At 63.2% G+C, this 167622-nt stretch carries 150 protein-coding genes, 7 tRNA genes, 1 other RNA gene and 1 pseudogene; 94 read left to right on the top strand and 65 right to left on the bottom strand.

Annotated elements, in window-relative coordinates:
* From KEM60_RS14030 to KEM60_RS14010, 5 genes are all read left to right on the top strand, one after another.
* Window positions 1-223, top strand: a 223-nt coding sequence (locus KEM60_RS14030) for a hypothetical protein (protein WP_219108166.1), incomplete at its 5' end; no start/stop codon positions are given.
* 60 nt (window positions 224-283) lie between these two features.
* Entirely contained in the window at window positions 284-1855 is a 1572-nt protein-coding gene (gene ahpF / locus KEM60_RS14025) for an alkyl hydroperoxide reductase subunit F (protein WP_219108165.1), read from the top strand.
* Between the two features lie 84 nt (window positions 1856-1939).
* Window positions 1940-2845 (top strand): LysR substrate-binding domain-containing protein, encoded by a 906-nt coding sequence (locus tag KEM60_RS14020; protein ID WP_219108164.1) that lies wholly within the window; start codon window positions 1940-1942, stop codon window positions 2843-2845.
* Between the two features lie 96 nt (window positions 2846-2941).
* Entirely contained in the window at window positions 2942-3337 is a 396-nt protein-coding gene (locus KEM60_RS14015) for a DivIVA domain-containing protein (RefSeq protein ID WP_255574670.1), read from the top strand.
* A complete protein-coding gene (locus KEM60_RS14010) occupies window positions 3337-4563 on the top strand; it encodes a hypothetical protein (RefSeq protein ID WP_255574669.1) in 1227 nt (408 codons plus the stop codon). Before KEM60_RS14015 ends, KEM60_RS14010 begins: the two co-directional genes overlap by 1 nt.
* An 84-nt stretch (window positions 4564-4647) precedes the next feature.
* On the opposite strand, the gene KEM60_RS14005 is transcribed toward KEM60_RS14010, so the two are convergent.
* Window positions 4648-5454: an enoyl-CoA hydratase/isomerase family protein gene (locus tag KEM60_RS14005; RefSeq protein WP_219108163.1), complete on the bottom strand. Its 807-nt coding sequence runs from the start codon at window positions 5452-5454 to the stop codon at window positions 4648-4650.
* Between the two features lie 219 nt (window positions 5455-5673).
* Between KEM60_RS14005 and KEM60_RS14000 the strand changes: the two genes are divergently transcribed.
* The gene (locus KEM60_RS14000; RefSeq protein WP_219108162.1) at window positions 5674-5850 is read left to right on the top strand and encodes a DUF3117 domain-containing protein; all 177 of its coding nucleotides are present in this window, start codon (window positions 5674-5676) and stop codon (window positions 5848-5850) included.
* Between the two features lie 166 nt (window positions 5851-6016).
* On the opposite strand, the gene KEM60_RS13995 is transcribed toward KEM60_RS14000, so the two are convergent.
* A complete protein-coding gene (locus KEM60_RS13995) occupies window positions 6017-6649 on the bottom strand; it encodes an O-methyltransferase (protein WP_219108161.1) in 633 nt (210 codons plus the stop codon).
* A 269-nt stretch (window positions 6650-6918) separates the two neighbouring features.
* Between KEM60_RS13995 and sigE the strand changes: the two genes are divergently transcribed.
* Both sigE and KEM60_RS13985 read left to right on the top strand, forming a co-directional pair.
* A complete protein-coding gene (gene sigE / locus KEM60_RS13990) occupies window positions 6919-7527 on the top strand; it encodes an RNA polymerase sigma factor SigE (RefSeq protein ID WP_255574647.1) in 609 nt (202 codons plus the stop codon).
* 94 nt (window positions 7528-7621) lie between these two features.
* The gene (locus KEM60_RS13985; RefSeq protein WP_255574646.1) at window positions 7622-8002 is read left to right on the top strand and encodes a twin-arginine translocase TatA/TatE family subunit; all 381 of its coding nucleotides are present in this window, start codon (window positions 7622-7624) and stop codon (window positions 8000-8002) included.
* Between the two features lie 66 nt (window positions 8003-8068).
* On the opposite strand, the gene KEM60_RS13980 is transcribed toward KEM60_RS13985, so the two are convergent.
* From KEM60_RS13980 to KEM60_RS13970, 3 genes are read right to left on the bottom strand one after another with little or no spacing between them, the layout of a single operon-like run.
* Entirely contained in the window at window positions 8069-9199 is a 1131-nt protein-coding gene (locus KEM60_RS13980) for an Mrp/NBP35 family ATP-binding protein (protein WP_219108160.1), read from the bottom strand.
* A 10-nt stretch (window positions 9200-9209) separates the two neighbouring features.
* Window positions 9210-9959: a DUF1003 domain-containing protein gene (locus KEM60_RS13975; RefSeq protein ID WP_219108159.1), complete on the bottom strand. Its 750-nt coding sequence runs from the start codon at window positions 9957-9959 to the stop codon at window positions 9210-9212.
* Window positions 9952-11220 (bottom strand): magnesium transporter MgtE N-terminal domain-containing protein, encoded by a 1269-nt coding sequence (locus tag KEM60_RS13970; RefSeq protein WP_219108158.1) that lies wholly within the window; start codon window positions 11218-11220, stop codon window positions 9952-9954. Before KEM60_RS13970 ends, KEM60_RS13975 begins: the two co-directional genes overlap by 8 nt.
* A gap of 190 nt (window positions 11221-11410) precedes the next feature.
* Between KEM60_RS13970 and KEM60_RS13965 the strand changes: the two genes are divergently transcribed.
* From KEM60_RS13965 to KEM60_RS13920, 10 genes and pseudogenes are all read left to right on the top strand, one after another.
* Complete coding sequence (locus KEM60_RS13965; RefSeq protein WP_219108300.1) at window positions 11411-12505, top strand: CoA ester lyase; 1095 nt, start codon at window positions 11411-11413, stop codon at window positions 12503-12505.
* A gap of 26 nt (window positions 12506-12531) precedes the next feature.
* Window positions 12532-13410 (top strand): CoA ester lyase, encoded by an 879-nt coding sequence (locus KEM60_RS13960; protein ID WP_219108157.1) that lies wholly within the window; start codon window positions 12532-12534, stop codon window positions 13408-13410.
* 57 nt (window positions 13411-13467) lie between these two features.
* The gene (locus KEM60_RS13955; RefSeq protein WP_219108156.1) at window positions 13468-14379 is read left to right on the top strand and encodes a hypothetical protein; all 912 of its coding nucleotides are present in this window, start codon (window positions 13468-13470) and stop codon (window positions 14377-14379) included.
* Entirely contained in the window at window positions 14376-14756 is a 381-nt protein-coding gene (locus KEM60_RS13950) for a GntR family transcriptional regulator (protein ID WP_219108155.1), read from the top strand. The genes KEM60_RS13955 and KEM60_RS13950 overlap by 4 nt, the downstream gene beginning before the upstream one ends.
* 114 nt (window positions 14757-14870) lie before the next feature.
* Window positions 14871-15083: pseudogene (locus KEM60_RS17025) on the top strand (ATP-binding cassette domain-containing protein); the annotation flags it as partial.
* Between the two features lie 40 nt (window positions 15084-15123).
* Window positions 15124-15462 (top strand): hypothetical protein, encoded by a 339-nt coding sequence (locus KEM60_RS16685; protein ID WP_255574645.1) that lies wholly within the window; start codon window positions 15124-15126, stop codon window positions 15460-15462.
* A gap of 5 nt (window positions 15463-15467) precedes the next feature.
* Window positions 15468-16301 (top strand): hypothetical protein, encoded by an 834-nt coding sequence (locus KEM60_RS13935; RefSeq protein WP_219108152.1) that lies wholly within the window; start codon window positions 15468-15470, stop codon window positions 16299-16301.
* A 202-nt stretch (window positions 16302-16503) separates the two neighbouring features.
* Window positions 16504-17697: an acyl-CoA dehydrogenase family protein gene (locus KEM60_RS13930; RefSeq protein WP_219108151.1), complete on the top strand. Its 1194-nt coding sequence runs from the start codon at window positions 16504-16506 to the stop codon at window positions 17695-17697.
* A 322-nt stretch (window positions 17698-18019) separates the two neighbouring features.
* Complete coding sequence (locus KEM60_RS13925) at window positions 18020-18433, top strand: META domain-containing protein (protein ID WP_219108150.1); 414 nt, start codon at window positions 18020-18022, stop codon at window positions 18431-18433.
* A gap of 276 nt (window positions 18434-18709) precedes the next feature.
* Window positions 18710-19564: a general stress protein gene (locus KEM60_RS13920; RefSeq protein WP_219108149.1), complete on the top strand. Its 855-nt coding sequence runs from the start codon at window positions 18710-18712 to the stop codon at window positions 19562-19564.
* A gap of 110 nt (window positions 19565-19674) precedes the next feature.
* On the opposite strand, the gene KEM60_RS13915 is transcribed toward KEM60_RS13920, so the two are convergent.
* The gene (locus KEM60_RS13915) at window positions 19675-21189 is read right to left on the bottom strand and encodes an aminopeptidase P family protein (protein ID WP_219108148.1); all 1515 of its coding nucleotides are present in this window, start codon (window positions 21187-21189) and stop codon (window positions 19675-19677) included.
* Between the two features lie 117 nt (window positions 21190-21306).
* On the opposite strand from KEM60_RS13915, the gene KEM60_RS13910 reads away from it, so the two are divergent.
* Window positions 21307-22803, top strand: coding sequence for a threonine/serine exporter ThrE family protein (locus KEM60_RS13910; protein ID WP_219108147.1), 1497 nt, complete (start codon window positions 21307-21309; stop codon window positions 22801-22803).
* Here the strand turns inward: KEM60_RS13910 and KEM60_RS13905 are convergent.
* On the bottom strand, window positions 22778-23662 hold the full coding sequence (locus KEM60_RS13905; RefSeq protein WP_219108146.1) for a CPBP family intramembrane glutamic endopeptidase: 885 nt from the start codon (window positions 23660-23662) through the stop codon (window positions 22778-22780). The genes KEM60_RS13910 and KEM60_RS13905 overlap by 26 nt on opposite strands.
* Before the next feature lie 258 nt (window positions 23663-23920).
* Between KEM60_RS13905 and KEM60_RS13900 the strand changes: the two genes are divergently transcribed.
* Window positions 23921-26626 (top strand): phosphoenolpyruvate carboxylase, encoded by a 2706-nt coding sequence (locus tag KEM60_RS13900; protein ID WP_255574643.1) that lies wholly within the window; start codon window positions 23921-23923, stop codon window positions 26624-26626.
* Window positions 26627-26722: 96 nt separating this feature from the next.
* Here the strand turns inward: KEM60_RS13900 and KEM60_RS16680 are convergent, their stop codons facing one another.
* Window positions 26723-26851, bottom strand: coding sequence for a hypothetical protein (locus tag KEM60_RS16680; protein ID WP_255574642.1), 129 nt, complete (start codon window positions 26849-26851; stop codon window positions 26723-26725).
* Between the two features lie 183 nt (window positions 26852-27034).
* Here KEM60_RS16680 and KEM60_RS13895 point away from each other — a divergent pair, with 183 nt between their 5' ends.
* The gene (locus KEM60_RS13895) at window positions 27035-28060 is read left to right on the top strand and encodes a radical SAM protein (RefSeq protein ID WP_219108144.1); all 1026 of its coding nucleotides are present in this window, start codon (window positions 27035-27037) and stop codon (window positions 28058-28060) included.
* Between the two features lie 80 nt (window positions 28061-28140).
* Here the strand turns inward: KEM60_RS13895 and lpdA are convergent, their stop codons facing one another.
* From lpdA to KEM60_RS16675, 3 genes are all read right to left on the bottom strand, one after another.
* Window positions 28141-29535: a dihydrolipoyl dehydrogenase gene (gene lpdA / locus KEM60_RS13890; RefSeq protein ID WP_219108143.1), complete on the bottom strand. Its 1395-nt coding sequence runs from the start codon at window positions 29533-29535 to the stop codon at window positions 28141-28143.
* Between the two features lie 71 nt (window positions 29536-29606).
* Window positions 29607-30329, bottom strand: a complete 723-nt coding sequence (locus KEM60_RS13885) for an ATP-binding cassette domain-containing protein (protein ID WP_255574668.1) — start codon at window positions 30327-30329, stop codon at window positions 29607-29609.
* A gap of 36 nt (window positions 30330-30365) precedes the next feature.
* The gene (locus KEM60_RS16675; protein ID WP_255574641.1) at window positions 30366-30494 is read right to left on the bottom strand and encodes a hypothetical protein; all 129 of its coding nucleotides are present in this window, start codon (window positions 30492-30494) and stop codon (window positions 30366-30368) included.
* Between the two features lie 320 nt (window positions 30495-30814).
* Between KEM60_RS16675 and KEM60_RS13880 the strand changes: the two genes are divergently transcribed.
* The 4 genes from KEM60_RS13880 to KEM60_RS13865 are packed head-to-tail and all read left to right on the top strand — an operon-like array spanning window position 30815 to window position 33935.
* Window positions 30815-31156, top strand: a complete 342-nt coding sequence (locus tag KEM60_RS13880) for a WXG100 family type VII secretion target (RefSeq protein ID WP_219108141.1) — start codon at window positions 30815-30817, stop codon at window positions 31154-31156.
* Between the two features lie 9 nt (window positions 31157-31165).
* Entirely contained in the window at window positions 31166-31453 is a 288-nt protein-coding gene (locus KEM60_RS13875) for a WXG100 family type VII secretion target (RefSeq protein ID WP_219108140.1), read from the top strand.
* Window positions 31453-33003: a glycohydrolase toxin TNT-related protein gene (locus tag KEM60_RS13870; RefSeq protein WP_219108139.1), complete on the top strand. Its 1551-nt coding sequence runs from the start codon at window positions 31453-31455 to the stop codon at window positions 33001-33003. The genes KEM60_RS13875 and KEM60_RS13870 overlap by 1 nt, the downstream gene beginning before the upstream one ends.
* On the top strand, window positions 33000-33935 hold the full coding sequence (locus tag KEM60_RS13865; RefSeq protein WP_219108138.1) for a TNT domain-containing protein: 936 nt from the start codon (window positions 33000-33002) through the stop codon (window positions 33933-33935). The genes KEM60_RS13870 and KEM60_RS13865 overlap by 4 nt, the downstream gene beginning before the upstream one ends.
* 353 nt (window positions 33936-34288) lie before the next feature.
* On the opposite strand, the gene KEM60_RS17020 is transcribed toward KEM60_RS13865, so the two are convergent.
* Genes KEM60_RS17020 through KEM60_RS13850 form a run of 3 tightly spaced genes read right to left on the bottom strand, consistent with a single transcriptional unit; the run spans window position 34289 to window position 36977 of the window.
* Complete coding sequence (locus KEM60_RS17020; protein ID WP_219108137.1) at window positions 34289-34924, bottom strand: LppA family lipoprotein; 636 nt, start codon at window positions 34922-34924, stop codon at window positions 34289-34291.
* Window positions 34921-36681 carry an alpha/beta hydrolase gene (locus KEM60_RS13855; RefSeq protein ID WP_219108136.1) on the bottom strand — a complete coding sequence of 587 codons (1761 nt, stop codon included), beginning with the start codon at window positions 36679-36681 and terminating at the stop codon, window positions 34921-34923. The genes KEM60_RS17020 and KEM60_RS13855 overlap by 4 nt, the downstream gene beginning before the upstream one ends.
* Entirely contained in the window at window positions 36678-36977 is a 300-nt protein-coding gene (locus KEM60_RS13850; protein ID WP_219108135.1) for a hypothetical protein, read from the bottom strand. The genes KEM60_RS13855 and KEM60_RS13850 overlap by 4 nt, the downstream gene beginning before the upstream one ends.
* 200 nt (window positions 36978-37177) lie before the next feature.
* Here KEM60_RS13850 and KEM60_RS13845 point away from each other — a divergent pair, with 200 nt between their 5' ends.
* From KEM60_RS13845 to KEM60_RS13830, 4 genes are all read left to right on the top strand, one after another.
* On the top strand, window positions 37178-38254 hold the full coding sequence (locus tag KEM60_RS13845) for a MaoC family dehydratase (protein ID WP_219108134.1): 1077 nt from the start codon (window positions 37178-37180) through the stop codon (window positions 38252-38254).
* Window positions 38255-38516: 262 nt separating this feature from the next.
* Entirely contained in the window at window positions 38517-39431 is a 915-nt protein-coding gene (locus KEM60_RS13840) for a PHP domain-containing protein (protein ID WP_219108133.1), read from the top strand.
* 13 nt (window positions 39432-39444) lie between these two features.
* Window positions 39445-40065: a MarC family protein gene (locus KEM60_RS13835; RefSeq protein WP_255574640.1), complete on the top strand. Its 621-nt coding sequence runs from the start codon at window positions 39445-39447 to the stop codon at window positions 40063-40065.
* Complete coding sequence (locus tag KEM60_RS13830; protein ID WP_255574639.1) at window positions 40065-40955, top strand: PD-(D/E)XK nuclease family protein; 891 nt, start codon at window positions 40065-40067, stop codon at window positions 40953-40955. The genes KEM60_RS13835 and KEM60_RS13830 overlap by 1 nt, the downstream gene beginning before the upstream one ends.
* Before the next feature lie 3 nt (window positions 40956-40958).
* Here the strand turns inward: KEM60_RS13830 and KEM60_RS13825 are convergent, their stop codons facing one another.
* The 4 genes from KEM60_RS13825 to KEM60_RS13810 form a co-directional block, all read right to left on the bottom strand.
* Window positions 40959-42521, bottom strand: coding sequence for a DEAD/DEAH box helicase (locus KEM60_RS13825; RefSeq protein ID WP_219108132.1), 1563 nt, complete (start codon window positions 42519-42521; stop codon window positions 40959-40961).
* 260 nt (window positions 42522-42781) lie between these two features.
* A complete protein-coding gene (locus KEM60_RS13820) occupies window positions 42782-43045 on the bottom strand; it encodes a GlsB/YeaQ/YmgE family stress response membrane protein (protein ID WP_219108131.1) in 264 nt (87 codons plus the stop codon).
* A 277-nt stretch (window positions 43046-43322) separates the two neighbouring features.
* Window positions 43323-43547: a DUF3107 domain-containing protein gene (locus KEM60_RS13815; protein ID WP_219108130.1), complete on the bottom strand. Its 225-nt coding sequence runs from the start codon at window positions 43545-43547 to the stop codon at window positions 43323-43325.
* A 157-nt stretch (window positions 43548-43704) separates the two neighbouring features.
* Window positions 43705-44361 carry a TetR/AcrR family transcriptional regulator gene (locus KEM60_RS13810; protein ID WP_255574638.1) on the bottom strand — a complete coding sequence of 219 codons (657 nt, stop codon included), beginning with the start codon at window positions 44359-44361 and terminating at the stop codon, window positions 43705-43707.
* A gap of 129 nt (window positions 44362-44490) precedes the next feature.
* On the opposite strand from KEM60_RS13810, the gene moeB reads away from it, so the two are divergent.
* The 3 genes from moeB to KEM60_RS13795 all read left to right on the top strand — a co-directional run bounded on the left by moeB (window position 44491) and on the right by KEM60_RS13795 (window position 52384).
* Window positions 44491-45726, top strand: a complete 1236-nt coding sequence (gene moeB, locus KEM60_RS13805) for a molybdopterin-synthase adenylyltransferase MoeB (RefSeq protein WP_219108129.1) — start codon at window positions 44491-44493, stop codon at window positions 45724-45726.
* A gap of 65 nt (window positions 45727-45791) precedes the next feature.
* Window positions 45792-48998 (top strand): ATP-dependent DNA helicase, encoded by a 3207-nt coding sequence (locus KEM60_RS13800; protein WP_219108128.1) that lies wholly within the window; start codon window positions 45792-45794, stop codon window positions 48996-48998.
* Complete coding sequence (locus KEM60_RS13795) at window positions 48998-52384, top strand: ATP-dependent DNA helicase (RefSeq protein ID WP_219108127.1); 3387 nt, start codon at window positions 48998-49000, stop codon at window positions 52382-52384. Before KEM60_RS13800 ends, KEM60_RS13795 begins: the two co-directional genes overlap by 1 nt.
* Before the next feature lies 1 nt (window position 52385).
* Here KEM60_RS13795 and KEM60_RS13790 read toward each other — a convergent pair whose 3' ends face one another.
* Window positions 52386-53645, bottom strand: a complete 1260-nt coding sequence (locus tag KEM60_RS13790; RefSeq protein WP_219108126.1) for a phosphotransferase — start codon at window positions 53643-53645, stop codon at window positions 52386-52388.
* 132 nt (window positions 53646-53777) lie between these two features.
* Here KEM60_RS13790 and KEM60_RS13785 point away from each other — a divergent pair, with 132 nt between their 5' ends.
* From KEM60_RS13785 to KEM60_RS13775, 3 genes are all read left to right on the top strand, one after another.
* On the top strand, window positions 53778-55943 hold the full coding sequence (locus KEM60_RS13785) for an ATP-dependent DNA helicase UvrD2 (protein ID WP_219108125.1): 2166 nt from the start codon (window positions 53778-53780) through the stop codon (window positions 55941-55943).
* A gap of 461 nt (window positions 55944-56404) precedes the next feature.
* The gene (locus KEM60_RS13780; protein WP_219108124.1) at window positions 56405-56677 is read left to right on the top strand and encodes a WhiB family transcriptional regulator; all 273 of its coding nucleotides are present in this window, start codon (window positions 56405-56407) and stop codon (window positions 56675-56677) included.
* 163 nt (window positions 56678-56840) lie between these two features.
* Window positions 56841-56993: a hypothetical protein gene (locus KEM60_RS13775; protein ID WP_219108123.1), complete on the top strand. Its 153-nt coding sequence runs from the start codon at window positions 56841-56843 to the stop codon at window positions 56991-56993.
* A 67-nt stretch (window positions 56994-57060) separates the two neighbouring features.
* Here the strand turns inward: KEM60_RS13775 and KEM60_RS13770 are convergent, their stop codons facing one another.
* Window positions 57061-58455, bottom strand: a complete 1395-nt coding sequence (locus KEM60_RS13770; RefSeq protein WP_219108122.1) for an AarF/ABC1/UbiB kinase family protein — start codon at window positions 58453-58455, stop codon at window positions 57061-57063.
* The gene (locus KEM60_RS13765; protein ID WP_219108121.1) at window positions 58452-59099 is read right to left on the bottom strand and encodes a hypothetical protein; all 648 of its coding nucleotides are present in this window, start codon (window positions 59097-59099) and stop codon (window positions 58452-58454) included. Before KEM60_RS13765 ends, KEM60_RS13770 begins: the two co-directional genes overlap by 4 nt.
* Window positions 59100-59304: 205 nt before the next feature.
* On the opposite strand from KEM60_RS13765, the gene KEM60_RS13760 reads away from it, so the two are divergent.
* Window positions 59305-59865: a M48 family metallopeptidase gene (locus KEM60_RS13760; RefSeq protein ID WP_255574636.1), complete on the top strand. Its 561-nt coding sequence runs from the start codon at window positions 59305-59307 to the stop codon at window positions 59863-59865.
* Here the strand turns inward: KEM60_RS13760 and KEM60_RS13755 are convergent.
* Genes KEM60_RS13755 through KEM60_RS13745 form a run of 3 tightly spaced genes read right to left on the bottom strand, consistent with a single transcriptional unit; the run spans window position 59849 to window position 62679 of the window.
* Entirely contained in the window at window positions 59849-60658 is an 810-nt protein-coding gene (locus KEM60_RS13755) for a YwiC-like family protein (RefSeq protein WP_219108120.1), read from the bottom strand. The genes KEM60_RS13760 and KEM60_RS13755 overlap by 17 nt on opposite strands.
* Window positions 60655-61227 (bottom strand): NUDIX domain-containing protein, encoded by a 573-nt coding sequence (locus KEM60_RS13750; RefSeq protein WP_219108119.1) that lies wholly within the window; start codon window positions 61225-61227, stop codon window positions 60655-60657. The genes KEM60_RS13755 and KEM60_RS13750 overlap by 4 nt, the downstream gene beginning before the upstream one ends.
* Window positions 61228-61242: 15 nt before the next feature.
* Window positions 61243-62679, bottom strand: a complete 1437-nt coding sequence (locus tag KEM60_RS13745; RefSeq protein ID WP_255574635.1) for a zinc-dependent metalloprotease — start codon at window positions 62677-62679, stop codon at window positions 61243-61245.
* Window positions 62680-62778: 99 nt separating this feature from the next.
* Between KEM60_RS13745 and KEM60_RS13740 the strand changes: the two genes are divergently transcribed.
* Entirely contained in the window at window positions 62779-63216 is a 438-nt protein-coding gene (locus KEM60_RS13740) for a molybdenum cofactor biosynthesis protein MoaE (RefSeq protein ID WP_219108118.1), read from the top strand.
* Complete coding sequence (locus tag KEM60_RS13735) at window positions 63213-64355, top strand: PDZ domain-containing protein (RefSeq protein WP_219108117.1); 1143 nt, start codon at window positions 63213-63215, stop codon at window positions 64353-64355. The genes KEM60_RS13740 and KEM60_RS13735 overlap by 4 nt, the downstream gene beginning before the upstream one ends.
* 169 nt (window positions 64356-64524) lie before the next feature.
* On the opposite strand, the gene KEM60_RS13730 is transcribed toward KEM60_RS13735, so the two are convergent.
* The 5 genes from KEM60_RS13730 to KEM60_RS13710 all read right to left on the bottom strand — a co-directional run bounded on the left by KEM60_RS13730 (window position 64525) and on the right by KEM60_RS13710 (window position 69584).
* Window positions 64525-65700: a pyridoxal-phosphate dependent enzyme gene (locus tag KEM60_RS13730; protein WP_219108116.1), complete on the bottom strand. Its 1176-nt coding sequence runs from the start codon at window positions 65698-65700 to the stop codon at window positions 64525-64527.
* Window position 65701: 1 nt separating this feature from the next.
* Window positions 65702-66646 carry a hypothetical protein gene (locus KEM60_RS13725; RefSeq protein ID WP_219108115.1) on the bottom strand — a complete coding sequence of 315 codons (945 nt, stop codon included), beginning with the start codon at window positions 66644-66646 and terminating at the stop codon, window positions 65702-65704.
* Complete coding sequence (locus KEM60_RS13720; RefSeq protein ID WP_219108114.1) at window positions 66643-67872, bottom strand: MFS transporter; 1230 nt, start codon at window positions 67870-67872, stop codon at window positions 66643-66645. Before KEM60_RS13720 ends, KEM60_RS13725 begins: the two co-directional genes overlap by 4 nt.
* Window positions 67869-68666: a Rossmann-like domain-containing protein gene (locus tag KEM60_RS13715; protein ID WP_219108113.1), complete on the bottom strand. Its 798-nt coding sequence runs from the start codon at window positions 68664-68666 to the stop codon at window positions 67869-67871. Before KEM60_RS13715 ends, KEM60_RS13720 begins: the two co-directional genes overlap by 4 nt.
* A 348-nt stretch (window positions 68667-69014) precedes the next feature.
* Window positions 69015-69584: a PPA1309 family protein gene (locus tag KEM60_RS13710; RefSeq protein ID WP_219108112.1), complete on the bottom strand. Its 570-nt coding sequence runs from the start codon at window positions 69582-69584 to the stop codon at window positions 69015-69017.
* Window positions 69585-69730: 146 nt separating this feature from the next.
* Here KEM60_RS13710 and KEM60_RS13705 point away from each other — a divergent pair, with 146 nt between their 5' ends.
* From KEM60_RS13705 to KEM60_RS13690, 4 genes are all read left to right on the top strand, one after another.
* Window positions 69731-72934: a UPF0182 family protein gene (locus KEM60_RS13705; protein WP_370626369.1), complete on the top strand. Its 3204-nt coding sequence runs from the start codon at window positions 69731-69733 to the stop codon at window positions 72932-72934.
* Window positions 72935-73058: 124 nt separating this feature from the next.
* Window positions 73059-73132: transfer RNA gene (locus KEM60_RS13700), tRNA-Met, on the top strand.
* Window positions 73133-73406: 274 nt separating this feature from the next.
* Window positions 73407-74801 carry an NAD(P)/FAD-dependent oxidoreductase gene (locus tag KEM60_RS13695; RefSeq protein ID WP_219108111.1) on the top strand — a complete coding sequence of 465 codons (1395 nt, stop codon included), beginning with the start codon at window positions 73407-73409 and terminating at the stop codon, window positions 74799-74801.
* The gene (locus tag KEM60_RS13690) at window positions 74801-76054 is read left to right on the top strand and encodes a glycosyltransferase 87 family protein (protein ID WP_219108110.1); all 1254 of its coding nucleotides are present in this window, start codon (window positions 74801-74803) and stop codon (window positions 76052-76054) included. The genes KEM60_RS13695 and KEM60_RS13690 overlap by 1 nt, the downstream gene beginning before the upstream one ends.
* Here KEM60_RS13690 and KEM60_RS13685 read toward each other — a convergent pair.
* Window positions 76014-76388, bottom strand: coding sequence for a phage holin family protein (locus tag KEM60_RS13685; protein WP_219108109.1), 375 nt, complete (start codon window positions 76386-76388; stop codon window positions 76014-76016). The genes KEM60_RS13690 and KEM60_RS13685 overlap by 41 nt on opposite strands.
* A gap of 87 nt (window positions 76389-76475) precedes the next feature.
* Between KEM60_RS13685 and KEM60_RS13680 the strand changes: the two genes are divergently transcribed.
* Together KEM60_RS13680 and KEM60_RS13675 are read left to right on the top strand one after the other, a co-directional pair.
* On the top strand, window positions 76476-77750 hold the full coding sequence (locus tag KEM60_RS13680; protein ID WP_219108108.1) for a pitrilysin family protein: 1275 nt from the start codon (window positions 76476-76478) through the stop codon (window positions 77748-77750).
* Window positions 77747-79120, top strand: a complete 1374-nt coding sequence (locus KEM60_RS13675; RefSeq protein ID WP_219108107.1) for a pitrilysin family protein — start codon at window positions 77747-77749, stop codon at window positions 79118-79120. Before KEM60_RS13680 ends, KEM60_RS13675 begins: the two co-directional genes overlap by 4 nt.
* Window positions 79121-79163: 43 nt before the next feature.
* Here KEM60_RS13675 and hisN read toward each other — a convergent pair whose 3' ends face one another.
* Complete coding sequence (gene hisN, locus KEM60_RS13670; protein ID WP_219108106.1) at window positions 79164-79955, bottom strand: histidinol-phosphatase; 792 nt, start codon at window positions 79953-79955, stop codon at window positions 79164-79166.
* Between hisN and KEM60_RS13665 the strand changes: the two genes are divergently transcribed.
* From KEM60_RS13665 to KEM60_RS13650, 4 genes are all read left to right on the top strand, one after another.
* Window positions 79920-80594, top strand: coding sequence for a DUF2231 domain-containing protein (locus tag KEM60_RS13665; protein ID WP_219108105.1), 675 nt, complete (start codon window positions 79920-79922; stop codon window positions 80592-80594). The two genes, hisN and KEM60_RS13665, sit on opposite strands and share 36 nt — an antisense overlap.
* 67 nt (window positions 80595-80661) lie before the next feature.
* Window positions 80662-81198 carry a PadR family transcriptional regulator gene (locus KEM60_RS13660; RefSeq protein ID WP_219108104.1) on the top strand — a complete coding sequence of 179 codons (537 nt, stop codon included), beginning with the start codon at window positions 80662-80664 and terminating at the stop codon, window positions 81196-81198.
* On the top strand, window positions 81195-81887 hold the full coding sequence (locus tag KEM60_RS13655; protein WP_219108103.1) for an ABC transporter ATP-binding protein: 693 nt from the start codon (window positions 81195-81197) through the stop codon (window positions 81885-81887). Before KEM60_RS13660 ends, KEM60_RS13655 begins: the two co-directional genes overlap by 4 nt.
* Window positions 81887-83851 (top strand): hypothetical protein, encoded by a 1965-nt coding sequence (locus KEM60_RS13650; protein ID WP_219108102.1) that lies wholly within the window; start codon window positions 81887-81889, stop codon window positions 83849-83851. Before KEM60_RS13655 ends, KEM60_RS13650 begins: the two co-directional genes overlap by 1 nt.
* 21 nt (window positions 83852-83872) lie before the next feature.
* Here KEM60_RS13650 and ppk2 read toward each other — a convergent pair whose 3' ends face one another.
* The 5 genes from ppk2 to KEM60_RS13625 form a co-directional block, all read right to left on the bottom strand.
* Entirely contained in the window at window positions 83873-84790 is a 918-nt protein-coding gene (gene ppk2, locus KEM60_RS13645) for a polyphosphate kinase 2 (RefSeq protein WP_219108101.1), read from the bottom strand.
* A 101-nt stretch (window positions 84791-84891) separates the two neighbouring features.
* The gene (locus tag KEM60_RS13640) at window positions 84892-88098 is read right to left on the bottom strand and encodes a DEAD/DEAH box helicase (RefSeq protein ID WP_219108100.1); all 3207 of its coding nucleotides are present in this window, start codon (window positions 88096-88098) and stop codon (window positions 84892-84894) included.
* A gap of 114 nt (window positions 88099-88212) precedes the next feature.
* Window positions 88213-89265, bottom strand: coding sequence for a ribosome small subunit-dependent GTPase A (gene rsgA / locus KEM60_RS13635; RefSeq protein WP_219108099.1), 1053 nt, complete (start codon window positions 89263-89265; stop codon window positions 88213-88215).
* Window positions 89265-90644, bottom strand: a complete 1380-nt coding sequence (gene aroA, locus KEM60_RS13630; protein ID WP_219108098.1) for a 3-phosphoshikimate 1-carboxyvinyltransferase — start codon at window positions 90642-90644, stop codon at window positions 89265-89267. The genes rsgA and aroA overlap by 1 nt, the downstream gene beginning before the upstream one ends.
* On the bottom strand, window positions 90641-90817 hold the full coding sequence (locus KEM60_RS13625) for a hypothetical protein (RefSeq protein WP_219108097.1): 177 nt from the start codon (window positions 90815-90817) through the stop codon (window positions 90641-90643). The genes aroA and KEM60_RS13625 overlap by 4 nt, the downstream gene beginning before the upstream one ends.
* A gap of 225 nt (window positions 90818-91042) precedes the next feature.
* Between KEM60_RS13625 and KEM60_RS13620 the strand changes: the two genes are divergently transcribed.
* The 5 genes from KEM60_RS13620 to prfB all read left to right on the top strand — a co-directional run bounded on the left by KEM60_RS13620 (window position 91043) and on the right by prfB (window position 95731).
* The gene (locus tag KEM60_RS13620) at window positions 91043-91897 is read left to right on the top strand and encodes an SOS response-associated peptidase (protein ID WP_219108096.1); all 855 of its coding nucleotides are present in this window, start codon (window positions 91043-91045) and stop codon (window positions 91895-91897) included.
* A gap of 218 nt (window positions 91898-92115) precedes the next feature.
* Window positions 92116-92799 carry a sigma-70 family RNA polymerase sigma factor gene (locus KEM60_RS13615; protein WP_219108095.1) on the top strand — a complete coding sequence of 228 codons (684 nt, stop codon included), beginning with the start codon at window positions 92116-92118 and terminating at the stop codon, window positions 92797-92799.
* Window positions 92796-93131 (top strand): mycothiol system anti-sigma-R factor, encoded by a 336-nt coding sequence (gene rsrA / locus KEM60_RS13610; protein ID WP_219108094.1) that lies wholly within the window; start codon window positions 92796-92798, stop codon window positions 93129-93131. Before KEM60_RS13615 ends, rsrA begins: the two co-directional genes overlap by 4 nt.
* A gap of 163 nt (window positions 93132-93294) precedes the next feature.
* Window positions 93295-94548 carry a phosphatidylserine/phosphatidylglycerophosphate/cardiolipin synthase family protein gene (locus KEM60_RS13605; RefSeq protein WP_219108093.1) on the top strand — a complete coding sequence of 418 codons (1254 nt, stop codon included), beginning with the start codon at window positions 93295-93297 and terminating at the stop codon, window positions 94546-94548.
* Between the two features lie 70 nt (window positions 94549-94618).
* Window positions 94619-95731 carry a peptide chain release factor 2 gene (gene prfB, locus KEM60_RS13600; RefSeq protein ID WP_219108092.1) on the top strand — a complete coding sequence of 371 codons (1113 nt, stop codon included), beginning with the start codon at window positions 94619-94621 and terminating at the stop codon, window positions 95729-95731.
* A gap of 173 nt (window positions 95732-95904) precedes the next feature.
* Here prfB and KEM60_RS16770 read toward each other — a convergent pair whose 3' ends face one another.
* The 4 genes from KEM60_RS16770 to KEM60_RS13580 are packed head-to-tail and all read right to left on the bottom strand — an operon-like array spanning window position 95905 to window position 99690.
* The gene (locus KEM60_RS16770; protein WP_219108091.1) at window positions 95905-96267 is read right to left on the bottom strand and encodes a biotin/lipoyl-containing protein; all 363 of its coding nucleotides are present in this window, start codon (window positions 96265-96267) and stop codon (window positions 95905-95907) included.
* 12 nt (window positions 96268-96279) lie between these two features.
* Window positions 96280-96564: a hypothetical protein gene (locus KEM60_RS13590; RefSeq protein ID WP_219108090.1), complete on the bottom strand. Its 285-nt coding sequence runs from the start codon at window positions 96562-96564 to the stop codon at window positions 96280-96282.
* Window positions 96565-96595: 31 nt separating this feature from the next.
* Window positions 96596-98152: an acyl-CoA carboxylase subunit beta gene (locus tag KEM60_RS13585; RefSeq protein WP_219108089.1), complete on the bottom strand. Its 1557-nt coding sequence runs from the start codon at window positions 98150-98152 to the stop codon at window positions 96596-96598.
* 41 nt (window positions 98153-98193) lie between these two features.
* Window positions 98194-99690 (bottom strand): methylmalonyl-CoA carboxytransferase subunit 5S, encoded by a 1497-nt coding sequence (locus KEM60_RS13580; RefSeq protein WP_219108088.1) that lies wholly within the window; start codon window positions 99688-99690, stop codon window positions 98194-98196.
* A 305-nt stretch (window positions 99691-99995) separates the two neighbouring features.
* On the opposite strand from KEM60_RS13580, the gene ftsE reads away from it, so the two are divergent.
* The 6 genes from ftsE to ssrA all read left to right on the top strand — a co-directional run bounded on the left by ftsE (window position 99996) and on the right by ssrA (window position 104742).
* Window positions 99996-100685, top strand: coding sequence for a cell division ATP-binding protein FtsE (gene ftsE, locus KEM60_RS13575; RefSeq protein ID WP_219108087.1), 690 nt, complete (start codon window positions 99996-99998; stop codon window positions 100683-100685).
* Window positions 100682-101584, top strand: coding sequence for a permease-like cell division protein FtsX (gene ftsX, locus KEM60_RS13570; RefSeq protein ID WP_255574633.1), 903 nt, complete (start codon window positions 100682-100684; stop codon window positions 101582-101584). The genes ftsE and ftsX overlap by 4 nt, the downstream gene beginning before the upstream one ends.
* Before the next feature lie 50 nt (window positions 101585-101634).
* Window positions 101635-102906: a M23 family metallopeptidase gene (locus KEM60_RS13565; RefSeq protein WP_219108086.1), complete on the top strand. Its 1272-nt coding sequence runs from the start codon at window positions 101635-101637 to the stop codon at window positions 102904-102906.
* 167 nt (window positions 102907-103073) lie between these two features.
* Window positions 103074-103544 carry an SsrA-binding protein SmpB gene (gene smpB, locus KEM60_RS13560; RefSeq protein ID WP_219108085.1) on the top strand — a complete coding sequence of 157 codons (471 nt, stop codon included), beginning with the start codon at window positions 103074-103076 and terminating at the stop codon, window positions 103542-103544.
* A gap of 160 nt (window positions 103545-103704) precedes the next feature.
* Window positions 103705-104139 (top strand): pyridoxamine 5'-phosphate oxidase family protein, encoded by a 435-nt coding sequence (locus tag KEM60_RS13555; RefSeq protein ID WP_219108084.1) that lies wholly within the window; start codon window positions 103705-103707, stop codon window positions 104137-104139.
* A gap of 236 nt (window positions 104140-104375) precedes the next feature.
* Window positions 104376-104742, top strand: a transfer-messenger RNA (tmRNA) gene (ssrA, locus tag KEM60_RS13550).
* Window positions 104743-104905: 163 nt separating this feature from the next.
* Here ssrA and KEM60_RS13545 read toward each other — a convergent pair.
* Window positions 104906-105286, bottom strand: a complete 381-nt coding sequence (locus tag KEM60_RS13545; RefSeq protein ID WP_219108083.1) for a co-chaperone YbbN — start codon at window positions 105284-105286, stop codon at window positions 104906-104908.
* Between the two features lie 98 nt (window positions 105287-105384).
* On the opposite strand from KEM60_RS13545, the gene KEM60_RS13540 reads away from it, so the two are divergent.
* The 5 genes from KEM60_RS13540 (at window position 105385) to KEM60_RS13520 (ending at window position 111323) form a co-directional block, all read left to right on the top strand.
* Window positions 105385-105798, top strand: a complete 414-nt coding sequence (locus KEM60_RS13540) for a VanZ family protein (RefSeq protein WP_255574632.1) — start codon at window positions 105385-105387, stop codon at window positions 105796-105798.
* A gap of 203 nt (window positions 105799-106001) precedes the next feature.
* A complete protein-coding gene (locus KEM60_RS16665; protein ID WP_255574631.1) occupies window positions 106002-108461 on the top strand; it encodes a DEAD/DEAH box helicase in 2460 nt (819 codons plus the stop codon).
* Window positions 108462-108489: 28 nt separating this feature from the next.
* The gene (locus tag KEM60_RS13530; RefSeq protein WP_219108082.1) at window positions 108490-109044 is read left to right on the top strand and encodes a YqgE/AlgH family protein; all 555 of its coding nucleotides are present in this window, start codon (window positions 108490-108492) and stop codon (window positions 109042-109044) included.
* An 81-nt stretch (window positions 109045-109125) separates the two neighbouring features.
* Window positions 109126-109494 carry a DUF3039 domain-containing protein gene (locus KEM60_RS13525; RefSeq protein ID WP_219108081.1) on the top strand — a complete coding sequence of 123 codons (369 nt, stop codon included), beginning with the start codon at window positions 109126-109128 and terminating at the stop codon, window positions 109492-109494.
* A gap of 71 nt (window positions 109495-109565) precedes the next feature.
* Window positions 109566-111323, top strand: a complete 1758-nt coding sequence (locus KEM60_RS13520; protein ID WP_219108080.1) for a DEAD/DEAH box helicase — start codon at window positions 109566-109568, stop codon at window positions 111321-111323.
* A gap of 27 nt (window positions 111324-111350) precedes the next feature.
* Here the strand turns inward: KEM60_RS13520 and KEM60_RS13515 are convergent, their stop codons facing one another.
* Complete coding sequence (locus KEM60_RS13515) at window positions 111351-111836, bottom strand: Lrp/AsnC family transcriptional regulator (RefSeq protein WP_219108079.1); 486 nt, start codon at window positions 111834-111836, stop codon at window positions 111351-111353.
* A gap of 176 nt (window positions 111837-112012) precedes the next feature.
* Between KEM60_RS13515 and KEM60_RS13510 the strand changes: the two genes are divergently transcribed.
* The 3 genes from KEM60_RS13510 to KEM60_RS13500 all read left to right on the top strand — a co-directional run bounded on the left by KEM60_RS13510 (window position 112013) and on the right by KEM60_RS13500 (window position 116667).
* Window positions 112013-113074: an RDD family protein gene (locus tag KEM60_RS13510; protein ID WP_219108276.1), complete on the top strand. Its 1062-nt coding sequence runs from the start codon at window positions 112013-112015 to the stop codon at window positions 113072-113074.
* A 159-nt stretch (window positions 113075-113233) separates the two neighbouring features.
* A complete protein-coding gene (locus tag KEM60_RS13505; protein ID WP_219108078.1) occupies window positions 113234-115291 on the top strand; it encodes an acyltransferase family protein in 2058 nt (685 codons plus the stop codon).
* Between the two features lie 119 nt (window positions 115292-115410).
* Window positions 115411-116667 (top strand): acetyl-CoA hydrolase/transferase family protein, encoded by a 1257-nt coding sequence (locus KEM60_RS13500; protein ID WP_255574630.1) that lies wholly within the window; start codon window positions 115411-115413, stop codon window positions 116665-116667.
* Between the two features lie 29 nt (window positions 116668-116696).
* Here the strand turns inward: KEM60_RS13500 and KEM60_RS13495 are convergent, their stop codons facing one another.
* On the bottom strand, window positions 116697-117314 hold the full coding sequence (locus tag KEM60_RS13495; RefSeq protein WP_219108077.1) for an isochorismatase family protein: 618 nt from the start codon (window positions 117312-117314) through the stop codon (window positions 116697-116699).
* Between the two features lie 5 nt (window positions 117315-117319).
* Window positions 117320-118576 carry a nicotinate phosphoribosyltransferase gene (locus KEM60_RS13490; protein ID WP_370626375.1) on the bottom strand — a complete coding sequence of 419 codons (1257 nt, stop codon included), beginning with the start codon at window positions 118574-118576 and terminating at the stop codon, window positions 117320-117322.
* 73 nt (window positions 118577-118649) lie between these two features.
* Between KEM60_RS13490 and clpS the strand changes: the two genes are divergently transcribed.
* Genes clpS through KEM60_RS13465 form a run of 5 tightly spaced genes read left to right on the top strand, consistent with a single transcriptional unit; the run spans window position 118650 to window position 121718 of the window.
* On the top strand, window positions 118650-118940 hold the full coding sequence (gene clpS / locus KEM60_RS13485) for an ATP-dependent Clp protease adapter ClpS (protein WP_219108075.1): 291 nt from the start codon (window positions 118650-118652) through the stop codon (window positions 118938-118940).
* 20 nt (window positions 118941-118960) lie between these two features.
* Window positions 118961-119647 carry a DUF2017 family protein gene (locus KEM60_RS13480; protein WP_219108074.1) on the top strand — a complete coding sequence of 229 codons (687 nt, stop codon included), beginning with the start codon at window positions 118961-118963 and terminating at the stop codon, window positions 119645-119647.
* A 58-nt stretch (window positions 119648-119705) separates the two neighbouring features.
* On the top strand, window positions 119706-120512 hold the full coding sequence (murI, locus tag KEM60_RS13475) for a glutamate racemase (protein WP_219108073.1): 807 nt from the start codon (window positions 119706-119708) through the stop codon (window positions 120510-120512).
* A gap of 55 nt (window positions 120513-120567) precedes the next feature.
* Window positions 120568-121335, top strand: coding sequence for an MBL fold metallo-hydrolase (locus KEM60_RS13470; RefSeq protein WP_219108072.1), 768 nt, complete (start codon window positions 120568-120570; stop codon window positions 121333-121335).
* Between the two features lie 20 nt (window positions 121336-121355).
* A complete protein-coding gene (locus KEM60_RS13465; protein WP_219108071.1) occupies window positions 121356-121718 on the top strand; it encodes a pyridoxamine 5'-phosphate oxidase in 363 nt (120 codons plus the stop codon).
* Here KEM60_RS13465 and KEM60_RS13460 read toward each other — a convergent pair.
* Both KEM60_RS13460 and KEM60_RS13455 read right to left on the bottom strand, forming a co-directional pair.
* The gene (locus KEM60_RS13460; RefSeq protein ID WP_255574629.1) at window positions 121705-122433 is read right to left on the bottom strand and encodes a response regulator transcription factor; all 729 of its coding nucleotides are present in this window, start codon (window positions 122431-122433) and stop codon (window positions 121705-121707) included. The two genes, KEM60_RS13465 and KEM60_RS13460, sit on opposite strands and share 14 nt — an antisense overlap.
* A gap of 31 nt (window positions 122434-122464) precedes the next feature.
* Window positions 122465-122546 (bottom strand) — tRNA-Leu (locus KEM60_RS13455).
* Between the two features lie 72 nt (window positions 122547-122618).
* Here KEM60_RS13455 and rph point away from each other — a divergent pair.
* From rph to KEM60_RS16765, 4 genes are all read left to right on the top strand, one after another.
* Complete coding sequence (rph, locus tag KEM60_RS13450; protein ID WP_219108070.1) at window positions 122619-123365, top strand: ribonuclease PH; 747 nt, start codon at window positions 122619-122621, stop codon at window positions 123363-123365.
* Complete coding sequence (gene rdgB, locus KEM60_RS13445; protein WP_219108069.1) at window positions 123362-124015, top strand: RdgB/HAM1 family non-canonical purine NTP pyrophosphatase; 654 nt, start codon at window positions 123362-123364, stop codon at window positions 124013-124015. Before rph ends, rdgB begins: the two co-directional genes overlap by 4 nt.
* A 44-nt stretch (window positions 124016-124059) precedes the next feature.
* The gene (locus KEM60_RS13440; protein WP_219108068.1) at window positions 124060-125109 is read left to right on the top strand and encodes a hypothetical protein; all 1050 of its coding nucleotides are present in this window, start codon (window positions 124060-124062) and stop codon (window positions 125107-125109) included.
* Between the two features lie 129 nt (window positions 125110-125238).
* On the top strand, window positions 125239-126858 hold the full coding sequence (locus KEM60_RS16765; RefSeq protein WP_304502187.1) for a 26S protease regulatory subunit: 1620 nt from the start codon (window positions 125239-125241) through the stop codon (window positions 126856-126858).
* A 37-nt stretch (window positions 126859-126895) separates the two neighbouring features.
* Here the strand turns inward: KEM60_RS16765 and bcp are convergent, their stop codons facing one another.
* Complete coding sequence (gene bcp / locus KEM60_RS13430; RefSeq protein ID WP_219108067.1) at window positions 126896-127360, bottom strand: thioredoxin-dependent thiol peroxidase; 465 nt, start codon at window positions 127358-127360, stop codon at window positions 126896-126898.
* Window positions 127361-127511: 151 nt separating this feature from the next.
* Here bcp and KEM60_RS13425 point away from each other — a divergent pair, with 151 nt between their 5' ends.
* Both KEM60_RS13425 and KEM60_RS13420 read left to right on the top strand, forming a co-directional pair.
* A complete protein-coding gene (locus KEM60_RS13425) occupies window positions 127512-127775 on the top strand; it encodes a DUF3618 domain-containing protein (RefSeq protein WP_219108066.1) in 264 nt (87 codons plus the stop codon).
* Window positions 127776-128014: 239 nt separating this feature from the next.
* Window positions 128015-128398, top strand: coding sequence for a co-chaperone GroES (locus KEM60_RS13420; RefSeq protein WP_255574628.1), 384 nt, complete (start codon window positions 128015-128017; stop codon window positions 128396-128398).
* Window positions 128399-128469: 71 nt separating this feature from the next.
* Here KEM60_RS13420 and KEM60_RS13415 read toward each other — a convergent pair whose 3' ends face one another.
* Together KEM60_RS13415 and tdh are read right to left on the bottom strand one after the other, a co-directional pair.
* On the bottom strand, window positions 128470-129681 hold the full coding sequence (locus tag KEM60_RS13415; protein ID WP_219108065.1) for a glycine C-acetyltransferase: 1212 nt from the start codon (window positions 129679-129681) through the stop codon (window positions 128470-128472).
* A gap of 36 nt (window positions 129682-129717) precedes the next feature.
* The gene (tdh, locus tag KEM60_RS13410; protein ID WP_219108064.1) at window positions 129718-130767 is read right to left on the bottom strand and encodes an L-threonine 3-dehydrogenase; all 1050 of its coding nucleotides are present in this window, start codon (window positions 130765-130767) and stop codon (window positions 129718-129720) included.
* Window positions 130768-130992: 225 nt separating this feature from the next.
* Here tdh and KEM60_RS13405 point away from each other — a divergent pair.
* Window positions 130993-131068 (top strand) — tRNA-Lys (locus tag KEM60_RS13405).
* 128 nt (window positions 131069-131196) lie between these two features.
* Here the strand turns inward: KEM60_RS13405 and KEM60_RS13400 are convergent.
* The 4 genes from KEM60_RS13400 to orn form a co-directional block, all read right to left on the bottom strand.
* Window positions 131197-132018 carry a MerR family transcriptional regulator gene (locus KEM60_RS13400; protein ID WP_219108063.1) on the bottom strand — a complete coding sequence of 274 codons (822 nt, stop codon included), beginning with the start codon at window positions 132016-132018 and terminating at the stop codon, window positions 131197-131199.
* A 140-nt stretch (window positions 132019-132158) separates the two neighbouring features.
* On the bottom strand, window positions 132159-132794 hold the full coding sequence (locus KEM60_RS13395; protein ID WP_219108062.1) for a copper resistance CopC family protein: 636 nt from the start codon (window positions 132792-132794) through the stop codon (window positions 132159-132161).
* 131 nt (window positions 132795-132925) lie between these two features.
* Window positions 132926-133001: transfer RNA gene (locus KEM60_RS13390), tRNA-His, on the bottom strand.
* A gap of 183 nt (window positions 133002-133184) precedes the next feature.
* The gene (orn, locus tag KEM60_RS13385) at window positions 133185-133823 is read right to left on the bottom strand and encodes an oligoribonuclease (RefSeq protein ID WP_219108061.1); all 639 of its coding nucleotides are present in this window, start codon (window positions 133821-133823) and stop codon (window positions 133185-133187) included.
* Window positions 133824-134025: 202 nt separating this feature from the next.
* Between orn and KEM60_RS13380 the strand changes: the two genes are divergently transcribed.
* The gene (locus KEM60_RS13380; RefSeq protein WP_219108060.1) at window positions 134026-135300 is read left to right on the top strand and encodes a PrsW family intramembrane metalloprotease; all 1275 of its coding nucleotides are present in this window, start codon (window positions 134026-134028) and stop codon (window positions 135298-135300) included.
* Between the two features lie 123 nt (window positions 135301-135423).
* Window positions 135424-135497 (top strand) — tRNA-Arg (locus tag KEM60_RS13375).
* 36 nt (window positions 135498-135533) lie between these two features.
* Here the strand turns inward: KEM60_RS13375 and KEM60_RS13370 are convergent.
* Complete coding sequence (locus KEM60_RS13370; RefSeq protein ID WP_219108059.1) at window positions 135534-135788, bottom strand: hypothetical protein; 255 nt, start codon at window positions 135786-135788, stop codon at window positions 135534-135536.
* Window positions 135789-136016: 228 nt separating this feature from the next.
* Between KEM60_RS13370 and KEM60_RS13365 the strand changes: the two genes are divergently transcribed.
* From KEM60_RS13365 to ettA, 4 genes are all read left to right on the top strand, one after another.
* Window positions 136017-137723, top strand: coding sequence for an ABC transporter (locus KEM60_RS13365; protein ID WP_219108058.1), 1707 nt, complete (start codon window positions 136017-136019; stop codon window positions 137721-137723).
* Window positions 137720-139408 carry a GTPase gene (locus KEM60_RS13360; protein ID WP_219108057.1) on the top strand — a complete coding sequence of 563 codons (1689 nt, stop codon included), beginning with the start codon at window positions 137720-137722 and terminating at the stop codon, window positions 139406-139408. The genes KEM60_RS13365 and KEM60_RS13360 overlap by 4 nt, the downstream gene beginning before the upstream one ends.
* A 173-nt stretch (window positions 139409-139581) precedes the next feature.
* Window positions 139582-140133: a single-stranded DNA-binding protein gene (locus tag KEM60_RS13355; RefSeq protein ID WP_219108056.1), complete on the top strand. Its 552-nt coding sequence runs from the start codon at window positions 139582-139584 to the stop codon at window positions 140131-140133.
* 102 nt (window positions 140134-140235) lie between these two features.
* On the top strand, window positions 140236-141918 hold the full coding sequence (gene ettA / locus KEM60_RS13350) for an energy-dependent translational throttle protein EttA (protein ID WP_219108055.1): 1683 nt from the start codon (window positions 140236-140238) through the stop codon (window positions 141916-141918).
* Window positions 141919-142034: 116 nt separating this feature from the next.
* On the opposite strand, the gene KEM60_RS13345 is transcribed toward ettA, so the two are convergent.
* From KEM60_RS13345 to KEM60_RS13310, 8 genes are all read right to left on the bottom strand, one after another.
* Complete coding sequence (locus KEM60_RS13345; protein ID WP_219108054.1) at window positions 142035-142640, bottom strand: TetR/AcrR family transcriptional regulator; 606 nt, start codon at window positions 142638-142640, stop codon at window positions 142035-142037.
* An 82-nt stretch (window positions 142641-142722) separates the two neighbouring features.
* Window positions 142723-145329 carry a YhgE/Pip domain-containing protein gene (locus tag KEM60_RS13340; RefSeq protein ID WP_219108053.1) on the bottom strand — a complete coding sequence of 869 codons (2607 nt, stop codon included), beginning with the start codon at window positions 145327-145329 and terminating at the stop codon, window positions 142723-142725.
* Window positions 145330-145420: 91 nt separating this feature from the next.
* On the bottom strand, window positions 145421-146245 hold the full coding sequence (locus KEM60_RS13335) for an ATP-binding cassette domain-containing protein (RefSeq protein ID WP_219108052.1): 825 nt from the start codon (window positions 146243-146245) through the stop codon (window positions 145421-145423).
* 176 nt (window positions 146246-146421) lie between these two features.
* The gene (locus tag KEM60_RS13330; RefSeq protein WP_219108051.1) at window positions 146422-147390 is read right to left on the bottom strand and encodes an acyl-CoA thioesterase II; all 969 of its coding nucleotides are present in this window, start codon (window positions 147388-147390) and stop codon (window positions 146422-146424) included.
* A 72-nt stretch (window positions 147391-147462) separates the two neighbouring features.
* Window positions 147463-148917: an MFS transporter gene (locus KEM60_RS13325; RefSeq protein WP_219108050.1), complete on the bottom strand. Its 1455-nt coding sequence runs from the start codon at window positions 148915-148917 to the stop codon at window positions 147463-147465.
* A gap of 58 nt (window positions 148918-148975) precedes the next feature.
* Window positions 148976-150688, bottom strand: coding sequence for a glycoside hydrolase family 13 protein (locus KEM60_RS13320; RefSeq protein ID WP_219108265.1), 1713 nt, complete (start codon window positions 150686-150688; stop codon window positions 148976-148978).
* Window positions 150689-150690: 2 nt separating this feature from the next.
* Window positions 150691-151131 (bottom strand): globin, encoded by a 441-nt coding sequence (locus KEM60_RS13315; RefSeq protein WP_370626368.1) that lies wholly within the window; start codon window positions 151129-151131, stop codon window positions 150691-150693.
* Complete coding sequence (locus tag KEM60_RS13310) at window positions 151128-152216, bottom strand: mechanosensitive ion channel family protein (RefSeq protein ID WP_255574626.1); 1089 nt, start codon at window positions 152214-152216, stop codon at window positions 151128-151130. Before KEM60_RS13310 ends, KEM60_RS13315 begins: the two co-directional genes overlap by 4 nt.
* Before the next feature lie 108 nt (window positions 152217-152324).
* On the opposite strand from KEM60_RS13310, the gene malQ reads away from it, so the two are divergent.
* Window positions 152325-154457 (top strand): 4-alpha-glucanotransferase, encoded by a 2133-nt coding sequence (malQ, locus tag KEM60_RS13305; protein WP_219108049.1) that lies wholly within the window; start codon window positions 152325-152327, stop codon window positions 154455-154457.
* A 34-nt stretch (window positions 154458-154491) separates the two neighbouring features.
* Here malQ and KEM60_RS13300 read toward each other — a convergent pair whose 3' ends face one another.
* Window positions 154492-155940 (bottom strand): MFS transporter, encoded by a 1449-nt coding sequence (locus KEM60_RS13300; RefSeq protein ID WP_219108048.1) that lies wholly within the window; start codon window positions 155938-155940, stop codon window positions 154492-154494.
* Between the two features lie 132 nt (window positions 155941-156072).
* Window positions 156073-158649 carry an aminopeptidase N gene (gene pepN / locus KEM60_RS13295; protein ID WP_219108047.1) on the bottom strand — a complete coding sequence of 859 codons (2577 nt, stop codon included), beginning with the start codon at window positions 158647-158649 and terminating at the stop codon, window positions 156073-156075.
* Between the two features lie 97 nt (window positions 158650-158746).
* Between pepN and KEM60_RS13290 the strand changes: the two genes are divergently transcribed.
* The gene (locus tag KEM60_RS13290) at window positions 158747-159352 is read left to right on the top strand and encodes a DsbA family protein (RefSeq protein ID WP_255574625.1); all 606 of its coding nucleotides are present in this window, start codon (window positions 158747-158749) and stop codon (window positions 159350-159352) included.
* 373 nt (window positions 159353-159725) lie between these two features.
* Window positions 159726-160898, top strand: a complete 1173-nt coding sequence (locus KEM60_RS13285) for a PP2C family protein-serine/threonine phosphatase (protein ID WP_219108046.1) — start codon at window positions 159726-159728, stop codon at window positions 160896-160898.
* 224 nt (window positions 160899-161122) lie between these two features.
* Here KEM60_RS13285 and KEM60_RS13280 read toward each other — a convergent pair.
* Window positions 161123-161196, bottom strand: a tRNA-Gly gene (locus KEM60_RS13280).
* A gap of 142 nt (window positions 161197-161338) precedes the next feature.
* Between KEM60_RS13280 and KEM60_RS13275 the strand changes: the two genes are divergently transcribed.
* The 6 genes from KEM60_RS13275 to clpX all read left to right on the top strand — a co-directional run bounded on the left by KEM60_RS13275 (window position 161339) and on the right by clpX (window position 167589).
* Window positions 161339-161415: transfer RNA gene (locus KEM60_RS13275), tRNA-Pro, on the top strand.
* A gap of 179 nt (window positions 161416-161594) precedes the next feature.
* Entirely contained in the window at window positions 161595-162713 is a 1119-nt protein-coding gene (locus KEM60_RS13270; RefSeq protein WP_219108045.1) for a hypothetical protein, read from the top strand.
* 305 nt (window positions 162714-163018) lie between these two features.
* Window positions 163019-164386, top strand: coding sequence for a trigger factor (tig, locus tag KEM60_RS13265; protein WP_219108044.1), 1368 nt, complete (start codon window positions 163019-163021; stop codon window positions 164384-164386).
* 298 nt (window positions 164387-164684) lie between these two features.
* On the top strand, window positions 164685-165296 hold the full coding sequence (locus KEM60_RS13260) for an ATP-dependent Clp protease proteolytic subunit (protein WP_219108043.1): 612 nt from the start codon (window positions 164685-164687) through the stop codon (window positions 165294-165296).
* A 29-nt stretch (window positions 165297-165325) separates the two neighbouring features.
* A complete protein-coding gene (locus tag KEM60_RS13255; protein WP_304502184.1) occupies window positions 165326-165982 on the top strand; it encodes an ATP-dependent Clp protease proteolytic subunit in 657 nt (218 codons plus the stop codon).
* A gap of 314 nt (window positions 165983-166296) precedes the next feature.
* Window positions 166297-167589, top strand: a complete 1293-nt coding sequence (gene clpX, locus KEM60_RS13250; protein ID WP_219108042.1) for an ATP-dependent Clp protease ATP-binding subunit ClpX — start codon at window positions 166297-166299, stop codon at window positions 167587-167589.
* Window positions 167590-167622: the final 33 nt, after the last annotated feature.

Genomic DNA, 167622 nt, shown 5'->3' with positions numbered 1-167622 from the left:
TCACTGGAGGCCGCCCACCACGGAAAAACACCACAGCAGCACTGCTCTACGTGCTACTCAGTCACCCTCACTGCGCGGAGATGTCTCCACTGTGGTGCCGCCGCACGCCGCTGCCGCCCGGTCCTGGCCCGGACGATGCCGACGTACGACGAACCGTGGACCACTCCGGCCTCGTACGGCCTACTGTCACGGACCCGTCACGCATCACCACGCGCGACGCTGATGCGCCACCACCTCGCGCCCCCGACCGCGGGCGCGTACCGCCTGTCACTCGAGGAGAGCCATGCTCGACAAGGATCTGCTGGACCAGCTGAAGACCTACCTGGAGATGGTGAAAGAGCCCATCGAGCTCGTTGCCACCCTCGGCGATGGCCCCAAGGCCGCAGACATGCAGGCCATGCTCACCGAGATCGCTGCTCTATCAGACAAGGTCACCGCCAGGTTTGACGGTAGCAACCCCCGCCAGCCCGCCTTCGACATTGTGCGAGCCGGCACTGACATCAAGGTCACCTTCGCGGGACTCCCCCTGGGGCACGAGTTCACCTCGCTCGTGCTGGCGCTGCTGCATGTCGGTGGCCACACCATCAAAGAGGACGAAGACACTGTCGCCGCGATCACCGCACTGGATGGCGACTACGAATTCACGACGTACATGTCGCTGGAATGCCAAAACTGTCCGGCCGTCGTCCAAGCCCTCAACACGATGGCTGTGCTCAACCCCCGCATCACGCACACTGCCGTCGAAGGATCGCTCTTCCAGGATGAGGTGAACGCGAAGAATATCCTCGCCGTTCCCACGGTCTATCTCAACGGTGAGGTCTTTGGGCAAGGCCGCATGGACGCCGCCCAGATCGTCGCCAAACTCGACTCCGGCGCCAGCGAGCGCGCTGCGGCAAAACTCACCGAAAAAGAACCTTATGAGGTGCTCGTCGTCGGAGGAGGCCCGGCTGGGGCTGCCGCGTCGATCTACACCGCACGTAAGGGCATCCGCACCGGACTCGTCGCCGAACGCTTCGGCGGTCAGGTGCTCGACACGATGGCCATCGAAAACTTCGTCTCGGTGCCGCACACTGAAGGGCCCACGCTCGCCGCCAACTTGGAAGAGCACGTCCGTCAGTACGATGTTGACCTCATGAAAGGTCTGGCCGCCACCAAACTGGTGCCTGCCAGCGCGCCGGGCGGTCTCCACACCGTCGAATTCGGCACCGGGTCGTTGCAAGCTAAATCCGTGGTGCTCGCGACCGGTGCTCGCTGGCGGCACATGGGCGTGCCCGGCGAAGAGGAATACCGCAACAAGGGTGTCACCTTCTGCCCGCACTGCGACGGCCCCCTCTTCAAGGGCAAGAAAATCGCTGTCATTGGCGGCGGCAACTCCGGCATCGAAGCGGCGATCGACCTCGCCGGTGTCGTCGGCCACGTCACGGTCATCGAATTCCTCGACGTCCTGCGCGCCGATGAGGTCCTCGTCGACAAGCTCAAGAGCCTGCCTAACGTCGACATCATCATGAACGCCCGCACCACCGAAGTCCTCGGCGATGGCACCGCAGTCACCGGAATCACCTACGAGGACCGCACCAGCGGCGAGATCAAACAGCTCGACCTGCAAGGGATCTTCGTGCAGATCGGTCTCCTGCCCAACACCGAGTTCCTCAAGGGCAGCGTCGAACTCTCCGAGCGGGGCGAGATCGTCATCGATGCCCGTGGCGCCACCAACATCCCCGGCATCTTTGGTGCCGGCGATTGCACCACCATCCCGTACAAGCAGATCATCGTGGCTGAAGGCTCCGGGGCGACCGCTGCCCTCTCTGCTTTCGACCACCTCATCCGCACCAGCGGATCGACCACGACGGTCTGAGGCCGCCGTCACACACCCGGGGGTCGATGACCACGGCACGGGAACATCGACCCCCGGGTGGACATCCCACGGAAGAGACCACCCATGAACCTGCGCGACCTTGAATACCTCGTCGCCCTGGCCGACCATCGCCACTTTGGGCGAGCCGCCGCCGCCTGCTACGTCAGCCAGCCCACCCTGTCCACCCAGATCAAAAAACTCGAAACCGAGCTGGGCGTCCCCCTGGTCGAACGCGGATCTCGATCAGTGCTACTCACCCCCGCTGGCGCCGAAGTGGTCGTCCGGGCCCGCCATCTTCTTGACGACGCTGACCAGATCCGCCGGATCGCCAAAGCCGTCGCCGACCCCGAAGCGGGTGTCTTGCGGTTGGGACTATTCCCCACACTCGCGCCGTATCTGCTGCCACATGTCATGGACCGGTTGCGTGCCCGCTTCCCCCGCCTTGAACTTCTTCTCGTTGAGGAAAAAAGCCCCGCGCTGATCGACCAACTGCGCAGCGGCGCTCTCGACGCAGCCGTCCTCGCCACACCCGTCGGGGAAGACGGGCTCATCTGTGAGCCCGTCTTCCAAGAAGACTTCCTCCTGGCCATCCCGCCAGACCATCGTCTCGCCCACGCCGAGGAGCCACTCCCCGTCGACGTCCTCTCTGGGCAAGAACTGCTCCTTCTCGAAGATGGCCACTGCCTGCGTGAACAGGCCCTTGACGTCTGCGCCCGCGGCGGCGGTCGGGAACGCGGCGGTTTCCGTGCCACCAGCTTGGAAACGCTGCGCCACATGGTGGCCACCGGAGCTGGGCTGACCTTGCTGCCACGGCTCTCAGTCAGCGCTCCTGTCCCCGCTCACCCTGGAGTGGTGCTCAAAGAGCTAGCCGCGCCCACCCCCCATCGGCAGGTGGCACTGGTCCGACGCGCCACCCACGTCGATGCCGCACTGCTTGGCGAGGTCGCCCAGGTCTTGAGAGATGTCCCGCACGTCACTCCACTCAGCTAACCGCGGCCGGGACCGGGGCATCACCCCTGTCCCGGCCCGAAGACTCAGGAACCGGCGAGAAGAGATCCATCTCGGCATGGCACCATCAGAACCGTGATGGTCCTTCTGTGTGTTCTTGTCGTCCTGTTGGCCGGTGCGGTCGCGGCGCTCGCCAGTGGGCGGGTCGGCACCGACATGAGCGTGGCGATGCCACCACCGGTGCACACCACTGGCCATGAGCTATTGACCGGTGACGAGATCACCCGCGCTGATGTCGCAGCGCTGCGCTTCGACCGAGCCGCGCGCGGCTATCGGATGGATCAGGTCGATGCCGTGCTCGACCGGATCGCTGAGCAGCTCGACGCCCGTGACGAACGGATCGCGGTGCTCACCGCCCACCTCGAAGGTCAAGGCCAAGCCTGGCACACCGCACCAGAGCCAGTCCCCGACCGACCAGATGATCCCTTATCTACCCCAGCAACGCCAGAGTCGACGCCAGGCTCTCCGTCGTGATGGCGCCCGCCTGGTGGCGGGTGAGGCTGCAGGAATCACATCGCTTCGCGATGGTGATCCTGGCCGTGTACCTCCTGGCCCGAGGATTTAGCGCTTTACTGCTCGTCGAGCTCACCCACTACCAAGTCCCCGTGAGCTGGACCGGGCCCGACGTGCGCTATGACACCATCGTCGGGCTCTGGGATGCTGGCTGGTACAAAGAGATCGCCACCCAGGGCTACCCACCAGTGTTGCCTCGTGACGAACTCGGCCAGTTGCAACAAAACGCCTGGGCGTTCTATCCCCTATTCCCCTTCCTCACCCGCGCCTTCATGGCGATCACCGGGGCACCCTTCGCGATCACTGGGGCCATGCTGGCGCTGGTCCTCGGCGGCGCTGCCGCCCTGCTCATCGCCGTAATATTGCGCGCTCACATCGGCACAGGGGGAGCGATCGCAGCGACCGCCGTCTGGTCTACCTGCGCGCCGTCGCCGGTGCTCCAAGTGGCCTACACCGAAAGCCTGGCGATCCTGCTGCTAGCAGCAGTTCTATATTTCCTAGAACGGCAACGATGGTGGCCTGCTGCAGGGATCGCCGTCCTGACCGGCTTGGCCCGCCCCATCGCCGTACCTTTAGGGATCGTCGCGCTCGTTGCGGTCTTCGTCCGCTGGCGCCGCCGCGAAGCCCAACCGATCTCCCGTAGCGAGTACGGCGGGATGGCAGCCGCTGTGGTCGGATGCGGATTGGCGGGATTGACCTGGCCAGTCATCGCCTGGTGGGGGACCGGGGTACGCACCGCCTACACCGACACCATGGGAACCTGGCGGTACGGCCAAGACATTGTGCCGCTGAAACCCTGGGTGGGAATTGCGGACTACCTCTTCGGCCCGGCTGGACCGTGGGCTCTGGTGGCGGCCGTCGTGCTGATCATCGGGGTCGCTGTGGGGCCCTGGGCGGCCCAGCTATCTCCGGTGTTGCGTGCCTGGATCCTGGCATATCCGTTGTACCTGGCGGTGGTCCTCGATCCAGGGACGAGTTTGTTCAGATACCTTCTTCCTTGCTTTCCGTGGGCAGCGATCGCCGTCGACGCAGCCTGGCGGCGCAACGAGGACGTGATGCGGTCGTCCATGGCGATGCTCTCCCGGTGGGGGGTCACCGCCGGGTGGGTGCTCTTCGGCCTGGCCACCCAATGGTGGTGGTTATACGAGCTGTGGCGTTTTGTCCCCCCCAGCGACTTTCCGCCGTGATCGCAGGACCATGACAACGACAGCGGCGTTTCACCCCTCGGGGTGGAACGCCGCTGTCATCGCTCAGAACGTGGCGGACACAGGTCAGCGACCGTTGAATTGTGGGGCCTGTTTCGTCAAGAAAGCTTCCACCGCAACGCGATGATCAGCGCTCGCGCCGGTCCGGGCCATCATCTGTGCCTCAAACTCCAAGGTCTGCTCCAAATCGTGACCGGCACCATACGCCACCGAACGCCGTAGCGCGCCGTACGCGAGCGTCGGGCCGGCTGCCAGATCGCTGGCCAGCTGAGCCACCGTAGATTCCAGCTCATCGTCGGGGACAAGCTGGTCGATCAGCCCCAGGCGGAGGCACTCGTCAGCCGGGATAGTGCGCGGCCGCAACAGCAGAGCTTTAGCCCTGGCTGGGCCCACCAATCGAGGCAGCCAATACGACGTCCCTGAATCACAGGACAGGGCGATGCCAGCAAATGCCGGATTCATGCCAGCACTCGCCGCCATCACGCGCAGGTCTGCCGCGAAGGCGAAGGCCATCCCAGCGCCGGCGGCGACACCGTTGATCGCGGCGATGACTGGTTTGTCCATCGTGGCGAGCAAGCTGACGATCGGGTTGTAGTGCTCGGTGACTGTGGTGCCGAGGGCTTCATGATCGGCGGTGAGGGCAGCGACGTGTTCGTGGAGGTCTTGCCCCACGCAGAAAGCACGGCCAGCGCCAGTGAGGACCACGCAACGGACGTTGTCGTCCTGGGCGACATCAGTTAACGCGGTCAGTAAGGCATGTTTGGTGGCCATATCCAGGGCGTTCATGGCGGTTGGTCGGTGGATTTGCACCGTGGACACGCCGTGGTCCTGGATGATTCGTACCGGTGCATCCGTGAGAGGCACGGTGTTCATGGGCTGTTCCTTCCCCGATCCTGAGGGCTGGTGAATCGACGGACTTGTCAGCTGAATTCCGCCCCCGATTTCGCATGGCCAGAGCAGCAAGGGATAATGGTCCTTGTCGGGCGAACGATTGCGACGATGGGCGTCTGGTGGACGACCATGACGGCAGCGTACGGCGTCTGAGGATGTCGATGAGCCTGCAGTGCACCAGAACCTGAGAAAGGGGCAAAGATGGCCGCGATGAAGCCGCGCACCGGCGACGGGCCGCTGGAAGTCACCAAAGAGGGGCGCGCGATCATCGTGCGTATGCCTATTGAGGGCGGTGGCCGGCTGGTCGTCGAGATGACCCCTGATGAGGCTGCTGACCTCGGGCGCGCCATCCAGGGTTGCGAGAGCGTTCCGCTCTGAGCCACGGCGTTGACCATCCTGCTCCCTCAGCGATCTGGCGTAGCCGAGGGGCGGGGCACGATTGTTTTTCCAGGAGGGGTTCCGCATATCGCGGGGCCCCTGCTGTTGTTTTCCCGTGATTGCTCCGTCGGGCTGCAGGCTCCAACCTGTGCTGAGCTGCCGTGAGTTAGCGCTTCACCGCAGCAAAAAGGCCGTCTCCCACTGGAAGCAGTGTGGGGATAATTCGCTCATCGTCACGCAACTGTTTGCCCAGGTCGCGCACGATGGTGGTGGTTTCGTCCCGGACCGCGGGATCTGCAACACGGTCATGCCACAGCATGTTGTTGATAGCCAGGACGCCACCGCGTCGCAGAATCCTGATCGCTTGTTCGACATAGGCCGGATAGTCCGGTTTCGCGGCGTCAACGTGCACCATGTCGTAGGCCTGATCGGTCAATCGAGGGAGGACGTCGAGGGCATCCCCAGTGATCACTCGAGTGCGTTGCGGGGGCACCCCGGCCTCCTGAAAGGCCTGTTTTGCCATGCGGCCATGCTCTGGCTCCACTTCGATGGTGGTCAAGATGCCGTCGGCGGGCATGCCCTCCAAAATCCACAGCCCGGAAATGCCAGCCCCAGAGCCAATCTCGACGACGGCGCGGGCTCGGGTCGCCGCGGCCAGCAATCGCAGTGTGGCTCCAGTGCCGGGGAGGATGGGGGTGGCGCCGAGCTGCTCACCGCGGGCTCGCGCATTCTCCAGGGCCAGTGTTTCGCCCACGAAGTCCTCGGCGTAGGCCCAGGAGGCCGCCTTCTGCGCGCTCATGGTGGAAGCCTACTTGCCGACCAGGTGATTGGACCTGGTCGGCGGGCCGCCAGATCGCGTTACGTCGCCGTATCGAAAGGAAAGAAGCGTCCCGCTGATCGTCGCGATAGAAGATGTCACAGTCGTTGCCAGGTGGCGGCATCCTAGGCAAAGACGAATCCCCGATTCAGGGGACTCCCAGGGTTTTCTTGCACGATGGAGTCGTCCGAGTGCGACTCTCACCATTAACGGTCGACTCGGTAGCCGTCTCAGACATCAAGGATTTTCACGTGAACTCCACTTTCTCGTCCCCCGCAGATGTCGCCGACTCCTGGGTCGCGCCGACATGGGAAGAGGTGGTGCGGGACCATTCCGCCCGTGTTTACCGCCTGGCTTACCGCCTCACCGGCAATCCACACGATGCCGAAGATCTGACCCATGATGTTTTTGTGCGGGTCTTCCGTTCTCTCGACCGGTATCAACCCGGGACCTTCGAAGGATGGCTACACCGCATCACCACCAATCTTTTCTTGGATCGGATGCGGCGTAAGCAACGTATCCGTTTCGATGCGCTTGCTGAGGAGTCAGCGGCACGCCTGCCCAGTCGGGCTCCCGGGCCAGAGCAGGCCTACGACGACTGCACCTTCGATGACGATGTTCAGCGCGCTCTGGATGCGTTGGCCCCCGAGTTCCGGGCCGCCGTGGTGTTGTGCGATATCGAAGGATTGACCTACGAGGAGGTTGCCGCCACCTTGGGGATCAAATTGGGGACGGTGCGTTCCCGAATCCATCGAGGTCGAGCTCAGCTGCGCACCGCATTGGCGCATCGTGCTCCGCGGTCGGAACGCTCTCGGGCGACTCGTCTGCCTGGGCTGTCTGCCTCACCGCAGCTGGCCTGAGGAAAGGTGGCTCGGCCACGGTCCTGGGTGACTCTCGTGGCAGGATGACAACGCCGCCACCACGGAGCGGTTCCTGTACGACGAGGGGCACGGCGTGATCGATATCAATGGCTGGGAGTTCGTGATCATCATGGTGATCGCGTTCGTCTTGATCGGTCCGGACAAGCTGCCGTCGTACGTCGCTCGTCTCCGGGCTTGGGTGCGTGACCTGCGTCAGATGGCTGATGGCGCGCGCACCCAATTGCGCCAGCAGATGGGGCCGGAGTTCGACAATGTGGACTGGAAGGCGTATGACCCGCGTCAATACGATCCGCGTCGGATCGTGCGGGAGGTGCTCCTGGAGGACAAATCACCGACGTCATCGCCAGACTCCTCGGCCGGGAGTGCGATGACTGGTGATTCGAAGGCTCACCGTCAGGGGAATGTCGCTCATGACCCGACTCGGCCCACGCCGTACGACGTCGACGCGACCTGAGAACGACCCTGCTGATCATGGTGATGGCCCCGCTCCCTGTGGAGCGGGGCCATCACGGGTGAAACCTCAGGAGAAATTGACTCCGAGACGTTTGCCAGCAAGGCCGCGCGATCGAGTGGCGAGTTGGCGGGCGATGTCGCGCAACGCCATCCCAGCGGGGGAGTCCGCAGCGTGCAGAGCCACCGGGCGTCCAGCGTCGGATCCTTCACGCAGCGACTGGTCCAGGGGGATCTGGCCCAGCAATGGCACTGGCGCCCCGATCAGTGTGGACAGCGACTCCGCGACGGCTTGGCCACCGCCGCTGCCAAACAGTTCCTGTCGGGTGCCATCAGGCAACTCCAGCCAGGACATGTTTTCGATGACACCGACGAGTCGTTGGTGGGTTTGCACCGAGATTGACCCGGCGCGTTCGGCGACCTCGGCAGCGGCTTGTTGCGGGGTGGTGACCACGACAATCTCCGAGCCGGGGATCAACTGAGAGATCGAGATGGCGACATCTCCGGTGCCTGGGGGCAGGTCCAGCAGCAGGATGTCCAGGTCGCCCCAGTAGACATCGGCAAGGAACTGCTGGAGGGCGCGGTGCAGCATCGGGCCACGCCAGACAACGGGCGCATTGTCTGGGACAAACATGCCGACCGAAATGACTTTCACCCCGGAGGCCATCGGCGGCATGATCATGTCTTCGACCTGTGTGGGGGGATGGTCGACCCCCAACATGCGGGGGATGGAGAAGCCATAGATATCGGCGTCCACAACGCCGACCTTCAAACCGTCAGCAGCGAGCGCCGCGGCCAGGTTTGCGGTGATGGAGGACTTGCCTACCCCGCCCTTGCCGGAGGCGATGGCATAGACCCGGGTGAGGGATTCAGGCCGAGCGAACGGGATCTCTCGTTCCGGGGTGCCGCCGCGCAGGCGGGTGCGTAACTCGGCCCGTTGTTCTTCGTTCATCACGTTCATCGTCACAGTGACCTCGGTGACACCGTCCACGGCGGTCAGGGCGGCGGTGACATCGGTGGTGATCTTCTCGCGCATCGGGCAACCGGCGACAGTGAGCAGGATCTCGACGGTCACGGCCCCGGATTCGGTGACCGACAGGTCGGCGACCATTCCTAGCTCGGTGATGGGGCGGTGGATCTCGGGGTCCTCAACCTCGGCCAGCGCGGCGAGGAGGACATCGTTGGTGGGGGCAACAGCCATGTTCGTCACCTTAACGGCCTGTCGGGGGCTTGCCGGACCATCGCTCGTCAACGTGGTCGTCAGGCCGCTCCCCGGCCAAGACGGCGCGGGCTTGGTCGGCCAGTGGGTCGGCACTGGGGGTACGCCCGGTGGCGGGGGCGGGCAGGATGATGTTGTGGTCGTCATGGTGACGGGGCCGCTGGTGGGCGCGTTTGTGTTTCTTGGTTTTCCGGGGGGTGACCGGGATGGGTTCTGATCGGGACTTTTCGCACTGTTGGCAGGGCTGTGTGGTGGCTGTGGCCAGTTCTTCGAGAAGGCCGCGTAGTTCGGAGCGGAGATAGTCGCGGGTCGCCATATCGCGCATCGCGATGCGTAGTGCGGCGACTTCTCTGGTCAGATATTCGGTGTCGGCAAGATTGCGTTCGTCGCGGGCGCGGTCTTGTTCCAGCGCGACGCGGTCTCGATCGTCTTGACGGTTTTGTGCGAGCAGGATCAAGGGAGCGGCGTACGAGGCTTGGGTTGAAAAGAAGAGATTAAGGAGGATAAAGGGGTAGGGGTCGAATTGGAGACCGAATATTCCGACGAGATTGACAGTGACCCAGATGACCACAAACACGGTCATCCACAGCAAGAACTTCGCGGTGCCCATATAGCGGGCAAAGCGTTCGGCGAATACGCCAAACTGGTCCCCGTTGAGTCGGGGTAGTCCGAGGCGGAAGGTGCGTCGGGTGGATTCGCTGGGTAGGTCTAGGCGGTAGGGGTCGCGGCGTGGGTCAGCCATCGGTCACCTCGTGACGGTCCTCGCGCCAGTCGTCCGGCAGCAGGTGGTCGAGTAGGTCGTCCACGGTCACCGCGCCGAGCAGATGCCCATCGTCGTCGACGACCGGCACGGAGACGTTGTTGTATGTCGCCATTTCTCGGGTGATGGTGCCGATAGAGGCGTCGGGACGGACCGGGTCGACGCTCTTGTCCAGGATCGAACCGACAGCGGCATGGGGGGGTTCTCGGAGCAGGCGTTGGATGTGGACCATCCCGAGATATCGTCCGGTCGGTGTTTCCAGTGGGGAGCGGCAAACAAAGACAGTCGCTGCGGTCGCTGGAGAGATCTCTGCGCGTCGGACGACGGCCAGGGCTTCGGCGATGGTGGCTTCCGGAGGCAGGATGACTGGTTCGGTGGTCATGAGGCCGCCGGCGGTGTCCTCGTCGTAGGTGAGGAGGCGCCGGATGTCTTCGGCCTCTTCTGGCTCCATCAGTTGCAGGTAGCGTTCTTGCGCTTCGGGGGTGAGCTCGGAGAGGAGGTCAGCGGCGTCGTCTGGTTGCATCGCTTCCAGCACATCTGCCGCTCGGTGTGAGGCCAGCGTTGCCAGGATCTCTACTTGGTGATCTTCGGGGAGTTCCTCGAGGACGTCAGCGAGTTTTTCGTCGTCGAGGGCGGCTGCGACTTGGGCGCGGCGGGCCACGGGGAGATCGTGGATGATCTCTGCCAAATCAGCGGCTTTGAGGTCGTCGTAATTTTCGAGCAGTCTGTCTGCGCCTTGTTCCGTGTCGACGGTGAGAAGTCCTTTGACTTCTTCGATGGCGACGGTGAATGCTTCACCGCGGCGTCGACGTAACCCGAATCGGCTGGTGACGGTCTCTTCTTTGCGGACAAACGCTCGTGCGACGGCCCAGTCTCGGGCGCCTTCGCGCTCGATGGCGATGTCTTCGATGGTGGCGCGGTAGTCCCCGTCCGGATCGCGCACGATGACAGATCGTTCGAAGACTTCTGCCAGCAGCAGGGTCTCGTTGGGACGTTGCTCGAAGCGGCGCATATTGACCAGGCCGGTCGTGACGACCTGGCCGCCTTCGACGCTGGTGACTCTGGTCATCGGCACAAATACCCGCCGTCGTCCGGGCACTTCGACGGTCATGCCGATCACCCGTGGTCGACGCCTGGTGGTGGTCACGGTCACGACGACATCGCGGACTCGCCCCACCTGATCACCAAGGGGGTCGAACACGCTCAAACTGGCGAGTCGGCTCACGAAGACTCTGGTCGTCACGTCATGAGGCTACCGTTTCGTGGCGTCCGCTCCGGTCAGCGGGGTGAGTGGGCAATCTTGGTCACCGGTGGCGGGACTCCTCGGTGCGGGTGGTGAAGCCCTGAGGTGGATGAGGGGTGTCGACGGCGCGTGTGCGCTGTCCAGGCTTGGTAGCGTGCCCATGGAGCGGCGATGGCAGGAGGTCACCGACATGCGTAGCGCCCGAGACTTTTTCAGTCCGCTGGCGGTGGGGGCACCGGTTCCGTTGAGGGAGGTGCCGACTCGACCTAGCCGCGCGATCCATTTCTTCGACCCGTCGAACTCGAAGATGGCGGCGAAAATCCCCGCGATGGTGGGTGGCGTCGATGTCCTCCTGGGCAATCTGGAGGACGCCGTCAAGGCCGACAACAAGGTCGCGGCCCGGGACGGACTGGTCCGCATCGCTCGAGACACCAACTTCGGCAGCACTCAGTTGTGGACCCGACTCAATGCTCTGGACAGTCCGTGGTTCCTTGATGACATCACCACGGTGATGGCTGAGATCGGCGACCGGCTTGATGTGGTGATGATCCCTAAAGTGCAGGGCCCTGAAGACATTCATTACGTCGATCGCCTGCTGGCTCAACTTGAAGCGAAGGCCAGATTGGCCAGGCCAATCCTGGTGCATGCCATTTTGGAGACCGCTCGTGGCGTCGCGAACGTCGAAGCCATCTGCGCGGCCTCACCGCGGATGCAGGGGCTCTCGTTAGGGCCGGCAGACCTCGCCGCTGACCGGCGGATGAAAACCACGCGAGTCGGCGGGGGACATCCGGGTTATCTGGTGCGTTCCGATGCGGTCCGGGGGGCCGACGGTCGGTACGACGTCCACGGTGAGCAGCACCCGCGGACGACGTACCAGCAGGATCTGTGGCATTACACGCTGGCGCGGATGGTTGATGCCTGCGCGATGCACGGGATCGGTGCCTATTACGGGCCGTTCGGAGACATCACCGATGTCGTCGGTTGTGAGGACCAATTCCGTAATGCGTTCTTATTGGGGTGCGTGGGGGCGTGGACCTTGCATCCGGTCCAGATCGATATCGCTCGGAGGGTCTTCAGTCCCGATCCGGCGGAGGTCGAACACGCCTACCGAGTGGTTGCCGCGATGGGGGATGGCACCGGCGCGGTGATGGTGGACGGCAAGATGGAGGACGACGCGTCATGCAAGCAGTGTCAGGTCGTGGTTGACCTGGCTGAGCAGCTGGCCCGGGTCGATCCGGACCTAGCTGAGCGTTACGCTGCGGCCCGACAGACAGCCTGCCCGTAAATCTCCTGGTCAGTGAGGAAAATCAGATGACCGACATGACATACCGCCCCCGCCGTTCCGTGCTGTACATGCCCAGTTCGCATCCGCGGGCGTTGGAGAAGGCCATGTCGATTCCATGTGACGGGATCATCTTTGACCTAGAGGATGCGGTCGCCCCTGACGCCAAACCCGCTGCTCGCGACGCTGCCTGCGCGGCAGTGCAGTCCGGGAATTATGGTCGTCGTGAATTAGTGATTCGGGTCAACGGTCAAGACACCTCCTGGCATGACGACGATCTGCGTGCGGCATGTGCAGCTGGCCCGGATGCGATCGCCGTACCGAAGGTCGCGGATGCCTCGCAGGTGCGGGCGCTGGTCGCGGCGATGGAGGAGTACGGCGCGCCAGCGCACACCATGTTGTGGGCGATGGTGGAGACCCCAGCGGCGATCATGCGCTGCGAAGAGATCGCTGCGGCGTCGCCGCGGTTGACGGTGCTGGTGATGGGGACGAATGACCTGGCGAAGGAGTTGCGCGCTGAGCATGTGCCAGGTCGGGAGCCGTTGCGCACGGGCTTGCAGTGGTGTCTCCTCGCGGCTCGGGCCACCGGCACGGTGATCTTGGACGGGGTGTTTAACGATGTCCGAGACGTTGAAGGGTTCACTGCTGAGTGTGTGCAGGGCCGTGAATGGGGCTTTGACGGGAAGACAGTCATCCACCCCGGGCAGGTTGATCCGGCCAACGAGGCGTTTGCGCCGAGCGCGTCAGCGGTAGCCGATGCGGAGGGCATCGTGGCGGCTTGGGACGCGGGGAAGGGGAGCGGGGTGGTGACGTATCAGGGCCGGATGATTGAGAATCTGCACGTGGACACGGCTCGTCGCGTGTTGGCCACGGCGGCGGCGATCGCTGACTTGGCGGCGACGCCCTAGACGAATGCCTGACAGCGATTCCGCCACCGCCCCCCTTTTTGTCCTACGTTTTGTCCTATGACAATGATGGTGGGGCAGGTCTCGGTGAGCCATGTCGTCTTCACTGGGGTGGTCGGGGCGATCATCGCTCTGATCTCCGCGGCTGTCAGCCTGAGCCATCGCCAGGACTACGTGCGCCGCGATGTTGATCGTCTCGTCGCCGACGGCGTGGCCTTGCCGTTGGACGACGCTGAGATCGTGTGGCAGCGCCAGCGCGCTCGCGCTCAGGGACGCATCTTTGGTCAAAGCGTTGGCGCTGCCGTGTTTTTCATCATGGTGACCTCCGTGACGGACGGTCCGATGCGAGGGGCGAATCTTCTCGTGACGGCCCTCGGAAGTGTGTCGATCGTGCTCTGTGTCGGTGCGTCTGAAACGTGGGCGCACGTGCGGGCCATTCCGGCGATGCAGTTACGGCGAGTGGCGATGTCACGATCACGAGACCTCGCCGGGTACACCCCACCGTGGAATCGGACCGTGGCCAGGGACGTCGCTGCCATGCCTGCGATCCAGATCCTCGTGGGAGTGACCTTGGCCTTACTCGGTCAGCAGCGGGTCTTGATGCTGGTGGTGGTGCCCGCCGTCGCGGCGTTGGGGCTGTGGTGGATTCTGCACGCACTGGTAGCCCACGTCTTGGAATGCCCGATGCCGGCGGATAGTCCCGGATCGTTGTTGTGGACCGAGCTGCAGCGGGCACTCCTGCTGCACGAACTGACCGTGCTCACCGCCGCGGTGACTGTCATCGTCACCATCTTTCCCCTGGTGTTGGCCGTGCTGATCGCCCCCGCTGAGCTTCCCAGTTACCTGCCATGGCTCGCTGGGGCTGAGGGTGTGATTGCGACGTTGTTCTTGATAGTGGGGATACTGCGGGAACATCAAGGACGGACCTTGCGGTGGTTCCGCCAGCACGCAGGACAGGAACTCACGACATGATCATCGCTCTCGATCCGGCCTCCACCGTCGCTCCGTACGCTCAGATCCGGGATCAGGTGGTCGACGGCATTACCGCTGGAACTCTCGCGGTCGGGGCGAAACTGCCGACAGTGCGGCAACTCGCCGGTGATCTCGGACTCGCTGTCAACACCGTCGCTAAGGCCTACAAACAGCTCGAAGCGGAAGGGCATGTCGCCACCCGAGGCCGACTCGGCACCGTGGTCCTCGCCCGACGCCATGATCCGACCGCGGCTGCTGACCCGCGACCGGCTCCGGGGGAAGAAACCCATGCCGCTGCGATCCTGCTCGCTCGAGCAGCGCAACGGCACGGCCTCGACCTCGACCAAGCCATCGGGTTATTGCGCCAGATCTGGTAACCACCGCCCCCATGGGATCCCCGATGTTACTGTCCGGGAACATGATCAGATGTTCCTCGGATCCGTCAGAGGGGCCGCCACTGGCACCGACCGGGGACAGTCCCCGGAAGAACCGTGACACCGCAGCAACCAGCCACCCTGGAAGCCACCGGGCTCACCCTGACCTACCCCATCGACCACGACGGGCGCATCGTCGCCGCCCTCGACGATGCGCACCTTACCGTCGCTGCCAGTCACCTCGCGGCCCTCGTCGGTCATTCCGGCATCGGCAAGTCGACCCTGGTGCACTGTCTCGCCGGGCTGTTCCAACCTGACCGAGGCGACATCCTGGTGCGTGCTGTCTCCGGTCAGCTGCGACCTACCCTGCGTGACGATCTCGGATCACGCATCGGCTCCTGTCTTCCAGGAGCCGATGTTGCTGCCCTTCCTCACCGTGTCCGAAAACATCCTGCTCCCAGCGCATTACGCCCGCCGACTGCGCCACGGACGTCATCGCCTCCCTGAGCTCCTCGACCTGCTCAGCGCGGTCACCAACAACGGATGCGCCGTGGTGATGGCCACCCACGACCTGGAACTGGCTGCTCGCGCCGACGACATCATCTGCATCGCTGAGGGTCGCATCCGCGGCTCCTACCAGGGCCTGACCCCGGCTGATCTGCTTCAGGTCATCGAAGCTGCCCGTCACGGCCAGGCGATGGGGAAGTGAACTGGATGTCCCTCAGCATCGGTCTGAAATTCTTCAAGCGGCACTGGCGTTCTCGGATCGCCAGCATCCAGCATCATTCGCGGCGCTGTGACTGCGTTTGTCATGGCGTTCCTTGCGGGGGTCTGGGGGGCGCGGCCCGTATCACCCCGTACGACCTGTTTGGGGGCAACTCCTGGCTCGGTGCCACCACGGCGCGACGATCTTCCCGCACCTGGACTGCGACGCTGAGCCTGCACACTGTCGTCCGGCGCAACCTCACCTGGATGACCGGGACCCGCACCTCCACCGCGGTAATGACTACATATCCCTCCGTGATAGGCCCCTCTTTGGTCTTTATCGCCTGGACCGTCTCCTTCGTCGGGTTGGTCGAAACGAACTCACAAGGCCTTGCTCGCTGGGCGATCGCCGTCGGTGACCTCGCCCACGTTGACCTCGCCCGCGAGATCAACTACGGCACCATCATCGTCCTCCTGGCGCCCATCGTCATCCTCGGCATCTGCGGTGGAATCGCTGCTGCCATCATGTCCGGCAAAGAACGCCGCGACATCTACCTCACCTGCTCGGTGATCGGTGGCCGACCGAGCGAATTGCGCGCCCAAGCCATCGCCGAGACCACGGGATACGCCGTCTCGATCCTGGCCTGGTCCTTCCTGGTCTGGGCAGTGCCGGTCGGGACGCAGGCCGTGATCATATGGGTGAAGTTGGGGGTGCTGGTGACCCCCTGGGTGTCCCTGGCAGTCCTGGTTGGTCTGGTGCTCTGCGTCACCATCAGTCTCGGTGCGCGGGTCATGGCGGCAGCCCGAGAGGTCACGTTCATCCGGGCGCAGTACGCCGAGTAAGTCGTCCTCAGCTCTCGTGCTTAGACGTGGCGGGGGTCACCTCTTCCGACCGCCTGTGCGCAGGCGTCATCACGGCATAGTGGCGCCTGGAATGCGGTACGGCGTCCTGTCAGGGTCGACATGATCGGCTGGGCGTGGTCGTCGTACGGACCTTTCGCCGCTGCCGGCCTCGGCGCCCGGCCGGCCCGAGCAAGGGGTGGACATGTCCCGATTGCAGCGCACTGATGGCCTGACCGAAGAGCAGACCGAGCTGATCAAGCTGGTCCGCGAGTTCGTTGACGATCAGATCCTTCCGGTTGCCACTGAGCTGGAGCATCGGGATGAATACCCGCAAGCCATCGTCGATCAGATGAAAGAGATGGGCATCTTCGGGTTGATGATCCCCGAGGAGTACGGCGGATTGGGCGAATCCTTGCTGACCTATGCGCTGACCGTGGAGGAGATCGCTCGGGGATGGATGAGTGTGTCGGGCATCATCAACACCCATTTCATCGTGGCTTACATGCTGCTGCAGCATGGCACCCAGCAACAGAAAGACCACTATTTGCCGAAGATGGCGACCGGCGAGATCCGGGGGTCGTTTTCCATGTCTGAGCCGGGCTGTGGCTCAGACGTGTCAGCTATCACCTCCCGCGCCGTGCGGGATGGCGAGGGTTGGGCGGTCAACGCTCAAAAAATGTGGCTCACCAACGGTGGCTCGTCCAATTTGACTGCGGTGTTAGTGAAGACCGACACCGGCGCGGACTCGGTCTACCAGAACATGACGACCTTCCTCATCGACAAAAACCCAGGTTTCGGCGCCCAAGAGAATGGCATCACGGTGCCGGGCAAGATCGAGAAGATGGGCTACAAGGGTGTCGATACCACCGAGCTGATCCTGGATGGTCATCACACCTCTGATGCGCAGATCCTTGGTGGTGAGCCGGGCCGAGGTTTCTATCAGATGATGGATGGGGTCGAGGTGGGGCGGGTTAATGTTGCCGCCCGCGCGTGCGGGGTCGCCCGCCGCGCTTTTGAACTCGGGGTCGCCTACGCCCAGCAGCGGGAGACCTTCGGCAAAAAGTTGGTGGACCATCAGGCTGTGCTCTTCCGACTGGCCGACATGGCGACCAAGGTGGAGGCAGCTCACCAGATGATGGTGATGGCCGCGAAGCTGAAAGACTCCGGCAAGCGAAATGACGTTGAAGCGGGCATGGCAAAATATCTCGCCGCCGAATATTGCGCAGATGTGGTCGAGCAGTCGTTCCGCATTCATGGCGGCTATGGATATTCCAAGGAATATGAGATCGAGCGTCTCTATCGGGAAGCCCCGATGCTCTTGATTGGCGAGGGCACTGCGGAGATCCAGAAGATGATCATCGGGCGGAGTCTGTTAAAAGACTACGCGCTGCGATGATGATGAGGTAACGCGCCACTGGACTACTCCGGGAGGGGTGTCGGCCCGGGCTGTGAGGTCCGGGCCGATCCTATGTCCTGGTTAAACACCCCATTTGGGGCATTTGGGCGGTGTTGGGGTGCCTGGCGATCGGCTCCTTCGGCGGCATCGGTGAACTTTTATTTACTTTCGTGTCTTCGTTCGATGTTGTCGACGATACAGCTGTGATAAAAGTTTTAACTGTCGGCGCATTGATGACCGAGGGGGCCCGCAGGGGGTCAGGAGGACATCTGTCGTCGGCGCAGCATGTCGTTCATGATTCAACGAATTGTTAGGGGAAATCGTGCACCTTCATGTTCGTCCCGCAGGGCGTATTCTTGCCGGAACTCTGTCCGCTGTCACCGCCCTCGCCATGCTCACCGCTCCCGGAGCGCTCGCCGCTGACTCTGGTATCACCGGAAAGCAATGGAAACTCCAGAACGCATCCGCCCAGCCCGCCTACTTCCAGGTCGACGGTGACCAGCTCACCGGCTCCGGGCCGTGCAACTCCATCAGTGCCCACGCCGTCATTGACGGTGACCAACTCACCCTCGACCAGGTGCGCACCACGCGGGTGGGTTGCGAAGGCAAAGAAGGCCAGACCGAACAGCGCATGTTCGCCGCGCTACGTGAAGGTACTGTCACTGCCACCGTCAGCGGCAACACCCTCACCGTGAGCCGGGAGAGCGGGCAGACGACTTTCGTCTCGGGGAACTGACCTTCCCGCTAGGCCCGCACCAGAGGTACGACGCCCCGCGGCGTCGTACCTCTTTGCGATGCAGGAGGATGAAACCTGACCGCCACCAACGCGATCGACCCGATCCGCGCCGTGCAGCTATCTCAGGGGTCTGGTCCCCAGGAATCCCCGGCCCCGCGACGGCGTTGCCGTCATCAGCTAGCGTGAGGTGCTCCTGCGGGTCACACCGCGCACCCGGCGTACCAGTCCAGGAAGTGAGCCGACATGACCCAACCCGGTGGGCAGCCGAGGATCCCCATGAGTCGCCTACAACTGCAGCACCCGATGAGCCTGCAGGTCTTTGAGGAGTACGAACAGGCACAGCGCACCGTCGACTACCTTTCTGATCGCGAATTCCCGGTGGAAAACGTCATGATCGTCGGTACCGACCTCAAACAGGTCGAACGAGTCACCGGACGACTCACCGGCGGTAAAGTCCTCGTCTCCGGAGCCTTCTCTGGATCCGGCATGGGCATCCTCGTCGGGGTGATGATGTGGGGCTTCGCTGAAGGCGGAGGCCCGGGCACCCTCGTCACCGGCATCCTCATCGGGGCACTTTTTGGGGCGATCTGGGCGGCACTGGCCTATCGACTCACCGGTGGCGCCCGCGACTTCACCTCAGTCACACAGGTCGTGGCCACCCGCTACGAAGTCCTCGTCGAACACACCCTGTTCCACCCGGCGCGGCGGCTTCTCGACGAGATGCGCACCGGCATCTCCGCAGACGCCAGGCCGGTCGCGCCCAGTGCGCCGCCGCCCCCGCAGCACCAACCCGGCCCCTACGGCCAGCAGGCTCCTGGCGACACCCAGGGGCCGGTCCACTCAGGAGCGCCGACCCCGCCAGCGGCTGGTCCCACCACGCTGCTGCCCGTCGACCCGGCACATCCTCACCAGGCTCCAGCGGAGACTCCAGCTCCCCGTTACCGGACGTACGGCGAAGCGCTCGACGCGGCCCGGGCGGCCCGAGCTGCAGAACAACAGCAGCCCACCGAGAAAACGCCCACGCCGACGAACCCCGCGACTCCCGGCGCCGGAGCATCCCCGCAAAACCCTGACGGGGAGCGCACCCCCGCGACCCAAAAACTGCACCAAGGACCACCGCCGACTCCATGAGCCAGGCAGGGATGTGGGCGTGACAAGCGCCCCAGCGCCCTCCCTGACCAGACTGGTCCCCGACCTCCCATGAGAAGTCGGGGACCAGTCTTGGTGGTGGCGCTCGCCAATTAGCTGTGCGGCAGCACCGTCGCCATCCACGCTTCCACGTCCTCAGCCGAACGCGGCAGGTGATGGCTCAACAATTCGCACCCATCCTCGGTGACCATGACGTCATCTTCGATACGTACCCCGATGCCTCGCCAATCCTCCGGCACCAACAAGTCGTCCTCTTTGAAGTAGAGCCCCGGCTCCACCGTCAGGACCATTCCGGGACGCAGGTCAGCGTCCATGTAGTCCTCGCGCAGCGCCAACGCACAATCGTGCACATCTAAGCCGAGGTGGTGGCTGGTGCCATGGACCATCCAGCGCCGATGCCACGCGCCACGCTGCGGATCCAAAGCGTGCTCCACGTCAACACCATCAGGGAGCATGCCCCAGGCATAGAGGTGCTCGGCGATCACCCGGATCGCTGCGGCGTGCACATCTTTGAATTTCGCTCCCGGACGCACCGCGGCAATCCCTGCTGACTGCGCGGCGAATACGGCGTCGTACACCTGTCGTTGCGCCGCAGTGAACCGTCCGTCCACCGGCAACGTCCGGGTGATGTCCGCGGTAAACAGCGAATCCATCTCGATGCCAGCGTCCAACAGGACCAGATCGCCCGGGCGGACATCGCCAGTGTTGCGCACCCAATGCAGGGTGTTTGCGTGATCAGCTGCCGCGCAGATCGACTCATAACCGACCCCGTTGCCTTCATGGCGGGCGGTCCGGTTGAAGGTCCCCTCGATCCACCGCTCACCCCGGCCGCGTCGGACAGCCTCCGGGAATTCCGCCACTACGGCTTCGAAGGCTCGCGCTGTCGCCGCGCACGCCTGGCGCATCTGCTCGGCTTCCCAGTCGTCCTTGCACAGCCGCAAGGTTGAGAGGAAACGAGCCAATTCCTGATCCGCAGTGACCGCCTCTTGGTGGGCCTGCTCAGCGACGCCTTCGTCCTGACATACGGTCGCGCGCACCGTGTCCACCTGGGCCGTGACGACGACATCGGCGTCCCGGACCACCCGCACCTGCACGGTCCCGACGTCTTTACCGACCTCAGTCTCGAATTGCGACAGATCGCGAGTGGTGATTCCCAACTCGACCTGGGTGGAAGCCAACGTCGGCCGGGGACCGACCCAGAATTCGCCGTATCTACTGTCGGCGAAGAACTCATCGGTGTCTCGCCCCGATGCTGGCCGGAAATACAACACCGACTCGTGCCCGCCACCCTCCGCGGGTTCCAGCACCAGCACGGCATCTGGCTCACGGTCGGCGCCCAGCCCGGTCAAGTGGGCGAAGGCGCTGTGCGGACGGAACAGGTAATCACAGTCGTTGCTGCGCACCTTCAGCCCTCCAGCCGGGACCACCAGCCGTTCACCAGGAAAGGCCTCGGATAAGGCCTGCCTGCGACGCTCGGTGTAATCAGCGACCGACGCGCGCGGGGTGGTGTCCTCCTTCCGGGGTGCCCAACCCGACGCGATGTAGCGACGGAACTCTTCGGTGACCGGGATCCCCCGGTGTTCGGCCTTCGTCTGCTTCTCGCTCATTCGGCCACTCTTTCACGCACCCCGGCAGGTAGTCCTCAGGATTCCCTGGACGCGCTGGAAATAGCTTGTCGAGCAGCGAGTTTGCCTTCAAGGGGTGCCCTGCCTGAGGCTGGGGGGATGACGGGGGGACACCGCGAACACGACAGCCAAAAAACCACCGACGCACCACCTCTGATGCCCCCGAAAGCGCCCCGCGCTACCGGCACCAGACTCCCCGGGTTGCGTTCCCGGATCAGGCATGCTGTCGAAGGGTCACCACCCACCTGGGGGATGCGACTGCAAGCCGTCTCCGACGGTGTGGAAGAAGCCCGCGCTCGCGCCGTCATCGACCTGACCATGCGGATCGCCGAAGCCTTGCTGACCACAGGGTCATCCGCCGCAGATGTCACCGCCACCGCGTTGCAACTGGTCCGGGCCTACGGATTGCGTTCAGTGCACGTCGACGTCACCTACACCTCCATCACGGTGTCCCACCACCGCGGCGCCACCGACGACCCGGTGACCATCATGCGGGTCGTTTCCAGCCGCACCAGTGACTTCGACCGTCTCGGACGCATCCAAGACCTCGTCGCCGAACTGGCCGTGGATCCGGTGCCCGTTGAGGAAGCCCGCCGTCGGTTCACTGCGATCATGCAACGCCCCCACCCCTACCGCCGGGCCGTGGTGACCGCCGCCAATGCGGTCCTCGCAGGTTTCGTCGCTGCACTACTTAACGGGACTCTGCTGGAGATCTGCATCACCGTTGTCACCGCCACCGTCATCGACCGCTCCTTGCTGTGGGTCTTCCAACGGCGCCTAGCAGCATTCTTCGGTCAGATCGTCGGCGGAGCGATCCCCACGGCGGTGGCCGTGGCTTTGATGTATGCCCGCGCCCATCACGTTCCCGGTTTCGCTGAAGTATCCCCGTCCATCGTCGTCACCGCCGCGATCGTGGTGCTCCTCGCCGGTCTGCAACTCGTCGGCGCCGCCCAGGACGCCATCGACGGCTACTACGTCACCGCCACTGGGCGAGCCTTCGAAGTGCTCCTGCTCACCTTGGGTGTGGTCGTCGGGATCCTCGTGGTCCTCGGCGCAGGTGCCCGGTGGGGAGCACCCGGTTACATCGCACCCAGTACGGCGTTCACGCCGTCCGTCGCCGTCCAAATCATGTTGGCCGCGCTGGTCTCCGCCGCCTTCGGAATCTCCACCTACGCCGGTCCGCGCACCGTGCTGGTGTCCATGGCCAGCGGCGCGATCGGCTGGGCGACGTACGTCGTCGCAACCTTCGCGTCACTCTCCGTGGTCCCAGCGAGCGCGCTGGGGGCGTTCTCCGTGGGTTTGGTGGCGCAAGCTTTGGGCCGGATCTGTCGAGTGCCAGCGCTGGCGATCACCACGGCGGGGATCGTCACACTGCTTCCCGGTGGCATGGTGTACCGCGGCCTGTACGACTACGCCGGAATAGGGGCCGACTCAGGTTTGGGGACCTTAGCGACAGCAGCATCCATCGGCTTGGCATTAGCTGCCGGAGTGAGCTTAGGGACCTACGTGGGCCGACCGGTGGGGGAGGCCGGTCGGTCCCGGGCGCAGACCGCAGCGTTGGGTCGGGCTCTTAGCAGTCGGAGCCGGGCGGAGTGACTGCGGCGCGGTTCTGGCGCATCGCCCGCACCAGATACCAGATGCTCGCTGTCATGATCACAGTGACGAAGAGGCTACCTTCAGGGCCAAATTGACCGCCGGTGATCAGAGTGTTGGAGCTCGGATCGGAGGTCAGCTGAATCAAGAAAGTTTTCGCTTCGATCCCCGAGGTCGTCTCACCCCACAGGTGGCTCTGGCACCAGTTCCATGTGGCGTGGAAAGCGCACACTCCCCACAGCCCGTTTTCCCACAACGCCCACACTGCGAAGAACACCGCGATCAGGACCAGGTTGATCACGCCGACCGGGCCGATCCCGTCAGCGGTGCCGTGCAGCGCGGTGAAGAACACCGCCTGGCCCACAATGGCTGCTTTCAGCCCCCACCGATGGTCCAACACCTGCATCAGGAACCCTCGGGTGATGATTTCCTCGGTGCCGCCCTGGACTAAGTAGGCGGGGAGGAACAACGCCACCGGAAGGATCGCTGCGGGGGAGATCTCTCCCAGAGTCGCCTGACCAGTGACGACGATCCCCATCACGATCACACTCATCATGGCGATACCTATGAGCGCACCCCGCCGCGCGTGATGTCTGGCATGGGAGCGGGCCAGACCCAGCGATCGAAGGTCACGTCCTTCGCGGAATCGAACCCACACCCCTAACAGCACCAACGACATCAAGAACCCCACCGCCATCAACGCCTTGTCAGCAAGGTCGCTCCCGGTGGGCAAGGTCGTGACCATCGCCCCGGCCACAGCGACCACCGCCGCGACCACCACCCCCACGATCGGACCGGTCGGCCGACGCGCCGACCCCATCGCATGCACGAACGACGTTGCCGGTGGCTCCCACAAAGACATCTGCTCTCCCCAGATCGATGATCGACAGGCCATGACCCTGAACCTGCAGGCCACGACGACAGCCGCGAACATTAACACGGCCGGAACAGTGCTTACTGGACGTCAAAGCACAGCTACCTGAAGGCCGCCGCGCACCTCATTCCTCACGGCCCGACAACCACACCTGGACGATGACCGAGACGCCGTACCCACCACACAGACGCTCCCGTTCCCCAGGCCGATTGGGTGACGACCCGTTTCGTTCCTAGCATGGGCGCCATGAGTCTCGTCCCGACAGCACCGGAGATCCCCGGAATCCACAAGGATCTGGAGCTGCTCACCTCGCTCCACGCGACGGTCCTGCATGAAGCCGGGCGTGACGACCTGGTGGAACTGATGAACACCCTGGTCCAGGCAGCCTCCGACACCTCTGACGGTGCGGCATTCACCCGCGCTCGCGAGATCGTCGAAGCCCTCGACCACGAACAGGCGACATCACTCGCACGAGCCGTCACCGTCCACCTGCACCTGACCAACCTCGCCGACGAACGGCTCCGGGCCCGTTCCCTGCGGGCTGAAGTCGCCGACTTCGGCCGAGGTGTCGAGGAAGGCGGCGTGGGGGCAGCGCTCGCCGAGATCGGTGACGACGCCGTCCAGCGCGTCGCGGACCTGCGGATCCATCCGGTGTTGACCGCGCATCCCACCGAGGCGCGTCGTCGAGCAGTGTCCACTGCGTTGGCGCGGATCTCCGAGCAACTCGACCGATACGACGACCCGTGGTCGGCTGGTCTCGAACGAGAGTTCGCGCAGCGACGGATGTTGGAGGACATCGACATCCTGCAACGCACCTCCACGTTACGGCGGACCCGCCCCGAACCGGAGGACGAGGTCAAGACGATCCTCACCGTCTTCGACCAGACGTTGTTCCGAGCCGTGCCCCGGCTCTATCGGTCGGTCCACGCTGGATTGGGAACGACGCACATGCCCCCGGCCTTCGTGCGTTTTGGCAGCTGGGTCGGCGGTGACCGCGACGGCAACCCGTATGTCACGGCCGATGTCACCCAACGCACCATGGCCGCGCAGGCACGACACGCGTTGGCGGCCCTCGCAGGACATGCCGACCGAATCGCCCGAAACCTGACGATGGACGAGATGAGCACGCCACCGTCAGACGCACTGGTCGAGTCGTTGGCCAACGATGCGGTGCGGCTACCCGAGGTGATGACTCAGGTCGTCAAAGACTCCCCTGGGGAGCCCCACCGGCAGAAGATGCTGGTCGTGGTGGCGCGCCTGGAATTGACGCGTGCTGAGAAAGCCGGAATGGCGTACCGAGATCCCGAAGAGATGCTCACCGATCTTCGCCTCGTCCAGCAGAGTCTGGACACTGCGGGTGACACCCGCGCTGCCACTGGTGAGTTGCAACAACTCATCTGGCTGGTCGAGACATTCGGTTTTCACTTGGCTGAGCTGGAAGTACGTCAACACAGCGCAGTGCACGAAGCCGCTTTGGTGGAGTTGCTCACCGGACTTCCTGACGTGGACGACCCAGCTGCGGCCGCCCATGATGCGGACTTCCTGGACCGGTTGGCCACTGAAGGCTGGCCGAAGGGGGCGACGGGACGTCGGCACGCTGACTTGTCCGAACGCACCGTGGAGGTGCTGGACACCGTGCGGGTGATGGCCTGGCTGCAAGAACGATGGGGTCCGCGATGCTGCGGCCGATATGTCGTTAGCTTCAGCCAAAGCGCCGCCCATCTGGTAGCGGTGCGAGCACTCGCACGGCTGGCCGTGGGCGATCGCCCACTACGCCTGGACGTCGTACCTCTCTTCGAAACGGGTGAGGACCTGCGCCATGCTGAGGGCACCTTGCAGGACTGGGTGGCGTTGGCGAGCACCCGCACCTGGTTGGACAGCACCGCCCGACATGTCGAAGTGATGTTGGGGTATTCGGACTCAGCGAAGGACGTTGGGCCAGCCAGCGCCACGCTGACCCTCGACCGCGCTCAATCAGCGCTGGTGTCCTGGGCAGAGCAGCAACAGGTCAAGCTGACACTTTTCCACGGTCGCGGTGGCTCGTTGGGTCGAGGCGGCGGCCCGCTGCACCGGGCAATCCTGGCGCAACCCACCGGCTCAGTCGACGGACGCTTCAAGGTCACCGAGCAGGGTGAGGTGATTGCCGCTCGGTACGCCGATGTCACCATCGCTCAACGCCACCTAGAGCGCCTGACCAGCGCCGTGTTACTCACCGACGCGCCAGGGCGGGCCCAGCGCCGGGACGACATGGCGGTGGCTTACGCAGATCTGGCGGCGACGATCGACGATGCGTCCATGCGGGCGTACCGACAGTTGGTGGAGTCACCGGGCATCGCTGATCTCCTGGCCCAGGCCAGCCCGTTAGACGAATTGGGGGAGTTGCGGCTGGGGTCGCGTCCCTCGCGTCGTAGTGGTGTGGAGAGCGGCCGATCTTTGGACGATCTGCGCGCCATTCCCTGGGTGTTCGCGTGGGCTCAGGCCCGCGTCAACATCCCCGGATGGTATGGCTTGGGGTCGGGCCTAGCTGCTGTCGGTGACCTGACGGTGCTGCGGGATGCCTACCGTGACTGGCCGCTGTTTGCCTCGCTCATTGATGTGGCAGAAATGAGCCTTGCCAAGTCCGATCGGGCGTTGGCGCAAGCCTTCCTGGAGTTGGGCGGACATCCCGATCTTGTCGAGGTGATCCTCGCCGAACTGGATCTGACCCGCATGTGGGTGCTGCAGGTACTCGGCCAGGACGAACTGCTCGGTCACAAGCCGCACTTGCATGACGCCATCGAGCTGCGGCGTCCATATATCAACGCCTTGTCGCATGTGCAGATCCGAGTCTTGCGGTTGCTGCACACCCCGGAGGCTCTGGCTGATCTGGATGACGCGACCAAACAGGCGTGGCGCACGGTACTGCTGCTCACCATGAACGGTGCTGCTGCTGGATTGCAAAACACCGGCTGATCCCCAGCTGGTACGACGTATCACAGCCGGGTCGCCTCCCAGGGAGACGACCCGGCTGTGGTGTGAGGTACGGCGCGTCCGTCGTACCCGGATCGATCAGAAGTTGATCATGTGCCCAGCGATGCCATGCATGGCTTCTTTGAAGGCCTCACCTAGGGTGGGGTGAGCAAACACGATGTGACTGTCCACATCTGAGCTGGGGACAGCACTGAGTGGCACCAGCATCAGCTGATCCGTAGTCGATCTCACAGCTATCGGCAAGAGCCAGGGCTGAGTCGTGAGACATGTCTGTTCATCGAATAGAAGTCAAACACCAGCTGAATTCTGCAATAAGAATCTGGTGGGGCGTCTCCCGGGGGCACGGATGGGGATGTTCTGGGGTGATCCTGTGTTCAAGGAGGCTTTGTGATGTCAGCTACCGTCAGTGAGTATAAAACTCTGCGTCGCCGCGTCGCCCGCCATCTGTCCGCTGCACAGCATCTCAACCCTGTTCGGGCGGCCAATCTAGCGCGCTTGATCAGTGACATGAAAGGGCGCGAAGAGACAGTCAAGTCTCGCCCCATCTTTGCGCGCATCAATCCATGCTCCCTTTGTAATTTATCTTGCCCAGCTTGTCTTATTCATGCCGACAAGGAGGGAATTAGGGAGTATATCCGCCCCAAAGGGATGATGGCGATGGAGACCTTCCGTCAGATCATTGACTGTCTCGAAAAGTCATTGCTTCAAGTCATCCTCTACGATGAGGGTGAGCCGTTGATGAATAAAAGAATCTGGGACATGGTGGCTTACGCTCATTCTCGAAATATCCGCACCGTTATCAGTTCTAATCTGTCATTTAAGATGAATGACGAGACGATTGCGCAGATGCATGACTCTGGGCTGGATTACCTGGTTGTAGCGCTCGATGGCGTGAGTCAAGACGTATATGGTCAATATCGTCAGGGGGGAAATGTTGAGTGGGTGATGTCTAACTTTGAGCGCATCGTGGAGTATCGGCGACGCTATCCTTCACGCACTCATACCAAGGTGGAGGTCCAGTTCATAGAGTTTGACTTTAATGCGCATGAGAAAGAAGCTGTTGTCGCATATGCAAGGAAGCATGGGGCGGATCATGTCAATTGCTTCTTGTCCTTTACGGAAGAATTGGCTGATCGTGCGAGCTTGCAAGGGCTGCCGCGGTCCTATTATGGATGCTTTGATCTCTACGCCATTGCTGACTTTGACATCGACGGCACCCTGTATAGTTGCGATTTCCAGGAGGATTCTGATTCTGCAGGAATTGGCAACATTCTTCAGGATGACTTTGATGAATTATGGAACTCGTTGCAGATGGTCCGCTTGCGACGCGGTTTCGCCGATCGCACGGGAGAACTCACTGACCGTGTCTGTGCAACCTGTCCGGTCACGAGAGGGCTGCCTCGGATTTTGAACTGATCTGCTGTAGCAGAGACTAGATCCGGTCTGCACGCAAAGCCAGGTGTGCAGACCGGATCTAGTCTTAGGTAGCGCTGAGATCAGAAGTTGATCATGTGCCCAGCGATGCCATGCATGGCTTCCTTGAGGGCTTCACCCAAGGTGGGGTGGGCGAATACGGTGCGGCTGACCTCATCTGCGGTGAGATCCCACTGCTTGGCAACGCTCGCGGCGGGCAACAGTTCAGTGACGTCCGGGCCGATCATGTGGACACCGAGGATCTCGTGGTACTTGGCGTCGGCGACGACTTTGACGAAACCGACACCCTCGCCGAGGCCCTGTGCTTTGCCGTTAGCGGTGAACGGGAAGCTCGCCGTCTTCACCTCGTGGCCGGCGTCCTTCGCCTGGGCTTCGGTCAAGCCCATGGAAGCTATCTGCGGGTGGCAGTAAGTCGCCCGGGGGATGTTGACATAGTCCACCGGCATGGTCTCGGCGCCTGCGATGGTCTCCGCTGCGACGATGCCCATGGCTTCTGCCACATGGGCGAGCATCATCTTGCCGGTGCAGTCACCGATGGCATAGACGCCGTCAACGTTGGTGCGGCAGAAGTCGTCCACAGCAATCGCACCGCGCTCAGTGAGCTGTACGCCGAGATTCTCCAAGCCGTAGCCCTCCGTGCGGGGCTGGAAGCCGAACGCCGTCAGCATCCGCTCCGCCTCGAGCACCGTTGAGTCGCCACCAGCTGCGGGGGAGACAGTGACTCGCACCCCGGAGCCGGTGTCTTCGACCGACTCGACCTTGGTGCCGGTCATGACTTTCACGCCAAGCTTCTTGTAGTGCTTAGCCAGTTCCTTGGAGACGTCGGCGTCTTCGGTGGGCACCATCCGGTCGAGGAACTCCACGATCGTCACATCGACGCCGAAGTTGGCCATGACGTAGGCGAATTCGACGCCGATCGCGCCGGAGCCACCGATGATGATGGACGTCGGCAGGTTCTCGTCGAGGATCTGCTCTTCGTAGGTGACGACGTTCTGGGACAGCTGGATCCCCATCGTCTTCACCGTCGCACCAGCAGCGATGATCAACTTGTCGAAGGAGATGCTCTTCTTCTCACCGGAGTCCGACTCCACGTCCATCGACGTAGGGGACGTGATCGTGCCCCAGCCGTCGATTTCAGTGATCTTGTTTTTCTTCATCAAGAAGTGCACGCCCTTGACGATGCCCGCGCTGACCTGGCGGGACCGCTTGTGGGTCGGGCCAAACGACATGGTGGCATCGCCCTCAATGCCGTACTTGGCCTTTTCGTGGGTCAGCGTGTGCGCCAGCTCGGCGTTCTTCAACAACGCCTTGCTCGGGATGCAGCCCACGTTGAGGCACACACCGCCCCAGTACTTCTTCTCTACTACGGCGACCTTCTTGCCGAGCTGTGCTGCCCGGATTGCCGCCACATATCCACCCGGGCCGGCGCCCAGGACCACCACATCGAAGTCAGCCATGGGGCCAAGCCTATCGGGGCGCCCGACCCGCTCCTGTCACGCGGTGGCCACGGAGTCACTCCCGGCAAGTGTCAATGGTCCTGACGTTCGTAGAGCTTGACGCCCAGGAAGTACGACGCGATGAGAAGCGCCACTGCTGTGATCAGGGTGACCGCCGCCAACGACATCCCAACAGTCGAATCAGCTCCATACGTCGCAGGCGCAACCCCCTCCGCCTGAACAAGCGGCACTGACAATCCGAGACTCTGCAGGAAACGGATCACTGGGTTGAACATCGTGCCCATCACCACACCGATCACTCCGGCCAACACGTGGTGCTGGTGGACGAGCCCGGTCAGCAGCACCATCAGCAGGCTTTGCACGATCACAACCACCCCCATGCAGCCGGTGACGATCGCGATTGCGGTGTGCACGGGCATGAGGTCATGCGCGACATCCCAGGCGACTAAGACCACCGTGCAACCTCCGGCTCCGGCAGGAAGATCGTCGTACCCACCGCGGACGGCGCGAAAAGAATCGATGATGTCGGGGAGGAGGGTGTCGACGGTGATCCGCCCGTCACAGAGCACGATCAATCGATCAGCGATGCGCTCCTCATCACTAGCCAGCTGCGTGGAGAACACCACAGAATGCTGCGGGTTGACCATGAAGTCGGCGATCTCATTCAGCAGCATGCGTCGACCTGGCGGATCGATGCCATTGGTGGGTTCATCAAGAATGAGCAAATCTGGGTGGTGACTCAAGGCCACTGCTAGCTGCAAACGCATTCCTTGCCCGTGACTCAATGCGTGCACTTTCAAGGAGCCGGGGTGGGCTGCCCACGAGGTGAGTCAGGCAAACTGGGCACTGTCCCATGTCGGATAGAAGGGCGCCAGCAGCGATTCCACCTCGGCAATAGTCCAGTACGCCGGATAGGGCATCTCGTCCAGGACGGTGCCGACCCGGACGGGGTTGATCATTGGGAAGCAACGGAAGCTCCCCGTGGGCAACCGACGAGATCCCACATGCGTGATGCCTCAAACCGCTGGTGTGACCTCACTGCACGCTCCGTGGCGCAGCGACTGCCTGCGTGAGACAGATCGGGGTCAGTGATGTGCACAGCCGTGATTGCGGTCGATGCGATCAGCGGCGTACGGTCTCCGGCAGCGGAGCAACAGGGGGTACCCCTGGGGAGGTACATGGCTCGTTAGCCAGGCTCATATGACTGTGGTTGCTTCGGCAGCCCAGTCATATGAGGGCACTGTTGCCCAGGGGGAAATCATGAGCCACGGGGGGATACGTGAGCGGCTTTAGTGCACAATTCGAAGGTTTCGCCCGTGCCAGAAAAGAAATGCTTGATGTCGAGGAGGCGTTGCGGGCAGCGAAATCCCGCGCGTCAGCATCAGTCGCTGAGCTAACCGACACGGGCTGGAGCGGCCAAGCGTCTCAGGACTTCGTCGCGGGATGGCAAGAATGGACCTCGGGCGCCGACGATCTTCTCACTTCTTTAAATCAGCTGAGTGAAGCGATCGATCAAAGTGCTGCCGACTATCACGCGCGTGACATGGCCGAAGAACGTCATCTCCGTGCCGCCGCAGCTGGACCTCAGGTGCCCGGATCGTCCGGGCTGAACATGGAATAGGGGGAATCCATGTTTTCAGTGGACTTGTCGCGCCTCGACGCAACTGTTGCGGACCTCGAGCGGGCTGAAACTGCGATCGAAAAGGAGCTGGCGGAGCTGGACGCCGCGGTGGCGCGGCTGCAACACGTCTGGACCGGAGAGGCGGCCTCCGCTCAGGCAGAGGCTCACCAACGGTGGATCACATCAGCGGCAACCATGCGTCATGGCCTGCTTCGTATGCGCGAAGCCGCCAGGACCGCCCATACCAACTATTCGGCCGGCGCGGCCGCCAATGTGCAGATGTGGGAGTCGATCTGATGCGGATCGATGTCAATGAACCTGGGTTTACATCCCCCTCTGACCAGCTCAAGTACGCTGCTTCCGACCTCCACGCGACGCGAGAGACGCTCTCGAAGATCCTCAGCGGCACCGGTGGGATGGCCGGCTCAGACACCGGCGGCCTGAAGTGGGCTCACGAGTATGACATTGCCGCAGGCGCAGCCGTCCAAGCGATCGAAGACAGAGCCGCCGGAATGAATTCCCTCGGGGTGCTCCTCACAGCCTCCCTAGCAAACCACCGCGCCGCCGAGGCGGCCTCAGCCATGAAGGCACCCCCGAAGGAGACGCCCTTCCCCGCAGACCCACAGGCGGGGCACGGCACGGTGCGACCCCCCGGGGCTGCCGGTGCGCCCGAGGATGCGCCGGAATGGTTCGGTCAGCTGGTTTCCCATCTTCAGGGCGTGATCTGGCCTAACGGCGATACAGGTCGGCTACGGACTGCCGGTAACGCGTGGCGACAAGCCAGCAATGCGGTCTCGATACGCGCGGGTGCTCCTCGGGCTGCATCCGAACAGCTCAACGCGATCAGAAGCCCTGAGGTGCCGACCGCACAAGGCTTGATGGCCAAGGCAGCTGATGCCGCTGGAGAACTCGCGTCAGTTTGTCGTGAGATCGGCGATTCCTGCCATGCTTACGCCGATCAGATCGATAAAGCTCACGACGACCTGTGGGACCTCGCAAAAGATTTCGTCCGCGACACCGTCATCATTGAACTGGTCGGCGCGGTGCTCGTCCCCTTCACCGTAGGCGTCTCGGAAGCCATCGCCCAAGCTGCCGAGACATCACGTGGCGCAGCAGCTCTCGCCGGAATGATCACGCGCATCGCGCGCTTCGTGCAGGCTGTCAACGCCGTCGCTGGAAAAGTCACTGCAGCGGCCGGGAAGATCACCGGCATCAGCAAGGTCATGTCTCGGCTCGCCGACGTCCGCCTGGTGAAGGCGGTCATGACCATGAACGCCAAGGTTGGTGTTCTCTCTGCGGACGCCGGTCGCGAGGCTGCCGCCAGGTTGCTGGGGGTTGATGCGGCGGAAGCTGCCGCTAAGGCTGCGTGGGAGCGTATCCTGCCGACGATCCCTGAACATATCCTTAAAGAGCCGCATATCCCGACAGAGGGGCCGAACGTCGAACTCTATCGGTTCTATAAGCCCTACGGCGGCATGACCAAGGAACAGTTCTATGCGAAGTATTGGGATCCGGAAACAAAATGGTGGAAATATCCGCCGAATAATGGTTTTTTGGGTGACCCCATACCGGCCCAGGCGAAGCCGGGGGAGATTATTCATCGCTTCGGAGAGAGTAAAGGGTCCTATGCCGCGCCGGATGGCGAGCAGTTCAGGGCTAGATCGATTCCCCCAAGTAGCGTTGAATATCAGCCGCATCGATATAAAGTGTTAAAGCCACTTGATGGCGTGCAGGAAGGGACGGTGGCGCCATGGTTTGATCAGCCAGGCCAGGGGAAACAGTATTATTTCAAGGATCATGACATTGACTGGTATGTCAAGAACGGATATCTGGAGGAGATCAAATGACTCTTGATGAGTTGATGGAGATGCAGGCATCTTTAGAAGATAAGGCGGTGGTACGTGTCGAAGACATCGCCTCAGTTCGGGATGATGGCACCTACATCATTGGATCTGATCAACACGGGTGGTTTACCTATGCCTGGGAACGTGGGATAAAATTTAACTTTAAGCGGCATCCAGATGAGGTGTCAGCAGTCGCCGAGCTGATCCCATTCGTTGAACGAGTGCTGTACTGCGAGCAGGCATCCCGTCGTGCACCGCGCCGTGAAGATGATCCTGGGTGGGAGGAGGCTCGTTTGGGTCAGCATCGTCGGTTGTCGGGGGAGGGTGCTGAGTCTGCGTTGGCTGTGTTGCGGGAGTGTGGGTTGGAGTCTGTTGTTCCGGTGGCTAAGGCGTTGCCGGGTGAGCCGATGCCGCCGGAGGAGGTGTGGATGGTTTTGGTGTCGGGCGTTGGTCAGTGGTCGGTGGGGGCAGTGAGCCGTGGTCAGTTCGCGGCGTATCGGTATACGGTCGGTTTGGAATTGGGGGAGTTGTTGGGTGAGTTGTTGCGTCCGTCGGGTCAGCGTCATTTATGGATGTCGCGGGAGGATTTGGAGCGGGGTGGTCGGTTGACGGCGGAGGGTGTTTTTGGTCGGGTGGGTGCAGCGGGTGGGGGGCCGTTGCCGTGTGGTTTGGTTGCTGGTGATGTGGTGGATGTGGTGGGGTCGGAGCGGGGTCATCATGTGTATGCGGCGATGACGCCGTTGACGCAGCGGGCTCAGCCGCCGTGGACGGTGCAGGGGGAGTATCACGTGTATCGGGTTGCGGGTGAGTTGTCTGGTCAGGAGGGTGTGGCGGCGCCAGCGTTTGAGCAGCCTGGTGGTGGGGCGATGGTCGTGTTGGAGCGACCAATTCGTTGGTATATCGACGAGGGTTTACTTGTCGAGATTGACACCTGACCACAGCTGCCTTGACCTGACTCCTGATATCTCGAGAATCACTTTCCGTACAGGAGCATGATCCTTCACGTTCGGAAGACGCCAAAACTGCGTCTATGATTCGTGCCGCTCTTGGCAAATGAGGGTGTAGTCCCTGGCTGAGCCGACTAACGGTTGTGGTGGGGATAGGGGCGAGGTCTTAGCGGGGCGCCAGTTTGTATATGCATCGTTTGGCAATCCTTGGTCCGCTGCTACAACGGGTGACAGTGTCACCTGCGCCCATAACAGGCCCCATCTTCACCCCGGATCGAAGCCCACACGCTGGTGACACCTGTGGTACACAGCTATAAAAAAACGTAGTGCATTTATGATTTTCAGGAAGAAACACTATTGGGCGGTGAATGAGGAGATGTTGTAGTTCCTGAATTCCTAGATGAAGTTCCAGGAAGATATAAGTAACAAGACCCAGAGAGCATCACGCTCATAGCCAATTTCGCGGAGATTGAAAGATATTCATTGCGTGGTCCTCTAAAGTGTAATGCCCTATCTTCAGGGTCAGTCGTGCGTCCTCCTGTAAGCCTAAACCCATTTTTAAGTGCAACTTTTGTCATGGGTAGGTATAACTTTTCCCAGTTTTTACCAATAAAATCTTTTGTCGAAATGAGATAAGTGCCAGAGCCAGTCTCGCGGGGTGGATCTAGGTGGAGTAGGCATGCAGACTCTCCGATTTTTGTTATTTCTGGGTCCCATTTGACATCCGGAGATGCCTCTTGTGCCGCAGCCATTATATCGGATAGAAGTCTATGGTAATCCACTTGTGCTTGCTGGAAGCTAGGGCGATCCGTTAGGTCATCTAGGGAGTAGGCATCGTATCGATTAGATATTTCTTTCTCAGGGTTATGATGCAGGCCACAGCCTGACAGTAAAGTTATTGCGAAAACAATAAAAAATAGTAGAAATCTACTTGGGGGCCAAGATGCAAATCTACTTTGTCGCTCATTGAAAATCATTGAAACCCACCCCGCACTCGAGGATGATTATTAACTTTAATATGCGGAGGTTTATTGACTTGGTGCGGGTCCCCCACTTTGTGAAGCTTTTCTAGATCTCCCGTCACGACTTTAGATAGGTTATCCATGCTCGTCGAATCCTGATTAAGATATGAGGAATGACCGTTCACTTGTGTCAAAGTGCGCTCGGAGCCATCGACCACTACTCGCACTTCGCCAGTATTTAGCTGATTTATCCATTTAAGGTGATGGGGGGCGGTGCCAAACCATTCTGTTTCTGCAACGAGGTCTTTTTTAGCTTTCTCGTAGAAGCTTGAATTGACAGGAATCTTATAAGATTTTTCATCGTCAGAGGCAAGCCCAGGTGATCCAAAATATCCCACACGGTCGACTCCGGTATTCTCCAATAAAGCAAAACTTGTTGTAGTCGATCCGTACGAATGTCCAAGCGCAGTGATGTCTGGGTCAACTGACCGAGAAGAATTAATTCCTCTGAAAAAATCAGCGAGCCTGCGCCCGCCGTCTACAGCGGCGGCATCATGGAAGACTGAGTTAGAAGTAGCGATTGTTGAATACTGAGGCGCCTGATAGCCGAGCCAGGTCACTGATGCGACGGATTTCATCGCATCAGCCTTGTTTGCAAATTTGTGAGAATCTATGAGATTGTCGACTGTTTTAGACCTCAATCTTTCCATATCACCGTCGTTACCCTCCATTCCTTGAACAGTTGAAGTAAAACCGGGAGTGAAAACTCCAACCTTCTCAGCGGTGTCTAAATCCCCTTGTGACACGATGGCTTCAGTTCGATCTCGTGTGATGTCGAGTCCGATAATATGGCGGTCTTCTTTTTCGGAAAGACGCTGAACCGTATCCAAGGACGCCAACTTGTCCTTCACTAAATCCCGCCTGGCAACATGCTTTCTGAGTTCATCGGGGTCGTCGCTTTTCTTATCCCAATCATTATTTATCGATTCCAGTTCTTTCTTCAGCTGTTCTCTGTAGCGGGGGAGAAGATTTCTGTTCGCCTGGTCCCTTGCAGAGAATGATACGCCATTGCGATTTCCAATCCACTCCGGATGGTCTTTAATAACTTTGTCTTGCTCTGGCTTAGAAAGAGACTGCCACCAGGCAGCATTTTCCGAGGGAGTGCTATTTCCAGGTGGAGGTTCAACAACGCTACCTTTACCTTCTTTGGACCCATAATCAGCTGCAGCAACCAAAGAGGTCGCGCCACCATCGCCGAGTCCGTTACTCACAATTTTAGACAACAAAAGAGACACGTCAGAATCTACGTCTGCTGCTTTGCGCAATGCTGCTTTAATGAAAGCTGCACAATCGTCTATCTCGCGCTGGCGTTCTGCGGCAGCTAGCTCTGCAGCATGCCGTGTGGGGTACTTTTTGTTGTCAGGATGAGATGAGACCGTCCCGTTATCAGAAATTATCAGCGTTTTAGAGTGGGCGAATGATTCTGCCTCTTGGATCGCGTGCCGGATACCATCTAGGCCGGTCTCAGCATCAAAAAGTGCTCTCCTTGTGGCACTTACTTCAGAAGCTATCTTCTCCATGTCATCAATAAGCTTCTTGCACCGATCCGACGCTGCCTGCGCTGCCTTTCCAGACCACGCCGTGGTTTTTTTCATAGTGTCCAGCTCGTCGGCGCAGGACAAAATCGCGTCGAGATTCGACTTTAATGCTTTTTCTGCTTCTCCGATTTTGCGTGCATCCCACCGCTTAATTTGTTGCCATGTGAGGCTCATCTGCCCCCCTGGCGAGATAGGTCTCGCTTGGCTGCAAGATCAGTATCTTGATATGATTTTGCTGATTCATCCAATGCGTTCGCATAGTCCAGCATCAACCTTTTCCAGTCGGCAAGATTCTTTTCCCACCTTTCCCCTAATTTCCTAGCGACATCAGCAGACGCGGATGAATCCATCCCCTCATTAACGTGCGATATCGATGATTTTAATGTCACCGATCCCCCTTGATCGGCCGCGTCTCTGGTTGCTTTAACGGCTTTTTGTAGACTTTGCACATCTGCTTCAAATCCGGTCATATCTTCCCTTGTTGCTTCGGCTGTAAAATAATCAATGCTATGAACAGCCGTAGATTAGCAGAGCATCCAGGCCAGGTCTCCAACTTGGCAATAAACAGGTCCAGATCTCCTCCACACTGATACTGAGTCCTGCCTCGCACGTGAGTATCGCCACTATGGCTCCACCACCGCAAGGGTCCCTGCTCCCGGAGAATCACTCCATGAGTCCAAAAGCACTGAGCGGCAACTATTTTGAAGACTTCGAAGTCGGCCAACGTATCCGTCACTCCACTCCGCGTACCGTCACCGACGGTGATGTCGCGCTCTACCAGGCGCTCTACGGCTCCCGGTTTGCTGTCACCAGCGCTGCCACTTTCGCGGCTTCCTGCGGCCAAGACCGTATGCCATTGGATTCGCTGCTCGTCTTTCACATCGTTTTCGGTAAGACTGTCCCAGATATCTCCCTCAACGCCGTCGCCAATCTAGGCTATGCCAGGGGAGTTTTCGGCGTACCGGTCTACCCCGGTGACACTCTCAGCGCACACTCCGTCATCGAAGGACTGAAAGAGAACTCCTCCCAACGCACCGGGGTCGTCTACGTCCACACCCTCGGCGAGAACCAACACGGCGAGCTAGTCCTCGACTACCACCGTTGGGTCATGGTGAACAAACGCCACCCCGCTTCACTCACACCTGACCCTGTCATTCCTGACCTTCCCAAGGTTGTGCCTATCGACGTACTCCACGTTCCCTGGCAGATCCGCCCTGATGCGTACGACATCCTTCTCGCCGGGTCGCCGTACCTGTGGGATGACTACGACATCGGGGAACGCATCGATCACGTCGACGGCACCACTATCGAGGAGGCCGAACACATGATGGCTACCCGCCTCTACCAGAACACTGCCAAAGTCCACTTCAACCAGCATGCCGAAGGCCAAGGGCGTCACGGGCGACGGATCGTTTACGGAGGCAACATCATGAGCGTGGCACGCGCACTCAGCTTTAACGGGTTGGGGAATGCTTTGTCGGTGGCTGCCATTAACGGTGGTACTCATACAGCACCGACGTTCGCCGGGCACACTGTCTACGCGTGGACGCACGTTCTCGACCGCATGGCACTCCCAGGGCGCGACGACATCGGAGCGTTGCGGCTTCGAACTGTCGCCACCAAGGACCGTCCCTGTCATGACTACCCTTACCAGGACGATCACGGGAAATACTTACCAGACGTCACGCTTGACCTCGACTACACCGTATTAATACCGCGCCGCCGCACCGGACCGCGATCCAGCTGACTATGGTGGGCGTTCTTTATCCACGCGGGATGCTGGCGACGTGACTATGCATTGCGGGACTGCCTCCTCCCTGGAGCGGACACGTGGCGGACGAGTATCGACCGCGTGGGGGACAACGGACCGGTGGGTGCCATGCCACCCACCAGGACGGCACGTCCCCACCGACTAGGGGAGTGCCCGTCGAGTCGGAGAGGACCTCAGCCGTCGGCACGACCGCCTCATTCGACACCTGCGAAACAGCAGATCACCTAGGCTGAGGATTGTGCTCATCGACCTTCATACTCATTCCACCGCCAGCGATGGCACTGACAGTCCGGCGCAGTTGATCGCCGCCGCCGCCGCAGCAGGCGTGGACGTGGTGGCACTCACTGACCATGACACCACTGACGGCTGGGCTGCGGCCGAAGAGGCAGCGATGCATCGCGGTGTCACCGTGGTCAGAGGAATTGAAGTGACCTGCCGGGTCGACGGCTCCCGAGCGGCTCAGAGCACACCCTCGCCTGGCGCTACCCCCGCACGACCAACGGCATCAACATCCGATATCTCGGTGCATATCCTGGGCTATCTGCACGACCCGACGTATCAGCCGTTGCAGGATCGCCTCGCCAAGATGCGTCGTAGTCGACACGATCGTGCGAGGCGTATCGTCGAGGCGCTTGCTGCGGATTTGCCGATCACCATGGATGATGTGGCATCGCATGTTCCGGCGGGGGCCACCATTGGTCGTCCCCATATTGCTGACACATTGGTCACTCTTCGGGTGGTTCAGGATCGAGCGGAGGCTTTCCGCCGGTTCTTGTACGACGGGTCGCCGTACGTCGTCCCCCATCACGCATTGACCACGGTGGAGGCGTTGCAGTTGATCATCGAGGCGGGAGGGATACCAGTGTTGGCTCATCCATGTGCTGCGGTGCGGGGTCGGGTGGTTGCCGACGACGTCATCGAAGAAATGGTCGAACATGGCCTGGTCGGACTGGAGACTCACCACCCTGATCACACACCTGACCAGGTGGCTCATGCTGAAGATATCGCCCGGGTGTGTGGGCTGGTCGCGACGGGGTCCAGTGACTATCACGGCACGGGCAAACCGCACAGGCTGGCGCAGTGTGTCACTGATCGCACGGCGTACGAGCAGCTGATTTCCCGGCCCACTGCGATCCCGGTGCTTCAGCCATGAACGGGGGAGGGCAGTGACGGCCGTGGCTTTTGATGTCAGTTTTTTTGGATCGGTTTTTGTGAGTTTATTGGTGATTCTGGATCCGCCGGGGGCGTTGCCAGTGTTTTTGGGACTGACGAAGTCCTTCAAACGGCAAGAACGGTTGGCAGTGGCTGCTCGGGCGACCACGGTGGCCTTTGGCGTGCTGCTGACCTTTGCTTTGCTGGGTCGACAGATCCTGGAATATCTGAAAATTTCCGTGCCTGCATTGCAGGTCTCTGGGGGGCTGCTGCTGTTGCTCATCGGCCTGGAACTGCTGCTGGGGAAAGAAGATGACAAGGCCGAAGTGGGACGGACCCATATCGCGTTGGTGCCATTAGCGGTGCCGCTGTTTGCTGGTCCCGGCGTGATCGTGACGATCATGGTGGCGATGCAGCGTGCCGGGACGATGGGGCAGCAGGTGTCGATCATTGCGGCGTTGGCGGCGTCCATGCTGGTGGTGTATTTGTCCATGCGGTATGCCGGGGCGATCCACCGGCTGCTCGGCGAAGGCGGAACTACCTTGGTCAGCCGGATCGCCGGGCTGCTGTGCGCCGCGATTGCTGTCCAGATGATGGCCGACGGTGTCGTTGGTTTTGTCCACGGAGCCAACTGATGACACCAGATCAATCCCTGTTGGCGGGGATGCCTCGACGGTTGGTATCGGCTAGTCCCAGCCGGATGAACACGTGGTTGGATTGCCCACGCCAATACCGGTTCCGCTACCTGGACCGGCCACGACCGAAAGCGCGACCACAACGGGCGCACACGACGGTAGGCACGATCACCCATGACGTTTTGCGTGACTTCTGGGACGTGGAACCGTCCTCCCGGACTCCCCAGCTGGTGACTGATCTGGTGTCCCAGGCGTGGCATGACACCGGGTTTCGTGACGCTGAGCAGTCCATGCGGTGGCGGGCTCGAGTGGCGTGGCAGGTCTCGGCCTATTTGCGCAGCATTGGATCGATGCGAGACTCTCGCCCTGCTGGAGTGGAACGCACGGTGTCCTTCACGACTCAGTCGCTGGCGTTCAGTGGCCGCATCGACCGGCTGGACGACCGCGACGGCGAACTAGTCGTCGTGGACTATAAGACAGGGCGACAGCCTCCCACAGATGACGACGCCAGACTGTCCTCAGCGTTAGCTCTATATGCGGTCGGGGCGGCTCGCGTATTTCGGCGGCCGTGCACCCGGGTCGAACTTCACCACATCCCCACCGGCACCATCGCTGTCCACGAACACACCGACGCATCGTTGCAACGCAAGATCGACGAAGCAGATTCGATCACTGAGGATCTCCGGCGAGCTGCCACGGCATTCGAAGAAGAAGGCCGGGAAGCATCACTCTTGACGCCTCGGTTGTCCCCACTGTGTGCGTGGTGCGATATGCAACAACACTGCCCGGAAGGGGCGGCGTACCTTCCAGCAAAAAGCGACTGGGCCGGGCTGGTGGGGGAGGAGGACGATCAGCCAGCGACGGGCCAGCTCACACCCTCCTCCCCGTGACGGTCAGCTCTGCGAACCCGCGGTGTCCGCGGCGGCTGCGTCACTGACCGTGACTCCACCGCGGGTACGTCGACGCCGCCGTGGGCGCCGCTCTCCTTCAGTGTCGTTGGTGCTGCCCTTGCGACGATCAGCTGAGGTGTCAGCAGCTTTGCCATCGTGGGAGCTGCTCTGACGTCGTCCGCTCCGTTGGCTGCGGCCTTTGCCCGCTGACGCCCCGGTCTCCCCGAGGTCTTCGATGCGTTCGGCGCGCAATCCGGCACGCACCCGCGCTGTGCGGGGCAACCGACCGGTGACTGACGGGGCGATGTCCAAGTCAGCGTAGAGGTGCTCACTGCTGGAGTACGTCTCTATCGGTTCGGTGATGCCCAGGTCAAGGGCCTTATTGATGAGAGTCCATCGGGGCAGATCGTCCCAGTCAACGAGGGTGACAGCCACCCCGGTCTGACCGGCCCGACCTGTCCGGCCGGTGCGGTGCAGATACGTCTTTTCGTCTTCAGGGCACTGGAAATTGATGACATGGGTGACGTTGTCCACGTCGATTCCGCGCGCAGCGACATCTGTGGCGACCAAGACATCGACTTTGCCATTACGGAAGGCGCGCATCGCCTGCTCGCGGGCGCCCTGACCTAGATCTCCGTGGAGCGCTGCCGTTGCGAACCCGCGGTCGGTGAGTTCCTCAGCCACTTTCGCCGCGGTGCGTTTGGTGCGGGTGAAGATGATCGTCAAGCCGCGGCCCTGAGCCTGCAAGATCCGACTGACCATCTCGACTTTGTCCATCGCATGGGCTCGGTAAATGAACTGCTCGATCGCTGAGACGGTGCTTCCTTCGTCCCCGGCAGCCATCGCCCGAATGTGCGTCGGTTGAGTCATGTATCGCCGGGCCAAGGACACCACAGCGCCTGGCATGGTCGCTGAGAAAAGCATCGTTTGGCGGGACGTGGGAGTTTGACCGAGGAGGCGCTCCACATCAGGCAAGAAACCGAGGTCAAGCATCTCGTCAGCCTCGTCGAGGACCACGGTGCGCACTGAATGCAGGTTGAGGTGGCGTTGCTGGGTCAGGTCGATGAGACGGCCGGGCGTCCCCACGACCACGTCGACACCGCGAGTCAATGCGGCAATCTGCGGCTCGAAAGCCCGACCGCCGTAAATGCATTCGACGCGGATGCCCCGTTTGGCAGCCGCTTTGCCAAGGTCCGTGCCCACTTGGACTGCCAGCTCACGCGTGGGGACGACGACCAAGGCCTGTGGGCGGCCGGGATAGTCCAGGTCGGCGTATCCGGGGTCAATCGGCGCGACGATCTTGTCCAAGAGAGGAACGCCAAACCCCAAGGTCTTGCCGGTGCCTGTCTTGGCTTGACCGATGATGTCGTGGCCACCTAAGGCCACCGGGAGGGTCATAGCTTGAATGGGGAACGGGGTGACGATGCCGTGATCAGCCAAAGCCGTCACGATGTCGGCGTGCACGCCAAAACTGGCGAAGCTGGTGTCCGGGGCTACCGTCGGATTGTCGCCACCGTCGATGGTGGGAAGGTCGTGTGCCAGGTCATCAGTGAGTTCTGTGCTCATGTCGTCTCTCGATCGGGCCCGTCAAAGGGCTGCCGGGGCGTCTCCGCGTCGCACGGGAAGAGACGTCGTACGCCGGGCAGTCGGCACGGGCGTGCTGGGCCGATCGGAGGTCTTCAGAAAGTCTGCGCTGCGTCCCACATGGACGGTTCGTCAAGCCGATCGGGCACCGAATGTCATCTTCGATGCTACCCCGGCAGGACGACGGGCCCCGAATCCTGTTGCGTCAGGACCCGTCGTCCTTCACTGCTCATGGGTCGACGTCAGCCGCGACGACGGGTGATGTTCAGGTACAGCGTGATGAGTCCCGCGGCGCAGGCCACACCGGTGATCAGGCCGATCAGGCTGAAACTGCCCGGGTCCCCGACGCGCAGCACCGAGGTCAACACCCACGATCCCACCGCCGATCCGAGGATGCCCAGGATGATGGTCATGAGCAACGAGATGTTTTGCCGTCCAGGCATGACCAGCCGTGCAAGCCCGCCGATGATAGCGCCGGCGACGATGGCGCTGATGAGGTTGAGCACTGTCACAATCTCCTTCATTGACACTGCGGCACGGAATCGCCGCACCACAGGATGTGCCATACCCCCCGCGACCGATGCCACACCTCTCTCACCCCGTCACGGGCTGAGTGGCAGATCCGTTCGTGCGAACGGTCATCAGATGGGATCAGCGGTACCTTCATCCCAGCGGGGCAGACTGGTCTGCTCCGCTGGGATTGCCACGACGCCGGGGTGGTATTCGAGAGGATGTCCCAGATACCACCCCGGCGGTCGGTGACGCCACCAGGGGACAGGCCGCTCAGAGCATGCCGAAACCCACACCGCCCCGACGGGGCGCGCCGATCTCGACGTATCCGATCGAAGAGCTGGGCACACACACGATCGACCCCTTAGCGTCGACGAGGCGCAACACAGCACCTGTCGCCGTGGCATCGGCGAGCGCCGCCTCGATCTCCTGAGGGCTCTGCTCGGACTCGAAGCTGAGCTCGCGGCTGCAGTGCTGGACGCCGATGCGGATCTCCACGTCGTTCGTTCCTTTCGTCGCGCTCCAACCCGGTCCGGGATGGAGCCACAGTGGTCGAGCCCAGTATCCCCCGACAGTGCTGGCACATTCGTCCTGGCCTTGGCTCGTCCGTGGTCATCTGCACTAGCGGGATCGCTGCGGGGGTGGTCGCTGGAGGTCAGTCCGCAGCGAAGACTTGGGCTATCTCTTCGTGGTCCCGCGGCAACCGTTTGATGCCTTTAAAAGCTAGGGAGGCGATGAGTCGTGCTGCGGCATCCTGAGGGATTTCCGTACGACGGGATTGCCAGAACCGGGCTGACTGTTGGGCCATGCCCACCACTCCCATCGCCAGCAGCAAGGCTTCGTCCGGGGTGTAACTGGTTTGTTCCTGCATCAGCGGGGCGATGGCCTCCGCGATCGCGTTCTCTACCGTTTCGAGACGGTCTCGTACGGCGGGGTCATTGACCAGGTCTGATTCGAAGACCAGCCGGTACGGCGTACGTTCGCGGGCGACAAAACCGAAGTACGCGTCCATGGTTGCGGCAACCCGGTCGACGTTGGTGGAAGCGCTTTGCAGCGCGCTGAGCACGGTGGCCATGAGCTGCTCGTTGGCATCATCTAGCAAGGCCAGGTATAACTCCATCTTGCCGGGGAAATGCTGGTAGAGGACAGGTTTGCTCACCCCGGCCCGTTCGGCGATTTCATCCATTGCCGCAGCGTGATATCCGGCGGAGACGAAAACCTCCTGCGCGGCTTGAAGCAGCATTGCTCTGCGGGCAGGCCGGGACAATCGGGTGCCTCGACCCGGTCCCGGGTGGTCCACATAGGTGTTCACGTCAGTTCCCTCCCCGACGATGTCCCTGGAGTCCAGGTGTGTGTGCCGCGACTACGCGGCGGGCGCGTTCGGGTGAGCCAGGGCATGCCCGACGCGGTGTCGTCCATCCTAGCCAGGTAGCCTCCCGGCATGGAGCAGCATGGTGTCGGTGGGCACGTCGCGGTGGGGGACGGAAACCCAGAGTCAGGGCAGCTCAGTGCCGCTGAGCGCAGCCGTTATGCCCGTCACTTGTTGTTGCCCGATGTGGGGGTGGCCGGTCAGATGCGGTTGCGCGCTGCCCGGGTGTTGGTGGTGGGGGCGGGTGGCCTGGGTAGTCCGGTATTGACCTATCTGGCGGCGGCTGGGGTGGGCACCGTCGGTGTGGTCGATGATGATGTCGTCGACCGGTCGAATCTGCAACGTCAGGTCGTGCACAGCACCGCCGATGTGGGCAGAGCCAAGGTCGAGTCCGCTGCGGATCGGATCGCGCAGATCAATCCGGAAGTGCAGGTGGTCGCGCATCCGTGGCGACTGACCGCAGAACGCGCTGCGCAGGTGGTGGCGGCGTATGACGTCGTTGTTGACGCCACCGATAATTTCCCGACTCGATATCTGTTGTCCGATGCGTGCGTTGTGGTGGGGCGCCCGCTGGTGTGGGGTGCGGTCTCTCGCTTTGATGGACAGGTCAGTGTGTGGTGGCCGGGGAAGGGGCCGTGTTACCGGTGTGTCTTCCCCCGACCTCCGGCTCCAGGCCTGGTGCCGTCCTGCGAGCAAGGTGGGGTGTTGGGGGTCCTGCCTGGTGTGATTGGGACTTGGCAGGCCACTGAGGTCGTCAAGATCCTGCTCGGCATCGGGGAACCTCTGGTGGGTCGGATGATGGTGTACGACGCATTAGCGGCGACGGTGGGGCAGGTGCGGCTTTCGTCCCGTCCAGACTGTCCATCCTGTGGCCCCAACGCCACCGTGGTGCTTCGAGATGACCCGCTGACCTGTGGCGTGGTGGCAGATGGGGATGCGGGGACCGTGTCGACACTGTCAGCGACAGCAGAGCCAACCGATCTCCCGCATGTGGACGCCCGCACTGCGGCTCGCCTCGTGGACTCCACCGATGTGGTGCTTCTCGACGTACGGGAATCTACGGAACGAGAAGTGGTGACTTTGCCGGCCCGGCGTGCTCTGTGGCGACCGCTAGGGCAGGTGCTTGCCGACCCGACCCTGCCGGAGGTCCCGCTCGACGCGACGGTGGTGGTCTATTGCCGGTCTGGGGTCAGATCGGCCAAAGCGGTGGCCGCGCTCCGGGCCGCTGGCTACACCTCGGCTATGAATCTTGCAGGGGGCCTAGGGGCCTGGCGTGACGATGTGGATTCTCATCTGCCGTTGTACTGATACTGGTCGACAACGTCCACCCCAACGGCTCGATCGCTGTCGGGCGACAGTGATGGAATCAGCCCATGGTCGTTCTCCGCCGCCCCACCGACGAGGAGCAGGCCCCTGCCTCCCCCGCCTTGGATGAGGTGCAGACAGCGGCAGCAGCACACCGAGGATCACATGCTCTCGTCATCGGCGCACCCGGCACGGGCAAGACCACCACCGCGGTCGCGGCAGTGACCAGTCGAGTCGCCGCAGGAGCCCCTGCTGACTCCTGCCTGGTGTTAGCGTCCTCCCGGGTCGCCGCCGGAGCCCTGCGACATCGGATCGCCACCAGCCTCGGCCGCACCGCCAGCACCCCTCTTGCTCGGACACCTTCCTCGTTGGCTTTCGGTATCCTCGCCCGCCAAGCGGCGTTAACCGGTGACATCCCACCTCGGCTGCTCAGCGGTCCTGAACAGGACGTCGTCCTGCGAGAACTCCTCATCGGACACGCCACCGGAATGGGGCGCGACCCCGGCTGGCCCGACCATCTCGCCGCCGCCCTGGACACCCGAGGTTTCCGCGGCGAACTCCGCGACCTCCTCATGCGGGCCGCCGAACACGGCCTGACACCACACGACCTCCAAGACTGGGGAGAACGCACCAGCCGCCCCGAATGGATCGCAGCGGCCCGCGTCGCCCAGGAATACGACGAAGTGACCCTGCTGTCCCGACCAGGCGGCCTCGACCCGGCCACACTGCTCGTCGTCGCCGCAGAAACCGTCGAAGTCGACCCCAACCTGGTCCACGAAGCCTTACCTCACCTGCGCACCGTCATCGTTGATGACGCCCACGACCTCACCCCACCCGGAGCGCGCCTGCTGCGCGCCTTCGCCGCCGCTGGCACTCACCTCCTCGTCCTCGGCGACCCCGACGCCACCACCCAAGGTTTTCGCGGCGGTGACCCCGAACTCATGGACCAACTCGTTGGAGACGGACCGCGATACGTCCTCCCCAGACGATGGCGCCAGAGCTCCTCGACCGCCGCGGTGACTCGGCGCGTCGCCACCCGGATTGGCGTGGTCGGCAGCGCCGCTCATCGCAGTGCCGACACCGACCCCGCCCGCGCCACCGGCCAGGTGCACACCCTCCTTGCCCGCTCCACCGCCGCCGAAGCTCGACTCGTCGCGGACCACCTCCGCCGCGCCCACCTCCTCGATCACATCCCCTGGTCACAGATGGCCGTCTTGGTTCGAGGCACCCCCCGCATTGCCACCCTGCGACGAATCCTCACCGCCGCACACATCCCTGTCCTCGTTCCCGGCGCCCAAACTGCCCTCCGTGACGAACCAGTCGTCGCCGCCCTACTGCACCTCTTCGACCTCGTCCTCCGCGCCGCCGCGGGCGCCACCGATCCGATGACCCCCCAAGACGCCGTCGCATTGCTGATCTCACCCCTCGGCGGGATGGACGCTATCTCTCTGCGACGACTCCGGCGCGCCCTGCACCGCCACGACACTGCCCACCGCGCCGCCACCGACCAGTCACCCCGCCCCGGAGACCACATTCTCGTCGCTGCGCTCCTCCGACCAGACCTCCCCGAAGACGTCCTACCCCCTGGTCACCCCGTCCGACGTATTGCCGCCGCCCTCACCGCCGGTATCGCTGCCGCCCGCACTGACGACCACGGCCGATGGGCCACCGGCGTCACCGCGGAAAGTGTCCTCTGGGAAATCTGGGCTGCCCTGGACGTCGCCGAACCCTGGCGACAAGCAGCACTCACCGCAGGACCCGGCGCCGACCACGCCGACCGTCACCTCGACGCCGCCGTCGCCCTCTTCGACGCCGCAGCGACGTACGTCGAACGGCTCCCCGGACGCGGACCAGACGGATTCCTCGACCACCTGCGCAGCCAAGACCTCGCCGCCGACATGATCGTCGACCGAGCACCGATCAGCGATGCCGTCACCCTCACCACCGCAGCTGGCGCCGCCGGCCGCGAATGGGACGTCGTCGCCGTCTGTGGAGTGCAAGAAGGAGTCTGGCCCGACCTGCGCTGCCGTGGCTCCATCCTGGGATCCCAGGATCTCGTCGCCGCGATCACCGGACGACGACACGGAGCCCGCGAAGCGCTCGCGGCCGTCCGACATGACGAAACCCGGCTGTTTCACGTCGCCGTCAGCAGAGCTCGTGACCGACTGCTCGTCACCGCCGTGAGTGACGACGATGACCAACCATCTGCCTACTTCGACCTGGTCCACGACCTGCGTACCGTTCCCGCCAGTGACCGAGAGGTCCATGACAGCCCAGAAACCACCACTCCCGCTGGACTTGTCGCCGCCCTACGACGACAACTCACCGAGCTCACCGCCACCCACACCGACCCTGACCACGCCCGTGCCCTGGCACGGCGGCTGGCGTTGCTCCATGCCGAAGGCTTTCCTGGCACCGACCCCGACCGTTGGTGGCCACTAATCGAACTCAGCGACACCCGGCCTCGACGTACCCCCGACCAAGAGGTGCGGCTGTCCCCGTCCCGCCTGGAAACATTCGGACAGTGTCAGCTCCGCTGGTTGCTCTCCACCAGCGGAGGCGAGCCGCTTCGCTCCGGGGGCGCCGACGCCGTCGGATCACTGGTCCATGAGATTGCCGCCGAGCATGGCGGATCCGACAGCGCCACCATGCAAGCCGAACTCGTCCGCCGATGGCCCGCCCTCGGGTTGCCAGACGGATGGCTGTCCCGACGCCGACTGCGTGAAGCCCACGAAATGCTGCGTCGACTCGCCGACTATGAAACTCGTGCGGCCGCTGAAGGATGGACCGTCATCGGACGAGAAGTCCCCGGGACCGCCCAGATCGGCAGAGCGATCCTCGACGGTCGGATCGACCGACTCGAACAAGACCCCGACGGTCGCTTCCGCGTGGTCGACCTCAAGACCGGACAAAGCAAACGACGCCGTGATGAACTCCCCAGACTTCCCCAACTCGGCGCCTATCAGCAGATGATCGAATCCGGCGCGTTCGACGACGCACTCCCCACCACATCGGAGCCGGACACCACCGGCCCCCAACCCTGTCGATCCGCTGGGGCCGCGCTCCTCCATCTGGGAGGCCAGAGCGCAGATGCTGCGCTGCAAACCCAAGGCCCACTCCACGAATCCGACGACCCCACCTGGGTGTCCGCGTTGGTCACCGACGCTGCCGAGACCATGGCAGGGTCGACGTTCACCGCACACCGCGGCGACTGGTGCCGCTCATGCAGCCACCGCTCCAGTTGCCCCCTCACCGGTGAAGGAGAGCACCTCTGATGACAGTCAGCCACGCCTACTCCGCCGACGATATCGCCGCCATCCTCGGACGACCCGCCCCCACCACAGAGCAACGAGAGATCATCGAAGCACCCCTGGAAAACATGCTCGTCGTGGCCGGTGCTGGCTCAGGCAAGACGGAAACGATGGCCTCCCGCGTCGTTTGGCTCATCGCGAACGGCCATGCACTCGCCACTGATGTACTCGGACTCACCTTCACCCGCAAAGCAGCAGGAGAACTGTCTCACCGAATCAGCTCCCGCCTGCAAGACCTCGCCGACGCCGGAATCCGCCCCGACCCCGACGGGCCGCTCGACGTCCATGGTGACGACCAGAGCGCGCTGACCGTGTCCACCTACCATGCTTTTGCGGGCCGCATCGTCGAGGAACACGGACTCCGGTTAGGAATTGAACCCGACACGCGCCTCCTCACCGAAGCCGCCGCCTGGCAGCTCGCCCACGATGTCGTGACCAGTTACGACGGCCCCATGGATGCCATCGGATCAGCCGAGTCGACGGTCACTACCGCCGTTGTGGCGCTCGCTGGGGAAATGGCAGAGCATCTGTGTGACCTGGGGCGTCTCGATGAGTATTACCACGATCTAGCAGCCCACCTGGATTCGTTGCCAGCCGGGGCCACTCGGGCCCGTAGTGCTCCAGCCAGGGTCCGGGAACTCAGATCATTGATCTCGGCTCGTCGGCAACTCTTGCCTGTCGTCGCCGCTTATGCTCGCGCCAAACGGGACCACGACGCCATGGACTTCGCGGATCAGGTCGCGCTGGCGGCTCGCCTTGCCGCTGACTTCCCTGATGTTGCCCGGGACGTTCGTGAACGCCATCGGGTGGTCCTACTCGACGAGTTCCAAGACACCAGCGAAGCGCAGATGTCGTTGTTGCGGTCCCTCTTCGCGATGCCACATCCGGGGGCGCGCCCCGCAGTGCCGGTCATGGCGGTGGGTGATCCGCACCAATCGATTTATGGGTGGCGGGGAGCCAGCGCGACAACGTTGAGTCGTTTTCCGACGCTATTTGCCCAGGCGCAGGGGCCAGCCCCGGTCCGGCATCTGTCAGTGAGCTGGCGCAATGATGAAGCGGTCTTGGAGGTGGCAGATGCGTTGGCTGCGCCGTTGACCCAGGAGTCGACAATCCCGAGCCGTCGTCTCGGGGCCCGGCCGGGGGCCGCAGTGGGCCGGGTCGAAGCCGCTCGTTGGGAGAGCAGCCAGGTCGAAGCTGCTCAGGTCGCGGCTCGGATCGCCGGAGAGTGGTACGACGAGCAAGGCCGAGTTCGTGGCATCAGCGCAGCGGTGCTGTGTCGTCGTCGGGCGCAGTTCGCTCCGATGGTGGAAGCGTTGCAGGCGCAGCGGCTGCCAGTGGAGGTCGTGGGTTTGGGGGGCTTGCTGTCAATGCCGGACGTCGCCGATGTGGTGGCTTTGCTGTCGGTGGTGGCCGACCCGGGTCGGGGAGACCGGTTAATGCGCTTGCTGACTGGCCCGGCGTATCGGATCGGTGCCGCAGATTTGGACGGACTGGCGGCATGGTCACGGCAGCTGCGCCGTCGGGAACACGACGCGTCGGGGACATCGAGGGTGCAGGCGGGGCCGGATCCTGCGGGGATCGTCGAGGCTTTGGCGGCGTTGCCGCCGTCAGATTGGACCGGACCGGAAGGCGAACGGATAGGCCTGACGGCCAGGACTCGGCTGCGGGAGCTGGCGGGGGTGGTGTCGCGGTTGCGGGCGTTATCGGGTGCCGGTGTGGCCGATCTGGTCGTGGAGGCAGAGCGGGCATTGGGTGTGGACGTGGAGTTGCTGTCCCGGCCGGAGGTGCCGCCGGAGGGGGCCCGGGTGTATCTGGATGCGTTCGCCGAGACGGCGGCGTCCTTTCAACAGACGGTGGATCGGGCGACGCTAGGTGGCTTCTTGGCGTGGCTCGACGTGGCAGCAGTGCGGGAGCGCGGGTTGGAAGCGCCGGCTGCGGAAGTGTCTGACACAGCGGTCCAGGTGTTGACGATCCACGCAGCGAAGGGTTTGGAGTGGGATGTCGTCGCCATTCCTGGGCTGGTGGAGGGGGCTTTTCCCAGTTCGTCAGCGACGGTGTCGACGTACCGTGATGAGCGGTGGGTGGTGTCCCCGATCCGAGACAAGGGGTGGTGTGTGGGGTTGGAGCGGTTGCCGTATGACCTGCGTGGCGATCGGCGAGGTTTGCCGGTGTTGTCGTGGCAGACCGCAGTGGATCTGGCGGGGTTAGATGCCGCACTGGCGAGGTTCGCCGACGACGGCGGACGGCGAGTGGTGGCGGAAGAGCGGCGGCTGGCGTATGTCGCGGTGACGCGAGCCAGGCATCTGGCGTTGGTGAGTGCGCCAGTCTGGTCGGAGGCGACGACACCGCGAGTGACGTCGCGGTTCTTGGCAGAAATCGTGGATGACCCGGCGCTGGCTGAGTCGGTAGCTGTGACGCAGTGGACGTCGATGCCATCGCCCGGACCTGATGGCCGGGCGGTGCATCCAGGCACGGGAGCAGTCAGCGGGATGTCGTGGCCAGCGGATCCGATGGCGTCTCGGCGGTCTCTGGTGCGTCCGGCGGCGGAGTTGGTGCGTGACGAATGGGCTCGATTGCCTCAAGATCCCAGGATGCGGTCGGCGGAGATCGAGCAAGAGATCCGTCGAGGAGCGGCAGCGGGCAGTGATGTGGACCTGCAGATCGTGGCGTTGGTGGAGGAGGTGCGGTTACGTCGGGATCGGGATCGCCGGGTGATCGTCGACCTGCCAGCGCACCTGTCGGCGTCGTCGCTGATCGGGTTGTACGACGATGAGAAGCGGTTTGCGGAGCGGCTGCGACGGCCGATGCCTGCGGCGCCAGCGACGAGGGCGCGGGCGGGGACGGCGTTTCACGCTTGGGTGGAGGAGCATTATCAGCGGGCCACGATCTGGGATGTGGATGATCTCCCCGGTGGGGCGGATTCGGAGGAATTGGTTGATCTCTCGGCGGCGAAAGCCCGCTTCCTAGCCAGTGAGTGGGCGCACCTGGTGCCGTTGGAAATTGAGCTGGCGGTAGAGACCTTCATTGGGGGATTGGCGGTGCGGGGTCGTATTGATGCGGTATTTGAGGATCACCGTCGTCAAGGGGGACGGGATGCGGGGCAGGTCACGCCGGTGGTGGTGGTGGATTGGAAGACTGGGCGGCCACCGACGGGACGGGCAGCGCGGGTGGCTGCGGTGCAGTTAGGGGTGTATCGGTTGGCGTATGCGCGGCTGCGGGAGATACCTGTGACAGCGGTGCGGGGAGCTTTTTATTACGTGGCGACAGGGGAAACCGTATTTCCGGAGTTGCCAGACGAGGCTGAGCTGGTGAAGGCCGTGGAAGGGGTGGGGATGGCGGGGCCGTCGTAGGTCAGTGGGCTCCCGATCCGGCGACGACGGGAAGAGGCTCGGTGATGGCGTCACTGGCCGCGATGTGCGGCTTGTCGTCGTCGGTGCTGGCAGTGTCCTCAGCGAAGGTGTCATTGGTTGGGGTGGGCAGAGGTGATGGGTCGGTTTTTGGGGCCGCTGTGTAGAGGGTTTCGACGGTGCCAGTGTCGTCTGGTTCAGCGGCAGCCTGCTCGGGTTCGCTGACCGGGGTGGGCGGAGGTGCGCTGCTCTCGGGACGGGGAGCAGGCTCGGAATCGGGGGTCGGGTCGACGGGTTGATGGTCGAAGGTGACACCGGGGCGTGCCTGCAAAACGGTGTCATGGCCGACCTGGTTGTCGAGGTCTTTAAGCGCGTGGACGGCGTGGTCGATGGCGTGCTGATCGCGTCCGGTGAGCGCGGTGAGCAAGGCGGTGATGTGGCGTAGCTCCGCAGCGAGGCGGGCTCGGCGTTCCAGGTGGGGGTCGGGGTGGACCAATCGACTCATCGCGTAGGCCTGGAGGACGGTGGAGACCGTCGGGTCAGGGGCGGTGGCAGCGAGTTCGGCAATGTCTTCGGCGGGGTCACCGACTCGAGCGTCCTCCCACCCTAGGACCGCTCGGATCCGTCCGCTGCAGGCGTCGTCCTCGCTGGAAAACGTGGCGAGCAGGTGGGCGCCGTCGAACCGGCCGTGGATGGGGGTTGGTGCAAACCGCCACAGGCTGATGTCGTCGAGGAGGCGTTCCCATCGGGTGAGGAGTCCTACGGGGACACGACCGGTGGCAGCGGCCCGGTCCAGGTGCACGAGGTGTCGGTGGCGGCTCTGCTCGGCGTCGTAGATCGGCATCCCGGCCTCTTCGTAGAGGCGGTGATCCAGGTTGTGGAGTGCAGCGAGGGCCCGACCTAGCTCGGCGGCGAGGCCGGGTCCGGTGGGGATCTCAGCGAGGCGAAGCGGATGCCCAGTGATTTGGGGATAGACCATCGCGTGTCGCCCGTCGGGCAGGGATGCGAACCCTTTAGGGGCTGGTACGGCGAAGGGGAGCCGCCGGGAGAGCAGCGCGAGAAGCCGGGTGGTGCTGTCTTGGCGGGCTGAGGCGACAGCATCTCGAGGGAGGCGCACGATCCAGCGACGACGTTCGACGTCTTCGATGTAGCCCACCTGGTGGCTCTCACCGGGCACGGGGACCGTGGCCTCGGCCCGCACTGGCCGCAGACCTGGCACAGCGGCGCTGGCCAGAGCGGCGAGCAGAAGCGCGTCGGTGGTCACGAAGGACACGGTACGTCGGTGGAGGCGATGGGTGTCGTACCTGCGGGTGTGCCGCGCGTCCCGATGTCTGGTGGGCCGATACGGCGGGGAGATGAGCCACTGCCGAGGGTGGTGATGGTGGGGTCTGGGAGGATGCGAAGGCGACGTCTGGTCGTGGTTGGTAGGTGGTGCGTGAGGAGGGTCGTGAGCACGGAGTCGGTGCTGGAAGGTCTGGATCCGGAGCAGCGGGAGGTGGTGACTGCACCGATCGGCCCGTTGTGTGTGCTGGCGGGAGCTGGCACTGGGAAGACCAGAGCGATCACGCATCGCATTGCGTACGGGGTGCATAGCGGACTGTTTCAGCCGCAGCGAGTGTTGGCGGTGACCTTCACTGCTCGGGCTGCGGGGGAGATGCGGACTCGGTTGCGGGACCTGGGAGTGGCAGGGGTGCAGGCGCGCACTTTCCACGCGGCAGCTCTGCGGCAGCTGACCTATTTTTGGCCGCGGGCGGTGGGCGGTGCGCCGCCAGGGCTGTTGTCGCAGAAGGCGGGGGCTGTCGCGGAGGCGGGGGGGCGATTGGGGTTGCGGTTGGATCGAGCGGCGGTGCGCGATCTGGCGGCGGAGATTGAGTGGGCGAAGGTGAGTGGGTTGTCACCGGAGACGTATCCGGCGGCGGCTCGGGCGGCACACCGGGAACCGCCAGGGGTGGATGTGACGGCGATGGCTCGGTTGTTGGATGCCTATCAGGAGGTGTTGTCAGGCCGGGGGGCGATGGATTTTGAGGATGTGCTGTTGCTGACCTGCGCGATCCTGGCCGATCGGGAGGATATTGCCCGGGAGGTGCGGGGGCAGTATCGCCATTTTGTGGTGGATGAGTATCAGGATGTCAACGCGGTGCAGCAACGTTTGTTGGAGCTGTGGCTGGGGGAGCGCCGAGACGTCTGTGTGGTGGGTGATCCGAGCCAGACGATTTATACCTTCACCGGGGCGACGCCGCGGTTTTTGGTGGATTTCCCTCGACGTCATCCGCAGGCGACGGTGGTGCGGTTGGTGCGGAACTATCGGTCGAGTCCGCAGATCGTGAGTTTGGCGAACCTGGTGTTGACGGGGGCGCAGCAGCAGGGGCGGGAGTTTCTGCCGGTGACCTTGCAGGCTCAGGGGCGGGCCGGGCGGGTGCCGACATTGACGACGTACGCCGATGAGGAGGCGGAGGCGCGCGGAATTGCCGACCAGATTGGTCGGCTCATGGCTCAGGGGGTCGCTGCGGCGGATATCGCGATCCTGTATCGCACGAATGGCCAGTCTGGGGTGTTGGAGCAGGCGTTGGCCGCTGCCGGAGTGTCGTATGTCGTGAAGGGCGGTGAGCGGTTTTTCCGACGGGACGAGGTACGCCGGGCGATGGTGTTGTTGCGGGGGGCAGCCCGTTCGGACGATGGGTCGGTGCCGCTGCCGGAGCTGACACGGGATGTGTTGGCAGGTCTGGGGTGGTCGCAGACACCGCCGTCATCGTCAGGGGCTGTGCGGGAGCGGTGGGAGTCGTTGACGGCCTTAGCGCATGTCGCTGATGACGTGGCGGCCGCTGCGCCGCAGGCGCGGCTGGCGGAGCTGGTGACGGAGTTGTCGATGCGCGCTGAAGCGCAGCATGCGCCGACCGTGCAGGGAGTGACGCTGGCGTCATTGCATGCGGCGAAGGGATTGGAGTGGGAGGTCGTTTTCCTCGCGGGGTGCAGCGACGGGTATCTGCCGATCTCCATGGCGCAGGGGACCGCTGCGGTGGAAGAGGAGCGGCGGTTGTTTTATGTGGGGGTGACTCGGGCGCGGCGTGATCTGTGGTTGTCGTGGGCTGCTGCCCGGCAACCTGGGGGGCGGGCCTCGCGTCGGCCGTCGCGTTTCTTAGAGGGTGCTGCCGCAATGGTGGGGATGTCGCAGTGGGACGTGGCGAAGGGCCCAGAAGTGGCAAAGGCACCCGCTCGATCGGCGCGAGTGCGCCGCTGCCGAGGGTGCGGGGCGGTATTGGCGACAGCAGCGGAGCGCAAGCTGAGTCGCTGTGAGCAGTGTCCTCCGACGTACGACGAGGCGACCTTTGAGCGGATGCGGTCCTGGCGTGCGGAGGTGGCCCGACGAGAGAGCGTCCCGGCGTATGTCGTGTTCACTGATGCGACGTTGATGGCTATCGCGGAGGCGGAGCCGCAGGACGCAGCGCAATTGGCGAGGATTTCTGGGGTGGGTGCTCGAAAGTTGGCGAAGTATGGGGAGCAGGTGTTGGCGTTGATGACGGGGGCGGATCCGCACGGGCAAAGTCAGGTCGTTCGTCCATGACCTCAAACGGGTGAAACTGCTGGTCAAAAAAAGATTGCCAGGGTGGCGGGTGGCCCCCTAACCTGGTGGAGCCATCTGGGTCGGGAACGGCCTGGGAATGATCTGTGGGAGAGGAGTGACGTCGATGACCACCATTTTTTCGAGTACATCAGCCGTGTTGACCGTCGATATCACCCGCTCTGGTGTGCCTGCAGTGGGCCTTGCGGCAGGAGTCTGCCTGCCGGCACTGGTGGATCCGTCTGGAGTTGTCGAGTCGGCTGGTGGCCGCGGCGCAGCGTATCGGTCCATCACTTCCCGTCCAGTTCCTTCCTTTGCTCCGGTCCTGACGTCGGGGGAAGCCACATGATCTGATCGTGGATCTGCTTCTCCAGCCGCGGTGACCAGAGGGTCCCGCGGTTTTTTTGTCGGTCCGTACGGTCCGGGGCGCGGGACGCAGAATCGTTCCAGGAGTACCCACTCGTATGTCAACCTCATCTGTTGTCCACAGTTATTCCGAGTTGTTGCTGCCCTGTCAGGTCGACGGGGGGCGGTTGTGGTTTGCCGAGAGCCCCGACGACGTCGAGATCGCCAAGTCGTTGTGCGGGCAGTGCCCTTTGCGGCGGGAGTGCCTTGAGGGCGCGATGTCCCGCGCGGAACCCTGGGGCGTCTGGGGCGGGCAGCTGTTCCTCTCGGGTGCGATCGTCGAGCGGAAGCGTCCGCGCGGGCGGCCACGGAAGGAATCAGTCGCAGCCTGACCTGGATCTCCTTGTGGGGCGGAATTATTCGTACGGAGGTGGTGTTAGTCAAGAGTGCAGCGGACGATATTGGTAAGAAATTTACTCTTCTGATAAGCTTGCTGCGGCGCGCACTATGACGTGCGTTGGGACATCCAGAAATGTGCCCAGGGAGGGGACCCTTATGAATCAGAATCGAGCGCTGCTCACTCTCGACCGGCTCCGGCTGGCCGTAGCTCGTAACGACATGGCCAAGAAGCGCAGTGGCGTTGACGACGAAGCCGTCGATCACGCCTACAGTGCTGCGATCAGGCGCGACGTACTCGGTCTTCGCTGACGACGTACCTGAAAACGCCGTTGAGTGTGGCGGTCACCCCGTGTGCCGTGTGGGGTGACCGCCACACTCATGTCCGCATGTCATCGCCCCATTCCGCATCGTCACCCAATCCAGCACCCGCAGCGGCATCAGCAGCAACCCGCTCCTCCCACAACGGATCCAGCGAGGGCAACCAGCTGTAGGCGATCTCCGCGGCACGCACCGTCCCGCCAATCTGACACAGCACCCCCAAGCCGCCCGCCCACACCCGGTGGATCAACAAATACTCCGGCGGGAGGTTCAGCTGAAGCCCCAAACCGAAGTCCTCCTGGCGAGGATCACGCAGCCGAGCCGCCTGCTGTCCCAACCAGTCCCGGTCAAACGTGAACCAGTCAGCGCGGAGGGGATCAGTGAACGGCGTCAAAAAACCCAGCAATAAGTTGGCGTCGACCGTCGCGCCCGGGCGGACAAAACCCTCATCGCGAAGTACCGTCAACACCCCTTGGGCGTCACCCTCCACTGCATAGCGCAACGCCTGACCCATCGCCAACGGCATCCCCCCAGGAAGGTCACCGACCGCCCCGAAATCCAACACCCCCAGACGGCCGTCCGGAAGGACACGGAAATTCCCCGGATGAGGATCAGCATGCAACAGCCGAGCCAACTGTGGCCCAGCAAACAAAAACTCCAAATACCGGTCGGCAGCATGATCTCGGTCGGCCGCGGACCCGGAAGCCACCACCTGAGCCAGTGGCCGCCCATCCACCCACTGCGAGACCAGGACCTGCCCCTGCTGAGCGATCACAGCAGGCACACACACGGCCTCGTCATCCTCAAACGCAGCGGCAAACCTCCGTTGCCGCTGAGCTTCCAAGCCATAATCCAGTTCGTCAGCTAACCGTGCCTCGAACTCGGCCAGCAAGGGAACGAGATCTAAGCCCGGAACCCACCAGGTCGTCATCCGCGCCAACCGGCCCAACCGGCGGAAATCGCCCAGCAAAGCCTCCCCAGCGCCGGGATACTGCACCTTCACCGCCACCGGCGTGCCATCGCTCCACGTCGCCCGATGCACTTGGCCGATCGAGGCCGCCGCAGCGGGCCGATCATCAAAATCCCGGAAGGAAGCCCGCCAGTCAGCGCCCAAATCCCGGGCCAGCAATCGATGCACTGTCGACGTAGGCATCGGTGGGGCAGCTTCCTGCAGCCGTGTCAACGTCGCCCGATAAGGACCGACCAAGTCCGCGGGGAGAGCTGGCTCCAACACCGACAACGCCTGTCCCACCTTCATGGCGCCGCCTTTGAGCTCACCCAGCACCGTGAACAGCTGCTCCGCCGTACGGGCCTGCCACTCCATCAGCACCTGCTCCGCAGGTTGGCCAGCTAACCTGCGACCGGCACCCAGAGCGGCCCGACCGGCCATCCCTACGGGCAGACCAGCCAGACGGACCGAACGGGACAACGCCCGACGCGGCAGATCACTCACGTGCCCATTGTGCCTACCGCGGCCACACAACGACAGGCAGGGTGCACAGTCCACCGACGACGCACAATGTGCGGATCCGGCCAGGTCACCTCCAGGCTGACCCCCGGTAAAACCCTGCCGCGGTCCAGTAGGGCCCGACTCACCATCCCCACCAGCCCGGCACCCACTGCAGCGAGGGAACCATCCAGAGGGATCGTCTGGCCCTGGGACGTCGCTCCCCGGTTGGCCCGGCCGCCCTGCCAGGACCAGCTCGGATCCTGGTCGGCCCGGTGAAGGTCCACACACCCCAGGCAGGCCGTGGCCGCCAACACCAGCGGGCCCACCACGACCTTTGCTGCGTCGTACACCACTGGAAGATGCGGGATCCCCAAGCGTCGCCACAGGTCCACCTGCTCTGGCGCCACCCGCAACGGCGCCACCACGATCGCTAACTGCGTGTCCGGGCCGCCGATCCGGGGTGATTCCCAGGCGAGGGCATTAGCCATGCTCGGGCCTGATCGCACTTGACAGCGCCCATCCTGACGCAACATCGCGGCCACCAAGGCAGTCAGCTCATCGTGGCCCTGGATCACCACCGTGCTGGCGTATCTCCCCACCTCAGCGCGGTGAGTCCGTTGGGCCCGTCGCACGATCTCGGTCGACATAGTCGTCCCCCTCGTCAAAACTGTCGCCACACGCGGTAGGCAGTGGCGGGCAAACCCCGCCTAGGGTGTCGCCGGCCATCCAGTCTGCGCGGTCAGCCGGTTGGCCCACTGACAGTTGTCCACAGCCATCGCCAGAACACCCACCCCGCAAGCCGATCCGTGGTCTGCGCTCGTTCGCGCCTCGACTGCTCGATAGGCTCCCGCCATGATGTGGGCACCGCTGGAGCCACCGGACGACGTGCCACCACCGGCGTTGCCGGTCGACGTACGCCGATCAACGCGTCGCCGCCGTACGGTCACGGCACGCCTCGAACGGGGCACCCTCGTAGTCTTCATCCCCGCGACATTCACGCCCGCCGAGGAGCACGAATGGGTCCAGCGAATGCGGGTGAAAATGGAGCAACGTCGGGCCAGCAGCAGTGATGACGACTTGCTCGATCGCGCCCATCGCCTGTCCCGCCGCCACTTGGACGGGCGTGCCGTTCCTGCTTCAGTCCGATGGGTCGACAACCACCACACGCGGTGGGGGTCATGCACTCCCGCAGACGGCACGATCCGACTCAACCGGGCGCTAGCGGCCATGCCGCAGTACGTCCAGGACTACGTGCTGCTCCACGAACTGGCGCATCTGATTCACGCCGGCCATGGCCCAGCCTTTTGGGCGCTGTTAGCGGACCTTCCCACTCTGGAACGCGCTCGTGGCTACCTCGAGGGGTATGCCGCCGCCCAAGCCGCAGCTGGCGTCCCGGTCACCACCACACCGTGATCATCAACAACACCACAGAGGCCACGATCTCTCCGACTCCCACCACTGCTGGCCTGACCCGACGCCCCGCTAATACCGCTGCGCGCGCCGTCAACACTGCACAGAAGACCGTCAGCTGAACCGCCGTCCCGACAGGGACAGGGGCACCGAGCCACAGCGCCACCGGCCAGCATGCGGTCCATGCGAGGTGGTATCCGATCGACCAACGACGGTAACTCCGGTTAAGCCGCTCTCTGATCATGGTTTTCACGTAGAGCGCCGTCCCGAAGAAATACCCCAATAGCGCCGCTATCACCGCAACCATCGACGACCAGTCCCGCCCTGCTGCCTGCTGCAGCCACGGCGCACCCTGGTCACCAGCCTGAAAAGCCACTCCAGCAAACAGGCACGCTGCAGCAATGGTGACCGCATCATTCGTCAAGGCGCGGTCCTGCCGACGCCATGAATGGAGCAGACTGATCGCCGCTAACGGCAGATACACCGGAAGCCACAGCAGCAGCCACGGTCGGTACCACACCACCGCTGCCCCCAGGATCGCTGCGATCGTTCCGTACGTCGACAGCGCCGGGAGGTACGCCGAGATATCCCGGCCCCGACCCCGCACTCGGGCTGCTAATCCGGCTGCGTTGAACAGGAAGTAACCGGCAAACAGCCAGGTGACCAGGAGGAGATGGATTCCTGAGGCTCCCCCGCGCAGTGATCCCACGGCAGCGGGGACCGCCAGCATCGCCCACGCGCCGTGCTGGCGGGGAAGCCACTGAGCGGGGATCCGGCGACTGCGTCTAGCTGTCACCCCCGTGTCCCTGCTATGCCGTCCCCGCGCCGTTGCGCGGCCTGAGCTGCCGTGATCAGTGGCCCCACATCAGCTGCTGCTCCTGGCGGGAGGGCGGTGACGGGAAACCAGCGGACGTCGAGCGATTCGTCGCTGACCGTGGGGATGGCACCGGCTGGGGCTTGTGCCCAGTACCGCACATCGAGGTGTGCTCGACAGTGGCCAAACACCTCAGGAAGGTCGTGGCGAGACAGCTGACATGGCTCTGCCGACACCGCTAGGCCTGATATTCCCGACTCCTCAGCTAACTCGCGGGCAGCTGCAGCCCGGACTGTGCAGTCGCTCGGTTCGAGATGACCGCCAAACTGGAACCAAGCATCCGCTTTCCGGTGATGAGTCAGCAGGACATGCTCGCCTGTGTCGTCGAGGACCAACACCCCCACGGTCAAGTGTTCCGCGGGACCATCGCGATGGATCGCAGCGTTCGACGCGGCCAATGCTGCAGCGAATGACCGTCGTAGCGCCTCTTGCTGCGCATTCGGGGCGGTCCATCTCGCCAGCAGCTGCACCGCGTCAGCGTGCAGCGTCAATGACCTGCTTGGCACTCAGCGATCACCCGGCTGAGGATCCTTCGGAGCATCAGGGCCGTCCTCGCCGGAGAGGATCCGCTCCAATGCCGCATCCAGCTCTTCGCCGAGACCGCCCAGACCGTCGTCCTCGCTGCCGCCACAGCTCCGTTCGACATATCCCAGGACATCGTCGAGATCCGCTGCCGTCGGTGCCACATCCGGGTGAGCCCAGGCAGCGTCCCGAGCCGCAGCGCCACCAGAGCTTTCCAACGCGGTGAAAAGGTTGGCCGCATCCCGCAATCGGCGGGGACGCAACTGCAAGCCCACCAGCTCCCCGAAGATTGCCTCGGCAGGTCCTCCGGTGGCTCGGCGGCGACGGACCGCCTCAGCCAGGGCGTCGACCTGAGGAAGCCGACCGTGAGCGGCGCGACCTGCTACTACATCGACCCACCCCTCGACCAAGGCGAGGAGGGTTTCCAGCCGTGCCAGCGCAGCTTTTTGCGCCTCGCTGGGTTGCGGGGAGAACAGCGACGAGCTCAAGGCACTCTGCATTTCCTGCGGGTCGCTGGTGTCGATCTGCGACAGCGTCGACTCGATGCCTTCGGTGTCGATGGTGATGTCTCGGGCGTAGGCCTGCACTGCCGCCAGCACCTGTGGTCCCAACCAGGGCACCCCGGCAAACAATCTGGTCCGTGCAGATTCGCGCACCGCCAAATACAGCAGGACCGGTGCTGTTTCCAGCTCGAGACCTTCGGCGAATTCCGTGACATTACCGGGGAGCAGAGCCACCACTGGTTGCTCCACCAGTGGCAGCCCCACTTCCGTACCGGACAGAACGTCGCCGGCCAAGGTGCCAACTGCCTGACCGATCTGGGCGCCGAACATTGAACTGCTCAGCCGCGCCAACATTGGCTCGAACTGCGCCATCATCCCGGACAAGTCCATGCCAGGTGGCATCCCCGGCAATGCGGGGACATCCCGTCCGGTAAGACCTTCCATCTGGCCGCGCAATGCCGAACCGATCGCCCCGGTCACCCCTTGAGCCACTGGCGCGACGATCTTCGCCCAGGTCGCCATGGTGTGAGTCACCCATTCCGCGCGACTCCAGGCCAGGGCGCGAGCCCCGGGGAGCTCAAAGGCGGTGACCCCATCCAGCCACAGTCCGGCGACATGCACCGCCTCGCGCACCTCGCGCTGGGTGGAGTCGCCAACGACCGTGTCGCCGGCTGCGGACACGGTCTTGCGGGCCACGTCCTCGCACAGCTCACGATTGATGCCGTCGGTCGGGGCCGCCTCAAACAAGGCCTTGAACTGGGCAGCGAGGGCACCCATCATGGCTGGATCACCGTGATCGATCCCCATGGCGCGCATCGCATCGGCCATCGCCGGATTGGCGTCGCTACCGAGGAACTGCTGGAAAAGGCGAGCAAAATCAGCCTCGTCATCGCCGTCGCGGCGGGGATTATCGGACACGATGGTCTCCTGACGCACCTGAGAAGATGTCTGGCGACTAGATAACCACGTAAGGTGCCACGACGTTCCCGTCGAGCCCGTCAGGAAGGACCTCATCAGGTGACCAGCACCCCTCCGTCTGCTCGGGTCGTCCATGTCGAGGTAGGGCCCGGCGCCTGCCTGGACACGCTCGTCTCAGCCGTGCAGGATCCCCGGGCAGGCTGTGTCGCAACCTTTCTCGGACTCGTGCGGGACCATGACCATGGTCGCCAGGTGACCCGGTTGGACTACTCCGCTCATCCGTCTGCCGTTGACCGACTTCATGCTCTGGCAGGTGAGATTGCCGCTCGGCCGGGGCTGGTAGCTGTGGCCGTGCATCATGCCACCGGCGAACTGGCTATCGGAGATGTCGCCGTTGTCGCGGCGGTCTCCGCCGAGCATCGGGGGCAAGCCTTCGACGCCTGTCAGACTCTGGTCGACCGGCTCAAAGCGGAAGTGCCCATCTGGAAGCACCAAATGTTCGTTGAGGGCGACGACGAATGGGTGGGGGTCGGGTGACTACGTCAGACGCGCCTGCCCCTCAGCCAGTCGACGAGACTGCCTCCGAGGAGATTGTCGATGAGCGTCGTGCGCTGTGGTGGCGGCGTCGACGCTGGATGATCCCGCTGACGCTGCTGCTCAGCTTGGCGGTGGCTGTCTCAGGGCTCTTCGTTCACCCGCCCTACATTGTGATGCGTGCTGGTCCGGTCTACGACACTCTCGGCCAGATGAAGGATCGGCAGTCGGGGAAAGATCGACCGATCATCGAAGTTCATGGCGCTCCGACGTATCCCACCGAAGGTGCTCTCGATTTCACGACGGTGGCTCTCTACGGCACTCCCGGTAGGGAACTCAACCTCTGGGATTACGTGTGGGCGGTGCTCCAGGGAGCGGATATCACTCCCACTGACAAGGTGTATCGACCGAATACGACCCAGGAGCAGGTCCGACAGCAGGGCCGTGCGCAAATGTCTGGAGCTCAGGACGAGGCCAGAGTGGTCGCTCTTCGGGCGGTGGGAAAGAACGTGCCAGAACGAGTGCGAGTCGCGGCAGTCGCTCAGGGGGGACCGGCTGAAGGAGCCCTGAAAGTCGACGATGTGATCACCTCCATCGATGGCACCGCAGTCACCGACACCTCAGCAGTGCGCGATGCTGTCACCAAAGCCGCTGAGGGCCACCAGCTGCGCCTCGAAGTCGAACGGAACGGGCGGGCTACCCCGGTCACAGTCGGTACCGTCGTCCAGGAGGGGCGTCGGATGATGGGGGTGACTCTGGCCACCACATTCACCTTCCCGGTTGAGGTGACCATTAACGCCGGAGATATCGGGGGGCCTTCTGCCGGGCTGATGTTGGCATTAGGGATCTACGACAAGCTCACCCCTGGAGCGCTGACGGGCGGTCGGAAGATCGCCGGGACCGGAACTCTCGCCGTGGACGGCACCGTCGGCCCCATCGGTGGCATTCCCCACAAAATGGTGGGAGCCAGGGAAAGCACTGGTGCGGAATGGTTCCTCGCTCCGCAAGGCAACTGTCAGCAGGTGATCGGGAGGATTCCCGATGGTCTGCATGTGGTGAAAGTCGGGACATTCGACGAGGCACGTCATGCTGTCGAAGAGATCGCGGCAGGCCGCGGGGACAAGCTCGCGACCTGCGGCTGAGCTGCTGAAGGTCCGCCTGTCGCCATCATCGTGACAGGCGGATGCCTGACGGAATCGTGGCGCGCTCAGTCGGGCAGATCAGCGCACACAAAGGCGAAGTTGTGCATGGCATGAGTCACCGCGAAGCCTGGGAAGAAGAGGCTGATTCCACTGAGGAGCCTCAGCTCGGTCACCGTGTCATGCCGCCCACCAGCTCGCTCTGATCTTGTCCGGTGCCTGGTGTCCGCTCGAGGACGTCGTCGGATGCCACCGCCTGTGGGGGAGCTGCCCGCCCCGCCCAGGCCATCCGGCACCAGGGACGAGCCAGTTCTTGTGTCGAGGCCACCTCGCGAGGAGAGAACGCACTGAGAGCAGCGTGGCTGTCATGTCGCGCATGCACCGCGGCGACATATCGATGGCCGGTGTCGGGCGCGATGAACAAGGTCGCGGGATGCTCCCCCGGGACCTGGTCAGTGCCCTGCTGGCTGGCAGTTGTCGAGACATCCTCTCCCGTCGTACGTCGATCGCGTTCGTGGCAGGCCGCAAGCCAGGCAGCTCCTGTGGACAATCCGGCGAACAAGCCGTGCCGCCGCATTAATTCGGTCGTAGCGGCGCAGGCCACTTCGTGCGACAGCCAATGGATCGCGGCGTACGCGTGATGTCGGACGTTGGCGAACGGAATGGACGACCCGATGCCCGCGATGATCATGTCCGGGTCGTCCACATGATCTGCGCCGAAGGTGACGCTGCCAAACGGCTGCACGCCGGTCAGGCGCACCGGCAAGACCTCTGACATTCCGGCTGCGACCGCAAAGCTGGATACCCCGGAGCCGACAGAAGCGACCAGATCTACCCCGTCATAGCCGCGGTCGGCGAGCGCGTGCGCGGCTGCCTGCCCGACCGGGAGATAGCCCTCGTCGTGAACGGGGTCGTGATATTGGCGCATCCAGTGCACATCGGGTTCAGCAGCAATCATTTCCCGGACCCGGGAGACTCGCCGATCTTGGTCCAGCAGGAGCGAATCGGTGGCAGGCATTTGCTCCAGGTCGGCACCGAGGAGTTCCAGTTGGGCGCGTGTGGTGGCGTCGACGGTCGTCGATCCGATGATCCGGCAGTGCAGGCCTAGTTCGTGGCAGGCCAGAGCCAAGGCTTGGGCGTAGATCCCTGAGGAGGAGTCGACGACGGTGTCACCGGGGTGGAGCGTGCCTTCGTCCAGCAAGTGCCGTAGAGCGCCGCGGGCTGAGAGCACTTTCATGGTTTCGAAGCGCAGGGTGAACAGGTCGGGGTCGAGAGCGATGAGATCAGGACGGCCGACGGCCTGTCCGGGATGGTCCAGGATGTCGAGAGTGGGGGATAGGACGGGCATGTCAACCTCCGTCGAGGAGTGGGTGGATACCGAGGACTGGTATGCCGTGATGCTCAAGTGAGGCTGCGCTATCAGTGATCTGAGGGTCTTCGATGCTCAAGGAGCCAGGGAAGAGCAGCCCGGCGACAGATCCGCTGTGGGCGACTTGGACACCGACGGCGCCATGACCTGCGGCGATGGCGCGCAGCTGGGTGAGTTCTGGCCGAGGTAGGCGTTCTTGGTTGAGTTCGGCGCTGGCGGTGGCGACTGCTCCGATGGTGTGGATATCGCCGTCGACGACGGCCTGGCGCAGGGTGTGACGCAACCGGTCGTACTCGGGAATCAGGGCGGGTGTGGGTGGGGGGCAAGCTAACGTTTCGACGGGGGCGCCTCCGCCGGTGCGGCAAGACAGCACGGTCATGGGAGGCAGCAATGCGCCAAAGTCCTCAAGGACCTCGCCAAGGCGTTGGGCGAATAAGACGGTCCGGGGCAGGTGCGCCAGGGGATCGCAGGCGCCTTCAATGGATACCGCCAGGCGGGAGAGTTCGTCCGGGCAAGGGCAGGCCCGCATGGCGTTGCCGACGGCTCGTAATGCCGCCAGGACGTCGGAGGAGGACGATCCCATGCCGGCGCCGATGGGCAACCGGCCTTGTATGACGAGCCTGCCGTGATAGCGAGGAAGCCCGTGAATGTGGTGCAGGCGGGTGATCAGTGCGGTGGCTGCTTGGGCGGCGTACACCCTGTCGGAAGGTTCGACTCTGACTCTGATGGGCCCGTCGGTGTCGGCTTCAGGGTAGAAGAAGGCTTCTGAGCCGGCGCAGCGCAGTGGCACCGTGACCAAACCCTGGCAGGGTTCGCCGTCGGGGCCGGTGAAGATTCCTTGGAGGATTTCGCCATGGTGAGCATGGGCGATGCCCCACCCGATACGGGTTCGGCTGGGGCATCGCCGCCTGCTCACTGTGGTCATCGCGGTTCGCCGCCTGCAGCGCGTTGCCACGGGGCGAGCGCCAGGGCGGCGCAGATCACCATGGCTGCGGCGAGGGTCACGCCGACGACTGTCCAGTTGCCTCCGGCGAGGCACGCTCCTACCAGGGCGGCCCCGATGAAAACGCCGAGGCTCTGTGCCGAACCGTTCAGACTCATCACGGTGCCTCGGACCGGGCCAGCGCGGCGTACTAGCAGGGTCACCACGGCGGCGGCGACGATGGCATGTCCGACTGCGGTCAGGGAGGTGCCGATGAGGGCTGCCGGGAGCCATGGGGCACAGAAGAGGAGGGCGTGGGCGGCTCCAGCCAGGAGTGCGCCGAATGCGGCGAGCCGTCCGGCCCGTCCTGGACCGTCTTCGCGGGAGAGTGCGCGTCCGGCCCACCAGTTGCCGCAGAAGAAGGAGGCCCCGGAGAGGGTCCATACCAGGGAAAAGACTCCTGGGTCGAGGGAGTGGGCTTGAGCGTAGTATGCCGCGACGTAGGCGAGCTGCCCCATGAAACAGGTGGTGCGCAGCGCTGAGATGCTGATCAACAGGATCCCGCCAGGGACTCGGGCGGCCGTGCGGAAGGCTTCGCCGTACCCGGGTCGCGTGGCGTTGACGGCTGACGGGCGTTCGTCGCGCAGCCGGACCATCATCACGGCAAGGACCACGCAGCATGCCGAGGCGGCGACCATGTCTCCTTGCCATCCCCACAACAGGGCGGGAGCGGCGAGTAAGGGCGCGGCTAGGACGGCGGTGAGGGTGGTGGTGGCGGAGATGATGGTGGCGGCTCGGCCGGAGGCGGCGTCATTGTCGTAGCGGTCGGCGGCCATGGCTGACAGGGCGGGGCTGAGTAGTGAGGTGCCAGCCCCGATCAGCAGGCAGAAGATCACCCAGCCAGCGGCGGTGGAAATCAGGCTCACCAGGCAGCCGATGGACAAAATGACCAGGGCGAGGGAAGCGACGTGTCCTCGAGTCATTCGGTCTACCAACGGAGCAGCTGCTGCCCCCACGATGAGAGCGGCGACGCCGCCTAAGCCACGGAAACCACCGATGACCACGACTGAGGATTCCGCGTCGGTAGCAATGGGCACCAGGAAGGTGCTCATCACAGTGAACGGGATCAGGCCGAGGGCTGCGGCGATCAGCAGCGGCCACAGCTGCCGGATCATCTGTCTGTCGGCGGGGACCTCGCTGTTAAGTCCCGCCGCGTGGGCGGACGTCATTCGGCCGCCTCGTAGAGGTAGATCGGGCTGGCGTCGGCAGACATCTGGGAGAGCGGGACATGCTCGGCAGACAGGGAGGTCACGCCACGGCCGAGGAAGGCGCGGGCGACGGCGGCCGCGGTCTGGGCATAGATGGTCAGGGGGATGTCTCGACGGCGGCAGGCTTGCATGATCTCGTCGAAGGTGCCGTTACCGATGGTCATGCCGGTGGCCAGGACCATGTCAGCGTGCTCGATGACCCGGTGCATGTCTTTTTCGACTGGGTCGCCCCAGTGGGTCTGAGTGAGGTTGAGATCGCAGGGGAGACATTCACCCCCACGGTCGCGGATGGCTGCGACCAGCGGGTTGACGACGCCGATGAGTGCGACGCGGTGTCCTGGCTGGATGTGCAGCAGGTCGGCGATGGCGGTGTCCCGGGCGATGGCACGCTCATCGGGGGTGCCGGTGGGCAGCTCGACCCGCCGAGCCCGGGGGTCCTCCCGGTGGGGGGCGGTGGCTCCCAGGTAGGCATCAAGCGCGGCGACCCGAATTGGAAGCAAGGGGTGGCGCAGTAACTCAGCGATAGTGGATCCGGAGAGATCGATGACGTTGTTGTCGACCTCTCCGATATCGACGGCGCATACACCGAAAGCGGTCTCGCAACGCACCATCACGTAGCAGTTGCGAAAGATTTGGGGGCTGCCAGCGAGCCGGGTCCCGTGCTGGACCAGGTAAACACTGCGTGCGACGAGAGCGTCGGGTCCAGTGGCGGTGGTGTCAGTGAGCACCTGGGTCATGAGCTCCGGGACTGTCACGCGTACTCCTTGGTGAGGCAGGTGTTAACCAGGCAAGAGTTAACATGGCGCAGGCCACTGAGGACTTGTCAGTAACCCAAGATGTGGGCTATAATACGCCGCAATATCCGGTAAGTGGCACCTAACTTCACAGGAAAATAAAGTTTTTTCCACAGGAAGTCCTCAGTGTTGCCCAGAAGGGCATCTCACCTGCCAGGACCGCTCCCCGATCCAGGGCAGCACGCAATGACATGGAGGCAGCCACAGCTGAGCGGCGCTCCCTCGGTGACCACTTCCTCTGCGGGGCAGCCACCCTCCCAGAGTGCTGATCAGACCAGATTCGACCTGATCAGCACGGGTGACATCGAATCAGTCCTGCAGCGTCGCCGCCAAGGCAGCCACCAAATCCGGAGCAATATCCTGACCGGCCGCGACCTGGTCGTCACTGTCATAAGGGCGCTGACGCAATAAGCATGTCGACTCCCCGTCCCTGGTGACGGCTACCAACAGTCGGACGTCAACGCGGTCAGGGTGATCAGCCAAGATCCGTGCGGCGGCTGCCGGGTCGTCAGGGAGGCCCTCCTGCGCCTGGGGCGGAACGACGATCCGTTCAACCGCCAATGCCACCCCATCCACCTCAGCAGGCCAGGCAAGTGACCCCAACAGATCCTCAAGGGGATCGACGACCGGGACATCCTCCTGCTCGATCGCAGACAACGCATCCGGGTCTTCCGGAGCGGCCAATTGGCTGGCGAGATGCGGTTCAGCGTGGATCAACGCTGCCGTACGCACCAAGGCAAAGAGTCTCACCGGCTGGTCCCAGCCAGCAGCGGCGACGTACTTCTCGGTCTCGATAGCGCATTCCCACAGGGGCGGGTAGAGGGGGCGTGGTGTTCCGGTCACGGGACCATCGTGCCGGATGTCGGCAGCAACCCACATCTGGTGATGGGAAACTCGCTGTCCACTGGGTAGTTTGGAGGCGACAAGAGATGACGGTTGGACAGGATGGCCGGCGCTGCGTCGGCAACTGCCGTGACGGAGGGCGACCGTGGACGATCGACGTTGGCTGCGAGCAGGAGCATGGTGTGACACGACGAGATGACGACAGCACGTCGGTCTTGACCGGACGAGCAGAGGGGATGTCACCTCAGGCATCCACGCTTCCTCCCGATGGCGGTGGCTCGGGCCCGAAGGGACCAGGTGGCCCGTCGGGAGGGCGCCCTGGTGGTGCGCCCTTCAGCTGGGGCAACTGGTCGGATCGGTTCGGCGGCACCCCCGGCGGTGGCGGTGGCGCTCCCGGTGGCGGCGGACCCGGCTCTTTCGGCGGCTTTGGAGCCGGTCGTCCCGCCCCGAAGCGAGGCCGATCGCCCTTGGCGATCACCGTGGCCGTGGTGGTTGCTGTCTGTGTTCTGGCAACTCTTGGTGCTTTTGTCTGGACCGAGGTGCTCTGGTTCGACAGCGTCGGTTATACCTCGGTGTTCTGGATTCAAATCGGGGTGCAGGCGCTGCTGTTTGTGGTGGGTGCGCTACTTACAGGCGTGGTCATTGCCTCCAGCATCGCCATCGGGTATCGGCGGCGGCCGATCTACGCTCCCACCACCCAGGCCCAGCAGGCCCTTGATCGTTATCGGACGATGCTCGATCCAGTCCGGCGGGTCGCGCTGGTCGTGGTGCCTTCGGTCTTGGGTTTTTTTGCGGGGCTCGCTGCAGCTAGCCAGTGGCAAACGTTGCTGCTTTTCATGAATGGGACATCCTTCGGTCGCACTGACCCGACCTTCGGCAAAGACGTGGGCTTCTTCGTCTTCGATCTGCCCTGGTATGCCTTCTTGGAGTCCTTCTTCACCATGACGTTGGTGCTGGCGATCCTGGCGGCGGTGGTCACCCACTATGTCTACGGTGGTATTTCCGTGGGCGGCGGCGGAGTGCATACCGTCCCTGCCGCTCGGGTGCACCTGGCAGTCCTCGCTGGGCTGTTCGTGCTGGTGCGCGCCATCGGGTATTGGCTGGACCGCTACCAGCTGGCGGTGGAGGACGCAGGTCGGATCACCGGTCTGCAGTATGCCCAGGCCAACGCGGTCCTGTGGACCAAGGGGATTCTCGCCGGTGCAGCGGTGCTGGTAGCGCTGTCCTTCATCGCGGCGATCTGGATGCGCTCCTGGCGGGTCCCGGTCTTCGGAGTTATTGGCCTGCTGGTGGTCTCGCTGGTGGTGGGCAATCTCTACCCGGCGGCGATTCAGAGCTTCAAAGTGCGTCCCAGCGAGCAATCCCTCGAAGCGCCGTACCTGGCGCACAACATTGAGGCCACTCGGGCGGCGTACGGGATCGACTCGATCACCAAAACCCAGTACGACGCGAAGAAGAGCACTGACCGAGGCGGGCTCTCCGGGGACGCCGCGACCATCCCAGGGATCCGGGTGGTCGACCCGATGCTGGTCAGCCCCACGTTCCAGCAGTTGCAGGGATTACGGCGGTACTACGAGTTCGCCGATGCGCTGGATGTCGACCGGTATGTCATTGACGGCAAAGTGCAAGACACTGTCATTGCGGCTCGAGAGCTCGACTTGGCTAACGCTCCCTCGCGGAGTTGGTTCAACGACCATGCCGTGTACACCCACGGATACGGCGTGGTGGCGGCCTATGGCACCCAACGGGACAGCCGTGGCGAGCCAGTCTTCTTTGCCAAGGACATCCCCATGCAGGGCAAACTCGGCGACTTTGAGCCGCGAATCTACTTCGGCGAGAAGACGACTGATTACTCGATCGTGGGCGCTCCCACCGGTGAGGCTCCTCGGGAACTGGATTACCAGACTGACCAAGGGGAGTCGCGCACCACGTTCCGTGGCCAGGGCGGCGTCAAGATGGACAATGTCGCCAAGCGGTTCGCCTACGCGATCGTCAACCGCGAGTACAACATCCTGCTGTCCGGGCAGGTCGGCGACTATTCGGTGATGTTGGATCACCGCCAGCCCACCGAGCGGGTGCAACGCGTCGCTCCGTGGTTGACCTTGGATGGCAACCCCTACCCGGCCGTCGTCGACGGACGGGTGCAGTGGATCGTTGATGGCTACACCACGACCTCCAACTACCCGTACAGCCAGCTGAAGTCGATCGACTCGGCGACCTCTGATGCCGTCACTGAGACCAAGAAGTCGGTGCAGCAGATCAAAGCGGGCCAGGTCAACTACATCCGCAACTCGGTCAAAGCGACAGTGGATGCGTACGACGGTTCAGTGAAGCTGTACTCCTGGGATGACAAAGATCCGATCCTCAAGGCCTGGTCGTCGGCGTTCTCCCAGTCGGTCCGGCCGATGAGTGATATCTCCGGCGCGCTGATGAGCCACCTGCGCTATCCGGAGGATCTGTTCAAGGTGCAGCGTGATGTCTTGACGAAGTACCACGTCACTGACCCGAACACTTTCTACAGTGGTGGTGACAACTGGAAGGTCCCGCAGGATCCCACCGCCAGTGACGTGAAGTCTGGACAGCCGCCGTACTACCTGTCGGTGAAGATGCCAGGTCAGGACACCCCGGGATTCTCATTGACGACGTCGTTTACTCCAGCCGGTGAAAACCGCCCGTTCTTGAGTGGTTTCCTCGGGGTCAACTCCGATCCGGGATCGCAGGCTGGTAAACGCAACCCCGGGTACGGGACGCTACGGCTGCTGGAACTGCCGGCCGCGACCAACGTCATGGGTCCGGCACAGGTGCAGAACCAAATCGACTCCAGCAACCAAAACTCCACCGACTTCTCGTTGTCGTTGAGTCAGTTCATCAACATCAACAGTCAATCCGGGTCAAAGGTGGACAAGGGCAACCTGCTCACCTTGCCGGTCGCTGGTGGTCTGCTCTACGTCCAGCCGATCTACGTCCGGGGTAAAGCCGGGACGTCGTATCCGTTGAACCAGGCAGTGGTGGTGGCCTTCGGTGAGAAGTTGGCCTGGGGCGCCACCTTGGAGTCGGCGTTGAACCAGCTCTTTGGTGGATCCTCAGGCGCCTCCACTGATCAGCCGCCGGTGAAGGACAAAGACAAGGAGCCAGGCAAGGACGGCGGTGCGGGTGGACCTGCTGCGGAGCTCAAGGCTGTGGTCGCTGAGGCGCAGAAGGCGTATCAGGCTGGCCAGGAGGCTCTGAAGAAGGGTGACTTCACCGCGTACGGCGAAGCGCAGAAGCAGTTGCAGACCGCGATCGAGAAAGCAGCGCAGCTGTCTGGACAGGTCGGCTCCTCTGGTGGCACGCTCGCGCCGACAGCGACGCCTTCAGCGTCACCGTCAGCGCAGTCGAAGAACTGACCGGTGGCAGTGGCCGGGTCCTTCTCCTGGGGCTTTCAGGGGGAGGACCCGGCCACTGCGCCAAGGGGCTACGGCGCCGATTTGGACGTTCGCCTGATCCCTTGCTAAGCTTCAGACATACCGACGCGGGGTGGAGCAGCTCGGTAGCTCGCCGGGCTCATAACCCGGAGGTCGCAGGTTCAAATCCTGCCCCCGCTACTATGTAGCAGGAACGGCGCAGTGGAAGTTTACTTCCACTGCGCCGTTTTGTTTTACCTCGCAATGCTCGATGAGCTCTTCGGGGTTTCCTCGCACCACGAGGCCTCTGACCGAGCCCGTACGACTACCCGGGGTTTGCCCGGACGCCGCTGCCCGCCCTCATCTGCCCTCACACTGACCGGTTGGCTGGTCATCTCCTGGCGCCCTATCTCTGCGGCATAGGAGAATCAGGGAGTCATCCCTCGCCACTCGCCACTCGTCAGGAGATACCGGCATGACCTCGAGCTCGCCCACCACCCGTGCTCGGGTGGTCGTTGTGGGGTCCGGCTTCGGAGGCCTGTTTGCCACCAAAGCGTTGCGCTCCGTCGACGTCGACATCACCCTGATCGCCGACACCAACGCCCACCTGTTTCAACCGTTGTTGTACCAAGTCGCGACCGGAATCTTGTCCGAAGGGCAGATCGCCCCCGCCACCCGCGGCATTCTGCGGCGTCAACGCAACGCCAGTGTCTTGCAAGGGCTGGTCACGGAGATCGACGTGGATGCCCACACCGTGACCTCCCGGTTCCACGACAAAGAGACTCGTACGTCGTACGACCATCTCGTGCTGGCGGCTGGAGCAGGGCAGAGCTACTTCGGCAACGACCATTTCGCGACGTACGCGCCGGGCATGAAAACCCTCGACGACGCTCTGGAGCTGCGCAGCCGCATTTTCGGGGCTTTCGAACAAGCTGAGCTGGAGGAGGACCCTGCCCTACGAGAACGTTTGCTGACCTTCGTCGTCGTCGGTGCCGGACCCACCGGCGTGGAAATGGCCGGGCAGATCAGAGAACTCGCCAGCACCACCCTCACCGGCAATTTCCGGCGGATCGACCCTGCCCGAGCTCGGGTCCTCCTGGTCGATGGCGCGTCCCAGGTGCTGCCAGCTTTTGGAGATCGGCTTGGCGCCGTCACCCAACGGGAGCTGCATCAGCTCGGCGTCGAGGTGCGCCTCAGCGTGATGGTCACTGACGTCGACGCGACCGGAGTGGTCATCCAGGATCGAGACGGCAATCGAGAACGCATCGAAAGCGTTTGCAAGGTGTGGGCCGCCGGGGTGCAAGGCAACCCGTTGGGCCGCCTCGTCGCTGAGCACGTCGGGGCCGAGGTGGACCGCAGTGGACGCGTCGTCGTACGGCCTGACTTAACCCTGCCTGGGCACCCGGAGATCTTTGTGGTCGGAGACCTCATGTCCGTGCCGGGGGTGCCTGGTGTCGCCCAGGGCGCAATCCAGTCGGCACGATTCGCCGCCGAGCGAATTGCCGCCGCCGTACGCCGTGGGGGTACACCTGACGACCTGCCCGAGCAGACCTTCCGGTACGTCGACAAAGGGTCCATGGCGACCATCAGCAAATACAAAGCAGTCGTGTCGGTAGGTAGGCTTCGGCTGTCTGGTTTCCCCGCCTGGGTGGCCTGGTTGCTGCTCCACCTGCTCTACATCACCGGTTTCAAACAGCAGGTGTCCACCTTGCTGCGATGGTTCATCACGTTTGTTGGCAGCGGCCGTGCCGAACGTGCCACCACCAATCAACAGATGGTGGGTCGACTTGCCAAAAACAGATTGGGGCAGGGCACCAGCGGGCGACTCATTCGTGGCGAGCCGCTCCCCGACCAGCAGGAAGGCCACTGATGAGCAGCCCCACCGCGCCGAGTGCACCCGACGTCGTGCCCTCGGTTGGCCGCGCGCGAGCCACGCAGGTGCTGTGGATCCTCATCGCTGCGGCCGCCATGACCTGGACGGCCCTGCATGGCTTCAGCGAATATCAGGTCGCGCAAAGCCAAGACTTTCTGGTTTACAAACATGCTGGTGACGATATCGCCGCAGGTATCGACCCCTACCGCCGTTCCGTTGGCCTGCCCTACACCTACCCGCCAGCGCTGGGATTGGCTTTTGTCCCGCTCAGCGTGGTCCCCGACCACATCGCCGTCGCCCTATCCCTCGCGGTCAACGCCATACTCACCTGCTTCCTGTTGGGTCTGCTGCTGCGACCCCGCACCGGATGGAGCCGCCCGGGGCGCTCCTGGACCTCAAGCCACTTCCAAGCCGCAGCGTTAGCGGTCGTTCTCGCCGGATCGGCGCCATTCATCCGATCCGTCTATCTCGGCCAGTTCAACCTGGTGCTCTTCGCGCTGCTGCTGGCCGACATGCTCCTCACCGGACGTGCAGCCGGACTGGGCACCGGATTGGCGGCGTCCATCAAAGTGACTCCCGCCGCGATGGGACTCGTCCACCTCGTCCGGGGGCGATGGGCCGCGGTGGTGCTCTCCTTGGTGTCCTTCCTCGCCGTGGGGGCAGCGACATACGTGCTCGCCCCGGACCTGGTCACCGAATACTGGCTGCAGCTGCTGTGGGATCCCTCACGGGTAGGCAATCTCTCTTACGTCGACAACCAGAGCGTCACCGGTTTTGTTGCCCGGCTCACCAGCACTGACGCGCCGTCACGTCTTCTCGTGTGGGTGCTATTGGTGCCGCTGACCCTCCTGACACTCGGCACCGCAACGGTCAGCGGACGGTCCGCTGACCGTTGGCAGGCACCTCTAGCTGTCGGATTGTTCGCGTTGTTCTTTTCCCCGGTGTCGTGGAGCCATCATTGGATCTGGCTGGTCGTTTTCGTCGCATGGACCTGGCGTCGCGGCCGCGTCACCGAAGCAGCGATCCTCGCGGTCCTCTTGGTCCCCGAGCCGCTTCTGTTTGACGAGCACACCCGTTCCTGGCCAGCCCTGCCGACGGCCCTGGTGACCTCGACGTACTTCGTGCTGGGCTGTTACGCCGCCATCCGGTTAGCCCACACCGCCCACCGGGACCGTCGCCGTCATGCCCTCGCGACGGCGACGCCGTCGATCAGCTTCGCGGGGTCAGCACCGAGGACAGGATCCCGCTGACCACGCTAATCACGATTGACCCGATCAGAGCGGTCACGAAGCCGTCAACCCGGAAACCGACCCCCATGTTGGTGGCGATCCACGAACTGAGCAGCAGCATGGCCGCGTTGATCACCAGCAGGAACAGCCCCAATGACAACACAATCAGGCAGCCGCCGAGGAACTTCGCGATCGGCCGCACTATCGCATTGACCACACCGATGATCACGGCAACAACAATCAAGGTGACGATCTTCGAACCCGTCCCGGCGCCGCTGATATGGATGCCGGGGAGGAGCCACGCCGCGACCGCGGTGGCCATGGCGACGCACAAGGTATGGACGATCGTCTTCATGGCGACCAGTGTGTCAGTTCTTCCTGGACGATGAGCCAGACCACCCGCCAGGCAGGTTGGGCCGTCACCTCCGGTTAGGCTGGACCAATGCCGCTTGCCTACGACATCGTGGATCGCACCCTGGCCAACGGCCTACGGGTCGTCGTCAACGAGGATCACAGCGTCCCGGTCGTCGCGATCAACCTGTGGGTTGGCGTCGGATCCCGCCACGAACCAGCCGGCAAGACCGGTTTCGCGCACCTGTTCGAACACCTCATGTTTCAAGGCTCCCGACAGGTGGCCAGCGGCGAACATTTCGCGGCGCTGATGGCACACGGCGGCCGACTCAACGCCACCACCTGGTTTGACCGGACCAACTATTTCGACACTGTCCCCAGAGGTGCCTTCGAACTGGCCCTGTGGATGGAAGCCGACCGGCACGGATGGCTCCTCGACGCCGTGACCCAAGACAACCTGGACAACCAGCGTGACGTGGTCAAAGAAGAAAAACGTCAGCGATACGACAATGCGCCGTACGGGAACGCCATGATCGACCTTTACTCGGCGGTTTTCCCCCACGGACACCCGTATCATCACGCGACTATCGGCTCAATGATGGACCTGGATGCGGCAACCCTGACTGACGTCCACGACTTCTTCCGTCGGTGGTATACCCCGTCCAATACCGTGCTGACCATCGTCGGTGATGTCACCGTCCCGGAAGCCATCCATGCTGCGGAGACCTACTTCGGATCGATCCCCGCTGGACCAGCCGTCCCCACCCTGCGCTCGCAGCCGTTGCCTCCGTTGTCCACACCGCAGCGTGTCGAGCGGACCGAGGCGGTCCCGATGGGGCGTCTGTACATGGGTTTCCGCTTGCCAGAGGACAACACCGAGAATTTTCTCGCGGCATCATGCGCGATGGATTGTCTGGGTGGTTTGACGACCTCCCGGCTGGAACGCGCGCTGGTGCGCACTGAAGAACTCGCTGATTCGGTCTCTGCGGGCGCTTTGGGACTGTGTGACGGAGTGTCCTTGGGATATCTGGTGTTGCAGGCTGCGGATGGGGTCGCGTTGTCTCACCTGGAGGAGCGTGCCTGTGAACTGATTGAGGAGTTCGCCCACGCTGGTCCGACCGCGATCGATATGGAAGCGGTGCGGGCCCAAACCGAACGAGGCTGGTTGACTGCATTGGCCAGTCTGGAGGAGCGGGCCGATGCGATCGGGCACGCCACGTGTTTGTACGACGATCCGCAGGGGATCAATACCTATCTGGACCGGTTGGGGTCCATCACCGCAGACCAGGTCCAGCAGGAGGCAGCCACCTGGTTGCGTGCGTCAGCACGGGCCGTGGTGGCGATCACCCCGGAGGAGGCGGCATGACCGGGAAGAAGAATGACGTCAAGGCCCCGGCGGCGCCCCGTCCGGTGGTGGGGCAAGCACCTCCGTGGGCATTTCCCGTGCCGCACATCCAGGAGTTGAGTTGTGGGGCACGTCTGGTGACCTACAGCGTTCCCGGTCAACACGTGCTCTCGTTACGGGTTGCGGTCGAAGCGCCATTGGCAGCTGAACCGCGAGGACGTGAGGGAGTCGGCACGTTGATGGCTCGCACGCTCGATGAGGGCAGCCGTCGTTACGACGCCGAGCAGACGGCTGAGATGTTGGAGCGCCGTGGGGTCGCCTTGGGAGCGGGAGTAGGGGAGCGTGGCCTGGTCCTTGATCTCGACGTGGCACGCGGCAACCTGGCTGGCGCGCTGGAACTGCTTACGGAGGTCCTCATCCACCCGGTCTTTCCTGAGCAGCAGGTCAGGAGGCATATTCGTTCTCGGCTAGCGGATATCGAACAGGACCGAGCTCATCCGGGCCAGCGTGCCGCAATCGCCTTTGCCGATGCCTACTACCACCGCTCAGACCGGTTGTCATTGCCGACTGGTGGGACGGCTGAATCGGTGCATCAGCTCACTCGAGAAGACATCGCCGCCTACCATCAGGCCGTGGTCTGTCCTGGTAATGCCACGGTGGTGGTCGCTGGTGATCTCACTGGGGTGGACGTGGCGGGGCTGATCGACGACGCCTTGTCGGGGTGGTCGACGCCCTCTCGGGTAGCGGCGGCTCCGTCCACGCCCACGCGTCTTGGGGGGAGTCGGGTGGTGTTGGTGGATCGCCCGGGAAGCGTGCAAAGCGAGTTGTACGTCGGATGCGCTGGACCGGACCGAACTGTCGCTGGGGGATGGGCGCCGTACCCAGTGTTGGGGCACCTTATCGGGGGAGGACCGCAAGCCAGAATTGATGCAGTGCTGCGGGAGGATAAGGGGTATACCTACGGCATCCGCTGCGGTTTCCGGCCGCGTCGAGGCGAAGGGTTGTTTATCGCCAGCGGTTCGGTGCGCACTGAAGTGACAGCGGAGTCGGTGGACCTGCTTCTGGGAATTCTCGAAGAGGCCCGTGAGGGATTTACGACGGCGGAAGTCGTCAGCGGCGTCGATTACTTGTGCCACACCGCACCGGGCCGGTTTGCTACCGCCGATGCGGTGGCTGATGAAGCATCGGCCCGTGCTTTGGAGGGGCTGACGACCGAGCACACCACTCAGGTGTTGCGGGACACTCGGGAGCTGACCCCAGAGCGGTTGCGCCACGCTTACCAAACCTATGTCGACGGCACCTGGACCAGCGTGATCGTCGGTGATGCCGAGGCACTCGCTGGGCCGTTGGCTGCGCTCGGCCGGGGCTCGGTGACTGTCATCGACAGCTGACGCTGCGGTGACCCATCCCGACCCGGCCGGGCCTGGCCGATTGTCAGCAGGCCGGTGGCGCGAGCCGGGCGAGGACTTCGTCGTGGAGCATCCCGTTGGTGGCGACGGCCCCCGGGCCCCATGGGCCGGGGCGTCCCTCCAAGGAGGTGAAGGTGCCCCCGGCTTCGGTCACGATCGGGCTGAGCGCAGCCATGTCATAGAGGGCGAGTTCTGGCTCGCAGGCGATATCGCAAGCGCCCTCGGCGACAAGCATGTAGGACCAGAAATCACCGAAGGCCCGGGTGCGCCAACAATCGTCCACTAGCTGCATGAATCCCGCGTCCCGGTGGTCGGTCCGCCATCCAGCCAGGCTGGAATAGGACAGGGAGGCGTCTTCGACCCGCCGGACGGTGCTAACTGCCAGTGGGCTGGAGCTCATCAAGCTGCGCCCAGTGCGGGCACCGGTGCCTTTGGCCGCCCACCAGCGACGATTCAGTGCAGGAGCCGCAACGAGACCGACAACTGGGTCGTCGCCGTCGACGAGTGCGATCAGGGTGGCCCAGACGGGGACACCACGGACAAAATTTTTCGTGCCGTCGATGGGGTCAATGATCCACCGGCGGGCGGAATGTCCGGTCTCGCCGAATTCTTCGCCGACCACGCCGTCCCGAGGTCGGGTTCGCCCGAGTTGGGCACGGATCAGCTCTTCAGCGGCCCGATCGGCGTCACTGACCGGGGTGAGATCGGGCTTGGTGTCGACACGAAGATCGACGGCCTTGAACCGTTCCATGGTGATCCGTTCGGCCGCGTCGGCGAGGACGTGGGCAAGGCGGAGGTCGTCGTCGTACGTCGGCATGTCGACCAAGGTAGCGCTTCGTGCCGGGAGGACTGGGGATGCCGCTCCGCGGAGGATCGGGCCATTTTGGCGCAGAAATTCTGGCATCCCACTCCGGGAGGTGTGATGTGTCGCGGTGAGCAGGATGCTGGAGGCATGCTAGATCACATTCTGGGGCTTCCCGCACATCCGTTGCTGGTGCATGGTGCGGTGGTGCTCTTCCCGATGGCGGCGATCGCCACTGTGGTGCTGGCATCGCGGCCAGCGTGGTGGCGTCGCGCAGCGATACCACTGATGGTGGTCGTGGCAGTGGTGGCGGTGGCGGTCTTTCTGGCTAAAGAAAGCGGGGAGAAGCTGGAGCACCGGTTAGCTCGTTCCCCGCAGATCCATGAGCATGCTGAATGGGGTGACCTCTTGCCGGTGGCGGCGGCCCTGGTGTTGCTGTGTGCGGCGGTGCCGGCTCTCTGGGCGTTCTGGCAGGGTCGGCAATCCCAAGGAGACATGGGAGATGTGGATCGTGCCGTGGGACCGCCACGACAGTTGGCCCTCGCGGTACTGACCGTGAGTGCGGTGGTGGCTCTGGGCGCGCTTGTCCTGACTTTTCAGGTGGGGCATTCGGGTGCGCAGGCCGTCTGGAGTGATGTGCACTATGTGCGCTGACTGACCGCACTAATTTCATCATCGTTCTATACACATGGTGTACACACTCGGCGTATAGTCGTGGTTCATGTCCACCTCACATGCCTTGCTGGGTCTGTTGGAAACGGCCCCAGCCCATGGCTACACCCTCAAACATCGGTATGACGACCTCTTCGGCCGGGGGCGACCGCTGGCCTTCGGGCAGGTTTATGCGAGCCTGTCTCGGTTTGAAAAGCAGGGCTGGGCCGAAGTCATCGACGTCGAATCCGGTCAAGGCCCTGATCGGAAGCGCTACCACATCACCCCGGATGGCGTTGCTGTCCTCGACACCTGGGTGCAAACTCCGCCACCACCAGGACTCTTCACCACCAGTGCACTTTTTGCCCGGATTTCGGTGGCGCTCCTGTCTGGCCGGGACGCTGGCCAGGTCCTAGACCGGCAACGCGCAGACCATCTCACCCGGATGCGGACACTGACCGCAGCTCGTCGTACCGCCGACCCAGCCACCGACCTTTCTCTCAGCTACGAACTGATCCATCTGGACGCCGACTTGCGCTGGATCGACGAGGCTGGCAGACGCCTCGGTGAGGTACGTGCCGACTTGGAGAGCAGGTCCAGGTCATGACGCCCGCCCTGCTCAACGCCACTGATCTTCATGTCCGATACGGCGACACCCCGGCGTTGACCGGCATCGGACTGCAGATTGATCGGGGTGAGAACGTCGCTGTGATGGGACCATCCGGTTCGGGAAAAAGCACCCTGCTGCACTGTCTTGCTGGGATCGTCGTGCCAGACCGAGGGCAGGTCATCCTGGACGGTCGAGACCTGTCCAGGTTGGGGGAACGGGACCGATCTCGGCGCCGACTCGCCGAGATCGGCGTGGTCTTCCAGTTCGGTGACCTCATCGCTGAGCTGACCGTCGTGGAAAACGTGGCACTCCCGGCTCGGCTCCTGGGCGTGGGTCATCGCGATGCGCTCCGGCGATCCCTTGACCTGCTCGACCAGCTTGATATCGCTGATGTCGCCTCTCGGCGGGTCGGCGCTGTCTCTGGTGGGCAGGCCCAGCGAGTGGCGATAGCGCGGGCTCTGATCAACGAGCCCTTGGTGATTCTTGCTGACGAACCGACCGGTGCCCTGGATTCGGTCACCTCCCAGGACGTCATGGATCTGCTCTGCCGGATTGCCCGTGAGGCTCAAGCGGCGTTGGTCGTGGTTACTCATGATCACTTGGTCGCATCCCATATGGAGCGACATATCGTGGTCCGCGACGGCAGGATCGCTGGCCGGGTCCCCGCGGCCGTGGGGGAGGGGTGATGGGGTCGGCGATCAGGTGGGGGATGCAACTGGCGTGGCGCACTGACTGGTCGGCCCGTCGGCGTACCGCTGCGATCGCCCTCACTGCCGCGCTGGGTTCGCTGTTTTTGTTGACGGTGGCGGACATCGCTCGCACCGTGATCTGGATGGCACCGGTGGTTGCGGATACTCGCACGATGGGTGTGGCCCTAGCTGCAGCAGTCAGTGCCCTCACCGTGCCGATCGTGACAGCCATGACCGTGGTCACCCGTCTCTCTTGGGGCCTGCGCGAACGCCGTCTGGCCGTTCTGCGAGTCCTGGGGCTCGACCCCGCCCGGACTCGGGGAGTCGCAGTGGGGGAGATCGGTGTCCATGTCTTTTTCGGGGTGGCAAGTGCCATGGTCGTGTTTCCGGCGATGCGTCCTGGGGTGCACAAGGCGGTGTCGGCGCTGGGGATCCCTCACATTGCCTGGCAGCCTGCGACTGCGTTGGATCATGCCCTGGTCGCAGTGCTGGTGATTGGCACTGCCATAGCGGCAGGTGTTCCCTGGCGATCTGGCTCAGCGTATGCAGCAATGAATGTGGTGCGTCGATCCCAGGCTGCTCGCGGCGGCTGGTGGCGTCCGCTCCCGCTGCTAGTGGGCTTGGTGGCCTGCGTTGTAGCACGTCAGCGTGTCGCAGCGGTCACCGCGATGGGCGCGAAGGCACCGGGGGATGCCGCCGATGTGATCGCGGTGTACCTCCTTGTCGCGATCCTGGGATGCAGCGTGGGATTGGTGGCAGTCATGCCGTGGCTGGTGCGGCTAGGGGCGGACCTGCTGGTGCGTCAACAGCGATCAGTGGCGCTGGTCCTCAGCGGCCGTCGGCTGCAGGCTCGACCGGCCACCACTGCGCGCATCATCGCCGGGCTGATGCTGGCACTCTTCTTGGGCCTCGTGGTCAGGGCTTTGATCGCTGGTTTCGAAGCCACTCCGGAATATCGCCGGGTCGATCATGACCTGCACCAGGGTCAGCGACTCACGGTGCATGTCGAACCAGACCGGGCTGATGCTGTCATCCACGAATGGCGTTCCCGGACGGATGTCACCGCTGTGATCCCCCTGGGTCGCGCCATCGCGTCATGTAGGTCTGGCGACTCAAAAAATGACGGCTGCGCGGGGCGGGCCCTCGTGATGACCTGCACTGATCTGCGCCATCTCGTTCCTGAAGACCCGCGCTGCCACGAAGGACACGCCTACCGATTGGTCACGTCGACAGCCAAATCACAGCCACCGCGGGCTGAAGGGACGCTGACGCTGACCCCGGACGGAGCCTCCCCAGCGGATCCGACGACCCCCCATGCGGTGGTGTCCATACCGGCAGAAACATTGACATTGCCGGATATGAGCGGACTCGGCGCTCCGATTCACGCGGACTACCTCATCCCGCCTGGCTCACCCGGGATGGACCGGGTCGTGCAGGACACTTCGCCGCGTCAGTTCGCTGTTCTTGGCGTGCCCGGCCGCTCACTCCTTGAGGACACCAGGCGAGCAGGAATCAGTGATGACGCCATCGACTTGACGACCTATGACGACACCCACCGGATGCGGGCGGCGTTGGCTGCGGTGCTGCTCACAGTCCTGGCCGTCGGCCTGCTCGTCCTTGCCATCGCCACCGGAGACCACATGCGGGAACGCCGTGGAGCCGAACGTGCTCTCTCTCGACTAGGGGTGCCAGCTCGGCTGCGACGTCGCGCCCATCTCGTCGAAATCGGATCACCGTTGCTGCTGGGCATCCTCCTAGCCTGCCTCACTGGACGGTACGTCGGTGGGACGATCGTCGCCTGGGGTCACGCGGTGGACAGTTCTTTCGCTCAGATGACGCTGCCGTGGACTGACACCCTGCTGCTGGGCGGAGCCGCTCTGATCGGTGGGGCAGCGTTGACCAGTCTTGTCGCGGCGATGGCTGCTGTCCGAGGTCCCGTCGCTGTTCCCCGGACGGAGTGACACTCGCTGGCGGCATCATCCTCAGTCCGCCGAAAGACCCCGATGTTTCCCGCGGGTCGTGCCGGATCGGGCGGCGCCCTTCACCAGGCGCGCTGTCCGATCCGGGACTTCCCACTGCAATGACCGGTCGGTACGTCGGTATCCCGACGAAGCGGGACGGTGTGGCATCACCAATTCAGGACGGTCCACAGGCTGGTAAGGAACCGAGTCCAAGAGATCAGCGATCATGTTGATCCGCGCCCGTTTCTTATCATCGGATTCCACCACCCGCCATCGTGCCTCCGGGATGTCGGTATGCACGAACATGTCGTCTTTCGCCCGGGAGTAGTCCTCCCACCGCGTTAACGACTCCACATCGGTCGGAGAAAGTTTCCAACGGCGCATCGGATCGGTGAGGCGGGAACGGAATCGTCGTTCCTGCTCAGCGTCAGACACCGAAAACCAATATTTACGCAGCATGATCCCGTCCTCTAGGAGCATTCGCTCGAAGATCGGGCACTGCCGTAAGAAACGCCGATGCTCTTCGGTCGTGCAAAACCCCATCACTCGCTCCACCCCAGCCCGGTTGTACCACGACCGGTCGAAGAGACGGATTTCCCCAGCGGCAGGTAACTGCTCGACGTACCGTTGGAAATACCACTGGGTGCGTTGCCGCTCCGTCGGTGCCGGAAGAGCCACCACCTGTGCGACCCGTGGGTTGAGGTATTCGGTGACCCGCTTGATCGCTCCACCCTTGCCCGCAGCGTCGCGCCCCTCAAAGATGACAACGAGCCGAGAGCCCGTCGCCCGCACCCACTCCTGCATCTCGACAAGCTGTTCTTGCAGGTGGAGGAGTTCGGCCTCGTACAGCTTCTTGTCGAGTTTCGGTTTCTTGTCTCCGTGGGCATCGCCGCCGCTGCTGCTGTGGCTAGGCGAGGTGTGCTTATCGCTCTTGCTCATCTTCGAAGGCTAGCGTTGCCGATGAGGCACCATCCTGCTCGGCTATTCCAAGATCCTTCGTCAGCCGTGTTGTACCTCAGGGGTTGCCCCATCGTCGGGGTTTACCCCCACGGGCGGTCGACGCTGACGTCGCAACGAGGGAGGTACTTGGCGACGGTACTGAAGTGCTGCAATCCAGCCCATGCGTCGTAGTCGCCGATCACATACAGGCGCTTCTTGGCTCGGCTGGCGGCAACATTGACGAGGTTGGGGGTAGCTGCTGCCCAGGCGCGTGCGCCAGGCTTGTGGGGGTCACCGCCGAGGACGAAAACAACGGCAATCGCTTCCTGGCCTTGGGCCTTGTGCACTGTGCCGGAACGTAGCGAGGGGGCGCCAATGTTGTCAGGGAAGCGGGCGAGTTCATTCGCCATGGCACGGAAGGGAGAGATCGCGATGATCTCGTCGGCGTCGAGGGGTTTGCCCTCATCGGACGCTGCACCGCTGAGAAGATCACGGATGATGCATCTAGCGATCCGGTGGTCGGCCCGCAACGCGTGACCGTTGCCTGACTGGGCAGGCACATGAAGCCACGCGCTTGGCCGCAGTGATGACGCCTGACGTTGATCGACGGGGATGCCGTGGATCATCGTGTTGCCATAGGCGACCTCATTGGAGATTGTGAACATCGGGTCGTCGCAGCGGCGATGGATGCGCAGCGGCGTACCCACCCACAGTGCGTCGTCGCCTTGGTGCATCAGCGTTCCCCACGGGTTCGAGGCGTCAGCGAGGGCTTGAGCCGAAGTCTTTGAGGGACGGACGGACTGGGGCACCCCGTGCTCAAGCACCATGTTGGCCTCAGCCTTCGGGGGGAGTGTGACCACTGGCGTGAGTTGTAGTGGGTCGCCGACGATGAGGGCGTGGTGGGCACGCCACAGGGCTCCAACGGCTGCCTGCGGAGTGGCTTGACCGGCTTCATCGATGAAGACCCAACCGAGTGATTCTGGGCCGAGGTGGGAAAACATGCGTCCGAGCGAAGCGAAGGTTGTCGATACGAGCGGCACGAAGAGGAAAAATGTTTGCCATGCGGCGAGCGCCGTGTCTTCTGGCAGGTTGTTCGGTGCTTGGCCACCGACGACGTCCATGGTGCCCCGAAGGGATTGGATGAGCTTTTCCGGACAGTGACGGAACCACTCCACGTGCAACGTGAGCGCCGCGAGGAACGCCGTGGACCTTGCCTCATTAAACTCTGGGCTACACCATGGAGCGGTCGTTTCGCGGCGGGTGTCGTCACGAAACCATTCGTCATCGGGGTAGGAATCGCCCCAGCGTTTTTTGTCATTGGTGCAGGTGCGGACGAGGTGGTCGCGTTCGGCGAGGAGCCGGATGTGGGCAGCGTGGGATGCCGCGAGGTCTACGCGCAGGGCTGTGAGGAGGGTGGTGGCCTCCTCACGCATGGATTCGGCGCGGTCGCGTCTGGCACTGGTGGCCTTCACTGTGATCCGCAACGGGGATTCGGCCCTTGCCCAGTCGCGACGGGCGGCGCCCCCGCTGAACAGGTTGGCCCACCAGCTCGGGCGTTGACGAGTGTGCTCGTCAAGGGTGGCCAGCGCGGTGTCGTGGGCTAGTGCCGCCGCTGTCAGCTCTCCCTCGGTTCGTTGGGCTTCGGCGTCGGCGCGAGATTCTGCGGTGCGTAGCGCCGCCAGCTGCGCGGACGCGGCAGTGATCTCGTTGTCGATGACGGCGTACCTGGTGAGCGCGGCTTGTGCCGTTTGAGCGTGGGCGCGCAGAACCTCGACGGTGGCTAAGGCGTCGCGGAAGTCGCGCACGGCATCAGCCCATGGGCGACGAGCTGTGATCTTGGCTTCCTCAAGGAGGTGGCGCAACCCGTACGGCGCGCTCTGCCAATCCTTCTTGTGCGTCCAGGCTGCGTAGGTGAAGGCTCGACGGTTGGCCTTGTTGCCGAGTCTGGCGGCGATGAGACCCCACGCGTTGGTGGTGTCGTCATTGGTGAGGCTGCGGCGGACATGGGTCGCGACGTTGCTCAGGTAATCGGCGTCGGACCATGGTGGATTGACGCTGTCGGCGCGTGGCAATTCATCGGAGATGTTCTGCACAGCAGCGTTGTTGGCGGAGCAGACGACGACTTCGAAGCCGGTGAGCTGTGGAATGAGGCCGTGAATGATGCGCCGGTACCCAGCCTCCCAGCGATGCTGTATTCCGCTGAAAGCGTCCTCTGGGCGACGGAGGCCTGCCAGGACCCGGGCTCGTTCGGTGATGAGCCCTGCGAGGACGTCGCGCAGCAGCGTTGTCTTTCCAGTGCCGGGAGGCCCGTTGACGGTTCGTAGCGCGAGGCCGTCGCCGCGCAGGTCGCCGAGGGAGAGATTGACGGCAAGCTGCTGGCTCGTGGCGAGAGCATGCTTCGGCGAGCTGGGCCAGCGCCCGTAGGGCAGGCTCTCCGGCGTGAGATGTTTCAGCATTTCCGTGGGGGCGGCGACGGTGTCATGCCGGTGGCCTGGCGCGGGGCCGACGGCGCCAGCGAGGTATGCGGCCAGTGTGGCGGACTCTGTGCCGCGTTCTACCGACTCCGCAGCGAGTCCGAGATCATCGAGGATGAAGCTGTTGAGGAAATCGGTGGAAATCTCGGTCTCGGGTTTGACTAGGACGCTGCGGATGCGTGCGACACAGGTCATAGGGAGCGGGTCGGCGCCCTCCGCGTCGGAGCCCCAGCGGCTTTGTGGGGTTTGGGCGCTCTTCTTCGGCAGGCCGGTGGCCCTTCGCACGAGGCCTCCCAAGAGCAGCATGAGGTCTTGGGTGAGGATCTGAGGCTGTCCATCGGATTTGCGACCGAGTTCAGTGGTGACAAGTTCGCGGAACTGCTGATCGGCGGAGGCAAAGTCTGGAAACCAGCGGTCAGACCGCTTCGCTGAGCCGAGTGCCCGGCCGAGCCCCCAGGCCGCGCTGGACAGCGTCACTGAGGAGAAGTCGATGCGGCCCTGCTCGTCGACAATAAACGCGGCCGCAGAGGACTGTCCCGGTGGGCGTTCGTCGAAGACTTCGTCATCCTCCTGATAGATGTGATCCAGGCACTCATACAACGTGATCAGGTCATAAATCCAGAGATAAACCGTGTGCCGCCACACCCGCCCGGGATGCGCCGGGCGCCTCTCTAAATAGCTGCCCTGTTCCCACGGGAGCAGATCTCCGCATTTCCAGTCGATTGACGGCGTCGTCGCGTCGCCAGGTTTGGCCTTTTCCACCGTTTGCGGCGAGAACAACTCCATGTCCCGCCATGCGCGCACTATGCGTGCTTGCACGCTTGTCCCCGACACCTTGGTCTCCTCACCTTGGGTGCTGTGACCCTAGCTCAGAGGTGTCATTGACATGTGAGTCGGCAAAGATCAGCCGAGCGCTGTCAGACCCGGTGGCGGTGTCGGTATCGTCATTCAGTCCCGGTCCGCTCGATCATCGCCAGCGCGGGCACGCAGCAACCGGCGTAACGAGTCCAGTCGTAGCGCACCGGCCGATCCGGCTGACCCATCAGCGACGAACTCGTCGAGCGCACACTCAGCTTCATCGTGGCTACAGCCGCGTGGACAGTCGTGCGTGCCAGGGGAAAGGTCGTCGAAGAAGTCCACGATCGAGGTGACCGGGATGTGTGCCAACCCAAATGAGCGCACTCCTGGGGTGTCGATCACCCAGCCGCTCTCCGGCAGAGCCAAGGCCACCGCCGAGGTTGAGGTGTGCCGACCTCGACCGGTGACATCGTTGACTCGGCCAGTGCTACGCCCGGCGGTCGGGACTAGTGCGTTGACCAGGGTGGATTTACCGACGCCGGAATGTCCCACGAGGACGGTCACCCGACCGTCTAATCGTTCGTGCAGGTGTTCTAGGCCTTGAATCGCTTCTCCGGGCACCCCCGGGGTGTCGGCATCTTCGACGACGCTGCAGGCCACCGCAGGGACATCCAAAGCGGCATAGAGGTCGCGGAACTCGGTGGGGTCTGCGAGGTCGGCTTTGGTCAACACCAGCAGCGGATCGAGACCAGCGTCGTACGCCGCGACCAGACACCGGTCAACCATCCGTGGTCGGGGCTGTGGATCCGCCAACGCAGTGACGATCGCCAACTGGTCGGCATTCGCCACAATCACCCGTTCGAAGGGGTCCGTATCGTCGGCAGTACGGCGCAGCACGCTGCGGCGGGGGTGGATCCGCACGATCCGGGCCAGAGCGTCCGGCGAGCCGGTGACGTCGCCGACCAAGCCGACCTCGTCGCCAACGACCACGGACTTGCGGCCCAGCTCGCGGGCTTTCATCGCGATCACTGCGCGCCCCTCCACCAAGGTCGCGTATCGGCCTCGATCAATACCTACCACCACGCCTGGTATCGCGTTGTCGTGGCGGGGTCGGTCCTTCGTGCGTGGCCGTGACCCGCGGCGGGACGGTCGGGTGCGGACCTGATCCTCGAAATGTTCGTAGCGTTCTGCGCCCCGAGCCATCAGTAGCCCTGCACTGCGGTGGCTGCCACGCTCATCGCTGCCCAGCGTTGCGGGAAATCGGGCATGGTCTTCGCCGTGGTAGCTACATCGTCCAGCAGCACCCCGGGGACGGCCAGCCCCAGGACTGCCCCAGCCATCGCCATCCGATGGTCGGCGTAGGTGTGCAGCACGGCTCCTCGCATTGGCCGCGGGGTGATCGTCAGCCCGTCCTCGGTCACCTCGACCTGACCGCCCAAGCGTCCGATCTCGGTGGCTAGCGCGGCTAACCGGTCGGTTTCGTGACCACGCAGGTGGGCGATGCCACGCAATCTAGATGGGCTGGTCGCGACGGCGGCGACGGCGGCGATCACTGGGGTCAGCTCACCCACATCGTGCAGGTCGATGTCGACTCCGCGGGGTCGTTCCGGTCCGGTGAGCACCAATGATTCCCGGCCGAGGGTGATGTCGGCGCCCATTGCGGTGAAGATCTCTCGGACAGCGTCACCGGCTTGGGTGGTGTATTGCGGCCAGCCGGGTACGTCGATCACGCCGCCGGTGACCATCCCCGCGGCGAGGAAGGCTGCGGCGTTCGACAGGTCCGGTTCGACCTGCACGTCTAGGGCGTGAATGTCAGTGGGTTCGACGCGCCACCGGTGTGCTACCGAGTCGTCGACGTCCACTCCGGCGTCGCGCAGCACCTCTACTGTCATGGTCACGTGCGGCGTCGAGGGGATCGCCGGACCGTCGTGCACGACGGTCAATCCGGTGTCAAAACGCGCCCCGGCCAGCAGTAGACCGGAAACGAATTGTGAACTTGCTGAGGCATCGAGAGCGACTCGTCCGCCGTGGACGGAGCCTGCGCCGTGCACCGTGAACGGCAACTCCTCGCCATCGACCGGCACTCCCAGGTCCCGCAGCGCCTGCAGTCCTGCCCCCATCGGCCGTCCTCGAGCCTGTTCGTCCCCGTCGATATGCACCGGCCCCTCGGCTAGCGCTGCCACCGGGGGGAGGAAGCGCATGATGGTGCCGGCCAGGCCACAGTCGACGGCGGTGTTTCCGGTGAGGGCACCGGGGGTGACCAGCCAGTCAGCGTGAAGCGGGTCATCACCAGGGAGGTCTTCGATGACGCACCCTAGGGCACGTAGCCCGGCTGCCATTAACAGGGTGTCCCGGGAACGCAACGGGCGACGGATCCGCGACTCGCTCGCGGCCAGGGCGGCCAAGATGAGGTATCGGTTGGTGAGGGATTTGCTGCCGGGGAGAGAGACGCACGCATGGATGGGCCGGTCCGCGTACGGCGCTGCCCAAGGGGGCGAATCGGCGGCGGGGACGCCCGCAGTGGTCGGCGGGACAGCTGGGGTGCCACCGCGGGGCGAGGGTCTGTCAGAGGGATCGTTCACCGGTGTTCCTCGGGTTTCAGGGGGTCATCGTCGCCGTAACGTCCGCCGTCCCCACCATGTCGCGGCGATACGGCGTCGTACCGCCGGAACCCTTGACGCGCCGAGAAGCACGTCGCTGAGTCACCGCCGGAGGTGACCAAGACCGCCATGGGGGCAGGTCGGAGAAACACCATGATGAGTCTCCTGTGAGCTAATCGAGATGGAACCGGAACGGGCGGTGTGTGGCGTCGTGGAGACGACGGTCACGAGATGTGCCCTGGGTGTCCGGCCTGTTCCCTACGTTATCGGGCCCGTGCCGAGCTGCAAGCCTCTGGAGGGGGCCGTCCCACCTCTCATCACGGCGCGCCTCAGTGTCGCACGGGGCACCGGTCCGCTGGGAAGCTTCGTACGCTGGGGGGATGTGCGGACGATATGCGCTCACCCGGGCGACGGCAGAGCTGGTCACGCAATTGGATGTGGCCGCTGACCGGAGCGCCGAGCCGGTGCGGTCAGTGCTCCGCACGCCGCAGCGACCTGCTGCGGGCAGTGCGGATCACAACGTGGGCCCGGCAAAGAATGTCCCGGTGGTCTTGGAACGGGTGTCGCGGCCGTTGCCTGTCGGCCCCCCTGCCGACGAGAACAGCACTCCGGTGCGCCAGCTGCGCCTGATGAGTTGGGGATTGGTGCCAGGGTGGGCCAAAGATCCGCGGATCGGGGGGCGGATGATTAACGCCCGAGCCGAAACGGTCCTCAACAAGCCAGCCTTTCGCCAGTCCGCGCTTCGGCGTCGCCTTTTGGTGCCTGCGGATGGCTGGTACGAGTGGCAGGTCAGTGCCACCGCTGTCGACGGACAGGGGCGTCCTCTGCGTCAGCCCTTCTATGTCCGTCGTCGAGACGCAGATCTGCTGGCCTTTGCAGGGTTGTATGAGTTTTGGCGAGATCCGGCAGCGATCGACCCGCAGGATCCGCTGGCGTGGTTAGCTTCGTTCACCATCATCACCACCCAGGCAGAGCCGGGCTTGGATCGGGTCCACCATCGACAGCCTGTGGTCCTTGAACGTGCCGATTGGGATGCCTGGTTGGCCTGCGATCATCGTGATCCTCGCCGGGTCGCCTCGTTGCTCGCGCCGCACACTCCAGGTCGATTTGACGCACATCCGGTCGACCGGGTCGTGGGGTCGCCAGCGGCAAACGGCCCCGAGTTGTTACGCCGGGTGCCCTCGGAACGGCTGCGTGGTGCTGTCGATCCGTTCACCGGAGAACCGTTGGGGTGACTTGCGCGCCCGAGAGGTCCCGCGACGTGGTGCAGGTCGCGGACATGTCGGCCTGGGAATGTGCGCTGCAGCGTCCGCGTTGTGATCGGTGACCCAAGTCTTCACGTGGACCCGAGGAGAAGTGCGTGTTTCTGACACACACCGGCCTACCCGAGTGCCAGGTGCCCACGCCCGGCTCCGGGAGCGGCCCGGCGGCACCGCCGGTACGCTTGACAGCGATGAATGAGACCACACACCTGGGGGACACGCCTGGGTCGTCGGTGCGTGACACCAGCGGCGCGGCGACCAAGGCCCCCGAGCGGGGAGCGAATCCGGCGGAGCTCTCTGAGGAGACGCCACAGGAACGCGCAGCTCGGTTCGAGGCTGAGGCGATGCCTTATCTCGACCAGCTGTATTCCGCCGCGTTACGGACTACTCGCAATCCCACCGACGCTGAGGATCTTGTCCAAGAGACCTTCACGAAAGCCTTCGCGGCGTTCCATCAATACAAGCCAGGCACCAATCTCAAGGCGTGGCTCTACCGCATCTTGACCAACACCTACATCAACTCTTACCGCAAGAAACAGCGCCAGCCGCTGGAGTCCGATGCCGCCCAGGTTGAGGATTACCAGTTGGCGCGGGCCGAATCGCACACATCTCGTGGTCTGCGTTCAGCGGAGATGGAAGCGTTGGATCATCTTCCTGATGCGGACGTCAAACGGGCTTTGGCCACAATTGGTGAAGATTTCCGGTTGGCGGTCTATCTCGCCGATGTGGAGGGGTTCTCCTACAAGGAGATCGCCGAGATTATGCAGACCCCGATCGGGACGGTGATGTCCCGGCTGCACCGTGGTCGCCGCCAACTGCGTGAACTCTTAACTGACTACGCCCGTGAACGGGGCTTCTTAGGGGAAGGGCAGTGAGCGGCCGTACCGCACCGGACCCTTCCGGGGCCGGTCGATCGTCGGAGACTGACTGTTCGGAGGTGCTGTTGCGGGTCTTCGAATATCTCGACGGGGAGATGACCGGAATGGACTGTACGCGGATCAGGCGCCATCTCGATGACTGCGTAGATTGCATGGGTGCGTATGAGCGGGATGTCCTACTCAAGGCTCTGGTACGTCGTTCCTGCGGGTGTGAGCAGGCGCCAGAAACCCTACGCATGTCGATCATGACCACGATCACCACGGTTCGGGTGCGATACGAAGAGGTCCGCTCCCGCGGTGAGGACGAGGCGACGGGACAATCCCACTGAGATAGCTGTGGGGCACTGTCCTAGCTGAATGTGAAGGACATGAGGAGGGGGCGACCATCCGTCACGGATGCGGCCCCACGACCCAAGGATGATTACCGAATAGTGTGACATCCGACCTGGTGTCTTCCCGGTCTTCGACAGGGGGCCTGGGTAGGCTCAACGGATGCCCCGCCCAACACCTTGGAGTCGTCGTACCGCGATGAAGCTGGGCCTGTGGGCCCTGGGAGTGACCACTGCCACCCAGATCGGCGCAGCGGTGACGGTGATCGCCGTCGATCAGATCCGCAAGCAACGCCAACCGCCGTCGGGGGAGTTCCCGCACAGCCCACCGATGACCACCGAAGTCGCTGGGTCAATCGTTACCACGTACACCTATGGTGAGTATTTGTATGCCGACATGCTTGCCGCGATCGAATCGGCCCACGAGGTCATCTACTTCGAGACATTCATTTGGAAGAATGATGAGGTAGGTAACCGATTCAAAGCAGCCCTGATTGATGCCGCCGATCGTGGAGTGCAGGTATATGTCGTCTATGACGGCTTTGCAAACATGGTGGTAGATCCTCGGTTCTACCGGTTCCCAGGGAATCTGCATGTGCTTCGGTTCCCGGCGGTTCGTCCGGGGATGCTGACGTTAAACATTCGCTACTACGGTCGTGATCACCGCAAACTCTTGGTCGTCGATCACCACGTTGGATTCGTCGGCGGTTACAACATTGGCGCCGCCTATGCGACAACGTGGCGGGACACCCACCTGCGAGTCGTCGGCCCAGCGGTCTGGGAAGTCGAAAATGCTTTCGTTGACTTCTGGAACGATCATCGCCGCTCCTACCACCCCGAGCTGCGAGACCGTGGGTCGCTAGCCTGGGAGTCGCGCATCCGAGCCTCTCGTAACGCCCCGCACCGAATGCTCTTCCCGGTCCGGGGCCTTTATCTAGATGCCATAGACCGCGCCACCGCACGTGTCTACATCACACAGGCCTATTTCCTTCCCGACCGGGAGATCTTGGCGACCCTGTTGGCCGCGGCTAAGCGCGGCGTCGACGTACGCATCATCGTGCCGGAGCACAGCAACCACATCGTCGCAGACTGGGCGTCCCGGTGGTATTACACAGCGTTATTAGAGGGTGGGGTGACGATCTGGTTGTTCCAGGATGCGATGGTTCACGCCAAAACCGCCACTGTGGACGGTCGCTGGTCAACCGTGGGCACAGCCAATATTGATCGGTTATCCCTGATCGGTAACTATGAGGTCAACCTGGAGATCTTCAGTGATGACCAAGCGACATTCATGGAGGAAGCCTTTGATCGTGACCTCACGAACTGTCGACAGTTGTTGCTGGAAGAGTGGCAAGACCGGGGGATGCTCTCCCGAGTCGGTGAACACATCATCGCCTGGTTACAACCGTTGCTGTGAGTTGAGTGTCCGGGTCCGTCGCTGGCCTCATGCCCAGCCGAGGTGTCGCCCTGCCGTAGACTCGGACCTCGTGGCCACCGACTTCGCAGCAGAGATCAAAGCACTCCGTTCAACTATGGAGTCTGTCCGTCAGGTGACGGACGTCGAGCGTCTCAAGACGCAGATCGTGGAATTGGAGAGTCAGGCCAGCGCACCAGACCTGTGGGACGATCAAGAAAACGCTCAAGCTGTCACCAGCCGCTTGTCCCGTGCTAATGCTGAGCTGGAACGGGTCCAGGGCATGGACTCCCGGATCGAGGACCTGGAGGTCCTCGTCGAGATGGGCACCGAAGCCGATGACTCAGAAACGCTCGCTGAAGCTGAGGCGGAATTAGTCTCGTTACGCAAAGCTGTCGGGGAGCTGGAAGTGCGCACCCTGCTGTCAGGCGAGTACGACGAGCGTGAGGCGGTCGTGACAATCCGTTCTGGCGCTGGCGGTGTGGACGCTGCCGATTTCGCAGAGATGTTGTTGCGTATGTATCTGCGTTGGGCGGAGCGTCACAACTATCCCACCACAGTGTTAGACACGTCGTACGCCGAAGAAGCCGGTTTGAAGTCGGCGACCTTCGAGGTGAAGGTGCCCTATGCGTACGGCACACTGGCAGTGGAGGCTGGCACCCACCGGCTAGTGCGCATCAGTCCGTTTGACAACCAGGGGCGTCGACAGACGAGTTTTGCGGCGGTCGAAGTGATCCCACTGATTGAGTCAACCGATCACATCGACATCCCAGAAAATGAGATCAAGGTTGATGTGTTCCGGTCTTCTGGTCCGGGTGGCCAATCGGTCAACACGACGGACTCGGCGGTGCGGATGACGCACCTTCCCACCGGCATCGTCGTTTCGATGCAGAACGAGAAGTCGCAGATCCAGAACCGTGCGGCAGCATTGCGGGTGTTGCAGTCTCGGCTTCTCCTGAAACGTCAAGAAGAGGAAGCTGCAGCCAAGAAAGCTCTTGCTGGCGACGTGAAGGCCAGCTGGGGAGATCAGATGCGCAGCTACGTCCTGCACCCGTATCAGATGGTGAAGGACCTGCGCACCGAGCACGAGGTAGGCAACACCTCTGGGGTGTTCGATGGTGACATCGATGCCTTCTTGGAGGCAGGCATCCGGTGGAAGCGGTCCTTGGAGCGAGCCGAGGTCTGAGCAGTGTGTCGTCAGGGCTGAACGATCACGGTCAGCTCGGACACCCAACTGCTATCTCTCCCCACATCATGACAAAGGGTGGGCTCTGAGAAATATCTCAGAGCCCACCCTTTCAGGGTTCTAGGACAGACGTCGCGATCAGGCGCCGTCCCAGCGCTCCTACCGGATGTGGCTCACGCCCATTCGAGGAGGACCTGTCCACCCTGGACAGCTTCGCCGACGGAGACATCGATCGTGGCAACTGTGCCATCGGCCGGTGCCGTGATCTCCGTTTCCATCTTCATGGCTTCCAGGATCATGACCGTATCCCCGGCCTTCACCTCGGCGCCTTCATCCACCAGGATCTTCACAACGGTCCCGGAAATCGGCGCGGTCAAGCCGTTAGACGTGGAGGCTGGAGCCTTGGCCGCTGTGGGGGTCACACCGTAAGCCGAGGTGCTACCGACCATAATCGAGCCGAGAGTAGGAGTGGGCTCCTCTTCGACGTCGACGTCAACGTCGTATTCGATGCCGTTGACGGTGACTTTGAGTTTCATGTCTTCCCTCTCCTACCGGAACATGCGCGGGGCGTGCGTAATGCGATGCGAATGCTGGACGTCGGAACGCCCCTGCTTGGCCCACGTCGTGTGGCGACGCAGGTGGACCTGCTTCACCTTGGCCCGGTGACCCAGGTATGCCGCGCAGGCTGCGCTGATGGCGAGAAGAACGTCATCGGGAACCTTACCGGTCGGATGGAACTGCTCGAGACGGTTCTCGAGTGTTTCCACACGGGCGGAGAGGGTCTTGACGGCCTCGACCAGCTCGGCGATGTGTTCGCCGGTGATCTCGCTCATGTCGTTTCCTTCCTTGTCGGGTCAGGCTCGATCAGAGCGGGATCAGGCCGTGCTTCTTCGGCGGACGCTGGTCGCGTTTGTTTTGCAGGACTTCCAGTGCCCGAGCGATGTAGAGCCGAGTTTCGGCTGGCTCGATAATGTCGTCGACGAGGCCCCGAGCCGCAGAAACATATGGCGTGGAGAATGCCTCACGGTAGAGCGACACCAATTCGGCTCGCTTGGCTTCCGGGTCGTCCGCGTCAGCAATTTCCCGACGGAAAACGACGCCAGCAGCGCCTTCGGCGCCCATGACCGCGATCTCTGCGGTTGGCCACGCAAATACGCGGTCAGCGCCCAAGTCCTTCGAGCACATCGCCAAGTAGGCGCCGCCATATGCCTTACGCAGCACCACAGTGATCTTGGGGACCGTCGCCGAGGAGTAAGCGAACAGCATCTTCGCGCCGTGACGGATGATGCCGCCGTACTCCTGCTGTGTGCCGGGCAAGAATCCAGGCACGTCGACCAGGTTGACCAGCGGGATGTTGAAGGCGTTGCAGAACCGGATGAACCGTGCCGCTTTGTCCGAGGAGTTGATGTCGAGCACACCCGACATTTGGTTGCACTGGTTGGCGATGAACCCGACGGTGCGACCGGTAATCCGGCCAAAGCCGATGACCATGTTCATGGCGTATCCAGCCTGGACTTCCAAGAAGTCCCCGGCGTCAACAAGCTTGGCGATGACGTCCCGGACGTCGTACGCCTTTTTGGGGTCCTCGGGGATGATCGAGTTCAGCGACTCATCCGGCTCCACCTCGTCGTGTCCCTCGACGAACGGCGGCTCTTCCGTGTTGTTGCTGGGCAAGAAGCTCAGCAACTTCTTCGCGATGAGGATGGCCTGCTCGTCGTCGTCAGCAACAAAGTGCGTCACACCAGAGCGGGACATGTGAGCGGCCGGACCACCCAGGTCCTCAGCAGTGACCTGCTCGCCCGTCACCTGCTTGATGACGTCGGGGCCAGTAATGAACATCCGCGACTTCTGGGTCTGAATGATGAAGTCGGTCAACGCGGGGGAATAGACCGCGCCGCCAGCGCAGGGGCCAGCGATGATCGAGATCTGCGGGACCACACCGGACAAGGCGACATTCTGGAAGAACACCTTGCCGTAGCCGGATAGGGAGTCGATGCCTTCCTGGACCCGGGCGCCGCCGGAGTCGTTGATAAAGATGAACGGCGTGCCGTTTTCCAGTGCGGCGTGCAGGGAGTTAGCAACCTTCACCGAGTGCATCTCACCGGCCGAGCCGCCAGCCACGGAGAAGTCCTGGGAGGCGAAGTGCACCGGGCGCCCCAGCACGTTACCCGTGCCGGTGACAACGCCGTCAGCTGGCATGACGGCCTTGTCCATCCCAAACAAAGTGGTGCGGTGCTCGGCGAAGAGCCCGACCTCCTCCATGCTTCCCTCGTCAAGCAAGGTGTTGATGCGCTCACGTGCGGTGAGCTTGCCTGCTTCGTGCTGTTTGGCGTGTCGCTTTTCGCCGCCGCCGGCTTCGACCTCGGCGCGGCGTGCACGCAGTTCTTCGATGCGCTGCTGCATCGTCTTCTGCTGAGCCATGGCGTTCTCTCTTGTCTAGGTCTGGATGTCGTCGGTGGCGCTCAGGCCGGCTTCACAGCCACGGCGTGTTTGCGGCCGTCGACGGTGATCTCGTATTTGATCGGGCCACGCACCGGTCCGGTCTTGCCATCACCAGCTGCTGCGGCCTGTTCGGCTGCCAGCTCGGCCGGGTCCTTGGCCACGGACTTCGGGCCTTCGGGGCGAGTCTTGAAGAATCCGGGGGCGACCTTCGGGAACATCGCGTAGGTCAGGACGTCCTCGTCAGTCCCGTCGAAGCCCTCGACACCAGCGGCTTCTTCTTTCAGCGCGTCCCACTCAGCAGGAATGAGGTCGGCTGGACGACAGTCGATCGGCTCCTTGCCGGTCTGCGCCTTGGCCTTCTCAACCACGGCAGGGTCGTACTCGCCGAGGGTGTAGCCGTAGTAGCCGAGCATGAGGTCAGCGAATTCAGCGGTGAGGACCTTGTACTCGCCCATGAGGACGTTGAACACGGCCTGGGTGCCGACAATCTGGCTGGACGGGGTGACCAGCGGCGGGTATCCGGCCGCCTGACGAACGCGCGGAACCTCTTCGAGGACCTCCTTCAGCTTGTCGCCAGCACCTTGCTGCTTCAGCTGAGACTCCATGTTGGAGATCATGCCGCCAGGGATCTGGCTGTCGAAGATGTCGGTTTCGACGTTAAAGGCCGACATGAACTGCTGGTACTTCGGCTTCACTGCGGCGAAGTGGTCCTTAATGCGGCGCAGCAGCTCTTTGTCGAGGTCGGCGATGTACCCGGTGCCTTCGAGCATTTCCTGGACGGACTCGGTGGGGTTGTGCCCCGGGCCCAGCGACATTGAGCTGATCGCGGCGTCCACGACATCGGCGCCCGCTTCGATGCCCTTCATCAAGGAGACCAAGGTGACGCCGGTGGTGGCGTGACAGTGAATGTTGATTTGCATGTCCGGCATCTCGGACTTGATCGCGCTGACGATGTCGTAGGCCGGCTGCGGCTTGAGAAGAGCAGCCATGTCCTTCAGCGCGAGGGAGTCTGCTCCCATATCGCGAAGCTGACGGGCGAGTTCGACGTATCCGTCGACGGTGTGCAGGGGAGAGGTGGTGTAGCAGATGGTGCCCTGGGCGTGCTTGCCGCTCTTCTTGACCGCAGCCATGGCGCGTTCGAGGTTGCGGGGGTCATTCAGCGCGTCGAAGACCCGGAACACGTCCATGCCATTTTCGGCGGCCTTCTCCACGAAGTGGTCGACGACATCGTCACCATAGTGGCGGTATCCCAAAAGGTTTTGGCCTCGGAGCAACATCTGGAGTTTGCTGTTGGGCAGCAGCTTGCGGAAGGTCCGCAGACGCTCCCACGGGTCCTCGTTGAGGAACCGAATGCAGGCATCGAAAGTCGCCCCGCCCCAGCACTCCACGCTCCAATAGCCAGCCTTGTCGATGTCGGCGCAGGCATCAACCATGTCTTCCATGGCCATGCGCGTCGCCATGAGGCTCTGGTGAGCGTCCCGAAGGGCGAGCTCTGTCACACCGATCTGTCGCGTCATGCGGTCATCCTTGCATGGGCGGGTTGGGCCGGTCAGCAGCTCGAAACGTAATGAGGACCTAGGTCATCGGGGATCAGCGGCATATTCCGAGGTGTGGGACAAGTCGCGTCGACATCCGGACACCCCTGGTGCTGTGGCGTCTCCACACCGGGAGAGGGGCTGACCCGGGCTGCGACACCTAGGCCCACCTGCGCCCGACGGGACCCTGGGCGCCGTAGTCTCGACTGCAACGCGCCCGACGCGCGGCCAGGGTTGCCGGGCCCCTACGCCTGCAACATCGTTCGACCAAGGACGTAGACAGATCGATGATCGATTTTGCTGGGGTCACCAAGAAGTACGGATCGGTGATGCGCCCCGCTCTGGACGACGTGACCGTGTCCATCGGTGCAGGGGAGTTCGCCTTTCTGGTGGGAGCCTCCGGGTCAGGCAAATCCACCATGATGCGGTTGATTCTGCGAGAGGAACGCCCCACCGCTGGAACGATCGAGGTGGCAGGCCGGGACCTGGTCAAGATCAGGAGGCGGCAGGTGCCACGGTTACGTCGGGACATAGGGATGGTTTTCCAGGATTTCCGGCTCCTGCCGGACAAGACCGTCGACCAAAACGTGGCCTACGTCATGCATGTCCTGGGAGCCCCACGCAAAACCGTACGGACCGCTGTAGCGGAGGCGCTAGATCTCGTGGGACTGGCTGGGATGGGACGTCGGTTACCCCACGAACTGTCCGGTGGTGAGCAGCAGCGGGTGGCGATTGCCCGGGCAGTAGTGAAGAAGCCCACTTTGCTTCTCGCTGATGAGCCCACCGGCAACCTCGACCCCACCACGAGTTTGGGCATTGTCTCGCTGCTCGACGAGATCAACAGTGCGGGGACGACGGTGCTGATGGCCACTCATGATGACGACATCGTCAACCAGCTGCGTAAACGTGTGATTGAACTCCAGGAGGGCAAGCTCGTGCGGGACCAGGACCGTGGAGTTTACGGAGGTATGCGATGAGGCCTCTGTTCCTGCTGGGAGAGGTGTGGACAGGGCTGCGCCGAAGCGCATCCATGGCGACGTCGATCATGATCGTCACCGCAGTGTCGTTGCTGTTTTTCGGGATCGGGCTGTTGGCGCAGCGCCAGGTCGAAACCGCGAAGGGATATTGGTACGACAAGGTCGAGGTGTCCATCTTTCTATGCACCAAAAACTCCAGCGAGGACAACTGCCGACGTACGGCGGTGACTCAGGATCAGATCGATCACCTGGGCGAACAGCTCAACACGATGAAACCGGTCGTGAAAGATGTGGCCTTCGAATCGCAGGAGGAAGCTTATAAACGTTTTAAGGAACAGTTCACCAACCCGGCTTTTCAAGACACTCCGCAAGAAGCGATCCCTGCGGCATACCGGGTGAAGCTGTCGAACCCGAAGGATTATGACCTGATGTACCAGGCGTTCAACGGGGCGCCTGGCGTCTCATCGGTCAAGGACATCCGAGCGATCCTGCAGCCGCTCTTCAGGGCGATGGATTTCCTGCGGTACGGCGCGTGGTCCCTGTCAGCATTGATGTTGGTATGTACGGTGCTATTGACATCAACGACGGTGCGCCAGGTCGCCTGGAGTCGACGTCGCGAGATCGCGATCAAGAGAGTGGTGGGCGCAAGTAAGGCGAGTGTTCAACTTCCCTTCATGGTGGAAACGTTATCAGCGGTCGTTGCAGGTTGCTTATTAGCGATAGGTGGTCTCGTCGCATTCGTGTATTACGGTGTGATGCAATTGGCGAGAAGGTTCCAGGATTTTCGGTGGGTCGATATGTCCGATGTGTGGGCAGTGGCCCCGACGATGGCAGTGCTGGGAATCATTGTTGGCGGTGTCGTCTCCTGGTTGGCTCTGATCAGATATGTGCGGGTGTGAGGCCGAGATGAGCTAAACGGCCCCTCCCGCCCTGGGTGGGGAGGTTCGTTGTGCGCCATTGGACAAAACACCTCGGCCAACGGGTAACCCCGGACCGCCGACGGTGGGCTCAGGCTGTTTGCGCCGGATCAATGTGCCTGGTAGCTGCCGGGCTATTCGGTGGGACTGCGGTCACCTATGCCGACGATCTGGACCAAGATCAGCAGAAAGTCCGTTCAGCGCTAGAAGAGTCCCAAGGCAAGTTGGCCCATCTATCAGCGCGCGCCCGATCTGCAGTGCTGGCCTTACAAGCGACGCAAGCCAAACTGACCGAGGCACGTCAGGCCCTCGATCAGGCGTTGGCATCGGAGAAAGCCGCGCAGGAACGACAGAGCGTGATCGAAGGCGAATTGCACGTGGCTCGACGTGCAGAAGTTGAGGGCCTGGCAAAGATCGCTGCAATCCGAGCTGAGCAGGTAAGACATGCCGATATTCGCGACAATATGGCCCGCCAGGCTTACGAAGGGGCGGGTCTGGAAAGACTGTCAGCGGTGCTTAACACCGACCGGACCAAGGACTTGTCCGATCGGATGTACATTGTGGAGAAGGTCAACGACGCCCAGAATGTGATGCTGCAGGAACTCGCGGAGGCCAAACGTCGAGCCGACGAAGAACAAGTCAAACTGGCCGAGACACGACGTCGTATCGCCGCGTTGAAGGTCGAGGCAACTGCTGCGCTGCGCCAGGCCCAGGAATCCCGTCAGCAAGCTGACGAGGTGCGATCTCGGTTGGAAGGTCTAGAAAACGACCAACGCAAGGCATCCGAGGCGGTTTCTGCTGAACGTGCCGCCGAGCAGGAGCGAGTTGCGCAGTTGCAGGCGCAAAATCAACAGATTCAGGATCGGCTGGCCCAGCGAGCCCGTGACCAGGGGCAAAATCCGTCAGCGCCACCTCCCAGCGGTAATGGCCGATTCTCGGTGCCGGTAGCAGGTCCGTTTACCTCCGAGTTCGGATGGCGGATCAACCCGGTCACTGGCTCGCAGGAGCTGCACTCGGGGCTGGACATCGGCGCGGGATGCGGTACGCCGGTCTATGCCGCTGGGGACGGCGTGGTCATCCATGCTGGCTGGATCAGTGGCTACGGAAATGCTGTCTGGATCGATCACGGGGGCGGCATTGTCACCACCTACAACCACATGTCCGGTTATGCCGTCTCTGGCGGGTCGGTGAGTCGGGGGCAGGTGATCGGTTCGGTCGGGACCACTGGTCAATCCACCGGGTGTCACATGCACTGGGAGGTGCGAGTCAATGGGGCGCCAGTCAACCCGCGTGGCTGGTTCTGACCTGGGTACCTCGTGACTGGTGTGGGTCGAAGAGGCAGGTGATGCCCGCCGGTATAGCGAAGGTATAGCGAATAACTCCTCGTGTCCGCCCTGACGTGGCAGGTAAGCTGAGGCGCCGCTCCGGGTGAGAGACGCTACGGACCGGCTGGTGATGGGAGGAGGCGGTCGTGGCCAAAGAGAAGGGCACGTCGGTGATCGCGCGGAATCGAAAGGCGCGTCACGATTATCTCATTGAGGCGACGGTGGAGGCGGGGATCGTTCTCCAAGGCACCGAAGTGAAGTCCTTGCGGATGGGGCGGGCGTCCCTGGTGGACGGATTCGCTTCAATTTCTGGCGGGGAAGTGTGGTTGGAAGGGGTGCACATTCCGGAGTACAGCCAGGGTACGTGGACCAACCATGCGGCTCGCCGCAAACGCAAACTGTTGCTTCATCGGGTGGAGATCGACAAGCTCACGGGAAAGACCCGAGAATCTGGGCACACGCTGGTGCCTTTGTCGCTGTATTTCAAGGATGGTCGGGCCAAGGTCGAGCTGGCTCTCGCGAAGGGTAAGAAGGAATACGACAAACGTCATGCACTGCGCGAACGCCAGGATCGGCGTGAGGCGGAGCGGGCGATGTCGTTGCGCACAGTTCGGTGACAATCAGCGTCGTACGGTAGTCCGGTGGGCCTCCCCGGGACCGAACAGCGTACGCTTCCAGCAACGTTCGTGGCAGCTTCGTGAGTTGAGTGTCATCTTCTCGGTGTCTGACCCAGCGTTTGATGAGATGCCGTCGTACAGGAGAGGTGGAAGTCACACCATGATCGATCAGACCATGGAGGTCCTCGACGAGAAGCAGTGCTGGGAACTCTTGGAGGCCCGGGAGTATGGCCGCCTAGCGTTCTCAGTGGCGAATTCTCCCGACATTGTCCCCATCAATTACCATGCCCGGGGAAAAAAGCTCTTCTTCCGCACGGCGTCCGGGAGCAAGCTTCTTGCGGTCACTATCAACCACAAGATCGCTTTCGAGTACGACGAGGTCAGCGACGGCAAAGCCACCAGCGTCATCCTCTACGGCACGGCCCGAGAACTGACTTCCCCCGAGGAGAAGGAACACTTCGAGCTCTTGCCGCTGCATCCCTGGGTGGCAACGGAGAAGTACCACTACGTAGAGGTCACGGCAGATCAGATCAGCGGCAGGATGTTCTTGCTGGGAGGGGAACCACCTGAGCCTGAGGTTGACGGCACCGACTGAAGGGGGTGGGTGGTGTCGTCGCTCTCTAGATTCGTTGATGACGATCGCTCCGCGCTGCTCAGGCCCCTGGCATAACTAAGGTGACGTGCTGCTGATGGTCCAGGTATCCTGTGACAGCTGCGGACAGGGCTCGTAGATCTGGGTCATCGACATGACGTGGGTGGCACCGGCGGCTCGCGTACTGTACGTAGCTTGGTTTCTGTTGATAACTGCACAGCGTGACGCGCCTGCTCCATGGGGGTGATCGGTTTCGACGTCGGTTGTCATTCCAGGGGAAGCGGGTCGAGGATGTCGGGTTATCTCGTTAACGATCCCGGCAAACCAATAGGTGCCGATTCCAAGCGCACCGACTTCGCCCTCGCCGCCTGAGCGAGCCTCGAAGTCCGTCAGCCTGAGTTCGCTGCCGACTCAGTTCCTGGCGTCAGCTAGGTAGCTTGCTGCATCGTCATGTCGGGGGACGATGCGGGACTTTTACTCGACTGGGCCTGTCAGGGAACGTGTGCGTGCGAGTCCTGGGGCCGAGAAAATCCAGAGCGCACTGCGCCCGGAGAAGTCCTGGTTCGGTGCCGGCGGACGCGGGTTCGATTCCCGCCACCTCCACGCCATGACAGGCGCGTCACGCTAGTGCGGTCCATCATCCGGATCAATGTTCGGGACAGCTGATCGTGAACAACAGCCGGTCTTGACCAACAACTGAGGGACACCCCACGGGGTGTCCCTCAGTTGTTGGTGCCGGAGCCCCTGGCATGGGGTGCGGATCGTCTGATCAGCCCTGGGTGCTGTTTTCGGCTTCCTGGCGGGCAATCTCGGCGTGAACCTCGGCCATGTCGATTCCTCGAATCTGGCTGATGACCTCTTCAAGAGCTTCAGCCGGCAGCGCACCAGGCTGGGCGAACAGCAAGACGCCGTCACGGAAGCCGAAGACGGTGGGGATGGAGGTGATCTCCAGGTCGGCGGCTAGCTCGGGCTCTGATTCGGTGTCGAGCTTGCCGAAAGTGATGTCGGCGTGTTTTTCCGAGGCGGCTTCGAAGATCGGGGAGAACTGGCGGCACGGCCCGCACCACGCGGCCCAGCAGTCAACCAGGACGATGCCCTCCTTGTTGACTGTTTCCTCGAAGGTGTCGGCGCTGAGGTCGATTGTCGTCATGTCGTGGCAACGCGATGAGATGCCAAGACATTCCGGACAAGGTCTCGCTGGTGTCAGCCCCAGGTAGGGAGTGGGGTGACACTGGTCGGGTGTCGGATATGCGTTCTTCCACAAAGAGTGTCCCCGCTGGCCGGTCAGGCAGAGGATTGGATCGTCAGGTCCTCGCTGTGGCGACCCTGATGGTGGTGGTGGGTGCTCACTTGTGGGCTTTATACACGCCATCTGTGGGCGGACCGCCCTTATTCCCAGGTGTGGACAAAGTCGTCCATGTCGTTCTCTTCGCGGTTCCGGTCCTAGCAGCTGCCGGAGTGTGGCGGCGATGGTGGTGGGGCGCTGTCATCTGTGCGATCCACGCTCCGGTGAGTGAAATTGTCCAGGCGTTGTGGGTGCCCGGGCGCAGTGGTGACCCCTGGGACGCGGTGGCCGATCTGGTGGGGGTGTCGTTGGCCTCGACTGCGCTGGCGTGGTGGGGCTCCCGGGTCGCGGTCAAGGCACCTCAAAGCCGCTGGTAAGCTGGAAAGTCCCGCATTGTGGCGGGTGAACATCATCAATCCACGCCCCACACCGCGCAATGCTGCTGACGTCGAGGGGCTCTCTGCCGGGCGGCATCCGTCGTCCCGGCCCGCCCCGTCGCCGGTATGGCGACCGTGCGCCGGTGACTGCCGCTGTGGCTCAGCGGAAGTTCTGCGCGCACCAGACGCACAAGGAAGGCGTCATGACAGCGCACAAACCTGCTCCGGCAGCGAAGAAGAAATCTCGATGGACAGCGGCTCAGAAAGCTGAGGCGCGCAGCGGAGCTCCTCGCGGACGTCAGCGGGCGTCTTCCCCGACCTGGGGTCGGGTAGAGCCGGCTCGTCCTGATCGTGGCGGCCCTCGTCGAGGTGAGAGCAAAGACCGCGGCTACGACCGTGATGCCAGACCAGCTCGTGATAACCGAGACGGCGGATCTGGCTTCCGGGGAAATGACCAGTCCCGGGAGGGTCGGAGCGGGGATCGCGGATACGCCCGCCCTCAGCGCGGTGATAGCCGCGACCGGTATGACAACCAGGGACGTGGTGACCGCCGGGAAAACTGGCGTGACACTTCCGGAAACCGCAGCGGAGCTCCTCGCGGATATGGGCGCCGCGATGGAGATGCTTCGGCTGAGCGCCGACCGTCGTTCCGCGGAGACGCACCGAAAAATCGTCGTTTTGACGGCGACCAAGACCGTCGACAGGACCGTCCGTGGCGTGAGCGTGACTCTGCCCAGCCGGGTCGGGACCGTCGTAGCGATCAGGACCGTGGAGACAGCCGATACCGTCGCGACGATACCCCGCGGGGGCCCCGTCGTGACCGCCGCGAAGACAGCGGCTACCGAGGCGCGGGGCAGCGTTGGGACCAGCGGGATAGTCAGCAGGGCCGGGAGCGCCCCGATCACCGCTACAGCGGCGATGATCGAGCGCGCGGTCCCCGTCGGGATGACCGGTACGGCGACACTCGGCGTGATGAGCGTCAAGATGATCGTTACCGCACCAATCGTCGTGACGACCGGGAACGTCGAGAGTTCATCCCAGACCGCTCCTGGCGCGACCGTGACTCGTCTCGAACAGACCGTGACGGCGACGCGCGTCGTTCTTTCCCGCAGCGGGATTCGCGTGGCCCGCGTCGGGAGGACTTTAGACCAGCTCGCGGCGAACACCGCGGTGACCGGCCGACCACTGATCAGGACTTCCGGGCCCGTCGTCGTCCGGAGCACCGGGTCGATCACCACGCGGAGCGTCTGCGGCGTACGGATGCTCCGGTGCGGGAGATGCCAGAGCAGACCCCGGTAGTAGACGTTGACGTCGCAGCCGATAACGGGTTCGCGCAGGCAGGTGTCCCAGAACCGTTGGTACGTCGGTTGGCGCGCGATGGCATCACCACCCCCTTCCCGATCCAAGCAGCAACGCTTCCTGACTCGCTGGCCGGCCGGGACGTGCTTGGCCGAGGACAGACTGGTTCGGGTAAAACGCTGGCTTTTGGTCTGCCGACCTTGGCGCGTCTCGTCGACGCCGGTCCGGCGCAGCCCCGTCGGCCCCGTGCGCTCGTGCTGGTGCCCACCCGAGAGCTCGCAATGCAGGTCAGTGACGCCTTGGAACCGTTGGCTCATGTGGTGGGAGTGCGGCACAAGCTGGTGGCTGGCGGGCTGGCTTACACGGGTCAATTCGCGGCCCTCGACCGTGGGGTGGACCTGCTCATCGCAACCCCGGGGCGGTTGGTCGACCTGCTCGAACGTGGCGCGGTGCTATTGGATGACGTCAACATCGCTGTCCTTGACGAAGCTGATCACATGGCTGACATGGGTTTCCTGCCAGCGGTCACTGAGATCCTTGATCTGATTCCCGCAGGCGGACAGCGATTGCTGTTCTCCGCGACCCTGGACAAAGGCATCGACACGGTCGTCGAACGCTACTTGTCTGAGCCAGTGGTCCACTCCACAGACGAAGCCACCGCCAGCGTCACCACGATGGACCACCACGTGTTGCTCCTCGAGCCCAACCACAAGAAGGTAGTCACTGCCCAGGTTGCCAACCGGGACGGGCGGACCATCGTCTTTGTGCGCACCAAGCTCGGCGCTGACCGAGTTGCCCGGGAGATCCGTGAACAAGGCGTGCTGGCTGCGGCATTGCACGGCGGGCTCAACCAGGGTGCCCGTAACCGCGTTTTGGCAGCGTTTAAGGACGGCCGGATGCCGGTGCTGGTGGCCACCGATGTGGCAGCTCGGGGTATCCACGTGGACGAGGTGTCAGTGGTGCTTCAGGTCGACCCCCCAGCAGACCACAAGGACTATCTGCACCGGGCAGGGCGAACCGCGCGGGCTGGTGAGCGGGGCACTGTGGTGACGTTGGCGCTTCCGCATCAACGGCGCACCGTGGAACGTCTCTGCAGCGCGGCAGGTGTCAATGTGGTCCCGACCCGGGTTGCTCCGGGTGATGACGCCTTGTTGGCGGCCACCGGCGCTCGTCGTACCAGCGGTGTCCCGGTACCGGAGGAGGCTTACCTTCGCATCGTGGAACCGCGTCCCAAGCGCTCAAGCCGCTTCGGTGGGCGGGGTCGCTTCGGCGGCGACGGTGGTCGCTCCCCGCGTTCTCACGGAGGGTCCGGCCGTCGGCCGTACGGCGATGGACGGGACGGCGGACGTCGTCGGGATGCATGAGAGGCGTTGATCGGGTAGCACTGGAGGTGTGACCGAATTTCTCGATGGACGCTTGTTGGTGGCTTCTCCGGTGCTCACCGAGCAGGTGTTCCACCGCAGTGTGGTGCTGATCCTGCACCACACTGCGGACGGAGCGCATGGTCTGGTCCTGAACAAAAGGCTTGGGGTCGATGTTGATCGGGTGCTTCCGGGCTGGTCGCCGTATCTGAGTGCGCCGGTAGAGCTGTTCCAAGGTGGACCGGTGTCCTTGGATACGGCGCTGGGATTAGCTGGTGTGGTGGGGGCGGGCACGCCGTCAGCGGTGCATCGGTTATTTGGTGGGGTTGGCGTAGTCGATCTCGATGCCGACCCCACCGAACTGTCTGGTCGGGCGGTGGGGATGCGGATCTTTGCCGGATATGCCGGATGGTCGGCTGGACAGTTGGAATCTGAGCTGGCTAATGGCAGCTGGTTCCTCGTCAATCGGGAACCTGCTGACCTGTTTCCCGAACATCCAGAACAGCTCTGGTCCACGGTGTTGCGGCGTCAACCCGGGCACCTGGCTTTCGTGTCTGCCTACCCCGGCAACCCGGAATGGAACTGATCGGTGCAGATACCGGGCGCCTGCGTTCCCGCGACCTGGCAGGTCTGCATCGACATGGGTACGCCTCTTACACTGGCGGCCATGACGTCGTCGTACGCCTTCCCCGCTCTGAACTCGCCGCGCGCCTCGACGGTCCCCGGCGATCCACTTGACCCGTACGGCCCCGGTGGTCCCTTGGAGCCTTCTCGTGGTCCCTCAACCGCCACCAGCGTGCTGGAGCGGGAGGAGACCTCCGCAGCCACTCAGGTGTCTGAGCCGGGAGATCACGAACGGTTTTCGCATTACGTGCGCAAAGAGAAGATCCTGGAGAGCGCGATGTCTGGGCATCCTGTCGTTGCCCTCTGCGGGAAGGTGTGGGTTCCAGGGCGCGACCCGCAACGCTTCCCGGTGTGTCCAGCATGTAAAGAAATCTTCGAGGGCCTGCGCGAACCGGCTGACGGCGACGAGTGAGGTGTGGAGCGCCGCGGTGAGGCACATCCCTCCGCCGCGGCGTCATTCCGGTCGGGTACGCTCGCCCAGCGATGAGTACCTCGGCTGCCTCCCACCTGTCTCCGGCCTTCCCCGAGCGTGCCGCTTGGGGGACCGCCCGCAAGCTGCGCGCCTGGCAGGCTGAGGCCCTGCAACGCTATCTAGAGACCGACCCACGGGATTTCCTGGCCGTAGCCACCCCGGGCGCGGGGAAGACGACGTACGCGCTGCGGGTCGCCACAGAACTGCTCGATCGCAAGGTCGTGCAAAAAGTCACGATCGTCGCGCCGACGGAGCACCTGAAGACCCAATGGGCTGATGCAGCGTCCCGAGTGGGGATTCATATTGACCCCCGATTCACCAATGGAGCAGGCGGGACCAGCAGCGACTTCGACGGTATTGCGTTGACCTACGCTGGAGTTGCTGCGAAACCTTTACTCCACCGCGCTCGGTGTGAACGGTGGCGCACCCTGGTGATTCTTGATGAGATCCACCACGGTGGAGACACCTTGGCCTGGGGAGACGCGATCCGGGAGGCCTTCGAACCTGCTACCCGTCGGCTGGCCTTAACTGGGACGCCGTTCCGCTCTGACACTGCTCCGATCCCGTTTGTGCGCTACGAACCGGACTCTGACGGGATCCGGCGGTCGTCGAGCGATTACACCTACGGGTATGCCGAGGCTCTCGCCGACGGAGTGGTCCGACCAGTGATCTTCCTTGCCTATGGCGGCAATATGCGGTGGCGGACCAAAGCTGGCGATGAGATCGCGACGCGGCTGGGCGAGCCGATGACCAAAGACCAAATCGCTCAGGCGTGGCGGACTGCGCTAGACCCGCGGGGGGAGTGGATCAGTTCAGTGCTGAGAGCTGCTGATCAGCGGTTGGGGGAGGTACGACGACATGTCCCTGACGCTGGGGGGTTGGTCATCGCCACCAACCAGACCCAGGCACGGGCCTACGCAGGCATCTTGAAACGCATCACCGGCGAGCATCCGACGGTGGTGCTTTCTGACGATCCCAAAGCCTCCCGATGCATTGAGTCGTTCGCGGAGGGGGAGCAGCGATGGATGGTGGCGGTGCGGATGGTGTCCGAAGGGGTGGATGTCCCCAGACTGGCAGTCGGTGTCTTTGCGACCTCTACGTCGACCCCGTTGTTCTTTGCTCAAGCGGTGGGACGTTTCGTCCGGGCTCGTCGTCGCGGTGAACTGGCCAGCGTGTTTCTCCCGACAGTTCCCATCATCTTGGAGCATGCCGCCCGGTTGGAGGACGAACGCGATCACGCCTTGGATCGGCCTTCGACGCTCGCCGAGGGCGATATGTGGGCCCCGGAAGAGGCTTTGCTGGAAGAGGCCAACCGATCCAGGTCGACCGCTGATCTTGGCGAGGAACAGCTCTCGTTCGAAGCGTTGGAGTCCGATGCCACCTTTGATCACGTTCTTTTCGACGCCGAACAGTATGGTTTCGCTTCCGATCCAGGCTCAGCAGACGAAGCGGATTTCCTGGGCTTGCCGGGTCTGCTCGAACCTGACCAGGTGGCACATCTGCTGGCAGAGAAGCAGCGTCGACACGCTAAAAAGCGCCCCACAGCGGGACAGGATCCCCAGGCCACCGGGCATCGTGCTCTGGCAGCGACCCGAAAAGAGTTGAACTCCTTAGTGTCGGCGTACGCCCACAAAACCGGTCAGGCCCATGCCGTGGTACATGCCGAGCTACGGCGCCAATGTGGCGGACCCACTCTTGATCAGGCTAGTCACGAGCAGGTCACCGAACGCATTACCAAGATCCGGGCCTGGTTCGTGGGGAGACGATGAGCGGTGCCATTCCCTACGGTCGGCTACTCAGTCGTGGGTTGGCAGGGCTGACGCCTGAACCAACGGCAGGGTCCTGCTTTCAATATGAGTGGATAAAGCGATCTGGGTGGAGGCTCGCTCGATGTGGTCGTGCTCGACGATCGCGTCGATGACTCGCTGTAGGTCGCTGTTGTTACGTGCTACCACGATCACGAACAGGTCGAAGGCGCCGGTGATCGTATAAGCCTCGATCACTTCCGGGATGGAGGACAGGTGAGCTACCACCGGGGATTGCCCGGCGGTCTGCCGGATTTGCAGGCTACAGAAAGCTGTGACGGGATACCCCAGAGCTCCAGGGTCGATGGTCGGGGCAAGCGAGGCAATCACTCCCCGGGATTGAAGCCGCTCCAGCCGGGCTTGAACGGTGCCACGGGCAACCCCGAGGGCACGAGAAGCCCCCAGCACGCCGATGGTGGGTTGCTCGGTGAACAGCGCGATGATGCGCGCGTCGAGAAGGTCCACGCCCTGAGTCATGACCTGGAGGGTAGCCGTTCTGTCCGACAACGTGGTGGTCACTTCGGAAAAGCCGACCCGGACAAGTTTTTTCGCTGGTCGGGATGCTGTGCGTGACGATGGCGTCGGTTGAGGGGTAAGTCCGGCTGAGGTACGGCGGGCATGGAGCTTTCAGGGCAGTCTGACAGGATGGCGACATGGCGCTCCCCCCTCCTGGTTGGTACGACGATCCTGCACAGAGCGGTCAGCTGCGTTATTGGGATGGCGTGGCTTGGACCGAACATCTCAGCGACCCAGCCTCCCCGGCCGTCCCAGAAGCGACCGCACCGGTGTCAGGATCTGCCGCTCCTTCTTCGATGACCTCACGCACCACTGAGACCGTCGAACCGACGGCCTCGGCAGAGGCGACCCCCGGGCAGACATCAGGCGGACAGCCAGCAGGAGGGCAGGAGGCGCCGTCTGGGGCTGGGGAACCGGCGGCCCCTATCGCTGGCGGTCAGCAGCCCAGCCAGAGGTCCCCTGAGTCGGTGGCGCCCCCGCAAAGCGTCACGCCCGGTGGGCCACCGCCATCGTCCTCACCTGGTGACACTCCAGCGTCCCGACCAGCGGAATGGTCCGGCCACCACGGCGGATATCCTCCGATCCCACCTGGCCAGGGTCCTGGTTACGGGCCGGTGTCTCCCGGAACGGATCCCCGAGTGCACGGCGGTGTCCCGCAGACGCGTACGCTAGAGGGCGCTCCGTTGGCAGCATGGTGGCAACGTCTGTTCGCGTACCTCGTCGACGATCTGGTCTGTTTGGCTCTGGCAATGCCGCTGGGGTTACTGATGGTGTGGTCTCACATGGATGTGGTCAGGCCCTGGTATGACAGCGCGGCAGCGTCTTTGGCTGCTGGAAAGCCAGCAGACCCCATCCCGGCCAGCGTCCAGGCTGTGTCCGCTGCGGTCATGGTGGGCAATGTCTTGGTGTATTACCTCTACGAGTTCGTGCTACTGGCGCGGGCTGGTACGACTCCGGGACGCAGGCTCATGGGAATCAAGGTCGTGGAGCGCGGTGGCGGTGAACTGACATTCGAGTCGGCCTCACGTCGCACCGCTATCAAGATCGCCGGTCAGCTCGCGCTCACAATGCCTGTCCTGGGTACTATCGGGTTTTTCTTCATGCTTTTCGACCTGGGTCGAGGCATGACTGACCGCTCTCGGCGGACCATCCACGATGTGATCGGTCACAGTGAGGTGGTAAAGATGCGTCGGAAGTGACAACTTCCGGCGCCGGACGGGCAGCTGAGGGAGAGTGGTGGCAAGGATCGAAAGTGTCGGGAGGCCTTTCGCCGTGGCTCCACCGTTCAGGATGCGCTGAGGGCGAAGCTGGGAACGACATGCCCCGTCGGGGCATTCAGACAGGCGGGAAGGTACGACGTGCACAAACAAGCGGCAGGGGGCCTGACGCGGCGAGGGAAGGCTACGCGAACGGCCTACCTCCCGGGTCTGGATGGCGTCCGCGCATTGGCTGTGATGGCGGTGTTGTTCTACCACTTCCAGGTGCCGGGTTTCGTCGGAGGATTCCTCGGCGTCGACATCTTCTTTGTGCTGTCCGGCTACCTCATCAGTAGCCAGTTGTGGGCTCGATGGTCGATCCGAGACATTGATCTCAAACAGTTCTGGCTGGGACGTATTCGACGGCTGTTCCCCGCTGTCCTGTTGCTGATGGCGTGCTCCGGGGTAGCGATGGCCATCGCTGAACGGGACCAGCTGGGATCCTTCTTCGGAGATGTCGGGGCTGCAGCGACGTACACCTCCAACTGGTGGTACATCCTGCATAAACGTTCGTACTTCGAGGCGGCTGGGCGTCCACCAGTGCTGCAGCACCTGTGGAGCCTTGCCGTCGAAGAACAGTTCTACGTGCTCTGGCCTTTACTCGTGGTACTCGTCTGGCGCAAAGTGCCGTATCACCGAGGGCGGCGAGTAGTGCTCACGACCGTCAGCGCACTGCTCGGCGTGCTGTCTGCGCTCGCCATGGGTCTGGGCTCGGCGATGGATAACGTCCCGGGGATGGGGGACCCGAGTCGGTGGTATTTCGGAACGGATAGCCATTCGATGGGCATGCTGTTCGGTGCGTCACTGGCTTTCTATCGCGGTGGGGCAGGCTTCGGGAAACTGATGCCAAACTTGGACCGTGCATCGATGCGCGCCACCGCGGTGGGCTCACTCGCGTTGGTGGGGCTGCTGGCATCGATCAGCTTGATCGATGAATACTCGGCACCGTTGTATCGCTATGGATTTCCTATCATTGCGTTGACTACCACCGTGCTGGTGTCAGTGGTGGCTCGTCCTGGGCCGCTCGCCAAGCTTTTCTCGTTTCGTTTCCTGCGATATATCGGACAACGGTCCTACGGGCTCTATCTGTGGCACTGGCCGATTGCTGCTTTTACCCGCCCTGATCTGGATGTTCCGTTCAACGGTCCCCGGCTGTGGGTTCTTCGACTGGCATTGACGTTCTTCCTCGCTGAGTTGTCGTACCAACTCGTCGAGCAGCCGGTCCGGAAGTACGGCTGGCGTCGTCCGTGGTCCGGGGTGACCTGGAACATCAAACTGGTGCGTCTTGCCGCAATTCAGCTGGTGGTGGGTGTGGCCATTGCGATGGTGTTGCCCGCCCGTATGGATCTGGACAGTGCTGCTGGGGCAGATACTCCAACGACCCCGGTGAAAGGCCCGACTCCGAAAGCCACCAACGGAACCACGCCCCCACCAGTGCCGAAATTGACGCCAGAGCAGGTCACGCCTCGTAAAGACCTGTCTGTGGTGATCTATGGCGACTCGGTCGCAGTGGGGGCTCAACCAGCGTTCCTGAAGTTCTTTGGCAAGGTAGACAACCGCGCCAAAGTGGCTGAACAGGCTTGGAAGCTCCTGCCAGATCTGACCAACGCATCAAACGCTGGGAACATCAAAGCGGACATCGTCGTCCTGCACACTGGCGACAACGGCTTGATCGACGACGGTGAGCTCAAAACCGCGTTGGATTCCTTGAAGGATGTCAAACAGGTCATTGTGGTCACTCCCAAAGTGCCCCGTCCCTGGGAAGCTCGGGCGCTGCGAACGCTACGCACCGTGTCTCCGAACTACGCCAACGTGTCCATTGCTGACTGGCATGCCTACGCCAAGGGCAAGGCGAATCTGAATTGGTTCGTCGAGGACGGCATCCACTTGACCCCCGCAGGGGCTGATGCCTATGTGCGTCTGATCATGACCTGCATCACGATTCCGGCGCCCCCCAAGCCAAGTACCACCGCGCCAGACCCGTCTGGGACGATCACCGGTGGGGTCAAACCACCCACCGGTGGCGGTCGTGGCGGTGGCGGCGCTCCGGCACCAGGGGCTCCTGGTGGCGGCGGTAACGGCGGCAGTGGGGGCGGAAATGGGGTCAATGGATCAGGCATCCCTCCGGCCGTGCCTACCGGATCGAGTCAGCGGTACTAAAAGGATTGAGTCAGCAGTACTCACACCTGCCCGGCTGGGTGCCCCGGCTGGACGGCAGACAGACGGTGGTTCTCTCGAACGTTCTCCGCACAGCCCCCACAGCTGGCACAGTGGGGGCTGTGTCTACGATCACCGCTGATCAAGCTGCTGCTCTCATCGCAGCCAAAGCTGCCGAACCCCGCATCGTTGTCAGTGGTAACGGGGCTGTTCCCTGGACCATGTTGCGTAGCGTCGACGCTCACGTGCCTCGATATCGGTTGTTTGTGCTCAACTCCCCAGTAGGGGTGCCAGACCGCGACGGGGTGACCTTGGAGTCGGCATTTGTGGGGCCGGGAATGCGTCGAAGCCCAAGGTTGGCTTATTACCCCTCTCGGTTGAGCCATGTTCCTCATCTGTTTCGCTCGGGGAAACTCGCCGTGGACGCGGTGGTGGTGCACACCTCAGTGCCGTACAACGGCAAGGTGAGCTTGGGGTGTGAGATCAACATTCTGTGCGGGGTGATAGAGGCAGCTCAGGCTTCAGGGGGGTTGGTGATCGCTCAGACCAACCCCACGATGCCGTACACCTTCGGTGACGGCGAATACGACCTCGACATGTTCGACGCAGTCGTGGAAGCGGACGAGCCGGTCCGACCGCTAGGACATGGCGCGGTCAGTGCATCGGCGGCCGATCCGGAACGGGCCGAGTCGGCAGCAATCATCGGAGCATTAGTCTCCGACCGAGTGGGCGATGGGGCCACCTTGCAGCTCGGCATCGGCGAGATCCCTGACGCGACCTTGGGCGGCTTATCCCGCAAGAAAGACTTGGGAATTTGGACGGAGATGCTCTCTGACGGCGTGCTGTCCTTGGCGGAGGCTGGCGCCCTGGATCCGGACCGGGTGATCACGGCGTCGTTCGTGTACGGCTCGTTGGACCTCTATCGATGGATTGATCGAAACGAGCGGGTGCGGGTGTTGCGCACCGAGACAGTCAATTCGCCAGCCCGTATCTGTCAGAACTACGGCATGACGAGTATCAACACGGCGCTGCAGGTAGACCTGTTGGATCAGGCGAATGCGTCTCGCATCAAAGCGCGGATCCATTCAGGTTTCGGCGGCCAAACAGATTTCACGGTGGGCGCGATGCACGCTCCGCACGGCCAAGCGATTATGGCCCTTCGCAGTTGGCACCCTAAGGCGCAAGTATCAACGATCGTTCCCTTGCTGGATGAACCGGTGACCTCGTTCCAACACACCTGTGTGATCACCGAGCATGGGGTTGCCGAGATGATGGGCTGCTCGGAGAAGGAGCAAGCGGCCAACTTGATTGATCGGGCAGCACACCCCGGTGTCCGGGCACACCTGTGGGATCAGGCCCGACAGCTGGGTCTCGCCTGACTCCCGGGGAGAGGACGTGCCGGAGGCTTTCAGCAGGGGCCGCCTCCGGCAAGTTCGACTCCAGCGTTGCGCATGTCGGCCAGTGCGGCCGCAGTGGTGGTCGTGTCGACACCAGCGGTCAGGTCGAGCAGGACTCGTGGGGAGAATCCTTCCTGGGCAGCGTCAAGGGCTGTCGCGCGAACGCAGTGATCTGTGGCCAGACCGACGATGTCCACCGAGGTGATGCCGCTATCCCGGAGCCACTGCCCTAGACCAATGTCCTGCCCCTCGTCGGTGGTAGCTCCTTCAAAACCGCTGTAGGCAGCGTCACGCCGTCCCTTACGGAAGATCGCGTCGATCTGGGTGGCTTCCGCGGCCCAGGCGGGATGAAACTCCGCTCCCGAAGTCCCTACCTGGCAGTGCCGCGGCCAGGTGTCCACATAGTTTGGATGTGTCGACCAGTGGCTGCCGGGGTCTTCGTGCCAGTCGACGGTGGCGAGGATCGCGGCGTAGTCGGCTCCATGGGTGCGGACGTGGTCGGCAATGGCTGCGGCGACCTGGGCGCCGCCCGGGACGGCGAGGGAACCACCTTCGCAGAAGTCGTTTTGGACATCGACGACGATCAAGGCACGCTCGGTGAGCACGGGGTCCTCCTCGGGGTGGGTCATGGCTGTCAGCGGATGGTGTCCTGGTAGAGAGTGGGGATCACTGGCTCTCCGCGAGAAAGACGGCGTGCTCCGGCGGGGAGTTCAGCTAAAGCCCGTTTGTGGTGAGCCCGACCGGCGTTGGCGCTGGCGTCCGCGATGACATCACCGTCACGGACCAGCTCAACGAGCAGATCACGGTCGTTGTCGTCTCGAAGGGGTCGTTCGCCGATGCCGATGACCTCAGCCTCTGCGTCGCCGTACTCAGTGACCCGGCGCAGGGCATGTTTGCGGCCACCGACCGAGTTCTTGTCTTTGCTCTTCTTGGCGACGTCAACCAAGCGGCCGGTGTCATCGGCGCGCGAAACTAGCTTGTAGACCAGCCCTGCTGTGGGGTGGCCTGATCCAGTGACCAGGGAGGTGCCCACTCCGTAGGCGTCGACCGGGGCAGCGGCCAACGCGGCGATGGCATGTTCGTCGAGATCGGAGGTGACCACGATGCGGGTACTGGTGGCTCCTAGGGCGTCAAGCTGGGCGCGCACTTCGTGGGCTTGAGTGACGAGGTCGCCCGAGTCCAATCGCACCGCACCGAGGTCATTTCCGGCGATGTCCACTGCGGTGCGTACGGCGGTAGCGACGTCGTACGTGTCGACGAGGATGGTGGTGCTCCGCCCCAGGCTGGTGACCTGCGCGGTGAAGGCGTCACGTTCGGTGTCGTGCAGCAACGTGAAACTGTGAGCTGAGGTACCGGCGCTGGGAATGCCGTAGCGACGGGCGGCTTCGAGATTGGAAGTGGTAGCGAAGCCGCAAACATAGGCGGCGCGGGCGCAGGCCACGGCGGCAGCTTCGTGGGTACGACGGGAGCCCATCTCAATGAGGGGGCGCCCCCCGGCGGCGGTAGCCATCCGGGATGCGGCTGAGGCGATCGCGCAGTCGTGGTTGTAGATGGAGAGGAGCAGAGTCTCGAGCATGCAGGCTTCGGCGAAGGTGCCTTCGACGATGAGCAGAGGAGACCCGGGGAAGTAGATCTCGCCTTCGGCGTATCCCCACATGGAGCCAGTGAATCGGAAGTCCCGCAGATAGTCCAAGGTGGTGGAATCGACGATCCGCTGACTCTCCAGGAATTCGAGTTCCTCTGGGCCGAAATTGAATTCGCTTAAGGCTTCCAACATGCGTCCGACTCCGGCGACGACGCCGTAGCGACGACCGTCGGGGAGTCGACGCCCGAACAGCTCGAAGACACTGTGCCGATGAGCGGCCCCGGAGTGCAGGGCGGCTTGAAGCATGGTCAGTTCGTAGTGGTCGGTGCGGAGTGCCGTGCTGGCTGTGCTGGTCACGGGCACACTCTATTGTGGTGGAATGTCGATTGCCCCCGTTGGTCAGGAACTCGAGCTGGCGGAGTCCACCCCAGACCTGGCTGCGCCGTGGGTCACGATCGTGTGGAACGACCCGGTCAACCTGATGAGTTATGTGACGTGGGTGTTCCGGAGCTATTTCGGATATTCCGAAGAGAAAGCTCAGTTGCTGATGCTTGATGTGCATCATCGGGGAAAAGCAGTGGTGGCCAGTGGACCCCGGGAGCAGATGGAACGCCACACCGAGGCGTTGCACGGTTATGGCCTGTGGGCGACCTTCGGCAAGGACGAGTAGAGGCAGAGAGGGGATCCGGGATGGCGTATGCGTTCAACCGGGAGGGTGACCACTATGTGGGGAAACTTGATCCCGAGGAGCGGTCCCTCATCATCTCGTTGTTTCAGCAGGTGCACGAATTAGTGGCACCGCCGACAGCAGCCCCGGAGGGCGGGGACGAGTTTGAGATGATGTTGCGCCAAGCCGGCCTGGCCCGCCTCGGTGATGAACTCGATGGGATGGTGAGTGTTCCAGGGTCGACCGAAGCGGCACCACTGCCTGCGATGCCGGTCCCCACGTCGTACGACGATCTCGACGACCCGGAGCGTGATCCCGCCCTGGATCGGCTGCTCCCGGACGGGCATCGTGACGACCCTTTGGTTGCTGCAGAGTTCCGTCGGATGTCTGCTCCTGGACTGCGGGCCCGCAAAGCGACGGTGATCGCCACGGCCATTGAGGCATTGCGCGACGAAAAAGACCCGAGGGTCGCCCTGGATGAGGAGCAGGCTCGGAGCGTGGCGGTGGCATTGACCGATGTCCGACTGGTGGTGGGCGAGCGTCTCGGGTTGCGCACAGACGCTGACGGTGACCGGCTGGAACGAGATCTGGCACGGGGGCGTCTCGACGCTGGGACAGAATGGTTGATGGCGGTCTATGACTTCCTCACCTGGCTTCAGGAAAGCCTCACGAGTGCCATGCTCGAAGGCTTGGATGAGGACACCGCCTGAGTGGAGTCCGCTCCAGGGCGGTCTGAGGGGTTGTCGACAGCGGCCTATAGTCGTCGTCGTGGTAGACGCTCCGATCGGTATCTTCGACTCCGGCTACGGCGGCCTGACCGTCGCCAGGGCAGTGCTAGACCAACTCCCTTATGAGTCAGTGTCATACATGGGTGATACGGCCCGGGCGCCGTACGGGCCTCGTCCGATCGCACACACCCGACGCTATGCGTTGGAATGCCTTGACACGCTCGTCGACCGAGGCGTCAAAGTTTTGGTCATCGCCTGCAACACTGCGAGCGCGGCCGTCCTGCACGATGCCCGTGAGCGGTACGACGTCCCGGTGGTGGAGGTGATCCGTCCTGCGGTACGTCGAGCGGCTGCTGCGACACGTAATGGGGTTGTCGGGGTGATTAGCACTCGGGGGACTCATGACAGTCGCGCTTATCCGGATGCGTTTGCTGCTGCGCCGCACTTGCGGGTGGTCAGTCAGCCTTGCCCCCGGTTTGTGGAATTCGTTGAGCAGGGTGTCACTGGCGGTGATGACTTGTTGGCTGTGGCGCACGAATATCTTGATCCGGTCGCTGCGCGGGGGGTGGACACATTAATCCTCGGGTGTACGCATTATCCGCTGCTGACCGGGGTGATTAGTTATGTGATGGGTGATTTGGTGACTTTGGTGTCCTCGGCGGAGGAGACGGCTAAGGACGTGTATCGGGTGCTGGCTGATCTGGGTCGGCTTCGTGCTGCCGACGCTGGTGATCCTCGTCATGAGTTCGCTACCACTGGGGATCCGACCGAGTTCGCTCGGTTGGCTCGGCGGTTCTTGGGGCCAGAGGTCCAGGACGTCACTGCTCGCTCGACTCGAGTGTCATGACTTCTCACGGCGCTGGAGTGTCCTGTCGCTGGCGGCTGATGGGCGGGTGGGGGTGATGCGGCTGATCTCGGTGGGGTGTTCGGGGTCTCTTCCGGGGCCGGGGTCGGCAGCGTCGTGTTATCTCGTCCAGGTTGACGATACGGAGCGGCGGTGGACGATGGCCCTCGATCTGGGTAATGGATCGTTGGGGCCGTTGCAGCAGGTCATTGAGCTGGAGGAGTTGGATGCGGTGGCGGTGTCGCATCTGCATCCCGATCATTGTGTGGATCTGTGCTCGTTGCATGTGGCTCGGACCTATCGTCCTGGGTACGCACCTGAGGCTCGTTTACCGGTGTGGGGGCCGCCGGGGATTTCCCGACGGATAGCGGGTGCCTATGGCGCCGACGGTCCTGAATCGATCGATAGCACTCTTGATTTTCGTGAGGTCAGCCATCTGGATGAGATCACCGTGGGGCCGTTTCGGGTCGTGTTTTTCTCCATGACGCATCCCACGACGACATTTGGGATGAGAGTCGAGGCTGATGGGCGGACCTTGGCTTATACCGGTGATACCGATGACGGGCCGTGGCTGCGTGATCTGTTGCGGGATTGTGATCTTGCGTTGATGGATTGCGCCTATGTTGAAGGTCGGGATACGGCACGTGGAGTTCATCTGACGGGGTTGAGGGCGGCCCGTGCGGCTGTTGAGGCGACCGGCGTACGTCGTCTCATGCTCACCCACCTGCCGCCCTGGAACGACCCGCAGATCTGCCTGGATCAGGCGGCCCAGATCTGGCCGGGCGCTGTCGAACTCTGCCGTCCGTTGACGACCTACCACATTTGAGGGTCGCTTACGCTGCACTTATGACCATCCCGGTACCTCTGGATGACTTGGCTGCGCTCCTGGATCGATACGGCGCAGGCTATCTGTTAACCACGTCTGGCGCGGGCCGGGTCAAGGTGGTCGCCGTCGACCCGGTGGGCGTCGGTGGCGAGGTGCTGATCTCGACCGCCAGCAGCGGCAGCCGCGCCAATATTGCTGAAGAACCTCAGGTCACCGTGATGTGGCCGCCTCTGATGCCGCATGGCTACACCTTGATCGTGGACGGCGTCGCTCGATGTGAGCCCGAGACGATTGTGGTCAGGCCCGGACATGCCATCCTGCATCGCCCATCTGCGCACGCCGACGGTCCGTCAGCACCATATCCGCTGGTCAATCCGGTATAACCAGGCGGTAGCCTACGCCGCGGTCACTCACCACCGACGGGGCTCCCTCAACTCGGTCTAGTTTGGCGCGCAACCGATACACCGCTGTTTTGACGACACTTGCAGCGCCGGTGTGATCACGGGCATGACCCATCGCCTCAATCAGATCCATCGGATCGACAGTGCGGCCGACCCGGTCACTCAACGCCATCAGCAACAGGAATTCCCCTGGAGCCAGATGAACCTCCCGACCCCCCGCAGTCACCCGGTGCCGCCGCAAATCCAACGACAGGCTGCCCAGACGGCGCTTCTGGGCCCCATTCCCACACGGATCCCCGCAGTCGTGACGTCGCAGCACAGCTGACACCCGCAACGCCAACTCGCGGGGGCTAAACGGTTTGGAAACGTAATCATCAGCGCCCGCTTCCAGCCCGGCGACCCGATGATCGATCTCTGCGAGCGCCGTCAACAGGATCACTGGGATGTCGTATTGCTCACGGATTCGTCGGCAGAAATGCAGCCCTGATTCTCCGGGCATCATCACGTCCAGGACCACCAGATCCACCCGATGAGAGCAGACCAGATTCCAGGCGTGGCCGGTGTCAGCGGCGGTGTACACGCGCATGCCGTGCGTTTCTAAGGTGAAGCCAATCAGCGATGACATCCGTGGCTCGTCGTCGACCACGAGGACCACCGGGGCCTTTGACCCCGACCCGTCCCGCGACAGGTCCGCCACGGGATGTCACCTCCATCAGCTGCTCCAGCAGTGCGGGAGAAGGGACTCGAACCCTCACGCCTGTCGGCACAGGAACCTAAATCCTGCGTGTCTGCCAATTTCACCACTCCCGCGCAGGGTGAAGTGTACGACGACTCCCTCGGAGGCGAGCACAAGCTGTCAGGGTGCGTCGATATGGTGGGGCTATGACCCGACACGATGGCCGAGCCAACGACCACCTCCGCGACATCCGCATCACCCGTCACTGGCTCGATCACGCCGAAGGTAGTGTCCTGGTCGAGTTCGGTCGTACCCGGGTGCTGTGCGCGGCGAGTTTCACCGAAGGCGTCCCCCGATGGCTCAAAGGCCAGGGGAAAGGCTGGGTCACGGCGGAATACGCGATGCTGCCCCGAGCGACCGGCACCCGCAGTGATCGCGAGTCGGTCAAGGGAAAAATCGGCGGACGCACCCATGAGATCTCCCGACTCATCGGCCGCTCCTTGCGGGCCGTGGTCGACACCACCGCTCTCGGCGAAAACACCATCGTCCTGGACTGTGATGTCCTCCAGGCCGATGGCGGTACGCGCACCGCGGCGATCACCGGGGCCTATGTCGCGCTCGCCGATGCCATCGCGACCGGAAAGTCCCGCCGCGCAATCCGCCCGGCAGCGCAGGTCTTGACCGGTTCGGTCGCTGCGGTCAGCGTCGGTGTCGTCGGAGGAGTGCCGGTCCTAGACCTGGACTATGTCGAAGATGTCGACGCGGACACTGACATGAACGTTGTCATGACCGGGGATGGTCGATTCGTTGAAGTCCAGGGCACCGCGGAAGGCGAACCGTTCGATCGCACTCTTTTGGACGGTCTGCTGGGCCTAGCTGGTATCGGCTGCTCCCGGTTGACTGAGCTCCAGCAGGAAGCGCTCGCCGCTGACCTGACCGGCGGTGCTCGATGAGCCCGGCTGTGGCCCGCAGGCTGGTCCTGGCGACCCGAAACCCAGGCAAGGTCGGAGAGTTGCGCGACATCCTTGCTGACGTCCTGACAGAGCTCCAGATGGACCTGGTGGGCATGGAGGCCTTCCCGGAAGTCGCAGATGTCGTGGAGACCGGTGTGACCTTCGCGCAGAACGCCACGATGAAAGCCACGACAGCCGCGGCCGCCACCGGTCTTCCGGCGCTGGCAGATGACTCTGGCTTAGCTGTCGACGTGTTGGGAGGTTCACCAGGGGTGTTGAGCGCTCGGTGGGCGGGGCGACACGGTGATGACTCGGCAAATCTTCAGTTGCTACTGGCTCAGCTCGCTGATGTCCCGGAGGAGCACCGTACGGCGGCGTTTGTCTGTGCGGCCTGTCTGGCGGTCCCGTCAGTCGATCCCGCCACGGCAGAAGACCCGGCGGCATGTCGCACGGTGGTGCGTGAGGGTCGGATGCCCGGCCGGATCACTCGCGCCCCACGGGGGAGCAATGGGTTTGGTTATGACCCCATCCTGCAGATTGAGGATGGGCGCACCAGCGCCGAGCTTTCCCCAGCGGAGAAGAACGCGCTGAGTCACCGCGGCCAGGCGTTCCGGTTGTTGGCGCAGGATGTGCGGGAGCAGCTGAGCTAGAAGACGATTCGTGTGCAGAGCGGGCGGTTCCTACGATGGACGGCGTGCCGGTGGACAACCAACGGGTCGTGCAGCGTGCTGCGCTGCTGATCCAGGCCGGACGCTACGACAGCGCCTTAGCCTGCCTAGACCCCGCTTTGGCTCGCAGCCCACAGGATGTGTTCCTGCACCGGTTGGCGTGCGAGGCCTGTCGATGTAGCGGAGCGGCGAAGCGAGCCTTGGAACACGCCGAGGTGGCGATCTCGCTGGCACCTGACGACCCGATCAGCCATGTCGATTTGGCCTATTCATTGCGGGACGTCGGAGATCACGAAGCGGCGTACCGTGCGGCAATCGAAGCGGTGCGCCTGGACCCTTCGGACTGGCTGCACCATCATGCAGTGGCGTTCACCGCGACGGATGTGCCCGGCGCGGAGGAGGACGCCCTGCGGGCAGCGGCGGAGGCGGTGCGCTTGGCACCTCATGAGCCGCAGGCGCATCTGGCTGCTGCTGATGCCCGGTCGGCATTGTTGGATGATCCGGTACGGCGGGCGGAGGCGTTGAGCCACCTTGAGGAGGCTTTGCGCTTGGATCCGTCGAATCCCAACGCGCAGCGGGCCTGGACGATTGTCTCGGCAATTGGTGGTGACCGGACCCGGAGCTTGTCGGATGTCTCCGCGACCACTCCTCAGGAGATCGCGATGATCAATCAGGCTGCTCGGGATCTGGTGGCCAATGCGCTCCGGGCCCGTTACCGCAGTGACGCGTTCATGATGGTGTTCATCGCGGTGTTATTTGTGCCCTCGCCGGAAGTGTCGTGGTTCTGCGCCGTGGTGGGTTGTCTGCGACGTTTTTGGATCGGTAACCAGGACAGAGGGTTTCTGCTGGGGGTGCTGGGCCCGGAGGACGGACCTGTGATGCGTCGTTTTCGTGCCGACGAGCCGATCTTGGCTCGGGGGGTGGATCGGTTGCGATGGTTCCAGATCGCTTATGTCTGTTGTGCGCTGCTCCCGCCGCTGTTGTTGATCCCGGCGTTGTGGGTGTTAATCATCCGGCCGTGGCGGGGCACATCAGGAGTATCGATACCGGTCGAAGGGACGACATCGGAGCTGTGAGAGCGGTGATGACCTCGTGATGTGTGAGGCCAGGGTGGCATAGCGGGATCGCTGTTGTCAGAGAAGTCACCAGAGGTGCTCACCTCACCTGAGGGTGCGTTGTCAGGAGTAGGTCGTAACCTGGTGCGGGTGAGCACCTCCGACCCCCTGATCGCCAGCCTGACTGCGGCGGTGACAGCAGCTCCGGACGATGTGCCGTTACGGGTACATCTGGCCGAGCTGCTCTTGGCTGTCGGTGAGACCGGGGCAGCGATTGGGCATGCTGCGGCAGCGCTGCAACGCGACTCAGGTCATAGCGGAGCCCAACGCGTCATGCAGGCAGCGTTAGGCGGAGGCGCCGGACTCGGACCAGCCGGGATGCCGATGCCCACTCAGGGGCCCATGTCGGCGGCGCCGCCTCCAGCCCACCACGCTGCCGCCCCACCGATGATGCCGCAACCGCCGGTGATGCCGTCGGCTCAGGGTCAGCAGGTCCCCCCCGGAATGTCCATGCCACCTGGCCAGGGCATGCCCCCGTCAGGGCCCATGGTGCAAAACACCGCGATGATCCAACCAGGACATCCGGCACCAGCGGCCGGAATGCCTCCGGCAGCTGCGGCGCCCCCCGTTCCGATGTCGCCGCCGACATCCTCCATGCCGAAATTCATTTCCGGCCCCTCGCCTGCGGCTGGTCCTATGGGTCACAGCTCACCTGGGACATCTCCGCCGGTCAGCGCACCGCCGTACTGGCAGGAGCGAAGCGCGCCGTACCGACCCGATACGGCGTCGTACACCGGTTTTGACTGGAGCAGAGCCGAGTCGGAGGTCGCGGATTTAGCGCAGCCGATGTTTGTCAACCATGCGATGACGAGCCACGCTGTGGACAACGCGGCCTGGGACGTCGAAAGCAGCGCCATCACCCTCGCCGACGTCGGCGGGATGGAACACGTCAAAGAACGTCTGCACGTGGCTTTCCTTGCGCCGATGCACAACCCGGAGTTACGCCGGCTATACGGCAAATCCCTGCGCGGCGGCTTGCTGCTGTACGGGCCTCCGGGATGTGGGAAAACCTTCGTGGCCAAAGCCGTTGCGGGGGAGCTGGGCGCGAAGTTCATCTCAGTGGGTCTGTCCGATGTCCTGGACATGTGGATTGGCGCCAGTGAACGCAATCTGCACGACCTGTTTGAACTGGCTCGGCGGGAAGCGCCAGTCGTGATTTTCCTCGACGAGATTGACGCGCTCGGACAGAAACGCGCCTCCATGCTGAACACGGCGATGCGGACCGCCGTGAACCAACTCCTCACGGAGCTTGACGGGATCTCCGGGGCCAACGACGGAGTCTTTGTCCTCGCCGCCACCAACCAGCCCTGGGATGTTGACCCGGCGTTGCGTCGCCCTGGACGACTGGACCGCACCGTGCTGGTCCTGCCCCCTGATGAGCCAGCCCGACGGGCCATCTTCCACTACCACCTCAAAGACCGCCCAGTGGAGGGCATCGATGTCGGTGTGCTGGCCGCGCATACCGAGGGATATTCCGGTGCCGACATCGCCCACATTTGCGACTCCGCTGCTGAACGTGCCCTCATGGACGGGGTCCGTTCAGGCGCGCCACGACTGATCGGCATGGGAGACGTCATGACGGCGCTGGGGGAGATCCGCCCGTCAATCGGGCCGTGGTTGGACGCTGCCCGTAACGTCGTCGAATTCTCTGGAGCTGACGGGATGTACGACGACTTGCGCGCCTATTTGCGCGCCCACCGGCGACGCTGACTGCTCGGGTGCCGCCGGTAGGAGCGCAGAGGGTAACTCAGACCGCCAGCAAGCGTCGGAGCATCGCCACGTGACCGGTGGCCTTGACGTTGTACCTCGCCAGGGTGATCGCACCCCTCGGATCGACGACGATGGTTGACCGGATCACCCCCACCACGGTCCGACCGTACGACGACTTCTCGCCATACGCGCCGTACCCCTGCAGCACCTGCTTGTCCGGGTCCGACAGCAACGGATAGGGCAGGGACTCTTGAGCCGCGAACCGGGCTAATTTTTCCGGGGAATCCGGAGAGATGCCCACCACCTCATACCCGGCGGCCTGCAACGCCTCAACGCTGTCCCGGAAGTCACACGCTTCGGTGGTGCAACCCGGAGTCATCGCTGCCGGGTAGAAGAACATGATCAGGTGACGGCCGGCGTAGTCACTGAGAGAGACCTGCTTCCCGCGGTGATCGGTGAGGGTCCAGCTCGGGGCGGGGTTTCCGGGCTCGAGGCGTGGCATGGCGCTCTTCTTTCTCCTGGGCGCGGATCATCACGGACCACGGTAGGTTAGTGCAGACTCGACGGTTCCGCCCGGGGCGCGCTCGAGAACCGTACGGCCGGCAGACCGCAGGCGAGGTGGGATGTCCCGGGCCACGCAGGAAGGACAGCACATGAGCCAAGAAGCTCGTAGCCCCCGTGATATCGAGGACGACATCGAGGCTACGCGCACCCGATTGGCCTCGACGATAGACGAGCTGGCCTATCGCGTGAAGCCGAACGTGGTGGCCCAACGTCAGAAGGACGTGGTGGTGGCCAAGGCCCAAGAAACGTTCATGACTCCTAACGGCGACTTTCGCATGGACCGTATCGCCGCGGTAGCACTCGGCGTGGCTGTGATCGTCGGGATCGGGATCTACCGCAGGATGCGCCGCTGACTGTGATGACACTGCGCGCCGTCCCCGCCGGGCGCGCTGGCCCCGGTCTCGGCCGGAGAGCTCACTCAGGGACGTGATGGCCGTCAACCACGATTGGCGGCCATCGTCCTTGTGCGGGGCGCTGTCGGGGGTCATTCAGAGGCTGTGCCGACCCATGTCGCGCCCGACGTACGGCGTCCTTCGGTCCCGAGAGCAGTTCTGTTCGCTGCCAGACCAGCGGTGCCCGTAGCGTGGGACACATGAACCAGCCGACGTACGACGCCGACCCCTCGGCGAACGGGACATCCACCCGTCGCCGCGCCGCCACTGAAGGCGGACTGGCCATCCGGATGCTCCACGACCGGGTGTTGCTCTCTGACGAAGGAGAACAGGGGGAGCGTCAAACTGGCGGGGGACTTATCATCCCGGCCACCGCCCAGCTGGGAAAGCGGCTGGCCTGGGCGACTGTGGTGGCCATCGGTGCCAGCGTGCGCCAGGTGCGCCTGGCCGATCGGGTGCTCTACGACCCTGCGGAACGCGCCGAAGTCGAATTGGACTCCCGCCAGTATGTCCTGCTGCGGGAACGCGACCTCCATGCCGTGTCCACCCCGGAAACCGACGAGGAGACCGGGCTGTATTTGTAACTGCTTTCACAGATCACCGAGTAGGGATGGTGACCATTGTCACCATCCCTACTCGAAGACATCGACGGATGTCAGCTCCCCGTGACCTGGGCTCGAGCCGCGACAAAAGCTGCGACGCAAGCGCGGACATCGTCTTGGCTGTGTGCAGCGGACAATTGCACCCGGATCCGGGCCTTGCCCTTGGGGACCACCGGGTAGGAGAACGCGATGACATAGACGCCTTGCTCCAGCATCGCGTCAGCGATCTGTGCGGCGGTCCGGGCCCCCTCCTCTCCGGGGAACATCACTGGCACGATGGCATGCTCGCCGGGAAGCAGATCGAACCCGGCTTGCGTCATCAACTCTCGGAACAGCACTTTGTTGGCGTCCAATTGCTGCCGCAGGGCGTCTGAATTCCGGGCCAGATCGATGGCTTTCATCGAGCCAGCTGCCACCGCCGGGGCCACCGCATTGCTAAATAGATACGGGCGGGCTCGTTGCCGTAGCAAGTCGACCACTTCCTGCGGACCGCTGACATACCCGCCGCTGGCTCCACCGAGCGCCTTACCTAACGTCCCGGTGATGATGTCGACTCGGCTCATCACGTCGAACAGTTCATGGGTGCCTCGGCCGTGTTCCCCGACAAAACCCACCGCATGCGAGTCATCAACCAGCACCAAAGCGCCGTACTCCTCGGCGAGGTCGCAGATCTGCGGCAACGGCGCATAGTAGCCGTCCATCGAAAAAACGCCGTCAGTGACAATGCACATCTGCCGCGTCCCGGACGCTTTCGCAGCCTCCAACTGAGCCCGCAAATCGGCCATATCCCGGTTCTTATAACGGAACCGTTGCGCCTTGCACAGTCGGATGCCGTCGATGAGAGAGGCGTGGTTGAGCTCATCGGAGATGATCGCATCTTCCTCACCGAAGAGCACCTCAAACACTCCGCCGTTGGCGTCGAAACAGCTGGAAAACAGAATCGTGTCCGCCATGCCTAAGAAGTCGCTGATCGCGCCCTCCAGGTCTTTGTGGAGTTCTTGAGTGCCGCAAATGAACCGCACCGAGGCCATGCCAAAACCCCAGTCGTCGTACGACGCTTTGGCAGCAGCCACCACCTCCGGATGATCTGCCAATCCCAGATAGTTGTTGGCGCAGAAGTTCAGCGATGCCGCCTGTCCCGCGGCGGTCGCCGTCTGAATATGAGCAGACTGGGGGGTCGCTAGGCGGCGTTCGTACTTAGTCAAGCCAGCATTGTCGATTTCCTGCAGGGTGGTGGCGAGTCGGGCTCGCAGGTCGCCGTACATCGTGGTGGTCGTCCTTTCCGTCGTTTCGTACGCCGGTCAGCGCGTGAGATCCATGACCACCTTGCCGCACTGCCCACTGCGGGCGGCGTCAAAGGCGTCCTGCCAGTCCTCAAAAGCGACCTTATGTGTGATCACCGACGTGATCGACTCCCGCAGGGTCGGGGACGTCTGCAACATCGAACTCATCGCATACCAGGTGTCGAACATTTCCCGACCGTAAATGCCTTTGATAGTGATCATGTGAGTGATCACCTTGCCCCAATCAATCGGGTACGGATCCTTTGGTAGTCCCAACATCGCCACCCGGCCACCATGGTTCATGTTGTCGATCATGTCGTTGACCGCAGCAGGGGCTCCCGACATCTCCAAGCCGATGTCAAAACCTTCCTTCATGTCCAATTCCCGCTGAGCTTCCCGCACCGACGTACGGGTCGTGTTGACCACCATGTCCGCGCCAGCCTTGCGGGCCAGCTCCAACCGGAAATCGGAGAGGTCAGTGACCACGACGTGCCGTGCGCCAGCATGCCGGGCGATGGCCGCAGCCATCACCCCGATCGGGCCAGCACCAGTGATCAGAACGTCCTCACCGACCATCGGCCACTGCAACGCCGTGTGCGTCGCATTACCGAACGGGTCAAATACGGCACCCAGGTCAGGGTCCAAATCGTCCGGCTGCACCCAAGCGTTCGTTGCGGGGATCACCACATAGTCAGCGAACGCCCCATCCCGGTTGACCCCGATGCCCTGAGTGTGAATGCACACATGCCGCCGACCAGCCCGGCAGTTACGACACGCCCCGCATACGACATGCCCCTCGCCAGAAGCCCGCAACCCCGGGCGGAGCCTGCTGTGGTCGCTGACCTCCGACCCGACCTCGACGATCTCACCGTAAAACTCATGGCCGATCGTCAGCGGAGGCTTGACTGTCGCCGCCGCCCAGTCATCCCACTGCTCCAAGTGCAGATCCGTGCCGCACAGGCCGGCCCGCATCACCTTGATCTTCACATCGGTGGGTCCGCACACCGGCTCGGGGACCTCGCGCAGCTCCAGGCCAGGTCCGGCGGTCGCCTTCACCAATGCCCTCATCGTTGGCTCCTTTCGTGGCGGGCGCACCCGGCGGTTCACACCCGGGGCCCAGCGTCCGCGTCGACGCTACGCCCCGGATCGTGGTGGCCGGGGCGGATTCCGTCAAACTGACTGGGTGTGCCGTCCTGCACGGATGTCCAAGCGATGACCTGGTTGCCACGTCAAGTCTCTGACCAGCGGATTTCATGATGGCAGGCACGGTGCTATAAGGTTTTACCTGTCAGCGCGCCATTAGCTCAATTGGCAGAGCAAGTGACTCTTAATCACTGGGTTCGGGGTTCGAGTCCCTGATGGCGCACCATATTGATAGAAAAGGTGAGGTCTTCGGGCCTCACCTTTTCTGCTGTGCTGAGTGATTGCTGATCGATACCTAGAGCACTCTCCGCCGAGATGTGCGTATCAGTCAGTAGCGCTGATGGAAACGGCTGCTCATCGGGTGGAAGAAGAGACGGTGAAAGACATCTCTACCGCAGGGTTGGATGCGTGTGGACTCAGGGTTGTTTGCCGAATCTCGACATCTCCAAGAACGAATCCCCGTTCAGCGACCGCGTCGAACAAGCACACGACTGCGGGATGAAGCGACCTTTCATGAGGCTCTGCACCCTCAGGTGATTGCCACGTGATCGCCAGTTCCGTGCGGGCCGGGAGGGTGGCGGAGAAGGTGCCAGGCCCACAATAGCCCTCAGACACTTCACGAACAGTCGGCCAGCAACACCAGACTTCAGTTGTTCCTTGGTGGTCGCAGCGCAGCGCGGTCCAGAACTGCCCTGCCGGGCCGAGCCCCAACTCCTGCAAGCGCAAATACAGCTCTGCGCACACCTGCTCTGCGTCTTCTTGCGTCGACGAGTTGTTCTCGCCCACTGGTAGATAGAGGGCCTTCCCGACGTACGGCTGAGCTGCCATCGTCCGCACCGTCGCAGAAGCCGGTGCTGCTAGAGCGCGAAGCATGGCATCCGCTGCCTCGAATGCCTGATCCTCAAGCATGCGCTGCTCAAGGATGTGGCGCCGATGATCCGCTAGGGCGGAATTGAACGCCCCTGAGCGAAACGCGGCAGCCACAGCGGGGAGAGGTACGCCCGCGTCACGCAGGGCACGGATCATGACTCCGTGCCTGACTTGCTCCTCGCCGTACCTGCGATATCGGGAACTCTCCGCGACGCCGGCCGGAACCAGCACTCCTGCCGAGTCGTAGTGGCGAAGAGCTTTTACTGTCAATCCGGTCACACCTGCGAATTCACCGATCTGCAGCATGCCTCCACGATCCTGTCTCCCCCTACGGGAGGGTCAAATCATGCGACACCATCTGGCAGGTCATTTCATGTCTTTCCGTGCGGATGACATGTCGACCCTTCCGTGTCCTCGTGGTTTCTGGAGTTTTCCTGGCGGGAGGCTCAGCTGTCGCGGCGCTGTTCCCGGCGGACCATTCGTACCCCGAACCAGATGAGGAGCGCTGCACACCCCCCGAGGACAGCGACGATCGACAGGACCAGGCCGCCCTTTCCGGGCTCCGCGTTAGACGTGGCCGAGTGGTCCGCCGTACCCGTAGTGGCTCCCGACGACCCGGACGACGCCCCTGCCGGAGAGGCCCCGTCATTGGAGGATGGGGCAGGGCCACCTTTTCCCACCGTGAATGCAATCTTGCCGTCTACCGGGTGTCCGTCCTTGCTGACGATCCGATAACGCACCTCAATCCGCCCCTGGCCTAGCCCTGCCGGGAGAGGGGCCGTCACCTTTGCGCCGGAGACTGCTGGAGTGACCGAGCGGGGAGCCCCATCTGGACCGGCCACGATGACCTGAGAGAAGTCAGCGTTGATCTGCTCGTTAAACACCAATTCCGCAGCGGCAGGCATCGTGTCCACCGTCGCGTCGTTCGCTGGGGTCGAACTGACCAGTTGGGAGTGAGCCAGAGCTGCTGGAGCTGTAGCAACCCATGCTGGAGGCGCTACAAGCAGTAGTGACGAGGCAAACAGGACAGTGACCAGGTGGCGGTGAAGCCAGGACCAGGACGGTGCGATGCGGGGCGTCATCAGGCGACTCCGGGCGCTGCTGAGGAAAGGATGGGACCTGACCATCCTGCCTCAGCGGCCTGATCGAGCCGTAGGAAGGGGAAAAGTGAAAGAGCGCCGCCTCAAAAAATGAGACGACGCTCTTTCACCCGTGGGGTGAGTGACGGGACTCGAACCCGCGACCACCTGGACCACAACCAGGTGCTCTACCAGCTGAGCTACACCCACCAAGTCACCGCTTCCGCGTTCTGCGGAGCAGCGGCGACTATCGTACCCCGAATTTTGGGGTGCTTATGACCACCGAGGCAGCGAGGCAGCTCTGACCGTGCCTGACCAGCCTCAACAGGGCCGGTGATGAGGTCCGTCGGGCGGAGGGGGAGGGGGATGCAGTGGCCAGTGCCCCGGAGAAAGTCAGCCCCCCACGGAGGGAGTGACCACGTGCCGAGCTGCGATCTCCCGACACTGCTCACTCGTGGGCCCAGGCTGCGGCACGAACACCGCCTCGCGGTAGTAGCGCAGCTCGGCGATGCTCTCCCTGATGTCCGCGAGTGCTCGGTGCCCGCCGTGCTTGGCTGGTGCGTTGAAGTAAGAGCGCGGGAACCACCGGCGAGACAGCTCTTTGATGGAGGACACGTCGATGATCCGGTAGTGCAGCCAGCTCTCCAGCTCGGGCATGTCTCGAGCCAGGAAACCCCGGTCGGTCGCCACCGTGTTGCCTCCGAGAGGAGCTTTCCCTGCTTCTGGCGCAAACTCGCGGACGTAGGCGAGCACCTGCTCTTGTGCTTGTGCGATCGTGACACCTTCAGCGAGCTCGTCCAGCAGGCCGCTGTTCGTGTGCATCTGTCGCACAAAATCGTTCATCTGCTCCAGGGCGGCATCATCTGGTCGGATCACGAGGTCCACCCCGTCGCCAAGCTGATTGAGGTCGAAATCAGTGACTAAGGCGGCGACTTCGATCAACGCGTCATCGGTGAGGGACAGCCCGGTCATTTCACAGTCGATCCACACGATGCGGTCGGTCAAGGACTTCTCAGAGGATGTGCTGCTCATTGCTTCACCCTACGTGGCGTGGGCCTTCCCTGATGGTGCCCTCAGAATTGCGGTGCGGTCGGATCGTGTCGACGTGGACCATCGGTTTCTCTCCTGAAGGGACAGTCCGCGCGATGTGGATGGATCGGCGTACTGTATGCGCGGCGATATTGACGTCACGACTGCCGAACGCAGGGGGAAGAAGATGCAAGGGTACGGCCACATGCCGCCGCAGCACCCGGGATGGCAACAGCAACCTGCAGTGCCAGGAGTGGGCCACGCCATGTGGGGTCCGGTGCCTGATTCTCATCAGCAAATCCAGGTGCAGGCGCCCTTCGGTGCGGTGATGATCCACCCTGCGGAGCCGGGGGTCTATGGGTCGGGGCATGGTCCGCGCACGGCCCGACCGATGCTGCGTCGCTGGGGCTGGATCGGTGGCTTGGGGGTGCTGTTCTTCGTCGGGGCGTTGTTTATTTTGTTGACGTTGGGGGAGGACGTCGGTCGCGGCGGTGTCGTCGTCGGCTTGATGTCCGCGTTGCTTCCGCTGATGATCGTGGTCCCTTCGGTGCTGTGGCTCGATCGATTTGAAGCGGAGCCCACCCGCTACCTCGTCACCGCTTTCCTCTGGGGGGCCTGTGTGGCGACGGCGGTGGCAATGATCGTTAATTCGACCTCCACAGGGATTATTGCGGAGAATGTCGGGGAAAGGCAGGCGTCCATCACGGGGGCAGTGGTGATTGCGCCATTCGTGGAGGAGACCCTTAAAGGACTGGGTGTGCTGCTGCTGCTCATTATGCGGCGGCGCGAATTCGATGGCATCATTGATGGGATTGTTTACGCCGCCCTCTGCGCCGCTGGTTTTGCCTTTGCGGAGAACATCCTTTATTTCGGGAGGGCCTATGCTGAGGGTGGCACGGGCGGAGTGGTCGGTCTCGTTGTCCTTAGGGGGCTGCTCAGCCCGTTTGCCCATCCGTTGTTTACCGGATTCACCGGCATCGGACTAGGAGTGTTTGCTTCTCGTCGCGGCCCCTTCCGATACTTTGCCCCAGTCCTGGGATATCTGATGGCGATGACCCTGCATGGCTTATGGAATCTTGCTGCAGTGTCCATTAGAGGCGGCTTCCTCCTCGGGTATTTATTCCTGCAACTGCCAATTTTTGTCGGCATGATTATTTTTGCGGTGTGGATGCGTCGCCGAGAGGCACGCGTGGTTTGTGACCACCTCGCCGGGTATATCGGCCACGGTTGGTTTACTGGACCGGAAATCGCCATGCTCGGCGACATGTCTCAACGTCGTCGTGCCCGTGAGTGGGCCAGCCGTCGCGGCGGCTATCAGGCAGCAGCGGATATGCAGCGGCTCCAGGACCAGGCCACTGAGCTGGCCTTGTTACGTCAGCGGATTTCCCGAGGCACCGGTCCTGAGGATGCAGCAGCCGTCGAGCAGGCTCTCTTGGAGGAGATCTCCTGGCTACGTCAGCGCCTCTACAGCCTCGGATGAGAAAGAAAGGAACCGCCCTGACGATGACGTTCTGAGGATCGCAACGCGACGCGCGTGCTGGGGTAGTGACCGATCGGTCCATCGACCCCGCTACACTGCGCTGTGTGTCGCTCAGCGATACATGCCCTCGTAGCTCAGCTGGATAGAGCAAGAGCCTTCTAATCTCTAGGTCGCAGGTTCGAGTCCTGCCGGGGGCGCCGCGGGACCACCCGCAGGGTGATCCATTGAAAAGATCATCCGGCGAGTGGTAGTAGTCCGGCCCGATAGAGCATCTGCTCGGCCCATGGGTCACAGACGCCGTCGCGCCGGAAACGCTCCCGCTGGGCGAAGAGCCACTGTTGAGGGTCGGCCTGAGCGACAGCGAGAGCCACCCAGTTCGCCTGCTGCTCCACCATGTGATAGACGCGGTCGTCCGCCTCGGCGGTGTCGGAGAAAGGTGCGCGAGTGCTCGACGTGGGTGGGCCGGCCAGGCCACGGGGCGAGTGCATGAAAACCTCCGATGACGCCACCGCTCAAGCGAGCGGAGTATGGACGGTCGTCCGATCGGCCTGTGGGGGTGTGACGTGAGATTTCCCGGTCGTGGATTCTTCCGCCCGCGTCGGACGTCGACGCCACCGGAAGCGCCAGCAGAGCCGGTGACTGGTGCGACGGTCACCCTCGCGGCGCCCTCGGCGCGGCACGTTGGAAAAGCTCGGCCGAGCGGACACGATGAGCCCGTGACCCACACGGTGACCACGGACGCTCTGGTCGCTGCCGTGCGTGCCTTGCGCGCCGAGATCAATCGGGTGCAGCTTCCTTTGCACATCGACGGAGCGACTCACGCGCGCCGTGAGCTCGCGGCCGTCCGTGCCCAACTCGACGACTATCTGGTGCCTCGCCTGACGCATGTGGATGCTCCGGTGCTGGCTGTGGTCGGCGGATCCACCGGTTCGGGCAAATCAACCTTGGTCAACAGCCTGGCTTGTAGCCTGGTCAGCCGCGCCGGAGTGTTGCGCCCCACCACCCGTGCGCCGGTGCTGGTGCACCATCCCGAAGAGGCCTTTTGGTTTGTGGGCAGCCGAATTCTGCCCGGCCTGACCCGGGACCGCACTGGTGACCCCGACCATCAAGATCCCTCGTCAATCCGGTTGGTTGCTGCGGATGCTCTGCCACAAGGAGTGGCGTTGATTGACGCGCCAGACATTGACTCCGTGGTCGAATCCAACCGTGATCTGGCCCGTCAACTTCTCTCGGCCGCTGACCTGTGGCTTTTTGTCACCTCGGCGTCTCGGTACGCCGACGCCGTCCCGTGGTCGTTCCTCCACCAGGCAGCCGAACGGGGCACCTCCGTGGCCATCGTGCTCGACCGGGTGCCTGCTGAGGCCTTGGTGGCGGTGCGTGACCATCTCAGCGGGATGCTCGCCACCGAAGGATTACGGTCGGTGCCGATCTTCAGCCTCACCGAATCCCCGCTCGGTGAGGGCGGGATGCTCCCAGAACGACAGCTAGAGCCGTTGCGTGACTGGCTGACCACTCTCGCCACCGATTCCCGCGCCAAAAATGTCGTCGTACGACGTACCTTGTCTGGCGCGCTGGACGCACTTGATGTCCACGTGCATGCCCTCGCCGACGCGTCATCCGCGCAGGTGCAAACGGTCGAGCAATTACAGGCGATTGTGCAGTCCAGTTACGGCGAAGCGACCCGACGGGTCCAGGAAGAAGCTGCCGATGGATCCTTGCTGCGCGGTGAGGTGCTGGCCCGGTGGCAGGAGTACGTCGGCGCTGGAGACCTGGTGCGATCGTTCGAAGCAGCTGTCGGGCGGCTACGAGACCGGGTGACCACGGCTCTAGGTGGGAGGCCAGCTCCCACCGCTGAGCTAGGAGTGGCTTTGCAGGAGGGATTGCACCAGTTGATCCTCGCCCATGCCGAAGCGGCAGCACTGCAAGTCAGTCGCCGTTGGTCGAGCGTCCCCGGTGGAGAAGACATCGTCACCGACCACCCAGACCTCGACCGGTTGCCCGCAGACCTTCCTGCCCACGTCACCGAGCTGATCCAGCAATGGCGGACCGATATTCTGGATTTGGTCCGGGCTGAAGGCAAGGACCGCCGTACGACGGCACGGGTCCTATCCTTCGGGGTCAACGGTGTCGGAGTCGTCCTGATGTTGGCGGTGTTCAGCCACACCGTTGGGGTATCTGGCGCTGAACTGGGTATCGCTGGGGGCAGCGCCCTCCTCGCCCAGAAGATCTTGGAGGCGATCTTCGGTGATCAAGCGGTCCGAGAGCTCACCACGGAAGCCCACCAACGGCTCCTGGAGCGGGTCAGCGCCCTCTACGCGCGCGAGCAGGACCGCATCCTGGCAGCGTTGACCACCATCGACCTCGCAACCGACACACCCGAAAGGCTCCTGAAGGCGGCCGCAGCTGTGAAGGCTCAACGATGAGACGACGCGAACGACACGCCCAGACACCAGTCGACCCCGCAGCTGGGCTGCGGACCGCGGTCGCCGGACTCACCAGTGCCCTCGACGCAGGCGGAGACCAGCTCCCAGCCGTCCACGTCGCCGACGCCGAACGAGCCTTGCGCAAAGCTTCCGAACGACTATCTCTATCCGGAGACCACACCGTCGTCTCCCTCGCCGGAGCCACCGGCACAGGCAAGTCCTCCCTCTTCAACGCCCTCGCCGGACAGACCGTCTCCCAAGTGGGGGCGCTACGGCCCACCACAAGTCGAGTCACTGCTGCCATCTGGGGACACGACGCGCCAGACAGTCTGCTCGACTGGGTCGGCGCCGCCGTACGGCACCGTGTGCCCACCACCACCTCATCACCGTCCCCCGGAGCCTCCGCCGACCACGCTGCCACCTCCACCGGGACAATCGACCCCACCGGCCTCGTCCTGCTGGACCTCCCCGACATCGACTCATTCGTCGCCGAACACCGCGAAGACGCCGACCGCGTCCTCGAACTCACAGATGTCTTCGTCTGGGTCGCCGACCCCCAGAAATACGCCGATGCGTTGTGGCACGACACCTACCTCCGCGCCGCAGATCGCCACCAAGCCGTCACCCTCGTCGTCCTCAACCAAGCCGACCGGGTCGCTCCTGCGGAAGTTCACGCCTGCCGGGAAGATCTCCGCCACCTCCTCACCGACGACGGATTAACTTCCGCGGAAGTGCTCGTCACCTCCACCCGCACCGGTCAAGGCGTCGGAGAACTCCGCGACGCCCTGTACGGCGCCACCCACGCCGCTACCGCCGCCCGCGCCCGACTCGTCGCCGACCTCCAACGCCAAGCCGACACCTTGGCGCCACACGTCGGCGCCAACGAACCAGGCATCGACATCACCCTTGATGACGACCTCGTAGACACCCTCTGCCGTACGGCGGGGATCCCCGTCCTCGTCGACAGCGTCGCCGCCGACTACCGCAGGCGAGCCGCCGCCCTGACCTCATGGCCGTTCCTGGCCTGGACCAACAGGCTCGGCCGTGACCCATTGACCCGCCTTACCCGAGACACCAAGGGCGAAGCCGGCGAAGACGTGGCCCACCTGCTGGCACAACGGACCCCACCCTGTCCCAGCCCCACCGCTCGGGCGGCCGTGGACCGAGCCACTCGATCATTCGGAGCCCGGGCCGCCCACGGACTCCCTGGCCGCTGGGCCCAAGCCGTGCATGACGCCGCTACCCCTGACGAACACCGCCTCGCCCGAGCGCTCGACGACGCCGTCACCGTCACCCCACTCACCGAACGCACGCCTTTGTGGTGGTATCTGGTCGCGACCTGTCAATGGCTGTTCGCGCTCGCGGTCGTGGCCGGCGCCGCCTGGTTTGCGCTCCTCGCCGTGTGTGGGATCTTCGGCATCCCCACCCCAGAGGCACCTGAGGTGAGCTCTATGCCGATCCATTGGCTGCTCCTGGCTGTCGGAGTGACCGGTGGATTAGTGCTAACGCTGGCCGTGCGCCCCATAGTGGGATTCGCGGCGCGTCGCCGGCGGGAGCGGGCGCACACCCGGTTGCGGGCCGCCGTGGTGCAGGTCGCCCAGGACGAGCTGGTGTCGCCAGTGACTGAGGTGCTGGAACGGCATCGACGTACCCGCGAGCAGTTGGCGCTGGTCCGCTCGGTCTGAACGGCGACCCCGAGGTAGTCCACAACCCTGCCAGGGACTCCGAGCTCATCCACAGCGTTCTGGCCGGCGGCCGGTTCGGCGAGGGGTGGCCGCGCAGTCTGGGACGCGACGGGTCACCGTGACCCGCCGCCGGGTGCCCAGCTCCCGGCACTGGGAGAGGGAAGGTCCGGGAGATGAACGAAACTCAGGTCACTATGGTGGGCAATGCTGTCGAAGATCCGGTCAAGCGCACCACGCGGCACGGCGACGCCTATGTCACGGTGCGGATGGCTTCGACGGTACGCCGTAAGGACGCCGCCAGCGGACGGTACGTCGATGTGGGCACCAACTTCGTGACGGTCGTGGCTTTCCGTCAACTGGCCGTGAATATGGCCGAAAGCATCCGCAAAGGACAGCCGCTGGTGGTCACTGGCCGGTTGCGCGTCAACCAGTGGCGCACTGAGGACAAGAGCGGCACCAGCGTGGAGATCGATGCGACGTCGGTCGGTCACGACCTGTCCAAAGGAACGACTCAGTTCACCCGGGTCCGTCCGGGGCAGGATCACGGGTCATTCCCCTCGCAAGCACCAGCTGCCCACAGCGCTGAACCCTGGCAAGGCAGTCCAGTTGGCGCCGAAGATGACCGGTCCATGCCGATGGATGAGGACTACCTGGGTGGAGAGCCGGACGAGCCGTTCACCGAGGAGATGTACGCCGCGACGGAGGACGAACCGGTACGGGGCTGAATGACACCTGACGTCGGTGGTCCCGTCCGATGTAGGCGGGCACCGACGTCGATGTCGATGACGATTCGGGGGTGCTGCCTCCGGACCGATAGCCTGAGCAGCATGGCGGAGTTTATCTACACCATGACCAAGGCCCGCAAGGCTGTCGGGGACAAGCTGATCCTGGACGACGTGACGATGTCGTTCTTCCCCGGTGCCAAGATCGGTATGGTCGGCCCGAACGGTGCGGGCAAGTCGACGATCCTCAAAATTATGGCTGGGCTGGACCAGCCCAGTAACGGCGAGGCGCGGCTCAGTCCCGGATACTCCGTGGGGATCCTGTTGCAGGAGCCCCCGTTGAACGAGGAGAAAGATGTCCTCGGCAACGTCAAGGAGGGCATGGGGGAGATCCTCACCAAAGTCGAGCGTTACAACCAGATCTCGGTGGAGATGGGCGAACCAGACGCGGATTTCGACGCGCTCATGACGGAGATGGGCAAGCTCCAGGAAGAAATCGACCACGCCGACGCGTGGGACCTGGACTCCCAGCTCGAGCAAGCAATGGACGCATTGCAGTGCCCGCCGCCTGACGCCGATGTCACCGTGCTCTCCGGTGGAGAACGGCGCCGAGTGGCGCTGTGCAAACTGCTCCTCTCTAAACCTGATCTGCTCCTCCTCGACGAGCCCACCAACCACCTGGATGCAGAAAGCGTGCAGTGGTTGGAACAGCATCTCGCGGCCTACCACGGCGCGGTCATTGCGGTCACCCACGACCGGTATTTCCTGGATAACGTGGCTGGCTGGATTGCCGAGGTCGACCGGGGACGTCTCTTCCCGTACGAGGGCAACTATTCGACCTACCTGGAGAAGAAGCAGGAGCGACTGCAGATCCAGGGCAAGAAAGACGCCAAACTCGCGAAGCGACTCAAGAGCGAGCTGGAATGGGTGCGCTCCAACGCCAAGGGACGTCAGGCTAAGAGCAAAGCGCGTCTGGCCCGTTACGAGGAGATGGCTGCCGAAGCCGAACGCACCCGCAAGTTGGACTTCGAAGAGATTCAGATCCCACCAGGTCCGCGTCTGGGCTCTACGGTCATTGAGGTCAATAACCTGACGAAGGGGTTCGATGACCGGGTCCTCATCAAGGACCTGTCGTTTACGTTGCCGCGCAACGGTATCGTCGGCGTGATCGGACCCAACGGCGTCGGCAAGACCACACTATTTAAGACGATTGTGGGCTTGGAAGAGCCAGACTCCGGCTCAGTGCGAGTGGGGGAGACCGTCGATATCAGTTACGTCGACCAGACACGCGCTGGCCTTGACCCCGCGAAGACCCTGTGGGAAGTCGTTTCCGACGGTCTGGATTACATCCAGGTGGGAAAGGTCGAAATTCCGTCGCGGGCTTATGTCAGCCAATTCGGTTTCAAGGGCCCGGACCAGCAAAAACCAGCTGGGGTGCTTTCCGGCGGTGAACGTAACCGGCTGAATCTCGCGTTGACGTTGAAGCAAGGCGGCAACCTGTTGCTGCTCGACGAACCGACCAACGACCTGGACGTGGAAACCCTCGGTTCGTTGGAGAATGCACTGCTCGACTTCCCCGGGTGCGCTGTGGTGATCAGCCACGACCGGTGGTTCCTCGACCGGGTGGCCACGCACATCTTGGCGTATGAGGGCACTGACGACGAGCCGTGGAAGTGGTACTGGTACGAAGGCAACTTCGAGTCGTACGAGAAGAACAAAGTCGAACGGCTCGGGGTGGACGCGGCACGACCCCACCGCATCACCTACCGCAAACTGACCCGCGACTAATCCCGTCAGGCCTGCTCTGAGTAGCGGGTCCTAGGCATGACGGTGGCCGGTCACCTCTTCAAGGAGGTGACCGGCCACCGTCATGCCGAGATGTGCGGTCTGTTGTCAGATGAAGGTCACTGCGGACAGGTCAGATCAATTGCAGTGAGCGCCGCAGCCAGCACGTCCTTGTACGGAAGCTCCGGCCGGAACATCATCCACTCCAATCCCGCCATCAAAGTCGCCCCGACTATTGCCGCAGCTCGCACTGCCGCCGTATCGACCGTCATGGCGGGATCGTCGGCCATCAAGCCCGCAGCCAAGGGCGTCATCATCACTTCCCGCCAGGCCTGAGTCGTGGTGCGCCAGTCACGATCGGTCCGGAAGACCTCTGCCGCCATCAGCCGAGCTGCATTGGGGTTGCGCTGCATTTCCGCGAGGACCGCAGCGATCACAGCTTGACGAGCTGCGCGACCTGTCAGGCCCTCCATAGCGGAGTCGATGGAGGCTCTCAAGGTCGATACTGATTGCGCCATCAATGCCTCAACCAGGCCGGACTTGGAAGAGAAATTGTAATAAAGGCTTCCCTTGGCGATTCCGGCGTGCTCAGCGATGTCGTCCATGGAAGTCGCTGTCACACCCCGGAGGGCAAAGAGTTCCGTCGCCGCCCCCAAGATCAACAGCTTGGTGTCATGGCGGCGGGCGCTGCGCCCGTCCAGGCCTTTGGTCCTGGCCGCATTCATGCTGGTCCTCTCTGCACGGTGGGGATGCTTTACGACCGGTCCTGGTTGGTGAGGGGACGCAGCGTCCGCCGTCGTCGTCATCTCAGATGCTCAGTGCCGGGTGGAGCCGACCCATCGTCCAGATGCGTTTACGGGCCGAAGCAATGGATGTGACGATCAAAGACACTACGAAGACCGATCCCATAAATAGGGTAGCCGTCCAGAAACGGTCGCCGAGACCACCAGTGATCGCTTCCCGCAGCCCGCTGACGAGGTAACTCATCGGGAGATAAGGGTTGATCGTGCGGAGGAACTCCGGAGTGGTCTCAATCGGGTAGGTACCACCTGAAGACGCCAACTGGACCATCAACATCGCGATAGCAATGACCTTGCCTACCGCGCTGCCAAAAGCAACCTGGAAGGCCTGCTGCAATGCCATGAAGGCGAAGGCGCACAGCATGGTGAAGGCGATAGTTGCCGTCATGTTCTTCGGCTCGAGACCGATGGCGAAGTGCATGACTGCAAGCATGATGAACACCTGGCCGACAGCCAGGAGCAAGGCAGAGTTCAACGCACCCCAAGCCATCCGGAAGCCGTTGACGGAGGTCATCAGCGCGCGAGTCTGCAGCGGACGTAGCAGCAGCCAGGTAATCAATGCGCCAACCCAGAGGGCGATGCCAATGAAGAAGGGGGAGAAGCCCTCACCCCAGCTGGACGCGCGGTGGATGTCTTCGGTGCTCATGCTCACCGGGTTGTTGATCGCAGCGGCGCGAGCGCGGCGAGTGTCGTCCTGATCTGAGGGGATCTGATTCTTTCCGTCGGCGAGTTTCGAAGCCAGTTCGCCCGAACCATCTTTGGCCTTGCCAACCCCGGACTTCAGCTCGGGGGTCTTCCCTGCGAGCAATGCCGTGCCCTGACGGAGCTTGTCGGCCCCGGCAGCGGCTTGCTGCGCTCCGGAATCCAGTTGTCCCAATGCGTCAACCAGAGCGGGGACCTTCTGCGAGGCAGAGTTCACACCGGCGTGCAACTGGTGGGCGCCCTGGTCGAGCTGGGTGACGCCACCTGCGACGGTAGAGACACCGCCGGAGATCTTCTGGGCCCCGCCAGCTAGCTGCCCGTTGGCTTGGCTGAGGGCTTTGCCGCCTGCGACCAGTCCCTTTGTCGGGTCGGGGTTGTTCATGCCTTCATCGAGGCTGGCCAGACCGTTGATCAGACCTTGGATACCGCTCATGTCGTTGGTTGACCCAGCCAGTTGGTGCAATGCGGGAGCCAAGCCAGGGGAGGCGGGGTTGGTGCTGGTGAGGCCGTTGTTGAGGGCGTGGGCCCCACCGACGAGTCCTTGCAGTCCTTCTGGTCCTGCCAACGCGGTCAGGCCGGCGTTCAGAGATGGTTTTCCGGAGGTGGAGTAAATGCCCTCACTGACCGCGGTGGCTCCGGCGCTGAGTTGGCCGGTACCAGCGGTGAGTTTTTGCATAGCCTCTTGGAGTTTGGCGAGCGCAGCCTGACGGTGTAAGGGAAGCGGGCTGCTGAGTGCGGCGTGCAGTTTGCCGCCGGGCGCGAGTTCGGTGTTCAGCTCGGCCATCTTCTGGGAGAGTTCGCTCGCTCCTGAGCTCACTTTGGTGGCACCGGTGTACAACTCACCCTGCGGACCGGTAGCCCCGGCGAGTTTTTGGGCGCCAGCAGCGGCTTTGTCGGCTCCTGCTGCCAGGGTGGTGCTACCGGCGGCGAGTTTTTGGGCGCCAGCGTCGAGCTTCTTGGTGGCGTCGCCCAGTTGTGAGAGCTTGGCGGAACCTTCGTGCATTTTTTTGGCGCCGTCGCCAGCTTTGCTGAGTCCTTCGACGTACTGCGCTTGTTTCTGGCTGAGGAGGGTGGCTTTGTCGGCTAGTTCCTTGCTGCCGTCGGCGAGTTTGGGCATCCCGGCGTTGAGGGTGTCGAGGCCTTTGACGAGCTGACCAGTTCCGCCGCTCAGCTGGTTGATTTGGCCGGGGAGCGGCTTGACCTTGCCGTCGACGGTTTTTAGACCGTCCGAGATCTTGCCATTGGCTTCGGCGAGTTTGGCTGCGCCATCACGTAGCTGCCCGCTGGAGACGTTGAGCTTGTCTGTGCCCTGTTCGATTTTGCCGAGGGCCTCGTTGAGTCGGAACGCGCCATCGGAGGCGTTTCCCATGCCGTCTCGGGTTTTGCCTAGTCCCACGAGGACCTTGTCGACGGCTTCGGTGCCGCTGACTTCGTTGATGGCTTCCTTGATCTGAGTCATCGCGGAGCGACCCAGGGTGCTGGCCAGGAAGGAGTTGGTGTCGTCATAGGTGACGTCAAGGTGCGCGGTGCGCGGCTTATCGCTCTTCAGCGAGGCAATGTCACTGGAGTACGTCGAGGGGATGCGAACTGCGAAGTAGTACTTCCCGGAGTCGATGCCGTCGCGTGCTTCGTTCTGGCTGGTCTGGTGCCATTGGAAGGGTTTGCGTTCCAGCAGAGTGTTGGTGGTTTTCTCGCCTGCGGCGAGGCGTTCACCGTCGACGGTGGTGGGGACGTCGTCGTTGATCAGCGCGACAGGGAGACGGTCCATGCTGGATGTCGGGTCCCAGAAGGCCCAGACGTACATGGCGCCGTACAACAAAGGAATGAGCAGCATCACGGCGACGGCGGCGCGGGTGATGGGTTGACGGGCGAAGCGTTTCAGCTCGGTCCCGTGCGAGGTCCAGGCGAACATGGGGATCCTTCGACGGCAAGGTAAACGGGTCGACGGCATGACGCAGCAGCCGTCGAGCGGGCAGCGGTGGCCTCCTTGGCCTCGGCAGCGATTAGTGGCGGCGTCCGCGCAAGGTGGCGACGTCGTGGTCGGGAAGCTCGATATGTCCGGGCCGAATGGTCCAGGGCACACGGTCGAGCTCGCCGGCGCCTGCGCAGGTGGTGACGATGGTGAGGCCTTCGGCGGCCAGTTCTTCCAGTCGGTGCCACACCAGGTCACGTTCGGCGGTGTCGCGCAGCTGGTCGATGTCGTCGATCACGATGAGATCGGGGTTGCTGAGCAGCGCGAGGGCTACTCGCAGCAGCAGGTTGGATGCTTCAGGCAGTTCGTGGACGACTTGTCGCGCAGCGGGGGTGGGGAGATCACCGAACGCGGGGCGACAGATGTCGGCCACCGTGTGGTCGTCGGGGGTGCGGATGAGCTTCCACCAGGGTGCGAGCCAGGCTTGGCGTTCTCGGACGCAGGCACTGACGCTGACTTCTTCGTCGAGGTCGTCCAGTCCGGCGATGCCCATCGCTGAGGTGCGGTGTTGCACGGAGATGGCTCGAAGAGGGAGTGGCCGTCCGAGGACGGTCAGCTCGCTGCCGGACGAGGGGCGCATCCGACCGACCAGGGTGAGCAGCAGAGAGGTTTTCCCGGTGCCGCTGTGTCCGGTGACAACGGTGAGGGTGCCCGGTGCGATGTCCAGGTCGATGGGCGCCAGGACGGTGCCACGACGGCCGGTGAGATGGAGGCCGCGGGCCCGGATGGCGAGTTCACCCGAGGCGGGGTCTTGGGTGAAAAGCCGCAGGTGGCTTGGTCGGTGCTGGTGTGGCAGTTCGGTGGGAACTGTCGGCGTGTCGTCCGCTGGTGGGATGAGGTCACGCACAGAAGGCATGAGAGGGCCTTTCGACGAAAGCGACCTTGGAGGTCGCCGTTGACACCGAAAGTCTATGACTGAACTGACCGGTCAGTTCAGATAGTTTGTCGACAAGTTGTCAATACCTGGAGTGTTACACCCGAAACCGCTACTGTTCCAATGGATTTGGTGGAATGTCACTGTTCTGTCGCGACTTAATAACCTTTCAGTCGCAGCATCCCCTCTTGGGCCACCGACGCCACCATCACGCCATCCCGGCTGAACATCCGCCCAGCACCGAGCGCTCTACCGCCGCTGGCAGACGCGCTCTCCTCGGCGTACAGAATCCACTCGTCCGCTCGCACCGGCCGGTGAAACCACATGGCGTGATCCAGGCTCGCGGCCCGCAGTCGCTCGTCTGCCCACGACAACCCATGGCGGCGCAGCGCACCTTCCAAGATGGTGTAGTCCGAGGCATACGCCAGTACCGCAGCATGAATCAGCGGATCGTCTGGCAATGACCCGATGGCCCGCATCCAGACATGCTGGACATCATGGTGATGCTGCTGCGGAGCCACATACATTGCACCTTCGCAGTGCCGGACATCGATCGGGCGGCGGACCGTCCATTCCTTGGCCAAACTGTCCGGGACCTCCGCCAATAACTCGGCCGTGTCCGCCAAATCCTCCGGCATCGGCACCGGAGGCATCGGTGACTGATGATCGATACCGCCAGCGTGCGTTTGGAACGACAGGATGACTGACAGGATCGGCTGGCCGTACTGCACGGCATGGACCCGACGTGCCGAGAAAGACGCCCCATCCCGCAATCGCTCCACTTCGAAGCGCAACGGCTGTGTCGCATCACCCGGCCGCAAGAAATATCCGTGCAACGAATGCACTAGTCGGGGCGGGCCCTCCACGTCGGCGACAGTCCGGCCAGCCGCTACCAAAGCCTGCGCCACCACCTGTCCGCCAAACACCCGGCCATGCGGCATCGGTTGGCTGCGCCCTACAAAGGTGTCAGCGACATCCACCGGAATCCCCGTGCTGCCCTGGGCAGCGGCCCCGGCTGAAACTGGGTCTACTGCCGTAGCTGGAACGACGTTCAAGACGGTCAGCAAATCGCACAGTGGGTCGTACTCAGGATCATTCGGCGTCAGATATTGCTCATGGAAGCTCACCTGGCCACCCTACGCAGCCGGTCCCGATCCAGAACGGATCGGGGGTGAGCGGTCCGTTCCTACCGGCCGTGATCAGTCCTTCACCACCGATGCTGGTCCGATTCGCCAGGCCGCTGGCAGGGTTGCTAACGCCATCACCACGGTGACCGACCACACCGCGATGAACGCTTCGGTGACCGGGTGATGGGCGCTCAGCGCCGCCGCATAGCCGACCGTCGCCATCGCCACCCCCGTCACGCTGCCCAGCACGTCAGCCACCTGCAGCGACGCAGATGCAGACGCATGTTCTTGAGGTGGGGCCAGCGCCAACGCCACGACTGACGTCGATGTCACTCCCATCCCCATCGCCACACCGATCCCGGTTAAGGCCACGGCTACCACCCACGGCGGCCCCGCCAACACATCAGCCACCCACAACCCCACAGCGCTCACTGATAACACCACCGAGCCCATCCTGATGAGATCAGCACCGCGCCCCACAAAAACAGCTCGTCCCTGGATAAAAGACCCCGCTGCCCATCCCAGTGACGCCAGCGCCACGATCGACCCCGACATGACCAGCGACAAGCCGTGGTTCTCGACCAGCATCAACGCGACAAACGCTATTGCCGCATTGAAACTCGCCATATACGTGAACCGGGCCACCATCACGCTCGGCTCACCGCTGCGCAGCCGAAACGTACCCGGCGGCATCAACGGAGGCACGCACCAGGCCAGCAAGATCATCCCCAGCACAGCTGCTATCGGCCCCATCCCTGGCGGTAGACCGTGGATCGTCGTACCCGCTTGGAAAATCAATGCGCCGCACGCCATCCCCAGCCCGTGACGCACCGTTCGCGCCGCCGACCCCGTGCCAGGTCCGCTGTCCACGCCGGACGTCACCACTTCTGGCGTCGCAGCGCAAGTCGCCCCGCGCGCCAACAACGGACCAGCCCGGCGCAAGCCCACCGCTGCCGGAACGCCCATGGCCGGGATCAGCAGGAAAACCGATCGCCATCCCCACCCCGAAGTCAACGCTGCCGCCACCAACGGACCCACGATGGAGGGCACCACCCAGGCGGCTGCCACCCACCCAAACACTTGTGGTTGCAACGGAGCGGGATACGCCGATCCGATGACCACATACAACGAGACGAACGCCAACCCGCCGCCGAGTCCGGCCACCAATCGACCAGCCAGGAACACCAAGAACGACGGCGCCACCCCAGCGACTACCGAACCTGCTGCAAACACACCCAGCCCAGTCCACAACGTCGGCATCGGCCCACGGGCACCTGCCCACACGCCAGCTACGACGATCCCAGCCAACTGGCCGGTGAACATTAATGAGAACGACAACCCATACGACGGGCCCGCCGCCAGCGACAGCGCCACCGCGGGCATCGCGGTCGTCACCGCCATCGTCTCGAACGCGATGATGGTCACCAGACCCAGCAGCGAGGCCGTAACAGTGGCAAGGCCCGGCGAGAACGCGGAGTGCGCGTCGGTCACAGATGTAGCGGACATCTCAGGGTCGGTCGTGCTCATCGACATTCACCAGTGGTCATGTCACCCAACGTAACTCTGGCAGTAGTGCCCCGAACGTTCAGTCCGGCAAGGACATCCACACCGTCGTATCCGCTGGCAGATATCCGTCGTCACAGGGCCCGCTGGAAACCACCACGCGACCCGGCGGCAAGGGCACCGGGCTCTGCCCCAGGTTGGCCACGACGCGCATTGTGCCCTCCAGCCCGGCACGGAACATCAGCACCTCAGCGGGGCTCTCTTCCCAGACCAGCTGACCGCGACCCACACGGTGCTCCCGCCGTAACTGCAACAACGTGCGATACATCTCGTACGTCGACCCGGCTACTCCCCGCTGCTGATCCACGGCGAGCGCGCCATATGTCGGTGGTTGCGGCAGCCAGGTACGTCCGGTGTCATTGAAGCCGTACGCCGGTGACGCCGCTTCCCAGGGCATCGGCACGCGGCATCCGTCACGTCCTGCCTCGGTGAAGCCAGATCGAGGCCAGGTGGGATCTTGTCGTGCACTATCGGCAAGAGTGCTGTGCTCCGGCAGGCCAAGTTCTTCGCCCTGGTAGAGGTATGCTGAGCCAGGGAGTGCCAGCAGCAATGCGGTGGCGGCCCGCGCCCGCTGCAACCCGAGGTCTGCGTCTGGCTGAGGGTCATGGGCACCGATTCCGACTGGTCCCCGGCCGTCTTGACGGGCGGTGGGTAGCCCCAGGCGGCTGGCGTGCCGGACCACGTCATGGTTGGACAGCACCCACGTTGTCGGTGCGTTGACGGACGCGCACCATCGCAGCGACTGCTCAATCACCTGCCGTTGGTCGGTGGCATTCCAGGCTGCTTGCAGATAAGAAAAATTGAACGCCTGGTGCATTTCGTCCGGGCGGACATAAGCGGCGAGCCGCTCCGGAGGATCCACCCACGCTTCAGCGCACAGGATGGGTTCGGTCGCTGACGGTCTTTCCCTGTGATGCTGGGTGAGAATTTGCCGCCACGACCGGTAGATGTCGTGCACTCCGTCTTGATCCCACATCGGAGGCCGGGGACGCTCAGCGACCGGTGGCGCTGCTGCTGCTCCCTCTGCATCGACCTGGAGCATTTTTTGCTCCCGACCCCAGTCGGGCAGGCCAGGTGCTTTGACCAGGCCGTGCGCGACGTCAACGCGGAACCCGTCGACACCGCGATCCAGCCAGAAGCGCAGGATGTCCTCAAACTCGCTGCGCACCTGCGGGTGGGTCCAGTCCAGGTCGGGTTGGCTGCTGTCAAACAAGTGCAGATACCACTGTCCCGCGACTGAGGCAGCGGCGTCGCCAGGCGTCACCTGCGTCCAGGCTGGGCCACCGAATACTGACATCCAGTCGTTCGGGGGCAGGTCACCGGTGGGGCCTGATCCCGGGCGAAACAGGTAGCGGGCTCGCGCGTCGCTGCCAGGAGGGGAAGCGAGTGCCTCCTGAAACCAGGGGTGGTCGCTGCTGGTGTGATTCGGAACAAGGTCCACCATCACTTTCAGTCCCAGGTCATGGGCGCGCTCGAGAAGAGCGTCCGCTGCAGCCACGTCCCCAAACAACGGGTCGACATTGCGGTAGTCGGCCACGTCGTATCCGGCATCCCGTTGTGGCGAGACATAGAACGGTGATAGCCACAGGGCGTCCACCCCCAGCTCCACCAAATGAGGGAGCCGGGCCGTGATCCCCGGCAGGTCACCGACCCCATCGCCGTTGCCATCAGCCCAGCTGCGCGGATAGATCTGATAGATGACGGCGTCGCGCCACCAGGGGTGCTCCTCGACCATGTTCACAGCTGCTCCATCCGATTAACCAGGGAAAACGCTGCCCTGGTGAGGTAATCCCGCAACACCTGTTCCGCGTCGGGATCAATGTCGAGGGTGTCGACCGCGGCCATCATGTGATGTAGCCAGCGGTCACGGGCCTGGGGAGTGACCGCAAACGGGAGGTGGCGGCGGCGCAGCTGCGGGTGCCCTCGGCGCTCGCCGTACGTCGTTGGTCCGCCCCAATACTGCGCGAGAAACCACTCGAGGCGCTGCCGAGCCGGTTCCAAGTCGTCTTCTGGATACATGGGGCGGAGCAGCGGGTCGTCAGCGACGCCCCGATAGAACTCCCGGGTGAGCTGCTCGAACGTCGCAGCGCCGCCCATCAGCTGATACGGCGTCGCTGTCGGCGCCGGTGCGGGATGACCGGACGAGGCAGCCTCGGATCTGTCCGGGGGGCAGGTCATGCATGTCCTCCAAGGTAGGGCCCGATGACGACCGGGCCTCGAATGCCGGCCGCGACGCAGGCGGTCAGACCACGCTCCCGGATCTCCCGCTGCGCACCCCAATGTTCGTTGGGGGCGCACCGTGCCAGGATGCGGATGCTCATCGTGCCACCCGAGACTGATTCCACCCCCATCACCTTCGGTCGCTCCATCAGCACGTCTTCCCATTCCGGATCCCCGTCGAGGCCTTTCATCGCTTCAGCGAGGACGGTGATGACTCGTTCGGGAGATTCGTCGTAGGCCACGGGAATGTCGACGATCGCTGTGGACCACCCCTGAGATTTGTTGGCCACGCGGGTGATCTCTCCGTTGCGGATATACCAAATGACTCCTTGGACATCTCGCAACCGAGTGACCCGCAATGTGACCTCCTCGACAGTCCCTGAAGCGACACCGGCGTCGATGAAATCCCCCACGCCGTACTGGTCCTCAGCGAGCATGAAGATGCCGCTGAGGAAGTCTTTCACCAAACTCTGAGCGCCAAAACCTAGGGCGACACCACCCACTCCCGCCGATGCCAGCAGCGGCGCCATATTGAGGCCGAGCTGCTCACCAATCATCAGGATTGCGATGGTGAGGATGACGATCGTGGCGATGCTGCGCAACACCGACCCAAGGGTCTCCACGCGTTGCCGTTGCCGTTCCGGGTTGATGAAGCGCCCCTCAGCAGGGCGAGCCGTCGGACGTGAGTGCCACCGGGGCGTACTGTCATTCCCCTCGGCCACCTCCCCTGGTGGGGATCCTTCGTGGCGGGCGGGAAGGGCCGGAGATGTGACGACTGTCTCAGGGACCGGAGGAGCTGTCCGTTCACCGCGTGAACGACGAAGACGACCCCCCGAAGTCGCGCCGTCATCATCGGCGCGCCGCCCCCGGACCAGGGAAGACACCAGTTGGTTGATGGTGCGATGCACAATCCATCGCAGCATCACCGACCCGATGACGATGCCGACAATCGGTAGACCTTTGTCCACTAACCAGGTCGTGACGTTGTCCCAGCCCAGGTCTGGGAGCGATGCTGGAGCAGCGGCGAGTCGGAGCAACACCATGACGACATTGTCCCCGCTCGAGATCTGAGCGGTCGTGCCGGGACTGTCGACCGGCATGGTCTGAGCCCCGCCATTAGGATCGGGGCGAACTGCGACGAAAGGCCTACTGTGACCAGCGCGCTCCCTGACGAAATCCCCTCGGTCCCGTTGGCCGACCTGGCCCGCGCCTCCGGCGTAGCGACTGAATACTGGGACTGGCAAGGCCGACATGTGGTCGTTGGAGCTGACACCATCCGGACCGTCTTGGCAGCCCTTGGTATCGACGCGGCTACCCCCGAGCAGATCGATGCCGCCCTGAACGACCATGAACTCGCACCCTGGCGCCAGCGGCTTCCCCACACCACCCTCACCCGACAGGGCCAACCCGCCCATGTCCCCGTGCACGTCCCCCACGGCAGCCCCGTCGAGGTATGGATCGAACTCGAAGACCGCGCAGGACGTCGAGAAGTCCGCCAACTCGAACACAACGTCCCCCCACGCCAGGTCGACGATCTGCTGATCGGTGAAGCCCTCTTCGAGATCCCCGCTGACTTCCCCCTAGGCTGGCACACCCTGTGCGCCCAGGTCCCAGGTGACCCTCTGGCCAGCGCCCCACTCATCGTCGTCCCCACCGCGCTGACCCTTCCACCGGCTGTCGCCGCTCGGGGCGCCGCTGGCCTGATGACGCAGCTCTACGCCCTGCGATCCACCCAGTCCTGGGGCGTCGGTGACCTCGCCGACCTAGCTGACCTGTCCGTCTGGGCCGCCCGTGATCTGAACTTCGACTTCACCCTCGTCAACCCGCTGCATGCCGCCGAACCCGTCGCGCCTATGGAGCCCTCGCCGTACCTGCCGACCTCCCGGCGTTTCGTCAACCCTGTCTACCTGCGCGTCGAAGACATTCCCGAAGTCGCCACCCTGCCGCCTGAGGTGCGGGCCCGCGTCGAAAGCCTCGCTGAGCAAGCCCGCGCCCTGAACCTCCGTGACACCATCGATCGTGACACCGCCTGGCAGCTCAAACGCGCTGCCCTCCGCCTCATCCACGATGCGCCCCGGCCAGTACGACGACAGCTGTCCTTCGACGCCTTCTGCGAACGTGAAGGCCAAGGACTTGACGACTTCGCCACCTGGTGCGCACTCGCCGATGCGCACGGCACCACCGATTGGCCCCGCGAGCTGCAGCATGTCGACGACCCCGCCGTCACTGCAGAACGTGCTCGACTCGCGCCGGAGATCACCTTCCACCGTTGGCTGCAATGGGTCCTTGACGACCAACTCGCCCAGGTCCACCGGCTGGCCCGCGCCGCAGGCATGACCATCGGAGTGATGAACGATTTGGCTGTCGGCGTCCACCCCGAAGGTGCAGATGCCTGGGGCCTCGGTGATGCGCTCGCCCGCGGCGTGACCGTCGGGGCGCCTCCGGACCCGTACAACCAGCTCGGTCAGGATTGGAGTCAACCGCCATGGCGCCCGGACCGACTCGCTGAACTTGGATATGCGCCCTACCGAGACATGGTGCGCGCTGCGTTGCGTCATGCTGGAGCGTTGCGCATCGACCACGTCATCGGGTTGTTCCGGCTGTGGTGGGTGCCGCAGGGGAGTGACCCGCGGCATGGGACATATGTGCGGTTTGATCATGAAGCTCTGGTCGGAATCCTCGTGTTGGAAGCTCACCGGGCTGGCGCAGTCGTGGTGGGGGAGGACCTCGGCACGGTTGAACCGTGGGTGCGTGAATACCTCAAGGAGCGAGGCGTGCTGGGCACATCGATCTTGTGGTTTGAACGCGACGAGCAGGGGCAGCCGCTGCCCCCGGAGGCGTATCGACGTCTCTGTCTAGCGTCGGTGACGACCCATGACCTGCCCCCCACAGCTGGCTACTTGACGGGGGAGCATATGGACGTGCGGGAACGTCTTGGATTGTTCACTCGGCCGGTGGAGGTGGAACGGGCTGAGGATGACGCTGATCGAGAGCGCATGCTCGACGCGTTACGGTCCCGAGGTCTGTTGGGTGATGACGAGAGCCTGCCCAAGGTCGTCGAGGCCCTGCATCGATACGTGTCGTGGAGTCCAGCATTGCTGGTGGGGGTGAGTGTGTCCGATCTCGTGGGAGACCGGCGCACCATCAATCAGCCTGGCACTGATGAGGAATACCCCAACTGGCGGGTGCCTCTGGCTGGGCCGGATCGGCAGCCGTTGCTGCTAGAGCATGTGTTGGCCGATCCTGCGGTACGCCGACTCCCCACTGCGGTTCAGCGCGGGTAAGCGCTGAACCGCAGCGGGGAGCTGATGACACAGCTCAGTGCGCTGAGCCTTGCCAGTGCTCGTCCACAGTGGAATGAGGCTGGACCTTGACCGGGATCAGGACCAGAAGTCCCACGAGGAGCACTACGACAATCCCAAGGATCCCCCAGTACTGAGTACTGGGGGCATCCGGGGTGATCTTGCGTCCCAGCACGATCGCCCAGGTGAAAGCGGCCGGCGCCATGAAGCTCAGCGCCCGCCCGGTCGTGGCGTACAGACCGAAAATCTCCCCTTCCCGGCCATGCGGGATGAGGCGGGTCAGCAGGGTCCGGGATGAAGACTGTGCTGGTCCGACGAAGATGCACAAGATCAAGCCCAGAACCCAGAACACCACCGGGCCGCCGTCGTGAAGAATGAACACGCCAACTCCGGCGCAGATCATGCAGATGAGTGAGCCGATGATGACGCGTTTCGGCCCGATCTTGTCGTCGAGGACACCCATCGCAAAGGTCGCGACCCCGGCGACGAGATTCGCGGCGATAGCGAAGATCACCACAGCGTCCGGGGCAAAACCGAAAGTGCCAGCGGCAATAGCACCGCCGAAGGCAAACACGCCGACCAGCCCATCACGGAAGATCGCGGAGGCCACCAAGAAATACAGAGTGTGGGGGCTTTCCTGAGCCAGGGAGCGCAGTGTCCGCCAGAGCGCTGCATAGGACCCGAGGATGGATTCCTTGGCTTTGCCCAGTGGGCGGTGCGAGGCGATGGCGTCGGCTGCAGGAAGCAGGGTCTGCTCAGCAGTGGACACCGTGATCATCTCCACCGGGGAGACCACAGTCCGCCGGGGCCAGGGGCCACGGCCCAAGACGATGAGCACCGGCACCATCCCGACCAGGTACCACAGGGCGGTCAAGAGCATCGAAGCTCGGATCGACAGGCCATCCGTGGCGGAGACGCCGAAGAGTCCGACCTCAGGCTGGATGAACGCAAACAAGATGATCAACAGCAGCGCGATGCTTCCTAGATAACCGGAGCCCCAGGCGAACGCTGAGATTTTCCCGACCGTCTCGGGGGTAGACACCCGTTTGAGCAGTGCGTTGTAGTTGACGCCGGCGAACTCAGAGAACACCGTGGCCACCGCCAGCACGATGATCCCTGGCCACAAATACTGTGGTTCGGGACGGATGAACCACAACGAGAGAATCAACACCAACACGACAGTGCTGTTGACCCCCAACCAGAAAACCGGCCGACCACGGCGGTCGGCGCGATGTCCCAGCACCGGCGCAAGCAACGCGACGCATAACGCCGCGATGCTCAGTCCCGTCCCGAGAGCTTCGTTGTTGGCATCCTTCGGACCGAAGGCCGGACTGACCAAATAGACCGAGAAGACGAAGGTGATGACGACCGAGTTGAACGCGGTCGTGCCCAGGTCATGCCAGATCCAGGCCACCGCCTCTCGGGTGAACAGACGAGAAGGGGGCTCCGTAGGGGCGGTGCTCATGGACGAACCGTATCTGTGAGGTTATGTGGCGATATGCCAGTCATGCTCGCAGGTACGGACCAGTAGGTCCATGCGGGTCCACTGCGAGCAGGTGCCGGGCGACGAGGCTGGCTCTCGCCGCCCGGCCAGTCCTCAACGAGCAGAGCGGGCGTCACATTCTTGGGCGCGCACAGCGCGGGTGACGGCGTCTCGGTTTTCAGCGATCAGGCGGCGTAACCCGTCCGGGGCGTCGCGATGCTCGTCCAACCAACGCTCAGTAGCCGTCGCCACCTGCGGCGATGCCAGGCGCAGGGGGTAAGCGCCGACAACGATGTCCTCACCGATCGCATATGTCCGTTGATCCCATAGCTCTCGGATTTCGCCGTGATAACGCTCCACGAATGGCGTCAGCAGACTCTCGTCGTGCACCGCTGCCCAGCCAGCCAGAACGGCGCTGACGGTCTGATTGGGCAGACTCGAATCGCTGAACACCAGGTCCCAGGCGGCGGTCTTCGCTGCAGCGGTCGGGATAGCGGCTCGGGCTCGGGCGGCGCGCTCCCGACCGGTGGCCGTGGGGTCGCGCCGCTCTTCCTCCGCGATGTCTTCCTCGCTGGCTCGACCACCCATCACCAGCGCGGTGAGCAGGGTCCACCGCATTTCGGTGTCCACAGCCAAACCCGCCAATGGGGCACTGCCGTCGTAAATCCCCTGCACCCAGTCGAGTTGATCGCTGCAATGCGCCCAACCGGCAGCGGAGGTCACCAACTGCAATTGGGCGTCAGTGCCCGGCTCAGCCTGTTGCGCGAAAGCCATCAGACGGCTCGCCGCATCCGCGCGCAACTGCGGACGTGCCTGCGGGTCGACGTACGTCGAGATCGTGGTTCCGAGCTGACCCAAGGTCATCGCCAACAATGTCGAATCCCGTTCGGTCGGCAAAACCTGCCAGAGCATCTGCACGAACTCGCGTCCGGGCAGCTCAGCGTCGCGGGTCATATCCCAGGCAGCGCCGCGCAAGATCGCCCGAGGAAGGGCAGGGGCACGTCCCGCGTGAGTCAGCAAGCAGTCCACTGACCGTCGGTCCAGTCGTACCTTGGCATAGGTCAGGTCGTCATCATTGAGCAACAGCAGATCCGGCATGACTGTCCCAGCCAGTTCGGGAATCTCGGTGCGTTCCCCGACGATGTCAGTCTCAATGCGATGGCGTCGGATCATCGTGCCGTCCGCGACGTCGTACACCCCGATGGCGAGACGGTGCGGGCGCATCGTCGGATACTCCGATGGAGCTTCCTGAAGGACCGCAGCAGAACGGATCACGTCACCGTCGAGGTCTAGTTCGGTGCGCAGCGTGTTAGGTCCGGCTGTCTGCAACCATGCCTGCGTCCACGCAGCCAGATCACGGCCAGACGTGGTCTCCAAATGCCGCAGCAAGTCCGCGAGGGTCGTATTGCCGTAGGCGAACTCACGGAAGTAGCTGCGCAAGCCCTCCACAAAAGGTTCCCGTCCGACGTACGCGACGAGTTGTTTCAACGCCGAAGCGCCCTTGGCGTAGGTAATACCGTCGAAATTGACCTCGACGTCGTGGAGATGCCGGATATCCGCCGCGACCGGGTGAGTTGAGGACAGTTGGTCCTGGCGCAATGCCCACGACTTGCCGGAGGTGGCGAAGGTCGCCCAGGCGTCATTCCAGCGGGTCGCCTCAGCTTGGCAGGTCATCGACGCCCACTCAGCGAAGGACTCGTTCAGCCATAGGTCGTCCCACCAGCGCATCGTCACCAAATTGCCGAACCACATGTGAGCGAGTTCGTGCAGGATGGTCAGGGCTCGCCGCTCCACAATGGCGTCGGTGACCTTCGCCCGGAACACATACATCTCGTTGTAGGTGACAGCACCGACATTCTCCATCGCCCCAGCGTTGTATTCCGGGGTGAAGATCTGGTCATACTTCTCAAATGGATACGGCAGATCGAACAGATCGGCATAGAACGCGAAACCGCGTTTGGTGATGTCCAACACCTCGTCCGCATCAAGATACGGCGTCAGCGACTTGCGACAGAACAACCCCAACGGCACCTGTCGATCGCCAGCGGCTACCGAATCCCGCACCACGTCGTACGGGCCAGCGATCAGTGCAGTCACATAACTCGACAGCCGGGGGGTCGGAGCGAACTCCCACCGGGCCACAGGGATCGTGCCCAGCTGCGGGACCTCGCGCTCGCCCACAGCGGTGGGGGTGGGCGTCGTCTGGGTGGAAATGACCTGCCAGTGTGCCGGGGCCGTAATGGTGAAGGCAAAAGTCGCCTTCAGATCTGGCTGTTCAAAGACAGGAAACATCCGGCGGCTATCCGCTGTCTCGAACTGGGTATACAGATAGACCTGGTCATCGACCGGGTCAACAAAACGGTGCAGCCCCTCACCGGTGTGCATATAACGCCCGGTGGCGTGCACCTCCAGGGTGTTCTCTTCGGCCAGATCGGTGAGAACGATCCGGTGATCGTCGTACACCTGAGCCGGGTCGAGATCAGTGCCGTTGAGGCAGATCGACTCGACGGATTCACCGACGAAGTCCAGGAACGTCTCTGCGCCCGGGCGACGGCAGCTGAAATGGATGACGCTGCTCGTCGGGAAGCTCTGAGCGCTGGTCGTCAGGTCGATGGAGACCTCATAGGAGGTCACCGTCAGCAGTTCCGCGCGCTCAGCGGCCTCGAGACGGGTCAGATTCATTCCGGGCACGAAGTACTCCCTTGTCGGTCACGGTATTCCGGTACCGGGACATCCTTGCACCGCCCCGCGTCGTGTCATGGTCCGGTTCGATGGGAGAGTGAGCCACATGACACAGAGTGTGCGGATGTGGTTCGACCCGGCGTGCCCGTGGGCGTGGATGACCTCGCGGTGGCTCGACGAGGTGGAGCAGGTGCGAGATGTGCAGGTCGACTGGCGCGTGATGAGTCTGTCGGTCCTCAACGAGGGCCGGGACCTGCCAGAGGATTACCTGGCGCTGATGGACCGATCGTGGGGGCCGGTACGGGTGATCGTTGCAGCTGCTCGGGATCATGGCCGTCAGGTCATCAAACCGTTGTACGACGCGATGGGGACGGCGATCCACCTGGATGAAATAGACGACCGCAATGTGGTGATCCGCCGGGCTCTGGCTGAAGTAGGGCTCCCGGCGGAGCTGGCTCGGTACGCCGAGGACAACGACGTGGATGAAACGTTGCGAGCGGAGCATGCTGAGGCCATGGAGTTGGTGGGGTCCGATGTGGGAACCCCAGTGGTGGCGGTGGGTGATGTCGCTTTCTTTGGGCCGGTGGTCTCTCCAGCGCCGCGAGGTGAGGACGCTGGACGGTTGTGGGATGGATGCCTCCTGGTGGCGGGCACGCCGGGCTTCTTCGAGCTCAAGCGAACTCGGACAGTCGGGCCGATCCTGGACCGGTGAGGGTGTCGTCGTCAGGGCGGTGAGGGCGCGGCCTGTGCCCAAGGTGTCTTCCCTGGGCACAGGCCATGCCGGGTGTCAGTGGTGCGCTGGGGATGTGGTGGGTAGGGCGGGGTATGAGTGTCATCGCGGGAAGTGCGCGCACCACTGGGATAGGTGGGCCGACATATGGCTCAGGTGAGGTCTGTCATCCCGATTCTGTTCGACATGTGGGCATTTTTCTGAAATTGGACGACTGACCTGGGAAAACTGGACAGATGACCGATAAGGGAACGACGTGGATCGATTGATCAAAACGATCGACTAAGATTCTCGTAATTGATGACAGTGGTAGGCGGGATTCTTGATGTCGTACTACTGTCCCCCCATGGGATCAATGTCGATCAGCTCCGTCGAGGGCGGCGCTCGCCCTCTGACCCTGCGGGTCGACCTGCCCCCAGGGCCCGCTCCGATCACCCTAGAACGCAAGGCAGTCCGTCGCAGGTTCGCGCGTTTTTGGTCTGCCGTGCGCAGCCATGTCGAGACGCGGGAACGCCTTACCGCCACCGTTCTGTTCCTGGGAATAGTCGCTACGTCGATCGGGATCATCGCCTGCCCTGTCGAGGTGCCATGGATGGCTTTCATGCCCCTGGTCGTCCTCAGTGGGGCACTGCATTCTCCCCGTTGGCATGCGGGAATTCTTGGTGCCACATTCGCGGCGGTCATGATCACTGCGGCAGTGATTGGCAATATCAAAACCGACGGTCCAGGCACCATCGCGGCCTTGATCGCAGTCGGGGCCACCACGTTGTGGCGCAGCATGTCCCGCGCCCGAGTTGGCGTCCAAGGCAGTCGCGGCGACAGCATGTTGGCGTATCTACGGAGCCGGCTCGTCAAGCGAAGCCATATCCCGGACCTTCCCGCACCGTGGCATGGTCAAGCCTGTGTGGAGTCTGCGTATGCGCAGCCCTTCTCTGGTGATTTTGTCGTGACCCGGCGCACCCATGACGGCCATCTCCTGGAGTCTGTCCTGGTTGATGTCTCCGGGAAAGGCCTGGATGCTGGCACTCGCTCCCTGCTGCTATCCGGGGCCTTCGATGCTCTCCTCGGCTCGCTGCCGCCGGAAGAGTTTCTCAGTGCGGCGAACGACTATGTCATCCGTCAGTCCTGGTCAGAAGGTTTCGCCACCGCCATCTACCTCTGTGTGGACCTGCAAACCGGGGAATTTGCCATTAGCAGTGCAGGCCATCCGCCGGCGCTGCTGCATCGAGCAGCCGGGCAGCGCTGGGCTGCCATCGATGGCGGTTGCGGCCCAGTGCTAGGCCTCCTGCCGGGGATGCACTACCCCAGCGTGCGCGGTCGCCTCCAGCGTGGCGACGCCATCATGCTCTACACCGATGGGCTCGTCGAAGACCGCGGTAACGGCGTTGATGAGGGCATCACGACGTTGATCGGCGCTCTGGACGATGCGGCCGGGCATGATTTGGCCCGGGTCACCCAGCGGCTCTGTCGGGATGCCCCTACCGGTCGCTCTGACGACCGGGGTGCCGTCATGGTGTGGTCGCGCTGACCGCGATGCGGTCGGCGCGGTGGCGACCCCGGCACCCCACTAAATAGGCACGGCTCAGAACTCAGCAACCACATATGAGATGTGCGGGGGGAAGGCGTGAACCTGTCACCAGGAGTGGGGAAGTACCGTCTCTCCATCCTGGATGCCCTGCGACGAAGGCCTGAGGATCAGAAATAAGGGGCCAGTTGAGATCATGCAGAGATAGCTGACCTGGTGAGACGTAGTGGAGCGGGTGACGAGAATCGAACTCGCGTAGCCAGTTTGGAAGACTGGGGCTCTACCATTGAGCTACACCCGCACGTGTCGGCGTACCGACCGCGGATGCAGTCTAACCCGATCCGAAGGGGTGCTGCGGACAGCGTCCCCATTCTGGGAGGCTCACCGGAAGAGTGCGTCGTCACTGCGTTCTGTCCGGTATTGTGGTGCCTCGGTCTCAACCACGGGCTGTGGCGCAGCTTGGTAGCGCGCGTGCTTTGGGAGCACGATGTCGCAGGTTCAAATCCTGTCAGCCCGACCAGATGACCCAGCTGTGGCCCTGTCTCCCTCCCTGGAGACAGGGCCACAGCTGTAGGTGGAGTCATTCACAGCTACCGCCCTGTGAACGTCCCGGCATTGCCGAATGAACCCTCAACAGAGACCATTTCATTGAGGGTGGGGGCCCTCGACATGGTTCTGCTCGCCTGGGAGGGGTATCTGATGAAGCGGACAATCACATCCATCGCCTGGGGCATGGCGTTAGCGCTCGGGGCGCTGCCGGGACCGGCCGCAACGGCACAACCGGAAGCCGTCCCCGGGCCAAAGCCAGCAAAGCAATCCGCCCAGTACCAACTGACCAGCATCAACACGGGCACGTTGACACGCTGCTCTGCCGCCGACATCAGCGACAGTGGATTTGTGATCGGCAACTGCGCCGAAGGTCCGTTCCGCTTCTATCGCGGGCGGGCCACCCCGCTGGAACGACCAGCCGACCTGCCTGCCTCAGCCATCCCGGTGGTGAACAAGATCAACCGCGCTGGCGAGGCGATTGGAACCGTCACCTTCCCTGACGGTGACCCCAGTTACTACTGGCACGAATGGACGATGCGTTGGGGGCCTGGCAAGCCTCCGCAGAAGATCAACGACGTCGAGCTGTGGAACCACTGGTGGGATGTCATTGGCGTTGGCGACGACGGCTCGGTCATTACCCTGGAGAAGTGGACTGCCGGGATGATCACTCACCGCTGGTATGACGGAAAATGGGGCGATCGGCGGTCATCGGTCTGGACGTATGTCCGCCCCCGCGGAGTCCTCGAGGATGGTTCAGAGATTGGCATGCTCGACAGCCCAGGAGCTCAGCCTCCGGAGGGATCGCATTTTCCTGCGGCGTACTGGTGGCCGCAGAACGTCGCTGAGCCGCAGCAGCTGCCGTCTTTGAATTCGACAAAACCTGCCTCCTACAGTCTCGAGGTAGCTGAGCACGCCACGAGGGATGGCTCGTGGATCGTGGGACGCTCCGTCGGAACAATGGTCCGGTGGAACTCGGCTCGTCAGGTTGAGGCCATCCCCGGGGCCACGTTCGACGACTTCTTAATCGGGGTGGACGGTGGTGGCCGGGTGGTGGGCGGGAGCGCGATCCCAGGTTCGGAACGTTATGGATATTTCCTCTGGGCCGACGGAGGGCGGACTCAACTCGATGACATTGTCGCTGGGATACCTCAGGGGTGGCGGATCAGCGGTATTGCTGGGATCAACAGCCGTGGAGATATCGCGGCGACGATCGCCACAGGCAGCACAGAGAAACCCGTGTTACGACCGGTGGTGTTGCATCGGATCTGACCCGCTTCCGCTGCGGGAACTGACAGGCGTCGGGAGCCAGGGGAGGGATGTGCAGTCCGGTCAATTACGGTGCTGCAGTGCCTTCCTGGCCCGGCTCCTCGGCAGGGCCGGGGGGTGAGTGTCGCCGTCGGTGGGATCTAACCGATAGCATGGCCGGAAGTGCCCCCACGGGTGGGGCTGGCTGAGTCGGCCGCAGACGGACACGTACGCCGCGTCCGGCACAGGCGCTCGTCCCGGCGTCACCGGATCGAACGGTGGGCACGTGCAAGCTTTGTCCGATATCCGATTCCGCTGGAGTGCGCGAAGTGAAGAGTGCCGTCGAGACCCTCAACCCGACCCGGGTCAAACTGACCATCGAGGTCCCCTACGAGGAGCTCAAGCCGAGCGTCGACGCGGCCCTCAAGGCCATCTCGTCGCAGATTTCCGTGCCCGGTTTCCGTCCGGGCAAAGTCCCCGCCCGCATCGTGGAGCAGCGAGTCGGTAAGGGTGCTGTCCTCCAGGAGGCAGTCAACGAGGCGCTTCCGGGCCTGTATGGCAAGGCTGTGGACGAGGCTGGCTTGAAGCCGCTTGGTCAGCCTGAGGTCGACATCGTCGAGATCCCGCTGGAAGACGGACAGCAGTTCGTCTTCACCGCCGAGGTCGATGTCCGCCCGGAGATCACCCTCCCCGACTACTCGGCCCTTAAGGTCGAGGTCGACACGGTGGACGAGGAGTCCATCGACAAGGATGCCGAGCAGCGCCTGACCCTGCTGCGGCAGCGCTTCGGGTCGCTCAACACCGTTGAGCGACCCGCGCAGGACGGTGACTTCGTCACCATCGATCTGTCCGCGGTCATCGAGGGCACCGAGATCGACTCGGTCAAGGGCATCTCGTATGAGATCGGCTCCGGCAACATGCTCGAAGGCATGGACGACGCTCTGATCGGGCTGTCCGTGGGTGAGAGCAAGACCTTCACCGGTCCCTTGGCTGGTGGCGACCGGGAGGGCGAGGACGCCGAGATCACCGTCGTCCTCGGTGCGGTCAAGGAGCGGGAGCTGCCCGAGCTGGACGACGACTTCGCGCAGGAAGCCTCAGAGTTTGACACTCTGGAGGAGTTGCAGGCCGATGTCGCCAAGCAGGCTCGCCAGGCCAAACTCTTCGAACAGGGCGTTCAGGCCAGGGACAAGGTGTTGGAGCTGCTCCTGGAGACCGTGGAGTTCGAGGTCCCCCAGGGGCTGATCGACGCTGAAGTTCGCGCTCACCTGGAAGGTGAAGGGCGCCTCAACGACGACGAGCACCGCGCTGAGGTGCGGGAGAGCAGCACTCGCGCGTTGCGCGCCCAGCTGCTCATGGACGCCATGGCTGAGCAGGCCGAGGTTGAAGTTGAACAGCAGGAACTCATTGAGTACCTGGTGATGACTGCGCAGCAGTACGGCATGGAGCCGGGGCAGTTCGCTCAGGCCATGGAGCAGAACAACCAGATCGGTGCCATGGTCGGCGAAGTTGCTCGCCGTAAGGCCCTGGCTGCAGTTCTGGAGCAGGTCCAGGTCGTGGATAGCAATGGCACCACGGTCGACCTCAGCGTCGTCATCGATGACGAGGACGCTGACGACGAGGAAACCTCCACTGAGGAGGCCCCCGCCGCCGAGGCGAAAGCCACTGAGGCCAAGGACGCAGGTCACGACAAGGCCTGATGACACGGCTTCCGACAGCGCCGACACCGAGCCCCTGACGGGGTGAGGGTCGGCGCTGTCGGCGTCTTGCGACGTCCGAGCCGTCCAATGTCACCCCGACTTGTGCGCTGACGGCGAACAGCGGGCTGGGGCGGAAATGCGCAGGACCGCAGAGACGTTAGGTTGAACGAAGCGGAGGGGCCAGGAGGCCCGGGACGACAGACTGTCACGGTCTGACACCACTGCACGGGATAGGCATCCCGAGCATCGCCCCGCCACCCGGGCCCCTGCACGTAACGAGAGATGGAGAACGGTGAGCATGAGCGACATCGTCGCCGCCGGACCGGCGAACACCTCCGGGTTGGACGACCACATCTACCAGCGGCTACTCAAGGAACGGATCATCTTCCTGGGATCCGATGTCCGGGACGACAACGCCAACGCGATCTGCGCGCAGATGCTACTCCTGGCGGCGGAAGACCCGGAGAAGGACATCTGGCTCTACATCAACAGCCCTGGCGGCTCGATCTCGGCTGGTATGGCCATTTACGACACGATGAACTGGATCCCCTGCGATGTGGCGACTGTCGCCATGGGCATGGCTGCCAGTATGGGGCAGTTCCTGTTGTCGGCGGGGACCCAAGGAAAGCGCTACGCCACCCCCAACGCTCGCATCCTGATGCACCAGCCGCTCGGTGGCATTGGCGGCACGGCGACCGACATCAAGATCCAGGCCGAGCAGATGCTCTTCATCAAACGCAAGATGGCCGAGCTGATTGCTGAGCACACCGGCCAGCCGGTGGAGAAGATCGTGGAGGACTCCGATCGCGACCGCTGGTTCAGCGCGGAGGAGGCTCGCGAGTATGGCTTCGTCGACCACGTCTACCAGCACGCCGGTCAGACCCCGGGTGCCGGTGGCACCAAAAACTGATCCGGCCCGACTGCCCTAAGGGATAAGACATGTACCTGCAGACCCCGCGCGGCGGAATGACCGTGCCGGCCCCGAGCAACCGCTACATCCTCCCGCAGTTCGAAGAACGCACCTCCTACGGGATGAAGCGCACTGACCCCTACACGAAGATGTTCGAGGATCGCATCATCTTCCTCGGCGTGCAGGTGGACGACGCCAGCGCGGACGACATCATCGCTCAGTTGATCGTTCTGGAGAGCCAGGACCCCGACCGGGACATTGTGATGTACATCAACAGCCCCGGCGGTTCCTTCACTGCGATGACGGCCATCTACGACACGATGCAGTTCATCCGACCTGACGTGCAAACCTTCGTGGTCGGACAGGCCGCATCGGCAGCCGCGGTCCTGACCGCCGCTGGCGCGCCAGGTAAACGCTTCGCCCTGCCCAACGCTCGGGTGTTGATCCACCAGCCAGCGCTGGCTGGTGGCGACTACGGCCAGGCCTCTGACATTGAAATCCAGGCCAATGAAGTCTTCCGGATGCGCACCTGGTTGGAGCAGACCTTGGCTGCGCACTCGGGACGCACCCCTGAGCAGGTCAACGAGGACATTGAGCGGGACAAGATCCTTTCTGCTCAGGAAGCCAAGGAATACGGTCTGATTGACGCCGTATTGACCAGCCGGAAGGCTTCGGCTCAGAACTGACTCAGAACGGGTGGGGCGACCTGAGCAGAGGACGCGGGAGCTCCTGGCAGACGATGGTGACTCCATTGTGTGCCGGGAGCACCGCTTCTCAGCAGGAGGTACGCAACCGGTATCGTTCCAGGTCATCATGGATGCAGGGGCGTTTCCGCCCTGAGCTGAAAGGCTGCGGTTCGTCTCGCGACGGCCCGATCAAACAGCGAAGATGAACACCGGGATGTCGTACGGGGCCGGTGTCCCGTTATCCGGAGCTGTGCTTGGCGCGCCGATCGGTGCGCAGGGCTGTCGGACACCCGATCGTGAGAAGGGACACCTCTGTGGCACGCGTGGGAGACGGCGCTGACCTGTTGAAATGCTCTTTCTGTGGGAAGAGTCAAAAGCAGGTTAAGAAACTCATTGCGGGCCCCGGGGTCTATATCTGCGACGAGTGTATCGATCTGTGCAATGAGATCATCGAGGAGGAGCTCACCGAGGGAGGCGAGCTGGGCCTCGAAGAGCTGCCCAAGCCGCGAGACATCTTCGAGTTTCTTCAGCAGTTCGTCATTGGCCAGGATGATGCCAAACGAGCGCTGGCAGTCGCGGTATATAACCACTACAAACGGGTCCATGCCGAGCAGCAGGGACGCAAAGGCGACGACCATGTCGACATCGCTAAGTCCAACATCCTGCTCATTGGTCCCACTGGTTGCGGTAAGACCTATCTGGCCCAGACGCTGGCGCGACTGCTGAACGTGCCATTCGCCATCGCGGATGCGACCGCCCTGACCGAAGCCGGGTACGTCGGTGAGGATGTCGAGAACATCCTGCTGAAGTTGATTCAAGCCGCTGATTACGATGTGCAGCGCGCTCAGAACGGGATCATCTACATCGATGAGGTGGACAAGATCGCTCGCAAGAGCGAGAATCCATCAATCACCAGGGACGTTTCTGGTGAGGGAGTCCAGCAGGCCTTATTGAAGATCTTGGAAGGCACCACCGCGAGCGTGCCGCCGCAGGGTGGCCGCAAACATCCCCATCAGGAATTCATTCAGATCGATACGACGAATGTGCTCTTCATCGTGGGTGGAGCTTTTGCTGGTCTGGAGCGAATCGTGGAATCTCGGGTCGGCAAATCCGGTCTGGGATTCGGAGCGACACTGCACACGGCAAAGGCCCCGGAGCAGTACTACGCCGACGTCCAACCCGAGGATCTGATGAAGTTCGGGTTGATACCGGAGTTTATTGGGCGGCTGCCAGTCATCACGACGGTGACCCCGCTGGACAAGGATGCTTTGACGCGCATCCTGGTCGAACCCCGTAATGCGTTGGCCAAGCAATACCAGCGGATGTTTGACATCGATGGTGTCGAGCTGGAATTCACTGACGACGCTCTGGGTGCGGTAGCGGAGCAGGCGTTGTTGCGGGGGACCGGCGCGCGGGGTCTGCGGGCGATTCTTGAGGAGGTCCTGCTCCCGGTGATGTTTGACGTACCTAGCGATGACGACATTGCTCGGGTGGTCATCACGCGGGACGTGGTCTTGGATAACGTCAACCCCACCATCGTGCGTCGAGACGCTGCGTCGCGATCGCGGAAACGGAACGACCGCCAAGCCCGGAAAGAACCTGCCTGAGTAGGTCGCTCTGACCTCGCCTGGGCGACATCT

The organism is Austwickia sp. TVS 96-490-7B (assembly GCF_019331795.1).
Lineage (GTDB): Bacteria > Actinomycetota > Actinomycetes > Actinomycetales > Dermatophilaceae > Austwickia.
The sequence above is the reverse complement of the archived record's forward strand: the minus strand, read 5'-3'. Positions and strand labels throughout refer to the sequence as shown.

Coding starts and splice junctions, on each gene's coding strand:
- KEM60_RS16680 (WP_255574642.1), bottom strand. CDS start 26,851: ATGCTGGTGCCACTCAGTGCTGTCCCCAGCTCAGATGTGGACAGTCAC.
- KEM60_RS14005 (WP_219108163.1), bottom strand. CDS start 5,454: ATGAACACCGTGCCTCTCACGGATGCACCGGTACGAATCATCCAGGAC.
- KEM60_RS13910 (WP_219108147.1), top strand. CDS start 21,307: ATGACGGGGGGACACCGCGAACACGACAGCCAAAAAACCACCGACGCA.
- KEM60_RS13725 (WP_219108115.1), bottom strand. CDS start 66,646: ATGACCACAGTGAGCAGGCGGCGATGCCCCAGCCGAACCCGTATCGGG.
- hisN (WP_219108106.1), bottom strand. CDS start 79,955: ATGCCGACGTACGACGACGACCTCCGCCTTGCCCACGTCCTCGCCGAC.
- KEM60_RS13915 (WP_219108148.1), bottom strand. CDS start 21,189: ATGAGCGAGAAGCAGACGAAGGCCGAACACCGGGGGATCCCGGTCACC.
- KEM60_RS13920 (WP_219108149.1), top strand. CDS start 18,710: ATGAGTCGCCTACAACTGCAGCACCCGATGAGCCTGCAGGTCTTTGAG.
- KEM60_RS13380 (WP_219108060.1), top strand. CDS start 134,026: ATGCCGCCGCAGCACCCGGGATGGCAACAGCAACCTGCAGTGCCAGGA.
- ahpF (WP_219108165.1), top strand. CDS start 284: ATGCTCGACAAGGATCTGCTGGACCAGCTGAAGACCTACCTGGAGATG.
- KEM60_RS13290 (WP_255574625.1), top strand. CDS start 158,747: ATGACACAGAGTGTGCGGATGTGGTTCGACCCGGCGTGCCCGTGGGCG.
- KEM60_RS13520 (WP_219108080.1), top strand. CDS start 109,566: ATGAGTACCTCGGCTGCCTCCCACCTGTCTCCGGCCTTCCCCGAGCGT.
- KEM60_RS13615 (WP_219108095.1), top strand. CDS start 92,116: ATGAATGAGACCACACACCTGGGGGACACGCCTGGGTCGTCGGTGCGT.
- KEM60_RS13300 (WP_219108048.1), bottom strand. CDS start 155,940: ATGAGCACCGCCCCTACGGAGCCCCCTTCTCGTCTGTTCACCCGAGAG.
- KEM60_RS13355 (WP_219108056.1), top strand. CDS start 139,582: ATGAACGAAACTCAGGTCACTATGGTGGGCAATGCTGTCGAAGATCCG.
- KEM60_RS13415 (WP_219108065.1), bottom strand. CDS start 129,681: ATGTACGGCGACCTGCGAGCCCGACTCGCCACCACCCTGCAGGAAATC.
- KEM60_RS13875 (WP_219108140.1), top strand. CDS start 31,166: ATGTTTTCAGTGGACTTGTCGCGCCTCGACGCAACTGTTGCGGACCTC.
- KEM60_RS13555 (WP_219108084.1), top strand. CDS start 103,705: ATGATCGATCAGACCATGGAGGTCCTCGACGAGAAGCAGTGCTGGGAA.
- ettA (WP_219108055.1), top strand. CDS start 140,236: ATGGCGGAGTTTATCTACACCATGACCAAGGCCCGCAAGGCTGTCGGG.
- ppk2 (WP_219108101.1), bottom strand. CDS start 84,790: ATGAGCAAGAGCGATAAGCACACCTCGCCTAGCCACAGCAGCAGCGGC.
- KEM60_RS13335 (WP_219108052.1), bottom strand. CDS start 146,245: ATGCCTTCTGTGCGTGACCTCATCCCACCAGCGGACGACACGCCGACA.
- KEM60_RS13370 (WP_219108059.1), bottom strand. CDS start 135,788: ATGCACTCGCCCCGTGGCCTGGCCGGCCCACCCACGTCGAGCACTCGC.
- KEM60_RS13285 (WP_219108046.1), top strand. CDS start 159,726: ATGTCGATCAGCTCCGTCGAGGGCGGCGCTCGCCCTCTGACCCTGCGG.
- KEM60_RS13480 (WP_219108074.1), top strand. CDS start 118,961: ATGGCGTATGCGTTCAACCGGGAGGGTGACCACTATGTGGGGAAACTT.
- KEM60_RS13660 (WP_219108104.1), top strand. CDS start 80,662: ATGTCCACCTCACATGCCTTGCTGGGTCTGTTGGAAACGGCCCCAGCC.
- KEM60_RS13340 (WP_219108053.1), bottom strand. CDS start 145,329: ATGTTCGCCTGGACCTCGCACGGGACCGAGCTGAAACGCTTCGCCCGT.
- KEM60_RS13955 (WP_219108156.1), top strand. CDS start 13,468: ATGACAATGATGGTGGGGCAGGTCTCGGTGAGCCATGTCGTCTTCACT.
- KEM60_RS13515 (WP_219108079.1), bottom strand. CDS start 111,836: ATGACTCAGGGCGTGGACCTTCTCGACGCGCGCATCATCGCGCTGTTC.
- KEM60_RS13785 (WP_219108125.1), top strand. CDS start 53,778: ATGCGAAGGCGACGTCTGGTCGTGGTTGGTAGGTGGTGCGTGAGGAGG.
- KEM60_RS13845 (WP_219108134.1), top strand. CDS start 37,178: ATGAGTCCAAAAGCACTGAGCGGCAACTATTTTGAAGACTTCGAAGTC.
- KEM60_RS13675 (WP_219108107.1), top strand. CDS start 77,747: ATGACCGGGAAGAAGAATGACGTCAAGGCCCCGGCGGCGCCCCGTCCG.
- KEM60_RS13495 (WP_219108077.1), bottom strand. CDS start 117,314: ATGACCCACCCCGAGGAGGACCCCGTGCTCACCGAGCGTGCCTTGATC.
- KEM60_RS13905 (WP_219108146.1), bottom strand. CDS start 23,662: ATGTCTTTGTGGGAGCCACCGGCAACGTCGTTCGTGCATGCGATGGGG.
- KEM60_RS13545 (WP_219108083.1), bottom strand. CDS start 105,286: ATGACGACAATCGACCTCAGCGCCGACACCTTCGAGGAAACAGTCAAC.
- KEM60_RS13775 (WP_219108123.1), top strand. CDS start 56,841: ATGAATCAGAATCGAGCGCTGCTCACTCTCGACCGGCTCCGGCTGGCC.
- KEM60_RS13935 (WP_219108152.1), top strand. CDS start 15,468: ATGTCCCTCAGCATCGGTCTGAAATTCTTCAAGCGGCACTGGCGTTCT.
- orn (WP_219108061.1), bottom strand. CDS start 133,823: ATGAGCAGCACATCCTCTGAGAAGTCCTTGACCGACCGCATCGTGTGG.
- KEM60_RS13965 (WP_219108300.1), top strand. CDS start 11,411: ATGCGTAGCGCCCGAGACTTTTTCAGTCCGCTGGCGGTGGGGGCACCG.
- KEM60_RS13855 (WP_219108136.1), bottom strand. CDS start 36,681: ATGAGCCTCACATGGCAACAAATTAAGCGGTGGGATGCACGCAAAATC.
- KEM60_RS13685 (WP_219108109.1), bottom strand. CDS start 76,388: ATGAAGACGATCGTCCATACCTTGTGCGTCGCCATGGCCACCGCGGTC.
- KEM60_RS13695 (WP_219108111.1), top strand. CDS start 73,407: ATGACCTCGAGCTCGCCCACCACCCGTGCTCGGGTGGTCGTTGTGGGG.
- KEM60_RS16665 (WP_255574631.1), top strand. CDS start 106,002: ATGACAGCGCACAAACCTGCTCCGGCAGCGAAGAAGAAATCTCGATGG.
- rph (WP_219108070.1), top strand. CDS start 122,619: ATGACCCGACACGATGGCCGAGCCAACGACCACCTCCGCGACATCCGC.
- KEM60_RS13995 (WP_219108161.1), bottom strand. CDS start 6,649: ATGAGCGCGCAGAAGGCGGCCTCCTGGGCCTACGCCGAGGACTTCGTG.
- KEM60_RS16770 (WP_219108091.1), bottom strand. CDS start 96,267: ATGAAACTCAAAGTCACCGTCAACGGCATCGAATACGACGTTGACGTC.
- KEM60_RS14020 (WP_219108164.1), top strand. CDS start 1,940: ATGAACCTGCGCGACCTTGAATACCTCGTCGCCCTGGCCGACCATCGC.
- KEM60_RS13975 (WP_219108159.1), bottom strand. CDS start 9,959: ATGGCTGACCCACGCCGCGACCCCTACCGCCTAGACCTACCCAGCGAA.
- KEM60_RS13760 (WP_255574636.1), top strand. CDS start 59,305: ATGATGTGGGCACCGCTGGAGCCACCGGACGACGTGCCACCACCGGCG.
- KEM60_RS13425 (WP_219108066.1), top strand. CDS start 127,512: ATGAGCCAAGAAGCTCGTAGCCCCCGTGATATCGAGGACGACATCGAG.
- KEM60_RS13800 (WP_219108128.1), top strand. CDS start 45,792: ATGGTCGTTCTCCGCCGCCCCACCGACGAGGAGCAGGCCCCTGCCTCC.
- KEM60_RS13650 (WP_219108102.1), top strand. CDS start 81,887: ATGGGGTCGGCGATCAGGTGGGGGATGCAACTGGCGTGGCGCACTGAC.
- KEM60_RS13255 (WP_304502184.1), top strand. CDS start 165,326: ATGTACCTGCAGACCCCGCGCGGCGGAATGACCGTGCCGGCCCCGAGC.
- KEM60_RS13510 (WP_219108276.1), top strand. CDS start 112,013: ATGGCGCTCCCCCCTCCTGGTTGGTACGACGATCCTGCACAGAGCGGT.
- KEM60_RS13320 (WP_219108265.1), bottom strand. CDS start 150,688: ATGGTCGAGGAGCACCCCTGGTGGCGCGACGCCGTCATCTATCAGATC.
- KEM60_RS13420 (WP_255574628.1), top strand. CDS start 128,015: ATGAACCAGCCGACGTACGACGCCGACCCCTCGGCGAACGGGACATCC.
- KEM60_RS16675 (WP_255574641.1), bottom strand. CDS start 30,494: ATGATCAACCCCGTCCGGGTCGGCACCGTCCTGGACGAGATGCCCTAT.
- KEM60_RS13360 (WP_219108057.1), top strand. CDS start 137,720: ATGAGACGACGCGAACGACACGCCCAGACACCAGTCGACCCCGCAGCT.
- KEM60_RS13720 (WP_219108114.1), bottom strand. CDS start 67,872: ATGACGTCCGCCCACGCGGCGGGACTTAACAGCGAGGTCCCCGCCGAC.
- tdh (WP_219108064.1), bottom strand. CDS start 130,767: ATGAGGGCATTGGTGAAGGCGACCGCCGGACCTGGCCTGGAGCTGCGC.
- moeB (WP_219108129.1), top strand. CDS start 44,491: ATGGAGCAGCATGGTGTCGGTGGGCACGTCGCGGTGGGGGACGGAAAC.
- KEM60_RS13470 (WP_219108072.1), top strand. CDS start 120,568: ATGCGGCTGATCTCGGTGGGGTGTTCGGGGTCTCTTCCGGGGCCGGGG.
- KEM60_RS13345 (WP_219108054.1), bottom strand. CDS start 142,640: ATGAATGCGGCCAGGACCAAAGGCCTGGACGGGCGCAGCGCCCGCCGC.
- KEM60_RS13730 (WP_219108116.1), bottom strand. CDS start 65,700: ATGCCCGTCCTATCCCCCACTCTCGACATCCTGGACCATCCCGGACAG.
- KEM60_RS13765 (WP_219108121.1), bottom strand. CDS start 59,099: ATGTCGACCGAGATCGTGCGACGGGCCCAACGGACTCACCGCGCTGAG.
- KEM60_RS13580 (WP_219108088.1), bottom strand. CDS start 99,690: ATGACGCGACAGATCGGTGTGACAGAGCTCGCCCTTCGGGACGCTCAC.
- KEM60_RS13870 (WP_219108139.1), top strand. CDS start 31,453: ATGCGGATCGATGTCAATGAACCTGGGTTTACATCCCCCTCTGACCAG.
- KEM60_RS13585 (WP_219108089.1), bottom strand. CDS start 98,152: ATGGCTCAGCAGAAGACGATGCAGCAGCGCATCGAAGAACTGCGTGCA.
- KEM60_RS13850 (WP_219108135.1), bottom strand. CDS start 36,977: ATGACCGGATTTGAAGCAGATGTGCAAAGTCTACAAAAAGCCGTTAAA.
- KEM60_RS13830 (WP_255574639.1), top strand. CDS start 40,065: ATGACACCAGATCAATCCCTGTTGGCGGGGATGCCTCGACGGTTGGTA.
- KEM60_RS13680 (WP_219108108.1), top strand. CDS start 76,476: ATGCCGCTTGCCTACGACATCGTGGATCGCACCCTGGCCAACGGCCTA.
- KEM60_RS13950 (WP_219108155.1), top strand. CDS start 14,376: ATGATCATCGCTCTCGATCCGGCCTCCACCGTCGCTCCGTACGCTCAG.
- KEM60_RS13315 (WP_370626368.1), bottom strand. CDS start 151,131: ATGACCTGCCCCCCGGACAGATCCGAGGCTGCCTCGTCCGGTCATCCC.
- KEM60_RS13960 (WP_219108157.1), top strand. CDS start 12,532: ATGACCGACATGACATACCGCCCCCGCCGTTCCGTGCTGTACATGCCC.
- KEM60_RS13540 (WP_255574632.1), top strand. CDS start 105,385: ATGCGTTCTTCCACAAAGAGTGTCCCCGCTGGCCGGTCAGGCAGAGGA.
- ftsX (WP_255574633.1), top strand. CDS start 100,682: ATGAGGCCTCTGTTCCTGCTGGGAGAGGTGTGGACAGGGCTGCGCCGA.
- KEM60_RS13710 (WP_219108112.1), bottom strand. CDS start 69,584: ATGTGGGTTGCTGCCGACATCCGGCACGATGGTCCCGTGACCGGAACA.
- KEM60_RS14010 (WP_255574669.1), top strand. CDS start 3,337: ATGGCGCCCGCCTGGTGGCGGGTGAGGCTGCAGGAATCACATCGCTTC.
- KEM60_RS13605 (WP_219108093.1), top strand. CDS start 93,295: ATGCCCCGCCCAACACCTTGGAGTCGTCGTACCGCGATGAAGCTGGGC.
- KEM60_RS13625 (WP_219108097.1), bottom strand. CDS start 90,817: ATGGTGTTTCTCCGACCTGCCCCCATGGCGGTCTTGGTCACCTCCGGC.
- bcp (WP_219108067.1), bottom strand. CDS start 127,360: ATGCCACGCCTCGAGCCCGGAAACCCCGCCCCGAGCTGGACCCTCACC.
- KEM60_RS13930 (WP_219108151.1), top strand. CDS start 16,504: ATGTCCCGATTGCAGCGCACTGATGGCCTGACCGAAGAGCAGACCGAG.
- KEM60_RS13260 (WP_219108043.1), top strand. CDS start 164,685: ATGAGCGACATCGTCGCCGCCGGACCGGCGAACACCTCCGGGTTGGAC.
- KEM60_RS13980 (WP_219108160.1), bottom strand. CDS start 9,199: ATGGCTGTTGCCCCCACCAACGATGTCCTCCTCGCCGCGCTGGCCGAG.
- KEM60_RS17020 (WP_219108137.1), bottom strand. CDS start 34,924: ATGATTTTCAATGAGCGACAAAGTAGATTTGCATCTTGGCCCCCAAGT.
- KEM60_RS13780 (WP_219108124.1), top strand. CDS start 56,405: ATGTCAACCTCATCTGTTGTCCACAGTTATTCCGAGTTGTTGCTGCCC.
- KEM60_RS13655 (WP_219108103.1), top strand. CDS start 81,195: ATGACGCCCGCCCTGCTCAACGCCACTGATCTTCATGTCCGATACGGC.
- KEM60_RS13490 (WP_370626375.1), bottom strand. CDS start 118,576: ATGCTTCAAGCCGCCCTGCACTCCGGGGCCGCTCATCGGCACAGTGTC.
- ftsE (WP_219108087.1), top strand. CDS start 99,996: ATGATCGATTTTGCTGGGGTCACCAAGAAGTACGGATCGGTGATGCGC.
- KEM60_RS13865 (WP_219108138.1), top strand. CDS start 33,000: ATGACTCTTGATGAGTTGATGGAGATGCAGGCATCTTTAGAAGATAAG.
- KEM60_RS13400 (WP_219108063.1), bottom strand. CDS start 132,018: ATGCTGCAGATCGGTGAATTCGCAGGTGTGACCGGATTGACAGTAAAA.
- clpS (WP_219108075.1), top strand. CDS start 118,650: ATGTCGATTGCCCCCGTTGGTCAGGAACTCGAGCTGGCGGAGTCCACC.
- KEM60_RS13620 (WP_219108096.1), top strand. CDS start 91,043: ATGTGCGGACGATATGCGCTCACCCGGGCGACGGCAGAGCTGGTCACG.
- KEM60_RS13900 (WP_255574643.1), top strand. CDS start 23,921: ATGAGTCTCGTCCCGACAGCACCGGAGATCCCCGGAATCCACAAGGAT.
- rdgB (WP_219108069.1), top strand. CDS start 123,362: ATGAGCCCGGCTGTGGCCCGCAGGCTGGTCCTGGCGACCCGAAACCCA.
- rsgA (WP_219108099.1), bottom strand. CDS start 89,265: ATGGCTCGGGGCGCAGAACGCTACGAACATTTCGAGGATCAGGTCCGC.
- KEM60_RS13795 (WP_219108127.1), top strand. CDS start 48,998: ATGACAGTCAGCCACGCCTACTCCGCCGACGATATCGCCGCCATCCTC.
- KEM60_RS13270 (WP_219108045.1), top strand. CDS start 161,595: ATGAAGCGGACAATCACATCCATCGCCTGGGGCATGGCGTTAGCGCTC.
- KEM60_RS13825 (WP_219108132.1), bottom strand. CDS start 42,521: ATGAGCACAGAACTCACTGATGACCTGGCACACGACCTTCCCACCATC.
- KEM60_RS13395 (WP_219108062.1), bottom strand. CDS start 132,794: ATGACGCCCCGCATCGCACCGTCCTGGTCCTGGCTTCACCGCCACCTG.
- KEM60_RS13895 (WP_219108144.1), top strand. CDS start 27,035: ATGTCAGCTACCGTCAGTGAGTATAAAACTCTGCGTCGCCGCGTCGCC.
- KEM60_RS13690 (WP_219108110.1), top strand. CDS start 74,801: ATGAGCAGCCCCACCGCGCCGAGTGCACCCGACGTCGTGCCCTCGGTT.
- lpdA (WP_219108143.1), bottom strand. CDS start 29,535: ATGGCTGACTTCGATGTGGTGGTCCTGGGCGCCGGCCCGGGTGGATAT.
- KEM60_RS13310 (WP_255574626.1), bottom strand. CDS start 152,216: ATGGTGTTGCTCCGACTCGCCGCTGCTCCAGCATCGCTCCCAGACCTG.
- KEM60_RS14015 (WP_255574670.1), top strand. CDS start 2,942: ATGGTCCTTCTGTGTGTTCTTGTCGTCCTGTTGGCCGGTGCGGTCGCG.
- KEM60_RS13590 (WP_219108090.1), bottom strand. CDS start 96,564: ATGAGCGAGATCACCGGCGAACACATCGCCGAGCTGGTCGAGGCCGTC.
- KEM60_RS14000 (WP_219108162.1), top strand. CDS start 5,674: ATGGCCGCGATGAAGCCGCGCACCGGCGACGGGCCGCTGGAAGTCACC.
- KEM60_RS13525 (WP_219108081.1), top strand. CDS start 109,126: ATGACGTCGTCGTACGCCTTCCCCGCTCTGAACTCGCCGCGCGCCTCG.
- KEM60_RS13325 (WP_219108050.1), bottom strand. CDS start 148,917: ATGAGCACGACCGACCCTGAGATGTCCGCTACATCTGTGACCGACGCG.
- KEM60_RS13465 (WP_219108071.1), top strand. CDS start 121,356: ATGACCATCCCGGTACCTCTGGATGACTTGGCTGCGCTCCTGGATCGA.